Source organism: Micromonospora yangpuensis (assembly GCF_900091615.1).
GTDB classification, from domain to species: Bacteria; Actinomycetota; Actinomycetes; order Mycobacteriales; family Micromonosporaceae; genus Micromonospora; species Micromonospora yangpuensis.
Genome location: NZ_FMIA01000002.1, coordinates 2,857,229 through 3,083,788 on the forward strand (window position 1 = coordinate 2,857,229; position 226,560 = coordinate 3,083,788).

The 226,560-nt window shown below is 72.0% G+C and carries 209 protein-coding genes, 2 tRNA genes, 5 pseudogenes and 1 riboswitch (2 of these 217 only partly in view); of the genes and pseudogenes, 130 read left to right on the forward strand and 86 right to left on the reverse strand.

What is annotated here, in order from left to right; translation table 11 throughout:
- Positions 1–796, forward strand: partial view of an RHS repeat-associated core domain-containing protein gene (locus tag GA0070617_RS13040; RefSeq protein WP_091436952.1) — the end only. 1,415 nt of this gene lie to the left of the window's left edge; only the last 796 of its 2,211 coding nucleotides appear in the window; the start codon falls outside the window, past its left edge; the stop codon is at positions 794–796.
- 493 nt (positions 797–1,289) lie between these two features.
- Here GA0070617_RS13040 and GA0070617_RS13045 read toward each other — a convergent pair whose 3' ends face one another.
- The 3 genes and pseudogenes from GA0070617_RS13045 to GA0070617_RS32390 form a co-directional block, all read right to left on the reverse strand.
- A complete protein-coding gene (locus GA0070617_RS13045) occupies positions 1,290–2,249 on the reverse strand; it encodes a tyrosine-type recombinase/integrase (protein WP_091436954.1) in 960 nt (319 codons plus the stop codon).
- Positions 2,250–2,363: 114 nt separating this feature from the next.
- Positions 2,364–2,437: transfer RNA gene (locus GA0070617_RS13050), tRNA-Pro, on the reverse strand.
- Positions 2,438–2,698: 261 nt separating this feature from the next.
- Positions 2,699–2,881 (reverse strand): annotated as a pseudogene (locus GA0070617_RS32390) (ATP-binding protein); the annotation flags it as partial.
- Positions 2,882–3,134: 253 nt separating this feature from the next.
- Here GA0070617_RS32390 and GA0070617_RS13060 point away from each other — a divergent pair.
- The 15 genes from GA0070617_RS13060 (at position 3,135) to GA0070617_RS13135 (ending at position 20,587) form a co-directional block, all read left to right on the forward strand.
- A complete protein-coding gene (locus GA0070617_RS13060; protein ID WP_139135644.1) occupies positions 3,135–3,557 on the forward strand; it encodes a hypothetical protein in 423 nt (140 codons plus the stop codon).
- A gap of 415 nt (positions 3,558–3,972) precedes the next feature.
- Positions 3,973–5,160, forward strand: a complete 1,188-nt coding sequence (locus GA0070617_RS13065) for an SfnB family sulfur acquisition oxidoreductase (protein WP_091446340.1) — start codon at positions 3,973–3,975, stop codon at positions 5,158–5,160.
- A 4-nt stretch (positions 5,161–5,164) separates the two neighbouring features.
- The gene (locus tag GA0070617_RS13070) at positions 5,165–6,334 is read left to right on the forward strand and encodes an LLM class flavin-dependent oxidoreductase (RefSeq protein ID WP_091436959.1); all 1,170 of its coding nucleotides are present in this window, start codon (positions 5,165–5,167) and stop codon (positions 6,332–6,334) included.
- Positions 6,331–6,843 (forward strand): NADPH-dependent FMN reductase, encoded by a 513-nt coding sequence (locus GA0070617_RS13075; protein WP_091436961.1) that lies wholly within the window; start codon positions 6,331–6,333, stop codon positions 6,841–6,843. Before GA0070617_RS13070 ends, GA0070617_RS13075 begins: the two co-directional genes overlap by 4 nt.
- A 290-nt stretch (positions 6,844–7,133) precedes the next feature.
- A complete protein-coding gene (locus GA0070617_RS13080; protein WP_091436963.1) occupies positions 7,134–8,366 on the forward strand; it encodes a vanadium-dependent haloperoxidase in 1,233 nt (410 codons plus the stop codon).
- Positions 8,367–8,694: 328 nt separating this feature from the next.
- Complete coding sequence (locus tag GA0070617_RS13090) at positions 8,695–9,231, forward strand: flavin reductase family protein (RefSeq protein WP_091436965.1); 537 nt, start codon at positions 8,695–8,697, stop codon at positions 9,229–9,231.
- A gap of 17 nt (positions 9,232–9,248) precedes the next feature.
- Entirely contained in the window at positions 9,249–10,259 is a 1,011-nt protein-coding gene (locus tag GA0070617_RS13095) for a zinc-binding dehydrogenase (protein WP_244891683.1), read from the forward strand.
- 409 nt (positions 10,260–10,668) lie between these two features.
- A complete protein-coding gene (locus GA0070617_RS13100; protein ID WP_091436968.1) occupies positions 10,669–12,312 on the forward strand; it encodes an ABC transporter substrate-binding protein in 1,644 nt (547 codons plus the stop codon).
- Position 12,313: 1 nt separating this feature from the next.
- Positions 12,314–13,249, forward strand: coding sequence for an ABC transporter permease (locus tag GA0070617_RS13105; RefSeq protein ID WP_091436970.1), 936 nt, complete (start codon positions 12,314–12,316; stop codon positions 13,247–13,249).
- Positions 13,250–13,251: 2 nt separating this feature from the next.
- The gene (locus tag GA0070617_RS13110; protein ID WP_091436972.1) at positions 13,252–14,142 is read left to right on the forward strand and encodes an ABC transporter permease; all 891 of its coding nucleotides are present in this window, start codon (positions 13,252–13,254) and stop codon (positions 14,140–14,142) included.
- Positions 14,139–15,788 carry a dipeptide ABC transporter ATP-binding protein gene (locus tag GA0070617_RS13115; protein WP_091436974.1) on the forward strand — a complete coding sequence of 550 codons (1,650 nt, stop codon included), beginning with the start codon at positions 14,139–14,141 and terminating at the stop codon, positions 15,786–15,788. Before GA0070617_RS13110 ends, GA0070617_RS13115 begins: the two co-directional genes overlap by 4 nt.
- A 12-nt stretch (positions 15,789–15,800) precedes the next feature.
- The gene (locus tag GA0070617_RS13120) at positions 15,801–17,009 is read left to right on the forward strand and encodes an LLM class flavin-dependent oxidoreductase (protein WP_091436977.1); all 1,209 of its coding nucleotides are present in this window, start codon (positions 15,801–15,803) and stop codon (positions 17,007–17,009) included.
- A gap of 15 nt (positions 17,010–17,024) precedes the next feature.
- A complete protein-coding gene (locus tag GA0070617_RS13125) occupies positions 17,025–18,380 on the forward strand; it encodes an NtaA/DmoA family FMN-dependent monooxygenase (RefSeq protein ID WP_217628796.1) in 1,356 nt (451 codons plus the stop codon).
- Entirely contained in the window at positions 18,377–19,441 is a 1,065-nt protein-coding gene (locus GA0070617_RS13130) for an LLM class flavin-dependent oxidoreductase (protein WP_091446344.1), read from the forward strand. Before GA0070617_RS13125 ends, GA0070617_RS13130 begins: the two co-directional genes overlap by 4 nt.
- An 18-nt stretch (positions 19,442–19,459) precedes the next feature.
- Positions 19,460–20,587: an MsnO8 family LLM class oxidoreductase gene (locus tag GA0070617_RS13135; protein ID WP_091436983.1), complete on the forward strand. Its 1,128-nt coding sequence runs from the start codon at positions 19,460–19,462 to the stop codon at positions 20,585–20,587.
- A gap of 4 nt (positions 20,588–20,591) precedes the next feature.
- Here GA0070617_RS13135 and GA0070617_RS13140 read toward each other — a convergent pair whose 3' ends face one another.
- From GA0070617_RS13140 to GA0070617_RS13165, 6 genes are all read right to left on the reverse strand, one after another.
- Positions 20,592–21,443: a TauD/TfdA dioxygenase family protein gene (locus tag GA0070617_RS13140; RefSeq protein ID WP_091436987.1), complete on the reverse strand. Its 852-nt coding sequence runs from the start codon at positions 21,441–21,443 to the stop codon at positions 20,592–20,594.
- Positions 21,440–22,210, reverse strand: a complete 771-nt coding sequence (locus GA0070617_RS13145; protein ID WP_091436989.1) for an ABC transporter ATP-binding protein — start codon at positions 22,208–22,210, stop codon at positions 21,440–21,442. The genes GA0070617_RS13140 and GA0070617_RS13145 overlap by 4 nt, the downstream gene beginning before the upstream one ends.
- Positions 22,197–23,219, reverse strand: coding sequence for a taurine ABC transporter substrate-binding protein (locus GA0070617_RS13150; RefSeq protein ID WP_091436992.1), 1,023 nt, complete (start codon positions 23,217–23,219; stop codon positions 22,197–22,199). Before GA0070617_RS13150 ends, GA0070617_RS13145 begins: the two co-directional genes overlap by 14 nt.
- Positions 23,220–23,229: 10 nt before the next feature.
- The gene (locus GA0070617_RS13155; protein ID WP_091436995.1) at positions 23,230–24,096 is read right to left on the reverse strand and encodes an ABC transporter permease; all 867 of its coding nucleotides are present in this window, start codon (positions 24,094–24,096) and stop codon (positions 23,230–23,232) included.
- Between the two features lie 121 nt (positions 24,097–24,217).
- A complete protein-coding gene (locus GA0070617_RS13160; protein WP_229688483.1) occupies positions 24,218–24,481 on the reverse strand; it encodes a hypothetical protein in 264 nt (87 codons plus the stop codon).
- Positions 24,478–25,065, reverse strand: a complete 588-nt coding sequence (locus tag GA0070617_RS13165) for a TetR/AcrR family transcriptional regulator (protein ID WP_091436997.1) — start codon at positions 25,063–25,065, stop codon at positions 24,478–24,480. Before GA0070617_RS13165 ends, GA0070617_RS13160 begins: the two co-directional genes overlap by 4 nt.
- Positions 25,066–25,192: 127 nt before the next feature.
- On the opposite strand from GA0070617_RS13165, the gene GA0070617_RS13170 reads away from it, so the two are divergent.
- Positions 25,193–26,212, forward strand: coding sequence for an aldo/keto reductase (locus tag GA0070617_RS13170; RefSeq protein WP_091436999.1), 1,020 nt, complete (start codon positions 25,193–25,195; stop codon positions 26,210–26,212).
- A 74-nt stretch (positions 26,213–26,286) separates the two neighbouring features.
- Here GA0070617_RS13170 and GA0070617_RS13175 read toward each other — a convergent pair whose 3' ends face one another.
- The 4 genes from GA0070617_RS13175 to GA0070617_RS13190 all read right to left on the reverse strand — a co-directional run bounded on the left by GA0070617_RS13175 (position 26,287) and on the right by GA0070617_RS13190 (position 30,706).
- A complete protein-coding gene (locus GA0070617_RS13175) occupies positions 26,287–27,117 on the reverse strand; it encodes an alpha/beta fold hydrolase (protein ID WP_091437001.1) in 831 nt (276 codons plus the stop codon).
- Positions 27,118–27,131: 14 nt separating this feature from the next.
- Positions 27,132–28,343 (reverse strand): cytochrome P450, encoded by a 1,212-nt coding sequence (locus tag GA0070617_RS13180; RefSeq protein WP_217628797.1) that lies wholly within the window; start codon positions 28,341–28,343, stop codon positions 27,132–27,134.
- A 173-nt stretch (positions 28,344–28,516) separates the two neighbouring features.
- The gene (locus GA0070617_RS13185) at positions 28,517–29,212 is read right to left on the reverse strand and encodes a TetR-like C-terminal domain-containing protein (RefSeq protein WP_091437003.1); all 696 of its coding nucleotides are present in this window, start codon (positions 29,210–29,212) and stop codon (positions 28,517–28,519) included.
- Positions 29,213–29,236: 24 nt separating this feature from the next.
- A complete protein-coding gene (locus GA0070617_RS13190) occupies positions 29,237–30,706 on the reverse strand; it encodes an MFS transporter (RefSeq protein WP_229688484.1) in 1,470 nt (489 codons plus the stop codon).
- An 818-nt stretch (positions 30,707–31,524) separates the two neighbouring features.
- Between GA0070617_RS13190 and GA0070617_RS13195 the strand changes: the two genes are divergently transcribed.
- Entirely contained in the window at positions 31,525–32,322 is a 798-nt protein-coding gene (locus tag GA0070617_RS13195) for an AfsR/SARP family transcriptional regulator (RefSeq protein ID WP_091446349.1), read from the forward strand.
- Positions 32,323–32,472: 150 nt separating this feature from the next.
- On the opposite strand, the gene GA0070617_RS30545 is transcribed toward GA0070617_RS13195, so the two are convergent.
- Both GA0070617_RS30545 and GA0070617_RS13200 read right to left on the reverse strand, forming a co-directional pair.
- The gene (locus GA0070617_RS30545) at positions 32,473–32,622 is read right to left on the reverse strand and encodes a hypothetical protein (RefSeq protein ID WP_175440513.1); all 150 of its coding nucleotides are present in this window, start codon (positions 32,620–32,622) and stop codon (positions 32,473–32,475) included.
- 18 nt (positions 32,623–32,640) lie between these two features.
- A complete protein-coding gene (locus GA0070617_RS13200) occupies positions 32,641–33,639 on the reverse strand; it encodes a bifunctional lysylphosphatidylglycerol flippase/synthetase MprF (protein ID WP_229688485.1) in 999 nt (332 codons plus the stop codon).
- A 197-nt stretch (positions 33,640–33,836) separates the two neighbouring features.
- On the opposite strand from GA0070617_RS13200, the gene GA0070617_RS30550 reads away from it, so the two are divergent.
- From GA0070617_RS30550 to GA0070617_RS13295, 20 genes are all read left to right on the forward strand, one after another.
- Positions 33,837–33,924, forward strand: a tRNA-OTHER gene (locus GA0070617_RS30550).
- A gap of 34 nt (positions 33,925–33,958) precedes the next feature.
- Complete coding sequence (locus GA0070617_RS13205) at positions 33,959–34,930, forward strand: diacylglycerol/lipid kinase family protein (protein ID WP_091437007.1); 972 nt, start codon at positions 33,959–33,961, stop codon at positions 34,928–34,930.
- A 15-nt stretch (positions 34,931–34,945) separates the two neighbouring features.
- Positions 34,946–36,496, forward strand: a complete 1,551-nt coding sequence (locus GA0070617_RS13210; protein WP_091437009.1) for an MmgE/PrpD family protein — start codon at positions 34,946–34,948, stop codon at positions 36,494–36,496.
- Between the two features lie 294 nt (positions 36,497–36,790).
- Positions 36,791–38,374: an aldehyde dehydrogenase family protein gene (locus GA0070617_RS13215; protein ID WP_229688486.1), complete on the forward strand. Its 1,584-nt coding sequence runs from the start codon at positions 36,791–36,793 to the stop codon at positions 38,372–38,374.
- A 66-nt stretch (positions 38,375–38,440) separates the two neighbouring features.
- Positions 38,441–39,583, forward strand: coding sequence for an acyl-CoA dehydrogenase family protein (locus GA0070617_RS13220; protein WP_091437014.1), 1,143 nt, complete (start codon positions 38,441–38,443; stop codon positions 39,581–39,583).
- Positions 39,584–39,613: 30 nt separating this feature from the next.
- On the forward strand, positions 39,614–40,906 hold the full coding sequence (locus tag GA0070617_RS13225) for an aspartate aminotransferase family protein (RefSeq protein WP_091437017.1): 1,293 nt from the start codon (positions 39,614–39,616) through the stop codon (positions 40,904–40,906).
- Between the two features lies 1 nt (position 40,907).
- Positions 40,908–41,399, forward strand: coding sequence for a type II toxin-antitoxin system RatA family toxin (locus GA0070617_RS13230; protein WP_091437019.1), 492 nt, complete (start codon positions 40,908–40,910; stop codon positions 41,397–41,399).
- 17 nt (positions 41,400–41,416) lie between these two features.
- Positions 41,417–41,920 (forward strand): hypothetical protein, encoded by a 504-nt coding sequence (locus tag GA0070617_RS13235; protein ID WP_091437021.1) that lies wholly within the window; start codon positions 41,417–41,419, stop codon positions 41,918–41,920.
- Between the two features lie 62 nt (positions 41,921–41,982).
- A complete protein-coding gene (locus tag GA0070617_RS13240; protein ID WP_175440514.1) occupies positions 41,983–42,564 on the forward strand; it encodes a flavin reductase family protein in 582 nt (193 codons plus the stop codon).
- 61 nt (positions 42,565–42,625) lie between these two features.
- The gene (locus tag GA0070617_RS13245) at positions 42,626–43,606 is read left to right on the forward strand and encodes a ferritin family protein (protein WP_091437026.1); all 981 of its coding nucleotides are present in this window, start codon (positions 42,626–42,628) and stop codon (positions 43,604–43,606) included.
- Positions 43,603–44,622 carry a beta-ketoacyl-ACP synthase III gene (locus GA0070617_RS13250; RefSeq protein WP_091437029.1) on the forward strand — a complete coding sequence of 340 codons (1,020 nt, stop codon included), beginning with the start codon at positions 43,603–43,605 and terminating at the stop codon, positions 44,620–44,622. The genes GA0070617_RS13245 and GA0070617_RS13250 overlap by 4 nt, the downstream gene beginning before the upstream one ends.
- Positions 44,623–44,697: 75 nt before the next feature.
- Positions 44,698–44,928 (forward strand): acyl carrier protein, encoded by a 231-nt coding sequence (locus tag GA0070617_RS13255; RefSeq protein ID WP_091437031.1) that lies wholly within the window; start codon positions 44,698–44,700, stop codon positions 44,926–44,928.
- Positions 44,928–46,148 carry a beta-ketoacyl-[acyl-carrier-protein] synthase family protein gene (locus GA0070617_RS13260; RefSeq protein WP_091437033.1) on the forward strand — a complete coding sequence of 407 codons (1,221 nt, stop codon included), beginning with the start codon at positions 44,928–44,930 and terminating at the stop codon, positions 46,146–46,148. Before GA0070617_RS13255 ends, GA0070617_RS13260 begins: the two co-directional genes overlap by 1 nt.
- Positions 46,149–46,261: 113 nt before the next feature.
- Complete coding sequence (locus GA0070617_RS13265) at positions 46,262–47,374, forward strand: fatty acid desaturase family protein (protein WP_091437036.1); 1,113 nt, start codon at positions 46,262–46,264, stop codon at positions 47,372–47,374.
- Positions 47,375–47,460: 86 nt separating this feature from the next.
- Positions 47,461–47,805 (forward strand): acyl carrier protein, encoded by a 345-nt coding sequence (locus GA0070617_RS13270; protein ID WP_091437039.1) that lies wholly within the window; start codon positions 47,461–47,463, stop codon positions 47,803–47,805.
- Positions 47,802–53,564 carry a type I polyketide synthase gene (locus GA0070617_RS13275; RefSeq protein WP_091437041.1) on the forward strand — a complete coding sequence of 1,921 codons (5,763 nt, stop codon included), beginning with the start codon at positions 47,802–47,804 and terminating at the stop codon, positions 53,562–53,564. The genes GA0070617_RS13270 and GA0070617_RS13275 overlap by 4 nt, the downstream gene beginning before the upstream one ends.
- Before the next feature lie 23 nt (positions 53,565–53,587).
- On the forward strand, positions 53,588–55,288 hold the full coding sequence (locus GA0070617_RS13280; protein WP_091437043.1) for a long-chain-fatty-acid--CoA ligase: 1,701 nt from the start codon (positions 53,588–53,590) through the stop codon (positions 55,286–55,288).
- A gap of 1 nt (position 55,289) precedes the next feature.
- Positions 55,290–56,294 carry an LLM class flavin-dependent oxidoreductase gene (locus GA0070617_RS13285; protein ID WP_217628798.1) on the forward strand — a complete coding sequence of 335 codons (1,005 nt, stop codon included), beginning with the start codon at positions 55,290–55,292 and terminating at the stop codon, positions 56,292–56,294.
- 20 nt (positions 56,295–56,314) lie between these two features.
- A complete protein-coding gene (locus GA0070617_RS13290; protein ID WP_091437045.1) occupies positions 56,315–57,103 on the forward strand; it encodes a thioesterase II family protein in 789 nt (262 codons plus the stop codon).
- Between the two features lie 108 nt (positions 57,104–57,211).
- Complete coding sequence (locus GA0070617_RS13295; protein WP_091437048.1) at positions 57,212–57,640, forward strand: PaaI family thioesterase; 429 nt, start codon at positions 57,212–57,214, stop codon at positions 57,638–57,640.
- A gap of 19 nt (positions 57,641–57,659) precedes the next feature.
- Here the strand turns inward: GA0070617_RS13295 and GA0070617_RS13300 are convergent, their stop codons facing one another.
- Positions 57,660–59,072 carry an MFS transporter gene (locus GA0070617_RS13300; protein ID WP_229688487.1) on the reverse strand — a complete coding sequence of 471 codons (1,413 nt, stop codon included), beginning with the start codon at positions 59,070–59,072 and terminating at the stop codon, positions 57,660–57,662.
- Between the two features lie 289 nt (positions 59,073–59,361).
- Positions 59,362–59,727, reverse strand: a complete 366-nt coding sequence (locus GA0070617_RS13305) for a nuclear transport factor 2 family protein (protein WP_091437053.1) — start codon at positions 59,725–59,727, stop codon at positions 59,362–59,364.
- Positions 59,728–59,939: 212 nt separating this feature from the next.
- Here GA0070617_RS13305 and fabI point away from each other — a divergent pair, with 212 nt between their 5' ends.
- The 10 genes from fabI (at position 59,940) to GA0070617_RS13355 (ending at position 68,971) form a co-directional block, all read left to right on the forward strand.
- Positions 59,940–60,791, forward strand: a complete 852-nt coding sequence (gene fabI, locus GA0070617_RS13310; RefSeq protein WP_091446353.1) for an enoyl-ACP reductase FabI — start codon at positions 59,940–59,942, stop codon at positions 60,789–60,791.
- Positions 60,791–61,285 (forward strand): MaoC family dehydratase, encoded by a 495-nt coding sequence (locus GA0070617_RS13315; protein WP_091437055.1) that lies wholly within the window; start codon positions 60,791–60,793, stop codon positions 61,283–61,285. The genes fabI and GA0070617_RS13315 overlap by 1 nt, the downstream gene beginning before the upstream one ends.
- Positions 61,285–62,136, forward strand: a complete 852-nt coding sequence (locus GA0070617_RS13320; RefSeq protein WP_091437057.1) for a helix-turn-helix transcriptional regulator — start codon at positions 61,285–61,287, stop codon at positions 62,134–62,136. The genes GA0070617_RS13315 and GA0070617_RS13320 overlap by 1 nt, the downstream gene beginning before the upstream one ends.
- A gap of 155 nt (positions 62,137–62,291) precedes the next feature.
- Positions 62,292–62,726, forward strand: a complete 435-nt coding sequence (locus GA0070617_RS13325) for a hypothetical protein (protein WP_091437059.1) — start codon at positions 62,292–62,294, stop codon at positions 62,724–62,726.
- A gap of 298 nt (positions 62,727–63,024) precedes the next feature.
- Entirely contained in the window at positions 63,025–63,765 is a 741-nt protein-coding gene (locus tag GA0070617_RS13330; RefSeq protein ID WP_091437063.1) for a class I SAM-dependent methyltransferase, read from the forward strand.
- A 139-nt stretch (positions 63,766–63,904) separates the two neighbouring features.
- Entirely contained in the window at positions 63,905–64,675 is a 771-nt protein-coding gene (locus tag GA0070617_RS13335; protein ID WP_229688489.1) for a GHMP family kinase ATP-binding protein, read from the forward strand.
- On the forward strand, positions 64,662–65,678 hold the full coding sequence (locus GA0070617_RS13340; protein ID WP_091437068.1) for a pyridoxal-phosphate dependent enzyme: 1,017 nt from the start codon (positions 64,662–64,664) through the stop codon (positions 65,676–65,678). The genes GA0070617_RS13335 and GA0070617_RS13340 overlap by 14 nt, the downstream gene beginning before the upstream one ends.
- 66 nt (positions 65,679–65,744) lie before the next feature.
- Positions 65,745–66,995, forward strand: a complete 1,251-nt coding sequence (locus GA0070617_RS13345; protein WP_091437070.1) for an ATP-grasp domain-containing protein — start codon at positions 65,745–65,747, stop codon at positions 66,993–66,995.
- A 65-nt stretch (positions 66,996–67,060) separates the two neighbouring features.
- A complete protein-coding gene (locus GA0070617_RS13350) occupies positions 67,061–68,095 on the forward strand; it encodes an enolase C-terminal domain-like protein (protein WP_091437073.1) in 1,035 nt (344 codons plus the stop codon).
- Between the two features lie 111 nt (positions 68,096–68,206).
- The gene (locus GA0070617_RS13355; protein WP_091437075.1) at positions 68,207–68,971 is read left to right on the forward strand and encodes a class I SAM-dependent DNA methyltransferase; all 765 of its coding nucleotides are present in this window, start codon (positions 68,207–68,209) and stop codon (positions 68,969–68,971) included.
- On the opposite strand, the gene GA0070617_RS13360 is transcribed toward GA0070617_RS13355, so the two are convergent.
- Positions 68,931–70,181 carry an MFS transporter gene (locus tag GA0070617_RS13360; RefSeq protein ID WP_091437079.1) on the reverse strand — a complete coding sequence of 417 codons (1,251 nt, stop codon included), beginning with the start codon at positions 70,179–70,181 and terminating at the stop codon, positions 68,931–68,933. The genes GA0070617_RS13355 and GA0070617_RS13360 overlap by 41 nt on opposite strands.
- A gap of 279 nt (positions 70,182–70,460) precedes the next feature.
- Between GA0070617_RS13360 and GA0070617_RS13370 the strand changes: the two genes are divergently transcribed.
- Complete coding sequence (locus tag GA0070617_RS13370) at positions 70,461–71,588, forward strand: FecCD family ABC transporter permease (RefSeq protein ID WP_091437083.1); 1,128 nt, start codon at positions 70,461–70,463, stop codon at positions 71,586–71,588.
- Positions 71,589–72,368: an ABC transporter ATP-binding protein gene (locus GA0070617_RS13375; RefSeq protein WP_091437085.1), complete on the forward strand. Its 780-nt coding sequence runs from the start codon at positions 71,589–71,591 to the stop codon at positions 72,366–72,368. It begins immediately after the preceding gene.
- A 54-nt stretch (positions 72,369–72,422) separates the two neighbouring features.
- On the opposite strand, the gene GA0070617_RS13380 is transcribed toward GA0070617_RS13375, so the two are convergent.
- The gene (locus GA0070617_RS13380; RefSeq protein WP_091437087.1) at positions 72,423–73,418 is read right to left on the reverse strand and encodes an ABC transporter substrate-binding protein; all 996 of its coding nucleotides are present in this window, start codon (positions 73,416–73,418) and stop codon (positions 72,423–72,425) included.
- Positions 73,419–73,876: 458 nt separating this feature from the next.
- On the opposite strand from GA0070617_RS13380, the gene GA0070617_RS13390 reads away from it, so the two are divergent.
- The gene (locus GA0070617_RS13390) at positions 73,877–74,131 is read left to right on the forward strand and encodes a DUF418 domain-containing protein (protein ID WP_091437095.1); all 255 of its coding nucleotides are present in this window, start codon (positions 73,877–73,879) and stop codon (positions 74,129–74,131) included.
- Positions 74,132–74,305: 174 nt separating this feature from the next.
- Positions 74,306–75,043, forward strand: coding sequence for an SDR family NAD(P)-dependent oxidoreductase (locus GA0070617_RS13395; RefSeq protein WP_229688490.1), 738 nt, complete (start codon positions 74,306–74,308; stop codon positions 75,041–75,043).
- Here GA0070617_RS13395 and GA0070617_RS13400 read toward each other — a convergent pair.
- Complete coding sequence (locus GA0070617_RS13400) at positions 75,028–75,852, reverse strand: Crp/Fnr family transcriptional regulator (protein WP_139135645.1); 825 nt, start codon at positions 75,850–75,852, stop codon at positions 75,028–75,030. The two genes, GA0070617_RS13395 and GA0070617_RS13400, sit on opposite strands and share 16 nt — an antisense overlap.
- Before the next feature lie 269 nt (positions 75,853–76,121).
- Between GA0070617_RS13400 and GA0070617_RS13405 the strand changes: the two genes are divergently transcribed.
- From GA0070617_RS13405 to GA0070617_RS13430, 6 genes are all read left to right on the forward strand, one after another.
- Entirely contained in the window at positions 76,122–76,514 is a 393-nt protein-coding gene (locus GA0070617_RS13405) for a nuclear transport factor 2 family protein (protein ID WP_175440516.1), read from the forward strand.
- 111 nt (positions 76,515–76,625) lie between these two features.
- Positions 76,626–77,192 carry an RNA polymerase sigma factor gene (locus GA0070617_RS13410; protein ID WP_175440517.1) on the forward strand — a complete coding sequence of 189 codons (567 nt, stop codon included), beginning with the start codon at positions 76,626–76,628 and terminating at the stop codon, positions 77,190–77,192.
- Positions 77,189–77,992, forward strand: coding sequence for a cupin domain-containing protein (locus GA0070617_RS13415; protein WP_091437109.1), 804 nt, complete (start codon positions 77,189–77,191; stop codon positions 77,990–77,992). Before GA0070617_RS13410 ends, GA0070617_RS13415 begins: the two co-directional genes overlap by 4 nt.
- Before the next feature lie 78 nt (positions 77,993–78,070).
- Entirely contained in the window at positions 78,071–78,871 is an 801-nt protein-coding gene (locus GA0070617_RS13420) for an ABC transporter ATP-binding protein (RefSeq protein ID WP_091437111.1), read from the forward strand.
- The gene (locus GA0070617_RS13425; protein WP_091437113.1) at positions 78,868–80,205 is read left to right on the forward strand and encodes a hypothetical protein; all 1,338 of its coding nucleotides are present in this window, start codon (positions 78,868–78,870) and stop codon (positions 80,203–80,205) included. The genes GA0070617_RS13420 and GA0070617_RS13425 overlap by 4 nt, the downstream gene beginning before the upstream one ends.
- Entirely contained in the window at positions 80,202–80,792 is a 591-nt protein-coding gene (locus tag GA0070617_RS13430) for a hypothetical protein (protein WP_091437116.1), read from the forward strand. Before GA0070617_RS13425 ends, GA0070617_RS13430 begins: the two co-directional genes overlap by 4 nt.
- Here GA0070617_RS13430 and GA0070617_RS13435 read toward each other — a convergent pair.
- Together GA0070617_RS13435 and GA0070617_RS31045 are read right to left on the reverse strand one after the other, a co-directional pair.
- Positions 80,789–81,196, reverse strand: coding sequence for a nitroreductase family deazaflavin-dependent oxidoreductase (locus GA0070617_RS13435; protein WP_091437119.1), 408 nt, complete (start codon positions 81,194–81,196; stop codon positions 80,789–80,791). The two genes, GA0070617_RS13430 and GA0070617_RS13435, sit on opposite strands and share 4 nt — an antisense overlap.
- A gap of 116 nt (positions 81,197–81,312) precedes the next feature.
- Positions 81,313–81,549, reverse strand: a complete 237-nt coding sequence (locus tag GA0070617_RS31045) for a histidine phosphatase family protein (RefSeq protein WP_217628799.1) — start codon at positions 81,547–81,549, stop codon at positions 81,313–81,315.
- A 250-nt stretch (positions 81,550–81,799) separates the two neighbouring features.
- Between GA0070617_RS31045 and GA0070617_RS32395 the strand changes: the two are divergent.
- Positions 81,800–81,880, forward strand: a pseudogene (locus GA0070617_RS32395) (RidA family protein); the annotation flags it as partial.
- Positions 81,881–81,952: 72 nt separating this feature from the next.
- Here GA0070617_RS32395 and GA0070617_RS13450 read toward each other — a convergent pair.
- From GA0070617_RS13450 to GA0070617_RS13455, 3 genes are all read right to left on the reverse strand, one after another.
- Positions 81,953–83,167: a serine hydrolase domain-containing protein gene (locus GA0070617_RS13450; RefSeq protein ID WP_229688501.1), complete on the reverse strand. Its 1,215-nt coding sequence runs from the start codon at positions 83,165–83,167 to the stop codon at positions 81,953–81,955.
- Between the two features lie 141 nt (positions 83,168–83,308).
- Positions 83,309–83,494, reverse strand: coding sequence for a hypothetical protein (locus tag GA0070617_RS29895; RefSeq protein WP_139135646.1), 186 nt, complete (start codon positions 83,492–83,494; stop codon positions 83,309–83,311).
- Positions 83,495–84,075: 581 nt separating this feature from the next.
- Positions 84,076–85,020 carry an SDR family oxidoreductase gene (locus GA0070617_RS13455; protein ID WP_091437123.1) on the reverse strand — a complete coding sequence of 315 codons (945 nt, stop codon included), beginning with the start codon at positions 85,018–85,020 and terminating at the stop codon, positions 84,076–84,078.
- Positions 85,021–85,212: 192 nt separating this feature from the next.
- Between GA0070617_RS13455 and GA0070617_RS13460 the strand changes: the two genes are divergently transcribed.
- Entirely contained in the window at positions 85,213–86,052 is an 840-nt protein-coding gene (locus GA0070617_RS13460) for a helix-turn-helix transcriptional regulator (protein WP_091437125.1), read from the forward strand.
- A 13-nt stretch (positions 86,053–86,065) separates the two neighbouring features.
- On the opposite strand, the gene GA0070617_RS13465 is transcribed toward GA0070617_RS13460, so the two are convergent.
- The 3 genes from GA0070617_RS13465 to GA0070617_RS13475 all read right to left on the reverse strand — a co-directional run bounded on the left by GA0070617_RS13465 (position 86,066) and on the right by GA0070617_RS13475 (position 88,217).
- Positions 86,066–86,641 carry an MOSC domain-containing protein gene (locus GA0070617_RS13465; RefSeq protein WP_091437127.1) on the reverse strand — a complete coding sequence of 192 codons (576 nt, stop codon included), beginning with the start codon at positions 86,639–86,641 and terminating at the stop codon, positions 86,066–86,068.
- 98 nt (positions 86,642–86,739) lie between these two features.
- Complete coding sequence (locus GA0070617_RS13470; protein ID WP_091437130.1) at positions 86,740–87,342, reverse strand: hypothetical protein; 603 nt, start codon at positions 87,340–87,342, stop codon at positions 86,740–86,742.
- A complete protein-coding gene (locus GA0070617_RS13475; protein ID WP_175440518.1) occupies positions 87,342–88,217 on the reverse strand; it encodes an ABC transporter ATP-binding protein in 876 nt (291 codons plus the stop codon). Before GA0070617_RS13475 ends, GA0070617_RS13470 begins: the two co-directional genes overlap by 1 nt.
- 310 nt (positions 88,218–88,527) lie before the next feature.
- Here GA0070617_RS13475 and GA0070617_RS13480 point away from each other — a divergent pair, with 310 nt between their 5' ends.
- A complete protein-coding gene (locus tag GA0070617_RS13480) occupies positions 88,528–88,995 on the forward strand; it encodes a MarR family winged helix-turn-helix transcriptional regulator (RefSeq protein WP_091437135.1) in 468 nt (155 codons plus the stop codon).
- A 108-nt stretch (positions 88,996–89,103) separates the two neighbouring features.
- Positions 89,104–89,412 (forward strand): GNAT family N-acetyltransferase, encoded by a 309-nt coding sequence (locus GA0070617_RS13485; RefSeq protein WP_091446356.1) that lies wholly within the window; start codon positions 89,104–89,106, stop codon positions 89,410–89,412.
- Between the two features lie 62 nt (positions 89,413–89,474).
- On the opposite strand, the gene GA0070617_RS13490 is transcribed toward GA0070617_RS13485, so the two are convergent.
- Genes GA0070617_RS13490 through GA0070617_RS13505 form a run of 4 tightly spaced genes read right to left on the reverse strand, consistent with a single transcriptional unit; the run spans position 89,475 to position 92,262 of the window.
- The gene (locus GA0070617_RS13490) at positions 89,475–89,903 is read right to left on the reverse strand and encodes a Rid family hydrolase (protein ID WP_091437137.1); all 429 of its coding nucleotides are present in this window, start codon (positions 89,901–89,903) and stop codon (positions 89,475–89,477) included.
- Between the two features lie 45 nt (positions 89,904–89,948).
- Positions 89,949–90,638, reverse strand: coding sequence for a GOLPH3/VPS74 family protein (locus GA0070617_RS13495; protein ID WP_091437139.1), 690 nt, complete (start codon positions 90,636–90,638; stop codon positions 89,949–89,951).
- Complete coding sequence (locus GA0070617_RS13500; RefSeq protein ID WP_091437141.1) at positions 90,635–91,354, reverse strand: ABC transporter permease; 720 nt, start codon at positions 91,352–91,354, stop codon at positions 90,635–90,637. Before GA0070617_RS13500 ends, GA0070617_RS13495 begins: the two co-directional genes overlap by 4 nt.
- 26 nt (positions 91,355–91,380) lie before the next feature.
- Positions 91,381–92,262, reverse strand: a complete 882-nt coding sequence (locus GA0070617_RS13505) for an ABC transporter ATP-binding protein (protein WP_091437144.1) — start codon at positions 92,260–92,262, stop codon at positions 91,381–91,383.
- Between the two features lie 107 nt (positions 92,263–92,369).
- Between GA0070617_RS13505 and GA0070617_RS13510 the strand changes: the two genes are divergently transcribed.
- On the forward strand, positions 92,370–93,524 hold the full coding sequence (locus GA0070617_RS13510) for a sensor histidine kinase (protein WP_091437146.1): 1,155 nt from the start codon (positions 92,370–92,372) through the stop codon (positions 93,522–93,524).
- Complete coding sequence (locus GA0070617_RS13515; RefSeq protein ID WP_091437148.1) at positions 93,521–94,123, forward strand: response regulator transcription factor; 603 nt, start codon at positions 93,521–93,523, stop codon at positions 94,121–94,123. The genes GA0070617_RS13510 and GA0070617_RS13515 overlap by 4 nt, the downstream gene beginning before the upstream one ends.
- Before the next feature lie 60 nt (positions 94,124–94,183).
- Here the strand turns inward: GA0070617_RS13515 and GA0070617_RS13520 are convergent, their stop codons facing one another.
- Complete coding sequence (locus tag GA0070617_RS13520; protein WP_091437150.1) at positions 94,184–94,720, reverse strand: TetR/AcrR family transcriptional regulator; 537 nt, start codon at positions 94,718–94,720, stop codon at positions 94,184–94,186.
- Between the two features lie 86 nt (positions 94,721–94,806).
- On the opposite strand from GA0070617_RS13520, the gene GA0070617_RS13525 reads away from it, so the two are divergent.
- Together GA0070617_RS13525 and GA0070617_RS13530 are read left to right on the forward strand one after the other, a co-directional pair.
- Positions 94,807–95,697: an NmrA/HSCARG family protein gene (locus tag GA0070617_RS13525; RefSeq protein WP_091437152.1), complete on the forward strand. Its 891-nt coding sequence runs from the start codon at positions 94,807–94,809 to the stop codon at positions 95,695–95,697.
- Positions 95,698–95,915: 218 nt separating this feature from the next.
- Positions 95,916–96,605: a flavodoxin family protein gene (locus tag GA0070617_RS13530; RefSeq protein ID WP_175440519.1), complete on the forward strand. Its 690-nt coding sequence runs from the start codon at positions 95,916–95,918 to the stop codon at positions 96,603–96,605.
- Here GA0070617_RS13530 and GA0070617_RS13535 read toward each other — a convergent pair.
- The 6 genes from GA0070617_RS13535 to GA0070617_RS13560 all read right to left on the reverse strand — a co-directional run bounded on the left by GA0070617_RS13535 (position 96,548) and on the right by GA0070617_RS13560 (position 103,952).
- The gene (locus GA0070617_RS13535; RefSeq protein ID WP_091437157.1) at positions 96,548–97,081 is read right to left on the reverse strand and encodes a hypothetical protein; all 534 of its coding nucleotides are present in this window, start codon (positions 97,079–97,081) and stop codon (positions 96,548–96,550) included. The two genes, GA0070617_RS13530 and GA0070617_RS13535, sit on opposite strands and share 58 nt — an antisense overlap.
- Positions 97,071–97,463 carry a carboxymuconolactone decarboxylase family protein gene (locus GA0070617_RS13540; protein WP_091437159.1) on the reverse strand — a complete coding sequence of 131 codons (393 nt, stop codon included), beginning with the start codon at positions 97,461–97,463 and terminating at the stop codon, positions 97,071–97,073. The genes GA0070617_RS13535 and GA0070617_RS13540 overlap by 11 nt, the downstream gene beginning before the upstream one ends.
- Positions 97,464–97,501: 38 nt before the next feature.
- Positions 97,502–98,014: an aromatic-ring-hydroxylating dioxygenase subunit beta gene (locus GA0070617_RS13545; RefSeq protein ID WP_091437161.1), complete on the reverse strand. Its 513-nt coding sequence runs from the start codon at positions 98,012–98,014 to the stop codon at positions 97,502–97,504.
- Positions 98,011–99,330, reverse strand: coding sequence for an aromatic ring-hydroxylating oxygenase subunit alpha (locus GA0070617_RS13550; RefSeq protein WP_229688491.1), 1,320 nt, complete (start codon positions 99,328–99,330; stop codon positions 98,011–98,013). Before GA0070617_RS13550 ends, GA0070617_RS13545 begins: the two co-directional genes overlap by 4 nt.
- Positions 99,327–100,493 (reverse strand): glycosyltransferase, encoded by a 1,167-nt coding sequence (locus GA0070617_RS13555; RefSeq protein WP_091437168.1) that lies wholly within the window; start codon positions 100,491–100,493, stop codon positions 99,327–99,329. The genes GA0070617_RS13550 and GA0070617_RS13555 overlap by 4 nt, the downstream gene beginning before the upstream one ends.
- A 372-nt stretch (positions 100,494–100,865) precedes the next feature.
- Positions 100,866–103,952: a BTAD domain-containing putative transcriptional regulator gene (locus GA0070617_RS13560; RefSeq protein WP_229688492.1), complete on the reverse strand. Its 3,087-nt coding sequence runs from the start codon at positions 103,950–103,952 to the stop codon at positions 100,866–100,868.
- A 392-nt stretch (positions 103,953–104,344) separates the two neighbouring features.
- Here GA0070617_RS13560 and GA0070617_RS13565 point away from each other — a divergent pair, with 392 nt between their 5' ends.
- The gene (locus GA0070617_RS13565; protein WP_091437170.1) at positions 104,345–104,782 is read left to right on the forward strand and encodes a hypothetical protein; all 438 of its coding nucleotides are present in this window, start codon (positions 104,345–104,347) and stop codon (positions 104,780–104,782) included.
- Between the two features lie 92 nt (positions 104,783–104,874).
- Here GA0070617_RS13565 and GA0070617_RS13570 read toward each other — a convergent pair whose 3' ends face one another.
- Positions 104,875–108,642, reverse strand: coding sequence for an exonuclease/endonuclease/phosphatase family protein (locus tag GA0070617_RS13570; protein ID WP_139135647.1), 3,768 nt, complete (start codon positions 108,640–108,642; stop codon positions 104,875–104,877).
- Between the two features lie 147 nt (positions 108,643–108,789).
- Here GA0070617_RS13570 and coaD point away from each other — a divergent pair, with 147 nt between their 5' ends.
- The 4 genes from coaD (at position 108,790) to GA0070617_RS13590 (ending at position 111,909) form a co-directional block, all read left to right on the forward strand.
- Positions 108,790–109,230 (forward strand): pantetheine-phosphate adenylyltransferase, encoded by a 441-nt coding sequence (gene coaD / locus GA0070617_RS13575; RefSeq protein ID WP_091437174.1) that lies wholly within the window; start codon positions 108,790–108,792, stop codon positions 109,228–109,230.
- 101 nt (positions 109,231–109,331) lie between these two features.
- Complete coding sequence (locus GA0070617_RS13580; RefSeq protein WP_091437176.1) at positions 109,332–110,042, forward strand: ThuA domain-containing protein; 711 nt, start codon at positions 109,332–109,334, stop codon at positions 110,040–110,042.
- Positions 110,012–111,139: a Gfo/Idh/MocA family protein gene (locus GA0070617_RS13585; RefSeq protein WP_091437181.1), complete on the forward strand. Its 1,128-nt coding sequence runs from the start codon at positions 110,012–110,014 to the stop codon at positions 111,137–111,139. The genes GA0070617_RS13580 and GA0070617_RS13585 overlap by 31 nt, the downstream gene beginning before the upstream one ends.
- A gap of 14 nt (positions 111,140–111,153) precedes the next feature.
- Positions 111,154–111,909: a thioesterase II family protein gene (locus GA0070617_RS13590; protein ID WP_091437183.1), complete on the forward strand. Its 756-nt coding sequence runs from the start codon at positions 111,154–111,156 to the stop codon at positions 111,907–111,909.
- On the opposite strand, the gene GA0070617_RS13595 is transcribed toward GA0070617_RS13590, so the two are convergent.
- From GA0070617_RS13595 to GA0070617_RS13615, 5 genes are read right to left on the reverse strand one after another with little or no spacing between them, the layout of a single operon-like run.
- Positions 111,897–113,144 carry a cytochrome P450 gene (locus GA0070617_RS13595; RefSeq protein WP_091437186.1) on the reverse strand — a complete coding sequence of 416 codons (1,248 nt, stop codon included), beginning with the start codon at positions 113,142–113,144 and terminating at the stop codon, positions 111,897–111,899. The two genes, GA0070617_RS13590 and GA0070617_RS13595, sit on opposite strands and share 13 nt — an antisense overlap.
- On the reverse strand, positions 113,141–115,522 hold the full coding sequence (locus tag GA0070617_RS13600; RefSeq protein WP_091437189.1) for an SDR family NAD(P)-dependent oxidoreductase: 2,382 nt from the start codon (positions 115,520–115,522) through the stop codon (positions 113,141–113,143). Before GA0070617_RS13600 ends, GA0070617_RS13595 begins: the two co-directional genes overlap by 4 nt.
- Positions 115,523–115,547: 25 nt before the next feature.
- Entirely contained in the window at positions 115,548–117,818 is a 2,271-nt protein-coding gene (locus GA0070617_RS13605) for a beta-ketoacyl synthase N-terminal-like domain-containing protein (RefSeq protein ID WP_091437191.1), read from the reverse strand.
- Between the two features lie 3 nt (positions 117,819–117,821).
- Entirely contained in the window at positions 117,822–118,082 is a 261-nt protein-coding gene (locus tag GA0070617_RS13610; protein WP_091437193.1) for an acyl carrier protein, read from the reverse strand.
- A gap of 2 nt (positions 118,083–118,084) precedes the next feature.
- Entirely contained in the window at positions 118,085–118,870 is a 786-nt protein-coding gene (locus GA0070617_RS13615) for an ACP S-malonyltransferase (RefSeq protein WP_175440520.1), read from the reverse strand.
- A 627-nt stretch (positions 118,871–119,497) separates the two neighbouring features.
- On the opposite strand from GA0070617_RS13615, the gene GA0070617_RS13620 reads away from it, so the two are divergent.
- The 4 genes from GA0070617_RS13620 to GA0070617_RS13635 all read left to right on the forward strand — a co-directional run bounded on the left by GA0070617_RS13620 (position 119,498) and on the right by GA0070617_RS13635 (position 124,580).
- Positions 119,498–120,046 (forward strand): dihydrofolate reductase family protein, encoded by a 549-nt coding sequence (locus tag GA0070617_RS13620; RefSeq protein ID WP_091437197.1) that lies wholly within the window; start codon positions 119,498–119,500, stop codon positions 120,044–120,046.
- 269 nt (positions 120,047–120,315) lie between these two features.
- Positions 120,316–121,563, forward strand: coding sequence for a cellulose-binding domain-containing protein (locus GA0070617_RS13625; RefSeq protein ID WP_091437199.1), 1,248 nt, complete (start codon positions 120,316–120,318; stop codon positions 121,561–121,563).
- Positions 121,564–121,729: 166 nt separating this feature from the next.
- Positions 121,730–122,785: an SMP-30/gluconolactonase/LRE family protein gene (locus GA0070617_RS13630; protein WP_091437201.1), complete on the forward strand. Its 1,056-nt coding sequence runs from the start codon at positions 121,730–121,732 to the stop codon at positions 122,783–122,785.
- Positions 122,786–122,816: 31 nt separating this feature from the next.
- A complete protein-coding gene (locus GA0070617_RS13635; RefSeq protein ID WP_229688493.1) occupies positions 122,817–124,580 on the forward strand; it encodes a PQQ-dependent sugar dehydrogenase in 1,764 nt (587 codons plus the stop codon).
- 15 nt (positions 124,581–124,595) lie between these two features.
- Here GA0070617_RS13635 and GA0070617_RS13640 read toward each other — a convergent pair whose 3' ends face one another.
- Positions 124,596–125,471: an alpha/beta fold hydrolase gene (locus GA0070617_RS13640; RefSeq protein ID WP_091437204.1), complete on the reverse strand. Its 876-nt coding sequence runs from the start codon at positions 125,469–125,471 to the stop codon at positions 124,596–124,598.
- 124 nt (positions 125,472–125,595) lie between these two features.
- On the opposite strand from GA0070617_RS13640, the gene GA0070617_RS13645 reads away from it, so the two are divergent.
- Positions 125,596–126,615 (forward strand): methyltransferase, encoded by a 1,020-nt coding sequence (locus tag GA0070617_RS13645; protein ID WP_091437206.1) that lies wholly within the window; start codon positions 125,596–125,598, stop codon positions 126,613–126,615.
- A 146-nt stretch (positions 126,616–126,761) separates the two neighbouring features.
- On the opposite strand, the gene GA0070617_RS13650 is transcribed toward GA0070617_RS13645, so the two are convergent.
- From GA0070617_RS13650 to GA0070617_RS13660, 3 genes are all read right to left on the reverse strand, one after another.
- Positions 126,762–127,958, reverse strand: coding sequence for a cellulose binding domain-containing protein (locus GA0070617_RS13650; RefSeq protein ID WP_091437209.1), 1,197 nt, complete (start codon positions 127,956–127,958; stop codon positions 126,762–126,764).
- A gap of 224 nt (positions 127,959–128,182) precedes the next feature.
- The gene (locus GA0070617_RS13655; RefSeq protein WP_091437211.1) at positions 128,183–128,788 is read right to left on the reverse strand and encodes a YdeI/OmpD-associated family protein; all 606 of its coding nucleotides are present in this window, start codon (positions 128,786–128,788) and stop codon (positions 128,183–128,185) included.
- A gap of 34 nt (positions 128,789–128,822) precedes the next feature.
- On the reverse strand, positions 128,823–130,787 hold the full coding sequence (locus GA0070617_RS13660; protein WP_091437213.1) for an ABC transporter ATP-binding protein: 1,965 nt from the start codon (positions 130,785–130,787) through the stop codon (positions 128,823–128,825).
- Positions 130,788–131,094: 307 nt separating this feature from the next.
- Between GA0070617_RS13660 and GA0070617_RS13665 the strand changes: the two genes are divergently transcribed.
- Complete coding sequence (locus GA0070617_RS13665) at positions 131,095–131,973, forward strand: glycosyltransferase family protein (protein ID WP_139135648.1); 879 nt, start codon at positions 131,095–131,097, stop codon at positions 131,971–131,973.
- Here the strand turns inward: GA0070617_RS13665 and GA0070617_RS13670 are convergent.
- Complete coding sequence (locus GA0070617_RS13670; protein WP_091437217.1) at positions 131,966–132,640, reverse strand: response regulator; 675 nt, start codon at positions 132,638–132,640, stop codon at positions 131,966–131,968. The two genes, GA0070617_RS13665 and GA0070617_RS13670, sit on opposite strands and share 8 nt — an antisense overlap.
- 476 nt (positions 132,641–133,116) lie before the next feature.
- Between GA0070617_RS13670 and GA0070617_RS13675 the strand changes: the two genes are divergently transcribed.
- The 13 genes from GA0070617_RS13675 to GA0070617_RS31055 all read left to right on the forward strand — a co-directional run bounded on the left by GA0070617_RS13675 (position 133,117) and on the right by GA0070617_RS31055 (position 149,050).
- On the forward strand, positions 133,117–134,583 hold the full coding sequence (locus tag GA0070617_RS13675) for a glycoside hydrolase family 5 protein (RefSeq protein ID WP_217628803.1): 1,467 nt from the start codon (positions 133,117–133,119) through the stop codon (positions 134,581–134,583).
- Positions 134,584–134,617: 34 nt separating this feature from the next.
- A complete protein-coding gene (locus tag GA0070617_RS13680) occupies positions 134,618–136,912 on the forward strand; it encodes a 3-dehydroquinate synthase family protein (RefSeq protein ID WP_091437220.1) in 2,295 nt (764 codons plus the stop codon).
- Between the two features lie 25 nt (positions 136,913–136,937).
- Positions 136,938–139,118, forward strand: coding sequence for an ROK family protein (locus tag GA0070617_RS13685; RefSeq protein WP_175440521.1), 2,181 nt, complete (start codon positions 136,938–136,940; stop codon positions 139,116–139,118).
- Entirely contained in the window at positions 139,115–140,596 is a 1,482-nt protein-coding gene (locus GA0070617_RS13690) for a hypothetical protein (RefSeq protein WP_091437224.1), read from the forward strand. The genes GA0070617_RS13685 and GA0070617_RS13690 overlap by 4 nt, the downstream gene beginning before the upstream one ends.
- A gap of 1 nt (position 140,597) precedes the next feature.
- Positions 140,598–141,242, forward strand: a complete 645-nt coding sequence (locus tag GA0070617_RS13695; protein ID WP_217628804.1) for an HAD family hydrolase — start codon at positions 140,598–140,600, stop codon at positions 141,240–141,242.
- Positions 141,235–142,002 carry an ABC transporter ATP-binding protein gene (locus tag GA0070617_RS13700; RefSeq protein WP_091437227.1) on the forward strand — a complete coding sequence of 256 codons (768 nt, stop codon included), beginning with the start codon at positions 141,235–141,237 and terminating at the stop codon, positions 142,000–142,002. The genes GA0070617_RS13695 and GA0070617_RS13700 overlap by 8 nt, the downstream gene beginning before the upstream one ends.
- Positions 141,999–142,817, forward strand: coding sequence for an ABC transporter permease (locus GA0070617_RS13705; protein WP_175440522.1), 819 nt, complete (start codon positions 141,999–142,001; stop codon positions 142,815–142,817). Before GA0070617_RS13700 ends, GA0070617_RS13705 begins: the two co-directional genes overlap by 4 nt.
- A gap of 7 nt (positions 142,818–142,824) precedes the next feature.
- Positions 142,825–144,219, forward strand: a complete 1,395-nt coding sequence (locus tag GA0070617_RS13710; RefSeq protein WP_091437232.1) for a glycosyltransferase — start codon at positions 142,825–142,827, stop codon at positions 144,217–144,219.
- Positions 144,220–144,231: 12 nt separating this feature from the next.
- Positions 144,232–145,272, forward strand: a complete 1,041-nt coding sequence (locus tag GA0070617_RS13715; protein WP_139135651.1) for a Gfo/Idh/MocA family protein — start codon at positions 144,232–144,234, stop codon at positions 145,270–145,272.
- Positions 145,269–146,174, forward strand: coding sequence for a sugar phosphate isomerase/epimerase family protein (locus tag GA0070617_RS13720; RefSeq protein ID WP_091437236.1), 906 nt, complete (start codon positions 145,269–145,271; stop codon positions 146,172–146,174). The genes GA0070617_RS13715 and GA0070617_RS13720 overlap by 4 nt, the downstream gene beginning before the upstream one ends.
- Before the next feature lie 8 nt (positions 146,175–146,182).
- Positions 146,183–147,073 carry a hypothetical protein gene (locus GA0070617_RS13725; RefSeq protein ID WP_175440523.1) on the forward strand — a complete coding sequence of 297 codons (891 nt, stop codon included), beginning with the start codon at positions 146,183–146,185 and terminating at the stop codon, positions 147,071–147,073.
- A gap of 64 nt (positions 147,074–147,137) precedes the next feature.
- Positions 147,138–148,727, forward strand: a complete 1,590-nt coding sequence (locus tag GA0070617_RS13730) for a potassium transporter Kup (protein ID WP_217628805.1) — start codon at positions 147,138–147,140, stop codon at positions 148,725–148,727.
- An 8-nt stretch (positions 148,728–148,735) separates the two neighbouring features.
- Complete coding sequence (locus GA0070617_RS31055; protein ID WP_217628806.1) at positions 148,736–149,050, forward strand: KUP/HAK/KT family potassium transporter; 315 nt, start codon at positions 148,736–148,738, stop codon at positions 149,048–149,050.
- Between the two features lie 92 nt (positions 149,051–149,142).
- On the opposite strand, the gene GA0070617_RS13735 is transcribed toward GA0070617_RS31055, so the two are convergent.
- Entirely contained in the window at positions 149,143–149,595 is a 453-nt protein-coding gene (locus tag GA0070617_RS13735; protein ID WP_229688494.1) for a P-loop NTPase family protein, read from the reverse strand.
- Between the two features lie 664 nt (positions 149,596–150,259).
- On the opposite strand from GA0070617_RS13735, the gene GA0070617_RS29905 reads away from it, so the two are divergent.
- From GA0070617_RS29905 to GA0070617_RS13760, 6 genes are all read left to right on the forward strand, one after another.
- Complete coding sequence (locus GA0070617_RS29905) at positions 150,260–152,047, forward strand: hypothetical protein (protein ID WP_139135653.1); 1,788 nt, start codon at positions 150,260–150,262, stop codon at positions 152,045–152,047.
- Positions 152,044–155,526: an AMP-binding protein gene (locus GA0070617_RS13740; protein ID WP_139135654.1), complete on the forward strand. Its 3,483-nt coding sequence runs from the start codon at positions 152,044–152,046 to the stop codon at positions 155,524–155,526. The genes GA0070617_RS29905 and GA0070617_RS13740 overlap by 4 nt, the downstream gene beginning before the upstream one ends.
- 30 nt (positions 155,527–155,556) lie before the next feature.
- Complete coding sequence (locus GA0070617_RS13745) at positions 155,557–156,531, forward strand: hypothetical protein (protein WP_091437242.1); 975 nt, start codon at positions 155,557–155,559, stop codon at positions 156,529–156,531.
- 5 nt (positions 156,532–156,536) lie between these two features.
- Positions 156,537–158,468 (forward strand): ABC transporter ATP-binding protein, encoded by a 1,932-nt coding sequence (locus GA0070617_RS13750; RefSeq protein ID WP_091437245.1) that lies wholly within the window; start codon positions 156,537–156,539, stop codon positions 158,466–158,468.
- A gap of 4 nt (positions 158,469–158,472) precedes the next feature.
- Positions 158,473–160,248, forward strand: a complete 1,776-nt coding sequence (locus GA0070617_RS13755; RefSeq protein WP_091446366.1) for an ABC transporter ATP-binding protein — start codon at positions 158,473–158,475, stop codon at positions 160,246–160,248.
- A 201-nt stretch (positions 160,249–160,449) separates the two neighbouring features.
- Positions 160,450–161,757: a hemolysin family protein gene (locus GA0070617_RS13760; protein WP_091437247.1), complete on the forward strand. Its 1,308-nt coding sequence runs from the start codon at positions 160,450–160,452 to the stop codon at positions 161,755–161,757.
- Positions 161,758–161,797: 40 nt separating this feature from the next.
- Here GA0070617_RS13760 and GA0070617_RS13765 read toward each other — a convergent pair whose 3' ends face one another.
- The 3 genes and pseudogenes from GA0070617_RS13765 to GA0070617_RS13775 form a co-directional block, all read right to left on the reverse strand.
- Entirely contained in the window at positions 161,798–162,574 is a 777-nt protein-coding gene (locus GA0070617_RS13765) for a hypothetical protein (protein ID WP_091437250.1), read from the reverse strand.
- 103 nt (positions 162,575–162,677) lie between these two features.
- Positions 162,678–162,935 (reverse strand): annotated as a pseudogene (locus GA0070617_RS32400) (hypothetical protein); the annotation flags it as partial.
- Positions 162,936–163,086: 151 nt separating this feature from the next.
- Positions 163,087–163,266: a hypothetical protein gene (locus GA0070617_RS13775; RefSeq protein ID WP_091437253.1), complete on the reverse strand. Its 180-nt coding sequence runs from the start codon at positions 163,264–163,266 to the stop codon at positions 163,087–163,089.
- 175 nt (positions 163,267–163,441) lie between these two features.
- Here GA0070617_RS13775 and GA0070617_RS13780 point away from each other — a divergent pair, with 175 nt between their 5' ends.
- From GA0070617_RS13780 to GA0070617_RS13790, 3 genes are all read left to right on the forward strand, one after another.
- Positions 163,442–164,317 carry a helix-turn-helix domain-containing protein gene (locus GA0070617_RS13780; protein WP_229688495.1) on the forward strand — a complete coding sequence of 292 codons (876 nt, stop codon included), beginning with the start codon at positions 163,442–163,444 and terminating at the stop codon, positions 164,315–164,317.
- A gap of 11 nt (positions 164,318–164,328) precedes the next feature.
- Complete coding sequence (locus GA0070617_RS13785) at positions 164,329–164,520, forward strand: DUF397 domain-containing protein (RefSeq protein ID WP_091437257.1); 192 nt, start codon at positions 164,329–164,331, stop codon at positions 164,518–164,520.
- Positions 164,521–164,632: 112 nt separating this feature from the next.
- Positions 164,633–164,821, forward strand: coding sequence for a DUF397 domain-containing protein (locus tag GA0070617_RS13790; RefSeq protein WP_091437259.1), 189 nt, complete (start codon positions 164,633–164,635; stop codon positions 164,819–164,821).
- A gap of 70 nt (positions 164,822–164,891) precedes the next feature.
- On the opposite strand, the gene GA0070617_RS13795 is transcribed toward GA0070617_RS13790, so the two are convergent.
- The 7 genes from GA0070617_RS13795 to GA0070617_RS31065 all read right to left on the reverse strand — a co-directional run bounded on the left by GA0070617_RS13795 (position 164,892) and on the right by GA0070617_RS31065 (position 171,620).
- Positions 164,892–165,659, reverse strand: a complete 768-nt coding sequence (locus GA0070617_RS13795; protein ID WP_373868378.1) for a sulfite exporter TauE/SafE family protein — start codon at positions 165,657–165,659, stop codon at positions 164,892–164,894.
- A 63-nt stretch (positions 165,660–165,722) separates the two neighbouring features.
- On the reverse strand, positions 165,723–167,294 hold the full coding sequence (locus GA0070617_RS13800) for a hypothetical protein (protein WP_091437261.1): 1,572 nt from the start codon (positions 167,292–167,294) through the stop codon (positions 165,723–165,725).
- On the reverse strand, positions 167,294–167,593 hold the full coding sequence (locus tag GA0070617_RS30555; RefSeq protein WP_091437263.1) for a YciI family protein: 300 nt from the start codon (positions 167,591–167,593) through the stop codon (positions 167,294–167,296). The genes GA0070617_RS13800 and GA0070617_RS30555 overlap by 1 nt, the downstream gene beginning before the upstream one ends.
- Positions 167,590–168,909 (reverse strand): helix-turn-helix domain-containing protein, encoded by a 1,320-nt coding sequence (locus tag GA0070617_RS13810; RefSeq protein WP_091437267.1) that lies wholly within the window; start codon positions 168,907–168,909, stop codon positions 167,590–167,592. The genes GA0070617_RS30555 and GA0070617_RS13810 overlap by 4 nt, the downstream gene beginning before the upstream one ends.
- 44 nt (positions 168,910–168,953) lie before the next feature.
- Positions 168,954–169,715 carry an SDR family oxidoreductase gene (locus GA0070617_RS13815; RefSeq protein WP_091437269.1) on the reverse strand — a complete coding sequence of 254 codons (762 nt, stop codon included), beginning with the start codon at positions 169,713–169,715 and terminating at the stop codon, positions 168,954–168,956.
- Entirely contained in the window at positions 169,712–170,692 is a 981-nt protein-coding gene (locus GA0070617_RS31060; protein ID WP_217628807.1) for an alpha-ketoacid dehydrogenase subunit beta, read from the reverse strand. Before GA0070617_RS31060 ends, GA0070617_RS13815 begins: the two co-directional genes overlap by 4 nt.
- On the reverse strand, positions 170,685–171,620 hold the full coding sequence (locus GA0070617_RS31065; RefSeq protein WP_217628930.1) for a thiamine pyrophosphate-dependent dehydrogenase E1 component subunit alpha: 936 nt from the start codon (positions 171,618–171,620) through the stop codon (positions 170,685–170,687). Before GA0070617_RS31065 ends, GA0070617_RS31060 begins: the two co-directional genes overlap by 8 nt.
- A 130-nt stretch (positions 171,621–171,750) precedes the next feature.
- Here GA0070617_RS31065 and GA0070617_RS13825 point away from each other — a divergent pair, with 130 nt between their 5' ends.
- Positions 171,751–172,881: a mandelate racemase/muconate lactonizing enzyme family protein gene (locus GA0070617_RS13825; RefSeq protein ID WP_091437271.1), complete on the forward strand. Its 1,131-nt coding sequence runs from the start codon at positions 171,751–171,753 to the stop codon at positions 172,879–172,881.
- Between the two features lie 107 nt (positions 172,882–172,988).
- Here the strand turns inward: GA0070617_RS13825 and GA0070617_RS13830 are convergent, their stop codons facing one another.
- From GA0070617_RS13830 to GA0070617_RS13855, 6 genes are all read right to left on the reverse strand, one after another.
- Positions 172,989–173,417: an L-rhamnose mutarotase gene (locus GA0070617_RS13830; protein WP_139135655.1), complete on the reverse strand. Its 429-nt coding sequence runs from the start codon at positions 173,415–173,417 to the stop codon at positions 172,989–172,991.
- Positions 173,414–174,247, reverse strand: coding sequence for a carbohydrate ABC transporter permease (locus GA0070617_RS13835; protein ID WP_091437274.1), 834 nt, complete (start codon positions 174,245–174,247; stop codon positions 173,414–173,416). Before GA0070617_RS13835 ends, GA0070617_RS13830 begins: the two co-directional genes overlap by 4 nt.
- Entirely contained in the window at positions 174,244–175,200 is a 957-nt protein-coding gene (locus GA0070617_RS13840; protein ID WP_091437276.1) for a carbohydrate ABC transporter permease, read from the reverse strand. The genes GA0070617_RS13835 and GA0070617_RS13840 overlap by 4 nt, the downstream gene beginning before the upstream one ends.
- Positions 175,201–175,264: 64 nt before the next feature.
- A complete protein-coding gene (locus GA0070617_RS13845) occupies positions 175,265–176,563 on the reverse strand; it encodes an ABC transporter substrate-binding protein (RefSeq protein WP_229688496.1) in 1,299 nt (432 codons plus the stop codon).
- 15 nt (positions 176,564–176,578) lie between these two features.
- Entirely contained in the window at positions 176,579–177,583 is a 1,005-nt protein-coding gene (locus GA0070617_RS13850) for a Gfo/Idh/MocA family protein (RefSeq protein WP_091437278.1), read from the reverse strand.
- The gene (locus tag GA0070617_RS13855; RefSeq protein WP_175440524.1) at positions 177,580–178,956 is read right to left on the reverse strand and encodes a M20 metallopeptidase family protein; all 1,377 of its coding nucleotides are present in this window, start codon (positions 178,954–178,956) and stop codon (positions 177,580–177,582) included. The genes GA0070617_RS13850 and GA0070617_RS13855 overlap by 4 nt, the downstream gene beginning before the upstream one ends.
- Before the next feature lie 113 nt (positions 178,957–179,069).
- Here GA0070617_RS13855 and GA0070617_RS13860 point away from each other — a divergent pair, with 113 nt between their 5' ends.
- Entirely contained in the window at positions 179,070–179,897 is an 828-nt protein-coding gene (locus tag GA0070617_RS13860) for an amidohydrolase family protein (protein WP_139135656.1), read from the forward strand.
- 31 nt (positions 179,898–179,928) lie between these two features.
- Here GA0070617_RS13860 and GA0070617_RS13865 read toward each other — a convergent pair whose 3' ends face one another.
- The 3 genes from GA0070617_RS13865 to GA0070617_RS13875 all read right to left on the reverse strand — a co-directional run bounded on the left by GA0070617_RS13865 (position 179,929) and on the right by GA0070617_RS13875 (position 182,009).
- On the reverse strand, positions 179,929–180,447 hold the full coding sequence (locus GA0070617_RS13865; protein ID WP_091437284.1) for a hypothetical protein: 519 nt from the start codon (positions 180,445–180,447) through the stop codon (positions 179,929–179,931).
- A gap of 69 nt (positions 180,448–180,516) precedes the next feature.
- The gene (locus GA0070617_RS13870; RefSeq protein ID WP_091437286.1) at positions 180,517–181,281 is read right to left on the reverse strand and encodes an ABC transporter permease; all 765 of its coding nucleotides are present in this window, start codon (positions 181,279–181,281) and stop codon (positions 180,517–180,519) included.
- Positions 181,278–182,009, reverse strand: a complete 732-nt coding sequence (locus GA0070617_RS13875; RefSeq protein ID WP_091437288.1) for an ABC transporter ATP-binding protein — start codon at positions 182,007–182,009, stop codon at positions 181,278–181,280. The genes GA0070617_RS13870 and GA0070617_RS13875 overlap by 4 nt, the downstream gene beginning before the upstream one ends.
- A gap of 111 nt (positions 182,010–182,120) precedes the next feature.
- Here GA0070617_RS13875 and GA0070617_RS13880 point away from each other — a divergent pair, with 111 nt between their 5' ends.
- From GA0070617_RS13880 to GA0070617_RS13890, 3 genes are all read left to right on the forward strand, one after another.
- Positions 182,121–183,230, forward strand: a complete 1,110-nt coding sequence (locus GA0070617_RS13880) for a sensor histidine kinase (RefSeq protein WP_217628808.1) — start codon at positions 182,121–182,123, stop codon at positions 183,228–183,230.
- Positions 183,227–183,871 (forward strand): response regulator, encoded by a 645-nt coding sequence (locus tag GA0070617_RS13885; RefSeq protein ID WP_091437290.1) that lies wholly within the window; start codon positions 183,227–183,229, stop codon positions 183,869–183,871. The genes GA0070617_RS13880 and GA0070617_RS13885 overlap by 4 nt, the downstream gene beginning before the upstream one ends.
- A gap of 108 nt (positions 183,872–183,979) precedes the next feature.
- On the forward strand, positions 183,980–184,315 hold the full coding sequence (locus tag GA0070617_RS13890; RefSeq protein WP_139135657.1) for a hypothetical protein: 336 nt from the start codon (positions 183,980–183,982) through the stop codon (positions 184,313–184,315).
- On the opposite strand, the gene GA0070617_RS13895 is transcribed toward GA0070617_RS13890, so the two are convergent.
- From GA0070617_RS13895 to GA0070617_RS13910, 4 genes are all read right to left on the reverse strand, one after another.
- On the reverse strand, positions 184,213–185,277 hold the full coding sequence (locus tag GA0070617_RS13895; protein WP_091437294.1) for a GlxA family transcriptional regulator: 1,065 nt from the start codon (positions 185,275–185,277) through the stop codon (positions 184,213–184,215). The genes GA0070617_RS13890 and GA0070617_RS13895 overlap by 103 nt on opposite strands.
- A gap of 58 nt (positions 185,278–185,335) precedes the next feature.
- Positions 185,336–186,826, reverse strand: a complete 1,491-nt coding sequence (locus GA0070617_RS13900; RefSeq protein WP_091437297.1) for a CoA-acylating methylmalonate-semialdehyde dehydrogenase — start codon at positions 186,824–186,826, stop codon at positions 185,336–185,338.
- A gap of 110 nt (positions 186,827–186,936) precedes the next feature.
- The gene (locus GA0070617_RS13905) at positions 186,937–187,386 is read right to left on the reverse strand and encodes a dimethylsulfonioproprionate lyase family protein (protein WP_091437299.1); all 450 of its coding nucleotides are present in this window, start codon (positions 187,384–187,386) and stop codon (positions 186,937–186,939) included.
- Positions 187,383–188,171: a cupin domain-containing protein gene (locus tag GA0070617_RS13910; RefSeq protein WP_175440525.1), complete on the reverse strand. Its 789-nt coding sequence runs from the start codon at positions 188,169–188,171 to the stop codon at positions 187,383–187,385. The genes GA0070617_RS13905 and GA0070617_RS13910 overlap by 4 nt, the downstream gene beginning before the upstream one ends.
- A gap of 369 nt (positions 188,172–188,540) precedes the next feature.
- Here GA0070617_RS13910 and GA0070617_RS13915 point away from each other — a divergent pair, with 369 nt between their 5' ends.
- From GA0070617_RS13915 to GA0070617_RS14000, 18 genes are all read left to right on the forward strand, one after another.
- A complete protein-coding gene (locus GA0070617_RS13915; RefSeq protein ID WP_139135658.1) occupies positions 188,541–188,807 on the forward strand; it encodes a hypothetical protein in 267 nt (88 codons plus the stop codon).
- A gap of 145 nt (positions 188,808–188,952) precedes the next feature.
- Positions 188,953–190,566, forward strand: coding sequence for an ABC transporter substrate-binding protein (locus GA0070617_RS13920; protein WP_175440526.1), 1,614 nt, complete (start codon positions 188,953–188,955; stop codon positions 190,564–190,566).
- 35 nt (positions 190,567–190,601) lie between these two features.
- A complete protein-coding gene (locus GA0070617_RS13925; RefSeq protein WP_217628809.1) occupies positions 190,602–192,662 on the forward strand; it encodes a hydantoinase/oxoprolinase family protein in 2,061 nt (686 codons plus the stop codon).
- Positions 192,659–194,686: a hydantoinase B/oxoprolinase family protein gene (locus GA0070617_RS13930; protein WP_091437314.1), complete on the forward strand. Its 2,028-nt coding sequence runs from the start codon at positions 192,659–192,661 to the stop codon at positions 194,684–194,686. The genes GA0070617_RS13925 and GA0070617_RS13930 overlap by 4 nt, the downstream gene beginning before the upstream one ends.
- A gap of 90 nt (positions 194,687–194,776) precedes the next feature.
- Complete coding sequence (gene eutM, locus GA0070617_RS13935) at positions 194,777–195,076, forward strand: ethanolamine utilization microcompartment protein EutM (protein ID WP_217628932.1); 300 nt, start codon at positions 194,777–194,779, stop codon at positions 195,074–195,076.
- Between the two features lie 34 nt (positions 195,077–195,110).
- Complete coding sequence (locus GA0070617_RS13940) at positions 195,111–195,929, forward strand: hypothetical protein (protein ID WP_139135659.1); 819 nt, start codon at positions 195,111–195,113, stop codon at positions 195,927–195,929.
- Positions 195,926–197,086, forward strand: a complete 1,161-nt coding sequence (locus GA0070617_RS13945) for a class I SAM-dependent methyltransferase (RefSeq protein WP_091437321.1) — start codon at positions 195,926–195,928, stop codon at positions 197,084–197,086. Before GA0070617_RS13940 ends, GA0070617_RS13945 begins: the two co-directional genes overlap by 4 nt.
- Position 197,087: 1 nt before the next feature.
- Positions 197,088–197,720 carry a hypothetical protein gene (locus GA0070617_RS13950; RefSeq protein WP_091437323.1) on the forward strand — a complete coding sequence of 211 codons (633 nt, stop codon included), beginning with the start codon at positions 197,088–197,090 and terminating at the stop codon, positions 197,718–197,720.
- Positions 197,721–197,739: 19 nt separating this feature from the next.
- The gene (locus GA0070617_RS13955; RefSeq protein ID WP_091437326.1) at positions 197,740–198,027 is read left to right on the forward strand and encodes a EutN/CcmL family microcompartment protein; all 288 of its coding nucleotides are present in this window, start codon (positions 197,740–197,742) and stop codon (positions 198,025–198,027) included.
- A gap of 1 nt (position 198,028) precedes the next feature.
- Entirely contained in the window at positions 198,029–198,349 is a 321-nt protein-coding gene (locus tag GA0070617_RS13960) for a BMC domain-containing protein (protein ID WP_229688497.1), read from the forward strand.
- 1 nt (position 198,350) lies between these two features.
- The gene (locus GA0070617_RS13965) at positions 198,351–199,157 is read left to right on the forward strand and encodes an alpha/beta fold hydrolase (RefSeq protein WP_091437329.1); all 807 of its coding nucleotides are present in this window, start codon (positions 198,351–198,353) and stop codon (positions 199,155–199,157) included.
- On the forward strand, positions 199,154–200,587 hold the full coding sequence (locus GA0070617_RS13970; RefSeq protein ID WP_091437333.1) for an FAD-dependent oxidoreductase: 1,434 nt from the start codon (positions 199,154–199,156) through the stop codon (positions 200,585–200,587). Before GA0070617_RS13965 ends, GA0070617_RS13970 begins: the two co-directional genes overlap by 4 nt.
- Before the next feature lie 123 nt (positions 200,588–200,710).
- A complete protein-coding gene (locus tag GA0070617_RS13975) occupies positions 200,711–201,922 on the forward strand; it encodes a CaiB/BaiF CoA transferase family protein (RefSeq protein ID WP_091446380.1) in 1,212 nt (403 codons plus the stop codon).
- Positions 201,923–201,934: 12 nt separating this feature from the next.
- On the forward strand, positions 201,935–202,570 hold the full coding sequence (locus GA0070617_RS13980) for an isochorismatase family protein (protein WP_091437336.1): 636 nt from the start codon (positions 201,935–201,937) through the stop codon (positions 202,568–202,570).
- Positions 202,570–203,583 carry an ABC transporter permease gene (locus tag GA0070617_RS13985; protein ID WP_091446382.1) on the forward strand — a complete coding sequence of 338 codons (1,014 nt, stop codon included), beginning with the start codon at positions 202,570–202,572 and terminating at the stop codon, positions 203,581–203,583. The genes GA0070617_RS13980 and GA0070617_RS13985 overlap by 1 nt, the downstream gene beginning before the upstream one ends.
- The gene (locus tag GA0070617_RS13990) at positions 203,576–204,442 is read left to right on the forward strand and encodes an ABC transporter permease (RefSeq protein WP_091437340.1); all 867 of its coding nucleotides are present in this window, start codon (positions 203,576–203,578) and stop codon (positions 204,440–204,442) included. The genes GA0070617_RS13985 and GA0070617_RS13990 overlap by 8 nt, the downstream gene beginning before the upstream one ends.
- The gene (locus tag GA0070617_RS13995; RefSeq protein WP_175440527.1) at positions 204,439–205,476 is read left to right on the forward strand and encodes an ABC transporter ATP-binding protein; all 1,038 of its coding nucleotides are present in this window, start codon (positions 204,439–204,441) and stop codon (positions 205,474–205,476) included. The genes GA0070617_RS13990 and GA0070617_RS13995 overlap by 4 nt, the downstream gene beginning before the upstream one ends.
- Entirely contained in the window at positions 205,473–206,432 is a 960-nt protein-coding gene (locus GA0070617_RS14000) for an ABC transporter ATP-binding protein (RefSeq protein ID WP_091437348.1), read from the forward strand. Before GA0070617_RS13995 ends, GA0070617_RS14000 begins: the two co-directional genes overlap by 4 nt.
- A gap of 62 nt (positions 206,433–206,494) precedes the next feature.
- Here GA0070617_RS14000 and GA0070617_RS14005 read toward each other — a convergent pair whose 3' ends face one another.
- Positions 206,495–207,157, reverse strand: coding sequence for a GntR family transcriptional regulator (locus tag GA0070617_RS14005; RefSeq protein ID WP_091437351.1), 663 nt, complete (start codon positions 207,155–207,157; stop codon positions 206,495–206,497).
- A 74-nt stretch (positions 207,158–207,231) separates the two neighbouring features.
- Between GA0070617_RS14005 and GA0070617_RS14010 the strand changes: the two genes are divergently transcribed.
- From GA0070617_RS14010 to metE, 4 genes are all read left to right on the forward strand, one after another.
- Positions 207,232–208,134: a hydroxymethylglutaryl-CoA lyase gene (locus GA0070617_RS14010; RefSeq protein WP_091437354.1), complete on the forward strand. Its 903-nt coding sequence runs from the start codon at positions 207,232–207,234 to the stop codon at positions 208,132–208,134.
- A 225-nt stretch (positions 208,135–208,359) separates the two neighbouring features.
- Positions 208,360–208,755, forward strand: coding sequence for a hypothetical protein (locus tag GA0070617_RS31485; protein ID WP_229688499.1), 396 nt, complete (start codon positions 208,360–208,362; stop codon positions 208,753–208,755).
- The gene (locus GA0070617_RS31490; RefSeq protein ID WP_268239719.1) at positions 208,756–209,271 is read left to right on the forward strand and encodes a CDP-diacylglycerol diphosphatase; all 516 of its coding nucleotides are present in this window, start codon (positions 208,756–208,758) and stop codon (positions 209,269–209,271) included.
- Positions 209,272–209,284: 13 nt separating this feature from the next.
- Positions 209,285–209,496, forward strand: a riboswitch (cobalamin riboswitch).
- Positions 209,497–209,611: 115 nt separating this feature from the next.
- Positions 209,612–211,849: a 5-methyltetrahydropteroyltriglutamate--homocysteine S-methyltransferase gene (gene metE, locus GA0070617_RS14020; RefSeq protein ID WP_091437357.1), complete on the forward strand. Its 2,238-nt coding sequence runs from the start codon at positions 209,612–209,614 to the stop codon at positions 211,847–211,849.
- 122 nt (positions 211,850–211,971) lie between these two features.
- On the opposite strand, the gene GA0070617_RS14025 is transcribed toward metE, so the two are convergent.
- From GA0070617_RS14025 to GA0070617_RS14055, 7 genes are all read right to left on the reverse strand, one after another.
- Positions 211,972–213,141, reverse strand: a complete 1,170-nt coding sequence (locus GA0070617_RS14025) for an AbfB domain-containing protein (RefSeq protein WP_091437360.1) — start codon at positions 213,139–213,141, stop codon at positions 211,972–211,974.
- 168 nt (positions 213,142–213,309) lie between these two features.
- Entirely contained in the window at positions 213,310–213,852 is a 543-nt protein-coding gene (locus GA0070617_RS14030) for a hypothetical protein (RefSeq protein WP_091437363.1), read from the reverse strand.
- 288 nt (positions 213,853–214,140) lie between these two features.
- The gene (locus GA0070617_RS14035) at positions 214,141–214,836 is read right to left on the reverse strand and encodes a class I SAM-dependent methyltransferase (protein WP_091437366.1); all 696 of its coding nucleotides are present in this window, start codon (positions 214,834–214,836) and stop codon (positions 214,141–214,143) included.
- Positions 214,833–215,618 (reverse strand): ABC transporter ATP-binding protein, encoded by a 786-nt coding sequence (locus GA0070617_RS14040; protein WP_091437370.1) that lies wholly within the window; start codon positions 215,616–215,618, stop codon positions 214,833–214,835. Before GA0070617_RS14040 ends, GA0070617_RS14035 begins: the two co-directional genes overlap by 4 nt.
- Positions 215,615–216,607, reverse strand: coding sequence for an ABC transporter substrate-binding protein (locus tag GA0070617_RS14045; protein WP_091437374.1), 993 nt, complete (start codon positions 216,605–216,607; stop codon positions 215,615–215,617). Before GA0070617_RS14045 ends, GA0070617_RS14040 begins: the two co-directional genes overlap by 4 nt.
- Positions 216,608–216,633: 26 nt before the next feature.
- Entirely contained in the window at positions 216,634–217,719 is a 1,086-nt protein-coding gene (locus tag GA0070617_RS14050; RefSeq protein ID WP_244891685.1) for a FecCD family ABC transporter permease, read from the reverse strand.
- A 77-nt stretch (positions 217,720–217,796) separates the two neighbouring features.
- The gene (locus tag GA0070617_RS14055; RefSeq protein WP_091437377.1) at positions 217,797–219,788 is read right to left on the reverse strand and encodes an acyl-CoA dehydrogenase family protein; all 1,992 of its coding nucleotides are present in this window, start codon (positions 219,786–219,788) and stop codon (positions 217,797–217,799) included.
- Positions 219,789–219,919: 131 nt separating this feature from the next.
- Between GA0070617_RS14055 and GA0070617_RS14060 the strand changes: the two are divergent.
- A pseudogene (locus tag GA0070617_RS14060) lies at positions 219,920–220,552 on the forward strand (HEAT repeat domain-containing protein); the annotation flags it as partial.
- Between the two features lie 215 nt (positions 220,553–220,767).
- Positions 220,768–221,769: a MerR family DNA-binding transcriptional regulator gene (locus GA0070617_RS14065; RefSeq protein ID WP_091437381.1), complete on the forward strand. Its 1,002-nt coding sequence runs from the start codon at positions 220,768–220,770 to the stop codon at positions 221,767–221,769.
- A 5-nt stretch (positions 221,770–221,774) separates the two neighbouring features.
- Here GA0070617_RS14065 and GA0070617_RS14070 read toward each other — a convergent pair whose 3' ends face one another.
- From GA0070617_RS14070 to GA0070617_RS14085, 4 genes are read right to left on the reverse strand one after another with little or no spacing between them, the layout of a single operon-like run.
- The gene (locus GA0070617_RS14070) at positions 221,775–223,355 is read right to left on the reverse strand and encodes a DUF4139 domain-containing protein (RefSeq protein ID WP_091437386.1); all 1,581 of its coding nucleotides are present in this window, start codon (positions 223,353–223,355) and stop codon (positions 221,775–221,777) included.
- Positions 223,352–223,903, reverse strand: coding sequence for a flavin reductase family protein (locus GA0070617_RS14075; protein WP_091437389.1), 552 nt, complete (start codon positions 223,901–223,903; stop codon positions 223,352–223,354). Before GA0070617_RS14075 ends, GA0070617_RS14070 begins: the two co-directional genes overlap by 4 nt.
- A gap of 56 nt (positions 223,904–223,959) precedes the next feature.
- A complete protein-coding gene (locus tag GA0070617_RS14080; RefSeq protein WP_091437394.1) occupies positions 223,960–224,394 on the reverse strand; it encodes an OsmC family protein in 435 nt (144 codons plus the stop codon).
- Positions 224,391–225,053, reverse strand: a complete 663-nt coding sequence (locus GA0070617_RS14085) for an LLM class oxidoreductase (protein ID WP_091437398.1) — start codon at positions 225,051–225,053, stop codon at positions 224,391–224,393. Before GA0070617_RS14085 ends, GA0070617_RS14080 begins: the two co-directional genes overlap by 4 nt.
- Before the next feature lie 111 nt (positions 225,054–225,164).
- On the opposite strand from GA0070617_RS14085, the gene GA0070617_RS14090 reads away from it, so the two are divergent.
- Together GA0070617_RS14090 and GA0070617_RS14095 are read left to right on the forward strand one after the other, a co-directional pair.
- Positions 225,165–226,427: an IS256 family transposase gene (locus GA0070617_RS14090; protein ID WP_091435527.1), complete on the forward strand. Its 1,263-nt coding sequence runs from the start codon at positions 225,165–225,167 to the stop codon at positions 226,425–226,427.
- Positions 226,428–226,473: 46 nt separating this feature from the next.
- Positions 226,474–226,560, forward strand: a pseudogene (locus GA0070617_RS14095) (polymorphic toxin-type HINT domain-containing protein); its annotated part runs 1,383 nt beyond the window's last position; the annotation flags it as partial.

Below are 226,560 nucleotides of genomic sequence, written 5' to 3' on the forward strand. Positions count from 1 at the left end.
CGGTGACGACTCCGACGAGGTGGCGTGGGTTGGCGATGGCTCGACCGGCAGCGTCGCTCGTAACGTGTGCGGCCCGGACGGTGACCTCGCAGCAACGACATCCGCGACCGGTGATGTGGTCCTCCAGTTGACAAACCTGCACGGCGATGTCGCGGTAGCCATCGATGTCACCATGACTGAACCGGAGTTGTTCGATTACGACGAGTTCGGCATGCCGATGGCGGCACAATCCAATCAGCGTTACGGATGGCTGGGTGGTAAGCAGCGTTCCAGCGAGGCGCTGGGCGACAGCATTCTCATGGGTGTGCGTCTATACAGCCCGGCGCTGGGGCGATTCCTTCAGATCGACCCGATCTATGGTGGAAGCTGCAACGCATACGAGTACACCTGCGCCGATCCCGTCAACGCGACCGACCTGGACGGCAAGCGGAGATGCTCGAGATGGGCCAGGTGGGCTTGCCGGACCTACAATAAGGCGCAACGCGCGGGACGTGCCACTCGAAATGCCGCACGCTTCTCGAGTCGCAATTACCGAGCGAATCGGTCCTGCTGGTCTGGAACGTCGGGCAGCAACTGCGGACGCAACAGTTACCATGCCAGGGTCGGTCGCTCCATGAACCGTAGCGTCAAACGTGCCTGCCGGGTCTACACCAGTGGCCCGTCTCTGGGTTGGGCAGGTGGCGCCATGGGTTATGGAGCGGCTGCGGCAAAGTGGGGGTGGCGAGGGGCGCGTCTAGCCGGAAGGGCGGGTTGGGCCGGTTGGGCGATCGAGGGCGTATGTTTCCTGCACAGGTAACGAGGGCGTGAAAGTGACGAGAATCGGCTGGATCTTATTGGGTGTAGGATTTTCGCTCTGGGCGCTTTCGCCTTTACTTTGGGTCGGAGGGATATTTGATCGGGATGTCAGTTTCTTCCTCGGTTCTACCGCGTTGCTGCCCTGGGCGACGTATCTAATAATAAAGCGCCCCGGTGAGCGTAAAGGTCAATAACTCGACGGTCTTGACTGGCCGTTTTCAGGGTCGTAGCTTCATCTGACGTGGCAGCCACCCCGCAGTCCCTTCTAGGGCTGCGGGGTGGCTGATCGCGGTCACCCCTTCGCTTGTCGGGTCATCCTGTTCCCGGCCAGGGATTCCCTCTTCCTCACGGTTGGCCTACCAGCTGCTGAGGCTGGACCCGGACGGGGTTTTCACGTTTTGCATGAATGAGAGGTCGAACTCGTCTCGAATCCTTGATCCGCGGCCCGTCAGTCGACCACGCAATCGCCCTGGGTGCCGCGCCAGTCGCCGGGCTTACACCCGCTCGCCGATGCCCAGCCGTGCCTGCGTCTCCTGGGCCCGTTCGGCCGCCGCGCTGGCACCGTAGTGGCGGGGCATGTCCTCGGAGGTCCAGCCCAGCAGGAGCATCAGGTCCCCGGTGTCGCCCCCGGCGCGCTTCCACTCGTGGGCGAAGTTGTGCCGCCACCGGTGGGCGTGTACGTCCGGCACCCCGGCGGCCTTGCCCAACCGCTTGAGCAAGATCTTGATGCCGTTTGGCGTCAACGGTGCCTGTCCCCGTGCGGCGAGCCACAGGTTTGGCAGGTCAGCGCCCTTGTGTTTGTCCCGGGCCCGTAGATACCGCGACAGCGCCCGGGCGGTCTTGGGCCCGAACCTCACCCGCCGGTCCTTGGCGCCCTTGCCGTGGAAGCGTACCGACTCGGTGTTCAGGTCCAGGTCGGCGACCAGGAGGTTGCCAACCTCTGACAGGCGGGCGCCGGTGTTGCAGTACAACCGGATCAGCGCTTCGTCGCGCAGGTTGGTGAAGCCCTTGCCCTTGCAGGCGTTCAGGAGCTTGCTGGTGTCCTCGTCGCCCATGACCGGGATCAGCTTGCGCGGGGTCTTGGGCTGCCGGACCCGGTCCATCGGCGTCCGGTCGATGGCCTGTTCGTCGATGAGCAGCCATTTGAAGAACTGCTGCAGGCCCTTGTGCTTGTTCAACGCGGTCGATGCCGACCGGGTCTGGATCATCCAGGCCTGGAAGGCCTCCACGTGTCCCCGAGTCACCGCGCACGGGTCTTCGGCGGCCTCCTCGGCGTCCGGGTCCGGCGAGTGTTCCGCGAGGTACCGGCCGAGCTGCGCGGCGGCCAGGAGGTAGTTGTAGCGGGTGGTCTGGGGGTAGTTCCCGGCCCGTAGCGACCGGTCCCAGTCCCGCAGGTACCCGGACCAGGTCCGGGACAGCCCGACGGAGAGCTTGGAAAGATCGAGAAGCGGCATTCGGCACCTGCCCGAGTCAAGGGGTCCAACAGCGGCGTGCTAGACCAGGCATCCATGCCGAGCAATGAAAAGAGGGTCTCCGCAAGTCTGTGACCTGCGGAAACCCTCTCGCCGTCGGGACGGCCGGATTCGAACCGACGACCCCTTGACCCCCAGTCAAGTGCGCTACCAAGCTGCGCCACGTCCCGATGCGCCGCGTGGGCTTCCCCCTGCGACAGCCGGTACAGCTTAGCGCAGGATCCTCTCGGGGGTGCCGCAGCCCCCCGGCAGCCGCTGGGGTTAGAGCTGAGTAGCCCGGTCGCACTCCGGGAACCTACGTACCGGCTTTGACTTGCCGTGTCCAGAGGTCCCTGATCCGCGAAGAGCCACCCGTGGTGATCGGCGAGCCGCGTCGCAGGTAGGCGCACCGTGAAGCGGGGGCCCTGGGCCGGATGGCCCTCGGCCTCGATCGTGCTGTGGTGGCTCGTGACGACCTCCTGGAGCAGGGCCAGTCCCAGGCCGAACCGGCGGTCTCCGGAGGCTGCGCCGCGGTGGAACCGGTCGAAGATCCGTCGGGCATCCGTCTGGTCGAAACCCTCGCCGGTGTCGGCGATCACGAGTTCGGCGCAGGTGTCGACGGCCCGGGGGGTCACGGTGATGCGGCCTCCTGCGGGGGTGTGGGCCAGTGCAACGCCGGACGGCTGCGTGTGCTGGTGGCGCAGGCGCTGGGGGAGTCGTCGGCCCCGCAGGCGATCCAGTCGATCGACCGGGTTCTGGTGGGGCCGAGCGGAAAGCCGGACAAACGCGCCCTGCCTGCAGTGGATCGAAGCTAATAGATTGGCAACAGTGGCCGATTACCGTCTGGGCAGGGTGTGACGGCCGATCGCGGTGTGGTGTGGAGGATGCGTGAAGACTCTGGTGTCCCGCTCGGCGTGGGATGTGCGCAAGGAGCAGTACCGCCGGTATGCCGGTCTCCTCGCCAGTCTCGTGCTTGCGATCTCCGCGTTGGTGATCATCCCCGCATCTCCGGCAATGGCAGGCTGCGCCCGCACGTTCCTGTTCGGCGGTGCGCAGGTGCAGATCGACAACTGCCCCGGTAACGGCGCGGCGAGTTGGGGCTGGGTGTACGGCAGTCCGGACTACAGCTGGACCGATGTCTACGTCAGGTTTCCGAGTGGCACCGAGCTGACGCTGACTGCCGGCTCCGGCACCGCCAACACTGCCAACTGGTACGAGGACGTCAGTACGGTGGCGATCTGCAACACCAAGTTCTTCTCCTGGCTCCCGCCCGCCCCGATCATCCACTGCTCGGAGCGCGTGCCGGTCTGACCTCCTCGACCGCGCTGACTGGTCCTCGCGAGATCGGCGCTGGGGTCGCCGGCGGCACGACCAGAGCCGACGCCCACCTTGCTTCACCCTCCGGCCACTGCTGGTGCACCGGCGATCCGCCGCCTGCGTACGGGGCGCAGAACAGCTGCACGGCGGCCATCAGGTGGACGCTTCCTCGGAGCTCACCGTCGCGCTGGTCGACCGGTCGGCGCTGAGCTGCCCCGACGCCATCCCGCACCTCCCATTTCTCCTATAGGTTCAGTAGACTTCGCCTCATGTGTGGGTCTGGATGGCGCAGCAACTGCTCAAGGAACCGTTCGGCGCGCTGGACGCGCTCAAGGAACGACCGGATCGTCGTCCGGGAGGACAGCCGGTGCCCCCGGCGGGTTCGCACCGTCGTCCGGTGGGGGCGGGTATGACGAACGTTGCCGTCCTTTCCTCGGCCGAGGCGGTCGCCCTCGCCGCCGAGTTCGCCGCCGGGTTCGCCCGGGACGCGGCCGACCGCGACGCGCGGCGCGTCCTGCCGCTGACCGAGGTCGACCAGATCAGCGCGGCCGGGCTGCTGGCGATCACCGTCCCGGCCCGGCACGGCGGGGCCGACCTGCCGACGGAGACGGTCGCGGAGGTGTTCCGGCTGCTGTCCGCCGGTGACCCCAACATCGGCCAGATTCCGCACAGCCACTTCGTCTACGTCAACCAGCTGCGTCTGCGGGGCACCGACGGCCAACAGAAGCTTCTCTTCGGTGAGGTGCTGGCCGGCCGCCGCTTCGGCAACGCGCAGTCCGAGGCCGGCACCCGACACGTACGCGAGATCAAGACCACGCTGACCGCCGACGGCCCGGGGTGGTGGCGACTCAACGGCCGCAAGTTCTACGCCACCGGCGCCCTGCTGGCACACCGGATCCCCGTGCTCGCCCACCTCGGGCCGGACGGGCCGCTGCACGTCGCCTGGGTCGACCGGCACGCCGGGGGCGTCGACGTCGTCGACGACTGGAACGGGCTGGGCCAGCGCACCACCGCCAGCGGGTCGGTCGTCCTGCAGGACGTGCCGGTGCCCGACGAGCTCATCACCCCGTACGCGGTGACCTTCGATCAGCCGCAGACCTACGGCGCGTTCGCGCAGGTGCTGCATGCCGCGATCGACGCCGGCATCGCACGGGCGGCCCTGACCGACGCGGCGTGGTTCGTCCGCCACCGGAGCCGACCCTACCCGGACGCGAACGTCGATCGGGCGGCCGACGATCCCCTCGTGGTGCACGCCTTCGGGGAGATGGAACTGGCCGTACGCGCAAGCGAGGCGCTGCTGGCCGAGGCTGCCCGGGCCATCGACCGGGCCAACGCCGACCTGACCGCCCGGTCCGCGACGGACGCGTCGCTGGCTGTCGCCGCGGCGCGGGCCGCCACCACCCACGCGGCCCTGCAGGCGAGCAGCCGGCTCTTCGAGGTGGCCGGCACCCGGTCCGCCAGCGCCACGCACCACCTCGACCGGCACTGGCGTAACGCGCGCACCCACACGTTGCACGATCCGGCGGCGTGGAAGCTCCAGCACCTCGGCCGCTGGGTCGTCGACGGCACCCCGCCCCCCAGCCACGGACAGGTGTGAGCCGATGACCGCTCTGCAGTTCCACTGGTTCCTGCCGACCAACGGCGGCGACGGCCGGCAGATCGTCGGCGGCGGCCACGGCACCCCGGCCGACGTGGGCGCCCGGGCTGCCTCCGTGGCCTACCTCGGGCAGATCGCCCGTTCGGCCGAGCAACTGGGCTTCGAGGCCGCCCTGACCCCCACCGGTGCGTGGTGCGAGGACGCCTGGATCACCACCGCGATGCTGAGCAGCCTGTCGGCACGGCTGAAGTTCCTCGTCGCGTTCCGCCCCGGTCTCACCTCGCCGTTCCTCGCCGCCCAGATGGCCGCCACCTTCCAGAACCTCTCCGGCGGCCGGTTGCTGCTCAACGTGGTCACCGGCGGCGAGAGCCACGAACAACGGATGTACGGCGACTTCCTCGACAAGGACGCCCGTTACCAGCGGACCGGGGAGTTCCTGGAGATCGTCCGCGCGCTCTGGACGGGTCAGCCCGTCGACGTGCGCGGACGGTACTTCCAGCTCGCCGAGGCGGTCCTGACCCAGCTTCCCGACCCCGTGCCGCGGATCTACTTCGGTGGATCGTCGCCGGCGGCCCTGGAGGTGGCCGCCCGACACGTCGACGTCTACCTGACCTGGGGTGAACCGCCGGCCGCGGTCGCCGAGAAGGTACGCCGGGTGCGTGAACTCGCCGATCGGCAGGGCCGGGCCCTCTCCTTCGGCCTGCGGGTGCACACCATCGCCCGGGACACCGCGCAGGAGGCCTGGGCGGAGGCCGACCGTCTGCTGGCCGGCATCTCCGCGGAGCAGATCCGCCAGGTCCAGGCGGGCCTGCGGCGTAGTGAGTCCGAGGGGCAGCGCCGGATGCTCGCCCTCAACGGCGGCACCAAGGACGGGCTGGAGATCCATCCCCACCTGTGGGCCGGTGTGGGGCTGGTGCGTGGCGGCGCCGGCACCGCGCTCGTCGGCGACCACCGGCAGGTCGCCGACCTCATCGAACAGTACGTCGAGGTGGGTGTCACCGAGTTCGTGCTCTCCGGTTACCCGCACCTGGAGGAGGCGTACCGCTTCGGTGAGGGTGTGCTGCCCGAGCTGTCCCGTCGCGGTCTCTGGCAGCACCCGGCGCCCGTGCGACACGCGGCGCCGGTCGTACCCTTCGCTGCGGCACCGGTGGCCGAGAGGTCGGTGGCGGGGTGAGCGCCCGGGTCGCCGTCGTGGTCGGCAACCCCCGGCCGGCCAGCCGCACCCTCGCCGCGGCGCAGTACGTCGCCCAGCAGCTCACCGGCCGCGAGCCGGAGCTGACCGTCGATCTCGCGACCCTGGGCCCGGCGTTGCTGGACTGGGACGACCCCGGCGTGGCCGCCCTGGTGGCCGAGATCGGTGCGGCTGACCTCGTGGTGGTGGCGAGCCCCACCTACAAGGGCACCTACACGGGGCTGCTCAAGCTCTTCCTCGATCGGTTCGCCACCGGGACGGGGCTGCGCGGGATCGCTGTTCCGCTGCTGGTCGGGGCCGCGCCGCAGCATCACCTGGCCGCGGAACTCACCCTGCGCCCGGTGCTCACCGAGATCGGTGCGACGGTGGCCGGACGCGGCCTGTTCGTGATCGACCGTCGGTACGACGATCCTGCGGCCTACGCGGAGTGGCTCGCCGCGACGACCCCGGTCGTGGCGGCTCTTCTGCGGAGCCGGCCGGCGTCCCATTGACTGAAATCCCTATTTAGTCTGTAGGTTTTGCCGGTTAGGCTACCGATATGGCCAGCCAGGCAACCCCGCTCGACGCCACCGCGGTCGCGGTGTCGCGGGGTTGCTGTCGTGGCTGGACCAGTGCGCGCGGCTGCTGCCGCTGAGCGCCCACCTCTGATCCGCTCCCGCCCCGCGCCGCCGACTCGACGACGACCGGCGGCGTCCCGGTACCGGCGTCACCTTCCATGTCGTGCCCCGCCCACACCTGCCCGGCGCGTGCTCGCCCCCTCTCCGAAAGGTGCAACCACGTCATGACCCTGCTGACCGTAGGATCCCGGCACCGTGGCCTGGCCGGGATCGTCGCCGCCGCGCTGCTCGCCGGCGTATCCGCCACCGCACCGGCTGCCGCCGCCGCGAAGGTCGACACCGCCCTGCAGTGGTACGACGTCACCGCGGCCGCCATCGCCACCAGTACCCGCCCCCAGGTCACCAACAGCCGGGCCTGGGCGATCAGCTGGCTCGCCGCCACCCGCGCCGTGCGTACCGCGCCGGTCGGCACCGCGCGCCACTACCAGGACGCCGCGCTCGCGTCCGCGGTCCACACCGCGCTGAGCAACCTGACACCCGAGGCTGCCCCGACGCTCGACGCCGCACTCCAGGCCACGTTGCGCCGGATCCCCGACGGACGGGCCGAGGAGCGGGGCATCGCCGCCGGCCAGGCGCAGGCGCGATCGTTGCTGGCCCAGCGCACCGGTGACGGTCTCGATCCCGCCTCGGTCAACCCCGCCTATCCCACGCCCGAACCACGGCCCGGGATCTGGCAACCCACCCCGCCGAGCTTCGGCACCGCCCAGCAGGCCGGCAACCGCCTCGCCACGCCGTTCCTGCTCGACCGGGTGGACCGCTACCGGCCCGGTCCACCGCCGGCCCTGACCTCGAAGCGATACCGGACGGACCTGGCCGAGGTCCGCGCGTACGGCGCCGCCGACAGCGTGGTACGGACACCGCAACAGACCGACACGGCCACCTTCTGGCTCGGTTCCTCGCTGACGCTCTACACCGGGATCCTGCGCGCCGCGCTCGCGCAGTCCACCCATCCGGTCGCCCGGCGGGCAGGCCTCGTGGCCATCTTCCACGTCGCCCTCGTCGACACCCAGATCGCGACCTCCGACGCCAAGTACGCCTACCTGCGCTGGCGACCGGTCACCGCCCTGCGGGCCGACACCGATCCCGACTGGACGCCACTGCACACCACGCCCGCCCACCCGGACTACCCGAGCGGACACAACACCTACTCCGGCGCCGCGGAGCAGGTGCTCACCGCACTGGTGGGGCCACGGGCCCGACAGCCGTACACGATCGACAGCCCCAGCCAGCCAGGTGCCACCCGGACCTACCACGACTGGCGGGGTCCGACCCTGGACAACGTCGACGCCCGCGTCTGGTCGGGGATCCACACCCGTACCGCCGACGAGGTCGGGGTCGAACTCGGCCGTGACGTCGCCGAGCACGCCGTCCGCCACGCACCACGGCTGCTCCGCTGATGAGCGCCGAATTCCTCTGGTACATCCCGAACCAGGTAGAGCCCGGGCACCGTGGCGACGACATCGTCGACGACCACAACAGCCTCGACACCCTCACCAGGCAGGCGCAGGCGGTGGAGGAACACGGGTGGGGCGGCGCGCTCATCGGCACCGGCTGGGGCCGGCCCGACACCTTCACGGGCGGCGGCACTGCGCGGGTACCAGTCGCTCGGCGTCACCCACTTCGTGCTCTCCGACACGCCCTACCTACGGGAGGTCACGCGCCAGGGCGACCAACTGCTGCCCCTGCTGCGCGCTGACGGCCCGGTTGCCCTCGGAAAGGAAGACCATGCCCCAGTCCGCTGACAGCCCCACGTTGGTCGACGCCGACGCGCAGGCCCTGCGCGGGTTGCTGCGCCATCAGGCCAGCACCGTCACCGTGGTCACCGCATCCGGCGATCCGGCCGTCGGCTTCACCGCCACGTCGTTCACCTCGGTGTCCCTGGAGCCACCGGTCGTCTCGTTCTGCCTCGACCTTCGGTCGTCGAGCTGGCCGACCGTGTCCCGCAGCCGGCACGTGGGGGTTCACCTGCTCGGCCACCACCAACAGGATCTGGCGCGGACGTTCGCGACCAGCGGGGTCGACCGGTTCGCCGCGCCGACCCGCTGGCGGGTCGGTCCCGAGGGGGTACCGCTGATCGAGGACACGCTGGCCTGGCTGTTGTGCCGGGTGGTGGAACGGGTGACCGTCGGCGACCACGCCATCGTCCTCGCCGAGCCGGAACTGCTGCAGCAGGCCGTCGTCGGCTCGCCGTTGCTCTACCACCGCGGCCGGTACGCGGGCCTGGCCGAGTACCTCGAACCGCCTGCTCGCCGCGCGGCCTGACCAGTCGCGGCGGGCCGGTGTCGCCGCCGGTGGCCGGTTTCGCTGTGCGGGTCGGCGGCGCAGGCCCCGCTCGCGGCGGCGATCAGCGACCGCCGTTCCGGATCGTCTGGAGGAGTTTCATGCGTGCGATCATCGCCACCCCTGACGCAGGCCCCGGCTATCGGCCGGACGAGGTTCCCGATCCGGTCGCGGGCCCCAGCCAGGTCCTGATCGCCGTTGAACACGTGTCGGTCAACCACGGCGAGGTCCGCTATGCCCGCGCGTTTCCGGCCGGGACCATGCTCGGGCATGACGCTGTCGGGCGCGTGCTACGAGCCGCCACCACGGGTACCGGCCCGCGCGTCGGTGCGTGGGTGATCGCCCTCGGTGCCGGTGCCTGGGCACACCGGATGGCCGTCGATGTCGGCGCCGTCGCCGAGATCCCCGGCGGGATGGACGTCGCCGAGTTGGCTGTCCTGCCGACCGTCGGGGTGACCGCCCTCCGTGCGCTGCGCTCCACCGGGCCACTTCGCGGGCGGCGCGTGCTGGTGACCGGCGCGTCCGGGGGAGTGGGCCGCATCGCCGTGCAACTGGCAAGCAGCCAGGGTGCCGAGGTGATCGCGGTGGTCGGATCCGCCAGTCGGGCGGATGGTCTGGCGTCGCTCGGCGCGAAGGAGGTCGTGGTCGGCATCGATGCCATCGCGGGCGAGGTTGACGTGGTCGTCGAGACGGTGGGTGGGGTCGTACTGCCGGCCGCCTGGCGGCTGTTGTCTCCGGGCGGCGTGCTGCACAGCATCGGGTGGGCCTCCGGGGAGCCCGCGACCTTCCCGGTGAACTCCACCTTCGCTCCCGGGGCGGCGCGGTCCCTGCGGTCCTTCGGTGATGTCGCCTCGCCCGGTGCGGACCTGGCGTGCCTGCTGGGCCTCGTGCGTGACGGTGCGCTCCGGGTGCCGGTGGGCTGGCGCGGCTCCTGGCGGCACCTCGACGAGGCCGCGGCGGCGTTGCTCGGGCGCCGGGTGGCCGGCAAGGTGCTGCTCGACGTGGACTGACCGTGGCTCGCGAAGGGGAGCGGCGGGTGGCTTGTACCCGGGGTCCACGAGCCGCGCTTAAACCCATAAACCCTATAGGAAAAGTAGTTTATTGGTCAACGGATCGGTGGCCACGCGTGCGAAAGACGACATCCGTGGATGCTTTCGTTGACATCTCCACCGCTGCGCAGTGAACTCATCTCATGTCCAGTGAGCTGCGGTTGACCACCCGCGGTCACATCGACTTCGGTCGAGTGTGGTCCAGCTCCTGTCTGCGCTGACCGGCACCCACTCCCACGGGTCCGCCCCGGCCCACCGAGGTGGGGCTCACCGTCGAGCCGACCGCCCCTTTCCTGCACCCTGACCCGCGCCACCGGCGCGAGGGGCCTCGCCGTACCCGCTTCCGCCTGCCTGGACAGGAGACTCCCGCATGCTCGCGCCCCGCCTGCGTACCCTGACCGCCGTCGCCCTCGCCACCCTGCTCGCCGGCGCCGCCGGTTGCTCCACAGGCCCCGCGCCCGCCTCCGAACCGGCCGGCCTACCACGCTCCGGCGGCACCCTCACCTGGGCCGTGGAAACCGAACCGATCACCCTCAACCCGCACCTGTACGCCCAGGCGAAAGCCCGCCTGCTGGTCTGGAACACCTTCGAGTCCCTGCTCGGCTACGACCAACAGGGCAAACTGGCGCCCTGGCTGGCCACCGGCTGGCAGACCACACCGGACGGTCGCTCCTACACCTTCACCCTGCGCGACGGGGTCACGTTCTCCGACGGCACCCCGTTCGACGCCACCGCCGTCAAGGCCAACATCGACAAGCTCCGGGAACCCGGGTACACCCCGGCCGTCGCCGCCGTGCAGCTACGCCATCTCGACACCGTCGAGGTGGTGGACCCGCGCACGGTGCGCTTTACCCTCACCGAACCGGACGTGCTCATCCTCGACTTCCTCGCGTCTCCGCAGGGCGCGCAGGTTTCCCCGAGATCACTGCGGGAGGCGAAGAACCTCAAGGCCGGCGGTGTGGACCTCGCCGGCACCGGCCCGTTCGTGCTGGACCGGTACGTGCCCGGTCAGGAACTGCACTACACCCGCAACCCCGACTACGACCGGGCGCCGCCCGGCGCCACCCACACCGGCCCCGCGCACCTGGACGGCATCACCTACCGGTTCCTCAAGGAGTCCGCCGTCCGGATCGGCGCCCTCACCTCCGGTCAGGTCCAGCTCGTCGAAGGTGTGCCCGCCACCGACCAGCCGTTGATCACCGCCAACCCGAGGCTGCGCCTGATCCGGCAGCTCAACTCCGGATCGGCCTACTCCTACTACTTCAACACCTCCCGGGCACCCTTCGACGACCTGCGGGTACGTCAGGCCTTCCAGGAAGCCGTCGAGGTCGACACCGTGCTCAGGTCCGTATACCGCGACACCGCCGTCCGGGCGTGGAGCGTCGTCAGCCCGTCCGGTCCGCTGTACGACAAGCGACTCGAAGGCGGCTACGGCGGCGACGCGGCCACCGCCAACGCCCTACTGGACCAGGCCGGCTGGACCCGGCGCGACGCCGACGGCTACCGGGTCAAGGACGGCAGGCGGCTCACCGTCCGGCTGGTGCAGGCCGCCCCGTACGTCCGGGACCGCCGCGACGTCCTGGCCCAGGCCATCCAGGCCGCCGTCAAGGCCAGCGCCGGCATCGACCTCAAGGTCTCCATGGTCGACCAGGGCACCGCCCAGGAGGCCTTCGACAGCAACCAGTACGAGGTCTTCGACAACTCCCGCGCCGACACCGACGCGGGCGTCGCACTGAACCTCCTGCTGCACAGCCAGGGCGGCGTCAACCGGACCAGGGTCGACGATCGGCGCATAGACCAGCTGCTGGAAGCCGGTCAGGCCACCGCCGACCCCGCCGGACGCGCCTCGATCTACGCCGACCTGCAGCAACGCGTCGTCACCGAGCAGGCGCTGCTGCTGCCCCTCTACGCACCGGCCGACCAGATCGCCGCCAGCACCACCGTCGGCGGGGTCCGGTTCGAACCCACCGCGGGCGTTCCGGCCAGCGCCTACGACCTGTGGATCGGCAACTGACATGCGCCAGCCACACCTGCGTGCCGTGACCCGCCGGCTCGGTACCGGCCTCGTCGTCCTCTGGGCCGCCAGCAGCGCCGCCTACCTCGCGCTGCTGGCCGCGCCCGGGGACACCGTCGACGCCATCGTCGGCGACGGCGCCGACACTCCACAGATCCGCGCCGAGATCATCAGCGAATGGGCCCTGGACCGGCCGGCGGCCGTCCAGTACCTCGACTACCTGCACCGTCTCGCCGGCGGTGACCTGGGCCGGTCCTACCTCCTGCAACGTCCCGTCGCGGAGGTGATCGGCGAGCAGCTCGCCGCCACCGTCACCCTCGCGGGGACCGCTGCCGGCCTCGGCGTGCTGCTGGCCCTCGTCCTCGCCACCACCACCGCCGGCAGTCGTCGGCCCTGGTTGCGGCGCGCCAGCTCCGGGCTGGAACTGGTGCTGGTCTCCACCCCGACGTTCCTCATCGGCATCGTGCTGCTGACCGTCTTCTCGTTCCGGCTGGGTCTCTTCCCGGTGGCTGGCGACCAGGGTTTCGCCGCCCTGGTGCTCCCCGCCGTCACCCTCGCCCTGCCCATCGCGGGCCTGCTCGCCCAGATCCTGCGGGACGCGCTCGACCGCGCACTGGACGAACCGTTCGTCCTGACCGCCCGCGCCAGGGGAACGCGGGAGAGCGCGGTGCTGCTGCGGCACGCCCTGCGGCACGCGCTGCTGCCCACGATCACGCTGGCCGGCTGGCTGTTCGGGATCCTGCTCGGCGGGGCCGTCATCGTCGAACAGGTCTTCGGCCGTCCCGGACTCGGCCAGGTCACCCTCGCCGCGGTCCTCGGCAAGGACATGCCGGTCGTGCTCGCTGTGGTGACCCTCTCCGCCGCCGTCTACGTGGTGCTCAACACCGCCGCCGACCTCGCGTACCTGCTCGTCGACCCGCGCCTGCGGAGGAGCTGACGATGACCGCGACCCTGACCGGCGTGCCCGCCGGCCCCACCACCGCCCGCGACGGCGATTCCGGCCATCCGGCCGGGCGCCGGTGGCGGCTCCGACCGGGCCCGCTGGCCGCCGGCGGGTTTCTGCTCCTGCTGCTGGTAGCCGCGGTCCGGCCGAGTCTACTCGCCCCCGGCGACCCCCTCGCCGCCGACCCGCTCACGGTGCTCGCCCCACCCGGCGCGGCACACTGGCTCGGCACCGACCACCTCGGCCGCGACGTGTGGACCCGGGTGGTGCACGGCGCCGGGCACTCACTGACCATCGGCGTCGCCGCCACCGCCACCGCGGTCACCGCCGGAGTGCTGCTCGGCCTGCTCGCCGGCCTCGCACCACGGATCGCCGACGAGGGACTCAGCCGCTCCTTCGACGCGCTCTCCGCGTTCCCGATGCTGCTGCTGGCGTTGCTGCTCATCGCCATCGTCGGTCCCGGCACCACCAGCCTCGTCGTCGCCATCGGCATCGCCACCCTGCCCCACCACGCTCGGGTGGTCCGCGCGCAGACGCTGCTCGTACGCCGCGCCGGCTACGTCGAGCAGGCCGTGACCTTCGGCCTGTCCCGGACCCGGCTGGTGGCACGCCATGTCCTGCCCAACGTCCTCGGCCCCGTCCCGGTGCTGGCCGTGATCGGACTCGGCGAGGCGGTCCTCGCCGCCGCCGGCCTGAGCTTCCTCGGCATGGGACCGCAACCACCCGCACCGGAATGGGGCGCGATGCTCTCCGAGGGCCGCAACTACCTGCAGGTGGGCTGGTGGATCAGCATTCCGCCGGGTGTCGCGGTCACCCTGACCGTGCTGGCGTCGACCGTCCTCGGTCGGCAGTGGCAGTCCCGCTTCGACGGGCGGCAGAGCCGATGAGTCCGCTGGTCGCTGTCGAGGACCTGCACGTCGCCTTCCCCACCTCCGGCGGCGAGGTGCGGGCCGTACGGGGGGTCGACCTCACCGTCGAACGCGGCGAGTGCGTCGCGATCGTCGGTGAGTCCGGCTCGGGCAAGAGCGTCACCGTCCGTACCCTCGTGGGGCTGCCCGGTCCCGGCGCCCGCGTCACGGCCGCCCGCCTCGAACTGGCCGGCCAGGACGTACGCGGCCACCGCCCCCGCGACTGGCGGCGCATCCGTGGCCGGCTCGCCGGCCTCGTACTCCAGGACGCGCTGGTCTCCCTGGACCCGCTGCGCACGGTGGGCGCGGAGATCGCCGAGGTCCTCGCCACCCATCACGTCGTCCACCGTCGGCAACGCGCCGGCCGCACCATCGACCTGCTCGACCAGGTCCACGTGCCGGAACCGCGACGCCGGTCCCACCAGTACCCCCACCAACTCTCCGGCGGACTACGCCAACGCGCCCTGATCGCCTCGGCGATAGCCGGGGAACCGGCCCTGCTGATCGCCGACGAGCCCACCACCGCCCTCGACGTCACCGTGCAGGCACAGATCCTGGGTCTGCTCGCCGAACGCCGGGCCGCCGGCCTGAGCCTCCTGCTGGTCAGCCACGACCTGGCCGTCGTCGGCCAGATCGCCGACCGGATCCTGGTCATGCGCGACGGTCAGGTCGTCGAAGAGGGACCGGCCGGCCGGGTACTGCACACCCCGACCCACCCGTACACCCGGCAGCTACTCGACGCGGTGCCATCGGCCTCCTCACGTGGCCGTCGGCTGAGCACGCCCGCCCACGGCGCTCCGTCCCGCACCGTCCCGGTGCGTGCCCAGGCCCCTCTGCCGGCCCGCGAACCGGTCCGCGCCGACGACACCGTGCTCACCGCGGCCGGCCTGACCAAGCGGTACGGCGGACACACCGTCGTCCGGAACGTCTCGTTCACCATCTCCCGCGGCGAGACCCTCGGTCTGGTGGGGGAGTCCGGCTCCGGCAAGAGCACCCTCGCCCGGATCGTCGCCGGTCTGCTGCCCCCCGACACCGGCGAGGTCACCTTCGAACGAACCCCGTGGTCCGCTGCGGTGGAACGGCACCGGCGTCCGCTCCGACGCCGGCTCCAGGTGATCTCGCAGGACCCGACGAGCTCCTTCGACCCCCGCTACGACATCGGGCAGGTGATCGCCGAGAACCTGGATCCCGGACTGACCCGCGCCGCGCGCGCCGACCACGTCGTGGACCTGCTGCGCCGCGTCGGCCTCGGACCGCAGCTACGCGACCGGCACCCCCGGTCACTCTCCGGCGGCCAGCGCCAACGCGTCGCCATCGCCCGCGCTGTCGCCCCCCGACCCAGCCTGATCGTCTGCGACGAACCGGTCTCCGCCCTCGACGTCTCCGTCCAGGCACAGGTTCTCGACCTGCTGGCCGAGCTGCGTGCCGCCGACGGCACCGCGCTGCTGTTCATCTCCCACGACCTGGGCGTCGTGCATCACCTCGCCGACCGGGTGCTGGTCATGAACGACGGCGACATCGTCGAAGCCGGCCCGGTCGGTGACGTCTTCACCTACCCGCGCCACGACTACACCCGGTCGTTGCTCGACGCGCTGCCCGACCTCGTCACCGCCGGCCGACCGTAGGAGGAACAACCGATGCCCGACCCCACTGTCCAGCTGGCCGTGGCCCTCGACGGACTGGGCTGGCACCCGGCCGCCTGGCGGCTCTCACCCGCCGACCCCACCGCGGCGCTGTCGCCCCAGTGGTGGGCGGCGCTGGCCGCAGAGGCCGAACGCGCCGCGCTCGACCTGCTCACCCTGGAGGACGGCAGCCCCCTGCCACCAGGTGCGGCCGACGGACCGGACGGCCGCACCGACCAGCTGCGCGGGCGGCTGGATCCGCTGCTCGTCGCCGCGCGGATCGCCCCGCTGACCCAGCACATCGGACTGATCCCGACCATCGGTGTCACGCACACCGAACCGTTCCACGTCTCCACCTCGGTGGCCACCCTCGACCACGTCAGTGGTGGCAGGGCCGGCTGGCGGCCCCGGGTCTCCGTACGCCGGTCGGAGACTCGCCACGTCGGCCGCCGTGACCTGCCCGACCTGGATCCGGCCCAGCTCGACGATCCGGCGACGGTACGGATCCTCGGCGACCTGTTCGCCGAGGCGGGCGACGCGGTGGAGGTCGTCCGGCGACTCTGGGACAGCTGGCAGGACGACGCCGAGATCCGGGACGTCGCCAGCGGCCGGTTCGTCGACCGGGACCGACTGCACTACATCGACTTCACCGGCCGGTGGTTCTCCGTGAAGGGACCGTCCATCGTTCCCCGCCCACCACAGGGCCAGCCGGTGGTGGCCGTCCTCGCCCACTCCTCGCTGCCGTACGCCTTCGCCGCCCGGCACGCCGACGTCGTCTTCGTCACCCCCGCCGACGCCGCCCACGCCGCGGCCATCGTCGCCGAGATCCGGGCCGCCGAGGAGATCGTCGGCCGCGTCGGGCCACCGCTGCGCATCCTCGCCGACCTGCTCGTCCTACTCGACCAGACACCGGCCCTGGCCCGTCAGCGCCGGGCGCGCCTGGACAGCCTGGCCACCACTGACGGGCGCTCCGACGCGACCGCGTTCACCGGCACCCCCGGGCAGCTCGCCGACCTGATCGAGCAGTGGCACCGGACCGGTCTGGCCGGATTCCGGCTACGCCCCGCCGTGCTTCCCGACGACCTCACCGCGATCACCCGGGCGCTGGTCCCCGCCCTACGCGAGCGGAACCTGTTCCGCGCCGGCTACCCCGGCGGGACGCTGCGCGACCTGCTGGGCCTGCCCCGCCCGGCCAACCGGTACGCCGCCGAGACGCCCGCCTGACCACTGGAGGTCTCCGTGCCCAAGCAGATCATCCTCGCCGCGCACTTTCCCGGCGTGAACAACACGACGGTGTGGAGCGACCCCGACTCCGGCAGTCAGATCGACTTCGCCTCCTTCGTCCACCTGGCCCGTACCGCCGAGCGGGGGCTGTTCGACTTCTTCTTCCTCGCCGAAGGGCTGAGGCTGCGCGAGCAGCGTGGCCGCATCCACGAGCTGGACGTGGTGGGTCGCCCCGACACGTTGACCGTGCTGGCTGCCCTGGCCGCCGTCACCACCCATCTCGGGCTCGCCGGCACCCTCAACACGACCTTCCGGGAGCCGTACGAGTTGGCCCGGCAACTCGCCACCCTGGACCATCTCTCCGCGGGCCGGGCCGCCTGGAACGTGGTCACCACCTCCGACGCCTTCACCGGGGAGAACTTCCGCCGCGACGGCTACCTGGACAGATCCCTGCGGTACGTGCGGGCCGCGGAGTTCGTCCGCACCGCCCGCCTGCTCTGGGAGTCCTGGCCGGCCGATGCCGTGGCCGGTGACCGTGCCGGTGGGCGGTACCTGAACACGGCAGATCCGGGGGCCTTCCGCCACCGCGGTGACCAGTTCGACATCGCGGGCCACTTCACCGTGCCGCGCAGCCCGCAGCTGCATCCGGTGATCCTGCAGGCCGGGGACTCTCCCGACGGGCGGGAGTTCGCCGCCTCCAGCGCCGACGCGATCTTCACCCGGCACGGCACGCTGGACGCCGGGCAGGAGTTCTACCGCGACGTCAAGGCCCGGCTGGCCCGCCACGGTCGCGAGCCGGACGATCTGAAGATCATTCCCGGGGTGTCGGTCGTCCTCGGCGACACCGACGCCGAAGCCCAGGAGAAGGCCCACCACATCCGCCGTCAGCAGTTCAGCCCCCAGACGGCCCTGTTGCTGCTGGAGCAGGTGTGGAACCGCGACCTGTCCGGATACGACCCCGACGGGCCGTTGCCCACCACCGATCCGGACGTCTCCGCCGCGGCGATCAGCCGGGGACGGACCAGCGGGTACGGCGACCCGGTCGCCACCGCGCGCCAGTGGCGGACCCTCGCCACGGAGAAGCACCTGGGCATCCGCGATCTGATCATCGAGGTCGCCGGCCGGCAGTCCTTCGTCGGCACCCCGCAGCGGGTCGCCGAGCGGATGAACCACTTCGTGCAGGCCGACGCCGCCGACGGTTTCATCCTGGTGCCGCACCTGACCCCGGGTGGCCTCGACGAGTTCGTCGACCGGGTCGTGCCACTGCTGCAGGAGAAGGGGGTCTTCCGCACCCGCTACACCGGCACCACCCTGCGCGAGCACCTCGGTCTGGGCGCCGCACGTCGCCACCTGTGGAGGGCGGCGGTGTGAAGTTCCTCCTCATCACCCTCATCACCCACCTGCCCGACCCGGTCACCGGGCGGTCCAGGAGCACCACCGAACGGTTCCGTCAGGTGGTCGATCACGCGGTACTCGCCGAGGAGCTGGGGTTCGACGGGTACGGCGTCGGGGAACGCCACGAACGGCCCTTCATCTCCTCGTCACCGCCGGTGGTGCTCAGCCACATCGCCGCCCGCACGTCCACCATCCGCCTGTTCACCGCGGTCACCACGCTCAGCCTGCTGGACCCGGTACGGGCCTACGAGGACTACGCCACCCTGGACCACCTGTCCGGAGGCCGGCTGGACCTGATCATCGGCAAGGGCAACGGTGCCGCCCAGGCCCAGTTGTTCCACGTCACGGCGGAAGACCAGTGGGAGCGCAACCGGGAAGGCTACGAGCTGTTCCGACGGCTGTGGCGGGAGGAAAGGGTCACCTGGTCCGGCCGGTTCCGGCCGCCGCTGGTCGACGCCGAGACCTGGCCCCGGCCTCTGCAACAACCCATCCGGATCTGGCACGGTAGTGCCACCAGCCGGGAGTCCGTGGACCTGGCGGCACGCCACGGCGACCCGCTCTTCTCCGCCAACGTCACCAACCCGATCGAGCCGTACGCGCAACTGATCCGGCACTACCGCGAGCGCTGGGCGTACTACGGTCACGACCCGGCCGACGCCCTGGTGGGTGCCGGCAGCGCCGGCTACTACGCGGCGCGCACCTCGCAGGAGGCGATCGAGACCTACCGGCCGATCTTCGACGCCCGGAACGCGGCGTGGCGCAGGACCGGCCTGCGACCGGTCTTCGAGACCCTCGAGGACGCCGTCGAACGCAGTTCGATCCTGGTCGGCAGCCCCGCACAGATCATCGACAAGGTGCTGCGCTACCACGAGCGGTTCGGCCACGAGGTGATCCATCTGCCGGCCGACTCCGACGGGCTCACCGACAGGCAGCACCGGCAGACCCTCGAACTGTTCCAGACCGAGATCGCTCCGGCGCTGCGTCGGGCGATCCCCAGCCGTCCCCTGCACCGACCGTCGTCCGTCGCCACCGCCTGAGCCGAATCGGGGAACACCATGTCATCGACCCCACTGTCCGTGCTCGACCTGTCCCCGGTGCCCGCCGGCGGCACCGTCGGCGAGGCCCTGCGCAACACCATCGACCTCGCCCGCCGCGCCGAGCAGTTCGGATACCGACGGTACTGGTTCGCCGAACACCATTTCGCCCCCGGAGTGGCCAGCGCCGCCCCGACGGTGCTGATCGGGCAGGTCGCCGCCGCCACCCGCCACATCCGGGTCGGCTCGGGAGCGGTCCAACTCGGCCACCAGACCGCGCTGACGGTGGTGGAGCAGTTCGGCACGCTCGACGCCCTGTACCCGGGCCGGATCGACCTCGGCCTCGGCCGTTCCGGTCAGCGCCGTTCCGAGGCCGCCCGGGAACTCGCCGCCGACGCCCCGCCCACCGCCGTCGAGGCACGGGTGGTCGACGGACTACTCATCCCGCCGCCGTTCTCGTTCGCGAAGATCCTGGCCACACCCCGGGCCGCGCTGCAGGCGGCGCTGCTGCAACAACCGGGTGCCCAGCCACCGGCCTTCGCCGAGCAGGTCGGGGACCTGCTCGCCCTGTTGCGTGGCGACTACCGCGACGCCGACGGACTCGACGCGCACGCGACACCCGGCGAGGGCGCCGACGTGCAGGTGTGGTTGCTGGGCAGCAGCGGGGGAGAGAGCGCCCGCCTCGCCGGTGGACTCGGCCTGCCGTTCGCCGCCAACTACCACGTCAGCCCGGCCACCGTGCTCGACGCGGTGCGGGCGTACCGGACGGCGTTCCGGCCTTCGGCGACGCTGGCCGAGCCGTACGTCGTCGTCTCCGCCGACGTGGTCGTCGCATCCGACGACGCCACCGCACGCCACCTCGCCACGCCCTACGGCCTCTGGGTGCACAGCATCCGCAGCGGACGTGGCGCGATCCCGTTCCCCAGCCCCGAGCAGGCCGCCGCGCACACCTGGACGCAGGAGGACGCCGACCTGGTGGCCGACCGGGTCGACACCCAGTTCACCGGCTCGCCCCGCACCGTGACGCGTCAGCTGCGGACGCTGCGCGACGTCACCGGCGCGGACGAGCTGCTCATCACCACCATCACCCACGCACACGCCGACCGGGTCGACTCCTACGAGCTGTTGGCCAAGGAGTGGCACGGGTGACCGGTTACCGCTGTGGCCCGCGGGGAATGTCGCCGCGCAGGGTGATGCGGTGCATGACCCGCCGAGCGGATCCGTAGTCGCGGTTGGCGTAGTGGGCGGTGCTGCGGTTGTCCCACAGTGCCACATCTCCCAGACGCCAGCGGTGTCGCACGATGTGCTCCGGCTTGGTGAGGTGGGCGTAGAGCAGGTCCAGGAGGGCCCGGCTCTCGGCGTCGGACACGCCGACGATGTGCGAGGTGAACCCCGGGTTCACGAAGATCCCTCGACGGCCGGTCTCGGGATGGACCCGGACGACCGGGTGCTCGACCGGGTCCAGCCGTGACACCCGCTGGCCCTCCCACACGTTGCCGCCGCGTTGGGCCAGGTAGTAACCGAACTCGCGGGTGCCGTCGTGTACGGCGGTGAGCTGGTCGACAAGCCGCCGTACCGGTTCGCTGAGCGACTCGTACGCCAGTTGCGCGTCGGCCCAGTTGGTGTCGCCGCCGGTCGGCGGAAGGATGACGGGGCGCAGGATCGACCCGAGCGGCGGTCGCCTCATGAAGGTGACGTCGGTGTGCCACACGTCGGCGAAACCGTTGTCGGTGCTGTCCAGGGCGTAGATCTCGGGGTGCGCGTCGTCGACACCACCGACGACCGGGTGCGACGCGGTCAGTTCCCCGATCCGGCGACCCAGGCGCACCTGACCGTCGTCGTCGAGGCGCTGACCGCGCAGGAAGAGCACCTTGCGGTCGACCAGGGCGGCGCGCAACGCGACGATCTCCTCGTCGCTGGCGCCGGCCAGGTCCAGGCCGAGGACCAGGGCGCCGAAGTGCGGTCCGAGTGGTTCGAGGTCGAGGTGGGTGTCTACCGTGGTCATGCGGATGCTCCCTCACTTCGGACAGCGTGTCCGATCTCGGCTCGCAGGGCGGCGTACTCGGGCAGTCCCCGTAGGTCGTCCGGGGTGATGCCGGTGCGGGGCAGCGGGATGGGCAGGTCCAGGACGATCCGGCCGGGGCGGGGGCTGAGCACCACCACCCGGCTGCCGAGAAAGACCGCCTCGTCCACGCTGTGCGTGACGAAGATCGAGGTACGACCGGTCGCGGTGCTGACCGAGCGCAGGTCCTCCTGGAGGCGCTCGCGGGTGAGCGCGTCGAGCGCGGCGAACGGCTCGTCGAGCAGCAGCAGTGGACGGTCGGCGGCGAGGGCCCGGGCGATGGCGACGCGCTGCTGCTGGCCGCCGGAGATCTGCCAGGTGCGGCGCTTGGCCACGTCCTGCAGCCCGACCCGGTGCAGCAACGCGTCGGCACCGTCGGTGGGCCGCCCGGCGTAGCGTAGGGCCAGCTCGATGTTGCCGCCGACGGTCTTCCACGGAAAGAGCCGGGGTTGCTGGAAGACCAGGCCGGCGCCGCGTCCTGGGATCGGTGGCACGCCGCCGGTCAGGACCGTACCGGTGGTGGGTCGTTCGAAGCCGGCGATCAGCCGCAGCAACGTGCTCTTGCCGCACCCGGACGCGCCGACCAGGACGAGGAACTCGCCAGGCGGCACCGTCAGGTCGAGGGGGCCGAGGGCGACGACGTCGCCGTACCGGTGCGCGACGTCGGCGACGGCGACCGCCGGGGTGCCGGCGGACTCAGCCGAGGGCATCGGGTAGCCCGTCGGTGTAGATCGCGGCCTGCACGGCCGCCAGGTCCGGCACGGCGTCGATCTTCTGCTGGTCCTTGAGGAACTGCGCCGCGCTGACCAGGTTGTCGGCGAGCTTGCCCTTGGCCGCTGAGGTGCCCAGCCACGCGGGGCCGGCCAGCTCCGCGGGCCTGAGGAAGACCCCCTGCGAGAGCTGCCGCTGCGCCTCCTCCGGACTCAGGTTGAGCTCGGCGCCCACCGACTTCGCCGCCGCGGCGGGGTCGTCGTGGATCAGGTCCAGCGCCTGGGACTGGGCCTTGCGCCAGGCGTCCACCGCCGCCGGGTGGGCCCGGACGAACTCCGTGGCGACGACGCCGAGGTCCAGCGTGGGCTTGCCGGCGGTGGCCAGCTCACGACTGGTGACCAGCACGGTACCGGTCTTGCGGAGTTCGTCCAGCGACGGCAGCCAGGAGTAGGCCGCGTCCAGGTCGCCCCGGGTCCAGGCCGCCAGGATGTCCTGGGGTTCCAGGTCGACGAGGGTGACCTCCGATTCCTTGACGCCGGCCCGGTCCAGCGCGGCCAGCAGGCTGTAGTGGGCGGTGGAGGCGAAGGGCGTCGCGACCTTCTTGCCGCGCAGGCCGGCCACGTCGGTGACGCCCGAGCCGGTGCGGGCCACCAGTGCCTCGTTGTCGCCGGCGACGTCGAGAACGAAGGCGACCTGGTACGGAATGTTCAGTGGCGCGGATAGACCGCGCGCGACCGGACTCGACCCGATCGCCGCGATGTCGACGCTGCCGGCGACGAAGGCGGTGTTGATGCTCGCGCCGGAGTCGAACCTGGTCCAGGTGATCCGGTAGTCGGGAAGAGCGTCCTCCAGCAGTGCCCGGTTCTTCACGATGAGGTCACCGCTCGGGAATGCCTGGTAGGCGATCCTGATGGTCTTGCGGGCCGGGTCGCCGCCGCTGGCGGCGCCGTCTCCGCAGGCGGTCAGTAGCAGGGACACGGCCGCCAGCAGGCCGACCAGCTTGCGCATCTGTCGTCTCCTAGATCTGGCCCCGCCACGGGATGAGCCGCTTCTCGGCGCTCCGCAGCAGGGCATCGATGATGAGGCCGGACAGGCCGATGGCGAAGAGACCGAGGATGACGACGTCGGTCTGGGAGTACCGCTGGGCGTCGCGGACCATGCCCCCGATGCCGGGCACACCGTTGATCGTCTCCGCGGCGACCACCGAGGAGTACGCCACCCCGACGGCGATCCGGACGCCGGTGAAGATCTCCGGTAGCGCGTGGGGTAGCACCACGTCGCGGATCACCCGAGCACGGCCTGCGCCGAGCGCCCGCGCGGCCTCCACCAGGCCGGTCGGTGCGGAGTGGACGGCGGCCGCCGTCGCGACCGCCACCGGCGGCAACGCCGCGATGGAGAGCAGCCAGAGCTTCGGTGTCTCGTCGATGCCGAACCAGATGATGAAGAGGCTGAAGTAGGCAAGTGGCGGTAGGGCCCGGACGAAGGTGACGACCGGTTCGACCACCACCCGGATCCCACTGACGGTTCCCATCACGACACCGAGGAGCACCCCGCCGGCGACGCCGATCACCGATCCGATCAGGATGCGCCGCAGGCTGACACCGAGGTGCTCGATGAGCAGGTGGCCGCTGTAGCCGCGGATTCCGTCGTGGGTGGTCGACGTCTGGACCAGCTGGTGCCACACCGCTCCGGGCGGCGGAATGAAGGTCGGATTGCCGGCGACCCGGGCGGCGACCTCCCAGAGCCCGTAGAGCACGACGAGGGCGAGTAGTCGGAGCAGGAGTCGGCGACGGCGTCCGCCCCGGGGTGCCGGAGTCCGCCGGGCAGCGGTCGGCACCCCGATCGAGTTCGCCGCGGCGGGCGGTGCGGGGACTGTCGATGTCACCCACTTTTCCTATAGTGCAAGTAGGTATTATGGCAAGGGGAGATCGAAGTACGGGACAACGGCTCGCGCATCGACCTGGATCAGAGCCGTCCTCGGTGGACGGTGTGCGGTTCGGCCTGGCCTACTGACTGGCGGCCACGATGCGTGGCGCGACCACCGCGAGTCGGATGCCGACGGAGATCACTCCCCCCGAGTATCCGACCGGGCCGCCGATCTCGGGCAGCGCCAAGAGAGCGTCCAGGGCGGCCCGCCACTCCGGGACCGTCCTGTCGACCAGCGGGAGGACGAGGGCGTCGATGATGTCGTCGCTGACCTTCTCGCCGGCCGCCATGGCCCGGCGCTGGTCGGCGCATCGGTCTGCCCGGCCGGCGGTCTCGGTCTTCACCGAAGTCGTAGTCCGGCGATGAGGAGGCCGACCATGCGGCGGGCGTCGTAGTGGGGCATGCGGCCCGCGCCGGCGCAGAGGTTGCCGACGGCGAAGAGCAGCTCCTGGGCGTCCGGGTCGGGGTGGATCTCGCCCGCCGCGGCGGCGGCGTCGAGCAGGTGGGCGCAGGCGGGGACGAGGCGGTCGAGGAAGTACCCGTGCAGGGTCTCGAAGGCGGCCGCATCGGATTGCAGTGCCTCGGCCAGGCCGTGCTTGGTGACCAGGAAGTCGACGAACAGGTTGATCCAGGTGGCCAGGGCGGCGTAGGGCGTACCGCTGGTGGCGAGCAGGGTCGGCGCGGCCTCGGCGCACGCCTCGACCTGGTGTCGGTAGACGGCGACGATGAGGTCGGCCCGGGTCGGGAAGTGGCGGTAGATCGTGCCGACGCCGACGCCGGCCCGCGCGGCGATGTCGCGGACGGGCGCGTCGACTCCGACGGTACGGAAGGCCGCAGCGGCGGCCTCCAGCAGCGTCGCCTCGTTGCGGCGGGCGTCGGCCCGCTTGCGTGGGGTCGGCGACGCCGAATCACCGTCACGGTCGATCATCGCGCCGTCATCTCCGATCACCCTTGGCAAACGGAACCGAGTTCCGTATAGTTCTTAGCGGAACCGAGTTCCGTTTGGTTCATGATGCCAGACCCCGGCCGCCGCCGTCACCCTGTGGAGGAACACCATGCAGTACCGCACCCTCGGCCGCACCGGCGTGCAGGTCAGCACCCTCGTGCTCGGCGCGATGAACTTCGGCGCCCTCGGCCGGACCAGCCAGGACGAGGCCACCGCGATCGTCGACGCCGCCCTCGACGCCGGAGTCAACCTGATCGACACCGCCGACCGGTACAGCCAGGGCGAGTCGGAGGAGCTGGTCGGCCGGGCCATCGCCGGTCGCCGCGACGACATCGTGCTGGCCACCAAGGCGACCCTGCCGATGGACGACACGCGCAACCACCGGGGCAGCTCACGCCGCTGGCTGTACACCGCGCTGGACAACAGCCTGCGCCGCCTCGGCGTCGACCACGTCGACCTCTACCAGATCCACCGGTGGGACCCGACGACCAGCGACGAGGAGACGCTGTCCGCGCTGACCGACCTCCAGCGGGCCGGCAAGATCCGCTACTTCGGCTGCTCGACCTTTCCCGCGTACCGGATCGTGCAGGCCGAATGGGCCGCCCGGGAACACCGGCTGAGCCGGTACGTCACCGAACAGCCCAGCTACTCCATCCTGCAACGCGGCATCGAGACCCACGTCCTGCCCGTAACCGAGCAGTACGGGCTCGGCGTGCTCGCCTGGAGCCCGCTCGCCTCGGGCTGGCTGTCGGGCGCGGTCCGCGCCGGCCGGGAGATCACCACCCACCGCGCCGACGTCCTGCCGCAGCGCTTCGACCTCACCGTCGAGGCCAACCGGGCCCGACTCGACGCCGTCGAGCAGTTGGCCAAGGTCGCCGACGAGGCCGGACTGACGCTGATCCAACTCGCGCTCGGGTTCGTCACCGCGCATCCCGCCGTGACCAGCGCGATCATCGGTCCCCGGACGACGGACCACCTGCGTAGCCAGCTCGCGGCCGCCGACACCGTGCTTCCCGCCGACGTCCTCGACGCCATCGACGCCATCGTCAGCCCCGGCGTCGACCTCGCCCCGGAGGAGAAGAACGACACGCCGCCGGCCCTGCTCGACCCGGCACTGCGCCGACGCTGAACACCGCCCCCGCAGCTGCCGGTCGCCCCGCCCCCGGGACCGGGGGGCGGGACGACCGGCAGCTGCGGGGGCGGTCAGTCGGTGGTGAAGGCGAGCAGGTCGGCGGTGAGCCGGGCGGAGTGGGTGACGGCCAGGCCGTGCGCGGCCCCCGGGTACACCAGGAGCTTGCTGTCCGGGATGTCCCGGGCGGTCCGCTCGCCGCAGAGTGCCAACGGCGCGGCCAGGTCACGGTCGCCGTGGACGACCAGGGTCGGTACCGTCACCGCCCGCACGTCCTCGCTCAGATCGGTGGTGTACAGGGTGCGGTACACCTCGACGTTGGCGTGCAGGGAACACTCCAGGGAGAGCTGACAGATCCACTGGACCATCTCGGGGGAGAGGGGAAGATCCGTCGCCGTCCCCGGCGCGCCGACGAGGAAGGGCGCGGCCGTCTCGGCCAGCAGGCGCGGCCGGTCCGCCTGCAACGCGGCCAGCAGGCCCTCGACCACTTCCGGGGGCACGCCGTCCGGGTTGCCGGGCGACTGCAGCAGTACCGGTGTCGTCGAGGCGACCAGCATCAGTCGGCGTACCCGCTGGGCACCGTGCCGGGTCAGGTAGCGGACCGCCTCACCGCCACCCATCGCGTACCCCACGAGGGTGACGTCGCGCAGGTCGAGATGCTCGATGAGCTGGTGCAGGTCGTCGGCGAGGGTGTCGTAGTCGTAACCCCGCCACGGCCAGTCCGAGCGGCCGTGGCCGCGCCGGTCGTAGCGCACGCAGCGCCGGCCCCGGGCCACGAGCCCCGGTACGTGGGCGTCCCACCACCGGATTCCCATGCTGGCGCTGGAGAGGAAGACGACAGGGTGTTCCCCGTCGGTGTCGGCGTAGAAAAGGGCGGTGCCGTCGCTGGCGGACACGTAGGGCATCTCGGCTCCTCCCGTCACCACGTCACGGGTAGGGACACGACGCCGTGGAAGACGGTGCCCCGGCGGAACAGGTCTCCCGGGTCGTCGGTGGCCAGCCGGAGCGTGGGGAACTGCCGGAAGAGGAACGTCAACGCGGTGGTCATCTCCTGGCGGGCCAGGGGAGCCCCCAGACAGTAGTGCGGACCCTTGCCCCACTGGAGGTGCTCGCCGGTGTCGCGGTGCACGTCGATCCGGTCGGGGGCGGGGAAGACCGCCGGGTCGTGGTTGCCCGCCGGGATGGAGATCACCACGGCGTCCCCGGCGTGCATCTGCCGCCCGCCCAACTCCAGATCCTCCAGCACCAGCCGGACGATCGCGTCCTGGGAGATCGACCAGAACCGCATCGACTCCTCGAGGAACTGCGGGATCAGTCGGCCGTCGTCGGCGAGCACGGTGTCCCGGAGCCGGTCGTCACAGAGCAGGCTGAGGATGTTGAGTGCGATCTGGTTGGTGGTGGTCTCGTGCCCGGCCACCAGGACCAGTCGGGCGATCCCGACCAGCTCGTCCCGGGTGATCTCGCCGGTGGCCAGGTTCTCCACCGCGAGTTGACTGATCAGGTCGTCCTGCGGCTCCCGCAGTCGGCGGTCGGCGAGTTCGCCGAGGTAGGCGGTCATCTCCTGGTAGGCGGCGAACGCCGCGGCGAGGTCGTCCTGGGAGATGGTCACCCGGGTCTTCTCCACGAAGAAGGCCGAGTCGGCGTCCGGTACCCCGAGCAGCCGGGCGATGACCAGCGTGGGCAGCTTCCGGGAGAAGGCGTCGTGCAGGTCGGCGGGGCGGTCGCGGGTGGCCAGGTCGGCCAGGAGCGTGGTGGTGAGTTCCTCGATCGCCGGGCGGAGCGCGCGCGCCCGCCGCGCGGTGAACTGGGAGGTGATGAGGCCACGGAGCTTGGCGTGCTCCGCCCCGTCCATGCGCAGGAAGGACGAGGGACGCTCGCCCGGCGGGATCTGGATGCGGACCGGGGCACCCGGCAGGAGTTCGTCGGCGCTCAGCCGGGGGTCCATCAGGGCCTGCTGGACGTCGGGGTGCCGGGTGACGAGCCAGCCACGTCGTCCCTCGGCGGCACCCGCCGGCAGCATCACCGCGCACGGCGGTGCTTCGCGGAGCTTCGCGAGGATCGGCGGTACGGTGCCGTCCTGCGGTCGCGGGAACGGCCAGTCCAGTACGTCTGGTTCGGATGCCAGAGTCACGGGCTCTCCTCTGCGTCTCAATCTGACGACGGTGGCAGAGCCAAATCTCGCATATCGTACTGACGCATCCCTGACAGTTGCACAACGCAATTATCGCCCGGTTGGGCGAAAATGCGAGCAGGCGGCATCGCCCGGGGTCGGATGCTATTCCGACCCCGGGCCCGGATATCATCTCAATCGGCCGGTAAACCGACGAATCTTCCCATTGAAGTAGCCGCGTAGTCGAAGAACTCGTCCGGTTCCTCCGCGAATCCCTGGACGTGGCCGTACACGGCGAAACTCACCATCCCGAGGAACTGGGTCCACGCCACCAGCATTCGAGCGATGACCGGTTGTGGCAACCCGGCAAGCAGGCCGTTGCCCAGGTTCTCCACGTTGCGCAGCATGCCTACCGAGAGTTGCGGGTCGTCGTCCCGCCGCTCGGTGAGCCGGCCGGCCTCCTGGGCCCGGCGGAGCAGGTTGATCAGGATCACCGCGGTGCGGGCCCCGACCAGCATGGTCTCCGGCGGTGCGCTGTAGCCGGGCCGGGGCGGACCCCAGATGAGCGCGTACTTCTCGGGGTTGGCCTGGGCCCAGATCCGGACCTGCCGGCAGGTGGACACCCACTGTTCCAGCAGCCCACGCTGCTCGGCCCGGGCCTGCTCCGCACCGCCCTCGGCGTGCGCGCCCATCTCCTGGTACGCCTCGATCACCAGGGCGGTGAAGAGCGTGGACTCGTCCGGGTGCAGGCTGGTGACCTCTTCGGCCGGTACCCCCGCCGCCGCGGCGAGGTCCTGCGGTCGCAGCACTTCGGGGCCGACCAGGGCGAGCCTGGCGTACGCCTGCTGTCTGATCAGGTCCGGTACCGACTGGGATTGGATGCCGTTCATGCGGTTGGTTTCGCCTTTCTCGGGTCAGACGTGCACAGGACGACGTCGGGGCAGCAACTGGATCAGGAGACCGATCGCCACCGTGAACGCGACCAGCCAGACCAGGCCCTCCAGGAACGCCGGCGGGTACGCGCCCGGGTCGGTCCGCGAACCGAGGGCGTTGTAGAAGACGACACCCACGATCGCCACCCCCACCGCGCCGCCCACCTGCTGCGACGTTGCCAGGACACCGGCCGCCGCACCGGCGTACTCGGGGTTGATGTTGGTCAGCACCGTGTTGGTGAGCGGTGCCAGCACCAGCCCCATACCGGCGCCGGCCAGGGCGAAAGCCGGGATGAGCACGCCCGCGCCGTCGACGACGCCGATCCGGTCCACCATGAGGTAGGTCAGGCCCAGCCCGACCAGCATCACCACCGCGCCGATGGTGAGCACGTGGCGACCGATCCGGGCGGCGATCGGCTCGGCCAGCAGCGAGGCGACGAAGTACCCCACGCCGATCGGGGTGAAGATCAGGCCGGACTCCAGCGCGCTCATGCCCCGCCCGGCCTGCAGGTAGATGGCCAGGAAGAGGAAGAACGACCCCATCAGCATGTTGAACAGCACCGTGACGACCAGCCCGACACTGAAGGCGCGCTCCCGGAACAGCCGCATGTCGATCAGCGGCCCTCCGTCGCGTGCGCCGAGCCGGCTCTGGTGTCGGGCGAAGGTGATCAACAGGGGTACCGCCGCCGCCAGCGTGATCCAGGTCCACAGCGGCCAACCCCGCTCACGTCCCTCGACCAGCGGCAGCACCAGCGCGACGAGCCCGGCGGCGATCAGCACCGTGCCGACGAAGTCCAGCCGGGTACGGGTCGTGGCCCGGGACTCCGGCACGTAGCGCAGTGCGAGCGCGATGGTCAGCAACCCGATCGGGACGTTCACCAGGTAGCAGTTCCGCCAGCTCAGACCCAGGATGTCGGCCTCGATCAGCAGACCGCCGACGAGCTGGCCGCTGACCGAGGCGAGCCCCAACGTCACCGCGTAGGCGGTGAACGCGCGGGCCCGGGCGGCCCCGGTGTACACCACACCGAGGATGGCCAGCCCCTGCGGCATCATCAGCGAGGCCGACAGGCCCTGGACGATCCGGGCGCCGACCAGGAACTCGGCCGAGGGGGCGAGGCCGCAGGCCGCCGACGCGGCGGTGAAGCAGGCCAGACCCACCAGGAAGATCCGCTTGCGGCCGTACAGGTCCCCGAGTCTGCCGCAGATGATCAGGCCGGTGGCCAGGGACAGCCAGTATCCGGCGATGATGAACTGAATCGCCGCCGGACTCGCCCCCAGTTCCCGTTGGGTCGAGGGAATGGCGACGTTCACGATGAAGAAGTCGAGCGCCACCATGAAGGTGGCCGCGAGAATCACCGGCATGACGATCCACCGGGGTTTACCACCCGGTTGGGCGGAGGGCGCGGAGACGTCCCGCTCGACCGCTGTCGGCGGCGTGATGGTCTCGGACAACGAGTCCCTCCCGGTCGGCTCAGGGCGGTCTCGACCGCCCTCGATGATGGCGTCCGGCGACGCACGTCGGGTTGGTCGCCCGAGCCCGTCGGCGGGCCGTTGGCGGAACTGCCGAGGTCGGCAGCCCGTGCCGAGCCCGTTCCGTGGCACGGACGGCTGGCTCCTCACCATGGTCAAGTGCCACCCGGGGTCCTGTCGATTACGTCGCAGGTAAGACGGTGCGTCCGGCGCGCGGCTCGGGGTCGGGTCGGTGGGTGGACGGAGTCGCCGGCGGGCCCCGGCGCGAACGGAGGGCTCCCCTTCTGCTACTGAGGGTGGCGGAAGGTCGGTCGCGGGCCGGCTCGTCCGGGGGTGTCGTCGCCCCCCGGGGGCCGTCGCCACTGACCCGTCAAAACGGCATGGACCGTCGGCTATGCCGTGCCCAAGCCGGACTACGTGACCTTTTTCGATCACCCGAGATGTTGTCGCCGGATCGTCGTGGCAGTTATTGCTAAGCGTAGTTAAAACGCGATCCGGGCCTGCTCGTTCTGGTAGTGATTGGGTGAACTAGCGTCCAAGGCAAGGCGGCTGGCATTGACGCTTGGAACTTCCACTTGTTACTGTCCCCATCGTCCTCAGTTGCGCATCGTGGCGATTTCGCCTGCTAAAGCCTGCGCCTACCTGCGTGGTGAGGCAACGAGTCGCATACCTGCGTGGCACCGGTGTCGGGTGCGTTCCGGCATCGGTCCCACGCCCACGTAAATACTTCGCACCTCCTCGATGCGTGTCCCGATCCGAACCGTTGAGCTGGCACGATGTCTGAGCTGTCGGGAGTGGTCATGAATTTCTGGATCTTGGGGAGAGTCGCCGCAGGCTCGGGCGACCGCTTGGTGCACTTCCGCGGCGGGATGCAGGGCGCGTTGCTGATGGCCCTCCTCGCCGCGGAGGGGCAGATCCTGTCGACCGGCACCCTCATCACCGAACTCTGGGGGGACAACCCGCCGGACTCGGTGGAGAACGCCCTGCAGGCGCACGTGAGTCGGCTCCGTCGAAAGCTGCAGTCGATCGAGCCGGATCGTCCCACGTCGCGCCTCGTGGCGCAGGCCAGTGGTTACCGGCTGCTGCTCGACGGAGCGGGTGTCGACGCGAAGGTCTTCACCGACGCGCTCGCCGCCGCCCGCGCCGCCGTGGGCGTCCGCCCCACCGAGGTGGCGTACCGGCTCCGGGAGGCGTTGGCCCTCTGGCAGGGGCCGGCCTTCGGTGGTACCGCCGCCGGTATGACCGCCGAGGCAGCCGCGGTACGCCTGGAGGAGTCCCGCATCGCCGCGCTCGAACTCCTCTTCGACGTCGAGCTGAAGCTGGGCTGCCACACCGACATCGTGCCCGAGCTGACCGCCCTGGTCCGGGTCGAGGCACCGAACGAGCGGCTCTGTGAGCAGCTGATGGTGGCCCTCTACCGGTGTGGCCGGCAGAGTGAGGCGCTCAACGTCTACCAGTGGATGCGCAACCGGATGGCCGAGGAACTCGGTATCGACCCGTCACCGATGTTGCGCAACCACGAACGCGCCATCCTCGCCCATGATCGGGAGCTGCGGATCCGGGAGGACCACCTACTGCTCCGGCAGCCCGTCGGCTGACCGTGCCGGCACCGGTCCCACCCGCGCGCCGGGGTGGGACGGCGTACGTCGCTCCGTGCTCCCCGGCCGGTGCCGACCGCGTTGGCCGGTCATCCGCACGGCCCTGCCTCCCCGACCGGCTCCGGCCGGCGGGGAGGCAGGGCCGTGCGGTCAGGCGGTGAGCAGCCGGTTGAGTTCGGCCAGGGCGCTGTCCGCCTCCCTGGCCAGGTCGAGGTCGTCCGGCGCGGCGCAGATCGCACCGAAGAGTTCGACGATCCGGTGCAGGGCCACCCCGACCTGTGCTTCCCGGTCCTCCGACATGACAGACCCTCCTTCTGGTCAGAACGCGTTCGAGGCGCGGAAGATGTGGGCGAAACCGGCGATGCTCGCGCCACCCCGGAAGGCCACGTACTCGGGCAGCACCAGGTCCGGCGCCCACTTCTGCTTGTAGGCGAGCTGCGTCTGTGCCGGGTACACGGCCTCGCCGTGCAGCCACAACAGCTCCATGAACTGACGGAACCCCGGATCGAAGCCGGGCAACTCGTACTCGGGGCGCAGGCCGGTGAACGGGGTGAAACCGAAGTGCAGCCACGGCACGCCCTCGGACCGGAAGGTCTCGATGGCGTGCACGTTGATCGCCTCCATGATGCCCGGGATGCGGCTGGGCTGTCGCCGGCTCAGGTCGTGCATCCAGCCCGGCCGCCCGCCGTAGACGGGGGAGTAGGAGATGTAGCCCACCGGCTGCCCGTCGATGAGCCCGACGAACATGCGCCGGTGCGGCTGCATCGCGTCACCGTACTGACCGACCAGGAACTCCAACTGCCGGGCGTGCTCGCCCTTGCTGCGCAGCCACACCTGGTCGATCTCACGCAACGCCGGGAAGAGCGAGTCGTCGGTCGCCTCGACCACCGTCAACCCGGCCCGCAACGACCGGGACACCTTGTTGCGCAACTGCATGAACCGGGTGCCGCGCAGGGAGAACGCGGCCAGGTCGCAGGCGTACGAGGCGCCGATCTGGTTGACGGTGAAGCCGGACTCGGCGTACACCTCGGCGTCGGCCCGCTGGAGCTGGACGGCGACCAGCTCCAGTTCCTGCTCGTCGGCCATCCGGACCAGACCCGCCAGCAGGTCCCGGTACGAACCGGCCGGCGCGAACGGGCCGCCGAACTGCACCAGGAACCGTCCGGTCCGCCGGTAGACCACGAGACCGGGCCGGTCGGGTAGTTGGAGATAGGAGTTGCCCTCGCTGACGGCGAGGAACGAACTCGGATTGTCGGCGCTGGTGAACGCGCGTACGGCGGCGAGCGCCGGATGTGTCGCGGTTAGTGTCGCAGTCACCTGAAAATCCCCTTTCCGCTTTGCCTTGTGTCGATGTGGCAGCTCTCCCTTGAGAGCCATTCTAGGGGAGTTTGACGAGGTGAAACACGAACCTTTCGGCCTGTCAGTTGCCTGTCAGCGGCCTGTCAGCGCGGGTGTGCAGAATCATGTTTGTCGAAAGCGGAAGGAACCAACCGGAACCCGAAGCGATCGGCACGGGAGAGGTACCCGAAGTGGCCTATTGGGGGCCGAGGTCAGCCTCGGTCGGGCTCACGCCCACGCAGCGTTCGAATCCTGCCCTCTCCGCTGGTCGCCGTGTCACCTGACGAAAGAGTCGCCGATGTCACTGGAGACCATTCGTGGACTACCGGGACTGGTCATCGCCAATCCCACCGCCGGCACGATGCGCGCCGATCTGGTCACGGAGTTGACCGCGCTGGCCACACGCTTCCTGCCCGACGTCCAGGTGCACTGGACCACCGGCCGGGGCGACGCCGAGACCGTTGCCCGTACCGCCGCCACCCGCACCACCGGTCGTCCCGGCCTGATCATGGCCGTCGGCGGTGACGGCACCGTACGCGAGGTCGTCGCGGGCCTGGCCGCGGCCGCCGGCGAGGCCGACCGCGCCGCCGAGGGCGGCCCCGCGCTGCTGGTCGTCCCGGCCGGCACCGGAAACTCCAACCACCTGGCCCAGTGGGGCGACCTGCCCTGGACCGAGGCGGTACCGGCAGCCCTGACCCCCGGCGGCGACGTCGCGCTGCGCATGTTCGACCTGGCCAGACTGGTCGAGACCGACGAGCTCGTCCTGCTGGGGGCATGTTCCGGACTGATCGCCGAGGCGTTGACCTACGCCCGCGACGTGCCGACGACGGGGCGGGCGCGGTATCAGGTCGCCCTTGCCCGGGCCGCCCGCGACCACCACCCCTACCCGGGCCGGGTCGAGGTCGACGGCGTACGCGTGCACGAGGGACCGACCGTGCTGGCCAACGTGGGCGGGGGCCGCCACCGGGGCGGGCAGTACCAGGTGCTGCCGCACTCCGTCCTCGACGACGGGCTGCTCGACGTCTGCGTCATCGGAGCCGAGACCGCCCCGCCGGACGTCCCGGAACTGACCCGCCGGGCGGCCCACCTGGACCAGCCCGGGGTCGTCTACGCCCGCGGCCGGCGCATCACCGTCAGCCGGCTGGACGGCGAACCGCTGTGGTTCGAACACGACGGTGAACTCCTGCCCCGCAGCCGCTCCACCGTCACCCTCCAGGTGCTGCCCCGGGTGCTGCCGGTGCTGTGCCGGGCCAGCCGGCGCGCCGGCTGACGGCCGGGTCACCCGATGGCCGTGTCGCGGGAACCCGCCGCCGACCCGCCCCACGGCGAGCCGCCGGACCCACCGCTGATCACCACGCTGGCCCGCTGGGCCGCCGGGCTGCGCTTCGAGCAGATCCCACCCCGGATCGTCGAACTGGCCACCAGCCAGGTGCTCGCCCAACTCGCGGCGATCCGCGCCGGGCTGCGCCACTCGGCCGGTTCGGCGCTGGTGGCGGCCTTCGGGCCACCTCGCCAGCCGGACCCGCGCCGCGCCGCGGCGGTCCTCGGTGTGCTCGGCTCCTGGCTGAACCTCGACGACACCGCCTACGCCGGGCATCTCGCCCCCTCCACGGTCGCGGTGCCGCTGGCGTACGCCCGGTCGGGCGGGCTGGACGGGCGGGCGCTGCTGACCGCGGTGGTCGCCGCGAACGAGTGCGCGGCCCGGATCACCGCGGCCGCCACCCTCGGGCCGCTACGCGGGCAGAGTGCCCTGCACACGCACCTGGCCGGTGCGGTGGCCGGGCGGCTGAGCAGCGAAGGCGCCCCCGGCGACCGGTGGGTGGCCGCGCTCAGCCTCGCCTTCGCCGCCCCACCGTGGCCGATGATGCACGCCTTCCTCGGTGGCGACGCCAAACTGCTGCACGTGCTGCCGTCGATCCGGACGGCGATGGACGCCTGCGACGCGGCCGCCGCGGGGCTGACCGGCGTCCCGGACATCCTGGAACATCCCCGGGGCTTCCTGGGCCGGTTCGCGACCGTGCCCCTGCCCGAGGTGGTCACCGACGAACTGGGCAGGCGTTGGCACACCGACACCCTCTCGTTCAAGCTGCGGCCCGGGGGACCCGGGGTGGACGCGGCGGTGGACTGCGCCATCGAACTGCACCGACGCATCGGTGGCACACCCATCGACTCGGTCGAGGTGGCGGCGTCGGCATACACGCTCTACGCCGGTCAGCAGGCCGCACCGTACCTGGCCGGCCCGGACACCCCGCTCAGCGCGTTGCTGCTCGACACCACGTACCCGGTGGCCACCGCCCTGCTCACCGGTGACCTCACCGTCGCCGACTTCGACACACCGGCGGTGCGGGACCCGGCCCGGTGGGCGCTGGCCGCCCGGATCCGTCAGCTGCACGACCCGGCGATGAGCCGGGAGCTGTTCTGCTCCGTGGCGCCCTTCGGCGGTGCGGTGCGCCGGGCGGGGGAGCGGGGGGTGGCCTGGCTGCGCGAGTTCGTCGGCCCGGAACTGGCCGCCCTCGCCGAACCGGACCGCCCCGCCGGTGGCGGTCGCTCGACCGCGCACGACGGGGTGCCGCCGGAGGGGCAACGGTTCGAGGAATCCGGCAAGGCGACCCCGGCCCGGGTCACCGTCGGGCTGGCCGACGGTAGGTCGTTGAGCGAGACCCGCAGCGTGCCCCTCGGCGCGGCCGGCCCGCAGACCCGCCGGCAGCACCGGGAGCTGGTCCGGGGAAAGTTCCTCGCCCAGGGCGGCAGTGGCCCGGTCGCCGATGCCCTCGGCGGGTTGGCCGGCGTCGCGGCGGACCGACTGCCGCACCTGATCGACGCGGCGCTGCGCTGATTACGCGGCGACCACGTTGATTCCCGCGACCAGTTCCGGACCGTTTACGGACCGCCGGTGGTGACCATCCTCGGCCCGGGTGCCGTCACATTCTCTTCCGGTCGGGTCAGAACTTGGTCAGTCGGCTGTCAGGCGACACTGACACGCTGGGCGCGTCACATTGGCGTGGGGTGCGGTGAATGACCCCGACACATGGCGCGAGGAGCTTGTCGCGTGGCTATTGCCAGTGAAGTGAACGTCTCGCGTGCAGCGACGGAAACTGCACACGCGGCCGAGGTTTCCATTGCGGGTCCGGTGCGCAGCTACGACTCGTACATCGCCGACCGTGATGTCGGCGGCGTCGGTTGGGTGTACACGGTCAGCGCCCGGTCACTGCTGGAGGACGTGTTCACGAGTGTCAGTGTCAAACGGACCCTCGAACAGAATCCCGATTCCACGGCCGCGCTGCATCCGTACGTGGTGGGCCGGTGCGCGGTCGCTTCCGGCGCCGACATCGACGCGGCGGTGGACGCGGCGGCCGCCGCGGGACCGCTCTGGGCGGCGGTGCCGTTGACCGACCGGATGCGCCTCGGCGAGATGTTCCGGGCCCGGCTCCGGGAACACCGGCAGACCTTCCTCGACCTGCTGATGGCCGAGGCGCACCCGCGCATGTTGGCCGAGTGGGAGCTCTCCTGCCTGGAGCAGGTCTACAGCGAGGAGAGCTGCAGCTGGTACCAGCAGCAGATGCACGCGGAGTTCCAGCACGGTCCACGCCGGCTCGTCGTACGGCGCAGCCCCGACGGGGTGGTCTGCATCAACCCGCCGCAGAACGCCCCGGCCCCCAGCGCCGCCCTCGCCGTGCTGGTGCTGATGGCCGGCAACGCGGTGGTCGTCCGCGCCCCGCGCAGCATCGCGCTGAGCACGATGTACGTCGTACGGGAACTGATCGCCCCGCTGCTGCGGGAACTCGGCGCGCCCCCCGGCACGCTCAACGTGGTCTGCGGCAAACCACAGCAGACCATCGACAGGTGGCTGGCCCACCCGGACGTCGACGACATCCTCTACTTCGGCGGCAGCGACGAGGGGCTGCGGTTCGAGCAGGAGTGCGTGGCCCGGGGCAAGAAGCCGATCCTGGAACTGGCCGGCAACGACGGCCTGGTGGTCTGGCGCGACGCCGACCTGGACATGGCCGCCGAGGCGATCACCGAGTGCTTCTACGGCTCCGGGCAGATCTGCATGGTCCCGAACTACGTCCTGGCCCACCCCGACATCGCCGAGGACCTGCTGGCCCGGGTCCGGCAGCAGGTGACCCGGGTGCGGCCCGGCTACCCCGAGGACGAGGACGTACTGCTCTCCCCGGTACGGCGCAGCGAGAAGTTCTTCCGGCTGCTGCACCAGGCACTCGACGCCGGCGCGGAGCTGGTCTGCGGCGGCGGACGGATGGAACTGGACGGCACCCGCTCGGACACCGGCGTCTTCCTCGAACCCACCGTGGTGCGGGTCGAGGGCCTGGCCGGGGCCCGCCGACTGGACATCGTCAAGCACGAGACGTTCTTCCCGCTGATCCCGTTCGTGGTGCCCGAGAACGGCCCGGACGAGCTGCTGCTGGACCAGTTCGTCGACTTCCTCAACACCAACATCTACGGCCTGCGCAACTCCCTGTGGACCACCTCGACGTCGGTCATCGACCGTTTCGTCGACCGGGTGCACAACGGGGGGCTGTTCAAGGTCAACGACTCCCACATCGGATTCCTGCCGTACCTGCCCAGCCACGGCGGGACCGGGTTGACCGGGGGCACCTTCGGCGAGGCGAACTACCCGATCCTCAAGACCTCGCACCTGCAGGGCATCAGCGTCTGTTCCGGCATCCGCCCGCGTACCGCGGTCTTCGGCGAGTAACGGCACCGCGTCCCACCCGGTCCACCCCCTCCGCCGCGGACGGCGACACTCGAAAGGTAGCTTCCCATGCGGTCACTCGACGTCGCGCGCACCACCTGCGAGCGGTACCACCCGGGCCTGTGCGCGGCCCTGGCCACGACCCCGCTGGCCGTCCACGAATCGACCAAGAGCAACTCCATCCGGACCTACCGGGAGCACGACGGGGCCGGGCTGCTCGTACCCACCGCACACGGCGGGGCCGGGGCCGGGCCGCTCGACGCGGTCCGGGTCATCCGGGCCGTCTCCTCGTACGCCCCGTCGCTCGGGGCGGCGGTCACCATGCACCACTTCACCGCGGCGATGCTGTTCACCCTCGCCGAGTCGACCGGTCGCCTGACCCCGCAGCAGGTGGCGCTGCTGGGCCGGGTCGCCCCCGAGGGGCTGCTGATGGCCTCCGGCTGGGCGGAGGGCCGGCCCAACGCCAACATCCTCACCCCCGCCGTCACGGCCCGTCCGGCGCCGGACGGCGGCTACCTGGTCAGCGGCACCAAGAAGCCGTGCAGCCTCTCCGGCTCGATGGACCTGCTGACCGCGAGCATCGCCGTGCCGGACGCCGACGGCGGGTCCAACCTCGCGGTGCTGCTCATCCCGGCCGACTCACCCGGCATCGAGGTGACCCCGTTCTGGTCCACCTTCGTGCTGCCGGCAGCCGAGAGCGACGAGATCCGGCTGACCGACGTGCACGTCCCGGAGGAACTGGTCATCCGGACCGTGCCGGAGGATCCACAGCGCCTGGACGACCTGCAGACCGCGGGGTTCGTCTGGTTCGAGATGATGATCACCTCGGTGTACCTGGGAGCGGCGAGTGCCCTGGTCGCCCGGGTCGTGGACGGCCGGCGCGGCAGCGTGACCGACCGGGCCGCGGCCGCCATCGACCTGGAGTCGGCGATCGCCGGGGTCGAGGGGGTCGCCCGGGCGGTGGCCGACGGCGTCGACGGCGACGAGGCCGTGGCGATGGTTCTCAACGCCCGCTACGCCGCGCAGCAGGCCATCGGCCGGGCGGTCGACCTGGCGGTCGAACTCCTCGGCGGACTGGCCTTCATCACCTCCCACGACGTGGCCTACCTGGCCGCCGCGTCCCGGCCGTTGGCCTTCCACCCGCCGTCGCGCACCAGCGCGGCGCAACCGCTGCTCGACTACTACACCGGCCAGCCGCTGGTGCTGGCCTGACATCACCCGACGACGAGGAGGTGAGCAGAGATGACCATGATTGACATGGCGCCCACCGGGTTCGGCCACGACGAAGCCGAGACGCTGGCGCTCTACCGCAAGCACCTGAGCAAGGGCCGCGCCACCCTGGCCGAACTGTTCGGCAGCCACATGGAGGTGGAGTCCAGCGGGGCCTGGCTGCACACCAGCGACGGGGAACGGTTCCTCAACTGCGGCGGGTACGGGGTGTTCATCATGGGCGCCCGGCATCCGACGGTGCTGGCAGCCGTCGCCGAACAGTTGCACCGGCATCCCATCGCCACCCGCATCCTGTTGGAACCGACGGTGGCCCGGGCGGCCGAGGCGATCACGTCGGTGGCACCGGCCGGGTTGGACCGGGTGCACTTCGCGCTCTCCGGGGCCGAGGCGGTGGAGACCGGCCTGAAGTTGGCCCGCGCCCACGGCAAACGCCGGATCGTCTCCACCCACCAGGGTTACCACGGCAAGACCTTCGGGGCGCTCTCCGCCAGCGGCAAGGAGGTCTACCGGAGTCCGTTCGAGCCGCTGCTGCCCGACGTGACCCGGATCCCGTACGGCGACGCCGACGCCCTGGAGCAGGTCCTCGCGGCCCACCCCGGACAGTGCTGCTTCATCGTCGAGCCGGTGCAGGGCGAGGGTGGCGTGATCATTCCGCCGCCGGACTACCTGCGCCAGGTCGCCGTGTTGTGCCAGCGCTACGACGCCTTCTTCGTCCTCGACGAGGTGCAGACCGGGATGGGGCGGCTCGGTCACTGGTGGGGTGCGGACCTGGCCGGAGTGGTGCCGGACGTGCTGTTGATCGGCAAGGCGCTCGGCGGCGGGGTGCTCCCGGTCTCCGCGGCGCTGGCCGGCCGCCGCGTCTTCGCGCCCTTCGACAAGGATCCCTACCTGCACACCGGCACCTTCTCCGGCGCGCCGGTGCTGATGGCCGCGGTGCAGGGAGCGGTGCAGGCCATCACGGAGGAGCGGCTGGTCACCCGGGCGATGGACCTCGGGACCCGACTGCTGCCCGAGATCGAGCGCATCGTGCTGAGGAACATCCCGGACCTGGTGGTGGAGGTACGCGGCGAGGGGCTGCTGATCGGCGTCGAACTGATCGAGGGTGGCCTCGCCGGTGAGCTGCTGATCGAACTCTTCAACCACGGGGTGGTCGGCAACCACTCGATGAACGGCAGCTCGGTCGTCCGGTTCACGCCCCCGGCGATCCTGACCGACTCCGACGTCAACTTCCTGCTCGAATCGATCGACGCCGCCACCCGTGACCTGGTGGACAAACGCGCCCGGATGCCGGAAGGCAGGTACTGACATGCGCCGTGTGGAACTGCGGGCCACCATCGGAGCCAGCACCCCCGAGGTGGTCTTCGACAACATCATCCGGTTCGACCGGTACGCCGACCTCGCACCCCACGTGCAGTCGGCCACCGTGCACCGCACCCTGCCCGAGCCGACCGGCCTGTCGAGCTGGGAGCTGCACTTCCGCAGTGGTCTGCTGCGCTGGCAGGAGCAGGAGCGTTTCCTGCGCGACGACCTTCGGATCGAGTTCGAACAGACCGACGGCGACTTCGACAGCTTCACCGGGCGCTGGCAGTTGAGCGCCGAAGCCGACGGGTGCCACCTGCATTTCGTCGCCGACTTCGACTTCGGCATCCCCAGCCTGGAGGGGATTCTCGACCCGATCGCCGAGCGGGTGATCAGGGAGACGGTGGCCTGGGTGGTGGTCGGCCTCTTCACGGACGTCACGCTCGCCGACGGCGTCACCCTGAACAGCCCCACACCCGTGTCCGCCCCGTCCGCCTGAGCCTGCGAGGACCTGCCATGGACCAGAAGAACCCCTTCGAGACACCGACGACCTTCCGTCTGCACCGGGCCGAGTACCTCGTCGGATTCGCGGTCAGCACCGTCCTGATCGTCATGCACTGGAGCGACATCCGGTGGTGGCCGGCGGTGGCACTCTTCCTCTACATCGACCTGATCGGCTACATCCCCGGGGCGATCGCCTTCCACCGCAGCAAGACGAAACAGATCTCCAAGGTCTACTACGTCCTCTACAACATCATGCACAGCCTGGTGACCCAGGCGGTCGTGGTCGGCCTCTGGATGTGGCTGATCGGCCCGGAGTGGGCACTGCTGATGATCCCCTTCCACCTCTTCGGTGACCGCGCCCTGTTCGGCAACTTCCTCAAGCCCTTCGCGCTGCCGTTCGAACCGGTCGCCCACCCGATGTACCAGCAGCTGCTCAGCGCGATCGGCTGGACGGGCCGGACTCGGCAGTCGACCCCGCCGGAGGTGGTCGCGGTCCCGTCCGGAGCCGCCCGATGAGCATCCCCCAGGCCATCACGGGCGCCCCGGCCAGATCCGGGGAACCGCGTCCGGACGGACCGGTGGCGGTCCCCCCGGCCGACCTGCGGGTCGTCGATCCCGCCACCGACCCCGCCGCCGCCCACCGGGCGGCGGTCCGGCTGATCGCCTCGGGGGTCGCGGTGCTCACCCTGACCGTCGGCGGCGAGATGCACGGCGTCACGGTCAGCTCGTTGACCGCGGTCAGCCGGGACCCGCTGCTGGTGGGTATCTGTCTCAACCACCGCTCGGCCTTCCTCGGGCTGGTCAAGTCCCGCCGCCTCTTCGCGGTGAGCGTGTTGGACGCGACCCAGGCCGACGCCGCCCGGTGGTTCGCCGACCCCCGCCGGCCCCGGGGCCGTGCCCAGTTCGACCAGATCGACTGGGAGGGTGACCGGACCAGCGGTGCCCCGCTGATCGGCGGGGCGATGGCCTGGATGAGCTGCCGGCTGGTCACCGGCGTCGACGCCGGTGACCACGAACTCCTCCTCGCCGAGGTGCTCCAGGGCAGCGCCCGGGAGGGCCGTCCGCTGCTCAGCTTCCAGGGCGGACTGCACCGGGTGTTGACCACCAGCCCCACCCCACGGGGACCCGCACCGGCGGGCCGCTCCGCCCCGCCCGACTGATCGACCGCCAGTACCCCCCCCCGACAGGTCGCGCAACCCGACAGCCAGAAGGAGAACGTCGATGACCGGCACCGTTCCGCGCGAGGCGGACTGGGACCAGGCGCCTACCCTGCTCGACGGCGCGATGAACCTCAACCTGACCGCGCAGCAGTGCCACCTCGGTTACTGGTTCGCCGCGGTGGCGCAGGGCACCCTGCGTGGCCGGGCCGAGACCGGCCACGCGCCGCAGGCCGTCACGCCGGAGCACATGCGCCGACCCGGGCCGCTGCGCGACGCCCTGATGATGGAGCTGGGTTACCGCTCCGTCGCCGAGGAGAAGGCGACCCGCATCCTGGCGCACTACGTCGCCCAGGCCCCCGACATCCCCGAGCTGGAGTTCTACACCACCCAACTCGTCGACGAGGCCCGGCACTCGATGGTCTTCCGCAACCACCTGGTGGAGCTGGGGGTGCCGCAGGACGAACTGACCAAGACCATCGCCGAGATGTCGCACGACTACACCCGGGAGATCCTCGAACCGGTGGAGGAGTTCGCCGTCCGGACCGTCCGGGACGAGGGCGACTTCATCGGCGGGGTCGCCATCTTCACCATCGTCATCGAGGGCGTCCTGGCTCCCGCCGCCGAGCTCAGCGAACGCAAGTGGCAGGTCCTCGACCCGGCGGCGAGCGAGATCGCCCGGGGAGCGTCGATCGACGAGATCCGTCACCTCAGCGTGGGCAGCTCGATCCTCAAGGACCACCTGGCCCGGCACCCGGAGTACCGGCCCCGGCTGCTGGAGATCCTGCGTCTCGGCCGACAGTTGTGGGAGCAGCTTCCCGAGGAGGCGTACATCATGCGGCGGGAGGAGCTGTTCCAGGAGGGCCTGGCCCAGCACGCGGACCTGGTCGGCGACTACGAGGTCTGGCCGGGACGCCGGCTGCTGGACACCACCGGAGCCGAGCGGTACGCCACCGCCGAGAAGTGGACCGACGAGATGGCGGTGGTCCGCCTGCGCTACATGGGGGTGCCCGAGGCGCTCCCCGTCCTGGGGCTGGCCGGATGACCGGCCGGCCGCGAACCGACCGGGCCGCGGTGATCACCGGGCTGGGCGGTTGGTTGCCGCCCCGGGTGGTCACCAACGACGACCTGGCCGCCCACCTGGACACCTCCGACGAGTGGATCCGCAGCCGGACCGGGATCGCCCGCCGGCACGTGGTCGACCCGGGCACCGGCACCGCGACGCTTGCCGTCGAGGCGGGCGCGGCGGCGCTGAAGTCCGCCGGGGGTGGCGACGTCGACTCGGTCATCGTGGCGACCACCACCCCGGACCGGCCGTGCCCGGCCACGGCACCGCAGGTCGCGGCGCGACTGGGCCTGGGTGCGGTGGCGGCGCACGACGTGTCGGCGGTCTGCACCGGTTTCGTCTACGGGCTGGCCACGGCGGTCGGTCAGATCGCCGCCGGGATCGCCGACCGGGTACTGGTCATCGGGGCGGAGGCGTTCTCCACGATCGTCAACCCGCGGGACCGGCACACCGCAGTGATCTTCGCCGACGGGGCGGGCGCCGTGGTGGTCCGCGCCGGCGCGCCGGACGAGCCCGGTGCCGTCGGTCCGTGTGTGCTCGGCAGCGACGGCGACCTCGCCGACCTGATCACCGTCCCGGCCGGTGGGTCGGCGCAGCGCTCCACCGGGCGACCGGCACCGCCGGAGGACCACTACTTCCAGATGCGCGGCCGGGACGTCTACCGGCACGCGGTGGAACGGACCACGGCCGCGGCCCAGACCGCCCTGGATCGGGCCGGCTGGCGGGCGGCCGACGTCGACCGGCTCATGCCGCACCAGGCCAACGCCCGGATCTGCGCCGCGGTGGCCGAGCGGCTGGGGATCGGCCCGGACCGGCAGGCGTCCAACATCGAGCGGGTCGGCAACACGGCGGCGGCGTCCATCCCGCTGCTGATGGTCGATGCCGCCGCGGAGGGCTCCCTCGCCCCCGGCGACCGGGTCCTGCTCGCGGCCTTCGGCGGCGGAGCGACCTGGGGCGCCACCACCCTCACCTGGCCCGTGCTGCCCGCCGTCTGAGGCGACGGCCGGGTCCGCGCACACCAGTCAGCATCCCTCGCCGGGTGACCGGCGCGGCAACCGGAGGTGTCAACCATGTACGAGCAGCTGAAGGCGATCATGGTCAGCAAGTTCCAGCTCGATCCGGCCGAGGTCGTCCCGGGGGTGACCCTCAAGGATCTCGAACTGGACTCCCTGGACATGGTGGAACTCAGCCTCGTGGTGGAGAAGGAGCTGGGCGTCTCCGTCTCCGACGACGAGCTGATCGAGGCGGCCGACGTCGCCGCCGTCGTCGCACTCATCGAGGCGCGACGGGTGCGGGTCTGATGCGGTCGGCGGAGATCGTGGTCACCGGCCTCGGTCTGGTGACCCCGGCCGGGATCGGGGTCGACGCCACCTGGGACCGGGTCTGCGCCGGGACGCCGACCGCCGCCCCCGACGCGGCACTGGCCGGGGGCCCGGTGGACTTCTCCTGCCGGGTGCCGGACTCGCCCGCCGCGCCCCTGCTGCCGCCGCGCCGGGCCCGGCGGATGGACCGCTTCGTGCAGTTCGCGGTCGTGGCCGCGCACGAGGCGGTCGCCGACGCCGGGCTCGACCCGAGCCGGTGGGACGGCGCCCGGGTGGGGATCGTGCTGGGCTGCGCCGACGGCGGGCCGGCCACGGTGGAACAGCAGCACCGGGTGCTGCTGGCCGAGGGCCCCGGTCAGGTGTCGTCGCTGCTGCTGCCGATGCAACTGCCGAACATGGTCGCCGGCCAGCTTGCCATCGAGCTGGGCGCGACCGGGCCGAACCTCGTCGTGGCGACCGCCTGTGCCTCCGGTGCCACCGCGATCGGTCTGGCCCGGGACCTGCTCCTGCTGGACCGGTGCGACATCGTCCTCACCGGTGGCACCGAAGCCATGATCACTCCGCTGGTGATGGCCGGATTCGCGCAGATGGGGGCGTTGTCGCGGCGGCGCGAGGACCCGGCGGCCGCGGCCCGCCCGTTCGACGTGGCCCGGGACGGCTTCGTGGCCGGTGAGGGAGCCGGCGTGCTGGTCCTGGAGCGCCGGCCCGACGCCGTGGCGCGCCGGGTGCGGGTCCGGGCCCGGATCGCCGGGGCCGGCAGCAGCGCGGACGCCCACCACGTCACCGCCCCCGACCCGCAGGGCCGGGGCGCGGAGGCGGCCATCCGGGCGGCGCTCGTGCAGGCCGGCGTGACCGGGGCCGAGGTGGACCACGTCAACGCACACGGCACCGGAACCCCGCTCAACGACCTCGTCGAGTCCCAGGTGGTGCACCGGGTGATCGGCCGGCACACCCTGGTCACCTCGACCAAGGCCGTCACCGGTCACCTCTTCGGCGCGGCCGGTGCGGTCGAGACCGCCCTGGCGGTGCTCACCGTCGAGCAGGGCATGGTTCCCCCGACCGCCAACCTGGACGACCCCGACCCCCGGATCGAGGTGGAGGTGGCGCAGAAGCCCACCCCCCGGCGGGTCGACCTGGCCGTGAGTACCTCGCTGGGCTTCGGTGGGCAGAACGCCGCGGTGCTGGTGGGCCGGGCGTGACGTCGTCGGCACCCACCGGCGCGGCCCGACCCGTCAGCGGGTGGTCAGGGAGGGATCAGCACCAGGGCGCAGTCTTTTCCGTGCAGACACGTTTCCGCGAAGGAGGCCGATCAATGCAGGCCAAAGAGGCGTCGACCGGGACCGCCACGACGGCGCCACGCAGCGGACTGGTCGGCGTGGACCCGGCCAGGGCTTCCGCCAAGGAGGTGGGCAACCACTTCGCCGCCCTCGCCCGGCAGGTGCGTGCGGCCGGGCTGCTGGAGCTCTCCCCGGCGCGTTACTACGGCCGGCTGGCCTTCAACGCCGCGCTCTTCCTCGCCGGGCTGGTCGCGTTCTTCCTGATCGGCGACTCGTGGTGGCAGTTGGCCGTCGCCGCCTGGATGGGGATCAGCTCGGCGCAGAGCGCCTTCATGTGGCACGACGCCGGGCACAAGGCCATGTTCCGTGGGCGGTGGGCCACGGTCATGGGCATGGTGCATGCCAACCTGCTCAACGGCGTCAGCTTCGGCTGGTGGGTCAACCACCACAACCGGCACCACAGCTTCCCGAACAACCTCGACCTCGACCCCGACATCGGTCGCCGGACGGCGATCTTCGACATGGGCCAGTACCCGAGTCGCAACCGATGGGGCCGGTTCGTGGTCCGCCACCAACGGACGCTCTTCTTCGTGCTGCTGGTGCTGGAGGGCTACAAGATGCGGCGGACCTCCCTGGTCGCGCTCTTCCGTAGCAACCTGCGCCAGCCGGTCCTGGAGGGGTTGATCATCGTGGCCAACATGGCGATCTACCTGACCGCCGTCTTCCTGGTGCTCTCGCCGCTCAAGGCGATCGCGTTCCTCGCGGTGCAGCACGCCGTGCTCGGTGTCTACTTCGGACTCATCTTCGCCCCCAACCACAAGGGCATGGAGGTCCGCTCCGGTGAGGAGTCGCTGGACTGGCTGGAGCGTCAGGTGCTGACCTCGCGCAACATCCGACCCTCCGGCCTCGTCGACTGGCTCTACGGAGGGCTGAACTACCAGGTGGAACACCATCTCTTCCCCACCATGCCCCGGATGAACCTGGGCCGGTGCCGCCCGCTGGTCCAGGAGTACTGCGCCCGCCAGGGCATCCCGTACCGGGAGGTCGGACTGGTCGAGTCGTACCGGGAGGTCGCGACCTTCCTGCACGAGGTGAGCGAGCCCGCCCGGCGCGGCGTGCCGGTGACCACCGGACCCACCGCCTCCTGACCGTGACCGCGACGCGGCCGGGGCCTCCCGGCCGCGGCCGCGCCGGTGACCGCGCCCCCGGCACGAACGAACGACGAGGTGTCCCCATGACCGAAGCCCTGCCCGATGTCGCGCACCTGCACGACCTGCCGGCCTCCGAGCGCCGGGAGGCGCTGGAGAACCTGGTCCTCGCGCAGTTCAAGACCGCCCTGCTGATGGACGACGACGAGGACCTGCCGCTGGAGAGCGGCTTCTTCGACCTCGGCCTGACCTCCCTGCGCCTGATCGAGCTGCGGCAGCGACTCGAACGGCAGCTCGGCCTCGGCATCGACGCGACGGTGCTGTTCAACCGGCCGACCATCGACCAGCTGGTCGACCACCTGGTACGGGAGTTCGACCCGACCCGGCCCGCCGAGCCCGTCGTCGCGGCCCCGGTGGAGGCCGTGTCATGACCGACGCGGCACCGCGGTCGGTCCCGACGGTGGAGGAACTGCTGGCCGAGCGGTACGAGCCGATCGCGATCGTCGGCGTCGGACTGCGCTTCCCCGGTGGCTGCAACTCGGTGGAGGACTTCGACGTCTTCCTGCGCGAGGGCCGCTCGGGCATCGTCGACCTGCCCGGGGACCGCTGGGACGTGGCCGCCTTCACCCCGCGTGAGCCGGGCGAACGCGGCAAGATCCAGACCACCGGCGGGGGGTTCCTGGACCGGATCGACCAGTTCGACGCCGGCTTCTTCAACATCTCCCCGAAGGAGGCGCAGTACATCGACCCGCAGCAGCGGATGCTGCTGGAGACCGCGTGGCAGGCGTTGGAACACGCCAACATCGACCCGGCTCCGCTGCGCCGGGGCAACGGCGGCGTGTACGTCGGCGCCAGCTCCATCGACTACGCCCTGGAGATCAGCGAACTGCCCTACGCCGATCTCGACGGACACCTCGCCTCCGGCATCACCATGTTCCCGCTCTCCGGCCGGCTGTCGTACTTCCTGGGCTGGCGGGGGCCGAGCGTGAGCGTCGACACCGCCTGCTCCTCCTCGCTGACCGCGCTGCACCTGGCGGTGCAGGCACTGCGCGCGGGGGAGTGCGACCTCGCGCTCTGCGGTGGCGTGAACGCGCTGCACCACCCGAGGATCCCGGTGATCTTCTCGCACGGGCAGATGCTCGCCCCCGACGGGCTGTGCAAGACCTTCGACGAGTCCGCCGACGGCTACGTCCGGGCCGAGGGCTGCGGCGTGGTGGTACTCAAGCGCCTCTCCCGCGCCCACGCCGACGGTGACCGGGTGCTGGCGGTGATCCGTGGCACGGCGGTCGGCCAGGACGGCGACAGCGCCGGACTCACCGTGCCCAACGGCGCCGCCCAGGAGGTGGTCATCCGCAACGCGCTGGCCGCCGCCCGGCTCACCCCGGCCGACATCCAGTACGTCGAGGCGCACGGCACCGGCACCCCGCTGGGCGACCCGATCGAGCTGGGCGCGATCAACGACGTCTTCGCCGAGTCGCACCGCGACGGCAACCCCCTGCTGGTCGGCTCGGTCAAGACCAACCTCGGGCACATGGAACCCGCCTCCGGCATCGTCGGACTGATCAAGACGATGCTCCAACTCCGCTCGGCGACCATCTACCCGCACCTGAACCTGCGCACCCCGTCCCGGCGCATCCCCTGGGCCAGCTACCCCGTCGAGGTGCCCACCGAGTGTCGCCCGTGGCCGGCGTCGACCCGCCGGGCCGTGGTGAACAGCTTCGGTTTCGCCGGCACCATCGCCGCCGTGGTGCTGGAGCAGGCCCCGCCGGAGCCGGCGCCCGCGTCGACCGGCCCGGACCTCCGGCCGGCCGGGCACGTCTTCACCCTCTCCGCCAAGGGCGCGGTCGCGCTGCGGGCGCAGGCCGAGGCGTACCGGCAGCACCTGGCCGAACGGGCCGACGTCGACCTGGACCGGCTCTGCTACACCGGCAACGTCGGCCGGACCCACCACAGCCACCGCCGCGCCGGGATCGTCGCCGACCCCGGGCAGCTCGACGCGCTGCTGGCGGCGATCGCCGCCGACGAGGACCCGCCCGCGCCCGCCGGCATCCGCAAGGTCGCGTTCATGTTCAGCGGCCAGGGCTCCCAGTACGCGGGCATGGGCGCCGACCTCTACCACCGTTTCCCGGTCTTCCGGCGGTGTGTCGACGAGTGCGACGACCTCTTCGCCGCCCCCCTGGGCCGCTCGGTGCGGGCCCTGCTCCTCGGCGACCTCACCGACCCCACCGAGATCGACCAGACCTGGCTCACCCAGCCGGCCCTGTTCACCCTCGAACTGGCCCTGGCGCGGCTCTGGACCTCGTGGGGGATCCGCCCCAACGTGCTGCTCGGGCACAGCATCGGCGAGGTGGTCGCCGCCACCGTGGCGGGCCTGTTCACCGTCGAGGACGCGGTGACCCTGGTCAGCGCGCGCGGACGACTCATGCAGTCGGTCACCGCCCCGGGCGGCATGGCCGCGGTGCACGCCGACGTCGAACAGGTGGAGCCGATGCTGGCCAGCCGGGTGCAGCTGGCCGTGGCGGCGGTCAACAGCCCGGGGCAGTGCGTGGTCTCCGGGGCGTCGGCGGAGCTGGACAGCTTCCTGGCCGACCTGCGCGGGCAGGGGATCCGGGTCGACCGGCTCACCGTCTCGCACGCCTTCCACTCCCCGTTGATGGCCGAGGTCTTCGACGAGTTCCGGGCCGCGTTGGCCGGGATCACCTTCCACGAGCCGACCGTCACGCTGGTCTCCAACCTCACCGGCGCGGTCGCCCGGTACGCCGAGGTCGCCGACCCGGAGTACTGGGTACGGCACATCGGCGAGCCGGTGCGTTTCCTGGCCGGGGTGCGGGCGATCGCCAGGCGTGGCCGGCACGCGATCATCGAGCTCGGGCCGTCCGGCACGTTGACCGCGCAGGCCCGCCAGTGTGTGCCGGCCGACTCGCAGCGGTGGTTCGTCAGCCTCAGCCGGCGTGAGCGTACCGCCGAGGTGACCCTGCGCTCGCTCGCCGACCTCTACACCGCCGGGCTGCCGGTCTCCTGGACCGGCGTGCACCAGGACCGGCCGAAGCACACAGTGGACCTGCCCACCTACCGCTTCCAGCGTCGGCGGTACTGGCTACCGGCGGCCAGCGGGCAGGCCGAGGCGGCCACCGCGACCGCTCCCGGCGAGCACCCGCTGCTCGGCCGGGAGGTCCCCGGCGCGCAGCCCCGCGAGTTCACCGCCCGGTACCGGGCCACCGGCCCCGCCCCCCTCGGCGACCACGTCGTCGACGGCACGGTCGTGGTGCCGCTGTCGGCGGTGGTCGAACTGCTCCTCGCCGTCCAGGACGAGGTCTTCGGCCAGCACGGTGGCGCCCTGCGTGAGGTGACGCTGCACGCGCCGCTGACGCTCACCGACGAGCCCACCGTGGTCCGTACCCGGTTGACCCCCCGGGGCGACGACGCGGTGGAGGTGCGGGTGTCCAGTGGCGGCGGCGCCGACGAGACCCTGCACGCCAGCGCGGTCGTGACCGAGTCGGCGGAACCGGCCGGCCCCGCCGGCGACCCGGGTACCCCCGACGGGGTGGTCGACGACGAGCGCGACGGTGACACCGGCTACCTCGACCTGGCCTCGGTCGGCCGGACACCGGGGCCCCGACTGCGGCTGCTGACCCGGGCGGTACGGCACGGCGAGGTGATCACCGGTGCGCTTACCAACCGGCAGGCGCTGCCCGGCGAGCACCTACCGGTCGACGTGCTGGAGTGCGCGTTGCAGGCGATCTCCGTACTGCACCCGGCCGGCCCCGGACAGCTGCCGACGGCGGCCGGATCGGTCCGGCTCTTCCGGCGGCCCCGGGGCGAGCGGGTGCTGGTCAGGGCCCGGCTGCGGCCCCCGACCGACACGGATCCGACGGGGCAGGCCGACGTGCTGCTCCTGGACGGGGACCGACCGGTCGCCGAGTTGCTCGGGGTGCGGTTGGCCGCCACCGACCCGGCCCGGCCGCGCAGCTTCACCCATCGGGTCGACTGGCTGCGGGAGAGCCGTATCGCCGTCGCGGGTCCGGCCCGCCACGTCGTGCTGGCCCACGCCGATCCGGACACCCGGGCCGCGTTGACCGGCCTCGACCCCGCCGCCGGGATCACCGTGACGCCGGTGCCGGGACCGGACGAGCTGGCCGCCGCGCTTGGCGATCCGACCGTCACCGACGTGGCCTGGTTCTGGCGGGGCGGGGCAGGCCCGATGTCGGCCGGGCGGCTCACCGCCGAGTCCGAGGAGAACTACCGGGACCTGCTGCGCACGGTGGCCGCCGTCGACCGTGCCGGCGCCGAACGGCCGCCGCGGATCTGGCTGGTCACTCAGGGGGCGCAGACCCTGCCCGGCGATGCGTCCGGGACCGGCGGGACCCTCTGCGCCGCGTCCGTCTGGGGCTTCGGCCCGGTGCTGCTCACCGAGTACCCGCAGTACCGGGCGACCATGGTGGACCTGGGCGGGCCGGCGGATCTCGCCGCGCTCGTCGACGAGTGGCGGGCCAGCCGTCCGGACGAGGTGCAGCTCGCCTTCCGCGCCGGCCGGAGGTACGCGCGACGGCTGCTGCCCGGTGAGCACACCCCGCCGTGGCCGGGCGGGTTCACCGTAGGGACCCGTGACGACGGTCAGGTGGAGTTGGCGCCCGCCCCGGTGACCCCGCCCGCAGCCGGTGAGCTGCGGGTCCGGCTGGACCGGGTCGCACCGCTGCCCGACGGGCGGGTGGTCGGCGTGGGCACCGTGCGGCAGGTCGGTGCCGAGGGCGGGTTCACCCCCGGCGGCACGGTCGTGGTCGCGTACCGGGGTGCGGTGGCCCGGTCGGTGACCCTGCCGGTGGCCGGCGCGCTGGCGCTGCCCGACCCGGCCCGGTCGACCGCCGCGGTGGCGGTGGCCGCCGCGGCACTGGCCGACGGCACCGACCTGGCAGCCCTGCCGGACGCGGCCCGGATGGCCATCGCGCTGGCCGACTGCACCGGCCTGCCGGAGATCACCCAGTACCCGCTCGACGAGGCCGCCGAGGCGTTGCGGGTGGCCGGGCGGGAACCGCAGCCGGGCCGGGTGCTGCTGCGCCTGGAACCCGGACCGACCGACGCGGCTCCGTCGACCGACGGCGGGGCGGGCGCGCGGATCCGGCCGGACCGGACGTACGTGGTCACCGGTGGTCTCGGTGGGCTCGGCCTGGTCACCGCTCGGAAGCTGGTCGACCTCGGTGCGCGGCATCTGACCCTGGTCAGCCGCTCCGGCCGGGCCACGCCGGAGGCCGCCGCGGTCCTCACCGAGCTGCGCAAGCGGGCCGAGGTGCTGTTGGTCGCGGCCGATGTCGGTCGCCCCGGCGACGTGGACCGGCTGACCGACCAGCTGCGGGCGCTCGACCGGCCGGTCGGCGGGTTCGTGCACGCGGCCGGCGCGATCGGCAAGGAGTTGATCGCCAAGCTCGACTGGCCGGCGGTCGACGAGCAGTTCGGACCCAAGGTGTACGGCGGCTGGCTGCTGCACGAGGCGAGCCGTCGGTTCCCGGAGCACGAGTTCTTCGTGGTCTACTCCTCGGTCGCGGCGATCGTCGGTGGTGCGACCCAGGCCCACTACGCGGCGGCCAGCGCGTTCCTCGACGCCCTGGCCGTCTGGCGGGCGGCACAGGGGCTGCCCGCGTTGAGCATCAACTGGGGTGCCTGGGCGCAGGTGGGCATGTCGGCCCGCCTGGACGAGCAGTTCGTCCGGGAGATCGACCGCAGCGGCATCCGCTTCTTCTCTCCGGCACGGGCGCTGGCCACCCTGACCGAGCTGTGGCAGCGACCGGTGGCGCACCGGGTGGTCGGTGAGTACGACTGGGCGCGGATCGCCGGCGCCAACCCGTCCGGCAACGCCCTCTACTCGCGGGTGGTCGACCCGGACGCCGGTGCGGGTGAGGGCTCGGACCTGCACGGGCGGCTGCTGCGCCCGGAGGCAGACCGGGCCGCCCTGATCGGCGCGCTGGTCCGGGAGCAGGTCGCCCGGGCGTTGCACCTGGACAGCGCCGCGGACCTCGACCAGAGCGTGGAGTTCGTCGCGCTCGGGCTGGACTCGCTGATGGCGGTCGAGCTCAAGACCGGACTGGAGCGGGAACTGCGGCTGGCGTTGCCCGCCTCGCTCACCTTCGACCACCCCTCGCCGCGGCAGCTCGTGGAGTTCCTCGACCGCCGCTTCGCCGCGGAGCACGTCCGCTGACCACACACATCCGTGGAGGAGCTGTGGATCTCCCCGACGACTGGACCCTGGCCGCGACGTCGGCGGCGCACGCGCACCACCGTGGCGCACACGTGGCCATCTGGTGCCAGGACCGCGCCACCACCTACGCCGAGCTGCACCGGTGCAGCAACCGCACCGCGCACGCCCTGCGGGCGGCCGGGATCGGCCCCGGAGCCCGGGTGGCCTTCCTGGGCCGGGAATCGGAGTACTACTACTCGACCGTGCTGGCCTGCGCCAAGATCGGCGCGGTGCTGGTCCCGGTGAACTGGCGGCTGACCGCCGGCGAGGTGGACCACATCGTCCGGGACTCCACCGCGGAGCTGATCCTCGTCGAGCGGGAGTTCCGGACGGTCGTGGAACAGGTCCGCGCCGGACTGCCGGCGCTGCGCCGGGTCGTCGAGCTCGACGGCGACGACCCGGGGGACCCGGGGGCGGGGCTACGCGCCTGGCGGGCCGACGCCCCGGACACCGTCCCGGAGCACCGTTGCGGGCCGCACGACCCGGTGGTGCAGATCTACACGAGCGGGACCACCGGCCGCCCGAAGGGGGTGGTCCTCGCCCACCGCAGCTTCTTCACCCTGCCCGCCGCGTCCCGCGAAGCCGGCGTCGACTGGATCGACTGGCGGGCCGACGACGTGGCCCTGATCTCGCTGCCCGGGCTCGGCATCGCCGGCATCGGTTGGTTCATGCACACCTTCAACGCCGGCGGCACCAACGTGGTGCTGCGGATGTACCTGCCCTCCGAGGCGGTCCGGCTGATCCCGAAGCACCGGGTCACCACGACCTTCGTCGCCCCGGCGATGCTGGCGATGATGCTCCAGGAGCGCGGTGTCGGCCCGGACACCTTCGCCTCGCTGCGCAAGGTCGCCTACGGCGCGGCCCCGATCTCCACCGGGCTGCTGCAACGCTGCCTGGAGGTCTTCGGCTGTGAGTTCGCCCAGATCTACGCCAGTACCGAGACCGGCACGGTGGCGGTCTGCCTGCCGCCGACCGACCACGTGCCGGGCAGCGGGCTGCTGCGGGCGGCGGGACGGGCCTGTCCGGGCACCGAGATCAAGATCGTCGACCGGGAGGGCCGGCCGGTGCCGCCCGGCGTGATGGGGCAGGTGTGCGTCCGTACCCCGGCGCGGATGCTCGGCTACTGGAACCTGCCCGAGGCGACGGCGGCCACCCTGGTCGGCGAATGGCTGCACATGGGCGACGCCGGCCGGCTCGACGCCGACGGCTATCTCTTCCTCGGCGACCGGATCAACGACACCATCATCGTGGCCGGGCAGAACATCTACCCGGCCGAGGTGGAGAAGGAGCTGGCCGAGCATCCGGCCGTCGCCGACGTGGCCGTGGTGGGCGTGGCCCACCCGAGCTGGGGCGACGCGGTACACGCGGTCGTCGTGCCGCGCCCCGGCCGGCGGGCCACCGGCCGGGAACTGTCGGCCTTCCTGCGGGGCCGGATCGCCGACTACAAGATCCCGGTCGGGTACCACGTCGCGGACGCGCTGCCGCGCAACCCGTCCGGAAAGGTGCTGCGCCGCATCGTCCGGGAACGACTCCAACAGGAGGCCGGGGCGGCGGAACCGACCGCGGTGCCGACGCCCACACCGACCGCCGTGCCCACGCCCACCCCGACCGCCGTGCCGACGCCCACACCGGTCGCCGTATCGACGCCCACATCGGTCGCCGCGTCGGCGACGAAGGGAGACTGACGTGCCCACCGACGACCGTCCACGGATCGGAGTGCTGCTGCCCACCCGGGAGCAGGCCATCACCGGCGACACCGGCATGCCCGCGTTGCTGGACTTCGCCCGCGAGGTCGAACTGCTCGGGTTCGACTCCGTCTGGACGGGCGACTCGCTCGTCGCCCGACCACGACTGGACCCGCTGGTCGTGCTCGCCGCCGTCGGTACGGCCACCACCCGGGTCACGGTCGGCACGGCCGCGATGACCCCGGCGCTGCGCCACCCGGTGCTCGGTGCGAGCATGCTCGCCAGCCTGGACCACGCCTGCGGCGGCCGGTTGACGCTGGGGCTCGGCTCGGGCTTCCCCATTCCGGAGACGGAGGAGGAGTTCGACCTGGTCGGGGCCTCCTTCGCCGGGCGGGCCGGCCGCCTCGACGAGATCGTCGACCTGTGGCGGACCGCGTGGCACAGCCGGGATCCGCAGGCCCCGGCCGACTTCACCGGGCGGCACTGGTCGGCCGCCGGGCTGGACCGGCTGTCGCCGCCGTACCGGCCCGGCGGGCCGCCGCTCTGGCTGGCCAGCAGCGACACCCCCCGGGTCCTGCGCCGGGTCGCCCGCCGTTACGACGGTTGGCTGCCGTTCCTGCCCTCCGCGCAGAGCTACGCCGCCGCCCGGGAGACCATCGTGCGGCTCTGCGTCGAGGCGGGACGCCCCGCCGACGCGGTCACCCCGGGTCTGTACGCCACGCTCACCGTCGACGACGACCGGGACCGGGCCTACGCCGAGCTGGAGCGGTACGTCCAGCGCTACTACGGCCGGTCACTGGAGACGATGAGCCAGATCCAGGCGTACGGCTGGGGCAGCGCCCGGGAGTGCGCCGACTGGCTGGTCGGCTACCTGCGGGCCGGTGCCCGGCACATCGTCATCCGGATCGGGTCGTTGGACCCGCGGCCGCAGCTCGAGCAGATCGGGGAGGTGCTGCTGCCCGCCGTCCGGGCCGCGGCCCTCACCACCACCACCACCACCGCCTGACAGTTGAGGGGAGTACGTCCATGAGCGACCAGTTCGCCGCGACCTCCGGGGCCGGACAGTGGCTCCACCCGGTGGAGCCGTCCCCGGACGCCGCGATCCGGCTGTTCCTGTTCCCGCACGCCGGCAGCGGCGCGATCATCTACCGGGAGTGGGCTGACCTGCTGCCCCGGGACGTCGGGGCGCAGGCGGTCACCCTGCCCGGACGGCACAACCGGCGGGAGGAGGCGTCCCACGAGGACTGGGAACCCCTGATGGACGCCCTGCACGAGGCGATCACCGCCGAGCTGGACGACCGGCCGTACGCGTTCTTCGGGCACTGCATGGGTGCGCAGTTGGCGTACCAGCTCACCGAGCGGATCGAGGCCGGCGGCGAGCGGGGCCCGGTCCTGCTCGGCATGTCCGGCTGGGCGCCGCAGGGGTTCTTCATCCCCACCGAGGAGCAGAGCCGGATGCCCGAGTCCGAGATGGTGGAGTGGATCAAGAAGCTGGGATCGTTCCCCGCCGAGATCTACGACAACCCGCAGATGCTCGCCCTGGTGGTGCCCGCGCTCCGGGCCGACCTGGCGGTCTGCGCCCAGTACGTCGACGACGGCGCCCGGGTGAACTGCCCGATCGCCTCCTACGGTGGGCGGTCCGATCCGCTGATGGAACGGCCTGACGCGATGGACTCGTGGCGGGACCGGAGCCCGCAGTACCTGGGTAACAGCGAGTTCCCGGGTGGACACTTCTACATCGACACGCACGCCCTGGCCGTGACCACCGACTTCGTCCGGCACCTGTACCGGTTCGCGGCGCTGGTCGGCAGCTGACCGGGCACCACGTCTTGGGAGTTCCGGTCGTCGTCCCCGCGGGGTCCACCGTCGTCCGACGGTGGACCCCGCGGTGCGTCACGGCCGGTCGGCAGAGCGGAGAACGAGATGTCCGAGGCCCTGACCGCCGAGCGCCTGCGGGAGCTGATGCCTTTCGCCGCCACGCTCGGGGTGCGCTTCGACCGGCTCGACGCCACCGAGGTCAGCGCCGAGCTGGACTGGTCGCCGGCGCTGTGCACCGTCGGCCAGGTGATGCACGGCGGCGCGCTGGTGTCGCTGGCCGACTCCGTCGGGGGCGTGTGCGCGTTCCTGAACCTCCCGGCCGGGGCGGTCACCACGACCATCGAGGTGAAGTGCAACTTCTTCCTGGCGGTGCGGCGCGGTGTGGTCCGGGCGGTGGCCCGGCCGATGCACGTGGGTCGCAGTGTGATCGTGGTGGCGACCGATCTGCACCAGCTGTCCGGCGGTGACGCGCCGGCCGGCAGCGGGGCCACCCGGGTCGCGCACGCCGTCCAGTCCCAGCTGGTGCTGCGCTGAGCGGCGTGCGCGGTCCCGATCAGTGGCGTCCGGCCGGAGTGGGTTGTTGCGCAGGGGGTGCGGGCAGGTCGACCGAGGTCCCGGTCGTCCGGCCGCCGAGCGCCAGCACGGTGGCGATCATGACGGCCACGCAGCCGGCGATCACGGTGAAGAGCCAGCCCGCGCCGGCCCCGGTCAGCACCGGCAGCAGGACGAAGGGGAGCAGGGCGGCACTGAGCCGGGAGAGCGAGTACGCCGCGCCGGCGGCCGTGGTGCGGAAGCCGGTGGGGTACTGCTCGGCCAGATAGACGTGTGAGGCGGTGGAGAAGACGTTGCTCAGCAACGTGTAACCGAAACCGAAGACCACGACCATGGTCACGTTCGTGGCCAGTCCGAAACCGATACCGCTGGCGGCCATCAGCGCCGCCGACACGCAGATCACCGTCCGCCGCTCGAAGCGGTCCAGCACGGGCACGGCCAGCAGCGAGCCGACCGGGTAGCCGAGGAAGGACAGCGCGGTGTAGCCCAGGCCCTGCACCACGTCGAACCCCTTGACCGCGAGCACCTGCGGGGCGAGGGTGCCGAAACCGTAGTACGCCGTGACCGACAGCAGGCAGAACGTCCAGAGCATGATGGTCCGCCGCCGGTACGGTGCGCTGAACAGCACCCGGTAGCCCGGGGTGGGCGACCGGCGGACCGGCACGTCGGACACCGGTGCCGTCGTGGTCGGCAGCCCGGCCTCGGCCTCCATCCGGCGGACGATGGCGTCGGCCTCGGCGACGCGCCCCTGTTCGGCCAGCCAGCGGGGGGACTCGACCAGTCGGCGGCGCAACACCCAGATCAGTGCCGTGCCGAGCGCGCCGAGGATGAACACCCAGCGCCAGCCGGCGAGCCCGAGGATCGTGCGGGGTGCGAGCCAGAGCGCGGCGAAGCCCACCGCGGGCACCCCGCAGAAGGCGAGACTGTACGCCCAGGCGATGAAGCGTCCCCGGCGTTTGGCCGGCAGCATCTCGGCGAGGTAGCAGTCGGCGAGGGTCTGCTCCGCGCCGATGCCGACACCGGCGAGGAACCGGGTGACGATCAGCCAGGTGGCGTTGGGGGAGAAGGCACCCAGCAGGGTGAAGCTGGAGTAGAGCAGGAGATTGATCATGAAAGCCCGGCGGCGGCCGACCAGATCGGAGAGTCGACCGAGCAGGATCGACCCGAAGAACTGGCCGATGAAACCGGAGGCGAGAAAGAGCTTCAGCGATGTGCCGCCGACGCCGAACTCCAGTTGCAGAACCTTCGAGACGGTGCCGGAGAGATTGCTGTCGAAGTAGTCGAAGAAAAGCCCGACCCCGATGAGCATCGTCATCGTACGGTGCGAGCTGACGATCGGCATCCGGTCGAGCCGGGTGCCGATGGAGCCGGTGTCGGCGGCCGGTCGGTGCACGGGTGTGCTGTTCTTGGGCACGGCTTTCTCCATCGTCGGAAGTGCCCGCCGTACGGAGGCGACCGACCTCGGCGCACCATCCGGTGCCGGACGGTTCCGACGACCGTGGGGAGCTCGGCCCGGGGCGGCGCACGACAGCGGGGTGACAGCAGCACGAAGCTCGCTTTCAACTGCGGGAGGAACCGGTCGGGAACCGTACGGCCAGATCTGGCCAAAGTCCACGCAAGGAGGACCTTGGCCAGATCTGTCGGTGGCCGCCGCGGCGTGGCGGCGGCCGGGGGATGGACGGGGACGCGCCCCGTCGGGTGGGTCAGCCGGGCAGCTTGTCCAGGAACCCGTAGACCGCCTCGAGGCGCCCGTCGGGACCGGCCTTCGCCACGTCGAAGCCGATCGCCAGCGGCTCGCTCGCCCCCTCGGGCGCCAGGCCCCAGCGGAAACGCGCCACGTCGTGGTGGGCGTCCACCGTGTCCAGGAGGCTGAACACCATCCCGGGGAACTGGTCACGGGCGGCACCGATCAGTGCGTTGATGCCGTCGTGCCCACTCACGCTCGCCATCGGGTCGATGTAGGTGGCGTTCTCCGTCCACACCTCCCGGATCTTCTCCAGACGCACCTGCGGGTCCGCCTCGTTCCAGATCTCCAGGTACCGCTCGGCGGTCTTGGCCAGGTCAGACATGATTCACCAACTCCGTTTCCCAGCATGGTCATGACCGTCGGAAGTGACCGGCCGGGTCGAAACATGTCACGCGGCGGTGGGTGGCGTCGATTACGTACCAGGTAATACCGGCTCGGCCGATTGATCAGTGCGGTGTCACCGGATTGTCAGCGGCGCGGCGAAGAATCGTCGCCACGGCGTGGCTCGCCGACGTCAGCGACGAGGAGGTCGTCATGCTGCTGGCCGGAAAGCGGATTCTGGTCACCGGGGTACTGAACGAACGGTCGATCGCGTTCGCCGCCGCCCGGCTCGCGCAGGAACAGGGCGCGGAGGTCGTGTTGACCGGCTTCGGCCGGGCCCTGCGGATCACCCGACGCGTCGCGGAGCGGCTGCCACAGCCCTGCGACGTCCTCGAACTGGACGTCACGGTGCCGGAGCACATCAGCGCGGTCGCCGTCGAGCTGGAGCGACGCTGGGGGCGACTGGACGGTCTGCTGCACGCGGTGGCCTTCGCCCCGGCCTCGGCGCTCGACGGCGGTTTCCTCGACACCCCCTGGCCGGACGTGGCCCGGGCGGTGGAGGTCTCCACGTACTCGTTCGCGGCGTTGACCCGGGCCTGTGCCCCGTTGCTGGCCGCCGCCGGCGGCGGATCGGTGGTGGGCCTGGACTTCGACGCCCGGCAGGTCTGGCCCGGTTACGACTGGATGGGCGTGGCGAAGGCCGGTCTGGAGAGCTGCTGCCGCTACCTGGCGCACACCCTGGGACCGCAGGGGACCCGGGTCAACCTGGTCGCCGCCGGCCCGCTGCGGACCATCGCGGCGACCGCCATCGAGTCGTTCGAGGTGCTCCAGCAGACCTGGCGGGACAGGTCCCCGCTGGAGTGGGACACCACCGACGCCACCCCGGTCGGGCGGGCGGTCTGTGTCCTGTGGTCGGACTGGCTGCCGGCGGTCACCGGCGAGGTGCTCCACGTCGACGGTGGGGTGCACGCGATGGGTGCCGGCGGGGTCCGCGTGGCCCGGGCGTCGGTCCCGGTCGTCCCGACCCCGGTGGCATCGGGGGCGGCGGCGGGGGCGGTCGGCTGATGCGCCGGCTCGGTCACCCGGCGGACCTGACCGCCCTGGTCGGCACCGAACTCGGCGTCAGCCGTTGGCGCACCGTCGACCAGGACGCGGTGGACCGCTTCGCCGCCCTCACCGGCGACCGGCAGTGGCTCCACGTCGACCCGGAGCGAGCCGCCACCGGGCCCTTCGGGCGGCCGGTGGCGCACGGGTTCCTGGTGATCTCGCTGGTGCCGGCGATGCTCGACGAGGTCATCGAGGTGGCCGGGGTCGACCACACGCTGAACAAGGGCGTCGACCGTATCCGGATCGTCGCGCCGGTGCCGGTGGGGTCCCGGGTGCGCGCCCGGTTCGACCTGCCCTCCGCGCGGGTCCGGCCGCTCGGCTACGTGGAGGCGGTCTTCGAGGCGTCCGTGCAGGTGGAGGGAGTCGCTGATCCTGTGCTGCGGGTGGCGGTGACCTACCTGTACCGGGTGGTGGAGGCGGCGGGTCCCGCGAAACCTCTACCTCTGAGGTAATGGACAGCGCACAGAGGGTGTCGCATCATCGGAGGATGACCATCACCGTGAGCAAGCCCGGCGTAGGTGAGCTGCTACGGGACTGGCGTCGGCGGCGCCGCCTCAGTCAGCTGGAGCTGTCCATCCGTGCCGACATCTCCACCCGGCACCTGAGTTTCCTCGAAACGGGCCGTTCTGTCCCCAGTCGGGAAATGGTCCTCCAACTCGCGGATCATCTCGATCTGATGCTGCGTGACCGGAATCGACTCCTGCTCGCGGCGGGATACGCCCCCGTCTATCCGGAGAGCACCCTGGAGGCACCGGAGTTGGCCGCCGTACGCTCGGCGGTGCGTCAGGTGCTGCGCGGGCACGAACCGTATCCGGCGGTGGTCATCGACCGGTCGTGGAATCTGGTGGACGCCAACCAGAGCCTCGCGGTCCTGACCGACCTGGTCGACCCGTCCCTGCTCGCGCCGCCGGCCAACGTCCTGCGCGCGAGTCTGCATCCGGACGGGCTCGCCCCGCACATCGTCAACCTCGGCGAGTGGCGCGCGCACCTGCTGCACCGGCTGCGCCGGCAGGCGGAGTTCAGCGGCGACCCGGCCCTGGCCGAGTTGGAGGACGAGCTGCGCGGCTACCCCTGCCGGGACCCTCGGCCGGAGCACGAGCTGCCGCCGGCCAGTGACATCGTGGTCGCCCTGCGGGTCCGTCGACCGGAGGGGGTGCTGAATCTCTTCACCACCGTCGCCACCTTCGGCACGCCCCTCGACGTGACCGTGTCGGAACTGTCCATCGAGTCGTTCTATCCGGCCGACGAGGAGACCGCGCGGATGTTGCGGGGTAGCCGGGAGTTGGTGGGCATCGGCCGCTGAGATCGGCGGTCGTGGGGCAATACCATGTCGTGTCGGCCGACGTTCGGAGTTTTCCGGAATGTCGTTCTCGAAGGTGATTTTCAATCGCGGGATTCCGCCGGAATCTTATCTCCGAGGTAATCGACAGTCGGCCGGGCGGGAGGCATTCTCGAGGTATGACGAATTCAGCTACCGCGGCGAACCGCGGCACTCGCACCGGGGCCAATGCCGGAAAATTCCTGCGGCTCGCGCTCAAGCTCGACGCCGTCGTCACCGCCGTCAACGGCCTGGCCTATCTGGTCGCCGCTCCGGTGCTGAGCGACCTGTTCGACATCTCCGCCACCAGACTGCGCGGTGTGGGAGTCTTCCTCCTGATCTTCGGTGTCCTGGTGTGGCTGGTCGGCACCCGGCCGGCCGTCTCCCGGGGTGCCGTCGGTCTCGTCGTCGCGGTGAACGTCATCTGGGTGGTGGAGAGCCTGGTGGCGGCGGCGACCGGCCTGGGGCTGGGTGACCCCTCGGTCATCGCCCGGGTCTGGATCGTCCTCCAGGCCCTGGTCGTCGGTCTCTTCGCCGTTCTCCAGCTGATGGGGCTGCGGCGGCAACAGTCCTGAGTGCGCCTGGCGCGCCACCCGGGTCGGACGGGATCCTCCGTCCGACCCGGGTCGGCCCTCGTCGCGGGTCGGGGGTCCCCTGCCGGGTAGACCCACCACGGCACGGACCGACAATTCGTGTAAAACAATCAGATGCATTGACCGGTATGCGCGATGTTCGTCGTGAAGTTGCGCGTATCCGGGAACCGTAGAACTCTCCGGCACGACTATGGACAGTGTCACCGCTACCGACGTCGCACCCGTCAAGGGAGCGCCCGCCGGTCCGCTCGCTGTCACTGTTGCCGGAGGGGAACTGGGCATGAACTGGTACGAGGACGACGAGCTGTGGAGCGGCTTCGCCGAAGTGCTGTTCACCCCGGAACGAGCAGCCCGTGCGGCGGAAGCCGTCGCCACCTCACCGTTACTGCGGTTCGCGCCGGGCACCCACGTCCTGGACCAGTGCTGCGGTACCGGTACCTTCACCGTGCCCATCGCCCGACAGGGCCACCACGTCACCGGGGTGGACCTGAGTCCGGCCATGCTGGCCCGTGCCAGGCGGGCCTGCGACGACGCCGGAGTCGAGGCCGAACTGGTGCGGGCCGACATGCGTGACTACGTGCGGCCGGCACGGTTCGACGTGGTGCTCAACCTGTACACGTCCTTCGGCTACTTCGACACCGACGAGCAGAACCTGCGGGTGCTGCGCAACGCGCACGACTCACTGCGCCCCGGCGGCGTGCTGGTGGTGGACCTGCTGGGCAAGGAATGCTACGCGAGGTGGGCCGGTCAGCCGAAGGTCGTCGATGTCGAAGACGGTCGGGTCTTCATGCACGACACGGTTCTCGACGGCTGGACCCGGTACCGGACCGAGTGGACGCTGGTGCGCGCCGGCGTCGTGCGTCAGGTGAGCCTGACGCAGTGCCTCTACAGTGGCGCCGAGCTGCGTCGGCTCGTCGAGGCGGCCGGCTTCGTCGACGTGCGGTGTTTCGGCGGCTTCGCCGGCCAGCCGTACGACTGCCACGCCACCCGACTCGTCGTTCGCGGCACCCGGGCGGGCTGACATGCTCGTCACCCACCAGGACAGACCAGAGTATCCGCTCGTGCCGGCCCCCACCTGCGTGTCCGGAGTGTGCCACGGCACGCTGGGAGAACTCTTCCAGGGGCCCGTCTCGTACCGTGGGGTGGAGAGCATCGGCATCGTGTCCTTTCCGGTCGACCGCTACACCTGGGCACACTTCGAGCCCGGGAGTGCCGTCGACGCGCTGCCGGCCCTGTCCAAGGCGGCCCGGGCGGTTCGCCTCTTCGTGGACCGCTACGGTCTCGAGCTGCCGGCCGGGCGCTGGAGCAGCCACACGGAGCTGGACGTCGGGGTCGGCATGGCCAGCTCGACCGCCGACATCGTCGCCACGTTGCGGTGCCTGTTCCAGATCTTCAAACTGCCGTACGACGTGCTCGCGGTGACCGAGATCCTCGCCCGGATCGAGCGGGCGGACAGCGTCTTCCTCGACGAGTTCGCCCTCTATCTCAGCGACCGGCACACCGTGGTGCGCGGCTTCGGCACCGCGGTCGGGTTCCACACCTGTTACGTGGTCGAGCCGGCAACGGTCGACACCGCCGCCGTGACGCCCCTGCTGTTGCGGCACTACCGGGCCAACGGCGCCTCCTACCGGGACTGCCTGAACGAGTTGCTGGAGGGGTTTCGCGCCGGCGACAGCGCCGGTGTGGCCCACGCGGCCACCGCCAGCGCCGCCCTGTCGCAGCAGGTGCTGCCCAAGGCGACGTACGACGTGGTGCTGGCCAACCGGGAGCGACTGGGCGCCGACGGGATCTTCGTCGCCCACACCGGCGCGGTGATCGGTTACCTGTTCGCTCGTCGGCTCGCCCGGCAGCGGATGGACGAGGTGTCCGCCTTCTTCCGCGGGCTCGGCCACCAGTGTTCGTTCGCCTGGGGTGGTTATGGCTATCAGTGAGCACATCGCGGAGGCGGTCAAGACCCCGCACCTGGTACGCCTCGGCGAGAACATCGTCCTCGCCCGGTTCGAGACGCTGAAGATCTACTCGGCGCTGGTCGCGGTCCGTACGCTGATCGACCGTGGCGTGGTACGCCGGGGCCAGACCCTGGTGGACAGCTCCAGCGGCATCTACGCCACCTCGCTGGCGATGGCCTGCCACCGGTACGGGATGCGCTGCCACATCATCGCCTCCACGACGGTGGACGTCGCGGTACGCGCCCAGTTGGAGATTCTCGGCGCGACCGTGGAGCAGATGCCCCCGTCGTCCTCGCTGCGACTGGACCAGGAGGCCCGGGTACGCCGGGTTCGCCGGTTGCTGGCCAGGCGTCCCGACGTGTACTGGATGCGGCAGTACCATGACGACATCCACTACCTGGGATACGAGGAGTTCGCCGACCTGGTCGCCGCCGAACTGGGGGTGGGGTCGCTGACGCTCGTCGGTGGGGTCGGCTCGGGGGCCTCCACCGGAGGACTCGTGCGTTACCTGCGTCGTCGGGACGACCGGGTCGAACTGGTCGGACTGCAGCCGTTCGGCAGCGTCACCTTCGGCAGCGAGGAGTTCGACGACCCGGATGCCATCATCGCGGGTATCGGTAGCTCGATACCCTTCGACAACGTGCGCCACGAACTCTACGACGAGGTGCACTGGCTCGATTTCCGGCACGCCATGGCGGGTGCCGTCGCCCTGATGCGCGATCATGCCGTCTTCGCCGGTCTCTCCACCGGGGCCGCCTATTTGGCCGCCCGGTGGCGGGCTGCCCGGCACCCCACCCGGACCCACCTGGTGATCGGTGCCGACACCGGACACCGCTACGTCGACCGGGTCTTCGCCCGGCACCGGGAGGCGTTGGACCCGGCCGGGCTGGCACCACGGGAGATCGGATCCCTCGGCGACCTGACCATGCCATGGTCCACGATGCGGTGGCGGCGACAACCGTATCCACCGTGGTCGCGGGGATGACCGGACAACCGGAGATTCGTCGTTCACGACGGGAACCAGCATGGTTCGACGCTCGACAATGTAAGTGTGACCCTCGCCTGCGTCGAGATGCTCTCGTTCGGTCTCGCCCACCTCGCCCGCGCCGCCGACGAGGCGGGTGAACGGCTGGTGTTGCTGACCGGTGTCGAGCAGCTGTACCTGCACGAGCTCGCCGCGCTGCCACCCGGGGCGATCGACGTCGTGCCGGTCGACACCCACGACCGGGGCGCGGTGGTCGAGCAACTCCGTGCCATCGGCGATCTTCGGGGTGTCATCAGTTCGACCGACACCTGGGGGGTGACCGGAGCCGAGCTCGCCGTCGAGTTCGGACTGCCCGGCATCGATCCCACCGTCATCCGGCGGGTACGCGACAAGGCCCACGTCCGCGACGTGCTGTACCGCGCCGGGTTGAGTCGGTTCGCGTCGTACGCGGTGGACGACGTCGACAACCTGAGCCTGTCCCGGCTGGCTGCGGCCGTCGGGCTGCCCGCCGTGGTGAAGGACACCTCGGGCACCGGCAGCCAGAACGTGTGGCTGGTGCGTGACGCCGAGGATCTCCACCGGCTGCGTCACGGTGCCGGTCGGGCACCCCTGTTCGGGCGGTTGTTCGCCGAGCCCTTCCTGCCCGGTCCGGTCTACAGCGCCGAGACCCTGACCTGGCAGGGGCACACCCACCTGCTGGGGCTGTCGAGCCGGCTCATGTCGCCGCGGCCCTGGTTCCGGGAGGACGTGACGGCCTTCCCCGTGGCGCTGCCCGACGACGACTTCCGAAAGATCGGACAGTGGCTCGGCACGGTGCTGGCCGCCCTCGGGTACACCGACCGGTTCGCGCACATCGAGCTGGCCATGACCGTCGACGGACCGCAGGTGATCGAGGTGAACCCCCGCATCGGCGGGGCGCTTGTCGGTGAGTCGATGTGTCGCGCGCTGGGGTTCAACGTCTACTCCGGACTCGTCGACCTCGCGCTCGGCCGCCGGCCCCGGCTGCTCGACCATCCGCTTCCGGCGCGTGGACCGGCCGTGGCGTTCGTCCTGGCCTATCCGGACCGGGCCGGGGTGTTGGCCGCCGTGCAGGGTCTCGACGAACTCTCCCGCTACCCGGGCAACCCCACCTGGTATCCGACCAAGGCGATCGGCGCGCACATCGCGCACCTCACCGACGCCCGCGGACACGCCGGCATCCTGCTCGCCGAGGGGCCCACCGCGGAGATCGCCACCCACCGGGCGGTGGCCGCGGCCGGTGCCCTGCACGTCGACACGCGTGCCGCAGACGGTACCCACCGCCGCAGCGACCCGTGAACCAGTGGCCCGAACCGACCCACTCGGGCCCTGACGGAGCCGACCCGAACCAGAGAGGCCTGCCGATGCGCCCGCCGTCCGGTGACGTCCAGCTGTCCGTACGCCGGGAACCCTTGCGGTTCGTCGAACCGGTGCGAAGCGCCCGCGGCGTGCTCGCCGCCGTCGACACCTGCATCGTCACCATCGCCCACGGCGGCATCGTCGCCCACGGCGAAGGGCAACCGACGGCGTACGGCGGAGTGTCCCTGGACGAGGTCATCGAGACGCTCGGCGCGCAGGGCGCGCAGGTCCTGGGTCGCGACCTCGGCGATCCGGAGGCCGTCCTCGACCGGATCGAGGCCTGGGACGCGCCGGCCGCGGCCCGGATGGCGCTCGACGGCGCGGTGCACGACTGGATCGGTAAGGCCGCCGGCCAACCCACCTGGAAGTTGCTCGGGATGCCTCGGGGGTTCGGGCCGACGGTGTACACCATCAGCATCGCCAGTCCCGAGGAGGCGGTACACGCCGTGCGCAACGCGCCCCCGGTGGGTGCCTTCAAGGTGAAGGTCGGCAGCGCCGAGGATCTCGCGGTCCTGGTGGCCATCCGGAAGGTCACCGACCTGCCGGTACGTGTCGACGCCAACGAGTCCTGGGACCTCGCGACCGCCCGTGATCTCACGCCCCACCTGCGCCGGCTCGACATCCACCTGATCGAGCAGCCATTTCCCACCACCGCGATCGACGACTTCCACCGCTACCGGGAGGTGCCGGGCCGGCTGCCGGTCTACCTCGACGAGGGCTGCACCGACGCGGCCAGCGTCGTCGCGGCGGCGTCGTACGCCGATGGCATGGTCGTCAAACTGAGCAAGGCCGGTGGAATCCGGGGCAGCCGGCGGGCGATGGAGGCCGCCCGGCGCGCCGGCCTCGGGGTCATGGTCAGCTGTCTGTGCGAGTCGGAACTCGGCATCAGCCAGGCCGCCCAGCTCGCGCCGCTGGCGGACCACGTCGACCTCGACGGTCATCTCTACCTCCTGGATCCCCCGTTCCGGGGGCTCGGCCTCGCCGACGGCCGGATCGTGCTGGGGGAGGGCCCCGGCCTGGGAGTGGTCCCCACGGGCTGAAAGCGAGTCGTGCCAACCGGTCCCCGTCCTGACCCGAGCGCCGGCCCCGTTGACCACCGGTGCCGGACTCCGTCCGCAGACCCATCGTCGAGCACTCGGAGGAACCGACCCATGGAGAAGTACGGTCCGGAAACCTACGGCGACCTCAACGCCGACGTCTACGACCAGTGGCGCACCGACCTCGATCCGACCGATGCCGTCGCCTGCCTGGCCGCGTTGGCGCGGCAGGAGCCCGCCGGACCGGTCCTCGAACTGGCCGTGGGCACCGGTCGGGTGACCATTCCGCTGGCCGCCCGGGGCATCGACCTGCACGGCATCGAGATCTCCGAGGCGATGGTGGCACGGATGCGGACCAAACCCGGCGGGGAGGACATCCCGGTGACCATCGGCGACATGGCCGACGTCGACCCGGGCACCGACGAGCGGTACGCCATGGTCTTCGTCGTCTACACCACGTTCTTCTTCCTGCTGACCCAGGAGGAGCAGGTGCGCTGCTTCGCCAACGTCGCGCAACGGTTGCTGCCCGGCGGCCGGTTCGTGCTGGAGTGCTTCGTGCCGGACATGGGCCGTTACCAACCCACCAACCAGAGCGTGCACACCCACCGGGTGGACCGGGACTCCGTGCGGCTCGTCGCGGTCCGGCACGACCCGGTCGACCAGCGCTTCGACGGGCAGCACGTGCTGCTGACCAATGAGGGGATCCGGCTCGCGCCGGTCGCCATGCGCTACGCCTGGCCCACCGAACTCGATCTCATGGCCCGGATGGCCGGACTGGTCCGCCGGGACCGCTGGGGTGGCTGGCGCGGTGAGCCGTACACCGGCGCCGGCAACCACGTCACGGTCTACCAGAAGCCGGCGACGGACCGGTCGCGGTAGCCCGTCGGCGCCACCGGGCGGCTCCGAGCAGCAACAGCGGCAACAACACACACTGGACGGCGACGACCAACCAGAAACCGGACGGTCTGTTCGCCTCCTCGAACCTGCCGTAGACGGCGCCGCCGACGAGCCCGCTGAGCGACGCACCCACCCCGATGGCGAGCCGCTGCTGTCCGAACGTCACCGTGGCGGACCGTTTCGACTCCGCCAGTGCCGCCAGGTCGTTCCTGAGGAACAACAGGGCGCTGCTGAGGCTGATCACGGCAACCCCGGCGGCGATGGTGACGGGATGGCCGTCGGCGAGTGCGACCATGCCGACGGTGTAACCGGCGAAGCCGACCGCCAGGACGACGGGGTAGCGGGCCCGGCCGACCCGGTTGGCGAGCAGCGGCTGCACGGCGACCTGGATGAGGGCGTAACCCATCATCACCGCGCCGTAGAACGCCGCCGCCATCCGGCCCTCCGCGTACACGGCCAGGTACTGGTAGAAGTGCATGTTGAGATAGAACGTCAGCGCGGTGAGGGCGAAGGGCAGCACGGCCATGCCGTGCAGCATCCGCCGGAACGGCTCGACGGCGGGCGTCTGTTCGCCCACGGGCTCCCGGCGGAGGAAGAGGTGGCTGACCGCCACGACCAGGTAGAGCGCGGTGACCACGGCGAAGGTGCCGCCCGAGTTGTGCACGAACAGGGCACCCACCACCGGGCCGACCGCGATACCGAGGCTGCCGGCCGCGTTGCCCGCCGAGACCAGGCGCGGACGCTGCCCGGCGTCGGCGCCGCAGAGCAGGTAGCTGCGGTACGCCGGTGAGTAGAGCGATCCCGCCGCGGAGATCAGCAGGATGCCCGCGACGGTGAACCCGACCCGGTGGCCGCCGGCGAGGAAGGCCGTCCCGCCGAGGCTGTACAGCAGTAGGGCCCCGATCAGGGAACGCCGCAGGCCGAGCCGTTCGGCCAGGGCGGCGGTGACCGTGGCGCTGCCGTACTGGACCATCGTCCCCAGGCCCAGGATGAGGCCTACCTGTTCCATCCCGACGCCCATCCGGTCCCGCAGCAGGACGGCCAGGTACGGGTAGAGCGCGAAGCTTCCGACGTTGACCAGGAAGCCGCCCACCAGCACGGTGAGTTGCGCCCCGGTGAAGCGGTGACCGGGTCTGCCGTGCGGCCGGCGGCGGTTGCGGGTACCGGCCCGCGGCGATGTGGGCGCGACCATCAGACCAGCTCGCGTCGGGCCACGCAGGCGGCGGGGTCGGTGCCGGGCATCCTCCTGGTGGGACGGTCGGTGCTGTCGATGGACCGAGCCCGCATACGGGGCAGCGTCTCACAGATCTCACGGTCGTCGTCGTGCCGTCCGGTCGGAACCTGTCGATAGTTGCGCCGGTCTGCGATTTCGGTCCCGGTGGGAACCAGTCGTGCCGAGGGCGCGACCAATCCCGCAGCACCGGTCTCCGATCGGGGTCAACTTCCGGTCCGTTGAGCGAGAGGTCCGTCGATGACAGCCGAGCAGAGGGCCGGCCCCGGTCGCACCACCGGCACTGACGGCGTCGGGCCGGTGCGGACGGCCAGGGGGTCCGCGTCGACCCCGGCGGGCCGGGCCCTCACCCCGGTGCTCGTGGCGCTGGCCCTGCTCCTGGTCGCCTCGGTCGTGGTCGGGATCGCGCTGGGGCCGACGACGGTGCCGCTGGACGACACGGTCCGCTACCTGCACGCCGCCGTCACCGGTGCCTCGATCGGCAGCGACGAGGTGACGGCGTACTCGATCGTGTGGCAGGTCCGCACCCCCCGGGTCCTGCTGGCGGTGGTGGTCGGCGCCGGTCTGAGCGTGGTCGGGACCGCCTCGCAGGCGATGGTCCGCAACCCGTTGGCCGACCCGTACGTCCTGGGCATCTCCTCCGGAGCCTCGGTGGGTGCCTGTCTGGTGGCCGTCTTCGGGTTGTTCGCCGCTCTGGGGATCTACGCCCTGTCGGTGGCCGCGTTCGCCGGTGCCCTCGTCGCCTCGACCCTGGTCTTCCTGGCCGCCCGCAGCTCCGCCGGCCTCACGCCGCTGCGGCTGGTGCTGACCGGCGTCGCCATGGCCTACGCCTTCCAGGCCGTCACGAGCCTGCTGGTGTTCCTCTCCCCGCGCGGGGACGCCGCCCGGACGATCCTGTTCTGGACCCTGGGCGGCCTGGGTACCGCCAACTGGACGACGCTGCCGGTGGCCACGGCGGTGGTCACCGCCGGTCTGGTGCTGCTCTGGCGTGGCAGCCGGTCCCTGGACGTGCTGTCGATGGGCGACGAGACCTCGGCGAGTCTCGGCGTCGACGCCACCCGGTTCCGCCGGAGGCTGTTCCTGCTCACCGCCGGGATCACCGGCGTCCTGGTGGCGGCCAGCGGGGCGATCGGCTTCGTCGGCCTGATCATGCCGCACATCGTGCGGATGCTCGTCGGCTCCAGCCACCGCCGGGTGCTGGCCGTCGCCCCGCTCGTCGGCGGCTGCTTCCTCGTCTGGGTGGACCTGCTCTGCCGGGTGGTCGTCGCACCGCTGGAACTGCCGATCGGGGTGGTCACCTCACTGATCGGCGTACCGGTGTTCATCGCGCTGATGCGCCGCCGTGGCTACCTGTTCGGAGGACGGTAGATGGACCTGCTGCTGGACAGCCTCACGGTGGCCGTCGACGGCCAGCGGCTCGTCGACGCCCTGGAACTGAAGGTCGGCCACGAGGAGGTCGTGGGTCTGCTCGGCCCGAACGGCAGCGGCAAGTCGACCACCCTGCGGTGTGTGTACCGCGCGCTCGCGCCCACCGCCGGGCGGATCCTGCTCGACGGCGAGGACATCACCATAATGGACCGACGTGCCTGCGCCCGGCGGTTGGCCGCCATGACGCAGGAGCAGCAGGTGGCGCTCGACTTCAGTGTCGCCGAGGTGGTGGCGATGGGGCGGGCACCGCACCGCCGCGACCACGAACGCCTGACCGGCGCCGACCAGGAGTTGTGCCATCAGGCGCTGGCCATGCTCGACGTCGCGCACCTGGCGCACCGCAGTGTGCTGACGCTCTCCGGCGGTGAGCGTCAGCGGGTGCTCATCGCCCGCGCCCTGGTCCAGCAACCACAGGTCCTGGTGCTGGATGAGCCGACCAACCACCTCGACATCCATCACCAGCTGGCCCTGCTCGGCCTGCTGCGCCGGGCCGGGCTCACCACGTTGGTGGCGCTGCACGACCTGAACCTGGCCGCCGCCGCCTGCGACCGGATCGCGCTGCTGCGCGAGGGACGCCTGGTCACCGTCGGTCCGCCCGCGGAGGTGCTGACCCCCGAACTGGTACGGGCGGTGTTCGACGTGGACGCCGTGGTGGTCACCCACCCCAGGACGGGCACGCCGCAGCTGCTCTTCGACGCACCCGCTGGGCCCCTCGGGTAGGGCGGTGCCCCGGTCCCGGGCCCGTCGGGCGGATCCGGGACCGGCCTGGCGGGGCTACCTGCCGATCGAGCGCAGGTACGTGGCCAGCTCCTCGGCCGCTGTCCCGACCCGGGGGCCGGCCATCGCCGCGGCGAAGTCGATCGGGTAGATCTGTCCCTTCCGTACGGCCGTCACGTTCTTCATCTGGGGCGCGTTCATCAGCAGGGCCTTCTTCTGCGCGAAGGGGATCTCGTAGTCGGTGACCACGATGACCTCGGGGTCGGCGGCGACCACGGTCTCCCAGCCGACGCTTGCCCAGGTGTTCTGCACGTCGCTGGTGACGCTGCGACCGCCGGCCTTCTCCACGATCGTCGTCGAGATGCTCGCCCGGCCCGCCACGTACGGCTTGTCCTCGTAGACGTCGGTCACCAGCACGCGCGCCGGGGTGGCCGGCTTTCCCGCCCCCGCGGCGTCGAACCGCCGTTGCGTGTCGGCGACGATCTCCTCCGCCCGGTCGGAGACCCGGAAGATCCGGCCGAGGTTGCGCAGGTCGGTGTAGAGGGCCTCGACCGGTGGGACGACGGCGGTGGGGTTCTCGTCCGCCTTGGCACACGTCTCGGTGAGGAGGTAACTGGCGATGCCGTTCTTGGCCAGGATGGCCGGGGTGATCCCCCGGGACTCCACGAAACCGTGGTTGTGCCCCGCGAACACCCAGTCGGCCTTGGCGTTGAGCACGATCTCCAGGTTGATCCGGCTGTCGCCGAGCCGTTCGACCTTGGCGAAGTCGGCCCGGTACGGCGAGTCGTCGATGCCGCCGTAGATCTTGTTGATGACCCAGCCGCGCATGTGTGGCGCGAGGCCGAGCGAGAACATCATCTCGGTCATCCCGATGTCGTAGACCACCGCCCGCTCGGGCACCCTGTCGTAGGTGACCTGCTTGCCGCAGTTGGTCACGGTGACCGGTTCGGCGGTCGAGGCCTCCGGTTCGACGGTGGCACCACAGCCCGTGCCCGCCAACAGTGCCACGGTGCCGAGCGCCACGAGCCGGTACACCGGTGATCTGCGGATCATGAGTTTCCTTCCAGAGCTACCATTGATCCTCCTGATTGCTGCCGAGGGTGCCCGGCGCGGTTCGGAACCCGCGGGTGAGCACTGTGGTACTGGTCGGTTGGTCGCCGGCGCTGGTTCCCATGGGCACCCGCCGTGCGGTGCCGGGGTCGTGCTGCTCGCCGCGGTGGCGGTCTGGATCACCACCGCGCCGCAGCCGCCGGCGGCGTCCGGTTTCGTCCCGGACCCGGCGACCATGGACACCGCGCTGCGGGGATCGTTCGCCGAGGGTGCCGCCGCCCGCCTGGCGGCCCTGCCGGACGTCCTGATCACGCTCGGCGTTCTCCAGTGGGCGCTGGCGCTGTCGATGTTCCTGCTCGGTCTGGTCGCTGGCCGTCGCCGCGTCCTGACCCGGCCGCAGGAGCACGCCCGGTTGTGGCGTCGGCTCCTGGTCCTCGGCGTGGTCGTCGGGCTCCCCGGCGATCTTCTGCGGCTGGGGCCTCGGGCTCTTCGGTCAGCTGTCGACCTTCTCCGCCGCCCTGGTCTCGGTCGGTGCCTGGCTGGCCCTCACCGTGTTCGCCACGTTCTGGCTGTCCCGGTACCGCTGCGGGCCGTTCGAGTGGCTGCTGCGGGCCTGGTCGTACCGCAGCTGGCCGGCGCTGCGCCTCCCACCGGCCGCGGCCGGGGAGCAGGCCGACGCGCCGCGGCCCGACGCGCCGGCCCGTGTCGGTTCGTGAGGTGACGGGACCGCCCGTCCGGTCGTCGGCCGCGGGCCCGGGGACGCCCCACCGCGGGCGACCGGGCCCGCGCTGTTCATCGACGTCGATCGGGACGGACCGAAGTCACTGTCGCCGGCAGGTGTGGGCGCTAGCGTCCGAGCGATGACGGGAAGACTTGCAGGCAAGGTAGCGATGATCACGGGGACCGGTGGCGGTCAGGGCCGGGCGGCGGCTCTGCTGTTCGCCCGGGAGGGCGCCACAGTCGCCGGCTGTGACCTCAAGACCGAGGGAGCGCAGGAGACCGTCGAGATGGTGCGGGCCGCCGGTGGCGTCATGACGTCGACGCATCCACTCGACCTCGCCGACCGGGACGCGGTCGGCGACTGGGTGTCGGCGGTGGTGGCCGAGCACGGCGGTGTCGACATCCTCTACAACAACGCCTCCGCGCCGCGGTTCGCGGCTGTCGCGCAGATGTCGGTCGACGACTGGCGGTTCACCCTCCGCAACGAGCTGGACGTCGTCTTCCACGTGACCTCGCTGGCCTGGCCCCACCTCGTCGCCCGGGGTGGCGGTGCCGTCGTGAACGTCGCGTCGATGCAGGGCATCAGTGCGATCCGCTCCGCCCCCGGCGGTTTCGCCCACGCGGCGACCAAGCACGGGGTCATCGGCATGACCCGGGAGTTGGCCAACGAGGGTGGGCCGCACGGCATCCGGGTCAACGCCGTCAGCCCTGGCCTGATCATGTCGCCGGCCACCAGCGCCATGGCCGATGTGCCGGGGGTGCTGGACTCCTTCATCGAGCGCCAGGTCATCAAGCGTCTCGGTGAGCCGGAGGACGTCGCCCAAGCGGCCCTCTTCCTGGCCTCCGACGAGGCCGGCTTCATCACCGGGGCGAACCTGGTGGTCGACGGTGGTTACACGGTCGTCTGACCGTCGCTCCCGTCGATCGCGGCGGCGTGCAGCCGGGCCGGGTCGGTCAGGACCAGGCGACGCCGGCGACGTTCGACGAGGCCCTCGGCGCGGAACCGAACCATCGTGCGGGACACCACCTCCCGTACGGACCCGATCGCGTCCGCGATCTCCTGGTGACTCGCGTGGACGATCAGGTCCGGGCCCTCCCGGATCGCCAGGCTGATCAAATGGCGGGCCACCCGCTCCCGGATCGGGCGGAACACGTTCGCCGCGATCAGCTCCCGGTCACGCATGGACTGGACGGCGACCTCCCGGGCCAGCGCCCCGGACAGGGCCGCGTCCTGCCGGGCGGCCGCGGCCACCACGGCCGCCGGGAGGGTCAGGATCCGGCTGGCCTGCACCGCCTCGCCGTTGACCGCCGCGTCCCACAGTGGCGAACGCGCGGTGGGGACCAGACCCATGGCCAACCGCCGTACGCCGATGAGCTGGCCGTGGCCGGCGTAGCGCAGCGTCATGGCTCGTCCGTCCCGGGAGGTGAGGTAGAAGCGGAGCAGGCCGTCGACGACGACGGCGCACAGTGGCGTCTCGGCGTGCAGCGCTCCGGGGTGGAACATCTCACGGGGCGTGAGTGAGACCTCCACGGCCCGTTCCAGCAGGCTTGCCGTCACCTGTGGGGACAGGGCGGCGAACAGCGTGGATTCCCAGGCCCTCCGGGCGGCGGGGGAGAGGCGGTCAACCGGGTGGGTCGCCCCAGGAGACGGGGAGGGCCGGCGGCCCGGCGCGGTGGATACCGTCGTCGGTGGGGCGGCGGCGATGTCCTGGGACAAGAGTCCTCCTCCGTCGGGGTGGAGCCGGGCGGCCCCGCTTGGGCGAAGCAGGACCGGTGGCGCAGCGCGGAACCCGCACCAGACCTGGCGCGGACCATGATCGACGATACGGACGTTTCTGCTGCTTGTCGCCGGTCCACCGACCCGCGACAGCGTCGCCGGAGCGTCTGCGTGGCACCGCTTCGTGACCATGGTCACTGTTCATCGTGGCGCCGTCGGCGAGGCTCGGTCCGTCCCTGATGAGCCGTTCCCTTCGAAGGAGATGCCGGATGACCGTAACGACGCCTGCCCGCCGACTGGTCGAGGAGTACTACGCGCTGATCGACGGCGGTAACCTGCCCGCTGCCTGCGAACTCATGACCGAGGACGTCAAGCTCACCTTCGCCAACGCCGAACCCGTCCACGGCAGGGCGGCCGCCGAAGCGTCCATCAAGTACGTCCTGGACCACTGCGACAGGATCACGCACCGGGTGGTGACCTTCTTCGAGACGGGTGACGCCGACGGCGCCCGCACCGCGTTCTACGAGATCCGGATCACGTACGTCCTGAAGAACGGCAAGGTGCTGGACAATCCCGGTGCGGTCGTGGCGACCGTCGACGCGCAGGGCAGGTTCACCGAGCAGCGCCTGTACGGCGACCTCAACGAGGTCTTCGTACCGTGACGTGACGTGACGCGGGCCGGGTCGTCCCGGTCCCGCTCCACCCGAGGAAAGTGTGATGGCGGTCACGCGAAAGCCGCACCCGATCCGGTCCCGCCCATCGTCTTACCGGGTGTGAGAACAGGCAGGGACCAGGCGGACGAGGGTGAACTCGTGCGCCGGATCGCCCGGGGTGACCGGCGGGCGTTCGACGAGTTCTACCGGCGTACCGCGCCGTGGTTGCAGGTGCGCCTGCGGCGCCGCTGCGCCGACCCCGACCTGGTCGCCGAGGTGCTGCAGGAGACCTACCTCGCGGTGTGGCGGGCGGCCGGCGGCTTCGCCGGTGCCCGGCCCGGCGGCGGGGCGGCGCAGGGCAGTGCCGTGGGCTGGCTGTGGACCATCGCCGCCCACCGCCTGGTCGACGCCTTCCGTCGTCGGGCGCGCACCGACCAGGTAACCCGGGTGCAGCTGACCCCCGGCACGGCCCCCGCCGCCGAGGACGAGGTGATGGCCGCCCGGATCGGCCAGGACCTGGAGCGGGCCCTGCTCGTCCTGCCACCCGAGGTCCGGGCCGCCCTACGGGCGACGGTCCTCGACGGGCTCTCGACCCGCGAGGCCTCGGTGCTGCTCGGCGTACCGGAGAACACCGTGAAGTCCCGCGTCCGCCGGGCCCGGGTCGCCCTGCGGGAGGCCCTGTCGTGACCGACCACCCCAGCCTGACCCAGCTCGACAGGTACGCCGCCGGGGCCCCCGATCTCGACGAGCCCGCCGTCTGGGCCATCGAGGTGCACCTGGAGGACTGCGCCGACTGTCGGGCCCGCCTGGCCGGCAGCACCACCGTGGACAGCCGGGCCGTGCTCGACCGGGTCGCCCTGGCCCTGGAGCGCGAGATCGCGGCGGCACCGCCGCCCGCCCGCCGTAGCCGGTCCTGGTCGGTGCTGCGCCACCGCTGGTTCGTCGGCACCCTCCTGCCGTGGCTGGCGATGACCGGCACCGTGCTCGCCTGCGCTGCCCTGCTCGGCGCGCTGCGGGTCGGGCTGCCCGCCCTGGTGCTGCTGGTCGCACCGCTGGCCCCGCTTCCCGGCGTGGCGGTCGCCTGGCACCGGCGGGCCGACCCGGCCTGGGAGCTGATCGCCACCACCCCCGCCGCCGGCCTGACCACGCTGCTGCGGCGTACGGCCGCGGTGTTGGCGTGTGTCGTTCCCCCGCTCGCCCTGGTCGGTGCCGGCACCGGGATGTCACTGGCCCTGATGCTGCTGCCCTGCCTGGCGTTCACCGCCGCCACGCTGCTGCTGGGAAGCCTCGTCGGGGTACACCGCGCCGCGATCGGCCTGATCACGGCCTGGACGCTGGTGGTGGTCACCCCCAGCGTCGCCGCCGCCCGGCTGCCGGTGCTGCTGTCGGCGGAGAGCACCCGCAGCTGGCTGCTGGCCACGACCGTCCTGACCGTCGTGGCCCTGCTCCGGCTCGACTCGACCCGGCGCCTCTCCCACCACGACTAGACCCCGCCTGCCAGGTACGGCCATCTGCGGCCGTGCCGCCACCGTGCCCTGCGACCACCACTGAAGGAGCTGACCACGATGCGTGCCGTGCGCGCGGTCGAGACGACCGCCACCGTCCATCCCTGGGCGATCCACGCCGAGGGCCTGCAGGTCCGGGCCGGACGCCACCTGGCCGTCGACGGCCTCGACCTGGCCCTGACCACCGGCGTGCACGGGCTGCTCGGCCCGAACGGCGCGGGGAAGACCACGCTGATGCGCGCCCTGGCGACCGTCCTGGCCCCGGCCGGCGGACGGTTGACGCTGCTCGGGCAGCCGGTCGACGGTCGCGTCGACCTGCGGCCGGTGCGCCGCGCCCTGGGCTACCTGCCGCAGCACTTCGGCTACTACCCGCGGTTCACAGTCCGCGAGTTCGTCGGATACCTGGCCTGGCTCAAGGAGATGCCGAAGGCGGACATCCCGGACGCGGTGCAGCGGGCCATCGACCGGGTCGGACTCACCATCAAGGCCGACGCCCGACTGAAGACGCTCTCCGGTGGCATGCTGCGCCGGGCCGGCATCGCGCAGGCCATCGTCAACGACCCGCGGCTGCTGCTGCTCGACGAACCGACCGTCGGCCTCGACCCGGAACAGCGACTCGACTTCCGGGAGCTGATCCGTGACCTCGGCACCGACAGCTGCGTACTGGTCTCCACCCACCTGGTCGAGGACGTGGCGGTGGCCTGCACCGACGTCGTACTGGTCAACGAGGGCCGCCTGGTGTGGCAGGGCACGCCCGACGCGCTGGCCGCCCAGGGCGACCGGGGCCACGCCGGGGACAGCCCGGCCGAGCGGGGCTACTCCGCGCTGCTGCGCCGCCACCGCGCGGAGGTCGCCCGATGAGCGTGCTCGGCATCGAACTGCGCCGCTCCGCCGCGCCCGGCGCCGCACTGGTCACCGTGGTGGTCGGGGTCGGCGCGCTCTACCTGGCGACCGGCCGGTGGTCCGTTGGCTGGATGGCGCTGGCCATGGTCACCCGGGAGTACCTGCTCCTGATGTGGCCCCTGGCCCTGGCCGCCGGAGCCTGGCAGGGCCGCCGGGAGCACCGCAGCGGGGTGGGGGAGCTGTTCGCCAGCACCGCCCGGCCGCCCGCCCGGCGGATGCTGCCGGTCCTCGCCGCGATGGCCCTCACCCTCACGGTCGCCTACCTGCTGGTGACGGCGGCGGGCGTCGCCTGGATCAGCGACACCGCCCGGTACCGTCCCGTACTGCCGTTCGCCGTCGTCACCGGCGTCGGTGTGCTGGCGCTGATCGGCGCGGCCTGGCTCGGCCTGGGCATCGGGCGGATGCTTCCCGCCCTGGTGACCGCACCGGCCCTGGGCGTGTCCGGGGTGCTGCTGGCCTTCGTCAGCGCCGTCGTGCCCCCCGACTGGCTGGCCGCGGCGATCTCCCCGATCCACGGCACCGGCCGGTTCCACGACTACCAGACGATCGACAACCGGGTGAGCGGTGCGCTGGCCATCTGGCTGGCCGCGCTCGCCGTCGCCGGGCTGCTGTTGTTCGTCGGCGGCGGCTGGCGGACCCGGACCGCGGCGGTGGTGCCGGTGGTGCTCGGGCTGGTGGCGGCCACCGCGGTCGTGCCCCGGGATCCCGACGTGCTCACCTGGCCGGTCGACCCGGTCGCGCGGGAACTGGTGTGCACCGACGACACCCCGACGGTCTGCGTCAGCCGGGTGCACGCCACCGTGCTCGACCCGGTGACCCCGTTGGCCCGGGAAGGCCTGGCGGCGCTGGCGAAACTGCCGGCCGCGCCGACCGCCGTGCACGAGGACACCCGGACGATCGGGGACGAGGAGTCCTGGCCGGCCCCCCGCGAGGGCGTCGTCACGATCGAGATCCGGATCGACCGCAGTGGCCGGCTCGCCCACCCGGTCTCCGTCGTCCCCGGGGTCGTCAGAGGGCTGGGCGTGCCGTACGACGGGCAGTGCCGCAACCGCAACGTGGTGGTGGAACGGGCGGCGGCCTACTGGCTGCTGGGCCGTGCGCCGCAGTCCGACGTCGACGTGGTGCCCGGAACGATCTCCGAGGATCCCGAGGCCAACGCCGCGGCGGTCACCCTCTGGCAGGAACTGCGTGAGCTGCCCGAGGAGGAGGCCCTGGCCCGGGTCACCGCGGTCCGCGACGCCCTGACGGCCTGCCTGGATCCCGCCGGCCTGCTCTCCAGGAGCACCAGGTGACCTGGACGTTGCTCTACCTGCGGTCGCGACGCGTGCCCCTGGCCCTGGCCGTCGCCCTCGGCGGCGCGGCGGTGGTCTGGGCGGTGTCCCTGGCCTTCGCCGAGGACCGGGACGTCACCCCGATGGTGGTCGTGCTGACCGTCCTGTTGATGGTCGCGGCCCTCGCGCCCACCCTCGCCGGCCCGGACGAGAACCTCGACCGGACCGCGTCGATGCGCTGGCCCTGGCGACGCGCGGGGCATCTGCTCGCCGGCCTGGTGGTCGTCCTGGCGGTCCTGCTCGCCACCCGGCACACCGGAGCCCGGTTCGGGCCGGCCGCCCTGGTGGTCCGCGATGCCGCCGGTCTGCTCGGCCTGACGGCGGCGTGCGCGACGGTCCTCGGTGCCGGCCGGTCGTGGTTCCTGCCGTTGGCCTGGACCATCATCGCGGCCCTGTACCCGCAGGACGGCACCTGGGCGGCGATGGCGACGTGGCAGGGCCAACCGCCCGACAGTCGGGCCGCCACGGTGACCGCGGCGGTGCTGGCCGTCGGTGGGCTGATCGGCTACTCGGTCGCCGGCCCGGCCCGCACCGATCCGGCGGACTAGGACGCCGGCTCCAGGACGACGACCGGGATCTGGCGGTCGGTCTTGCGCTCGTAGTCGGCGAAGCCGGGATACGCGGCCTTCTGCGCGCTCCAGATGCGTTCCCGCTCGTCCCCGGCGGCGACCCGGGCGACCAGGTCGACGGTCTCCGTGCCGACCTCGGCCCGGACCTGCGGGTGGGCGAGCAGGTTGTGGTACCAGTCGGGATTGGTGGGTGCGCCGGCCTTGGAGGCGAACACGGCGTACCCACCCTCCAGCTGCTGGTACATCATCGGGTTCACCCGGAGCTGACCACTGCGGGCGCCGACGGTGTGCAACAGCAGCAGCGGGGCGCCGGCGAACTGGCCGCCCACCTTGCCACCGTTGGCACGGAACTCAGCGATGATCTTCTCGTTCCAGTCGCTCACGACTCTGCTCCTCGCCCCGCGTCCTCGGCTTCGTGACCCAATCCTGACAGCTCGCGGCCGGGCCGCAACACCGCGACACGACCCGGCCCCGCCGGCCCGGTCCCTACTGGATCGGGTCACGCCAGGTGGTCGGTGTCGTTGAGGTGGACGATCCAGCGGTTGTGGAAGCGGTCGTCCTCGCGCAGGTGGGTGATGCTGCCGGGGGAGAAGCGGACGCCGACCAGGCCCGCCGCGTCGAGGGGCATGCCGATCCAGGCCGCGAGCAGGAACGTGGCCGTCCCGCCGTGGGTCACCACGACCTGCTGCTCCACCGTCGACCGCAGGATCCGCTCCAGCGCCGCGTAGGCCCGCACCGCCTGCTCCCACTTCGTCTCCGCCCCGGGTACGCCTCGTCGTGGCGCATCCGCTCACCGGTGGCCGGCGGTGGCACGAACCGTTCGTCCAGCCACGCCTGCGGACGCCCGCCCGCCTCGCCGTACGACTTCTCCCGCAGGTCGGCGTCGCACACCACGTCCACCCCGAGCCGCTCGCCGAGGATCTCCGCCGTCCGCCGATCTCCTTCGGTCGCAACGCCGGAGCGGTGAGCTCGCGCAGCGCGGACACCGGACCACCGTGGCCGTGCACCAGCTGCCGCACCCGCACCTGCTCGTGGAGATCCAGGCGGTGGGCCGACGCCGGTCCTGACCGGCCGGCCGGCGCCGTGGTCCCCGCCGGCTACAGGGGACCACGGCGGATCACTGCCGGGGTGCGGGAACCTCAGGGCATCGCGATCTCGCCCGGCAGCCGGGTGAGGCCGGGCAGCGGCGGCGCTGCCTCCGCCGAGCGGCTCTCCGCCGCACCGGCCGGGCACATCGCGGTGAGCAGGAAGGTGTTCCAGGCGACGTCGACCGGGTGCGCGTCGGGCAGGCCGGCCTGGTAATGGCTGAAGTTGATCCCGGTGGAGACCTGGCGGGCACCGTCGCGGCTGTGCATCGAGGCCGTCAGGTGACCGAGGACCACACCGTCGTGGCCCCAGAACTCGCCGCACGGGGTGGACACGGCGCGGACGCCGAGACCGTAGCGGCCGGCCGCCGGCTGCCCCGGCTGCATCGGCACGCCGTCGAGCATCTCGTCGAGGGTGGCGGGGCTGAGCAGGCCACCGCCGAGCAGCGCCCGGAAGAAGGTGTTCAGGTCCGCCGCGGTGGAGATCATCTCGCCGGCCGTCCACGCCCAGCTCATGTTGAACTCGCTGAGGTCACGGGCGCCGAACGGGGCGAAGTAGGCGCCGCTGTGCGGGCCCCGGATCGTCGGGTCGGCGCCGGGCAGGGACGTGCCGGTGAGCCGCAGGGGCCGCAGGATGCGCCGCTGGATCTCGGCCGCCGCGTCGTTGCCGGTGACCGCCTCGATCACCAGTCCGGCCAGGACGTAGTTGGTGTTGGAGTAGTTGAACGCGGCGCCGGGGGCGTTGGTCGGCGGCATGGCCAGTCCCGTGGCGGCCAGCTCCGTCGGGGCGTACGTGGTGACCTGCATCGTGTTGATCGCCGCGTACGAGTCGATCATTTCGTTGGTGTAGTTGCCGATGCCGCTGGTGTGGTTCAGCAGCATCCGGACGGTGACCTGGCGGCCGAGTTCGGCGGGCACGACGTCGGGCAGCCACCGCCCGATCGGATCGTCGAGACCCACCCGGTCCTCGTCGACGAGCTGCAGCACGGTGGTGGCGACGAACGTCTTGGTGACGCTGCCGATGCGGTGCCGCAGTTCGGGCCGCATCGGTCGAGGACTGGTCAGGTACGCCTGACCGGCGGCGTCGCGCCAGTCCTGCCGGCCGTCGCGCACGGCGGCCAGCGCGCCCGGGACGCCGGCCTCGGGCACTGCGGCGAGCGCGGCGCGCAACCCGGCACGGTCCAGCCCGTCGGCGCCCGGTCCGGCCCGCTCGGCGGCGGAGGCGGGTACGACAGCGATGGTGGCCACCAGCGTCACGCCGGCGGCCACCGCCTTCAGTGTCCGAACAGTACGAAACATATCGAATATTCTCGTTGGCTTTCGAGAGGTCGCATCCTGCGCAGGTGCGAGATTCGACTCCCACCACGGGCTGAGTCGGGATCGGCCTTCGGGGCGGGGTGGCGGGTGCCCTCACTTGCGCCAGGCGGGGGCCATCCGTTCCGACATCTCCCGCCAGAAGGTCCGCAGGTCGTCCCGGTTGACCGCCTGCCACGTCGCCGGGGCGGGGGAGCGGAACCAGGACCCGACGAGATCGACCTGGTGGGCGCAGAACACCTCGTCCATCTGGTAGGGCAGTTCGTCTCCCTTCGGCGGCAACGGACACAACCGGAAGGGGCAGTCGTCGATGCAGGTGGGTTCCGCAGCACGTTGCGGCGGTACCAGCGGCGGACCGGGGCGTAGCGCCAGAAGAAGAAGACGGCCAGGCCGAGGGCCACCAACAGGGGGCCCTTGACGAAGCCCTCCACCTCCCCGCAGTAGTACGCCCGTGGTTGGCTCCCGGCGCACCACCGGGAGATCGGGAGAAAACCCGGCTCGTTGTCGGCGATCGTCACCACCAGCGAGAACAGCGTCCACGCGACCAGCAGGCCGGCAGCGGTCAGGATTGCCCACTGCACCCCGCGGTGGTACCGCCACCCCGGTCGGCGGTCGGCCCGCTCGTCCGTGCGCCGGCGCAGGCTCCGCTCGGTGTGCCGCTCCCGTCGGGTACGCCAGCGGCGCCGGCGCTGCTGGAGCCACAACTGCGCCGCCCAGACGGGACCACGTCTCGGCCCGCGCATGGACACCCCCACGATCGGTTCGGTCGGCCACCCGGGCGCCGCCTGTCCTTAACTGACCACGCTATTGCCTGTTTCCGCAGGCAGCGCCGATTCGGCGAATCCGGCGGCACCGGGTCGTGATCAGACCGGGGCGAACGTGGTCCCGGTGAGCTGCTCCGAGACCGCCCAGACGCGTTCGGCCTCCTCGACGCTGCGCAGCGGCGGGTACATCCGCTGCTCGGCGGGCGGGCCACCGAGGTTGCCGGGCCCACGCGGCCCGTAGAGGGCACCCGGCCGGGCGGTGGGGTCGGTGGCCGCCATCAGCGCGGGCAGCTTCGCGGTCTCGACGGTGCCCAGCAGGACGCCGCGGGCCGACAGCGCCCGGATCACGCGGACCTGAGGAGTGTCCCGGCTGCGGCCGAGCTCGGGACGGGCCGCCAGGAGGCTGGTGGGGGCCACCCCGGGGTGGGAGAGGTTGCTGGTGATACCCCAGCCGTGCGTCCTGCTGCGCCGGTCCAGCTCCAGTCCGAACAGGCCGAACGCGATCTTCGACTGGCGGTAGGCCCGCATCGCGTCGTACGACCGCTCGCTGTTCAGGTCGTCCCAGTCGATGCGGCCCCGCCGTGCGGCGATGCTGACCTGCGAGGTCACCCGGGCCCGGCCGGCGATCAGCAGCGGAAGCAGCCGGCCGACCAGCGCGGCGTGGCCGAGGTGGTTGGTGCCGAACTGCAGCTCGAACCCGTCGGCCGTGGTCTGCCGGTTCGGCGGCGTCATCACGCCCGCGTTGTTGATCAGGAGGTGGATCGGCCGGTCCTCGGAGCGCAGGGTGTCGCCCAGGGCGGCGACCGACTCCAGCGACGACAGGTCGAGGCTGCGCAGCGAGACGTCGGCACCGGGCGCGGCCTGCCGGATCGTGGCGATCGCGGCCTCGCCCTTGCGCGGGTTGCGCACCGGCAGGACCACCTCGGCACCGGCCGAGGCGAGCCGGGTGGCGATGCCCAGACCCATCCCGTCGCTGGCGCCGGTGACGACGGCACGCTTGCCGGACAGGTCGGGGACGGTGATGTCGATAGGTGTGCGTGGCATGGTTTCTGCTCCCTGGTCGATGCGTTCCTCGGGTACGCCATCGATCCTGGGCCGGGTTCCCGGAAGTAACCACGGCCTTCCGATCCCAGGCTCGCGGGTCCCCCGGGGCGGCGGATGGGGGGATCGACGGGCCGTGGCTACCCGTTCCGGCAGGCGGTAGAAACGGGGCCAGCACTCGAAGGGGGAAGCGTCGTGATCGATCGCACCGGGCTGGCGGAGTTCCTGCGGAACCGCCGGCAGGCACTGCAACCGGAGGACGTCGGCCTGCCGCGCGGGCAGCGGCGCCGGACCAACGGCCTGCGCCGCGAGGAGGTCGCGTCGTTGTGCCACATGTCGGTCGACTACTACTCCCGGCTGGAGCGGGAACGGGGACCGCAGCCGTCGCAGTCGATGATCGCCTCGATCGCGCAGGGCCTGCACCTGTCGGTCGACGAGCGCGACCACCTGTTCCGCCTCGCCGGTCACACCCCACCACCGCGCGGTACGCCCACCGACCACATCAGCCCCGGCCTGCTGCGGGTGCTCGACCGGCTGGCCGACACCCCCGCCGAGATCGTCACCGAACTCGGCGAGACCCTGCGGCAGTCCCCGCTGGGCGTCGCGCTCACCGGGGACACCACCCGCTACGTCGGGCCGGCCCGCAGCGCGGGGTACCGCTGGTTCACCGACCCCGCCGCCCGGCGGCTCTACGCACCCGAGCAGCACCCGTTCCTGACCCGGATGTGGGCCTCGGGCCTGCGTGAGCTGGTCACCCTCCGGGGGCCCGGTTCCCGGGCCGCCCGCCTGGCCGAGTTGCTGCTGGCCGGCAGCGAGGAGTTCCGGCGGGTGTGGGACGACCACGAGATCGGGGTACGCCCCCACCAGGTCAAGCACTTCGTCCACCCCGAGGTCGGCGCGCTGGAGCTGAACTGCCAGCAGCTCGTCGACCCGGGACAGGCGCACGCGCTGCTGGTCTACACCGCCGTGCCGGGCACCGAGAGCCACGAGAAGCTGCGGATGCTCTCCGTCATCGGCGCGCAGTCGCTGAGCTGAGCCCCGATGCCGCTCAGGCGAGTTGCCGGACGGGGTCGCCCGGGGAGATGGTGGCGCCGACCACCACGCGGGCGTTCAGGCCGCGCAACCGCAGGCGCTTGCCCTCCTCGGTCCAGACGATCTTGTGGGCGTCACGTCCGAACCGGGCGGCGAACTTGGCACAGCCGGTGTGCGGCTGGTCGGTCACCTCGATGACGGCCCGGTCACCGATGGCCAGCCGGGTGCCGGCCGGCAGGGCGTCGACGCTCAGGTCGAGATCGAGGTAGAGCTGGTCACCGGCGAGCGCCCAGGCGTCCCGGTCGGGGCCGGCGATCAACTCGACGAAGCGGGCGTTGATCACGTTCAGCTGCATGTCGGGGTGCGGTGACCGGTCGGTGGTCCGGGAGCTCGGTCGTTGCCCCCAGCTGTCGCCGATCAGCCCGGCATCCGGGTCCAGCTCGGCCAGCTCCAGCACCTCCCGGGCGCCGACGGCCGGCCGGCGTACGGCCAGCGCCAGGGTGCCCACACCCCGCGGGGACTGCCGCACGACGTGCAGGCCGGCGGTGATCTCGTCCATGGAGCGATGGCGTACCGTAACGGGCTTCTCCATGGGATTGACTGTGCTCGGCCCGCACCCGCGTGTCCACGCGATTCTCGCCACCCGAGACCGGCACGAGCACCGCTGTACCGCCCACTGCTGGTCCTAACTCAGTCACTCGTCAGGTCGCGGCCCACAGCGACTCCGGCGGCGACGGATGCCACGGCGGCCCAACCCGAGGCGAGTAGGAGTCCACCGACGTCACCCGAGCCGGCACTGATGAACGCGGTGAACGGTAGCGGCGCCTGTAGCCTGCCGACCAGGCCCTCAACAAAGACGAACCAGCCCGCGCATCCGAGGAAGAACCAGGTAGGCCGGCGTGCCACTGCCGCACCGGCCGCCCCGAACACCGCCATCAACGGCACGACGGTAAGCAGGTTCAGGTACCTGTCAGCGGCACCTTTGACGAGGAGCGTCAAGCCGCTGACCGCCACGAAACCGCTGGCGACAATCATCGCCGCGATCAGTTGGCCGACGAGTACCGCGATCCGTCTCGGCACGGTGAGATAGAGCAGAACAGCCGTCCGGTGCTGGTAGTGCTGGGCCACCATTGTCGCGGCGAGTCCGAAGGCGACCATACCCGCCAACAGCCCCCAGGCGTCGATGTTCACCGAACCAATGAGGGTGCCCAGTGCGACAGAGACGATCAGCGAGATGCGGCTGGAACGGATAGTGGCCGTCCGGTGCAGATCGCTGCGTACGATCTTGAGCATCAGGCAGCCGTCAGGTCGAGGAAGATCTGTTCGAGGTCCGGAGTCTCGACGGTCAGCTCGTACAACGGCACGCGAGCCTGGAAGGCGATCTCACCCGCGCTCTCGGGCGTAAGTCCCGTCACCTGCAGAGCGTCGCCGCTTCTCGTGACCCGTCCGCCGGCTCCCTGTAGAGCCTGCCACAGTCGACGCTGGTCACGACTGCGGATCCGCAGCCGTCCCGCCGAGGCGCCGTACAGACTGGCGAGCGGTGCCTCACAGGTCACCCGCCCCTTCACGATGATCACCACATCATCGATGAACTGCGCCAACTCGGCCAGCAGGTGACTCGAGACGAGGACGGTCCCGCCCCGGCCGCAGTGGTCGCGCAGCAGCCGGCGAAGCCAGGCGACCCCCTCGGGGTCGAGGCCGTTCGCCGGCTCGTCGAGGACCAACGTCGGTGGGTCACCGAGAAGGGCGGTGGCCACCGCCAGACGCTGCCGCATGCCCAGCGAGTAGGCACCACTTCGCTGACCCGCCGCATGGGCCAGCCCGACGTCGTCGAGCAGCTCCTCGACTCGCGACCGCCTGACGCCGGCCAGGATCGCCTGGGACGTCAGGTGGGCCCGGCCGGACTGGCCGGGATGGCTGATCCCCTGCTCGAGAACGGCACCGACCTCTCTCGCCGGATGTGGCAGGTCACGGAACCGGCGACCGTTGATCCGGGCCTCTCCGGCCGTCGCGCGACTCAGTCCGAGCAGCATCCGCAGAGTGGTCGTCTTTCCCGAGCCGTTGAGCCCGAGAAAGCCGGTCACCCTCCCGGGGTAGGCGGTAAAGCTGGCATCCTGCACCGCTTGCACCCGTCCGTAGTGCTTTGTCAGTCCGAGCGCCTCAATCACCGTGGGTCGACACTTCCACGAACGTGCGACGGGTCTATCGGCTCGGCTTCCACACCATGTGCTCCCATGCTTGGCGGCGTCGGCGGCACAGGATGCCCTCCCGTTCACTGCGGCGCGGCGTTGCGGTGGTCGATGACCCGTTCTACACGACGTGGCGGAGTGCGATGGCGAGAGGGTGGTCTCGCGAGTTGCCCGACCGCTGACACCCCACCGGCAGGGAAGCGGCTCACCGGCGCCGGCGGCCGAACATCGACAGTAAGCCATGTCAGCGGAGCAGGTGAGCTGTCCACGGCCTCGTTACACTCCCGGCATGACGGCAACGCCGCGCTGGCTGAACTCCGAGCAGAAGGCCGCCTGGGACAGTTTCATCCGGATGCAGGAGACGCTGCTCGGGCGACTGTCCCGCCGGGTCCGTACCGACTCCGGCATGTCCGCCTCCGACTACATCGTGCTGGCCAATCTCACCGAGACCGGCGGCGGGCGGATGCGGTTCCTGGACCTGGCCAAGCTGGTGGAGTGGGAGAAGAGCCGGATGTCCCACCAGGTCGGGCGGATGGCGAAGCGGGGTCTGGTGACCCGGGAGGAGTGTCCCGAGGACGGCCGCGGCGCGTTCATCGTCGTCACCCCGGCGGGTTACCGGGCGATCGAGGAGGCCGCGCCGATGCACGTCGAGCAGGTCCGCCGGCTGTTCGTCGACGCCCTCGACCAGGAGGATCTCGACACGCTCGCCCGGATCTGCGACCGCGTCCTGGCGCACATGGCGAAGCAGCCCGACTGAGGTCGGCCACGTGCCGGTCCGGTGGACACGTGATCAAAAGGTTGATGTATCAACCGTCTCGTGGTTAGGGTGGACGCGGACCCACCCCGATGATCTATGGAGGACCCCATGGCGGTTGACGTGATCGACGTGCCCGAGGCGAAGCGGTACGAGGCCCGGGTCGACGGGAAGGACGAGATCGCGGGCGTCGCCGAGTACATCCGTACCGCGGAGCTCGTCGCGTTCGTGCACACCGAGGTCGGGCCGGCGTACGAGGGCAGGGGCGTCGGGTCCGCGCTGGCCCGCACCGCCCTGGACGAGGCGCGGGCCGCGAAGCTGCGGGTGCTGGCGACCTGCCCCTTCTTCGCGATGTGGATCGCCCGGCACCCCGAGTACGAGGACCTGCTGTACCAGTCCCGCAGCCGGGTCAGCGACTGAGACAGCCGGATTCCGACGGCTGCCGGGCCGGAGGGAGACCGGCCCGGCACCCGCATCCCGCGTCAGCTCGGTCCGGCCTGACCGACGACGGCGGTCACCCGGATCTCGACGCGCATCCCCGGCGCGGCCAGAGCCGCGACGCCGATCATCGTCCACACCGGCGAACGGTCACCCATCCGCTTACGGAACTGCTCGACCATGAACCGGCCGTGCGCCTCGTCGATGACGCCGGGGGCGTCGGCGACGTGGAAGGAGTCCACGGACACGACGTCCCGCAGGGTGGCGCCGGCCGTGGCCAGGGCGCGCTCGACATTGTCGAAGGTGCGGGCGATCTCGTCCTCGAGCGCCTCGGGGAAGGTGATCTCGTCGTCCCAGCCGCCCTGACCCGAGATGTCGACCCGGTCACCGATCCGCACCGCCTGGTGGTAGTGCCGGTTCTCCAGCATCCATTCACCGATGCCGGCAGTGGTGAAGAACTGTGGCTCGGTCATGTTGATCTCCTTGTCGTGGTGGTGTCCGGCCCGTGCCGGGCCGGGTTACTGGTTCCGCGGCAGCACGGTGATGGCCACGATGGCGCTGTTGACGACGGTGGCCGTCACGGTGCGGGTCACGGCCTGCGCCGCGGCGTCGGCGCCCCAGTCGCCGCGTTCGAGTTCCTTGGCCCGGGTGATCACCGGTGACGTCCAGGGGATCTCGGGGTCGAACTGCGGGAGCGTCCCGCTGGCCGAGAGCAGCGCGCCGAGCGCCGCGGCGCGGGTGGACGGTTCGGCGCCGTCCACGAGGACCTGCCGGACCTCGGCGAGCAGCCGCGCCCGGCGTCCGGTCCGGCCGTCCGACAGCGCCGTGGTGCGGAACAGGCCGAGCACCTTGCGGGGTTCCTGGTCGATGTCGCCGCGTGCGGTGAGCCGGTCCAGCACCGGTGCGCGCAGGGCGGGGCCGATCGCCGCGAGCACCGTCTGCACCCCGCGCGGCTTCTCGGCGAGGTAGTCCCAGGCCGGGCGGAGCAGGTCGGCGGCGGGCGGGCGGTCCCCGGTGCTGCTGATCCGGCCCCGCTTCTCCGTGGTCAGCCGATCAGCGAGGGCCAAATCGGCGAGGACGGCCCCGGCGAGGACGTAGAAGAGCGTGTTCTCGCCGGCGATGGTCCCGGAGGCGGGTTGGAAGAGCAGCAGCAGGAGATCCTCGGCCAGCGTCGGGGTGTCGGGGCGGTCGAGGTCGTCGGTGGTCATCGGCGGGGCTCCCAGCGGAAGAGTCGGTTGGCCAGGGCGACGGCGACGACGACCCAGCCCAGGGTGGGTCCGAGCAGCAGCAGGGAGTCGGTCACGGCGACACCGCCGTTCCAGGCGTTCATGGTCAGTTCGGTGGCCGCGCCGCCGGGCAGCAGCCGCTTGAGCCAGGCGAGGTCCGCGATGCCGCTGATGCCCACCCAGCTGGCCACGGCGATCACCCCGAGGGTGACCGGCAGGATGGTGACCTGGGCGTGCTCGGGGGAGTTCGTCAGTCCCGCGGTGGCCAACGCCAGACCGACCATCATGGCCAGGGTGGCGATGGTCGCCACCACGAGCAGAACGACGTCGGAGGGTTCGCCGGCGACGACGGCCAGCGCGATCAGGATCGCGGTCACCTGCACCACGGCGAGGACGACGACGGGCAGCAGCAGGCCGGTGAGGATGCTCACGTCGCTGGCGGCGGTGGACCGCAGCCGCTTGAGGAAGAGGTTCTGCCGTCGGGAGGCCAGGGTGGTGACCGCGGTGGCGTAGAGGCCGAACGCGGTCACGGTGAACAGCACGATCGCCGCGATGTAGCCGAGGCTGCCGATGGCGGCGAAGGTCTCGTGCTGGCGGACGAACAACACGCAGACCGCGACCGGGACGATGAGGCTGGTGATCAGCACCAGCCGGTTGCGGAAGATCTGGATCAGCTCGCTGGACGCGATGGACAACATGGTGGCACTTCTTTCCAGGAGATGGGTCAACTGCCGATGGCGCGGAACACGTCGTCGAGCCGGGTCGGTCCGGCCTGCAGGTCCCGCAGCTCCACAGCGTTCTCCTGAGCCCACCGCAGCAGCAGGTGCAGGTCCTGTTGCAGGGTGAAGGTCTCGACCACGACCCTGCCGTCGGCGTCGACGTCGCCCGACAGCGGCAGCGTCGGCGCCGCCGTGGGCAGGGAGAAACGGATGACCGCGGGCAGGGTACGGGTCAGCTCGGCCACGGTGCCCTCCCGGTGGAGGGTGCCCTGGTGCATCAGCCCGATGCGGTCGGCGCGCTGCTGCGCCTCCTCCAGGTAGTGCGTGGTGAGCACGATGGTCGCGCCGTTCTCCCGCATCCGGTCCACCGTCGCCCAGACCGCGTCGCGGGAGGAGATGTCCAGGCCGGTGGTCGGCTCGTCCAGGAAGATCAGCTCCGGGGTGCCGTAGATGGCGGTGGCGAAGTCCAGCCGGCGCTTCTCCCCGCCGGAGAGCTGCGACACCTGCCGGCCGGCCCGGTCGGTGAGGTCGACGAGGTCGAGCACCCGGTCGACGTCGTCGGTGCGTCGGGTGAGCCGGCCGATCAGACCCACGGACTCGCGGACGGTCAGATCGGGGGAGAAGCCGCTCTCCTGGAGCATGACGCCCACCCGCGGACGTACTACGCGCCGGTTGCGGGGGTCGTTCCCGAAGACGCGTACGGTGCCGGAGGTCGGGTTCCGATGCCCCTCGACCACCTCCAGGGTCGAGGTCTTGCCGGCCCCGTTGGTGCCCAGCAACGCGTAGAGCTCCCCGGGCCGGACCTCGAAGGTGAGGTCTCTGACGGCGTGGAAGTCGCCGTAGGTGAGGTTCAGCCGGTCGACGGCGATGACGGGTGTGGTGGACATGTGTCCATGACAGCGCCGGCAGGGCCGCAACGTCAGTGGCGTGGTGTCACGATCACGTGTGACGTGGCGTCACTGTTCGCGGCCGGTGGCCGCCGGATACTGGGGGGATGACCGGAGGATCGCGGCGCTTCACCGAGTCGACGCAGGGCAGACTGCGCCGGCTCAACCTGGTGACGTCACTGCCGCCGGTGGTGTTCGCCGCCGTTGCCCTGGTCTATCTCGACGCGCGGGTCTGGTGGCACGTGGTCGTGTTGGTGCCGGGTGCCGTGGCGGCGGTGGTGGCCTTCGAGCGGTGGACCGCCAACGACCTGGCCCGGTTCGCCCTGCCCTGCGTGGTCGTCGCGGCGGCGGTGTGGCCGTTGGGGGCCCTGGTGACCGGCAGCCCCAACGCGTACTGGGGGATCTGCGCGGTGGGTTCCCTGGTCCTGCGTGAGGTGCCGCGGTGGTGGCGGCAGGCGGCGGCCGGGTTGTTCGCCTATGTCGCCCTCGTCGGCGCGGCGCGACTGCTGGTGCCGCACGACGGCGTACGTCAGACTCTGGTGAACTACGTTCTCATTCCGACCCTGCTCACGGTCCTGGTGACGGTGGCGACCGTGCTCGGCGAACGGTTCTTCGACCTCATCCGGGAGCTCGAACAGACCCGGGAGAGCGAGGCGGAGCTGGCAGTGGTCCGGGAACGCGTCCGGTTCGCCAGCGACCTGCACGACATCCAGGGCCACACCCTGCACGTGGTGAAGTTGAAGATCGCGCTGGCCCGGAAGCTGCTGGACAGCGACACCGCGCGCGCGGACAAGGAGCTGCGGGAGACGTACGCCCTGGTCAGCGGCACCATCGCGGAGACCAAGGAACTCGCCCACGCGCAACGACGGTTGAACCTGACCGCGGAGATCGAGAACGCGAAGAACCTGTTCGAGGCCGCCGGCATCCGGGTCCGGGTGAGCCGGGAGGCCGAGGTCGACGCCCGCGCCGGCGAACTGCTCGGACAGGTGCTGCGGGAGACGACCACCAACATCCTGCGGCACGCGCAGGCCACCCAGGTGCGGATCACGCTCGGCGAGTCGGGTATCACCATCGTCAACGACGGCGTGACCACCGCCGTGCTGCCCGAGCTTCGCGGGCTGGCGGCGCTGCGGCAACGGGTGGCGGACGACGGAGGTGAGCTGACCGTGGAACAGCGCGACGGGCGGTTCTGGACGGCTGCGGTGTTGCCGCCGTCGCGCGACGGCGGGGTCGGGTCGACGTCGGGGGAGGGTGTCCGGTGACGACCATCGTGCTCGCCGACGACGAGGCGTTGCTGCGCACCGCCCTGGCGGCGCTGTTGCCGATGGAGGGTGACATCACCGTGCTCGCCGAGGCGGGCGACGGCCGGGCGGCCGTCGAGGCCACCCTGCGGCACCGGCCCGACGTGCTGGTCGTCGACCTGGAGATGCCCGGCCTGGACGGCCTCGACGCGGTCACGGAGATCCGTCGGGTGCGGCCGGAGCAGGTGATCCTCATGCTGACCCGGCACGCCCGTCCGGGTGTGCTGCGCAAGGCGTTGAAGCTCGGCGTCCAGGGTTTCGTCAGCAAGTCCGCCGAGCCGGCCCACATCACCTCGGTCATCGCCACCCTGCACGCCGGCAAACGCTGGATCGACCCGGACGTCTCCGCACTCGCGGTCACCGAGGACTGCCCCCTGACCGACCGGGAGGTCGACGTGCTGCGGGTCACCGGCGAGGGCTACTCGGTCGCCGACATCGCCGCGCGCCTGCACCTCGCCCCGGGCACCGTGCGCAACTACCTGTCCAACGCCATGCGCAAGACCCAGACCAGGACCCGCCACGAGGCGGCCCGCTACGCCCGCGAACACGACTGGCTGTGACCGTCGCCTCGTCCGGTGCCAGCCGGCGACTCCCGCCCGGTGCCCGCGTGTCTCGACGGGTCACCGCCGGGGCGGGCTGATTCCCCGCAGGGCGAGGCGGACCAGCCGTTCGGCCTCGGTCGCGCTGGCCGACTCCACGGCCAGCGCGACCGCGTTGACCAGCGTCACCAGATCGGCCATCGCGACGTCCGGGCTTACGGACCCCTCGTCGGCGGCCCGTCGGCGAAGCGGTTCGCCCGCTGCCACGAGCATCGCCGAGCAGGAGTTGCTGTGCTGCGGTGCCTTGAGCAGCGAGGTGACCAGGCCGCGGGTCGTGGCGCTGTACACGGCCAGCTCGCACAACCACGTCGTCAGCGCCTCGCGGGCGTCCGGTTCGGCCGCCAACTCCCCGGCCCGGGCACACAGCGCTTCGATCCGGTCGTGGAAGACCGCCTCCAACAGTGCCCATCGGGACGGGAAGTGCCGGTGCAGGGTCGCCGAGCCCACGCCGGCGGCGCGGGCGATCTCCTCCAGGGAGGCGTACGCGCCATCCCGGGCGATCGCCGCGCTGGCTGCCTTGACTAGCAGCGCGCGGTTGCGTTGTGCGTCAGCTCTCATCGTCTGCCGGTTGGATAAACGGGGTGGTCCCCCATATCGTAACCGGGGAGAAGTGGGGTGCCACCCCACTTATTCGAGGAGGAAACATGGTCGTCCTTGTCATCGGTGCCACCGGCAAGCAGGGCGGGGCCACCGCCCGAGCCCTGCTCGACCGGGGCGTCGCGGTCCGCGCCCTGGTCCGCGACCCCGGCGCCGACGCCGCGCTGGCCCTGGGGGAACGGGGAGCCGAACTGGTCCGAGGCGACCTGGACGACCCGGCCACCCTGCTTGCCGCCGCCGAGGGAGCCGACGGCGTCTTCTCCATCCCGTGGCCCGACCTCACCGACCTGCAGGGGGACGCCGAGCTGCGCCGGGGCCGCAACGTCGTCGAGGCCGCCCGCGCGGCCGGGGTGTCGCACCTGGTGCACAGCAGCGTCTCCGGCGCCGGTGACTTCCACCGCAACCAGCCCGGCTGGGCCGAGGGGCGCTGGGACCGGCACTACTGGGAGAGCAAGGCGGGCGTCGACGAGTTGGTCCGTTCCGGTGGTTTCGCCCACTGGACCATCCTGCTGCCCGGCACCTTCATGGAGAACCTGCTCGAAAGGTCCTACCTGTTCGGCGACTGGTCCAGCGGCACCATCGTCACCGGCTTCGCCGAGGACACCCGAATTCCCTGGATCGCCGTCGACGACATCGGCCAGGCCGCAGCGACCGCCTTCACCGACCCGGGCCGACTCGACGGCATGGACGTGGAGCTCGCCGGTGACCTGCGCACGATGACCGAGGTCGCCGTGATCCTCAGTGAGGTCACCGGTCGGACCATCACCGCTCCGGTCCGGACCCCGCAGGAAGCCATCGAGCACGGTCTGCTGCCATTCATGGTCAACGTGGTCGAGCGGATCAACGAGAACGGCTCGCCGGCCCGCCCGGAGATTCCCCAGGCCCTCGGCCTGCCCACCACGGACTTCCGCACCTGGGCCCGACGAACCTTCTCCTGACCCGTCCGGCTGCCGGGCCGGCCGGACCCCGCGTCGGCCCGGCGACACCGGGTGTCGGAGCCGGTTCGCGTCACCGTGCGGCTGACCGGCTCGGATCCGTCCAATGTTGACAGACTCGACCCCATTGAGGATCGTAAGTGGGCCCCGCTGCTCGGCCCCGGGGCTTCGTCGGGCGGCCGGATCCGGGGGCCGGCGAGCGGGCAGGGGAGGCTCACCGGGTGAAGATCGTCGCGTTGTCCTGCACCCAGCGGCGTCTGCCGTCGCTCACCGACGCGCTGCTCGACGCGGCGGTCAGCGGCCTCGTCCGTGAGCTCGGTGACGCGCGGGTCCAGCGGATCCGGTTGATCGACCACCGCATCGCGATGTGCGAGGGCGAGGACACCTGCCTCGATCCCGCGGTGGGCCGCTGCACGCTCGACGACGACTTCGAACACGTCGTCGGGCTCGCCGAGGGCGCGCAGGCGATGCTGCTCGCCATGCCGGTGTACGCGGGCAACGTACCCGCGGTGTTGAAGATCTTCCAGGAGCGCCTGAAGAGCTTCATGAACGCCGACCGGCGACCCTTCGGCAACCTGCTGGTCGGCACCATCGTGCACTCGCGCACGATGCTGACCGAACCCGCCCTGGCCGCGCTCTTCCCGTGGTACCTGCGGCTGAAGAACCGGAACGTGGCGTCGGCGTGCTTCACCCAGCACGGCCACCAGGACCTGACCCGCACCGCGGCGACGGACCTGTGCGTGGCCGTGGGTCGGCAGCTCGGCATGACGCTCGACGCCGTCCGATCGCCGACCGAGGACCGCTCGGCACCGCCGGTGGTCCAGTCGCCGGGCCGCACCGCACTGCCGGTGGTTCAGTCGGCGGCCCGGCCGCGCTGTGGCGATGCGGCCGGAGCGTCTGCCGAGGCCTGAGCAGACACCCGCCAGGTGCAGCCGTCGCCCGCCTGCTCGCACGAGACCGTGACCTCCGGTTCGAGGTAGCGGGCGGCGATGGCGGTGTTGAGCTGCTGGCAGTACCCACACGGTGAGGAGAACGTCAGGACGACACCGGCGCGGGCGGCCCGTCTGCGGTACCGCAGGATCCCGCAGTCGGCGTTGCGCAGCACGGTGCCCGAGGGCTGGGGCTCGCTGGTCACCGCCGAGTCGTACAGCATCAGTTGCCGCTGCAGCCGGGTCACGTAGTGGTCGGTGGTGGACATCCCGGCGGGTCGTTGCGCCCGTAACAGGTCGGCGGTGATGCGGGAGTTCGCGCGGATCCAGGCGGCCAGGCCCTCGTCGCCGTGCTCGCCCAGGACGAACTCCTCGGCGGCGGCCTGGGCCTCGAAGAACCGCTGCCGCCACAGGTCGACCTTCTCGTCCGGGTCGAGGGACGACGGTTCACCGGTCATGGCCGGCGTTCCCTCCGGTGGCGCCGTCCAGCTCGGCGAAGACCTCCTGGGCGACCCGCAGCCCGTTGTTGGCCACCGGCCAGCCACCGTAGTAGGCGAGTTGGATGATGATCTCGACGATCTTCTCCCGCGACATCCCGAGGTGCAGGGCGGCACCGATGTGGCCCCGCAACTCCCAGTCGGTACGGGCCAGCGTGACCGCGGTCAGGGCCACCAGTTCCCGTTCCTCGACGCTCAGATGCGGACGGGTCCAGATCTCACCGAACAGGTGGTCGACGGTGATCCGCAGGAACTCCGGGTACGAGCCCGGACGCGGTTCACGGCCGAAGACCTGCTGGAACACGGCCTCGCCCCGTTGCTGGCGGGCAGTCGGCTGATCCATCGATCGACTCCTTCGGGTCGAGGGCCGGCACCGTACGGTCAGAGGATGATGCTGAGCTTGGCGTGCTCGTACAACGTCTCGTGGTCGAGCACCACGACCCGCCGGCGGATCCGGAACGCCCCGCCCTCGACGGCGAGCTGGAACCGGTACTTCCCGACGTAGGTGTCGGAGCGCCCGTGCCCGAACCGGTACACCACGACGTTCGCCGCCACGTCGAGGTGGCTGCCCCGGTCGGTCAGGATCTCCACGTTGCTGATCATCCGGTTCGTCCGGGACCGGGGGTTCTCACACCACACCTCGCCGTTGAGCAGTTGGACGATCCGCTGGCGTAACCGCGCGGCGTCGTCGTCGATCAGTCCGAGCGCGTCGGGTGACTCGCCGCGCACGTCGGTGGCGGGCACGGTGTAGCGGACGTCGGCGGTCAACATCTCGTCGTACCACTCGTGCAGGCGCCACTCGTCGAGCAGCCGCGCCTCCCGGAACAGGAACTGGCTCACCCGGTGCCACAACCGCACCCGGGCCGCCTCGTCGACAGTCAGCTCGATGGTCACCGCGGATCCGCCCCCTGCAGCTCGGCCCGGTGCGCGAGGTCGAGGTGACCGTCGTCGCCGTGCATCAGTCGGTCCCACTGCCGCCAGAACTCGCGGGCCGGCAGCTCGTCGGTCGTCTCCGGGACCTCCTTGTCCATGCCCCGGGACAGGTCCGAGTAGCGGACCGCGCGGTTGAGGTAGCCCCGTTGGCACGACTCCACGATCTCGATGTCGTCGGGAGTGGCGAAGCCGGCGGGACCGAGGAAGGTCAGGTAGTGGCTCTTGCGGAGTTCCCGGATCTCCGGATCCTCGTCCCGGGGGGCCAGGGCGACCGAGGTGATGGCCATCTGCCCGGCGCCCACCGGGTCGATCTTGCGGATGGTGATGGCGATCGCGTCGATGATCATCAGGTTGGGGAAGATCAGCAACGCCCGGTTGGTGTGCGTGATCCGTTCGGCGCGTGCGGCGCCGAACCGGTCGACGAACCGGGCGGCCGTCGCCTCGATCCGGGGCCGGACCGACTCGCCGAACATCGGCGTCCAGTACGCCAGCGGGCGGGCCGCCGCCGGTGGCAGCTCGTTGGCGCCGTGCCCCAGCCCGAGGGCCCGGCCGAAGCCACCCCGGCGCCGTGGTGGCACCGATCCCAGCGACTCCATGTAGCCGACGTACCGCTTGTGCAGCGCCCGGAAGTGGTAGATGTCGACGCTGTTCTCCATCATGAGCTTCCAGTTCGCCCGGGCCCCGTGCAGTTGCGCGCCCTGGATCACCTCCATCCCGACCTCGGACTGGTCGTCGATCAGGTCGAGGTACTCCGTGGCGCCCGCCAGGTACCCGGTCAGGCTGCGCGGCTGCCGCGGATCGAAGGTGACGAACACGAAACCCCGGTAGCTGTCGCTGCGGTGCTGCGCCAGGCCGAAGTCGGCCTTGCGGAAGCCCGGCCCGTAACCGTCGGGAATCGGGACCCCGACCAGGTCACCCCGGTTGGAGAAGGTCCAGTCGTGGTACGGGCACCGGAACGACCGGGCCTGCCCGGCCGGCTGGGTGCAGATCAGCGCCCCGCGGTGCGGACAGCTGTTGGCGAAGACCCGGATCACCCCGTCGGACCCCCGCGCCATGACCACCGGCCGCCCGCCGACGTCGCGGGCCACGTAGGAGCCCGCGACCGGCACCTCCGACTCGTGTCCGACGTACAACCAGCAGCGGTCGAAGATCCTGGCCATCTCCGCTGCGGCCAGGTCGTCGTCGGTGTAGGCGCGGCGATCCACCCGGAACGACAGGCGTTCCCGATCGTCGAGCACGACCGGGTCGCCCACCGGCCGTCGCGGTTGGATCGTCACTGCTGCCCCTTCCGCGGTAGCGTCCCGACGGTGCCGACGACCAGCTCGGCGGTGCGCGCGGCGGAGTCGCCGCACTCCGGCCGCGCGGCGCGCAGCCGGGCGAGGTGGTCGCCAGCGGGATCGAGCAGATCGGTGAGCGCGTCGGCGACCGTCTGCTCGGTGACCCCGGTCGGCTCCAGGGCCGTCCCGAAACCCGCCCGCTCCACGAAGTACGCCTGGACGGGCTGGTCCACCGCCAGCGGGAGCACCAGCATCGGGGTGGCCGCCCGGATGGACTCCGCCACGGAGTTGTACCCGCCGTGGGTGACGAAGACGTCGGCGCGTTCGAGCACCGCACGCTGTGGCAGGTACGGCGCGGTGAGCACCTCGTCGGGCAGGGCCAGCTCCTCGGCCAGGTCCCCCACCGCGGCGATCACCTGCGCCCCGGTCTTCACCGCCCCGGCGATCACGGTGCGCAGCAGGTCCGGTCGCCGGTAGAAGATCGTGCCGAAGGAGACGTACACCACCGGCCGGTCCGGGTCGAGCCGCGCCAGGTCCCCGAAGGCGACCTCGTCGCCGCGTTCCCCGGCCGCACCCGGCAGCCCGACCAGCTGCACACCGTCGTCGGTGACCGCGTCGTGGCCGACGAGAGCCGGAATCGTGGGCATCAGATTGAGAATCGACGAACGCGCCGAATGGGTCCGGGTCGACCACGCCACTCCGTGCCCGGTCAGGTAGTCGCCTACCTGCTCGTCGTACGCCCAGCGGCCCCGGCGGTGCTCCCTCGGGCACACCCCGCCGAGGTTGGCCCAGATCATCCCGTACGGCACGCCGGAGGCGTGTGTGCCGACCATCGCCGAGGCCGTGACCGGCAACGAGTCGACGAGCACGAAGTCCGGCGCGATCGCCCGGAGTGTGTCGGTGGTCTGGTCCGCCACCGGTGACGACCGGAGCATCGGGCCGATCCTCGCCGGGTCACCGCTCCACGGTGCCATCTCGACCTGGCCGACCAGGTGGACCGGTGCCCCGCCCAGGGCGCGGCGTCGCTGCTCGTCGAGCGCGCCGCCGTCGGCGGACAACAGCAGCAGCGTGACCTCGCCACCGGCCCGCCGGAGCGCGTTGACCACCGGGACGTACGGGTTCAGGTGACCGTGTTGGGTCGTGGTGAGCAGCGCGACGCGCATCAACTCTCCGATCCATCGAAAGAGGACGACCGGGCGATCGAGGAGCTGCTCCGGTCGCACTACCGCGGCATGCCCGAACATGACCTGCCGCTTTCGAAACAGCGCAGGTGAAAAGGGCAGTCGAAATTCAGCTAAAGCTACGAGGTCTACGCATTCCCCCACCAGGGGTGGCGGAAAGCCGGATCGACGCTGATCGGAACAACCCCGAAACAATCGGGTTCACCGGCTGTCTCAGGAGTTTCACTAAGCCTGCCGGCAGGTGCAATCAATGTCAATGCCTGGTGTTGTCGAATGCCACTTCTCGATGGACGCAAACGTCTGCGAAACAGCTGTCATTCGACCGTTTCAGGCGAGGCTGAGTCAAATCGGAAATCACGTTTGTCGACGAGTGATGAGCACAAGCTCGTCGAGGAGCCGTTCGGCCCGGCGGGCGTGCAGGAACGCCTCCCGCTCGGCGGACACCGCCCGCGCGTGCTCGGCGGCAGCGGCCACCACCTCGACCGGTTCGCCACGGGCCTGCAGGAGCCGGGCCCGCAGCAGGAGCAGCAACCCCTCCGGGTGGCGCTGCCCGCACGAGTCCAGATAGAAGTCGGCCTCATCGAGGGCGGTCGCGGCCGCATCCAGGGCCCCACCGGCGATCAGCATCTCACCGAGGAGACCGTGCCAGGCGGCGACGTCCGAACGCGGAGGGTCGAGCAGGTGCATGGCGATGATCTGCCGGGCCCGCTCCGCGTTGCCGATCGGGTCCTGGCCGGTCACCGCCAGCGCCCAGCAGCGGGCCAGCCGTTGGTAGGTGCCGAGGAAGACGAAGGAGAAACCGGGATCGACCGCGATGCCCCGCCCGGACGCGCGCAGTGCCAGCACCGGATCGCCGGCGATCACCGAGATGCGGGTGGCGGCGCACGCCCACACCGTGACCATGTACGGGTCCTCGCCGGCCAGGTCCTCGATCTCGTCGAGCAGGGCCCGCCCGTCCGCCACGTCACCGTGCAACGTGGCGACCTCGGCCAGCATCGCGGCCATCAACAACTGGAGGTCGTGCCGGACGGGGTCCTCCTCCCGTCGCGGGATGTCGAAGATCATCGGCCGGGAACGGTCGAGGTAGCGGATGGCCTCGCCGATCTGGCCGTAGTCCCACTGTTGCAGGCCCCAGGCGTGCAGGCCGCACGCGAGCACCCACGGGTCGCCGGAGGCCTCCCCCCGTTTGAGCAGCCGGCGGGCCAGCGGGGCACTGCGATCGAGCTCGATGGCCTGGACCAGGGCGACCCACCGGGAGTACAGGAAGCTGGCCGCCTCCCGCTGCAGGCCCAGGCCGCGAGCCAGGTGCTCGGCCCGTTCCAGCAGGTCGGTGACCGAGAAGCCGTACATCGATCGCATGCCGAGCACCGCGGTGAGCTGGGCCAGGGCGGACAGCTCCAGCTCCGCGAGACCGGCGCCGCGCGCCACCTGCACCGCCGACCGTAGGCTCCGCTCGGCGACGTCGAGCGCCGACTTGCCGGCCGCGTGCCGGCCCGCCTGGATCAGCGCCCGGGCCGTCGGGGCCGGCGCGGCGAGCGGGCCGGCGGACCACAGGTGGTGGGCGAGGCGTTCGGCCACCGTCTCGGCATCCGACCCGACCTGCCGCAACGCGTCCGCGATCCGCAGATGCAGCTGGCCGACATGTGCCGGTCGCGTCGTCGCGGCCACCGCCTCGCGTACCAGATCGTGCGTGAACCGCAGCGCGATCGGGTCGTGCGGCCTGGTCTCCAGCATGCCGAGTGCCTCCACCGGTTCCAGCCGTTCCAGGCAGCTGTCGAGGTCGAGACCGGCCGCGCGGGCGAGCAGTCCCAGGTCGACGTCCCGGCCGATCAACGCGGCGATCCGGAGCAGGTCCCGGGCGTCGTCGTCCAGCCCGGCCATCCGGTCGATGACCACGTCCCGCACGGTGGCCGGCACCCCGTCCCGCCCCCGCGGCCGATCGGTGAGCAGCCGGGACAGTTCACGGACGAAGAACGGGTTCCCGGCGGTACGGGTGAGGATGCCGCGGGTCGCGTCGGGGGTGGGAGCCGTACCGGTCTCGCGGCGGATGAGCTCGGCCACCTCGGCTTCGTCCAGGTTGCCCAGGCGGATCCGCTGGTGGCCGGGCACCCGACTGACCGCGGCGAGCATCCGGGACAGCTCGGAGCCGGGCGCCGGGGCCCGGTCGCGCAGTGCCCCGATCACCGTGGTGCGCTGCGGCAGCCGGGCCGTCAGATGGCTGATCAGCCGCAGTGACGCGCTGTCGCCCCACTGCAGGTCGTCGAGCGCGAGCACCACCGGCCGACCCGCCGAGGCCGCTGCGACGATCGCGACGACCTGTTCGAAGAGCCGGAACTGGAAGCCGTTGTCGGGCAGCACCGGCGCCGCGAGGACGTCCCGGCGCGGCTCCAGGAGGCTGCCCAGCTCCCGGCCGACCGGCTTCTCCCGAACCTCGGCGGGCAGCCCGTCGAGGACGGCGCGGATGGCCTGCACCCACAGCCACATCGAGGGGCTGCCGCCGTCGTCGAGGCAGTGCCCCCAGACGACGAGGGCACCACGTTGCTCCGCCTCGACGGTGGCCTCGCGGAGCAACCGGGTCTTGCCGATGCCGGGCTCGCCCTGGACGAGCACGAGGGCGGTGCCGCCGGCGAAGGCAACCGCGGTCGCCTGACGGAGGGTCGCGAGTTCGCCGGTCCGGCCGACCAGGCCGCCGCCGGCGAGGGGTTGCGGTACCGGCGGCACGGGCGGTGCCGGCGGTGTCCCGGCCCGCTCGAGCGCGCGACGGTGCGCGGTCCGCAGGGCCGGCCCGGGGTCGACCCCCAGGTGCTCGGCGAGGTCGGCGCGGACGGCCCGGAACACCGTCAGCGCCTGGGCCTGCTGGCCGGCGGCGGAGAGCGCGGTGACCAACTGCGCCTGCACCGGTTCGTGCAGGGGTGCCATCGTGGCCGCCAGGCGCAGGGCCGGCAGGACACGTTGCGGCTGGCCCAACGGGACGGCCAGCTCGGCCGCGGCGACCCCGGCATCGAGGAACTCCCCGTCCAGGGCGGCGAAGAGCGCGACGGCAGCCGGAGCGGGCGCGTACCCGTCCCCGGCCGGACCGCGCCAGAGCGCCAGCGCCCGGACGTACGCGTCGAGGGCGGCCTGGTGCCGACCCTTGGTGAGGTGGGTCCTGGCCGCCGCGACCTGCTCCCGGAAGGTCGACAGATCGAGCATCCCCGCCGAGGTGGTCATCCGATAACCGGTGCCGTGCCGATGCAGGTAGGAGCCCTCCGCGCGGGGCGCCAGCGTGGGTTCCAGGACCCGGCGCAGCGCACCGACGTACTTGTGGATGACGTTGACCGCGGTGGTCGGGGCGTCGTCGCCCCAGACCAGGTCGATCAACTCGGTGGTGCTGACCGGCTGACCCGCGCGGGCCAGCAGCAGGCCGAGCAGGTACGCCTGCTGGCGGGGGCCGGGGGACACCTCGACGCCGTTCCGCCAGGCCCGCAGCGGACCGAGAATCTGTAGGCGAAGCGCGCCTGTCGAACGCGTACGGTGCGCACATCCGACGTCCGAGCCAGAGATCAACTCAGCCACACCACGGTACCCCCGGCCGTTCGTGACATCTACGTCCTTCAGCCTACGCCGGAGGCCGGGAACCGGCCGCAGCGTTCGGCCCGGGTCGTGCCGGCCGAGGTGCGGCCCGCGTTCACTGGCTGTCAACTTCGCGGGTGGGCCGACGGTCCCGGGCTCCCGGCATCCGGGCCGGACGGGCCGCCGGGCGCTGTTCAGTGGTAGTCAACTGACCGGTGCCACCATGACCGAGCCCACGGGAAGAGGTCCCGTGCGGGTGGGGACGAAGGGGTGGCCGCCACATGAGAAACGCCAGGAAGCTGTTGAGGAAGATCGCCGCGCCGTTGCTGGCACTGGCGGTGGGCGCGGGGCTCTCCGTCGTCGCGGCGACGCCCGCCTCGGCCTCCACCATCAAGGACGGCTGGATCCAGATCTGCCCCTGGGGCAACTACCGCGTCCACCTCGAGTACACCCTCGGCGGGCCCAACGACCCGTGGCAGGTGCTCAGCCCGACCCTCAACCCCGGGGCCGACTGTTGGTGGGGCCCGATGCCGGCCGGCAACCAGTACGCGTGGATCCACGTCGTCGGCCACTTCAACACCAGCAGCAACACGTTCCTGGTGGGCCGTCGGAACAGCTACGACTACGAGACCATGTACAACGGCAGGACCGGGATCGGATTCGCCGCCCAGGGCACGACCGAGGACGGCGGCCGGAAGTCCTGGTACACCCTGCACTGACATCCTGGCGACGACTGGTGCCGAGGCCGCTCGATCGGCCTCGGCACCAGTCGTCGTTGCGGGGTCCGGTCACCCGCCGGACGCGCCGCCCCTCACCAGCGCCAACCGTCGCGGCCGGTGTCCGGCACGGACTCCACACTCAGGTGCGCCTGCAGCCCGTGCCCGGTCAGGTAGGTCTGCACGACCTGCCCCTGCAGCACCGTGTTGTTGTAGATGTTCATCGAACCGGTGCCCTGGTGGACACACCAGATCTGGCCCTGGCTGTGCGGGTCGTAGGCGTCCAACACCACGTGGGCGCCGGGCTCGGGCAGCCCACCGTCCGGTGTGGACGTCAGGTACTCGTCGCCGTAGAGCAGGTAGAAGCACCGGTCGGAGCCGCGCTGCCCGGCCAACACCGGCTGCCACTCCTTGCTGGTGGCGGTGGCGGGCAGCAGCTGCACCGGTCGGCCCTCCACACCGTCCGGGCCGGCGACCCCCAGCTCGGCCTCCGAGCCGGCGGGCGCCGGGACGGGCAGGATGTCCCGCCGTAGTTCGAGGTCGGTCGAGGAGGAGAGGAACCACCGCTGGTACGGCGAGTCGGTCGCGTCCCGGGCCGCCAGCAGGAAGTCGCCGGGCAAGGCCGTGAGCGCCTGGCCGGTCACATAGTTGAGCAGGGTGTACGTGCCGTCACCGTGGTTCACCGGCCGCCACAGCTGGGTCAGCGACGGTGACCAGCCCAGCGCCGCGCGGGCGTCCGGGGCGGCGTCGGCCAGGCCCAGGTAACGGTCGTCGGCCGAGTTGCCCTCCCGCACCCGTTGCAGGCGCAGGTGACCGGGGACCTCGTTGTCCCAGTCCAGCCGCCACTGCTGGGCCCGCGACGGGTCGTACGGGGTGTCCACGACCAGCGGCCCGCCGCCCGGCTCGGCGTCGGCCACGGAGGTGGTGGCGGCGTTGCGCAGCAACGCCTGGCCGGGCCTGGTGGGCGTGGCCAGCGGCGGCACCTGCGCGGCGGCACGCAACTCGAAGCCGTAGGTCACCGGATAGTGGTCGGAGTTGGTGATCGTGATCTCCGTGTGGGCCCGGAAGAGCGTCGGCGCGCCGTTGCCGAAGTCGGTGACCGCGTAGTCCAGCGTGCGTACCGGGCCCAGAGTCGGGTGGGTGTTGCCGTCCGGGGCCATCACGGCGAACTGTTGGGCCGGCAGCGCGGCACGCAGGTTTGCCGGCTCGCGGTTGAAGTCGCCGAGCACGACCCACTCGTACGGGCCGTTCGGACCGGGATTGTTCAGGATCCACGTGCGGATTCTCGCCAACGTGGTCGGCGCGTCGCTGCCGGGGGCGTTGCCGGACCGGGCGTGCACGGTGAAGAAGAACGTCTCGCCGATGCGTACGCCGAGCGCCGGCCGGGCGTTGGCGCCACCGTCCACCACGACCCACTGGTCGGCCCGCTGCTGGGTTGCGATCGCCAGGTTGACGCGGTTCGGGCCATTGGTCGAGGTGTCCGTGTTCAACCAGTACAGGTGATGGGTGGGTTCATCGAGCAGGGCTCCCAGGTAGTACTCGTAGACCGGCGGGAAGACGCCGTTGTTCAGGTACACCTGCTGGCTGTAATGCCCGCGCTCGTGCGCGCTGCCGGCCGGCGGCGACCCGGCCTCCTGGAGCGCCACCGCCAGCGTCCCCTGGGCCAGCATCCCCATCACGGTCGGGTATTTGTTCTCGTAGATCCCCTCCGCGCCGGAACCCGCGCCCTGCATGTTCCAGGTGGCGACGTTCTGCCGGTTGCCGTCGCGCGGTTCGAGCTGGCCGACGTCGCGCAGGAACAGCGACGGCCACCGCTGGCCGGTCCGCACCGCCACACCCTGGCCGGCGTAGTCCGCGGTCTCCCGGCCGGACCAGTCCTTGATCGGCGCACCGCCCTGACCCAGCGGCGCGAACGCGCGCGGATCGGCCTGGTCGGAGCCGAACTGGTAGATCGCCTCCGCGTCGCCGCCCTCGCCCGAATACGGCTCGTAGGGCAGGTAGGGCCCGCCGGCGACGGACTGTTTGATCATCGTGTTGCGGTGGAAGACGTTCTGCGGGCCGGACGCGCCGGACCACTTGATGGCCTTGGCCGCCGCCGCCCACCAGATCGGGAACCAGGTGCCGTCCTCCAACTCGCCGCCCTCACCGCCGCAGTTGGCGGTGCAACTGCCGGAGCGGTGCTCGTACGGGATTCGGACCGTGTTGCCCTCGAACAGGTTGTACCGCTCCCAACCGCCGTGCAGGTTGAGGTCGGAGTCGAGGTCGTTGCCGAACGCCACGTTGCCGCTGGCCGACCACTGGAAGGTGAAGTGCCGCAGGTTCCGGCTGGTGTTGTACGCCCACAGCGAGTCCCAGACCCGGCTGCCGCGCAGGTACCCGTTGCCGCCCTTGCCCTTGTTCCACGCCCCGTCGAACGTGTTGTGTTCGATCTGCAGGTTACGGGCCACCTCGGTGACGATCGGATGCGAACCGGTCATCGAGCCGGCCAGCCCCCGAGCCCAGCTGTTCGCCGCCCACTTGAAGGCGATGCCGTGCATGGCGTACTCGGGGGCCAGGTTGCCGTAGTTGTGCACCGCGTCGACCGGGCTCGGCTGGTAGACCCCGCCGAGCAGCTTCGGCAGGCCGGACATCTCCTGGGAGAAGGCGAAGTTCTCGAAGCCGACCCCCTCCACCGCCCGCAGCGGCGTTATCTTGCTGACGTAGACGTTGCCGGCGATCGGCGCGGACCCGTCCGAGGTGGAGTCGACCGGCACGTCGTACTCCAGCGGGCGGTCCAGGGTGACCGTCTTCGCGGTCTTGTTCACCGCGGTCGCCCGGAACATCTGCTGGCGCATGTGCAGGTTCTCGCGGGTGCCCGGATCGTCCGGGGAGAGCCCCTGCTGCTCGTAGAAGCGCAGGCTGTTGGCGACGCCGACCCAGACGTAACCGCCGGCACGGAAGCCGTCCATCTTGGCCTTGGCGTCCAGCCGGATCACGTGCTGCCCGGCGCGGGCCGAGAATCCCGGATCGGTGCCGGCCGCGGCCAGCTTCTGGCCGGAGGCCCAGTGCTGGTTGACGGAGCCCTCGAACAGGTCCTTGCGGTTGGCGGGGGCCGCGGACCACTCGTCGAGGTACCGCTCGGCGACCTCCCGGGTCTGCACCTTGAACAGCGCCCGACCGGGCCAGATCCAACCACCGGTGCCGGTGTCCGGCGCCGCACCGAAGGTCATGGTGTCCTGGTTCCACCGGCTGCCGTCGGCGGTCAGCGTGTCGTACCGGGTGTTGACGTCCGGCCGGAAGACGACCCGGGTGCCGCCGCTGCCGGCGCCCTGGCCCCGCAGCACCAGGAAGTTCGCGTCGACGTAGATCTGCCGGGAGATGTCGATCCGCCCGGCCGGCAACGCGATCAGCGACAGCCGGCGGGCGTTGCCCGACGGCGAACAGTCGGCCTTGATCCGGTCGATGGCCGACTGCAGGCCCACGCTGTCGTCCACCGCGTCGTCGGCGCGGACCCCGAACTCGCTGGCCAACCGGGCCGGGGTGACGGTGCAGGCGCCACCGGCCAGGTCGCCGTCGGAGGGCAGCTCCTGGCCGCCGAGGTAGCCGACCCGGGACCAGTCGGGCATCCCGGCGACGGGGCCGACCCGGTTGCCGGCGGTCAGGTCGGCGTCGCCGGCGACGCCCGCCGGCAGCGACGCCGTCTCGGCCGACGCGGAAGGCGCCGCCCCGGCCGGTGCCGGCGGAGGAACTGCGACGGCCGGTACGAGTAGTAGTAATCCCAGCGCTGCGCGGATGGCGCGGACCATGGAACCTCTCTCCGCTTCGGTGTGTAGGTGCCGGCTGCCGGCGGTCCCGTCGATCCGGTACGACCTCGCCGAGGGCACGCCTGGGAGGCTAGGTCGACCCAGTTGACAACCACTGACTTCCGGCCTCCCGACCCACGCCACCGGTTCACTCGTGCCGTCCGGTTCGGCGGGGCAACTGGATGTCCGGGGGCGGCGGAGCCGGCGGCCGACACCTACAGTCGGGCCATGCCCGAACCAGCGACGGGGCCGGCGCGCACTCCCGTGCGCGCGGTCTACCCCGGCAGCTTCGATCCGTTCACCCCCGGGCACCTGCACGTGGTGGACCGGGCTCGCGAACTCTTCGACGAGGTGGTCGTGCTGGTCGCGGTCAACGGCGGCAAGCAACCCGGCACCGACGCGCAGCAGCGGGCCGCCGCCGTCCGGGCCGTGCTGCCGGCCGGGTGGACCTCGGTCACCGTGGCGGCCTGGCACGGGTTGACCGCCGACTACTGCCGTGCGCACGAGGTGGCGGTGATCGTCCGCGGCGTCCGTAACCCCACCGACCTGGAGGCCGAGTACCGGCTGGCCGCGATGAACCAGTCGCTGGGGGTCCGCACGGTGCTGCTGCCCGCCCGGCCCGAACTGGTCGCGGTCTCCTCGACCGCGGTACGCCTGCGGGACACCTGAGGACGTACCCCTGGCCGTCCCGGGTGGACAACTTTGGATGGATGGGGTCAGATGGCGGGAACGAAGAGCCCGGTGACGACGTACCGGGGAAGGGGGCGACGGTGGCGCGACGCAGGGCGTTGGTGGTCCGCGGCGGGTGGGCGGGGCACCAGCCGGTCAAGGCGACGGAGCTGTTCATCCCGTTCCTCGAAGCCCACGACTACGCGGTACGCGTCGAGGAGTCCACGGAGGTCTACGCCGACGCCGCCGCGATGGCCGACACCGATCTCGTCGTGCAGTGCGTGACGATGTCGCAGATCACCGCCGAACAGGTGGCGGGGCTGAGCGCCGCGGTCGTCGCCGGGACGGGTCTCACCGGCTGGCACGGCGGCATCGTGGACTCGTTCCGCGCCTCGGCGGAGTACCTGCACCTGGTGGGCGGCCAGTTCGCGACCCACCCGGGCAAGGAGCCGTGCGAGCGTCGCGGTGGGGAGGAGGACAACTTCCTGCCGCACCGGGTGCACGTCACCGACCTGGGACGCGACCATCCGATCACGGCGGGGATCGGGGACCTGGACCTGGTCACCGAGCAGTACTGGGTGCTGCACGACGACCTGATCGACGTGCTGGCCACCACCAGCCACCCCACCGCGTCCTGGCAGCCGTGGCACCGGCCGGTCACCTCGCCGGCGATCTGGACCCGCCGGTGGGGTGCCGGGCGGGTAGTGGTGACCACCCCCGGCCACAGCCTCGACGTGCTGGAGCACCCGGGTGTGCGTACCGTCATCGAGAGGGGGATGGTGTGGGCGACCCGCACCTCGTCGGCGTCGTAGGCCTCGGGGTCATCTCCCGGGCGTACCTGGACACGCTCGTCGGTCACCCCGCGGTGCGCGTCGTGGCGGTGGCCGACCTGGACGCCACCCGGTCGGCGGCGACCGCCGCCGCCGTTCCCGGCGCCGAGGCGTCGACCGTCGAGGAGCTGCTCGACCGCCCCGACGTGGAGACCGTGCTCAACCTCACCACGCCCGCCGCACACGCCGGGATCTCCCTCGCCGCGATCGACGCGGGCAAGAACGTGTACGTCGAGAAGCCGCTCGCCGCCGCGTTCCCGGACGGCCGTGCGGTGATCGAGCGGGCCGCGTCGGCCGGCGTCCGGGTCGGGTGCGCGCCGGACACCGTGCTGGGCACCGGTACGCAGACGGCCCGCGCGGCGATCGACGACGGGCTCATCGGGCGTCCGCTCTCCGCCTCGGCGGTCATGGTCACCGCCGGGCACGAGCGGTGGCATCCCGACCCCGACTTCTACTACGCCCCGGGCGGCGGCCCGCTGCTGGACATGGGGCCGTACTACATCTCCGCACTCGTCCACCTGCTCGGGCCGGTCCGGGCGGTCAACGGAGCCGCCAGCCGGCTGCGCGGCGAGCGCGTGATCGGCTCGGGCCCGCGCCTCGGTCACCGGATCCCGGTGCAGGTGGACACCCACGTGACCGGGGTGCTGGAACACGTCGACGGTGCCCTCTCCACCCTCACGACCAGCTTCGACGGCGTCGCGACCACGGCCGCGCCGATCGAGGTGCACGGGGTGGACGGGTCGCTGGCCGTACCCGACCCGAACCACTTCGACGGCGCGGTCCGGCTGTTCACCCTCGGCGGCACCGGCTGGCACGTTCTCGAACCCCGGGCCGGCTACGTCGAGGCGTCAAGGGGCATCGGCCTGCTCGACGCCGTCACCGCCGACGGTCGGCGTCCGCCCCGGGCCGGCGGCGACGTCGGTCTGCACGTGCTCGACACGATGACCACGCTGCTGCGGGCGGCGGCCGAAGGACGACGGATCGAGCTGACCACGACGGCGGACCGGCCCCCGCCGGTCCCGCTCACCCCGGCCGAGCAGTGGCGGGCGTCGCGCGCCCATCGCACCCGGGCACGCTGACCACGGAGAATGTGATGAACAGGGACGACAGTCGGTGGCTGCGCAACTACCGCCCCGGTCCGCCCCGGACGGCTCAGCTGGTCTGCTTCCCACACGCGAGCGGATCGGCCAGTTTCTTCCTGCCGATGTCCCGTGCCCTCAGCGACGACCTCCAAGTGCTCGCGGTCCAGTACCCCGGTCGGGCGGACCGCCGTGGCGAACCGACGGTACCCACCATCGGGGCGCTCGCCGACGCGGTGGCCGAGGAACTGGCCGGGCGGCTGGCACGGCCCACCGCGCTCTTCGGCCACAGCATGGGAGGACTTGTCGCCTTCGAGGTTGCCCGACGGCTGGAGGCACAGGGCCACCGCCTGCTTCGGCTGTTCGTCTCGGGGTGTCGCGCGCCGTCGCGTCGTCGCCCACGTGCCGTCGAGCTGCGTGACGAGGCAGACGTGCTCGCCGAGCTGGAACGGCTGGGCGGCACGGATCCGCGACTGCTGGACGACCGCCAGGCGCTGCGCGCCGTTCTGCCCACCATGCGCAACGACTACCGGGCCATCGACGCCTACCGTCTCGCGCCCGACGCCGTGCCGTTGCGCACCCCGATCCACGCCCACGTCGGAGACAGCGACCCGGAGGTCCTGCCGGAGGAGGCCGAGGCGTGGCGGGGGCACACCACCGGCCCCTTCGACCTGCGCACGTACCCGGGCGGCCACTTCTACCTCAGCTCACCCGGCTGTGACCTGGCGTCGGTGCTGCGCGCGGAGCTGTCCACCGGTCAGCGTGCGTGACCCGCCCCGGGCGCCGGGGTCACCTGGACCTCAAGCCTGCGGAACCGGCGCACCACCGTGCGGTTCTGCCGCTGCGGCGGGCTGACCGAGGCCAACGCGTCGACCCTGCGGGCGAGGTGAGCGAAGGCGGTCTCGGCGGTGACCAGGGCCAGTTCGGCTCCGGCGCAGCGGTGTGTCCCCAGGCCGAACGACAGGACGTCCCGGGGATCCGCGCCGGGCCCGACGAACCTGTCGGCGAGGAAGTCGTCCGGATTCGCGAATCGCCGGGCGTCCCGGCCGATCGCGCCCAGACACACGAGGATCAGGCTGCCCCGGGCGATGGGTAGTCCACCCAGTTCGGTGTCGGTGGCCGCGACCCTGGCGCCGTACTGGATCGGCGGATCGTGGCGAAGGGTCTCCAGCACGAACGACCTCAACAGGACGTCGTCGGCACGCAACCGGCCGAGCAGGTCATTGTCCCGGGCGAGCTGGAACAGCCCGCTGCCGAGCAGCGAACCCGTGGTCACGGTTCCCGCGCTGAGCACGAAGATCAGGTTGCTGACGACGTCCTGCTCGTCCAGGGAGTCCTCCGCGGCCAGCAGTCCGGCCAGGCTGGCGTCGTCGGCCGAGCGGCCCGAGCAGGTCTTCCGGACGTAGGAGACCAGCTGGACGGCCGCGTCGTCGGCGGACGCAAGCCGCCGGTCCGGCGGATGCATCTCGTTGCGCTCCAGGAACATGTCGAGCCACGCCATCACCTGGTCGACGTCGTCCTGCGGGAGGCCGAGCAGCTCGACCATCACGGAGTTCGGGACGGTGGTGAACGACCGGGTCGCGTCGACGGGGCCGTCCCCGGCGACCAGCGCGGCGACCTGCGCGGCGACGTGCCGTTCGATCATCGGACGCAGCAGCCGCACCCGTCTGGGATTGACGAACCGGGACACCAGGCGACGTGCCGGTTGGTTGTCCGGCGGGTTGCGGAACAGCAGGCTGTGGTACAGCAGGGTGGTCGACGGATGGTTCCGCCAGCCCGGCCAGGAGCGGTCGGCGTAGCCAGGATCGGGCACCGGGAACAGCTGGGTGTCCAGCAGAACGTCGGAACCCTCCTGGAACCCCAGGACTATCACGCGGTCGCCGCCGACGGGCAGGACGGGCGTCTGCTCCACCAGGTCGCGGTAGAGCGGATAGGGGTTCGCCCGTCCCTCCGGGCTGAACAGTCGCAGCAGCGCGTCCCGGGGGCCGCTCGCGGACGGGGTCACCGCACCGGCTCCCGTCCGCTGACCACGCCGCCCTCCATCGTGAGGAGCGCCTCACCACTTCCCGACCTGAGGGCGACACCGTCCGCGGTGCCGTCGCGGTGGTCGACGCGCAGCTGGACATCGTGCCCGGTCTGAGCCAACGCGAGGTCGTTTTCCGTGGTGTGCAGCGTCAGTTCCCGGATCACGTGCGGTGTCGCGTACCGGCCGGGGGTGCCGGTCAGACAGGCCGTCTGCAACAGGGCGTCGACAAGCAGCCACGGGATCCGGTGCCGGGCGAAGAACTCGTCGTCGCCGGTGGCGAGGGGGGGCTCCCACCTCGCCGAGGTGAGCCGTGGCTCGAGGCGTACGTCCCGGAGCTGGTCGAAGATCCCGGACATCGCCATCGTGGCAGCGGCCCGTCTTGTGCTCACCGGCCGTAGGCGGGAGAGCTGATCGGAGGGGTCGGCGGCACCGATCGGGACCACGACCTCGAAGTGCGGGACCCGCCGGTCGTGGCCAGCGCCGGGAACCCGCGAGTGGATACCGGCCCGCAGCACGCCGCGGTCGACTCCCCCCGGGTGGTACGAGGCGGTGAACACGTACCTGACCACCTGCGGGTCCACCGCGATGGGTGCCTGGAAGCGGATGTCGCGGAAGGTGCGCACCGCCGCCGACCCGGTCAGGTGGGTGGCGGCCTCCGCCGCGAGTTCCAGGGCCAGGGCTCCGGGAACGAGTGCCCGTGCCTGGCGGACGTGCCCGTACAGGTGTGGGTACCGGTCCAGGTCGAGTTCCCAGACGAGGTCCTGGCCGTCCATCGACGACGGTTCACCGAGGTAGGGGCTGCGGGGCACGGCGTCCACCAGCGCGGGGAACCGGGTACGCAGCATCGCCAGTTCCGCCTCGCCCAACGGTGTGGAAACGGGTGGCCGGTGCGGTCGGTGGGCCTCCACTTCGGCGTTGAAGAGGCGTTGGCCCTCGGCGTCGCCGATCAGGCCGAGTTGTCCCGCCGTGGCGGTGTACTCGGTGAAGCCGGTCCGGGGCCCGAGCCCCGACTCGCCCCACAGGCTCCAGCAGATGGCGAACTCGGCGGTTCCGGAGTATGCGCTCTGGTAGCGCGCCGCGGAGTTCAGGAAGTCGTTCGCCGGGCCGTAGTCACTCTCCCCGGCCAGGCCGAAGGCTCCGGCGACGGAGCTGAAGTTGCACCACAGACTGGGTTCGAGGGCGCCGAACGCTGCCTGGAGATGGTGGTAACCGGCCACTTTCGTGTCCCGTACCCGTCGGAAGGTGGCCAGGTCCTTGGCCGCCAACCGGCGTGCGCCGCTGATGCCCGCGCCGTTGATGACCAGGTCGAGGCGGGGGGTCGTGTGGCGGATCGTCTCCGCCGCGCGACGGACGGCGGTCGCGTCGGTGACGTCACAACCCAGATAGCGGACCCGGGCGGCGCCGAAGCGCTGCCGCAGGACGGCGAGCTGCGACAGGGACTCCCGGGACCTGCGACACCGGTCGTAGTAGGCGCGCACCTGGGCCAGGTGGACCTCGGGATCGGCCGCCCGGCGTCGGCGCACGTACTCGGCGCTGCTGCTGTCACCGATCTCGCGTGCCTGCGCCACCATCGTCTCCGGATCGGTGCTGCCGAGCAGCCACAGCGCCGATGGTGCGGTGCGCAGGCCTTCGAGACATCGGGCGGTGATGCCGCGGGACCCGCCCACCGCGAGCACGACCGGTCCCTCGCCCGTCGACCCGGGAGCAACGTCCGCGTCGACGCTGATGGTGCGGACGGGCAACAGCCGCTCCTCCAGGCGCGTGCCGGACGTCGATCGCCCTCGGTAGTAGGCCACGGGTAGGCCACGCACGCAGCCGGACTCACGACGCAGCTGCCGCAGTGCCGTCGACAGGGTGGCCGCGTCCGTCACCACGGCGTACGCCCGAGTGTGCGGTAGCTCCCAGGCGATGGCCTTCACCAGGCCGGTGATCAGCGCCGCGTGTGGGTGCGGGATACCGCCCCGCAGGGGATCCAGGACGACAGCGGCCACCGAGGAGTCCGGCAGGTCGGCGTGGGCCATCCGTCTGGCGGCCAGGAAGGCCGCTTCCTGCAGGGCGAGCAACCGTGGCTCGGGTGCCGCCGGCCAGCCGGCCGCGTGCAGCGAGGTGATGACGCGCAGGTGACCGGGGACGCCGTCGGAGACGGTGACGAGCCGGACGAGCGCCTGCTCGTTCCAGCCGGCCGCCTCGGGTGGTACGACCACGGTGGTGACAACCGGTTCTGCCTGCTGGGACAGCTGCCGGGCGACAGCCGCGTCATCGGTGAGTACCAGCGAGTCCGCGGGCAGCGGGTCGCACTCCGCCGACCCCGGCACCGCCGGACGGGCAACGATCTGGAGCGAGTACGACCGGTTCATCGCGGGCCTCCCGGGACAGGTCGCCTCATGACGGGGGGAGCACGGTGACGGTCGGACCGGCCGGGCCGGAGAAACGTCGGGGCAGAGTGCCGTCGGAGACGGACCGCAGCACACCGACGAACGCGTCGGCGGCGAGATAACTCGGCTGCTCCCTCGCGTCGGCCGCCTGGGGATCCGCGCGCAGGTCGGTCCGCACCCGGGCGAGCACCTGCCAGCCCCGCGCCCGGGCCGTCTCGGGACGCGCGAGCGCGACCGCGTACGCGCCCTCGGCGACCTCCTGCGGGCCGAGCCCGAGCGACTGCGCGTTCAGCTCCACCGGGCCGGCGTTCCACGCCAGCACCAGGGCGAGGTCGATGTCGCCCCGGCGCAGGTAGCAGCCCGCCGCGTGCAGGGCCGCCAACCCGGAGGACGGACCAGAATCCATCATCATGGTGGGCCCGTGCAGGTCCCGACGGTTCGCCACCCAGCCGAGCGCCGTGGACGACATCCGCCCGACCAGGCTGTAGGGACCGATCGCCGCGGTACCGGATCGATGTTTCCGCAGGTAGTCGGCTGCGGCGCGGGCCTGCGCGCCGTCCAGCGACCGGGCCAGCCCGCCGCCCAGGCACCGGAGCGTGGAGTCGACTGCGGACTGGGTGAGACCGTAGTGCGCGCCGAAGACGCCGGTGCGTTCGCCCAGGCCGTCCCAGAGCAGGCCCCGGTCGGTGTCGGCGGCCCCGAGCCGGTCGACCAGCTCCACCACCAGCAGTTGGCTCGGGTCCAGCTGGGCGGCCACCTTCGGCGGGATCATCGTCGTGGCGAACGGCGGGATCGGGTAGGGACGCTCCAGGCGCAGCGCCTCGGCGGGTGCCTCTCCCGTGGACAGCCGCGTGGCGATCGCCTCGTCGTCCGGCCGTCCCGGCAGCAGGGCGCTCCAGCGGACGAGCACCAGCTCGTCACCGAGCGACGGTGCCGACGACCGTACCGGGTGCTCCCGTGCGTCGGGGGCGGTCAACAGCTGGTATCCGTTGATGCCCCCCAGTCCGCAGGCGAAGACCCCCACGTACGGCGGCTGCCCGTCCGTCGCCGAGCTGTCCAGCTCCACCGGCGTCGAGGGGACCCGCACCGGCAGCGAGCGGGCGTAGTCGGGCAGCGCCGTGTGGTGGGGCTGACGAGGGATCGTCGACCGGTGCAGGCCAAGTGCCGCCTGGACGAGGGAGACCGCTCCGCACGCCATTCCGGTGTGGCCGAGCGTGGGCTTGTTGCCGGTCACCCACGGCGTGCCACCGGCGTGCGCCGTGGCGATGGAGCGCAGCTCGGTGGCGTCACCGGCGAGGGTGGCAGTGCCGTGTCCCACCACCCACGCCACCTGACCGCCGGGCACGTCGTTGACCTCCCGCGCCCGGCTCATCGCCCGAACCTGGCCCTCCTGGCTGGGCGCGAAGATCGCCTTACTCTTGCCGTCGGAGGCGGCACCGAAGCCGGCGAGCACCGCCAGGATCGTGTCCTGGTCGCGGCGGGCGTCGCTCAGGCGTTTGAGGGTGACGAGTGCGGCGCCCTCCGAGAAGAGGGTGCCGTCGGCCGCCGAGTCGAAGGCGCGTACCTCGTCGGACGGCGAGAGCGTGCCCATCTCCGAGAAGTAGACCTGCCGGAGCGGTCCGTGTGAGCTCACCCCGCCGCAGAAGGCGACGTCCACCGCGCCGTCGAGCAGGTGTCTGACCCCGAGGTCCACCGCGTACAGCGAGGATGGACAGATGTTGTCGACGACCAGTATGGGGGTGTCCGGCGGCAGGAGGCCGTCGATCGCCCGCCGGGCCTGGGCGTACGGGAGCAGCTCACCATGGGCCACGCCGGCACAGGGGTCGGCCCGCGCCAGTCGGCGTCTGATCCGTTCGCTGACCCGGGCGTCGTCCGGATCCACCGACAGGTGTCTCGCCGTGCCGGCGGCGAGCAGGTCCGCGGTGAGCGCCAAATCGATCTCGTAGCTGGTGTCCGTGGACGCGGCTACGAAGAGTCCGGGTCGTGTCGGCTGCCTGGACGTGCCGGCCAGGCACTGCCGTAGGGCGTGCCGCAGCCAACCAGCCTGCAGGTCTCCGGCCGTCTCCCCGGAGTCCGCACCCACCGCACCGAAGCGGAGGTCGTACGCCTGACCGGTCTCGGCCTCGGCCTCGGCGGTCAACGCCTCGTGCCCCCGGAACCGGTCCGGTGTCGCCAGCCGGAAGGGGCCGTCCTGGGCTCGTTGCCAGAGCTCCTCGACCGTATCGCAACCGGGGACCACCACGCCTGCCCCCACCAGGCAGACCTGCTCGGCGGGCACCGCTCAGCCCTTTGTTGTGGAGCCGAGGTGCTGCAGCAGGTCGGCCACCGAACGGACGGTGAGCGTCGCCGGCGACTCGGCCCCTGCGGTGTCCACCGCCCACATCTCACCGGCGCGTGCGAGCACGATCCGGTGCTGGAGGGAGTCCAGACCCAGCTCCGCTTCCAGGTCCACGTCTGGCGTGACCACGTCTTCGGGAAGTTCCAGCACAGTGGCGTACATCTTCTGGAGGTTCTGCAGGACGGCGTCGTTCTCGGGCAGCATGGCTACTCCTCACGGTACTGCTGGATGGTGGCTTCGGTCGGACGTGTCCGGAACGGCGTGACGACGCGGGCGTCGTTGCCCACGATTTCGGCGACGAACCGGGACAGGCCGTCCCGGAGGCCGCATTCCACGAACCGGTCCACCCCGGCCTCCCGCAGGTCACGCACGGCCTGTGGGAAGTTCAGCGGACGGACCAACTGCGCCCCGACCACCGTGAGCAGATCGTCGTCCGGGGTGATCCGTCGCCCCAGGATCGTCGAGTGCACGGGTGTGCGTGGCACCCCCGGCTGGATGCCGTGTATCGCTTCCCGGTAGTGCCGCAGGGCGGCAGCGAGCAGGGGATGATGCTGCGGGTACGGGCCGGTGCGCAGCCTCGTCGCCACGATGCCTCGCAAGTCGGCGGTCCGCAGCAGTCGCTGCACCTGCGCGGCGGGCCCGGAGAGAATCACCTGGGTCGGGCTGTTCGCCGCGGCGACGACGACATCGGCTTCCTGCTGGGCAAGCTCCTCCGCCGCGTCGGGGGAGAGCATGAACGCCGCGGTCGCCGCGGTCGGTTCCGCGTGGGCCTGGAGAGCGCGAGCCCGCTCACCCAGCAGGCGTGCCCCGTCCTCGACAGTGAATCCCCCCGCCGCGACCAGGGAGGTGATCTCCCCAAGGCTGTGCCCGACCAGGACGTCGGCCCGGAGTCCGAGTTCGTCCTGGATGATTCGCCAGCAACAGAGCTGGAGGTGGTAGGTGCGCAGCTCCGTCGACGGGTCCCAGGTGTCCGGAGCCGGATCGGAGAGCACGGACGGCCAGCCCTGCGCGACACTGACGGCATCGATTCGTTCGGCGAAGTCCGCCGCTATGCGTCGGCCCGGTGAATAGTGCGCGAAGGGAGTCGAGAAATAGGATCCGGCACCGGGAAACATAAAGGCGGTAACCATGGATCTGCGGCTCCAATCCGACCGGAGTCGCGGCTGCCTGTCTGCCGCACAGGAAATCGGCTGCGGAGGGTGACAAAAGTGGACTACGGCTTGGCTGTGTCAGGGGCGCGACGTTTGCCCAAGGTATCCCAAGGTTACAGCCTCGGCAAGGTGCTATTTCCACAGTTCTGTTAGGAACCTAATCAGTCATCGACTCATTGGGCACGGTTCGACACCCGGCGCTTACTGTCAGTCGCCATGGTCGATAGTGGCCGCTTGGGGTGAGGAGCCGCAATTACTCCCTTGTGGTCGGTCGGTGGCGTCGGGCAGATGTTCTGCTTCGCCGGAATGCTGATCGGCCACGCCGGCGGCCAACCGTGGTCGATCCCGCCCGGCACCCCTTGCGGAGCACCCGCCCGCCGGGGCCGGGACGGTTCTGCGGCCCATCAGGGGTCAGCTGCTGGTATGTCGGTGGCCGGGCTCGGCACCCGGCGCGGTTATCCTGACGGAATGCGACCGCTCAGGTACTCCATAAACGTCACGCTGGACGGGTGCTGCGACCACCGCGGGCCAGTGCCGGACGAGGAGCTGCACCGGCACCATGCCGAGAACCTCAGTCGGGCCGACGCGCTGCTGCTGGGTCGGGTGACCTACCAGATGATGGAGTCGGCGTGGCGGCTGCCGATGGCCCCGGGGGTGATGCCCGACTGGACCGAACCCTTTGCCCGGACGATCGACGCGGCCAAGAAGTACGTCGTGTCGAGCACCCTGGACCGGGTCGACTGGAACGCCGAACTCGTGCGCGGGGATCTGGAAACGGCCGTGCGGCGGCTCAAGGAGGAGCCGGGTGACGGGCTGTTCGTGGGCGGTGTGCAGCTCCCGCAGGCGCTGGCGGAGCTGGGCCTGATCGACGAGTACGAGTTCGTGGTGCACCCGCGGCTGGCCGGCCACGGGCCGACGCTGTTCGCGGGGCTGTCGACGCCCGTCGACCTGAAGCTCGTGGGTCGCAAGGAGTTCGACTCGGGTGCGGTGGCGATGCGGTACCAGTCGAAGGGCTGACCGTCGGGTCCGGGCGGTCGGTCGGGTGGTGGGCCGAGGCTTGCATCGATAGTTGTCGGTCAATAGATTGATGGTGGGCGCCGCCGGGGTCCGGGTGACCGGGCCGTCGGCGGCTGGCAGGTCACCCCGGGCCGGGGCACGTCGGTGACACGTACCGACCAGTCGTTGTGGCGCACCGCCGCGCCGCACCCCGGGCGGGTCGTCGCGCCGCTTCGGCCAGGACGCGCGCCGCCGCAGCCCCACCCGACCGATCGCAGAAGGACCCTCCCATGACGATGCTTCGTGCTCGCCCCACCCCGCTGCTGGCGGTGGTTGTCGCCCTGACCGCCACCGTGTCCGCCACCGGCGCGGCCCTGCTCACCAGTCCCGCCGCGGCCGCGGCGGGCTGCCGGGTCGACTACACGCCCAACCAGTGGCCCGGCGGGTTCACCGCCGCCGTCCGGGTGTCTCCCGGCACCACCGCCGTGTCCAGTTGGACCGTCACCTGGACCTACGCCGGGGACGAGCGCGTCACGAACGGCTGGAACGCCACCGTCAGCCAGACCGGTGCCACGGTGACCGCCCGCAGCCTGTCCTACAACGGCAGCATTCCGGCTGGCGGCTCCACCGAGTTCGGCGTGCAGGGCACCTTCGGTGCCAGCGGCGGCGCGCCGACCGGGTTCAGCGTGAACGGCGTGGCGTGCGACGGCACCGGCCCCACCCCGACCACCCCACCACCGGTCACGACCCCGCCGACCACGCCACCCCCGTCGACTACCGCCCCGCCCACCACGCCGCCGCCGACGACCCCGCCACCCACCACGCCTCCACCCACGACGCCTCCGCCGGCCGGGTGTGCCGGTGCGGTGCTCTGTGACGGCTTCGAGAACCAGGCCGGTGCGACGCCGTCGGGCGACTGGGCCGTGGTGAGCCCGGACTGCTCCGGCACCGGCACGGCCACCATCGACCCGACCACCGCGCACAGCGGCAGCCGGTCGGTGCGGATCAACGGCACGGCCGGGTACTGCAACCACGTGTTCGTCAGGTCCACCAGGAACCTCAGCGGCCTGGGTAGTGTCCGGTACGGCCGGATCTGGGTACGCCACACCACCGCCCAGCCCACCGAGCACACCACGATGGTGGCGATGGCCGACGCCGCCGACGGCAACCGGGACCTGCGGCTGGGTGGCCAGAACGGTGCCCTGCAGTGGAACCGTGCCTCCGACGACGCGACCCTGCCCGAGCAGAGTCCGGCCGGGGTGGCGCAGAGCCTGCCGCTGCCCACCAACCGGTGGGTCTGTGTGGAGTTCATGGTCGACGGCTCGGCCGGTCAGCTGCGTACCTGGGTGGACGGCACCGCCGTCGCCGGGCTGGCCGCGGACGGCACGCCGACGCACGACATCGACGGTCAGTGGTACAACCGGACCTGGCGACCGCAGCTCACCGACCTGAAGCTGGGCTGGGAGAGCTACGGCGGCGGGGCCGACACCCTCTGGTACGACGACGTGGCGCTCGGCTCCACCCGGATCGGCTGCTGAGCCGTCCCGCCCCCGGGCCGCCCTGGGCGTGAGCCGCGCCCGACACCCGTGCGGTTCGGCGGCTCCTCGCATATGCTGCCCGTGTCTAATCGATGCAAGTGAATGTGTGGTCGGGTGGTGCCGGTGCTCGTCGCCGGCGCGGCCCCACCGCCGATCGGAGCCCGCGATGGTCCTGCGCCCCGCTGCCGCCGCGCTGGCCAGCCTCTGCCTGGCCCTACCCGCCGCCGTCCCGGCCGATGCCGCCGTCGCAGCACCCCGAGCGGTCGGTGCCGACGCGTACGTCCCGGCCGCCGACCTCCCACCCGGTGCCCCGCCCGGGGTCTGTGAGCCCGGCACCGGGTACGGGCCGCCGTTGCCGACGTCGGCGATGTCGGCCACCCGGATCCGCGGCGGGTTCTCCTTCCTCGAAGGGCCGGTCTGGCTGGCCGACCGGGGTCAGCTGCTCTTCTCCGACATGGGCGCGGCCACCGGGCCGGAGAACGTCCAGCCCTCGACGATCCGCCGGTTCACCCCGCCGTCGACCTTCGACACGTTCCTCGCCGGTGCGGGCAGCAACGGGCTCGCGCTCAGCCCCGACGCGCAGAGCCTGGTCGCCGCCACGCACGACCGGCGCAGCGTCTCGTCGTACCGGATCGCCGACCTGACCCGCGGCGTGGTCGCCGCCACCTACCAGGGCCGGGCGTTCAACTCGCCGAACGACGTGGCGGTGCGCGCCGACGGCGTCGTCTACTTCACCGACCCCACCTTCCAGCGTGGCGCGCGCGGCGACCAGATGAACGGGCGGACCGGGGTCTTCCGCGTCTCCGGCGGCCAGGTGGCGCTGGTCGACGACACCCTGCGCCAGCCCAACGGCATTGCGCTCTCCCCGGACGGCAGCACGCTCTACGTGGGCGCCTACGGCGAGAACCGGATCTACCGGTACGCCGTGCGACCCGACGGCAGCACCGGTGACCGCAGCGTGTTCGTCACCTACGTCGGCGGCCCGGACGGCGCCACCGTCGACTGCGCCGGGAACGTGTACTGGGCCTCGGGCACCGACGGACTGGTCCACGTCTACGCGCCGACGGGCAACCAGCTCGGCACGGTCCGCTCCGGCTCGACGGGCACCACCAACGTGGCGTTCGGCGGGGCCGACCGGCGGACCCTCTACGTCACCTCGGGGCCGCGCAACGACTCCGGGCTGTACCAGGTACGCCTCGACGTGCCCGGCTACCCGTACTGACCAGCAGGCCCGACCCGAAGGGACGTCCCGCGTGCCCACCAACCCCCGTCACCGTGGTTCCCTGGCCACCCTCGCCCTGTTGACCGGTGTCTGCACCGTGCTGGCCAGCGCGCCCACCGCAGCGGCCGGCCCCGCGGCCACCGCCGGCGTCCCCGGCGCCTCGGTCACCGGCGGCGTCCCCGGCGCCTCGGTCACCGGCGGCGTCCCCGGCGCCTCGGCCGCCGACACGCGGCCGCCCACCCCACCGACCAACCTGCGCAGCACCCGGCTCACCTGCCAGTCCGTCACGCTTGCCTGGTCGGCGTCCCGGGACGACGTCGGCGTCACGGCCTACGACATCTACCACGACGGTCAGCTGGTCACCTCGGTCGCCGGCGGCACGCTGACCGCCACCCTCACCGTCGCGCAGGGCGTCACCTGGGGCTGGTACGTCAACGCCCGGGACGCCGCCGGCAACGTGTCGCAGGCCAGCGCCACGCTCACCGTGACGCCGCCGTTCTGCCAGTCCGACACCCAGCGGCCCAGCACGCCCACCAACCTCGCCGCCACCGCCAACGGCACCGACGTCCGGCTGACCTGGTCGGCGTCCACCGACAACGTGGCGGTCACCCGGTACGACATCCTGCGCGACGGCCGTACGGTCGGCTCGGTCACCGGCACCGCCGGCAGCCCGCCGGTGACCTCGTTCACCGACACCGGGCTGACCGTCGACACCACCTTCCGCTACACCGTCACCGCCCGCGACGCGCAGGGCAACGCCTCGCCGGCCAGCGCCGCGGTCAGCGTACGCACCGGGTCGGCCTGCACCAGCGCGGTCTGCGTCACGACGGTGGTCACCACCGAGCGGGACCTGCCGTGGGGTCTGGTGCAACTGCCCGACGGCACCGTCCTGTACGGGCGACGCGACCTGTTCGACATCGTGGCCATGCGGCCCGACGGCACCGGCAAGACCAGCGTCGGCACGGTGCCCGGCGTCGCCGGCACCAACGGCGAGGGCGGCGTCCTCGGGCTGGCCGTGGCACCGACCTTCAACACCGACCGGTGGCTGTACGTCTACCACACCACCAGCACCGACAACCGGATCGTGCGGATGAGGTACACCGACACCCTGCAGACCTCCAGCGCGCAGGTGCTGGTCAGCGGCATCCCGCGCAACAAGTACCACAACGGTGGGCGGCTGCGCTTCGGCCCGGACGGGATGCTCTACGCCGCCACCGGTGACGGGCAGACCCCGGACCGCGCCCAGGACGTCACCGACCTCGCCGGCAAGGTGTTGCGGATCCGCCCCGACGGCGGCGTACCGGCCGACAACCCGTTCGGCAACCCGGTGTGGAGCTACGGCCACCGCAACCCGCAGGGGCTGGCCTTCGACTCCCGGGGCCGGCTCTTCGCCCAGGAGTTCGGCAACAACGCCATGGACGAGACCAACATCATCGTCCGGGGCGGCAACTACGGGTGGCCGGCCTGCGAGGGCACGGTGGGCGACTGCGCCAACCCGAACTTCACCGCCCCGGTACGCACGTACCCGGTCGCCGACGCCTCGTGCAGCGGCATCGCCATCGTCCGTGACGCGCTCTACCTCGCCTGCCTGCGGGGCAACCGGATGTACCGGTTCCAGATCAGCGGCGACATGCTCACCGGTGGGCAGCAGTTTTTCGTCGGCACGTACAGCCGGCTGCGTACCGTCGAGCCGACCCTCGACGGGAACCTGTGGTTGACCACCAGCACCGGCGGCGACAAGGACAGCGTGCCGAACAACAGCAACGAGCGCATCCTCAAGGTGACCCTCGGCTGAGCCTGCGGCACCGGCTCAGGTGTTGTCGAGCACGAAGGCCCGGATGAGTTCGGCGCACTCGGTCGGGTGGGTCTCCAGCAGCAGGTGTCCGCCGTCGTAGAGGTGGGCGTCCAGGCGTTCGAGGGCGCGGTGGTAGGCGAGGACCTCGGCGATGTCGAAGTAGGCGTCGTGCCGTCCCCACAGCAGGAGTGCCGGTGGTTGGTGGCGCCGGTGGTAGGCGGCGATCTCGTCGAACCGGGCGACGTGGCTGGCGTAGTCGGTGAAGAGCGCGAACTGCGCCTCGACGTTGCCGGGGCGGCTCATCCGCGCCCAGTCGAGGTGCCACGACTCGGGCGCCTGCAGCGCGCGCAGGCGTGCCGGCAGCCCGGCGAGGTACTGGTCCCGGGTGCCGGCGAAGGTCAACCAGTCAGGCAGTCTGGCGCGGGTGGCGTCGGTCGGGTCGGCCCAGTACGCGCGGGCGCTGTCCCACTGCGGGCCGAGACCCGCCGGGTGCGCGTTGCCGTTCTGGACGACCAGGCCCCGCACCCGGGCCGGGGCGCGGGTGGCCAGGTGGTACCCCACCGGTGCGCCGAAGTCGTGCAGGTAGACGAAGAAGCGTTCGACCCCGAGCTGGCCGAGCACACTCTCGATCGTCCGGGCGAGGTTGGCGAAGGTGTAGTCGTAGTCCTCGACGGTGGGCGATGACGACATCCCGAAACCGGGCAGGTCGGGTGCGACCACGTGGGCGACCTCGGCGAGCGCCGGCATGATCTGGCGGAAGGTGTGCGAGGAACTCGGGAAGCCGTGCAGCAGCAGCACCGTCGGCTGGTCGGGGTGCCCGGCCTCCCGGACGAACACCGCCAGGCCGTCGACGGTCACCTGTCGGTGGCGGACCTTCTGGACGGTCTGCATCGTCTCCTCCCTCCCGGGCCCGGCGGCCCGCTCATCGCACCTGTCAACCCATCCTCCTAGGACGGCGTACGGGAGGTGGCAGGATCGACCCGTGTCTGTATCCAACGACGAAGGAGCCGCCGCGGTGACCGTCACCCTCTCGCCCCGGGCGCTGATGAGCCTGCTCGTCAACGGGCCCAAGGCCATGGACGTGTTGCGCACGGCGCTCGACCTGGGCCTGCTCGACGCGCTGGAGCCGGGGCCGGTACGCCTCGACGCGCTCGCCGCCCGGTTCGGGCTGCTGCCGCTGCGGTTGTACAAGTTCCTCGACTGCCTGGAGAGCCTCGGCTTCCTGGTCCGCGACGAGCCCGGCGACGACATCGGCACGACCAGCTACCGCGCCGTGCCGGGACTACGCGACGCGGTCCACGCGGTGGTCGGTCCGGGCGCCACCGAGCGGGACCGGGACGGCTATCCGTGGCGGCGGTTGCACGGCCGGCTGGCCGAGAGCCTGCGCGGGGAGGTCAGCATCGACGACGGGTTCGCCTGGCCGCCGAAGACGGCCGCGCAGACCGCGGAGTTCGAGAGCAGCATGGCCCTTGGCCTGGGCCCGGCCATCGAGACGGTACGCCGACACACCGACCGGCTCTGGTCGGGCCGGCGTCGGCTGCTGGACGTCGGTGGCGGTGACGGGACGCTCGCCGCCGACATCCTCGACTGCGCCCCGGCGCTGCGGGCCGACGTGTACAACCTGCCGGCGGTGGCCCCGCTGGTGGAGGCCACCCGGGTCGGTCGGGGCCATCGGGACCGGATGGGTTTCGTCGGCGGCGACTTCTTCGCCGAGCCGCTGCCGCGCGGGTACGACGCGATGTCGTTCGTCCGGGTGCTGCACGACTGGCCCAACCCGGTGGCCCGGCAACTGGTGGAGCAGGCGTACGCGGCGCTGGAGCCGGGTGGGCTGCTGCTGGTCTGTGAGGAGTTCCGCACGCCGGACCGGCTGGCCATGCAGTTCTTCTGGAGCTACTTCCTGATCGGGGTGGACAGCGCCGTCAGCCGGCTCCGCGAGGTGGACTTCTACACCTCCCTGCTCGCGGAGGTAGGCTTCGAGCGGGTGGCGGTGCTTCCCGGCACCTGGGAGCTGGTCACCGCGTACAAGCCGGGCTAGCGGGAGCGCGAAGGTCCGGAAACCCGATTCGGTCGAGGTCGGTAGACGGGGCGGGATGTCGGAGTGATCGGGGGTAGACGCGACGGCGTGGGGCTGCGACCGACCGTCTCCGGCCGGCCGCTGCCCCACGCCGTCGCTGCCAGGCCTCAGCCTCCCGCGCAGGTGGTGGTGGTTCCGCTGCCACTTCCGGTGCCCTGGAATCCGAAACTGGTCGTCTGGCCTGCGGCCAGTCGCCCGTTGTAGCTCTGGTTTGCGACGGTGACGGTGCCACTGGTGCCGGTGGCGACGCCGTTCCAGAGTGAGCTGACCGAGGTCCCGCCCGGCAGGTTCAGGGTCACCCGCCAACCGGTGAGGGCGGCGGTTCCCGCGGTGACGGTGACGGTGGCGACGAACCCGCCGTTCCACTGGTCCTGCACGGAGTAGACCGCCGTGCAGGCGGGGGTTCCGCCCGGTGGCGTGGTCGGGGCGGTGGTGGGCGGCGTGGTGGGCGGCGGATCGCCGTCGAGCGTCAGGTTCTTCTGCTGGACATTCCACTGGCTGCGGCACAGTCCACAGTTGGCACCGACAAAGTTGGTGCCGGCGCTGGTGTCACCCTTCAGTCGCCACTTGAGGTAGAGCACCGCCACTCGGCCGAACTCGCCGCCGTTGGGTTGGTCGTAGGTGCCGCCGTGCCCGACGTTCAGGTTGCCCATGAAGGCGGGCAGCCCGGCCGGCAGCTTGCCCCAGTCGTCGATGGCGTTGGGGTAGGCGATGTCGCTGGGCCCACCGACGAAGTAGGCGATCGGCTTGGTCAGTCTCCTGAGCTGGTAGTCGTCGGCGTCGTTGAGTAGTCCGCTGCTGAAGATGCCGGTCGTGGTGACGCGCGGATCGTGGGAGACGGCGTAGGCCTCCAGACCTCCGCAGGAGAAGCCCGCGACGGCGATCTTGGTGGTGTCGATTCTGTTGTGGTACTTGCTGCCCTGCCGGGAGTTCTCCGCGACGGCCCAGTCGATGGACTGGGTGAGCATCTGGGCGGTGGTGGAGCCGGAACCGTTCGGTGCGCCGTTGGCGATGGCGAGGAAACCGTGGGAGGCGATCTCGCGGAGGAAGTTGCCCTGGGAGAGGCCGTTGGCCGAGCAGCCGCCGTTGCCCCAGACGACGATGGGGAGGCGCTCGGTGGGCAGCGTCTGCGGCCGGAAGATGGTGTGGTTCGCCAGACTCGCCGAGGTCTCGTAGTCGGCGGGGTAGGGGCCGGAACCACCGACGGCGGCACTGGCCGGTGCCGCGCCGATCGCCATGATCACGGCTGCGGCCGGGACGATGACGGCGGCCAGTCCGGCGTAGACCCTCGATCTCCTTCGCACTGATCCTCCAACGGATGTCGCGGCGGCACTCGTGGTCGGTCGTCCGCCACCCGCCCGTGGTGGTCGGTGCCGGCCACGGGGCGGCTCGACGGGCGGGTTGGACCGGACGGGAGCGCGGTGCCCACAGGCGGTCCGGTGGGAGCGGTGTGCAGCCACTATCACCATTGCAGTGAAGTATGTCAATGTCAGGCCCGGCTCGGGCCGGGGCCGTCCGGCCGGTGCGATCAGGCGGATGTTGGTGGCCGGGCCTTCTGCGGATGGGGCGTCTCGTGGCGGGCCAGCATCGCGACGAACCCGTCGATCCGGCGTCTGCGGGTCTCGGCCCGCTTGGCGTCGTTCACGCGGTGGATGAGGGCGAACCGGTTGGTCCTGGTGAGAACGTCGAACATGGCCTGGGCGTCGGGGTCGGCAGCGATGGCGGCGAGCAGGTCGGCGGGCACCTCGGCCTCCGACGGAGGGGCGTACGCGGCTGCCCACCGCCCGTCGGCCTGCGCGGCCTCCACCGCGGCCCGGCCGGCGGGCTGCATCCGCCCCTGCGCCTCCAGCCGGGCCACGTGCGCGACGTTGCGTTGGGACCAGGAGCTGCGGGGCCGGCGCGGGGTGAAGCGGATCCAGGAGGACTCCTGGTCCCGCTTGCGGGCCTGCCCGTCGATCCAGCCGAAACACAGGCCCTCGTCGACCGCCTGTTGCCAGGTCAACGTGGTGACGGTGCCGCCCTTCCTGGTCAGGGCGAGCCAGACGCCGGGTGACGAGTCGTGGTGGGCGGCCAGCCAGCTGCGCAGCGCGTCGGCGTCGGAGACGATCAACTCGGCCAACTCCGCGCCCCCCATGACGGCAGGTTAGCCGCTGTCGACCCGCCGGTCCTCAGGCGGTGGTGGGTTGGCGGGGTTGGGGGGTGGTGGGCGTGGGGTCGTAGCCGGCCGCCTGGAGGGTGAACAGCTCGGCGTACCGGCCGCCGGTGCTCATCAGGTGGTCGTGGGTGCCGGCCTCGACGAGGCGGCCGTGGTGTAGGACGTAGATCCGGTCGGCGTGGCGGACGTTGGCCAGCCGATGGGTGATCAGGATGGTGATCCGCTCACCCTGCCGGTCGCGGATGGCCTGGAAGAGGGCGTCCTCGGCACGTGGGTCGAGGGCGGAGGAGGGCTCGTCCATGATGAGCAGGTCGGCGTCGCGCAGGAAGCCCCGGGCGGCGGTGATGCGTTGCCACTGGCCCCCGGAGAGGTCCTGTCCGCCGGCGAAGGTGCGGTCGAGCAGGGTGTCGTACCCGTGCGGCAGGTCTTTGATCATGTCGTGGGCGACGGCGCGGGCGGCGGCGGTCTCGATGAGCTGGGAACTCGGTGCGGTGGTGATGTCGCCGATGGCGATGTTCGTGGCGGCGGTGAAGGGCCACTTGTGGTACTCCTGCGTGACCACGCCGATGCGGGCCCGCAGCGCGTCGGGGTCCCAGCCGGCGGCAGGGCGACCGTCGTAGCCGACGGTGCCGGACGTGGGGGTGCGCAGGGTGGCGATCAGGGTGGCGAGGGTGGACTTGCCGGAGCCGTTCTCGCCGACGAACGCCACCGTCTGCCCGGCGGTGATGGTCAGGCTGACCTGGTCGACGGCGGGGGTGTCCCGGTCGGGGTAGTGCAGGCTGACGTTGTCGACGTGGATGGTGTGCAGCGGCTGCGTGGTGCTCGTCGTGGTGGCGGCCGGGGGTGTGGGCAGGTACTCGGCGGCCCGGGTCATGAAGCCGGTGTAGTCGCGGAAGTGCTGGCCCTCGGTGTAGACGCGGTCGATCTGGAAGGTGACCACCGCGAGGGAGCGTTGCGCGGACTGGACGGCGATGACGCAGGTCGCGGCGGCGGCGAGGGGGATCTGTCCGTCGACGAGCAGCAGACCGAGCAGGACGTAGACGACGGCGGTGGCGATTCCGCCGACCGCCGCGCCGACCGTGGTGGTCGTGGTGACCCGGCGGGCCAGGGCGAGTTGGATGCCGGTCTCCACGCCCATCACCCGGTCGTACTGGTCGAGCAGGAACCCGCGCAGGCCGTAGGAGCGCAGCTCGGGAGCGGAGTCCCGCTCGGCCATCAGCCGGTGCAGCAGCCACAGCCGGCGACGGCGTACCGATCCGGCGGCGTAGGTCTGGTAGCGCAGGTGTCCGGCGCGCAGCGACGCCCACCCGTTGGGCACGGTCGCCACCAGCAGGGCGAGCAGCAGCAGCGGGTGGACCACCACGACGGCGACCGCGACGGCGAGCACCCCGGCCAGGCCGGCGAGCAGGTTCATCGACGCCTGCACCAGGTCGGTGGTGGAGTCGGCGCCCCGGGAGGCGCGTTCCATGTCGTCGGCGAACGCGTCGGCGTCGAACGCCTCCAGCCGTACCGCCGTGGTCACCTCGAACAGGCCGCGTTCGACCTCCCGGTCAACCTTCGGGCTCAGGCCGTTCTGGGCGTACCCCATCGCGGTGGCCATCCCGGCGCGCAGCGCGGTCACCGCCGCCAGCGCGGCCAGGGCGGGCAGGGCGGCGATCACCTTGTCGGCGGTCGGTCCGCCGGCGAACAGCTCCACCAGCACCCGCTGGGTGGCCAGCAGCCCGAAGGCCGACATCACCCCCGCGCCGACGGTGGTGGCCGCCACGACCGAGGTGCGGATCCGGTCGGCCCGCCAGCTGACCACGAGCGCCGACCAGACCAGGCGGGGCAGCTCGGAGAAGACGGCGAAGAGCCCGGCCTGCGCCCGGGCCCGCACGCCGGTCTCCCACCACATCTCCCGCAACTCCGGCAGCACCGGGTCCCGCTGCGCCGGATCGGTGGGGCCGGGCGTGGGGTCGGGGGGACCGGTTCTGGGCATGGGGTTACCTCCCGAGGACGAGAAGGAGCCGGCGCGACTCACGGCACCGCATGCAGAGACGGTAGGACGCCGACGGGCCGACACGCCCGTAACGCCGCGCGCCGCCGGCCGGGTGGCGCTGGCCGTGTCGCCCGGCGCCGACGGTGGTGTCCGCGCCGACGGGCGGACAGCGTCCCTGGTCCTGCCCGGGTGGCAGGTCGCCGTACGACCTAGTACGTATTACCGGCTGCGCCGATCCGCTACCTGAGATGTGCCTCTTCGCTCTGGTATTTTGATGCCGGCGGTCAAGAGATGAGGTGTTCCGAAAATGGCTCCTCGGCGCGGGGTTTACTTCCTGGCGAACGATTACGTGCTGGACCGGGCCATCGCCTTCCTGAACAGCTTCCGGGCCCACCACGAGGCGCTGCCGATCTGTCTGATCCCGTTCGGTGACGACATCGACGGTCTGCGGCGGCTCCAGTCGTACTTCGACTTCACGATCTGGTCCGGTGACCCTGCCCTCCTGGCGGCTTGCGACGACCTCAGCCGGGGATTTCACGGCGAGGTCAAGGGGCACTACCGCAAACTGGTCGCCTGGGAGGGGGAGTTCGACGAGTTCGTCTACGTGGACACCGATACGATCGTGTTACGCGATCTGAGCTTTGTCTACGATTTTCTCGACACGTACGATTTCGTCACCACGGTCTCGGACGTCCCCGACCACTTCAAGTGGGTGTGGCGCGAGTCCGTGCACGGTGCCGGCGTGCTGACGCCCGACCAGATCGCCTTCGCCGCCGGCACACAGTTCATCGCGTCGCGCCGAGAGTGTCTGCGGTTCGCCGAGGTGCGGCCCCGCCTCGACGCCGCGCTGGCGCTCGCCGGGCACATGGCGTTGGTGACCCTGGAGATGCCGCTGCTGAACTACCTGATGGTGACCTCGGGCCGGCCGTACACCAGCCTGCGGAGGCTGGCCGGCGCGGTGGGCGCGGGCGGGCCGCCGCCGGGCGACATCCCACAGGAGCGGTGGGCCGGCGATCCGATCGGGGCCGTACGCGACGGTCACCTGCTGACCCCCTGGTCACCGCCGATCTTCCTGGTGCACTGGGCGGGTATGTGGTGGGAGCTGGAGCGCGGTGACCGGGCCGAGTTGCCGCACGGTGACCTGTGGAGCCACTACCGTCGCCTGGGCGGTCTCGACGTCACTTGATGGGCTTGCCCTGATCACCCTCGATGAGGTGGGCGGCTGTCGCCTTGCGCACCGCGTCGACCCGGGAGACGGCGTCGAGCTTGCCGTAGATGTTCGTCAGGTGGCGCTTGACGGTCGCTTCGGTGATGCGTAGGCGGGTGGCGATCTGCGCGTTGCTGAGCGCCTGTGCGGTCAGGCGCAGCACCTCCAGCTCCCGTTCGGTCAGGGTGCCCTCGCACGTCGGACGCCGCTGTTTGACCAGGCGCTCGACCGTGCGTCGGGACACCGACAGCCGGACGGTCGCCGACTCGCCGGCAGCGGCGATCACCGCCGCGATCAGCTCGGCCCGATGGATGGTCTTGATCAGGTAGGCGACGGCTCCGCACTCGATCGCCTCGTGCACGATGTCGGCGTCGTCATGCATGGTCAGCACGACCGTGCGGGTGTGCGGGCACAGCCGGCGAAGTTGCAACAGCACCGCGGCGGTCCCCGGACCGGGCATCTCCACGTCGAGCAGGAGCACGTCGGGCTGCCGTTCGACGCAGAGCGCGATGGCGGCCTCGCCGTGCGCCGCCTCTCCGACGACCCGCAGCCCCGGGTTGGTGGCGAGGATCTCGCGGACCCCGTCGCGAAAGAGGGTCTGGTCGTCGGCGAGCGCCACGGTGACCGCGGCGTCACCGCGGTTCATGGCCGTTGCCCGAGGGCCGGCGGGTGGACATTGTGTCCCCCGACCGGCTGGCGCCGGCATTCTGCCCGAACTCGCAGGTCCGACAATGGCGGGCCGCCATCACGCATGGCGGCCCCGCGGGGCATCCAGCACCTTTCGGGCATTTCCCGGCATCCATGGCCTCCTGGCGGAAAGCTGTGCGACTTGGTGGAAGTGCTGGAAGCGCTTCCAGAGAACATACCCAACAAGTGCCCGGAGGTGAACGCCCAAATCGCCCATTGGGTGGACGGGCATTACGGTGGCCCGGCTGGCCTGGTCGCCGCCCGGTGTCGCCGAGGTGCGATCCGTGCGCCGGGTACGCAGGGTGACGGGCTGCCCGGGTACCCCTTTGGTCGTAGCGGCGACTACGACTTTGGTTTCATTGGCGGCCGCATCCGCTGATCGCTATTGTTCTGGCCAGTCCCGCAGCGAGGGGCATAAATGGCGGAGGTGTTCGGGTGTCCACCAACAATGCGTCGTTTCTTCGGGTAAGTGGCTCGGATCTGGTCGACTCCAATGGCACTCCGGTGACGTTGTTCGGCATCGGCGTTGCTGGCTGGCTCAACATGGAGAACTGGATTACCGGATTTCCGGGATACGAGGAGGGGCAGCGGGCGGCGGTCGGGCGGGTGCTCGGGCCGGGATTGCGGGACTTCTTCTTCGACCGTTTTCTCGAACATTTCTTCACCGCCGACGACGCGGCGTACCTCGCCTCTCTCGGTATCAACATGATCCGCCTGCCGTTCAGCTACAAGTACCTGGAGAGCGACGACGCGCCCTTCGAGATCAACGAGAGCGGCTTCCGTTACCTCGACCGGGTGATCGACCTGTGCGGCGCGCAGGGCATCCGTACGGTGCTCGACCTGCACTCCGTGCCCGGTTGGCAGCACCAGGACTGGCACTGCGACAACCCCACGCACACCTCGCAGTTCTGGGTGCACCGGACGTTCCAGGACCGGGTGGTGCACCTGTGGCGGGCGATCGCCGACCGGTACAAGGACAACCCGTGGGTCGCCGGTTACAACCCGATCAACGAGCCGGCGGACCCCAGCGCCGAGAAGGTGGGCCCCTTCTACGAGCGCCTGGTGGAGGCGATCCGGGAGGTCGACCAGAACCACGTCCTGTTCCTCGACGGCAACCGGTACGCGCTCGACTTCGAGTTCTTCGGCGAGCCGTGGCCGAACACCGTCTACTGCCCGCACGACTACCCCGCGCCGGGGTACACCCCGGGCAGCCGCTACCCCGGCCGCCACCGGCCGATCCACGTGCTCAACGCCGGGGGCGGCCAGGCGGCCGAGCCGGAGGGCGAGGCGTACTGGGATAAGGCCGAGGTGGAGCGGAGCTTCCTGTACCGCACCAGCTACATGCGGGAGACGAACACCCCCATCGTGGTGGGCGAGTTCAACGCGGTGTGGCCGGAGTCGGAGCAGGAGCGGTTGCGGCTGCTCGGCGACCAGCTCGACGTGTTCCGCAAGTACAACGCGAGCTGGACCTACTGGTCGTACAAGGACGTCGGCTTCGCGGCACCGCTGCGGCTGGCCCCCAACGGTGCGTACCTGGAGCGCATCCGGCCGATCCTGGACAAGAAGGCCCGCCTGGCGGTCGACCTCTGGGGCGGTGACCGCCGCAAGATGGCCCACGTGCTCGGCCCGATCCACCAGGCCCTCGCCGAGGAGTGCCCGGACTGGAACCCCTACCCGTGGGGCAGCGAGTTCATGGTCTGCCGGGTGATCCTGCAGATCCTCTTCTCCGAGGCGCTGCTGCCGCAGTTCGGCGAGCTGTTCCGTGGCATGGGCGAGGACGACATCGACCAGATGATGCAGTCGTTCCGGTTGGAGAACTGCCAGCCCTGGCAGCCCCTGGTCGACCTGCTGCGAAACGACATCACGGCACGTCGTCGGCACGCCACCGTCGCCGCCGTCTGAGCGGCACCACGGACGCGAGGAAGCGGGCCGTGCGATGCCTGAGGTGGTGACGACCCCGCCCGCGCCGGCGCCGGCGGCACTGCGGGCCACGATGACCGCCGGTTTCCGGTTGGACCTGGTCCGGGACCTCTTCGCGCCGGACAATCCGGTGCTGGCCGATGCCTGGGGACCGGCTCGGCGGTTGCTCGTGGTGCACGACGAGGTCGCCGCGCCCGGCGGCGACCCGCTGATCGGATATCTGCGCGTGGCGCAGGACCGCGGTGAGTTGGACGACTTCCACGTCGTGGACGCGCAGGCCGGCGCGGCGGACGTCGGGCACCGGCGGGCCGGGGTGGACGCCTGCGGCTACGTCGTCGAGGCAGCCGTCAAGGCCCAGCTCGGGCGGCGCGACGCGGTGGTCGCGTTCGGTGGTGAGCGGACCGGGCGGCTCGTCGCGGTGGCGGCGGCGTCGTTCCGGCGGCACACCGCGGCGGTCCGCGTCCATCGCGACCTGGCCGCCGTGGTGGGTTGCCTGCGCGACGGCCTGCGCGCAACCCTGCCCGAGGAGGGAATCACCGCCCTGGCCCGCCGCACCCACGTCATCGTCGACGAGGATGGCGTGCTGACCCACCCGGTGGAGCCGGCCGCGTTGCTGGCGTTGGCCGCGCTCGACCGGCGGTTGCTCGACCGGTTGGGCCGGGCCGATCCGGACACCTGCCAGCGCGACGCGCTCACCGCGGTGCTGCGGCTGTGCCGCCGGTTCCGCCCCGGCCACCCGGCGTGGCGGATCGGCGAGGCGTTGCTGCCACTGGCCCCTGCCGCGTTGACCGGACCACAGCGGCGGGCCTGGTCGGTGCTGACCGCCGCCCGGGTCGCCCACCGGCTCGGCCGGCTGCCGGCAGCGGCGGTCCACGCGCTCGACGGGGTGGCCGAGAAGCTGGCGGTGCAGCGGGCCGAAGCGGTGGTGGACGCCTCGACCGCCCGTCGCTGGGTCGCCAACGCGCCGTCGGGTGACGGGCCGGTCACGCTGATGTTGCCCACCCCGGACGGTGGCGGCGAGCCGGTGACGGTGGACCGGGCCGTGCTGGCCCGGGTGCTCAGCGCCGGGCCGGACCGGCCCGGCCCGCCGGGTCCGCCGACCGGCCCGGCCCGCCGACGGGTGGCCCGGGCCGACGGGCCGACGACACCGACGCCCCGCCGGGGTGCCGGGACGGTGCGGGGTACCCAGCTCCGGGTCGACGTGCCGGCCACGTTCCCGGTGCGTCTGGTCGACGACGTGCTCGCTCCGGCCACCGCCGCCCTCACCGACCTGCTGCCCGAACGCTGCCAGGTGTTGGCGGTCGTCGACCCGTACGCGCCGGACCAGGTGGACCGGGTGCAGCGGCTGCTGGCCGGTTACCGGGACCGGGGCTACCTGGCCCGGTTCACCGTCCTGCCGGTGGTCGCCACCGAGCACACCAAGAACCTCACCCAGGTGACCACCGTGCTACGGGTGGCCGAAGGGCTCGGGCTGGGCGCGGACGACCGGGTGCTCGTGGTCGGTGGCGGCACCCTGATGGACGTCGTCGGGTACGCCGCCTACCTCTACCGCGGCCAGACCCCGTACATCCGGATACCCACCACCCTGGTCGGCATGGTCGACGCCGGTGTCGGCCTCAAGGTGGGCGTCAACCTCAACGGCCACAAGAACCTGCTCGGGGCGTACCATCCGCCGCTGGCCTGCCTGTGCGACCCGGCCTTCCTGCGCACCCTGGCCCCGGCGGAGCTGCGCTGTGGCCTGGCCGAGGTGATCAAGATGGCGGTGGTCTGTGACGCCGAGCTGTTCGATCTGGTGGAGCGGCACCACGGCGACGTGCTGGCGGCTCACGACACTCCGCAGGTACGCGAGATCATCGACCGCGCCACCCGGGCGATGCTGCGCGAACTCTCCGCCAACCCGGTCGAGGAGGACCTACGGCGGTTGCCCGACTTCGGCCACGAGTTCGGGCACGCCCTGGAGTCCATGTCCGGCTACCGGCTCCGCCACGGCGAGGCGGTCGCGATCGGCATGGCTCTCTCGTCCCACCTGGCCCTGCGGACCGGACACCTGGGCCGCGTCGACCTCGACCGGCTGCTGACGCTGCTGCGCCGGACCGGCCTGGCGTTGTGGAACCCGGTGTGCGACCCGGCCGTGCTCTGGGACCGGCTGCACGGCGAGGTGATGCCGCACAAGGCCGGTCGGCTGCACCTGGTGGTGCCGCGCCGCATCGGCGTCGGCGACTTCATCGACTCGATCGACGAGATCAGCGCCCACCTGGTCGCCGAGGCCTGCGCGGAACTCGCGGCCCTGGCGAGACCGCCGGTGCGGTGACGGGACCTGGATGAAGGAGGCAGACGTGACGGCGCTTACCGACACCACGTCGATCTGTGTGGACATGGGCGGCACCACCACCCGGATCGGCGTCTGCGCCGAGGGACGACTGCTGCCCGGCACGGTGCGGTTCGCCACGCCGAAGCCGGTCGCGGGCAGCTCGATCCGCGACGCGCACCTGGACCGGATAGCCGAGGCCGTGTCGCGGGTGCGCTCCGCGACGCCGGTGCCCACCCGGGCGGTGGGGCTCGCGGTGGGTGCCACCGTCGCCGCCACCGGCCGGATCCGCAACGCCGCCATGCTGTGGCACGAGCCGAGCGAGGGCTTCGACCTCGCCGCGGCGGTGGCGGCGCGGCTGCCGTGGGCCGACATCACCGTGGCCAACGACATCGCCGCCGCTACCTGGCGCTACCGTGCGCTGGGCCGGTTCGGTCTGGTCACGGTCAGCACCGGGGTCGCGGTCAAGGTCTTCGACGACGCGCTGCCCTTCGACCGCAAACTGCTCGTCGACGACCAGGGGCTGGGTGGCGAGGTCGGCCACGTCCGGGTCGACCCACCGGCCGAGCTGGCCGGCGTCGGCACCCCGTGGTGCGAGTGCGGCAACACCGGTGACCTCTGCTCGTACGCCTCGGGTCCGGCCACCATGCGGCTCGTGGCGCTGCTCGCCACGGCGTGGCCCCGACGCTGGCGCGACTCGAAACTCGCGGTGCTCGCCGAGGGCGTACCGGAGCGCCTGACCAGCCGCGACCTCGCCCAGGTCGCCGGTGCCGGCGACGAGTTCGCCGCCGCGGTCCTGCGGGTCTCCACCCGTCCGTTGGCCACCCAACTGCTGCACACCTCGGCCCTGCTGGGGTTGCGGCGTTTCGTGGTGATGGGCGGGTTCGCCAACGGCGTCGGCGTGCCGTGGTACACCGCGTTGCGCGCCAACCTGGGCGAACTGCTGCCACAGGGTGGTTGGTTCACCGGCTGGACCGCCGAGGACCTGGACGCGCTGGTGCGCCCGTCGGTCGACGGCGACGACAGCCTGCTGGGTATGGCGGCGTTTCAGGCCGCCCGCCGCGACCAGTACCGCGAGCTGCACAAGCCGGTGGGCGAGGGGCGGACCGTGGTGCGCTTGCGGGACCGGCCGCGCTGCGGCCGGGAGCAGTTCGTGGCCCGCGTCGCCTTCGCCGGCATCTGCGGCACCGACCTGCAGATGGTACGCGGCGAACGCGGGTGTGAGCCCGGCGTGCTCGGCCACGAGTGCGTCGCCCAGGTCGTCGAGGTGGGCGACGGCGTGTCCGCCGTCGCCCCCGGTGAGGTGATCGGGGTCAATCCGAACCACCCGCACGACGACCACGACAAGATCGGCCACAACCAGCCCGGGGTCCTGCGCGAGGTCGCGGTCTGGGACGGGGCCCTCGCCGATCGGGGCCAGGCGGTGCGGCTGCCCGCCGAGGGCCGGGCCGAGTGGGTCCTGCTGGAGCCGCTCGCGTGCGCGGTGCGCTCCCTGCGGATGGCCCGGGACGCCGGCCGTGGTGGGCGGATCCTGGTGCTCGGCGGCGGCATCTCCGGCCTGCTGCACGTGCTGCTGGCCCGCCGGTGGGGAGCCCGGCAGGTGCTGCTGGCCAACCGGGGCGGCGACCGGCTGCGGCTGGCGGTGGAACGCGGTGTGGTGGCCGCCGAGGACACTCTGCCCGTCGACGCCGGCCTGGCCTCGGCCGTGCGGGACGCCACCGGTGGTGCCGGCGTCGACGCGGTCGTGGTCTGCGTCTCCGGCGCCGGGCCGGACCTCCTGACGGGCCTGTGGCCGGCGTTGGCCGACGGTGCCACGGTCCACCTGTTCGGTGGCTTCCTGGCCGGTGACACCATCCGAGTACCCGGCGGGGACGTGGTGGCGGCCCACCCGATCCGGTGCGGCCAGCGGCGTACGGTACGGCTGCCGGACGGCGGCAGTGGCGTGCTGCTCGGTTCGCGGGGAGCCTCGGCCGAGGAGTACCGGGAGGCGCTGGAGCTCTGCGCCGGCCCCGACGGGCTGCGGCTGGGCCCACTGATCAGCCACGTGGTGTCGCTGGACGCCGTACCGGCCGTCCTCGACGACCTGGCCGCCACCGGTCGGGTCGGCGGCGAACCCACGCTGCGCGTGGTGGTCGACCTGAGGTTGCCGGGCCACGCGGTGCACGCCGTCGACGGCACCATGCTTCCCCAGCTGGCGTCGCCGCGATGACCGGGTGTCCGGAAACGGTCGGGCCGGCCCGCGGCGACCTCGCCGGGCTCGACGCCGACGCCCTGTGGTCCGCGGTGCTCGCCGCGGCGGCGGGCTCCCGCACGGGCGTGCCGGGCGTGGTGGCCGAGCGCTGCACGGCGGCGGGTGCGGTGCGGCTGGGCTGGGTCTCGCCTCCGGCGTGGCACGTGGTACGCGAGGGGGTCGCCGCCGTCCGCACCGCCCTCGTACCGCCGACGCGGGCGCGGGTGGTGGTGCTGGGCACCGGCGGCTGGTGTTTCGCCGCCCAGGCGCTTACCGAGACCACCGGCGGGCGGGCCGCGCTGACCGTCCTGGACAGCCTCGACCCCACCGCGATCGCCCAGGCGCTGGCCGACGAACCCGGCACCCCACGAGGAGTTCTGGCGGTCTCCGCCTCCGGTGCCACCCGGGAGACCCGGCTGCTGGTGGCGGCGGTGCCGCCACGCGACGGCGGCCGGCTGGTGTGGCTGCGCGACGAGGCGGATCCGCCGGAGGCCTTCGCGCTGTCGCCCGGCGGTGGAGCCGACCAGGTGGCGATGCTCGGCGCCCCGCTGTCCACCGCGTTCCTGGCGGTGGCCGGCATCGCCGACGGGGCGGCGCTGGCCGCCGCCTACCCACGGTTCGTCTCCCGGAGCCACCGGATCGGCGTCGCCGCGGCCCGACGCGCCGGTACGGTGCCGGTGGCGGGTGCCGTGCGCATCCGGTTCGTGCCGCCGCGGTGGGCGGGACCGGGACTGCGGCGCTGGCTGCTGCAGCTCGGCCGGCAGGTGCTCGGTGGCAAACCCGGCCGGTGGCGACCCACGGTGGAGCTGGCCTGCGGGGCCGAGGGCACGCCCGCCGTCGGCGGGACCGGTCGACCCGAGGTCGTGTTCGATCTCGGCGGCCTACGGCGTGACCTGCCGGCGCTGCTCGACGGGCTGTACGCCGCCGGGGTGTTCGTGGCCTGCGTCGGGCTGCGGGCGGGCCTCGACGTCGCCGAGCACCCGAACGTGCGCGTGTACAAGGAGCACCTGGCCCACGCCGACCCCGACGAGGCGGGTCACCGGTCGGTCGCCGTCGCCGACCTGCCCGACACCGCCGCGAGGTGGCTCACCCACCGCCCGGAAGTGACGCGACTGCACGTCGTCGGGTACTGGTCGGCGGCCGAGCGGGACCTGCCGTCCGCCGCCCGGTTCACCGGGGCCACCGGACGTCCGTGCGAGGTGCACGAGGGCAGCGCCTGGAACCACCACTCCTTCCAGGCCGGCTACCCCGATCCGACAGTCGCGGTGCTGATCGTCACGCGCGGCGTCGAGGCCGGCACCGACCCCACCGCCGCCCCGCCGGTGCGCGCCGCCGCCCGGGCCCTGCGTCGGATCGCCGTGGCCACCCACCGGTCGCTGCCGGAGCGCAGTCTGCTGGTGTCGTCGCCGGCGGTCGACCGGGCCGAGGTCTCCGGGCGGGCCAGGGGAGGTGGCTGAGGTGCGCGCTCCGGCAGCCGTGCTGTTCGACGTCGACGGCGTACTGCTCGACACCGGTGACCTGTTCCGGCAGGTGTGGCGCGGTTGGGCGCTCGGCCACGGGCTGGACCCGGACCTCGTGCTGGCCCGCACAGCCGGTCGGCGCACCGCCGACGTGCTGGGCGAGGTCGCCCCGCACCTCGATCCGGCGGTGGAACGGCGGGCCCTGGACGCGCTGACCCGGCAACGGATGGCCGGGGTGCGCCCGGTCGCCGGTGCCGGCGCGCTGGTGCGGGCCTGCCAGCGTGTCCCCTGGGCCATCGTCACCTCGGGCAGCCGGTGGTTCGTGGGCGAGTGCTTCCGGTCGACCGGGCTGCCGCTGCCCACGGTGGCGGTGTACGACGAGGACGTCCGGCACGGCAAACCCGCCCCGGAGGGCTACCTCGCCGCGACCCGCCGGCTGGGTACACCCCCGGACCGCTGTGTCGTGGTGGAGGACGCACCCGACGGCGTACGGGCGGCCAAGGCCGCCGGATGCGTGGTGCTCGCGGTCACCACGACGCACCCGCCGGCGCGGCTTGCCCAGGCCGACGCGTGTCTTCCGAACCTCGCGGCGGTACGCGACCTGTTGTGGACGGCATGGGAGGGGAAGCCGACGGATGACTGACGACACGGTGTTGCGGGTGCGTGGCCTGCGCAAACGGTACCGACAGGTGACCGCGGTCGACGGGGTGGACCTGACCGTCGCCGCCGGCGAGCGGGTCGCCCTGGTCGGTCCCAACGGGGCGGGCAAGACCACCACCCTGATGAGCTGCCTCGGCGCGGTCCAGCCCGAGGAGGGCACGGTCGAACTGCTGGGGCAACGCGGGCGCCGGGCCCGCCGCGCGGTGCTGGCCCGGGTCGGGTTCGCCTCCGGCTACCTGCCGCTGCCGCCGCACCTGCGGGTCAGGGAGTTCCTGACGCTGTACGCCCGCCTGTACGGTGCCCCGAACCCGCAGGAGCAGGCTCGGGCGGGTCTGCGGCAGTTCGACGTGGAGGGTCTCGCCGACCGTTGGGGAAGCGACCTGTCCAGCGGGCAGCGCACGGTGGTCGGTGTGGTCAAGGCGACCATGCACGCGCCGGCGTTGCTGGTGCTCGACGAGCCGACCGCCTCGCTCGACCCGGATGTGGCCCTGCGGGTCCGCGGCGGCCTGCTCGACCTGTGTCGACGGCGGGGGACCGCGCTGCTGGTCACCAGCCACAACATGGTCGAGGTGGAGCGGCTCGCGCAGCGGGTGATCTTCCTGGCCGGCGGTCGGGTCCTGGTCGACGGGCCGGTCGAGACGATCACCGCGCAACTGGGTCAGACCAGCCTGGAGGACGTCTACCTGCGGCTGCGCGAGAGCACCGCCGACGGTCGGCAGGCCAGTACGGGGGCGTCGTCGTGAGCACCGACGCGGTGGCCGGCGACGGCGCGCTGCGGCGGATCGCCGCCGTGGCGGTACGGCACTGGTTCGTGACCCGCCGCAGTCCGCACCGGTTCCTCGACATCGCGGTCTGGCCGGTCTTCGACATGCTCCTGTACGGCTCGATCGCGATGTACGTCCGGCAGGCCGGCGGCGACGCCGCGACCCGTACCGCACTCTCCGTGGTGGCCGGCATCGTGATGTGGCACGTCGTCTACCAGTCCCAGATCGCCGTGTCGTCCAGCTTCTTCGAGGAGATCTACGCGCGCCAGTTGCCGAGCCTGCTCACCACGCCGTTGCGTCCGGTCGAGTGGGTGGCCGGCGCGGCCGTGCAGGGGCTGGTCCGGGTGGGCGTGGGCATCGCCGCGGTGACGGCCGCGGCGGCTGTCCTGTTCGGCTTCGACCTGACCGGCACGGGCGGTGCCATCGTGCCGGTGATGGCGTTGCTGCTGCTGACCGGCTGGGCGATCGCGCTGATCGTGATGGGTGTGGTGATGTTCCTCGGCACCGGCACCGAGACGCTCGCCTTCACGTTGCTGTTCATCATGCTGCCGCTGTCCGGCGCGTTCTACCCGGTCTCGGTGCTGCCGGCGTGGATCCAACCGGTCTCGGCGGTACTGCCGACGACGTACACCTTCAGCGCGGCCCGGGCGGTGGCCACCGGTGACCCGGCGCCCTGGGGTGAGATCGGCGTGGCCGCGCTGGCCACGGCGGCGTTGATGGCCGCGGCGTTCGGGTTCGCCGCGTTCGCGTTGCGGGTGTTCCAGCGGCGCGGCTTCGTCAGCCGCTACCAGTGAGGACGGGATGACGACGATGCCGGTGACCACCGCGACACCGATCGCCATCCCGGTGCGGCCGACCGCGTCGGGATACCTGGCCCGCTTCGCGCCGGGTGGCACGGTCCCGCCGGCACCGTCGGGCGGCGGGGACGCCCTGCCGTCCGGCGTGACCGTGCTCGTCCCCACCTACAGCCCGCCCGAGGGCGGACGCACCGACAGCCTGTGGCTGGGTCTGTCCACCGTGGCCGCCGCCGCGCCGACGGCCACCCTGCTGGTGGTGGACAACGGGTTGTCGGCCTCGGACGCCCGGGTGGTCGGGGAGTTGCTGCGCCGCACCGGCCGGGAACACCACGTCGTCGTCGCGCCCCGGGCACCCGGCCGGCGGTACACCGCCGCGCAGGCCCGCAACGCCGGACTGGCGTTCCTGGCCCGGCCGGAGGGGGCGGCCCTGCGCCGACGCTCGCTGCTCCTGCTCGACGACGACACCGCGCTGGCCCCCGGTGCGCTGGCCCGGCTCCAGGCCACCCTGGACACCCATCCGCGCGCCGTCGCGGCGTGCCCCCGGGTGGTCGCCGTGCCGGACCTCGCCGGCTGGTACGACCGGCTGGCGGCCACGACGGAGGCCGGTCCGGCCGGCGCGGCGACCCGGCGGCTGCCCGGCGCGCTCCACGGCGACGGGTACGACCTGCTGTCGGTCACCTCGCACGGCAGCCTGGTCACCGGCCGCACCGTGGGCCTGCTGGTCCGGCAGGACCCGGTGCTGTGGTGGACGCGCCACCACGGGCCGTTGTTCTACGAGGGCACCCCCTACGGCAGCACCGAGGACATGCTCGCGATGGCTCTGCTGTCCCGCCTCGGCGAACTGTGGTCGGTACCGGCAGCCGAGGCCGTCGACGAGGCCCGCAAGACCCCCGGCACGACCCGGGCCCAGCAGTTCGCCTGGGGATACGACCACGCCTGGCTGGCTCGTGCCCTGGCCGAGGCCGGCGCGATCCGTCCCGGGGTCACGGCGCTGACCTGGCGGCGTTCCGGTTGGCAGGAGCAGCGCGTCGGCGACTGGGGGCCCTACGCCGGCTTCCTGATCAACCCGACCGAGCTGCGTCTGGGGTACCGGATGCTGCGCGCGATCACGGCGGACCAGGCGGCGGTCGAGGCGATGTTCGGCGCGGACGCCGCCCGCGTCCGTGCCGGCACGCACGCGTTCGGCCGGGTGCTGCGGCGCTGGCGGGCCGGCACCGCGACGGTGCCGGCCCGGCCACGCCCGGACCTGCCGCCGCTGGGCGGCCGGGGCTGGGCCGGGCTGCGCGACGGTCTCGACGCGTTGATCGGCCACCTGGCCGGCAACGTGGTGGGCAGCCTCGACCACGGGCCGTTCTTCCTCTACGGCGCCCGGCAGCCGGCGGTCGCCCCACCCTCCTGATTGGAGTACGCCATGACCTACCGTGTCGGCATCGTCGGAGCCGGGTTCCTCACCCGGCACTCCCTGATCCCGGCCCTGCGCGGGATGCCCGACGGCCGTCTCGCCGCGGTGCTCGACCCGGACCCGCAGGCCCTCGCCCTGACCAGCCCGGCCTGGCCGGAGGCCCGGTACACCAGCGACGAGGACGCCTTCTTCGCCACCGAGATGGACGCCGTGCACGTGGCCACCCCCAACCACCTGCACGAGCACTTCACCCTCCGGGCCCTGGAACGCGGCCTCGCCGTGGTGGTGGACAAGCCACTGGCCCACACCGTCGCGTCCGGACGGGCCATCGTGGCCGCCGGTGCCGCCGCCGGGGTGCCGGCCATCGTCGGGTACATGTCGAAGCACAACGTCTACAACCGGGAGGCCCGCCGGCTGGTCGCCGAGGGTGCCATCGGGACGCCCCAGGCGATGGTCGCGGCCCGGCTGGGCTGGCGCAAGGACGACTGGCGCAGCAGGCCGGCCGAGAGTGGCCTGGGCTGCCTCGCCGACCTCGGCATCTACCCGGTGCTCACCGCGATCGACATCTTCGGTGCCGATCCGGTGCGCTGCGAGGCCACCGCCTGGCCGGTGCACGACCCGACCCGCACGGACCTCTATGCCCAGGCCACCCTCTGGTTCGACGACCGTCGGTACCTGCATTTCGAGACCGCGGCCACCTTCCACGAGCAACCCGCCTCGGCCGAGGTGGCCAGCTACACCGTGATCGGTGACGCCGGCATCATCCAGGTAAGCGGGGCGTGGCAGATGGACGGCACCGGCGCGTTGGAGCTCTGCGACGCCTCGGGGTGGCGTCCCGCCGCCCGGTTGACGCCGGTCGACCCGTACCGCAGCCAGTACGAGCTGCTCGCCCGCGCCGCGGCCGGCGAGCCGGTACCCGACGAGGTGAGCCTGGCCCGAGGGCTGCGCGACCTGGAGATCCTGTACGCGGTGGCGGACACCGCCGCCGCCCGGGCCGGTGCCGCCGCCGTCCGGCTGTCCGGTGGCGCGTCACTGGCCGAGGCCCGGTGAGCGGGGTGCGTCCGGTCCTGCACAGCTACGCGTTGCGTGACTACCCGGTGGGGCACGTGCTGCGGGTCGCCGCCGCCGACGCCTGGCCGGCGATCGAGCTGTCCTCCTGGCACTTCGACACGGAGTTCGACGCCGAGAACGTGCACGGCGGCATCACCGACGCCGTGCGGACCGCCGGGCGGTACGGCGTCGAGGTGTTCTGCGCCGACTACTGGGCGGTCTTCACCGCCGCCGACGAGGCCGAGCGGGCGATGTGGGTGGAGAAGGCCCGTACCGTCGTCGACGCCTGCGCGGCCAACGGCATCACGCTGGTCAACGGTGCCGGCGGGTGGCTGGTGCGCGAGGGGCGGGACTGGGACCTGGACTGGACGGCCAACGGCAGCGCCCTGGCCTCCGAGGCCCACCTGAGCCGGGCCGCCGACTGCTACCGCCAGTTGGCCGGGTACGCCGCGTCGCGCGGGGTCCGGGTGGCGGTGGAGGTGCACCCCAACACGGTCCACGACACGGTGGCGGCCACCGCCCGCCTGCTCGACCTCGCCGACCATGACAACCTGTTCGTCACCCTCGACCCGGCCAACGCCGCCCCGCTGGGCCTTGCTGACCGCGACCCGGCGGTGATCGACCCGGTGGCTGACCGGGTGGTGTACTTCCACCTGAAGAACTGCCTGGTCCGGGGTGGTGCCGGCGACTTCACCGTAGACGCCGCGGCCGGGGTGGTGGACAACTACCGGTGGCTGGAACGGCTGACCCGGATGCCGGCGGTCACCGAGGTCGCGGTGGAGTACTGCGGCGACGGCGACCCACACCCCCGGCTGGCCGCCGGCCGCCGGTACCTGGCGGACACCCTGCGGTTGGTGACCGTCGGTCCGGGCCGAGGCCGACCCCAGGGACCCGTGACATGATGGCGGCCATGGCACAGCAGCAGGACGTCGGCGGGCCCGACCGTCACCGAGGGTCAGCCGACACCGCGCAGCAGGGGAGCAGCCCCGAAGCCCGGCTCGCCCTCGCCCTCGATCCCGCCACACCCCACCTGACGCTCATCGAACTGGCCGCCGACGGCTCGCCCGAGGTCCGCAAGGCGGTCGCCGGCCGGGTCGACGCACCCGCGCAGGCCCTGCGACCGCTGGCCCGCGACCACGACCGGCACGTCCGGGAGGCGGTGGCGAGGAACCCCTCCACCTCGGCCGGCAACCTGCTCCGGCTGCTCAAGGACGCCGACCGGTGGGTCCGCTGGGCGGTCGGCGGCAACCCGGCGGGTGACGAGTCGGTGCGCCGGGCGATGGCCCAGGCCCCGGACAAGGAGCTTCGTGGCCTGCTGGCGGAGCGCCGGGACACCGAGCCCGAACTGGCCGCCCAACTGGTCGACGACGTCTCACCCGAGGTGCGCGAACGCCTCGCCACCCACACCCACCACCCGGACGTGATCGCCGCACTGATGGCCGATCGCACCGCCCGGGTCCGCAAGGGGCTCGCCCGCAACCCCCGGACCACGGCCGAGCAGCGCCGCGTCCTGGCCCGGGACCCGGTGGTCGACGTCCGGGTCGCGCTGGTGCGCGTGGCCGAGTTGGACGAGACGGTGTGGGCGGGGCTCGTCGACGACCGTTCGGCCCAGGTCCGACTCGCGATGGCGACCTCCGAGGTCGTACCGCCGCACATCCGGCAGGCCCTGCGCGACGATCCCGACGAGCTGGTCGCCGCGGCCGCGCGTGACGTCCGCCCGGCGTCCGGTGGCTCCCCGGTCGTCCGGCCCCCGCGGGTGGGTCACCGGCGGGCCGACACCGGCCCGGCGGACCGGGGCTGACCAGGATCGACCCAGTTCCCGGGTCCGGGGTGGGCTGCGGTGGTCGGGTTGGTATGCCTGTGGGGTGGCAGAGCAGGCGCACCACGAGCGGCCCGCACCGGGTGGGCGTCCCGGGCTGGGCCTGCTGCTCGTGCTGGGGGTGGTCTACGGCGACATCGGCACCAGCCCGCTGTACGCGCTGAGGACGGTCTTCACCCTGGACCGTCACCTCGTACCGGACACTCCCGACGTGTTCGGCGTGGTCTCGCTGGTCTTCTGGTCGATCACCCTGATCCTGTCGATCAAGTACGTGCTGTTCATCCTGCGCGCCGACAACGACGGCGAGGGCGGGGTGATGGCCCTGGCCGCGCTGGCCCGCAAGGCGCTGCCCCCGCAGCACCCACGGCGTACCGGTGCGGTGCTGGCGCTCGGGGCGCTCGGCACCGCCCTGTTCTACGGCGACAGCGTGATCACCCCGGCGATCTCGGTGCTGTCGGCCGTGGAGGGGCTGGAGGTCGTCTCCGCGCGCTGGGCGGCGCTGGTACTGCCGGTGTCGGCGGTGATCCTCACCCTGCTCTTCGCCGTCCAGCGCTGGGGGACCGGGCGGGTGGGGGCGGTGTTCGGGCCGGTCATGGTGCTCTGGTTCGCCTGCCTGGGCGTGGCCGGTGCGGCCGAGGTGATCCGTCAGCCGGGCGTGCTGGCCGGGTTGTCGCCGACGTACGCGGTCCGGTTCGTGACGGCCCATCCGGTCGTCGCGTTCGTCGCGATGGGTGCGGTGGTGCTGGCGATCACCGGTGCCGAGGCGCTCTACGCCGACGTCGGGCACTTCGGCCGGGCCCCGATCCGCCGGGCCTGGTTCGCGTTGGTGTTTCCCGCGTTGACGCTCAACTACCTCGGCCAGGCGGCGTTGATCCTGCGGTCGCCGCAGAGCCGGCAGAACCCGTTCTTCCTGCTGCTGCCGGGCTGGGCGCAGCTGCCCATGGTCGTGCTGGCCACCGTGGCGACCGTGATCGCCTCCCAGGCGGTGATCTCCGGGGCCTTCTCGGTGTCGCGGCAGGCGATGCGGTTGGGTTTCCTGCCGCGCCTGCGGATCCGGCAGACCTCCCGTCGGGAGTACGGGCAGATCTACGCGCCCGGGGTCAACTGGACCCTCTTCGTGGCGGTCCTGCTGGTGACCTTCGCGTTCGGCTCGGCCACCAGACTCGGCGCCGCCTACGGGGTCGCGGTCACCGGCACGTTCCTGATCACCACGATTCTCTTCCTGGTCGTGGCCCGGACCTCGTGGCGCTGGTCCCGGTGGCGGGTGACGGTGTTCGCGGTGGTCTTCGGTGGCCTCGAGCTGGTCTTCTTCGCCGCGAACCTGGCGAAGGTCAGCCACGGTGGCTGGCTGACGCTGCTCGTCGCGGGCGCGGTCTTCACGGTCCTGTCGACCTGGCGGCGCGGCGGGGAACTGGTCGCCGCCCGGCGTACCGAGCGGGAGGGTCCGCTGCGGGACGTGGTCGTGGCCCTGCGCGACCCGACCCTCCGGCGGATGCCGGGGACCGCGGTGTACCCCCACCCCAACTGCGAGACGGCGCCGCTGGCGCTGCGCGACGAGGTGGTAGGCCGCCACGCCCGGTACGAGCGGGTCGTGATCGTCACCGGGCACACCGCGAACGTGCCGCACATCCCCTGAAACGGCGGTTGACCATCGACGATCTCGGCGACCCGCACGACGGGGTCCTGCACATCTCGGTCGTCTTCGGCTTCCAGGACCTCACCGACATTCCGGCGGTCCTGCGCCGGGCCACCACCGACCCGAGGGCCGCCGGCATCGATTCCGACCAGGTCCGCTACTTCGTCTCGCGGATCACCCTGCGCCGCACCGACGCCCCGGGCCTGGCCGGTTGGCGCAAACGGCTGTTCGTGCTGCTCGCCCACCGGGCCGCCGGCCACGTCGAGTTTCTGCGCCTGCCGGCGGAACGCACCACCGTCCGCAGTGCCGAGGTGCCACTCTGAGTCCGGGCCACCGAACCGTTGCGGGCACCTGTCACAACCGGGGTGGCTGTCCGGTCCTAGCGCCGACCGCCCCCGCATCGACTGCGACCACTTCAACACGTGGCGGCGGCCCCGAGGTTGCGGTGGACCCAGCGGGTGACCTGGCGGCGGCCGCGTAGCCGGACCACCACGATCTCTGCGCCTCGTTCCGCCAGCAGCGCGGTCACCCGTCGGGTCGGGCCACCCTGGGTGCGCCATGCCCAGCGGACGACGTGCTCCGGGTCGGTGAAGACCGTCCAGAGCGGTGGTTCGATGTTGCCGTTCCACAGTCGTTCGCGCCGGACGCGCCGGGTGAGCGTGCGCCCGACGACCTGCCGCATCACGAGGTGACGCGGATGGTCCAGCCACAGCACGCAGTCCGCCCGGCGGTGCAGGATGTCACCGAGTTTGGCGGTGTACTGCCACTCGGTGACCCAGCGTGGTCGTGCGGCGAAGGCCTCGACGTCGGCGACGAACGTTGGACGCGGCTGCCAGTCCGGACCGTGGTGCAGGGCGTCGAGCTCCACCCGGGGCAGCGCCCGCGCCGCTGCTGCTCGGGTGTCCGGGACAGGTACGGGCCGAAGGTGCGCACCAGGTCGAGATGGCGCTCCTTGTCCAGGGGCAGGTTGCGGCGGAACACCTCCTTGCGTACGTCGGTCCACCGCCCGTGGTCCACGACGTCCTGGTGGAACCAGTCCACGGGCCGCTCCCGTACCGTCGGGTCGACGGCGTGCAGCGCCGCCGCCACCGCCGTCCGTTGCTCCGCGACTGCATGGTCGTAGCGGTGCCCGAAGACGGCGAGGGTGCCGCCGGGCGCGAGTGCCCGCCGGGCGTGCCGGTGGCGGGTGGCCGGGTCCAGCCAGTGCCAGGCCATGGCGCAGGCCAGCAGGTCGAACCCACCGGCCGGTGGGGTCCACCGTTCGAAGGGGTTTTGGATGCCTGCCGGGCCACCGACCGCCCATCGTGGATGATCATAGTTAACGATATTGACGCATCCTCCGAAGATCCGTAATACTTCGCTGGCGGGAGCGCTCCCACATTGCGGTGGACGGTGACTCCTCGGCCACTCCACCCACCAGGTCGGCTACCGGTCGCTGCGCGCACCCGCACGACCACCGCGCAGCGGTGGACGTGGTCGGGCGAGCCGCCTGCCGGGCACGCCGTGGCCTGCCGGTCGCGAAAGGCGGGAACGTGCGACGTACGAAGTCCGACCAGTGGAGCCAGGAACTGCGCGAGGTACGTGACCCCGCCGCACTGTTCGGCGGCAGCGCCCAGACGGCGGTGCTGCGGCTGCTCACCATGGCGGGCAAGGTGCCCTTCCGGTCCGCCTTCGACAGCCTGACCCTGCGCGAGAGGGCGATCGTCGGGCACCTGCTCGGTCGGCAGGAGCTGCGGCTGACCGCACCCGGTGCCGACCCGTCACCGGCGGGGTTCGTGCTCGCCCACTCTTCACTGGGCAAGCTGACCGTCCACGAGCCGGCGCGGGGCGACCTGCCCACCGGTGAGGTCGTGGCCGAGCTCGCGTTGCCCGGGTGGCTGGTCGAGATGATCGACGAGGAGTGCCTGCCGGCCCAGGCCGAGGAGGAGCATCAGCGTCACGAGCTCGACCAGATGCTGCACACCTGGCACGCCGACGGCAGCCTGCCCGCGCGGCTGGAGGAGGTGGTCGACTGGGTCGAGCGGGTCGAGACCGTCTTGATCTACGTGGAGCGGCGGGTGTTCTCCCGTTCCGACTCCGGCTCCAGCACCCTCATCCGCGACGGTGTGCTGCCGGCGTTGCGCGGTCGCGCCCCGGCGGACTGGAGCCCGCAGGAGCGGCTCTTCGTGGCCGCCGTCCAGTTGTTGTTCCGCACCGGTCGGGCGGTGCGGTTCGAGGAGTTCAACGGTCGTCAGCTCAGCGCCGTCAGCCTGCGCAGGACGCTGACCACCCGTTGCGCGACGTACCTGCGGGCGCTCGACGAGCCGGTCACCGGGCAACTGGGCACGGCGACCCTGGCCGAGTTGGCCGCGCTCGCCGGTGACCTGGTCGAGCGCGTCGACGGCGGCGGCGACCTGCGCTACCGGCGGGTCAACGGACTGACGTACGCCAAGGACGAGTACCTGCTGCCGTGGGAGCCGGACCGGCGCAGCCAGGCCGTGCTGCCCCGTACCCTGCACGCGCTCACCGACGCCTGCCCCGAACCGGCCGACGGCGAGGACGCCGCCGCCTGGGTACGCCGGGCCACCGCCGCCGCCCTGCGCACCGCGCACGACAGCGGTGACGAGGGCGACCTGAACCGGATCCTGGAGGGCATCGTGCTCGGCGCCGTCGTCGACGGCCGCGCCGACTACGGCATGTCCAGCGGCGTGCGGGACCTGTCCCGGCTGAACGGTCTGGCCGGCGAGTACGGCGAGGAGGTGGCCGGGCTGAAGAAGCCGGACTTCTTCTGCTGCGTGCTGCCCAGCCCCGAGATGGCCGCCGACCTGCCCGCCGCCGCCGTCACCGACATCCTGTGGCAGGTCGCCCAGCGGATGATGTACAACCGCTGGCACTTCGTGCCCGGCAACTTCGACCGGGTGGCGGTGCCCCGCCAGCGGCACTACTTCTTCCCGCCGCTGGTGCCCGACATCGGCGAGTGGGGCGACCTGCGCCACGGCGGTCACAGCACCGCCCGGGTCCGCTACACCCTGCGCGCGCCCGGCGCGGCGATGTGGAAGCAGCCGTTCACCGTCGGCGGCCGGCAGTACCGGGGCGCGTACGACATCCGGCTGGTCCGGATGGACGGCCCGCCGTTCACCCTGGACGACCTGCGGGTGGCCTGTCGGTACTCGGCGTTGGTGGACGTGTTCTGGCGGGAGATCGCCAGCTACGCCGACGCACACGGCGGCTGGAGCCCGACCATCGGCTCGTTCGGTGGCGACTGGTACGCCTCGCAGGCTTGGCGCGCCCCGGTCGACCGGCTGGCCGTGGTCGGGGAACCGGTCGGGGGACTGGTGTGAGCGTGCACCACGTCGTGGTCAACGGCGAGGAGCAGTACTCGCTGTGGCCGGCGGACCGGGAGCTGCCCGGTGGTTGGACGACGGTCTTCACCGGCCCGGTCGAGGCCTGCCTGGAGCAGGTCGCCGCCCGCTGGACCGACCTGCGGCCCGCCTCGCTGCGCCACGCCGGCCCTGCCGGGCCTGCGCCGGCCACGGCGGATGCCGCACCGGCCAGGGCGGATGCCGCACCGGCCACGGCGGATGCCGCACCGGTCGCCGTCGGTGCCGCACCGGCCACCGTGGACCGCGCCCGGTCGGTCGCCGTCGGGCCGCGTCGGGAGGTCGAGCAGACGCCGCTGCACGTCCTGGTCGACCGGGCGTTGGCGGCCGACCCCGGACGCGTCGCGCTGCGCTGCGCCGGCGTCGAGGTCACCGCGGGACAACTGCGGGCCCGGGTCCGGCACACCGCGCGGGTGCTGCGCGCGTACGGTGCGGGGCCGGAGACACCGGTCGCGGTGCTGCTGCCCCGTTCGGTGGACGCGGTGGTGGCGATCCTCGCGGTGCTGGCGGCCGGCTCGGCGTACCTGCCGCTGGCGGTGCAGGACCCGGCGCACCGGCGGGAGCGGATCCTGGCCGACGCGGGTGACCCGGTGCTGCTGACCGGGCCGGGGCAGCGGGGGCTCGTCCCCGAGGGCTACCCGGCGGCGGTGCTCGACGTGACCGACCTGCCTGACACCCTCGGCGACGACGGTGACGGCGGCTGCCGGGTGGAGAACCTGGCGTTCGTGATGTACACCTCCGGCACCAGCGGTGCGCCCAAGGGTGTGCTCGGCACCCACCGGCAGTTGGTCAACTACGTGCGTTGGTGTGCCGGTGAGTTCGCCTTCCAGCCGGGGGAACGGGCGGTGCTGCACGCCCCGCTGTACTTCGTCGGCTCGGTGATGACGCTGTTCACCGCGCTGGTCGCGGACTGGGAGCTGGAGGTCGCGCCGGAGCCGGTCGCCTTCGACGACCTGATCGCGCTGACCGCCGCCGCGCCGTGCGGCTTCCTGAAGCTCACCCCGTCGCACGTACGGGCGATGACCGCCCTCGGTGGCGTCGACGACGTCGCCCGCCAGGTCATGATCGGCAGTGAGCCGCTGTACCTGACCCCCGAGTTCGACTCGTGGATCACCGGCAGCCCGAAGTCCGGCTTCGGCAACCACTACGGCATGAGCGAGACCGTCGGCGCGACCTGGTACTGGATCGGCACCGACCGTTGCGTCGGGCGACGGCTGCCGGTCGGCGCGCCCATCCACCACGCCGAGGTGCACATCCTCGACGAGCGGGGCCGGCCGGTGCCGGTGGGCCGGACCGGCGAGATCTGCCTCGGCGGGGCGGTGATCGGTCGGGGCTACCACGGCCAGCCGGTGCTGACCGCCCAGCGGTGGATCCCGCATCCGGCGGGTGGGGGAGCACGGCTGCTGCGTACCGGGGACCTGGGCCGGCTGGACGCCGACGGGGTGCTGGACGTGCTCGGCCGGGCCGACCGGCAGGTGAAGATCCGGGGCCAGCGGGTCGAGCCACCGGCGGTCGAGGACGCGTTGCGCCGCTGCCCGGGGATCGCCGAGGCGGTGGTGATCGCCGAACCCGACGGCCACGACCTGCACCTGGTCGCCTACCTGCGCGGCGAGCAGGAGCCGCGCCCCACCGAGGCCCAGTTGCGCGCCCACGCCGCCGGGCTGTTGCCGGAGGCCTCCGTGCCGAGCCGGTTCCGGTACGTGGCGCAGTATCCGCTCACCCCGAACGGCAAGGTCGACACCCGCCGGCTGCCCGCCACCCCGACGGTGCGGCCCGCGCTGAGCACCGCGTACGCCGCACCCGACGGTGACCTGGAGACCGCGGTGGCGGCTGTGGTCGCCGAGGTGCTGCGGGTGGACCGGCTCGGCGTCGACGACGACTTCTTCGAACTCGGCGGCGACTCCCTGCAGGTCGTCGAGGTGGTCACCCGGCTGGACGAGGAGCTGGGCCTGCCGGTGGGCATCACCGACGTGTTCGACCACCGCACGGTCCGGGCCCTGACCGCCGCCACGCGCGGCACCGGGTCGCCGACCGCCGCCACGAGCGGCCCGGGGACACCGACCGCCGTCACGAGTGGCTCCGGAACACCGACCGCCGGCCCGGACGACTCCGGGACGTCCGTCGGCTCCGCGCCGCTGACCTGGGGCCAGGCGGCCATGTACCGGCCGATGCGGTGGTTCGGCGAGGCCAGCCGGGACTTCAACATCACCCGGGTGCTGCGGTTGACCGGCCCGGTGCCCGTCGAGCGGGTCACCACGGCCTGGTCGGCGTTGGTGCTGCGGCACCAGGTGCTGCGGACCCTGCTGACCGACGGCCCGGACGGCCCCCACCAGCGGGTGTTCGCCGACGGGGCGTACCCGCCGGTGGTGCGCGACACCACCGCCGCGGCGCTGCCGCAGGAGGCGGAGGCGGTCGCCGCCGAGTTGGCCGCCAGCGCGTTCCAGCTGGACCGGGAGTGGCCGCTGCGGTGGGCGCTGCTGCGCGTCGACGGCCGGGTCGAGGCGGTCGCCGTGGCCGCCTCGCACGTGTCGTTGGACGGTTGGTCGCTGGAGCTGCTCCTGGCGGAGCTGCGGACCCTCGTCGACGGCGAGCGGACCCTGCCCGCGCCGGGCTGGCAGCCGTTGGACCAGGCCGGCTACGAGGCCTCGCCCGCCGGGCAGCGCCGGGCCCGGCAGTCCCTGACGTACTGGCGGGAACGGCTGCCCGTGGTGCCGCACCGGATCTTCGACGGCCCGGACCACGACGGCGGCCCGCTGCCGGTGGTGACCTGGCGGATGGAGTCCACCGCCGTGGCCGCTGCCGCCGCCGTGCTGGCCGAGCGCACCGAGACCTCGTCGTCCACTGTGGTGCTGACCGCCGCGCTGCTGGTGCAGGCGGCGCTGACCGGCCGGGACCGGGCGGTAGTGAAGCTCATCGCGGGCAACCGGAACACGCCCCGCCAACGGCAGTTGGTCACCGGCATCGCCCAGAACGCGTTGCTGGTCTTCGACGTCGGCGCCGGTGACGTCGACGACGCGGTCCGCCGCTGCTACCGCGACTCCACCGAGTCCTACTTCCACGCCACCTACCCGCCGGAGGCGCTGGACGAGCTGATCGCGGCCGAGGGCGCCCACGCCGACCTGTCGGTGTACTTCAACGACTCCCGGATGGGCCGCGACTTCGACCCCCCGACGGTCATCCCCGACCGGGCCGCGCTCACCGAGTTGGCCGCGCGCACGACGGTACGGCAGATCGCCGCCGTGGCCCGCCACGACATGACCTTCTTCCTGGCCATGCCGCACCTGGCCGGCGGCTGCGCGCTGCACCTGTTGGCCGACACCCGGCGGGTCCCCGCCACCGTCTGCGGGCGGGCGCTGCGCGGCATCGAGACCCTACTGTGCGAGGCGGCGCTGCGTCCGGTGCCCGTCGCGGACGTCGCCGCCCTGCTCGACCTGGGCTGACCCTCCCACCCCGACCGCCAGGAGCACCCGATGACCGACCCGTACCCGCTGCTGCACCGGCTGGCCGCCGCCGACGACGCCGCGCTCACCGGCGTGGCGCTGCCACCCGACGGCCGCTACCAGACCGTCACCACCACCGTCGACGACGTCACCGCCCAGATCGTGGATACCCTGCGGGACGGCTTCGCCGGGCGCGGGCCGGCCGACTACCCGCTGCTGGTGCTCGGCTGGGGTCGCTGCCGGGTCGGTTCGACGGCCGTGACCAACCTGTTCGGCATGGCCGGTGCCGCCGCCTACTACCAGCCGGTCAAGACCATCGGCCGGTTCGCGTTGACCGGTGGCGGGGGCGCGCCGTGGAAGCTGCCCGACGGCGAGCCGGTGCTGTTCGCCAAGGAGATGGCCGGGCCGTACGTGCCGTTCGAGGCGCTGTTCAACCCGGCCCGTTGTCTCGTCGAGGCCGGTTGGCCGGTCGACCGGCTGCGCCTGCTGGTGCTGGACCGCCAGCCCCGGGCCTGTCTCGACTCGTGGATGGCGAAGTGGGCGGGCAAGATCGGCCGGGACCGGGTGGTGCAGAACTTCCTGCTCAGTACGCTCAGCTACGCGCGGATGCGCGGCTGGGCCGCCGCCGAGGGCCTGGCGGTGACGCACTTCCCGTACGAGTGCAGCCGGGCGCCACAGGAGACGGTGTCGCGGCTGTTCGACCGCCTCGGCATCGGCGAGCTGTACCGACCGGGGATGCTCACCGGCTGGGGTTCGGCCGGTGACCTCAACTCCGACGAGTCGAAGATCCACCACCCGGTCGAGCCGGAGCCCTACGTCGTGCCCGGCCTGCACGGCAACGCCGACGAGTACCGCTTCCGCGACCGGCCGGTGACGGTCCTGACCGCCGACGAACTGGCGGTGGCCGACAGCGCCGAGGTGGTCGACTCCTACCGGGTCTCGGTGCGCTCCTGCGGCCAGGAGCTGGACCTGCCCGAGCCCCTGCGGGACGAGATCTTCGGCTGACCCCGATGACCGCGTCCACCACCCGGGTCGGGCAGCTGCGTGCGGCCGCCGCCGCCCGGCTGCGTATCGCCCGGCTGTGGCCGGCGGCCGGTGCCGGTTGGAGCGCCGTCGCGCTGCTGCTCGGCGTGGGCCGGGGCGTGCTGCCGGTCGGCTTCGCGATCGCCGTCAGCGTCACCGTCGGCCGGATCGCCCCGGTGTTGCGGGGCACCGCCGACCAGTCGCGGGTGTGGTGGCCGCTGGCCGCCGCCGGCGCGGCCCTGATCGGGCTGCAACTGGCCGAGGCGGCGCAGAAGGCCGTCGGCGAGCAGCTCAGTCGACGCGTGGACGGGCACATGTACCGGCGGCTGATCGCCGCGTCGTTGTCCACCCGGGAGATCACCCCGTTGGAGGACCCGGCGGTCCTGGACGAGCTGGGCGAGGCCGGGCACGAGCTGCGCTTCGCCTTCCGTACCCCCGGCGCGGCCTACGCCGGGCTGATCGCGCTGGTCGGGCCGTACACGCAGGTCGTCGGTTTCACGGTGGTGGTCGCGGTGGTGCTCGGGCCGGCGGCGGCGGTGGCGATGCTGGCGGTCGTGCTGCTGTTCCGGCACGGCCAGCGCGGTGGGCTGCGCCGCTACGCCCGGGTCATCCGGGACGTCGCGGCCCTGCGCCGGGAGAGCCGCTACCTGCGCGGGCTGGCCATGGGGCCCGCGGCGGCCAAGGAGCTGCGCGTCTTCGGCCTGACCGGCTGGCTGACCGACCGCTACCGGCAGGTCTACCTGCGGACCCTGGCCCCGGTCTGGGCCGAGCGCCGCCGCATCTACCTCCGGCCCTACCTGGCGTACACGGTCGTCGGACTGGTCGGGGTCGGTGCGGTGCTGGCGCTGACCGGGCGGCGCGCCGCCGACGCGGCGATCGACCTGGCCGCGCTGGCGCTGGTGCTGCAGGCGGTCATGGCGCTGATCCGGCTGGGGGAGTTCTATCCGGACTCCGACACCCAGACCCAGTACGGCATGAACGCCGAGACCGCGGTCACCGCCTTCGAACAGGCCATGAGCAGGTACGCCGAGCCCGCCGACACCGGCAGCACCGCCCCACCGGGCAGCACCGCCCCGGCGATCGACTTCACCGGGGTACGGTTCGGCTACCCCGGCGCGACCCGGCCGGTCCTCGACGGCCTGGACCTGCACATCGCCGCCGGCCGCTGCACCGCCCTGGTCGGGGTGAACGGTGCCGGCAAGACCACCCTGGTGAAGCTGCTGGCCCGGCTCTACTCGCCGGACGCCGGTGCGGTCCGCGTCGACGGCGTCGACGTGGCCGACCTGTCCGCGCGGGACTGGCAGCGCCGCATCGCCGTGGTCTTCCAGGACTTCGTCCGCTACGAGCTGTCGGTGGCGGCCAACATCGGCTTCGGCGCGGTCGAGCACCTCGACGACCGGGCCGGGATCCGGCGCGCCGCGCAGGCGGCGGGACTGCTCGACACCCTGGAGGCGTTGCCCGACGGGCTGGACACGGTCCTGTCGCGGGCCTACGCCGGTGGCGTGGACCTCTCCGGCGGGCAGTGGCAGCGCATCGCCATCGCCCGCGCCCTGTTCGCGCTCTACCACGGCAGCACCGTGCTGGTGCTTGACGAGCCGACCGCGGCGCTTGACGTACGGGCCGAGGCGGAGTTCTTCGCCCGGTTCGCCGAGCTGACCCGGGGCCGTACCACCATCCTCATCTCGCACCGGCTCTCCAGCGTCCGGCTGGCCGACCGGATCGTCCTGCTCGACCGGGGCCGGGTCGTCGAGCAGGGCAGCCACGACGAGCTGATGGCCACCGGTGGCCGGTACGCGACGATGTTCACCCTGCAGGCGCAGCGGTTCACCGACGACGAGGCCGACGCCGACGCCGGTGCCGACCCGGATTCCGGTACCGGCGGTGCCGCCGCCGACGCGCGGACGCAGGGGACGGGGTGAGGCGATGCTGAGGGCGATCACCGGGTTGCTGCGGCTGTCCTGGCGGCAGGACCGGCGCAAGATGGCCGTGGCGTTGGCGTTGATGGCCGGTAACGCCCTGGCGGTGCCGGCGGGCGCGGTCGCGATCCGGCAGCTGACCAACGCGGCGGTGGCCGGTGACGCCGGCCCGGCGGCCTGGTCCGGCCTGGCCGTCGCGGTGGCCGCAATCGCGGCGCTTACCTGCGCGCACTTCGCGCACATCGGCTACTTCGAGGTGTCCGAACTGAACGTGCTCAGCACCGACGAGCAGCTCATCGGGATCAGCAACGGCACCCCGTACCTCGACCACCACGAGCGGCCCGAGCACGCCGACCGGATGGCCCTGGCCCAGGACGAGCTGCAACGCATCGGCGAGGGCCTGCAGGCGCTGCTGACCGGCGGTGCGCTGGCAGTCAGTCTGCTGCTGACCACCGTGCTGCTCACCTGGGCCCACCCGGCGCTGCTGGCGCTGCCCCTGCTGGCGGCGCTGCCGCTGCTGGCCGGCCGCCGGGCCCAGGCCGCCGCCGACGCCGCCCGTGAGGAGAGCAGCGTCGACACCCGGCAGGCCCGGCACCTGTTCGAGCTGACCACCGACGCGGCCTCGGCCAAGGAACTGCGCCTGCTGGGCCTGGTCGACCATCTGCAGCAGCGCTACGCCGGCCACTGGCGGCGCGCCTCCGGCCGGATCTGGCGCGGCGAGCTGACCGCCGGCCTGTGGCGGGCCGCCGGGCAGAGCGTGTTCGCCCTCGGGTACGTCGCCGCGCTGGTCCTGGTCGTCGGCGACGCGGTACGCGGCCGGGCCGACGTCGGCGACGTGGTGCTGGTGATCATGGTCGCCTCGCAGCTCAACCAGCAGGTGGCCGCCGCGGTGACGATCACCCAACAGCTCCTGCGCAGCGGCCGGTCGCTGCGCCGGCTGGAGGAGGTACGCGCCCTGGTCGCCCGCCCGCCCGACGGGGCCGGGGTGAGTCCGCCCCAGCGGCTGCTGGAGGGCATCCGCCTGCGGCAGGTCACCTTCACCTACCCCGGTGCGGCCGGGCCGGCGCTGCGCGACGTCGACCTGCTGCTGCCCGCCGGCCGCACGGTGGCGATCGTGGGCGAGAACGGCGCGGGCAAGACCACCCTGGTCAAGCTGCTCAACCGGTTCTACGAGCCGGACCACGGCACGATCCTCGTCGACGGGGTCGACCTGCGGGACCTCGACCTGACCGCCTGGCGGGCCCGCACCACCGCCGCGTTCCAGGACTACGCCCGCCCGGAGTTGACCGCCCGACTGGCCGTCGGCATCGGTGACCTGCCCCGGGCCACCGACGACGACGCGGTACGCGCCGGCCTGGCCCGCGCGCACAGCGGCGTCGCCGAGCAGCTGCCGTACGGCCTGGACACCCGGCTGGGCCGCAGCCACGCCGACGGTGGGGTGGAGGCCTCCGGTGGGCAGTGGCAACAGCTCGCGCTCGGCCGGGCGATGATGCGCGACGCCCCGCTGCTGATGGTGCTGGACGAGCCGGCGTCGGCCCTGGACGCCGAGGCCGAGCACCGGCTCTTCGAGCGGTACGCCGACGGCGCGGCTCGGGTCGCCGCGGACAGCGGCGGGGTGACCGTCTTCGTGTCGCACCGGTTCTCGACCGTCCGCACCGCCGACCTGATCATCGTGGTCGGCGACGGGGGAGTCCGCGAGGTGGGCACCCACGACGAGTTGATCCGCCTCGACGGCAGCTACGCCAGCCTCTACGGCACCCAGGCGGCGGCGTACCGGAGCTAGTCAGGCACTCGCTGCTGTCATTGACAACGTTCGTCTCCGCCCGTGGTCAAGAGATGTAGATCGATGAAGCTGTCGCCGGGGTGCCCGTGGTCGTCCTGACCGCCGACCCGGGCGTGCCCGGGTCGGCGGATGCCGGCGGGTGCGGGGCGACTACGGTTGGTGTCCCCGGAGGTGCCGGGTCGAGGAGGCGTCGAACAGCCCGTGGGTGGCTATGGCGTGCAGGTCACGTTGGTGTTGGTCCTGGTGTTGGTGAACGCGGTCTTCGCGGGCAGCGAGATGGCCCTGGTGTCGCTGCGGGAGAGCCAGTTGCAGCGGCTGGAGCGGACGTCGCGGGCCGGAGGGGTGCTGGCGAAGCTGGCCCGGGATCCGAACCGGTTCCTGGCCACGATCCAGATCGGCATCACGCTCGCCGGGTTCCTCGCCTCGGCGGCCGCGGCGGTGTCGCTGGCCGCGCCGCTGGTGCGGCCCCTGGGATTCCTCGGTACGGCGGCGGAGCCCGTGTCGATCGTGCTGGTCACCGTCGTGCTGACCTTCGTCACCCTGGTCTTCGGCGAGCTGGCACCGAAGCGGATCGCGATGCAGCGGGCGGAGGGCTGGGCGCTGCTGGTCGCCCGTCCCCTGGACGCGTTGTCGGCGTTCACCCGGCCGGTGGTGTGGCTGCTGGGCAAGGCCAGTGACGCCGTGGTGCGGTTGACCGGCGGTGACCCGCGGGCCCGCCGGGAGGAGGTCACCACCGAGGAGCTGCGGGACATGGTCGCCGGGCAGCGCAGCCTCACCCCCGAGCACCGGATGATCATCTCGGGGGCGTTCGAGGTGGCCGAGCGGATCCTGCGGGAGATCCTCGTCCCGCGCCGGGAGGTGGTCACCCTCTCCGCGTCGCTGTCGGCGCCACAGGCGCTGCGGGAACTCGGCGCGTCGGGGCAGACCCGCGCGCCGGTGGTGGGCCGCGGCGGCCTGGACGACACGGTCGGCGTGGTGCACATGCGGGACCTGCTCGACCGGGAGGGCCCGGTCACCGACCAGGTGAGCCCGGCGATGTACCTGCCGGAGACGCTGAAGGTGACCGACGCGATCCGGGAGATGCGGTCACAGCGTCAACAGTTCGCCCTCGTGGTCGACGAACGGGGCGCGATCGACGGCATCGTGACGATGGAGGACCTGGTCGAGGAGATCGTCGGGGAGATCTACGACGAGACCGACCGGGACGTGCAGGCGGTCGTCCGGGCACCGGACGGCTCTCTGCTGATGCCGGGTGGTTTCCCCCTGCACGACCTGCCGGACGTGGGCGTGGACCTCAGCGAGGACGACCTGGAGGCCGGTGACTACACGACGGTGGCCGGCCTGGTGCTGGCCCGTCTCGGTCACATCCCCAAGGCGGCCGGCGAGGTCGTCGAGCTGCCGGGGCTGACCGCCGAGGTGGCGGAGGTGACCGGGCGGGCGATCACCCGGGTACGCCTGCGCGTCACCTCGCCCGGCGGTGTCGGGCCGGGGGACGACCCGGGTCGCTGACCCGCGCCGCCCCTGACCCGCGCCGCCCGCCCGGCGTCGGTCAGCAGCCGAGGCGCGTGCTGGACAGGGCGATGTCGTCGATCCACAGGTCGAACTCCGCCGGGGTGGTGCCGCCCTGGTAGAGCTGCCAGCCGATCTTCACCGTGTCGACAGTGGGCAGGACGAAGGGTACGTCGTTGCCGCCGTGGTCGTGGGTGGAGGCGGTCAGCTCCGGGTTGGCCACCCCGTCGATCCACACCGCCACCCGGTTGTCCGCCCGGTCGAGTTTCCACTCCACGCACTGCCAGGTGTCCTCGACCACCGGGGCGGACTCCCGCCAGTTGGTCCAGTCGCCGGTCGGCCCACCGTCGGCGCCCACTCCCCAGAAGACGCCGGGGACGGTGGGGGCGTACTGACCGCCGATCGGCCGGACCACCTCCGCGCTGCCGGTGCCGGTCGCCTCCACCAGGGTGAAGTGCGCCCAGTCGGGGGCGGTCGGGAAGGCGTCCACGCGCAGCCGCATACGCCCGTAGAAGCGGTTGCCCGGCGCGGCGAAGTCGTCGACCCGCAGGAACGCCCGTCCGTTGTCGACGGTGCGTACGTGCAGCACCTGGTTGCCGCGCTTGGCGCGTTCGACGGTGAGCGTGCCGTTGCGGGTGTCGATGCCCCAGTTCAGGCTGCTGGCACCGCCGGTTGGCAACCGCTCGAAGTCCTCGCAGAACAGCAGACGGTCGGTGCAGGAACCGCGGTGGGCGGCGTTGGCGGCGTCGGACGGGACGCTGCCGGCGGTGGCACCGAGCAACAGGGTGGCGGCCACCGCGGCGATCAGGTTACGCATGTTCTCCTCCAGGGGTCGGTGCCGTCCGACGCGGGGCCGGCCGGATGGGGTTGGGAGCGTTCCCATGTATAGCAGAACGTGAATTTCTGCGTGGGGGAGTCGGTGCGGCTCGCCGACCGGCGGGCCGAGGCGGGCTGTGGACGGTCATGGGCCGGAGGCCGTCCCGTCGGACGAAGATCTCCCGCCGCCTCGTGGCGTCGCCGGTCGCGTCCAGCTCGTAACCGTCGAGCCAGACCCAGCCGTGGTAGGTGATCAGGTCTTCGCGGACCCGGATCACCCGGAACATGATCGGCTTGAGGAACTGCACGCTGGCGGCTCGGGTGACGTGCAGGAGGTCGCCGGCCTTGAGGTCGGGCGTCACCGGCTGAACCGTCGCCAGGCCGCTATCCGGGTCCGGGCCGTCGCCACCCTCGGGCACCAGCCGCCGAGGTGGCAGGCAGGGCACCGGTGGTGTCGGTGCTGGTCGAGTACCCGCCAGGCCGCCCGGATCAACACCGGCAACCGACGGCCGGTCACGGTTGCGGCCAGTTCTCGCGGCGGATCGGGATCGGGCGACGCCCGCCGCAGGGGAGGTCCCGCCCGCATCGGCAGGTGGTCCGCTTCAGGATGTGGTTCCACGCCGGGGCGTGTGTCCGGGCCAGGCTCAGGGCGACGGCCGCCAGGTATTCGTCGTAGGTGATCCGTTCACCCATCGCGCCCTCCCTCCACTGAGGGGGCGTGGCGGCCGGGCCACGCACGGTCATCCGACCACCACACCCTGCAACACCGTCTCACGCAAGCAGGTAATCCGCAATATGCGAACCGCTGCTTTGCGTAAGGCCCTTATGTGAAACGAAGTTAGGTTTTCCGCATGGCAAGATGACGGCTATGCCTCCCCGTCAGAGCCCTACGGTCAGACGCCGACGCCTGGCGCTTACCCTGCGACAGCTCCGCGACAGAGCAGGGATTACGTCAGCGGAAGCGGCGAGGCGTGTCGACCACGACGCGAGCTGGCTCAGCCGAATCGAGACGGCCGAGGTTCGGCCACACCCAAACGACGTGCGAGCCCTGCTGTCGCTGTACGGCGTGGAGGGTGCCCAGGCCGAAGCGGTAATCGCGGTAGCCCGTCAGGCGAAACAGCGTGGTTGGTGGCAGCGGTACACCGACGTCCTGCCGGACTGGTTCGCCGAGTACGTCGGGATGGAGTCCGAGGCCTCCGTCATTCGCACCTACGAGTGTCAGATGGTCCCCGGCCTGTTGCAGACCGAGCAGTACGCGCGGGCAGCCTTCGAGGGTGCGCCGGTTCCGATGCGAGGCGACGAGGTCGAGCGCCAGGTCGCATTGCGGTTGGAGCGGCAAGCCATCTTGACGGGGGAGGACCCGCCGATGCTGCGGGTGGTCATCGATGAGGGCGCGGCCCGTCGGGTGGTGGGCGGTCCGGAGGTACTGCAACAGCAGCTCGAACGACTGGTGGAGGAGTCGACGCGGAGCAACGTCCACGTTCAGTTGCTGCCCTACTCGGCCGGCGTTGGGTTCGATGGAAGCTTCGTGATTCTCGATTTTCCGCCGATGCCCGAGCCCTACCCGGACGCCGCCGAGGAACGCATGGTCTACGTGGACACTTTGACCGGGGCGCTGTACCTGGAGCGGCCAGGGGAGATCACCGCCTACGCTGCGGCGCACGAACAACTACAAGCCCTTGCGCTGGCACCCAAACCCACGCGAGATACGCTGCGTTCGATCGCGGCAGACCTGACGGGCTAGGAGGACACAGCATGGACCTGTCTCGCGTCACCTGGCGTAAGAGCACCAGGTCCGGCTCCAGCGGAAACTGCGTCGAGGTCGCCACGCTGTCCCCGACCGTTCTGGTCCGGGACAGCAAGGACCAGCATGGGCCGGTTCTATTGGTTGCCTCAGGACAGTGGACCGGCTTCGTCAAGGGGATCAAGGCCGGCACCTTCGGGTAGCAGGATCAGCGCAGGTCGCCGCCTATGGCGAGGCGTGGGCCATCATGGAGCGGTCTGCGCTTACCGAAGCGCAGTCCCGGAAGCTCATGGCGTCGATCGCAGAGGAACAGTCATGACCACGCTCACCTGGAAGAAGAGCACGCGTAGTAACGCCGGTGGGGACTGCGTCGAGGTTGCCACACCACCCCAGCTCGTCCTGGTCCGGGACAGCAAGGACCAGCAGGGGCCGGTGCTGTCGTTCACCTCCGGACAGTGGACCGGCTTCGTCCGAGGGATCAAGGTCGGCACCTTCGACGCGTGAACAACGGCCCCGGGTGTGGGCGGAAGTCCACACCCGGGCCAGCCGTCGCCCACGACGCCACGTACCCCGCTCAGCCCTGATAGTGGTGGTCGACCAGCAGGTAGAGGCCGACGGCCGTGCCGACGACGACGATCACGGCCCGCAGCAGGGTCGCCGGTAGGCGGCGCGCCCACCGGGCACCGACGTACCCGCCGGCGATGGCGGCCGGGGCGAGCAGCGCGGCGGCGGCCCAGTTCACCGGCCCGAACAGCCCGAAGACGCCGATGGTGGTCACCCCCATCATCCCGGACAGGAGGTTCTTCAGCGCGTTGATCCGGGCCAGCGTGGTGTCCAGGGCCAGGGTCAGCCCGGAGATCAGCATCAGCCCGAGCGCCTGGGCGAAGTAGCCGCAGTAGACCGAGGTGACTCCGACCACGGCGTGCAGGGTCCAGGCCCGACGGCGCGGCCCGAGGTCGCGGGGATGACCGACCAGCCGCCACAGTGGACCCTGCAGGGCCAGCATCGCGGTCGCCCCCAGCACCAGGAACGGTACGACCGTCTCGAAGACCCGGGCCGGCGTGCCCAGCAGGATCAGACAGCCGGCCAGGGTGCCGACGACGGTGGTGGGCAGCAGGAGCGCCCACTGGCGTACCTGAGGCAGGTCGCTGCGGGTGGCCACGGCGGCGGTCAGGTTGCCGGTGCAGAGGGCGACCGTGTTGGTGACGGTCGCCGCCACCGGCGGGATTCCGACCGCGATCAACGCCGGGAAGCTGAGCAGTCCGCCGCCTCCGGCCATCGCCCCGATGGCCCCGGCGGCGAAACCGGCGGCCAGCATCAGCACCACCTCGACCGGATCCACGCCTGGGACCCTAGGCGTCCGCGCTGGCGGACGTTGTCCCGCCCACCGGCGCGTGAGCCTCGGTCAGTCGGCGCTGTGGGCGTGCCGGGCGGCCCGTTCGGCCAGCCACAGCCAGCGGCGCTGCACCTCGCCACCGGTGGCGGCGACCATCGCCAGGGCGTCACCGCGTACGGCGGTCAGCGCCTTGGCGTCGGCGGCCGGGTCCTCCACCAGGGCCGCGCCGTCGCGGAACGCCTCGGCCTCGGCCGACCCGCCGAACCGGGGGGCCACCTCGTCGCGCCAGAAGTCGGCCCAGGTCAGCTCGGGATTCCAGGAGAACCGGGCGTACGCCAGGTAGCTGACCTCGTTGGTCGGGTGGTACGCGGAGGCCTCGGCGAAGATGGTCAGCCCGCGCATGCCGGCGGCGGCGGTCCGGGTGGCCATGTCGGTGTACATCTCCGGCACCCAGGAGTGCCGCTGCCGGTTCCACTGTGATCCGGCGTGGGTGCGCAGCACGTTGGTGGTGTGCGGCAACGCCGAGACGTGTTCGGCAGTGAGCCGGTCACGGTTGTCGTACCAGAAGCCCCGGTTGACGCAGTACTGGTAGGCCACGTCGTCGGGTAGGTCGGCCAGCGGGCGTTGGGCGTCGAGGTCGAAGATGTTGTCCCAGTAGACCTCGACCAGGTGGCGCAGGGGCACCCCGGCCGGTCCGGGCCGTCGGGCGGTGTCCAGCAGCGTCGGATACACCGACCGCATCGCCTCGTACGACCAGGAGGTCCGTTCCCCGCCGGTGCGCTCGACGCACCGCGCGCAGGCGCAGCTGCCGTAGTCGCCGGTCTCGAAGTTGATCCCACCCACCGGCAGGGTGTCCAGCAGCCAGTCGATGGCGTCGCGGTGCCAGGCCAGGTTGTCCGGCTGGGACGGGCAGGCGGCCATCATGTACTCGCTGGCCGGGAAGTGCAGGTCACCGAACTCGTCGATGTCGAAGCCGACCTTCTTCGGCAGTTCGGCGGCCAGGTCGGGGCGCTGCCGCAGCCAGGTGGCGAGGTTGTAGCGGTGCCGGCCGTCGAAGTAGATGCCGCCGTAGGCGTTGATCCCCACCCCGGCGATGATCCGCACCCCCCGGGCGTTGGCGTACTCGCACAGCTCGCGGGCCGCCTCGACGCCGCCGTGGGCGTCGCGCAGCAGCCCGTAGACCACGATGCCGCCGATCCGCTCCCGGCTGCAGAAGTCGACAAGCCGCCGGTAGTCGGCCCCGAAGGCGTCGACCCCCTTGGCGTACGGGTTCAGGGCGCCGATCTCCTGCTGGCCGAGCTGCCGCAGGTCCCAGTTGGTGGAGTGGTCCCAGGTCCACAGGGTCCGCAGGGCCAACCCCGGCGCGCTCTCGACGGTGCCGACGGGCAGGCCGGCCGGGGTGGTCCGGGCCAGCAGGTCGCGTACGGCGTGGACCAGGCCGGCGAACGGGTCACCGACGATGCGGATCTCCCCGGTCTCGCCGACCTCGACCCGGAACGCGCCCTCGGCAAGGGTCGGGTCGGCGGTGAACGAGACCGGTGTGTCGCCGGTGCCGAGGGCGTCGGTCAGCAGCCCGGCGGCGTACGGCGCGTGGTCGGCGCCGGTGACCCGGACTCCGGTGACCTGGCGGTGTGTCGACATCAAGACCTCCCGAGGGACGGCGGGGTGGCGGCGAGGAATTCGACCACCTCGATGGCCGTCCACACCCGGTGTTGCCAGTACGGATCGTGTTCGAGCAGGGTGCGGGCCGCCGTCGCGTCGGCCGCCCGCAGCACCAGCACCGAGGCGCGCAGGTCGGCCCGGGCCCCGGCGACCAGCGCGGTGCCGCTGGCCAGCAGCGCGCCGACGTGGTCCAGGTGGGCGGCCCGGTACGGCTCGCGGCGGCGGGCCGCGTCGGCGGCGAAGGTGGCGGTGACCAGCCAGGTGGTTTCGAACCTCACGAGTCGGCCCCGATCGCGCCCACCAGTCGTTGCAGGGCCACCCGGTAGACCGTCTGTGGGCGGCCCGCCCCGGTGCTGACGTGCACCCCGACCTCCTCGGCGAAGCCGGCCGCCCGCAGCGACTTGAGCAGCCGGCGGGCCGAGCGGGTCTCCACCCCGTACGCGTCGGCCAGCCCGCGCGCGGTGACCTGGTGCGGGTCCATCTGGTGCAGCGCCTCCAGCAGCCGTCGGGTGGACAGCGGGCCGAGTCGCAGCTGTTCGGAGACCCGCAGCACCCCGGGGGTGGTCTCGCGCAGCCGCTGCTTGACCGCGCTGGAGCGGGTGGAGTAGATGTCGCCGTCGGGGAAGACCACGTGGGTGTCGCCGGCCCGGCCCAGCGCCAGGGCCTGGCGGGCGTTGGCCTCGGCGGCGGCGATGGTGGTGCCCGCGCCGAAGCCGACGGTGTGTTCGCCGTCGACGCCGCGCAGGGTGAGCAGCGAGGCGTGTCCGGCCCGGTGCCGGGCGATGGCGCTCTCCACGGTGCCCCGGGTGGTGGTGATCAGCAGGGTCCGGTCGTCGATGGCCGCCAGCCGGCCGCGCATCCGCTCGGCGTGCTCCAGCAGCGCCTCGCGCAGCCGGAGCCGCTGCCGTTCGACCTGGTACGGGTCGAGCTGCCGGTGGGTCGGGTCGCTCACCTCGACCAGCATCACCGCGATCTGGGTGGCGCGGGACTGGCGTACCTCGGCGGCCTGCCAGGCCCGGCGCAGCGCGTCGCGCACCGAGGCCCGGGTGTGCTCGACCCGCCACACCGGCACCCCGTGCTCGCGCAGCTCCTGGTGTACCGCGCCGAGGCAGGTCAGGCAGGCCTCGACCGCCCCGGCGGCGTAGCGTTCCCGGTGGTACGCGGCGATGTCGGCCAGCCCGGAGAAGAGCAGCCCGGAGGAGTCGGCGATGGGCAGGATCTCGGTGGGCGGGGTCAGCTCGATGTCGTGGTACGTCTCCCGGACGGTGTCGGCCTCGATGGTGTCCACACTGACCGTGGGCAGCCGCCCGCCGCCGGCCAGCAGCATCCGCGACAGGGTCCGGTACAGGTCGATGCCGGCGTGCCGGATGTAGTCGATCTCGGCGCGCAGCCCACCGGTGGCGGCGGCGAAGGCGTACGGAATGCGGCCGGTGAAGAGCAGCACCTGGCACAGGTCGTCCAGCTCCCGGGCCAGCTCGGCGGCCTGCTCGGGGTTGGTGTAGACGCGGACGGTCACCTCGTCGGCACGTCCCTCGCCGGCGGCCACCTCCTGCACGAGCCGGATCGAGTCCTCCGGGCCGATGATCCCGATCACGATGCTGCCTCCACGTCGTCGCCCTGGCCGTACGGTCGGGCTGCTCAGCCGGTGTAGACGGTGCCGGCGATGCCGGCGGCGACCGGCGCGGCCAGCAGCGTCAGCACCGACGCCACGTCCTCGGGGCGACCCAGGGCCGCCTCGATCCGGGTGACCTGACCGCTGTCGGTGCCGTTGGCCCGCGCCTCGTCCAGCGACCGTCGCATCAGCGGCGTGTCGATGTCGCCCGGACAGAGCGTGTGCACCCGGATCCCGCGTGGACCGAGCTGGCGGGCCAGCGTCAGCGCCAGGCCGTGCAGTCCTCCCTTGCTCGCGCCGTAGGGTACCGACCCGCTGCCGGCGAGCACGCCCGCCTTGGAGCCGACCAGCACGAGCACCCCGTCGCCGCCGCCCAGGTGCCGTACGGCGTGCTTGGCGACCAGGAACGGCCCGGTGAGGTTGACCGCGACGACCCGTTGCCACAGCTCCAGCGGCAGGTCGGCGACGTCGGTGCCCTGCCCGCGCATCACGCCCGCGACGTGCAGCACCGCGTCGAGGCCGCCGAGGTCGGCGGCGGCGGCGTCCAGCGCGGCGGCTACCTGCGGCTCGGCGGTGACGTCGACGGTGTGCGCGTAGGCGTCCGCCCCGGCCGCCCGGGCCTGCGCGGCGGCCTCGGCGGCACCGTCGGCGTCGGCGTCGAGCACCGCCACGGCCGCGCCAGCCGCGGCGGCGGCCCGGACGGTGGCCAGGCCGATGCCGGATGCGCCTCCGACGACGACCACCCGGCGGCCGACCAGCAGGCCGGCCGCCGGGTTGTCGCCGGTCACCGCTGGACCGTCCGGCGGACCGCCGCCACGATGTGCTCGGCCTCGGGGACCACGGCCTTCTGCAGGGCCGGCGCGGCCGGCATCGGCACGTCCGGTGCGGCCACCCGGGCCACCGGGGCGCGCAGGTCGGCGAAGCACTCCGACGCCGCGCGGGCGGCGATCTCCGCGCCGAAGCCACCGGTCAGGTTCGCCTCGTGGGCGACGACCAACCGGCCGGTGCGCGACACCGACGCCCCCACCGTGTCGAAGTCCAGCGGGTTCAGCCAGCGCAGGTCGACCACCTCGGTCTCGATGCCCTCGGCGGCGAGGGTGCCGGCGGCGGCCAGCGCCGCCGGGACCATCCGGGACCAGGCCACCACGGTCGCGTCGGCGCCCTCGCGGACCACCCGGGCCCCGCCGACCGGCTCCACCGGCGCGTCGGTGCGGACCGGCCCCTTGCTCGGGTAGAGCATCCGGGCCTCCGCGACCACCACCGGGTCGTCGCTGGTCACCGCGGTGCGCAACATCTGGTACGCGTCGTCCGGGGTGGCCGGCAACGCCACCCGCAGCCCCGGGGTGTGCGCCAGGTACGCCTCGATCGAGTGGGAGTGCTGGGCGCACGCCCCCGGCGAGTAGCCCTGCTGCATCCGGATCACCAGCGGGGCCCGCCACCGGCCGGCGCTTGCGTAGTGGATGTTGGCGATCTGGTTGACCAGCTGGTCCATCGCCACGAACGTGAAGTCGGCGTACATGATCTCGGCGATCGGCCGCAGGCCGGTCATCGCCGCGCCGAGGGCCATGCCCAGGAACCCGGTCTCGGAGATCGGGGTGTCGAAGATCCGCTCCGAGCCGAACCGCTTGTGCAGACCCTTGGTCGCCCCGAACGGCCCGCCGGGCAGGGCGACGTCCTCACCGAAGTAGACGGTGTCGGTCCGGCTGTCCAACGCCCAGGTCAGGGCGGCGTTGACGGCCTGGATGTAGCGCAGCGACTCAGACATAGACGTGCTCCTTGGCGGTCGCCGGGTCCGGGTACGGCACCTCGCGGGCGGCGGTCACGGCGGCCTCCACCTCGGCGGCCACCTCGGCGTCGACGGCGTCGAGCCGGGCGGTCAGCTCGGCGTCGGCGGCGGCCCGGATCCGGGCCAGCGGCTCCCGCTCGCGGGCGGCGGCGATCTCGCCGGCCGGCCGGTAGTGCTGCACGTCCCCGCTGTAGTGGCCGACCAGCCGTTCGGTCATCGCCTCCACGATCGACGGTCCGGCGCCCTCCCGGGCCCGGGTGACCGCCTCGGCGACGGCCTCGGCGACCGTGTCGGGGTCGTTGCCGTCCACGACCCGGCCGGGGATGCCGTATCCGGCGGCCCGTTCGGCGAGCTGCCGGACCCGGACCATGTCGGAGATCCGGGACATCTCCGAGTAGACGTTGTTCTCCACCACCAGCACCAGCGGCAGGTCCAGCACGGCGGCCAGGTTGATCGCCTCGTGCACGTTGCCCTGGTTCATCGCGCCGTCACCGATGCTGACCACGCTCACCGCGCCGCTGCCCGTGCGCTGGGCGGTCAGCGCCGCCCCGGTGGCGATCGGCACGCCGGCGCCGACGATGGAGTTCTCCCCGACGAACCAGCGGCCCGGGTCGGAGAGGTACGGCGAGGCCGACCGGCCGCCGTTGACGCTGGAGTCGCGCCCCATCATCTCGGCGAACAGTCCGGTCATGTCCACGCCCCGGGCCAGCGCCCAACCGTGGCCCCGGTAGGTCGCGGTGACGTGGTCGCCGTCGCGCAGCGCGCGGGCCGCGCCGACCGGGATCGCCTCCTGACCGTTGCACAGGTGGATCGAACCCGGGATCTCGCCGTCGTCCTTGAGGGCGGCCAGCCGCTCCTCGAACCGGCGGATCCGGGCCATCGCCCGGTAGTCGTCCGGCAGACCCATCACACCCCCAGTGAAGAATTAGAGCCCTATTCTGGCTCGTTCGGATTGGAGCCTAGACCAGGCACGTCATGCTATGGAAGAGTGCGGGAGCAAGTTTGTGGCCGTTATAGGGCTCTAATTTGGGGGCAGCATGGAGATCACCGCCGTCGAGTCGGTGGTGCGGGGCGACGCGCACTTCGTCGCGGTGCACACCTCGGCCGGACTGGTCGGCGTCGGCCAGTCCGCCTGCTGGGGCTATCCCGACGCGGTGCACGCCGTCGTGCGGACCTTCCGGCCGCACCTGCTCGGCGCGGACCCGGACCGCATCGAGCACCACTGGCACCACCTCTACCGGATGGGACCGTTCCGCGGCTCGGTGCTCACCGCCGCGGTCTCCGCGATCGACCTCGCCCTGTGGGACCTGCTCGGCAAGCGCCTGCAGGTGCCGGTCTGGCAACTGCTCGGCGGGCGGGTCCGCGACCGGATCCGGCTGCACCTGCTGCTGCCCGGCACCGGCGCCGACGCCCTCGCCGCTCAGGCCGCCGCCGCGGTCGCCGACGGCTTCACCGCGGTCAAGTTCGACCCGCTGCCGGCGAACTACGGCGACCTGTCGCTGGCCCGGCTGGTCACCGAGACCGCGGCGACCACCGCCGCCGTGCGCGACACCGTCGGACCCGACGTCGACCTGCTCATCGAGCTGCACCGCAAACTCACCCCGTTGCAGGCCGAGGTGGTCGTGCCGGCGGTGGGCCGGCTGCTGCCCCTGATGGTCGAGGACCCCGTGCAGATCGACAGCGTCAGCAGTCAGGCCGAGGTCGCCCGGCGGGCCCTCGGGGTGCCGATGGCCAACGGGGAACGGCTGCACACCATCTGGGAGTTCAAGGAGCTGCTCGCCCAGGGTGGCGCCCAGTACGTGCGCCCCGACCTCGGCCTGGCCGGCGGGATCAGCCACGCCCGTAAGATCGCCGCGCTGGCCGAGTCGTACCACGCCGCCGTGGTCAGCCACAACTGCCTCGGCCCCCTGCTCACCATGGCCTCGGTGCAGCTGGACACCGCCATCTCCAACTTCGTCACCCAGGAGTACTCACCCCTGGACGACACCCTCGCCGACGGCCCGGCCCGGCCCTGCGTGCGCCGCGAGGGCGGCTACCTGCCGGTGCCCACCGAACCCGGTCTCGGCGTCACCCTCGACCTCACCGACGAGACCCCCCTCGACCTCACCGGCCGCCCCCTCACCCGCATCCCGCTGCGCGCCGACGGCTCCGTCGCCTACGCCGTCTAGCGTGCAAGGAAGGGCCCCCTGTTAACGCTTTCTGATGTACAGGGGGCCCCTGCAAACACCTGGCGGCGCGCACCCACGTCGCGTGCCGGGAACAGCCGGGCCGGCAGTCAGGACGGGCGGCCGGCGTGGTGGAAGACCGGGTACGCCCACAGTGGCGCACCGTCGGCGTCGGCGATCTCGGCGAAGAGGTGCGCCAGCGACGCCGTCCACCGGGCCTGTACCTCGGCGTCGCCGGTGACCCGGCTGGCGTGGTCGAAGCCCCACCGGGTCCGCAGCACGCAGATCAGCAGCAGGCCGTGCCGGTAGATGGTGTAGTCGTACAGGCCGGCGTCGTCCAGCAGGGCGAGCAGCTCCGGCCAGACCTCGGCGTGCCGGCGCTCGTACTCGGCCTCGGCCCCGGGGCGCAGCCGGTACAGGTAGCACAGCTGCCGTCCCGGCCCCCGGGCCGGTGCCGCCCACGACCCGGTGCCGGGATCGTCGACGGCACCGGGGTCCACGCCCCGTGCGGTGCCGGGCCGGTCGGCCGGTGTGCTCACTTGCCGGAACCGGCCAGCGCGCCGGAGACCAGTTGCCGCTGGAACACCAGGTAGATGATGAGCACCGGGAGCAGGGCCACGATCAGGCCGGCGCTGACCAGCGGCACCGAGACGTCGTACTGGCCGCTGAGCATGGAGACCCCGACCATCAGCGTCTTGGAGTCCGAGCCGCCCATGATGACCAGCGGCAGCAGCAGGTCGTTCCACATCCAGACGAAGTTGAAGATGGCCAGCGCGGCCAGCGCCGGGGTGGCGATCGGGGCGAGCAGCCGGAACAGGATGGTGAAGTGTCCCGCCCCGTCGACCCGGGCCGCCTCGATCAGCTCGTCGGGCACCTGCTGGAAGTAGCCGGCCAGCTGGTAGGTCCCCAGCGGCAGGCCGAACGCCGCGTACGCCAGGATCAGCCCCTGGTACTGCCCGGACATGCCGAGGTCCAGTACCGTCTGGTACAGCGGGTAGATGATCGCCTGGCTGGGGATGGTCAGGGTGATGATGATCAGCAGGAAGACCACCTTGCCGCCGCGGAACCGCAACTTCGTCACCGTGTACGCGACGAGCATCGCGGCCAGCACCGACAGCACCAGACCGCCGACCGTGGTGACGATGGAGTTGAGCAGCAGCCGGGGCATGTCCATCCGGCGGAACGCCTCGACGTAGTTGTCGAAGGTGATCCCGGCCGGCAGCCCGAGCGGGTCCTGGGCGAAGCCGGTCTGCGTCTTCAGCGAGCTGACCACGGTGAACAGCAGCGGGTAGACCGCGGCCACCGCGACCACCACCAGCGCGAAGGTCAACAGGTAGCGCCCGATCTGGGCGGAGTGTCGCCGGTTCATGTCGGCTTCCTGGTCCCCTCTTTGAACATGTGCCGGACGCTGAAGATCGACAGCAGGGCGACGAAGACGAACAGGGCGATACCGATGGCCGAGCCGTATCCGCGGTCCAGGAACTGGAAGGTGGTCAGGAAGACCAGGTACTCCGGCAGCATGGTGGCGTTGCCGGGACCGCCCTGGGTCAGCGCGTAGATCAGTGGGAAGAGCCAGATCAACACCCCGGAGGCGCAGAGCACACTCCAGTACGCCACGGTCGGGCGCAGCATCGGCACCACCACCGAGACCAGCCGCCGCCAGAATCCGGCTCCGTCGAGGTACGCGGCCTCCAGCACCTCGTCGGGAATGGTGGCCAGCCCGGCCAGGTAGGTCATCACGCCCAGCCCGAAGAAGCTCCACAGGGCGACCGCGACCAGGCTGAACAGGGCGCTGTTCTGCCCGTTGAGCCACTCGATGGCCAGCGGCGCCAACCCGACCGCGCGCAGCAGGGCGTTGATCGGGCCGTCCGGGGAGAGGATCTGGCGGAACATGATGCCGACCACGATCGGCGCGATGGTGTACGGGATGAAGTAGACCGCCCGGAAGAACTGCCAACCGGGTGCCCGCTGGTGGATCAGCACCGCCAGCACCAGCGGGAAGACCACCCAGACCGGCAGGGTGGCCACCACCAGCAGCGCGTTGCGGAAGCTGGCCAGCACCACCGGGTCGTCGAACATCCGGGTGTAGTTGTCCGCACCGGCGAACGTGCTGTCGCCGAACCCGCCGGAGGACTCGAAACTGGTGATCACGCCCCGGGCCAGCGGCACCAGCTTGAAGGTGACCGCCAGCACCACCGCCGGCAGCACCATCAGGGCCCCGAGCCACCACTCCCGGGCGTGGGCGGTCCGCCGGGTACGGCGTACCGGCGGTGGGGTTGTCGCGACGGCCGGCTCAGCGGCGGGCGCGGTGGAGATGCTCATCGGTTGTTGTCCTCCCCAGGGCGCACCGGGTGGGACGGCGCCGGCCGTCCCACCCGGGTTGCGGCTAGTTGCCCTGCTTCTTGGTGGGGCTGCGCTCCAGCGCCTGCTGCATCTGCTCGGCCCACTTGTCCACGGTGAGCTGGCCGAGGGTGACCTGCTGCCAGCCGCGGGCCAGCGCGTCGGCCTCCGGGCCGGAGAGCATCACACCGGCGTGCAGGGTCGGGTCGGCGACCAGCTCCTGGATCTTCTTGAAGGCCGGCGACGACGGCAGCAGCGCCGGGTCGACGTTCCGGTTCAGCGGCTGCCCCTTGGCGTGCTTGACCCACAGCTCGCCGTTCTCCTTGCCGGCCAGCCAGGTGATGAACTCCAGGCCGGCGTCCTTCTTCTCGCTCCACTTGGTCACGCCGTAGACGGCGCCCTCGATGCCGGAGAACTTCTGCGCCAACGGCGCGGACTGGTTGATCACCGGCCACCGGCTGACGCCGAGCTTGTCGTCACCGAGGGCCTTGCCGAAGGCCTCCCAGTTCACCGCGTCGGAGATGATGGTGCCGGCGAAGGCGGCGTCGCCGCGCTGGAAGATGTCCGCGCCGTCGGGCAGCATGGTGATCGACGGGGCGTTGCGGTTCGTCCAGCCCTTGGTGGTGATCTCGGCCAGCTTCTCCAGGGTCTGGACCAGTTTCGGGTCCTTCCAGGACAGGGTGCCGGCGAGCAGGCCCCGGATGTCGTCCTCGCTCAGGAAGTTGCGGGCGATCTCCGGGAAGTCCCAGTACGCCGGGAAGGTGCCGGACAGCCCCAGCGCCAGGCAGGTCTTACCGGCCTTCTTCACCGCCTCACAGGCGGCCCCGAACTCGTCCCAGGTGGCCGGCGGCTTTTCCGGGTCCAGCCCGGCGGCGGCCAGCACGTCCTTGTTGTAGTAGAGGACGTTGCCCTGGTACGAGAAGGGGACGCCGAAGCACTCCTTGCTGGTGTCGAAGCCCTCGCAGGCTCCGCTGTAGGTGACCAGGTCCTTGTTGATCTCGGCGGCCCGCTCGCCCAGCGGCACGTACGCGCCCCGCCTGTCGAACAGCTCCAGTCCGGCGTTGTTGGCCATCACGTCCGGCCCGGACTGCGAGGTGATGTAGGGCCCCTGCACCTCGGGGTACTTGTCGAAGGGGACGGCCTGCATCTCCAGCTTGATGTCCGGGTGGCTGGCCTCGAAGGTCGACTTGACCTGCTGCCAGTACTCGGTGCCACCCGGCTCCCAGGTGAGCACCTTCAGGGTGACCGGGCCGTCGGCGGCGCTGTCGCCACCGCCGCACCCGGCCAGCGCCACGGCGGCGGCCACACCGGCGGCGAGGACGCCGGCCAATCTACGTCGAAACATCGGCGGAAGCTCCTGTCAGGAGAGGGGATCGGGGGATATCCGGCGGGTAGCGCCACCGGCGGCGGCGCTGTCGGTGACGGCGGCGGCGACCTGCACCACGTGCAGTCCGTCGGCGAGCGGGACGACCGCCGTGGACTCGGTGCCGGTCACCTGGGCGACGAAGTGGCGCAGCTGTGCGGCGAGCGCGCCGCCACCGTCGGGCGGCGACAGCAACCAGTCCGGTGCCTCGGTCGTCTCGCCCTGCACCAGCAGGGTGGGGTGGCCGAGGTCGACGTGCGCGACACCGTCGGTGCCGTACACCTCGACCAGGTCGCTCGTGTGGTTGGCGGTGTGTTCGGGCAGCAGGTAGCTGTTGCGGATCGACGACACGACGTCGTTGGCGTGCCGAAGCTCCGCCCAGACCAGGACCGGCGCGGCCGGTCCGGGTCGGGTCCGGGTCGCCGCGCGCACCTCGACCACCGGGGACTGGGCGTACCAGATCGCCAGGTCGATGTCGTGCACGGCGGTGAGCAGGGCGGGGTGCTCGTCGGGGAAGAGCCGGCTGAGGGTGCGGGGCCGGTCCCGGCGGGAGGAGACCGCCAGCACCTGCCCGAGCCGACCGGCGCGTACCGCCTCGTACAGTGCCCGGTGCGGGGCGCTGTGCCGCAGGATGTGCCCCGGCTGGCAGAGCACCCCGTGGGTGTGCGCGGCGCGCACGATCGCGGCGGCGTCGGCCACCGTCGCGGCGAGCGGCTTCTCCACCAGCACCGGTACGCCGGCGGCGAGCAACGCCACCGCGACCGCCCGGTGCGCCGGACCGGGTACGCAGACCGAGGCCGCCTGCGGCGCCGCGTCGGCGAGCAACTCCTCGACGGTGGCGAAGGTCCGGGACACCCCGTGTGCGGCGGCCACCCGGGCCCGGGTGACCGGGTCGGGGTCGACCAGCGCGGTCACCGGCACCCCCAGCGACCGGTACGCGGCCACGTGCCGCTGCCCGAACGCGCCGGCCCCGATCACCGCGACCTCGGGCGGGGTGATCATGACGGCACCGCCGCGACGGTCGGGTCCGTACCCGGGGCAGCCGAGCCGTTCGCGTCGGCCGACCCCGTTCGCTGCGCCGCCGGTGTGTCGGCCGAGCCTGTGCGCTGCGCCGCCGGTGCGTCGGCCGAGCCTGTTCGCTGCGCCGCCGGTGCGCCGGCCGTCGACGGCCCTCCCGTCGGGGCGTCGGTCGACCGGGGCGCTGCGGACGGGGTGAGCCGGCCGTCGAGCACGGCGCGGGTGAGCCGGTCGAGGGCGGTCACCCCGACGGCCAGGCAGCGTTCGTCGACGTCGAAGGTGCCGGAGTGCAGGGGGGCGCCGCCGCGTTCGCCGGTCACCCCGAGCTTGACGTACAGGCTGGGGCCGAGCGCGCCGAGCAGGGCGAAGTCGTCGGTGGTCAGCGGCGGCACGGCCAGGTCGACCACCTCGACCAGGTCGGACAGCTCGGTGTGGGCCAACGCGACCAGTTCGGCGGCGTTGCGTACCGGGGGCATCTCGTTGGCCCAGGTGAACCGCACCCCGAGGTCGAGGGCGGCGGCCTGTTGCCGGGCGAGGCGCTCGATGACGGTCTTGAGCCGCTCGCGGACCGCCTCGTCGTGGGTGCGCAGGGTGCCGGTCGCCTCGGCGTACCCGGCGACCTGGCTCTGGCTGGCGCCTCCGGCGATGGTGCCGATGTTGAACGCGACCAGCTCGTCGGCGTTGCGGGAGCGGGCCACCGCCGCGTGCAGCAGGTTGACCATGCCGCTGAGGCCGAGGATGGCGTCGCGGCCCAGTGCCGGGGTGGCGGCGTGGGCGGTCCGGCCGAGCACCTCGACCCGGAAGGCGTCCTTGGCCGCCATCGCGGTGGCCCGGTCCACGCCGAGCGTGCCGACCGGCAGGTCCGGCCAGCAGTGCAGGCCGAGGACGGCGTCGAAGCGCCGCCCGCGCAGGGCGTCGTCGCGCAGTACGGCCGCGGCGCCGGAGGCCTCGCCGAAGGGGATCTCCTCGGCGGGCTGGAAGAGCACGGCCACCGACCCCCGCGCCGGTGGGTCGGCGGCGAGCCGGGCGGCCACCCCGTACGCGACGGTCATGTGCACGTCGTGTCCGCAGGCGTGGCAGATCCCGGCGTTCGTCGAGGCGTACGGCTCGGTCTTGACGTCCTGGACCGGATAGGCATCCATATCGGCCCGAAGGAGCACGGCGGGTCCGGGGAGGGGGCCGTCAACCTCCAGGAGGAGGCCGGTGCCGGCAAGTCCGGTACGGACCCGGCCGAACGGCTGAAGCATCCCGGCCAGCAACCCGGCTGTCGCGTGCTCGGTAAACCGCAGCTCGGGATGGTGATGGAGCTGACGACGCAGCCGTACCAGCTCGTCAACCTCGTCGCTTGCCAGCGTCACCCGCTTCACCCCTCGCTCGCGGCCTGCAATCCGGACCTAATTGAGACAAGAACCTAAGTCAGGGGGGTGGCCACGTCAATAACCAGGAGAAAACTGGGTTATGGTCCGTGACCATGGACCGCGCTGACGCCCACCTGCACCTCTTCGCCGACGGGTACCCGGGCCGCTACGGCCGCTCGCCCGCCGGGGGACCGGAGGTCGCGCTGTACGAGGACCTCCGCCGCGAACACCGCATCGGCCGGGCGCTGGTCGTCGGGTACGAGGGCGAGCCGCGCTTCGCCGGGAACAACGACTACCTGGCCGGACTGGCCCGCACCCACGACTGGATCGCCCCGGTCGGCTACGTCCCCGCCGACGCGCCGCCCACCGACGACACGCTGCGCCGGTGGTGGTCGGCGGGCTTCGTCGGAGTGGCCGGCTACCTGGCCGACGCCGCACGGGCCGAGCGGTTCGCCGACTGGCTGACCGCCGCCGCCCCGGCGCTGACCCGGGCCGGCGCGGTGGTCAGCCTCAACGCCACGCCCGCCGCGACCGCCCGGATGGGCCCTGCGCTGGCCGCGCTGGACGGCTGCCCGGTGCTCTTCAGCCACCTCGGGCTGCCCGGCAGCCGACCCACCCCGCCGGCCGCGCGGGACGCCGCCGAGGCCCTCGCCCCGCTGCGCGCCCTGGCCCGGCTACCGCACGTCGGGGTCAAGATCTCCGGCCTGTACGCGGTAAGCGAGCCCAGCCACGCCTGGCCGCACCCGGCCGCCCGCCCCTTCGTCGACGTGCTGCTGGACAGCTTCGGCACCCGACGGCTCTACTGGGGCTCGGACTTCCCGCCCAGCCTGGACCACGTCTCGTTCGCGCAGACCCTCGACCCGGTCGGGCTGGACGACCTCAGCCCGACCGAACGCGCCGACATCCTCGGCGCCAACCTGCACCGCGCCCTGCAGACCTGAGGCCGGCGCGGGTACCGCTGCTCCGGCGTCGTCACCGACGGCGTCGCGCCGCCCGGCCAGCAACCCGGGCCACCACCACCGGCAGCACATGCACCACGGTGACGATCACGGCCACCAGGACCAGGACCTGACCGACGCCGAGCCCGTGCCAGGCCAGCACCAGCGCCGCGCACCCGCCGGTGACCACGGAGTGCAACGCCACCCGCAACGCGGTCGTGCGCAGCGACGTGTCCCCGTCGGGGCCCTCGGAAACCCTGCCGCGCCGCACCACCGCGGTGATCATCGTGCCCACCGCGACCAGCACGGCGATCTGCGCCGCCCACCCGGCGGTCGCCCCGATGCCGGCCCGGTCGGTCACCGCCGGCGCGACCAGGGTGGCACCGGCGAGGACCAGGAAGATCGGCGGCCAGCTGAGCACCATCGCGGTGGTCACGGCCATGGTCATCAACCGGGCCACCCCGACCGGGGGTTCCTCGACCTGGACGCGTACGGCCTCGGGAGCCCAGACGAGCTTGCGGGGCGACGGGCTGTCCGGTGCGGGCTGCGACATGCCGAACAACCTATCGGTCGGCCACCACCCGCCGATGCGGGTGGCCGCCGACCGGGGCACCGGACCGGGTCACTGCCAGCGGAACAGCGCGGCGGCCACGACCGGGCCCAGCACCGCCGTGACCACCAGGGCGGCCAGGTTCGTGGCGTCGACCGGCAGCCCCGCCCAGGCGGCGGAGAGCGCCTCGACCGTGGCGCCGAAGGGCAGCAACCCGCCGACCTGCCGGACCGGCTCCGGCAGGGCGTCCGCGCCGCCGAACAGCCCGCCGACCGCGCCGAGGGCGAAGAAGCCGACCAGCCCGATCGCCACGGCGGAGTTCGGGGTGGGTGCCACGGCGGCGACCAGCAGACCCAGGCCGTACATCGCGGCGACGCCGAGCCCGACGACACCGAGGGCGACCCCGAGGTGCGCGGGCGGACGGGCACCGAGGGCGCTCACCGCAACCGTGTACGCCACGGCGATGCCGACCACGGCCTGCCCCAGGCTCACCACCACCTGTGCGCCGAGCACCATCGCCGGTGAGGCGGGGGTGACCGCGAACCGGCGGAGGATCCCGCTGCGGCGGTAGTAGGCCAGGAAGCTCGGCATGTTGATGATGCCGATCGAGGCGATGACGATGGTGAAGACCAGCGGCAGGACGTGGACGTCCAGGGCCGAGCGGCCGTTGCCGACCTCCTGCCGCCCGGCCGACGACGCGTTCATCACCATGATCAGCAGAGGCAGGCCGATCGGCACCACCAGCCCGGCGGTGTCCCGGGCCACCATCTTCGCCTCGCACCGGATCAGCGTCAGCCAGGCCCGTGGCCCCGGTCGCCGGGCCGTCGTGGCGGTCATGCCGCAGCCTCCCGCCCGAGGTCGCGACCGGTGAGGGCGACGAACGCCTCCTCCAGGTCGGCCGTGCCGGTCCGGGCCACCAACTCGGCCGGGGTGCCCAGGGCGACGATCCGGCCGCCGTCGAGCAACGCGACCCGGTCGCAGAGCCGCTCGACCTCGTCCATCGCGTGGCTGACCAGCACCACCGTCTCGTCGCGCAGCGCCTCCACGCCGGCCCACACCCGGCGCCGGGCGTGCGGATCCAGGCCGGTGGTGAGTTCGTCGAGGATCACCACACGCGGCCGGCCGACCAGCGCGAGGGCGATGGAGAGCCGCTGCTGCTGGCCGCCGGAGAGCTTCTCGAACCGGGTACGCCGCCGGTCGACCAGCCCGACCAGGTCGAGCAGCTCGGCGGCCGGGCGTGGATCGGGATAGAAACTGCGGTAGAGCCCGACCAGTTCGGCGACGGTCAACGCGTGGTGCAGCTGGGCCTGTTGCAGCTGCACACCGAGCACCTGCCGCAGCGCCGCCCGGTCCCGGCGCGGATCCAGACCGGCGACGGTGACCCGGCCCCGGTCCGGGGTGCGCAGACCGGCGATCAGCTCGACAGTGGTGGTCTTGCCGGCGCCGTTGGCCCCGAGCAGGCCCAGCACCTCGCCGGCGGCGACCCGCAGACTCACGTCGTCGACCGCCACGACGTCGCCGTACCGCTTCGACAGGTGTTCGGCACAGATGACTGGTTCGTTCATACCGCCATGGTGGGTGCGCCACCCGGGCCCGCGCCTGTGCCGTCGGTCAGGCGTACCGACCATGACTTTCGGCACCGTCGGCGGGCCGTACCCGGTGGGTAGGTTGGACCGATGCGGCGGATGGGGCTGGACGAGTGGTCGGGCCTGGCCATGCTCCTGGTCTGCGTGGGCGCGGCGTCCCCGGTCGTGGTCGGCGTCGTCGACCCGGACGTGCCGGTGCCGGTCTGGGTCGGGTTGTTCCTGACGACGATGATGGCGGCGCTGACCGCCGTGGCGGGCACGACGGTCCGGCCGGTCCGGCGCCGGGTGGCCTACGGCACGGCGGTGCTGGCCGGCTGGGCCGTGGTGGTGACCGCACCGCAGGCCGGCCTGCTGCCGATCCTGCTGGTCGTGCTCGCCGCGTTCGGCCCGGAGGTCGTCCGCCTCCCGGCCAACCTGGTGGTGGTCGCGCTGAACACCGTCGTCATCGGCGTGGCCATGGGCCGGATCAACGACGTGGGTCTCCAACTCGGCATGGCCGCGGCGTTCTACGGGCTGATCCAACTCGCCACGGTGTTCAGCGTGACCGCGGTCCGTCGGGAGAAGCAGCTGCGCCGCGAGCTGGCGAGGGCCCACGTCGACCTGCAGGCCGCGAGCGTGCTGCTGGCCGGGTCCGCACGCACGGCGGAGCGGCTACGGATCTCCCGGGAACTGCACGACCTGATCGGTCACCAGCTCACCGTCCTCACCCTGGAGCTGGAGGCCGCCCGGCACCGCCCGGCCGACGCCGCCGGCGCCCACGTCGAGCGGGCCAACCGGGTGGCCCGCGACGTCCTCGCCGACGTCCGCAGCACCGTCGGTACGCTGCGCGCCGGCCCCGCCACCGACCTGGCCGAGGCGCTGCGCGCGGTCGGCCGGGACGTGCCGGGGCTGGCCGTCACGGTCGAGGTGGGCGACGACGTACTGGCCGACGAGGAACAGACCGCCGCCCTGGTGCGTACCGTGCAGGAGATCGTGACGAACACCCTGCGGCACGCCGGGGCCCGCCGGTTGCGGGTGGAGGTCGCGGTCGACGGTGACACGATCAGGTTGACCGCGACCGACGACGGGCAGGGCGCGACCGAGGTGGTCGAGGGCAACGGGCTGCGCGGCATCGCCGAACGGTTCGCCGCCCTCGGCGGTGCCGTCGAGTACGACGGCGGTGCGGGGTTCCGGGTCGTCGGTCGGGTGCCGCGGCGATGACCCGGGTGGTGGTGGTCGACGACCAGACCCTGGTCCGGCAGGGCATCCGGACCCTGCTCGAACTGGCCGGCTGCACGGTGGTGGGTGAGGCCGGTGACGGTGCGGCGGCGCTGGAGGTGATCGCCGCCAGCACGCCCGACGTGGTCCTGCTCGACCTGCGGATGCCGCACCGCGACGGCCTCTGGACCCTACGGCAGCTGCGGGAGCGGGCCGTGGACGTGCCGGTGCTGGTGCTCACCACCTTCGACGACGACACCCTCGTGCTCGACGCGTTGCGCGCCGGGGCGCGCGGCTACCTGCTCAAGGACGTCACGCTGGCCCAGCTGACCCGGGCCGTGGAGACCCTCGCGGCCGGCGGGACCCTGATCGCGGTGTCGATCACCGACCGGTTGCTGCGGGCCATCCGGGACACCCCGGGGCCGGTCGGGGTGGAGACACCACCGCCGCAGGAGCTGACCGAACGGGAGGTGGAGGTGCTGCGGCTGGTGGCCGGCGGGTACACCAACCGGGAGATCGCCGGGATCCTGTTCCTGGCCGAGGGCACGGTGAAGAACCACGTGTCGACGATTCTGCTCAAACTGGGCGCCCGGGACCGCACCAACGCGGTCCTGCGGGCCCTGCACGAGGGCATCCTGGGCTGAGCCGCCGTCCGGGTCGGCCCGGTGCGCACCGGACCGGCACCCCAGGATTCCGGACCGGGCACCCGGTCCCGCTCGATGGGGTCGACCGGGGGGCGGCATCGTCGGGGCATGACAACCTCCACAGTGCCATCCCGGTCGGGCGGCGTACCCCGGTGGTCGACGCCTACCCACCGCTGGCCGAGCCTGCTCGGCCGGGCGTCCCGACCGGCGCTCATCGCCCAGACCGGCGCGCTGGTCGGGTTCGGCACCCTTGCGGTCGGTTCGCTGTACCTCGCGCCGACCGTCGGGCTCGTGCTCAGCGGCCTGGTGCTGGCCGGGCACGGCGTCTGGGACCTGTGGCACTACCGGCGCGACCGGGTGGTGCCCCGGTCGTTGGCCGAGTTCTGCATGCTGCTGGACGTGCCGCTGGGGGTCGGGTTTCTCGTGCTCGCGGCGCTCGGCTGAACCGTGACCCGGTAGCTGGCCCGGTAACCCGAGGGCGTGACGCCGTACCGGTCGACGAACGCCTGCCGCAGCGCCTCCGCCGAGGCGAAACCGCAGCGGTCGGCGATCCGGGCCAGCGGCAACCGGCTCGACGCGAGCAGGTGGGCCGCCGCCTCCAACCGGACCGTACGGACGTAGCGGGCCGGGGTCTGACCGAGCTGGGCGACGAAGAGCCGGGTCAGGTGCCGTTCGCTGACCGCCGCCCGGGCGGCCAACGCGGTGAGGCTGAGGTCGGCGGCCGGCGCATCGTTGATCATCGCGACCAGCCGCCGGACCAGGGCGTCACTCGGTGCCGGTGCGGTCAGGAACATGCTCATCTGTGCCTGGTTGCCCGGCCGGTGCAGGTAGGTCACCAGCCCCTGGGCCACCCGCCGGGCCACCTCCCCGCCGTGGTCCTCGGCCACGAACGCCAGGGCGAGGTCGAGGGCGCTGGTGACCCCGGCGGCGGTGCTCACCTGACCGTCGCGGACGTAGAGCGGCGTCGGATCGACCCGTACCGCGGGATAGGTGGCCGCGAGCTGGTCGGCGAACATCCAGTGGGTGGTGGCCCGGCGGCCGTCGAGCAGCCCGGCGGCGGCCAGCACGGAGGCGCCGGTGCAGACCGACGCCACCCGGCGGGTCTCCCGCGCCAGCCGACGTACGTGCCCGACCAGACGGGCGTCGCCGGCGGCGGCCAGGTGGCCCTCGCCGCCGGCGACGATCAGCGTGTCGATCGGCCCGCGCAGCCGTTCGAGGCTCGTCTGCGCCGCCAGCGTCAACCCGGCCTGGCAGCTGATCGGCCGGCCACCGGGGGAGGCCACCCCGACCGTGTAGCGCGGGTCCCGCCCGGCCCGGTTGGCGTAGTCGAAGGTCGTGGTCAGGCAGGCGATGTCCAGCAGCTCGGCCGCCGGGTAGCCGACGACGACCACGCGTACCCCGCCCATCGTCCGACCCTACCGCCGGGCCGGGCCGCCGACGCCCCCGTGGGCCGGGCGGGGCCGGTCAGGAGGCGGTGGGGAAGTGGAAGTCGGAGCGGGACGCCTCGGCGCGCCCCGGCCACCGGCTGGTGACCACCTTGCCCCGGGTGTAGAACGCCACCCCCTCCGGGCCGTGCACGTGGGTGTCGCCGAAGAGGGAGGCCTTCCAACCACCGAAGGAGTGGTAGGCCATCGGCACCGGCAGGGGGACGTTGACGCCGATCATGCCGACCGTGACGCCGCGCACGAAACGGCGGGCCGCCGCCCCGCCCGAGGTGAACAGCGCGGTCCCGTTGCCGTACGGGTTGGCGTTGATGATCCCGATGGCCTCGTCGAGGGTCTGCGCCCGCAGCACGACCAGCACCGGACCGAAGATCTCCTCCTGGTAGGCCGACATCTGCGGGGTCACCTGGTCCAGCAGACACGGGCCGACGAAGTACCCACCGTCGTGGCCCGCCACCCTCAACTCCCGACCGTCGACGACCACGGTGGCCCCGGCCTGCTGCGCCGCGCCGACGGCGGCGATCACCCGGTCCCGTGCCTCGCTGGTCACCAACGGCCCCATCTGGGCGTGCTCCTGGTCGCCGGGGCCCACCACGACCGTCGCGGCCTCCCGGCCCAGCAGCTGGACCAACTCGTCACCGGTCGACCCGACGGCCACCACGGCGGAGATCGCCATGCAGCGCTGCCCGGCGGAGCCGTACGCCGCGGCGGTGATCTGCCGGGCCGCGTCGGCCAGGTCGGCGTCGGGCAGCACCACGGCGTGGTTCTTCGCCCCGCCGAGGGCCTGGACCCGTTTGCCGTTCGCCGAGGCGCGTCCGTGCACGTACCGGGCGACCGGCGTGGAACCGACGAACGACACCGCCTGTACGTCCCGGTGGTCGAGCAACGCGTCGACCGCCGCCCGGCCGCCGTGCACCACGTTGAACACGCCGTCGGGCAGTCCCGCGTCGGCGTAGAGCTGCGCGACGAGGTTCGACGCGGACGGGTCGCGTTCGCTGGGCTTGAGCACGAAGGTGTTGCCGCAGGCGATGGCGACCGGGTGCATCCACATCGGCACCATGACCGGGAAGTTGAACGGGGTGACACCGGCGCAGACCCCCAGCGGGGCGCGCAGCGAGTACGAGTCCACGCCGGTGGACACCTGGTCGGAGTAGGCCCCCTTGAGCAGCTGCGGGATCCCGCAGGCGAACTCGATGACCTCCCGGCCACGGATCACCTCGCCGCGGGCGTCCTCGACGGTCTTGCCGTGTTCGGCGGTGACGAGTCGGGCCAGGTCGTCCTCGTGCCGCTCCACCAGGTCCCGCATCCGGAACAGGACCTTCGTCCGGCGGGACAGCGACATCTCGCCCCACGACTCCTGCGCCCGGACCGCCGCCGCGACGGCCAGGTCGACCTCCGCCGGCCCGCCGACCGCGACCCGGGCCTGGGGCTGACCGGTGGCGGGCTGGTGCACCGTGGCGTACTCGGTGCCGGTGACGGACGCGCCGCCGATCCAGTGCTCGATGCTGCGCACCGTATTCTCCTTCGTCGACCGACGCGAGGTGCGCCGGATGTTGCTACGGGGGTGTGCCGATCCGCCGGCCCAGGAGCACCGGGGGTGCGCCGGGCCGGCTCAGCCGGCGGTCACAGCCAGCGGGTGCCGATGCCCTGGAGGTCCGGGGTGCTGAAGGCGTACAGCAGCTCCATGCCGTCCGCGTCGCCGGTCTCGATCGCGTGCGCGACACCGGCGGGGATGTACATCGCCGTCCCCGGGCCCGCCTCGAACTGCTCGTCGGCCAGCCGGAACAGCGCCGTTCCGGACAGCACGTAGTAGAACTCGGCGGACGCGGCGTGCAGGTGCGGCGGGTGCCTCATCCCGGGCTCCATCCGGTAGACCCCGGTGAGGAACTCGCAGTCCGGATCCCCGGTCACCTGCCGGTCGACCAGGCGGTGCACCAGTCCCTCGTCGTCCGGGTTGTGGTTGAGCGCGGAGATCAGCTCGTACGCCAGGTCGGCGCGGTGCAGGACGAAGCCCGCGCGCGTACCCCCGCCGGAGGCGATCCGCCGACCGCCGGTGGGCGGCAGCGCCGTCACCGCTCGGCGTCCACGCTGGTCGCCCCGAGCGGAATCTGCGGGCTGGTGAGTGGGCCGTGGTGTTTGGACAGGCAGATGGCCTCCCAGCCGGTGACCACGCCGTGGATGACGCCGGGCTCCCAGCACAGGTACTCGCCGGCGCGGTAGACGTGCTCGGGGTCGGTGGCGCACCAGCCGTCGAGGAAGAAGATCTCCTCCGTGCTGTGGTGGAACTCCAGCGCCGTCTTGGCGAAGCGGCGCGGCAGGACGAACAGAATGGTGTCCTTGCCGGTCTCCTCGACCCGGCGCAGCCGGATGCACTGGGTGGGCACCTCGATGTCGCCGTGACTGCTCGTGTCGGTGACGCCCGCGAACGCCTCCTGGACGGGCAGCCAGTTCGTCTGGTCGAAGATGTCGACGGTCTCGCCGAGCGGCTTCGACGGCGTGGGCCGCTCGTCCGTGCGGACCTCGAACGGCGCGTCCGTCCAGAAGATCAGGGTGGCGCCCTCGGTCGAGGAGATCGGGCCGAGTTCGGTGCCGGCGGGCAGAAAGAGGTAGTGCCCGCGCCGGCACCGACGTCCGGCGATCGTCAGGTCACCGTCGCGGACCAGTAGTTCCAGGTCGGCGCTGTTCCAGTGGGCGGGCATCTGCCAACCGGGCGGGACGTCGACGACGAGCGTCTGCGCGCCGGTCTCCGGGTCGTCGTTGATGTGCCGGGTGCGTAGTCCGAAGGGCAGGTGCGGTGCCCGCCAGACCCGCTGGGGCACCTGGTCGAGGACGACCCGTCGCTTGCCGGAGTGGGCCACGTTGCCTCCTTCAGTCGGAGGCCAGATTGTATGTAATCTGCTTGGCATCGTCTAGGGCTCCGCTCCTCCTGTGCTGCTGCGAGCAGGTAGGAGCGGCTTGTCTCCTCGCTCCACCGGAGGTCTTAGTGATGGTTGTATGCAATAAGCGGCAATGGGGTGTTCCGACGGGGGTGTGCGGGCCGTCACCGGGCCGGGCCGGGGGAGTCCGGTCGGGGCGGCGTCTGGTTCTTGTGCCTCAGCCGCAGGGTTGTATACGATCTGGCGCTTAGCCTGTTCTGTCGGTCGCGTTTCCTCACCTGTTCTGATCGGGGAGAAATGCCGCGAAGATGTGGTCTGGTCGGCGGAGCGGTGGTCGCCGAGGACTGCATCATGGTGTCTGACGTGCTGACCTATTCGAGGCGCATCGAGTGCGTGGGTCCGGTCCGGCAGTCGGCCGACATCGAGAAGATCGACCTCCGGGGCAAGGTCTTCCGTGCTGAAGGTGTCGATGTGCATACACATATAGATGCCCCGTCCGGGCGGTGGTACGTGCCCGGCCAGGTCGACGCGTTTTGCCTCGGCGGCGCGCTGCCCCGTGGCGGGTGGTCCGTCGTGCGCCGGGGCGCCGGTCGGTTCGTGGCCCGTCGCGCGGAGTGAGTACCCGCCGGGTCGGCCGCCGGGATTCGGCTGGTCAGAGCCTTGACAGGCCGGTATTTGTATACAAGCATCGCTCGTGTTATCCGCTTTACCGGGTTCGCAGCACTAGATGGAACAAGCTTGCACACAATGTGGAGGTGTCGGCATGGGAAGACGTTCCGTTCGGGTGCGGGCCGTGGCAGTGCTCGCCGTGGCGGGCCTGGCTCTCGCGGCCTGCGGTGGCGGCGGCGAGCGGGAAGAGTCGGACGCCTCCGGGCGGACGCTGACCATCGCCGCCCCGGGAGTCCTGTCGAGTCTCGACTCCGAGCGCTACCAGGGTTACATCTCGATCGATCTGCTACCGAACACCGCCGGCACCCTGGTGCGCTTCGTGAAGCCCGAGGCCGGCGCGACGAAACTACAGACACCGGACCAGCTCGAAGCCGAACTCGCCGAGTCCTGGACGTTGACCGACGGCGGCAAGAAGATGTCCTTTACGCTCCGCGACGCCAAGAGTCAGTTCGGCAACCCGATCACCGCCGAGGACGTCAAGTGGTCGGTCGACCGGATGGTCAACAGCACAGGCGTGCCTATCGCCAAGATCCTGATGGGGATCGGCGGCTGGGACGTCACCAACCCGATCACCGTCGTCGACGACAAGACCTTCACGATCAACGTCGCCCAGCCCAACGCGGTGAGTCTCTCCATCCTGACCACGTTCTTCATGACGATCTACGACTCGGTGGAGGCCAAGAAGCACGCCACCGCGGACGACCCGTACGCCTACAAGTGGCTGGGGGAGAACACGGCGACCTTCGGGCCGTACCAGGTGCGGTCGTTCGACCCGGGCAAGGAGGTCCGGCTCACCGCCAACGAGAACTACTTCCGAGGTACGCCCAAGGTCAGGGACGTGGTGGTGCGGGCGGTCGCCGACACCTCCAACCGGCTGCAACTGGCCCAGAGCGGGCAGGTCGACGTCGCCACCGCGATGACCTTCGACCAGCTCTCCTCGCTGCAGAACAGCGGTGACGCCCGGCTGGAACGGGTGCTCTACCCGAACATCGACGTGCTGGTGCCCAACCTCAAGGCGGAGCCCTTCGACGACAAGCGGGTCCGCGAGGCCATCTCGTACGCGGTCGACCGGCAGGCCATCGTCGACTCGGCGTACCAGGGCTTCTCGGCACCCTCGACCGACTTCATGCACGACGACTTCGGCGCCCCCGCGGCGAGCCGGCCGCTGGCCCACGACCTGGACCGGGCCAAGCAGTTGCTGGCCGAGGCAGGACTGCCGAACGGCTTCCCGATGGAGCTGGCCTACAACGCGGCGAACGTGGGTGCGCACAGTGAGCAGGTGGCCGTGCTGCTGCGGTCGCAGCTGGCCAAGGTCGGTATCGAGGTGAAACTGAACAACGTCGCCTCCGGCGCCGACTTCGACACCGCCAAGCGCGAGGGCAAGCTGCAGACCTGGCTGGCCACCAGCACACCGTTGGTCCCCGACCCCGCCTACTACCTGCAGGTCTTCTACTCCACCGGTGGCCTGACCAACCTGCAGAACTACAGCTCGCCCACCCTCGACGGGCTGTCCCGCCAGATCCTGGAGACCCAGCCGGGACCCGAGCGCGACGCGCTGGTCAAGCAGGTCAACGACTTCCTGGTCGGTGACATGCCGGCGATCCCGCTTGTCGACTCCCAGAAGTACTACGTCTTCAAGAAGGGCGTCGACGGCTTCGTCAGCTACTCGCAGGGCCACGTCAACTACTACGACATCAGCGTCTCCTAGGCGAGTCGGAACTCGAGAAAGCGGGATGTGCACTGATGTACCGACTAGGGGTTGATGTCGGTGGCACCTTCACGGACGTGCTGCTGATCGAGGAGGCGACCGGGCGGACCCGCCGGACCAAGGTGCCCTCGACACCCCAGGACCAGTCCGTGGGAGTCGTCGAGGGGGTCACCCGGGTCCTCGCCGACGCCCGGGCCAGCGCGGCGGACATCCGCCAGTTCCTGCACGGCACGACGGTGGCCACCAACGCCGTCCTGGAGCGCCGTGGCGCCCGGGTCGGCCTGGTGGTGACCGTCGGCTACCGGCAGGTCCTGCACATCGCCAGGTCGTTCGTGCCCGGCGGACTCGGCGGCTGGATCGTCTGGGACCGACCGGCCGAGCTTGTCGCGCTGGCCGACGTCCGCGAGGTCGGCGGCCGGCTCGACGCCCGGGGCGAGGAGGTCGAGCCGTTGGACGAGGCGGCGGTCCGGGCCGCCGTGCGGCACCTGGTCGACCGGGGCGTCGACGCCCTGGCCATCGGCTTCGTCAACTCCTACGCCAACCCCGCGCACGAACAGCGGGCCGCCGAGATCGCCGCCGCCGAGGCGCCCGGCGTGCCGGTCTCCACCTCCGCCGGGGTGCTGCCGGAACTCGGCGAGTACGAGCGGACGTTGACCACCGTGGCCAACGCCTACGTACGCCCCGGAGTCGGCTCCTACCTGCGTAACCTCAGCGCGAAACTGGTCGACCAGGGGCTGGTGGGCGAGCGCCGGGTGCTCCGCTCCGACGGTGGTCTGATGACCTTCGAACGGGCCGAGGACATCCCGGTCAGCCTGCTGATGAGCGGCCCCGCCGGTGGGGTCGCCGCGGCGGTCGCCCTGGGACCGGCCGCCGGTCACCCGGACCTGCTCACCCTGGACATGGGCGGCACATCCACCGACGTCGCGCTGATCGAGAACGGCAGCCCGGTCATCCGCCGCGAGACGACCGTGGCCGACCTGGCCGTCCGGGCCCCGTCGATCGACGTGCAGACGGTGGGCGCCGGTGGCGGCTCCATCGCGCACGTACCCGAGCTGACCGGTGCGTTGCGGGTCGGACCGGCCAGCGCGGGAGCCCTGCCCGGACCGGCGACGTACGGCCGGGGCGGGGAACTGCCGACCGTCACCGACGCCAACGTGGTCCTGGGCTACCTGCCGCACGCCCTGTTGGGCGGCGCGATGCCGCTGGACGTGGAGAAGGCCCGGACCGCGGTTGGGACCGTCGCGACCCGGCTCGGGGTGTCGGTGGAGGCGGCCGCCGCCGCGATCATCGACATCGTCAACGAGAACATGCTCGGTGCGTTGCGGCTGGTCTCGGTGCAGCGCGGCTACGACCCGAGGCGCTTCGCGCTGTTCGGGTTCGGCGGGGCCGGGCCGCTGCACGTCAACGCCCTGGCCAGGCTCCTGGGCTCCTGGCCGGTGGTGATCCCCCAGTCGCCGGGGGTGTTGTGCGCCTACGGCGACGCCTCGACCGGAGTCCGGGCGGAGGCGAACAGGTCGCTGGTCCGTCCGCTCGACGAGGTCGGCGAGGAGCTGCTGCGCCGGGAGTTCACCGAGCTGGCCGGGCAGATCGACACGGAGTTCGACCGGGCCCGGGTGCCCGCCGAGGCACGGTCGGTGCGGTACGAGGCGGACGTGCGCTACCACGGCCAGGGCTTCGAGGTCTCGGTCGAGGTCGACGCGGCCCGGCGCACGGACCTGCTCGGCGCACTGCGGGGCGGTTTCGACGAGGCGCACCGACGCCTGTTCGGGTTCTCCCTCGACGAGCGGCACGAGGTGGTCAACATCCGGGCGGTGGGGCTCTCCGACGCCGAGCGGATCGTTCCCGTCGAGATCGAGTCCGGTGACCGGGATGCCGCGCAGGCGGTCATCGGCCGGCAGCAGGTCTACGTCGACGGCGGCTGGCAGGAGGCGGCGCTTTACGACCGCACCGCCCTGCGGGCCGGCAACGAGCTGGCCGGGCCGGCGATCGTGGTCGAGATGGACTCCACCAGCCTGGTCCTGCCGGGCTGCGTCGCGCGCGTCGACAGGCTGGGCAACCTGCTCATCCTGCCCGCTGACCAGGGAGGGACCCGATGAGTGCGGTCATCGTCGAGACAGCCCGGCAGGCCCGCCCGGTCGAGGTCGAGACCGCGGTGCTCGACATCGTCGAGAACGCCCTGCGCAACGCCCGCTTCGAGATGGACGCCGTGGTGCTGCGTACCGCGATGTCACCGGGCATCCGCGAGCAGCACGACGCGTTCCCGCTGATCGCCGACCGGCGGGGCCGGATGGTCGCCGGGCAGTTCGGCTCCTTCATCGACGGCTTCCTCTCCGGCTACGACGGTACGGTCGAGGAGGGGGACGTCTTCTTCACCTCCGACCCCTACGCCTGCGACGGCGCCATCAGCCACGCCAACGACTGGCTGGTGCTGTTGCCGATCTACTTCGAGCGGGCCCTGGTCGGCTGGGCGGCGATGTTCGGTCACATGAGCGACGTCGGCGGGAAGGTCCCGGGAAGCCTGCCCACCGATGCGGTGTCGATCCACGAGGAGGGTGTGATCGTCCCGCCGGTGAAGCTGTTCCGGGCCGGGACCCTCGACCAGCAACTCCTGGACACCGTGCTCAACCAGGTACGCCTGCCCAGCTGGAACCGGGCCGACCTGAACGCGGTGCTGGCCTCCTGCCGGACCGCCGAGGTGCGGGTACGTGAACTCTGCGAACGGTTCGGCGTCGACGCCTACCTGTCCACCCTGGAGCTGCTGCTGGAGCGCAACCGGCAGGCGATGGCGAAGCTGTTCCGCCAGGTCGTGCCCGAGCAGCCGGTCACCTTCGAGGACTTCGTCGACGACGACGGGCGCGGCGAGGGACCGTTCCGCATCCGCTGCTCGCTGTGGCGCGACGGCGACCAGGTGGTGCTGGACTTCACCGGGACCAGCGACCAGGCCGAGGGATCGATCAACTTCCTGTTGAACGAGAACATCCTGCGGATGTTCTTCGGGGTCTACACCATCATGGCGGTCGACCCGATGATCCTGTTCAACGACGGGTTCTATCCGCTGGTCGACGTCCGGATCCCCGAGGGCAGCCTGCTCAAGCCCCGGCGGCCGGCGGCCGTCTCGTGCCGTACCCACGCCCTGGGGCGGCTGTTCGACGTGCTCGCCGGGTTGCTCGGGCAGTGCCAGCCGGACTTCCTGGCCGCCGCCGGGTTCTCCTCCAGCCCGCACCTGATGTTCTCCGGCCTGGACCGGCAGGGTAAGTGGTTCCAGCTGTACCAGATCGGCTTCGGCGGCGTCCCGGCCCGCCCGGTCGGCGACGGCTTCGACGGCCACTCGATGTGGCCCTCGTTCACCAACGTGCCGAACGAGTACCTGGAGGCCTACTACCCGCTGCGGATCGAGTCCTACGAGTCGGTCCCGGACTCCGGGGGCGCGGGCCGGCACCGGGGCGGCAACGGCATCCGGGTCGGTTACCGCTTCCTCGAACCGGGCGAGGTGTCGATCCACGACGACCGGTGGTTCACCAAGCCCTGGGGGGTGCTCGGCGGCGAGCCGGGTGAGCGCGGCACGAAGATCCTGGCCCGGGCCGACGGGTCACGGCAGGTGGTGCCGGCCAAGTGTGACCACGTCGCGGTCCGACCCGGTGACCTCCTGCACTTCGTCACCTGGGGCGGTGGCGGCTGGGGCGACCCGCTGGAGCGCGACCCGGAGCAGGTACGCCACGACGTCGAGCGGGGGCTGGTCACCGTCGAGGGCGCCCGCCGGTACGGGGTGGTCCTGACCGGCGGCCGGATCGACGCCGAAGGGACCCGGGCGTTGCGGGCGAAGCTGGCCGTCGAACGGCCGGCGGAACCGTTGCGGTTCAACCGGGGCGGCACCCTCGACGAACTGCGGGCGCGCTGCCGCGCCGAGACCGGCCTGGAACCGCCGCGTGCACCGGCGGGCGCCCGAGATGCACCGGAGCCGGCAACCCCCGCGCCGGGCTCCTCCGGTGCGCCCCGGGCCCGCCCGCGCGGCACCGTGGCCGCAGCGGGCGGCGAACGGCCGACCCGGACACCGCGACCCGCGCGGGCGCCGTTGGAGGCGCTCGTGCACCACATCGCCCGTCAGGTGACCGGGCGATGAGTCCACCCCACTTCCAGACCACCACGGTTCTGGGCGACGACGGGCATCCGCCCGCCGACACACTGGTAGAGGAGAACTGTCATGGCTGACCTGCAGATGTCCGCGCTCGGCATGATCGAGACCCGGGGCCTGGTCGCGGCGGTCGAGGCCGCCGACGCGATGGTCAAGGCCGCCACCGTCGTCCTGGTGGGCACCGAGTACATCGGCGGCGGCCTGGTCACCGTCGTGGTCCGGGGCGACGTCGGCGCGGTCAAGGCGGCCACCGACGCCGGCGCGGCCAGCGCCTCCCGGCTCGGTGAGGTCGTCTCCGTGCACGTCATCCCCCGCCCGCACACCGAGGTCGAGGCGATCCTGCCGACCGGGTCGACCCGGGGCGGAACGAAGTCCTGAGCCGGCCCCCATGTTCATCGAAGGAGCTTGACACATGAGTCGGGTGTGGACTGCTGTCGACATCGAGGACGTCGCCCGGTCGGACGGTCCGCGCGAGGTCCTGCTGGGCCCGGGTGACCTGATCTCCCCGCACGCGGAGGACATCGCCCGGGGGCTCGGCATCACCGTTCGCCGGGGCGCGGCGGACGGTCGGGCGGCGTCCGCCCCCGTCCAGGCGACGGCCGGCCCTGCCGGGGCCTCCGCTACCACCGGCACCCCTGCCGGGGCCTCCGCTACCACCGGCACCCCGGGCGGCTGCGACGACACCGACGGCTGCTCGTGTGGCTGCGAGGGCGCCGAGGAGGCGGAACGGACCATCCGTACCATCGCCGCCGCGGTGGTGTCCGCCAACCCCGACGCCGACGCCTCGACGGTGGCGACCGAGACGCTGCGGGCGCTCGGCGCCTACGGCGGGCCGGGCGTGGGCAGCCCCGAGCAGGCCCAACCGCTGCCCGGACAGACGCTGCCCCGCAAGGCCAAGGGCGCCCGCCCGCAGTTCTTCGCCGAGCCGGGCATGGAGGCCCTGGTCTCGACGATGGTGACCCTCACCTCGGAGGTGTGGGTGCTGCGGGAGCGGGTGATGACCCTGGAACAGCTGCTCGCCGACCGGCGGGTGGTGGAGCGGGGTGCGGTGGACGACTTCACCGTCGCCGCCTCCGACGCCGAGACCAGGGACGCCGAGGCGGCGGCGTTCGTCGCCCGGGTACTGCGGGTCTTCTACGAGTGGCGCGAGGAGATCGTGCGGGAGGAGACCCCGGAGTCCTACCGGGAGGTCATCCGGCAGGCCTTCGCGCAGGTGGGGGAGGGCAAGTGAAACAGCAGCACCGGCACGGCCTGTTGCCGACGGAGAACCACGACGAACTCGCCCGGGAAACCTTCGTGCGGGCCCTGAAGGCGCACATCTCCACCGAGGTGACCCCCGGGGTCCGGGAGCTGTACGCGCACCGCGTCGCACCCCGCTACCAGCGGGAGATGGGTGTCCCGCCGCGGGACCGTGAGACGGTCCGCCGGGCGATGGAACCCGAGCCGTACTACCAGCTCTGGAGTTCGGTCCGGCGGGCGAGCCAGGACCTGCTCTGGAACGTGGTGGCCGACAGCATCGTCCGCCAGCTGGACGACCTGCGGGCGAAGGCGGAGCCGTCCGGGCGGGTGCGGGGCTCGCTCGAACTGGATCACGACTTCGAACTGCCCTGGTACTTCTGGGGCATCGACATCCACGCCATGCCCGGCGGCTACCGGGGCGAGTACGCCCCGGGCGACGTCACCGCCGGTGCGCTCTACGACCGGGGCGTCTACGTCTACGCCACCGGGCAGATGGGCGAGCTGAACGACGACTACGGCCAGTCGGTGGTGAACAACTACCTCAAGCCGGAGCACCGGGATTTCCGGCCCCGGCGCATCCTGGAGATCGGCTGCGGGGTGGGCAACTCGACCCTGCCGTACGTGGACGCCTATCCCGACGCCGAGGTGCACGGCATCGACGTCGGCGCGGCCCTGCTGCGATACGGCCACGGCCGTGCCGAGTCTCTGGGCCGCAAGGTGCACTTCTCCCAGCAGAACGCGGAGGCCACCGCGTTTCCCACCGGGCACTTCGACCTGGTCGTCTCGCACATCCTGTTGCACGAGATGCCACCGGAGGCGGTCCGCGCGGTCCTGCGGGAGTGCCACCGGCTGCTCGCCCCCGGCGGGATGATGATCCACGCGGACTTCCCGGGCTACGCCGGCCTGGACCCGCTGGCGCAGTTCCTCATCGACTGGGACACCTGGAACAACAACGAACCGTTCTGGGGGCCGATGCGGGACATGGACCTGGTCCAGGCCGCCCGGGACGCCGGGTTCACCGGCGACTGCACCGAGCTGTCCTGCAAGCGGGACTGCGTCGAGGAGGTCTCCACCCCCACCGGCCGGGTGCTGCAGAGCGGTGAACGCCGCAGCAGCGGCACCCTGGCCTTGCTCGTGGGTCGGCGCTGACATGGCCCACAGCGCCGTCGAGCTGCGCACCTTCGCGTTCGTGGACCGGCTCCAACCGCAGATGGCCGCCCTGCTCGGCAGCGTGATGTCGGGCGATCCGGTGGTCGAGGGGATGTCCGAGCTCTACCTGGAGATCTCCCCGGGCAGCGACGTCTACGCCCTGGTCGACGCCGCGGTCAAGGCTGCCGGGGTCCGCCCCGGTTCCCAGGTCGTCGAGCGGCAGTACGGCATGACGGAACTGCACTCGATGTCGCAGGACGCGGTCCGTCAGGCCGGTCAGACCATCCTCGACCTGCTCGGGTTCACCGAGGCCGACGCGCAACCGGCGGAACTGGTCTCGGCGAAGATCGTCTCCAACATCGACGCCTATCAGGCGCAACTGGTGAACCGTTCCCGCAAGGGCTCACTGCTGGTGGCCGGCGAGTCGATGCTGGTGGTCGAGTGCCAACCCGCGGCGTACATCTCCGCCGTGGGCAACGAGGTGGAGAAGTCCGCCGGGGTCAAGATCGTGGACGTCCGGGGGGTCGGCCAGTTCGGTCGGCTGTGGGTCTCCGGGCTGCACTCGGAGGTGGAGTCGGCCCGGGACGCGGTCCGCCGCGCCTTCGACACCAGACCCTGGTCGCACCGACGCTAGAGGAACGAGGTGGTTCGGCATGCGTATCGCCCGGGTGATCGGCTCGGTGGTCAGCACCGTCAAGTCCGAGGAGCTGACCGGCGCCAAGCTGCTCGTCGTCGCGCCCCTGGGTGAGACGCACGCCGTGGAGCCGTACGTCGCCGTCGACACCGTCGGGGCCGGCCGGGGAGAGGTCGTCCTGGTCGCCATGGGTGGTGCGGCACGGCTGGTGCAACGGCAATCCAGTCAGGCGCCCGTGGACTCCACAATCGTCGCGATCGTCGACCGGCTGGAGACCGAGGCGTGGGTCAACTACGTAAAGGACTGACGTGGACCTGTGGGATACCGGTGCCCTCGGCGTGGTCGAGACGCACGGACTGACCGCCTCGATCGTCGCCGTCGACGTGATGGCCAAGGCGGCCCAGGTGCGGCTGATCGGCGTCCGCCGGATCGGCGACGGGATCGTGACGGTCTCCGTCGTCGGCGACATGGCGTCGGTGACGGCGGCGGTGGAGAGTGCCCGGCTGGCGGTCACCGCGATCGGCGGCACGGTCGCGTCGACGGTCATCGGTCGACCCGCCGTACCGACGGCGGTCCTGCGTGACGCCGGACCGGTCGAACCCCCCACCACCCGACCTGGGGAGCAGTGACATGCGTGGCTACGTCGGCCCGGCCGGGGCGCAGATCCACTACCGTGCCAGCGGTACCGGTGGCCCCGCGCTGGTGCTCTTCCACGAGTCGCCGCAGGCGTCCAACGTGTTCGAGCCGGCCCTGCCCGCCCTCGGCCGGTCGCTGCGCGCCTACGCCCTGGACACGCCCGGGTACGGGCTCTCCGACCCGCCCGCCGGCACCCCGGAGATCCCCGACTACGCCCGCCTGCTGCTCGACGCCGTCGACGCGCTGGGCATCGGCCGGTTCGCCGTCGCGGGGCAGCACACCGGTGCCTCGCTGGCGCTTGCGGTGGCCCACCTCGCCGAGCCCGGCCGGGTCACCCACGCGATCCTGTCGGGCCTGGTGCTGGACCGGGCCGAACGGGAACGACTGGGCGCGTCCTGGGCGCCGGACAAGCCGATCGACCCGGCCGGTGGGCACCTGCGCGAACTCTGGGCCCGCTACCTCGACATCTGGGAGGGGCCCCCGGCACTCGTCAACCTCGCCGTGGCGAACATTGCCGCGGTCTTCGAGCGTTACAACTGGGCCTACCGGGCCGCCTTCCGGTACGACCCGACCGAGCCGCTGCGCACGGTGCCCTGCCCGGTGCTGCTGCTGACCGCGGAGCGGGACATGCTGGCCGGCGGCGACGCACTGGCCCGGGAGATCCGTCCCGACGCCACGGCGGTCCGGTTGACCGACACCACCGGTCAGCTGCCGTGGCGGGTGCCGGAGGAGTTCGCCGCGGTGGTGTCGTCCTTTGTCACCGGGCGTGAGCCGGGGGCCGACCGGGTCGGTGCCCGGTGAGCGAGCAGGCGGACCTGCTGGTGATCGGGGCCGGCACCGCCGGTCTGCCGTGTGCGATCGAGGCGGCGCGGGCGGGGCTGCGGGTCGAGCTGGTCGACGTGGGTGCCGACATCGGCGGGACGCTGGGTGTCTCGGCCGGGCACCTGAGCGCCGCGGGCACCCGTCGGCAACGTCGGGCGGGCATCGACGACGACCCGGACCGGCACTTCGCCGACGTGCTGCGGATCGGGCACCACCGGGGGGACCCGGCGCTCATCCGGCTCGCCGTCGACGAGGCCGCGGGGCTCGTCGACTGGTTGGACGACAACGGTTTCCCCTTCGCTCCGGGCACGCCAGTGGTCTACCACGGGCACTCCCCGTACTCCCGGCCCCGGACCTACTGGGGTACCGGGCACGGCCGGTCGATCCTGGAGACCCTGCGACCGCTGCTTGCCGAGCAGGTCAGCGCGGGCCGGGTCAGCCTGCGGCTGGGCACGCGTGCCGCGGAGTTGACCACGACCGCGGGCGTGGTCACCGGCGCCGTGGTGCATACCGCCGAGGGCCCCCGCGAGCTCCGCGCCGGGGTCACCGTCCTGGCCTCGGGCGGGTACGGCGCCAACCCCGACCTGTTCCGTGCGCTGACGCCGAACCGGCCACGCCTGGTGACCAACGCGGCACCCACCTCGACCGGTACCGCGATCGAGTTGGCGGTGCCACTGGGCGGCAGCGTCCGCTTCGCCGACCTGCACACGCCCCGACTGGGCCTGTTGGAGCGCCGCTCCGACCCCGGCCGGGTGGACTTCTGGACCGAGCTGGCCCACCTCGCCCCGGCCGAGCGCCCGCCTCGGGAGATCTGGGTGAACTCGGCGGGGCAACGGTTCGTCGCCGAGGACCTCGACGACGTCACGCGCCACGAACGGGCCGTGCAGGAGCAACCGGGGGCAGAGTTCTGGATCGTCTGTGACGAGCCGGCCGTGGCGGCGGGCGCGCCACTGGTACCCGCCTGGGGTGCCGACCGGTTCCGGACGGAGGCGCGCCGGGGGGACGTGGCGTGGGTCGCCGACGACCTCGCCGACCTCGCCCGCCGGGCGGGCATCGACGCGCCGGGGCTGGAGCGCACCGTGCGGGCGTTCAACCTGGCGGTCGAGCAGGGGGTGGACCCGCTCGGTCGCCGGGTGTTGGGACATCCGGTCAGCCGACCGCCGTACTACGCGGTGCGGTCGGTGGCCGCGCTGCTGTGCAGTTTCGGCGGACTGGACGTCGACACCGACTTCCGGGTCCGGCGGGCCGACGGCACGGCCGTGGCCGGGCTGCACGCGATCGGGGAGGCCATCGGGATGGGCGCCACCAGCGGGGCGGCGTTCTGCGGCGGGATGGCGGTGACCCCGGCGCTGGCCTTCGGACGGCGGTTGGGCCGACGGCTGGGCGAGCGGACGAGTGTGGACCCCTGACCGGCATATGTATGCATAAAGGCGCGGACGCCGAGTCCGTGCCGGCAAAAACAAGTGTTGACAGCGAGTGGTGCATCACTGTTGTATACAACGACCACTCGGTGGCTGCTATGAGAGGTGTTCATGACTAGCGATCTGCACCACGAAGGACCGCTGCACGGCGTGCGCGTGGTCGAGTTCGGCTCCCTGCTCGCGGGGCCCTTCTGCAGCCAGCTGCTGGCCGACTTCGGCGCCGAGGTCATCAAGTGCGAGCCACCGCGTCAGGGCGACCCGATGCGCGAGTGGGGCCAGGAGAAGCCGCACGGCAAGTCGCTGTGGTGGCCGATCGTGGCCCGCAACAAGAAGTCGGTCACCGTGGACCTGCGCACCCCCGAGGGGCAGGACGTCGCCCGGCGGCTGATCGCCCAGTGCGACGTGGTGGTGGAGAACTTCCGCCCCGGGACGATGAAGCGCTGGGGGCTCGGCTACGAGCAGCTGTCGGTGGCCAACCCCGGCCTGGTCATGGTCCAGGTCTCCGGCTTCGGCCAGAACGGCCCCTACTCGGCACGCCCCGGTTACGGTTCCGTCGGGGAGGCCATGGGCGGCCTGCGGTACGTCGTCGGCGACCCGCAGACCCCGCCGAGCCGGGTCGGCATCAGCCTCGGCGACTCCCTGGCGGGCACCTTCGCCGCCCTGGGCGCGCTGCTGGCGTTGCGGGTGCGCGACCGGACCGGCCGCGGCCAGATCGTCGACTCGGCGATCTACGAGGCGGTCCTGGCGATGATGGAGTCGCTGCTTCCCGAGTACGCCCTGGGTGGCCACGTGCGCGAGCGCACCGGCGCCATCCTGCCCAACATCGCCCCGTCCAACGTGTACCCGACCCGAGACGAGGGGCTGGTGCTCATCGCGGCCAACCAGGACACCGTCTTCCGCCGGTTGGCCGTGGCCATGGGCATGGCGGAGCTGGGCACCGACCCACGTTTCGCCAGCCACGCCGCACGGGGCCGCAACCAGGTCGAGCTGGACGAGATCATCGCGAAGTGGTCGGGGCAGCACGACACCGAGGAACTGATGGCGGTGATGATCGAGAACGACGTACCGACCGGGCGGGTCTACCGGGCCCCGGAGATGCTGCGCGACGAGCACTTCGCCGCCCGCGAGGCGATCGTCCGGATCGCCCACCCCGAGTTCGGCGAGTTCCCGATGCAGAACGTGGTGCCCAGGCTGTCGATGACCCCGGGACGGGTGAAGTGGACCGGACCGCGGCTGGGTGAACACACCGACGAGGTCCTGACCGACATCGTGGGCATGGAGACGGCCGAGATCGACGCGCTGCGCACCAGCGGCGTCATCTAGCGGCGGCGCACGGTGAACGATCTCCAGGGGGACTACCGCAGGGCGGGCTTCGGCGGCGGCCTGGGGCACGGATCGAGCCGCGCGCTGCTCGTGGTCGACCTCGTCCGGGCCTACCTCGATCCGGCGTCACCGCTCTACGCCGGCCAGCCGGAACCGCCGGCCCTGCGGGCCTGCGCCACACTGCTCGACGCCGCGCGGCGCCAGCACGTGCCGGTGATCCACACCCGGGTCGAGCTCGCCCCCGGTGGACTCGACGGCGGCCTGTTCACCCGCAAGGTGCCGGCCCTGCGGGTCTTCGAACGCGGCGGTGAGTTCGCCGCCGCACCACCGGAGCTGGCTCCCGTCGCCGGTGAACCGGTGGTGACCAAGCAGTACGCCAGCGCCTTCTTCGGCACCAGCCTGGCCAGCACCCTGCGGGTGCTCGGGGTGGACGCGTTGCTGATCGTCGGCGCCTCGACGAGCGGGTGCGTCCGGGCAACCGCGGTGGACGCGTTGCAGCACGGGTTCGTCCCGCTCGTCGTGGCCGACGCCTGTCTGGACCGGGACCCACGCCCGCACCAGGCCACGTTGTTCGACCTGGCCGCGAAGTACGCCGAGGTCCTGACCCTCGACGAGGCGATGGCGCTGCTCGGACCGGGAGGTGCGTGATGCGGGTCCTCGGGTACGCACGACGGCGGTTGCTCTTTCTGCCGGTGGGCCTGCTGTCCGTTATCGTGCTGGCGTTCCTTTTGGTCAACGCGTTGCCGGGCAACCCGGTGGGGGTCATCGCCGGCCCCGCGGCCGGCCCGGAGGAGTTGGCCGAGATCGAGCGCCGGCTCGGCCTGGACCGGCCCCTGTGGGAACGGTTCGTCGACTACGTGGGCGGCCTGGTCCGCGGTGACCTGGGATCGTCGTACTACACCGACCGGCCGATCCTGTCCGAGATCGCGCGGTTCGCCCCGGCCACCCTCGAACTGGTCTTCCTCTCGCTCACCCTCGCCGCCGTGCTCGGCGTGGCTCTGGGCACCGTGGGCGCGTACTTCAAGGGCACGCTTACCGACCGGGCCTCCCGGTTCGTCGTCACCACGTTCCAGTCGATCCCGGACTTCTTCCTGGCCCTGCTGCTGATCTACCTCTGCTTCTACCTCGCCGGCTGGGCACCGGCCCCGGTCGGTCGGCTCGGCCTGATGGACGAGCCACCGCCGACGGTCACCGGCGCGCTGCTGGTCGACGCACTGATCGCCGGTGACCTGGCCACCTTCCGCTCGGCGGTGGCGCACTCGATGCTGCCGGTGCTGACCCTGGGCATCTACTACTCGGCGTACTTCGCCCGCAGCACCTACGCCTCGCTGGTGCCCGCCCTGGAGTCCAAGCAGGTCGAGTTCGCCCGGGCCTGCGGCCTGCCCGAGCGGACCGTGCTCGGCTACGCCTTCCGGCAGGCCCGGACCCCGATCCTGACCTACGGCGGCATCCTGCTCGCCGCGCTGCTCGGCGGCGCGGCGATCATCGAGACCATCTTCTCCTGGGGCGGCTTCGGAGAGTGGGCCATCGACTCCATCCTCCAACTGGACATGCCGGCCGTCCAGGGCTTCATCCTGGTCGCCGGACTCGGAACCCTGTTGGCCTTCACCGCACTGGACATCCTGGTCGCGGTGCTCGATCCGAGGGTGCGTTATGACTGAGAGCCTGGCCGCCGATGCCACCACGGCCACCGCCCCGAAGACACCGAAGCGCCGCCGGAGCGGCCGACGACTGCGGCTCTGGGTGCCCACCGGCATCCTGACGGCCATGCTGGCCGCGGCCTACCTCGCGCCCCTGCCGCACGACCCGGCGGAGCCGCTGGCCAACCCGCTCGCGGCCCCCGACGGCGTGCACTGGATGGGCACCGACAAGTTCGGCATCGACGTCTTCAGCCGGCTGGTCGCCTCGGCCGGTGTGGACATCCCGCTGGCGCTGGCCGGCATGCTGATCTCGCTCGTGATCGGCGTGCTGCTCGGACTGGCCGCCCTGCACCGGGGGCCCTGGGGTGAGCGCGTCGTCCGCGCGCTCGACGTGTTCCAGGCGTTTCCGTTGCTGATCCTGGCCATCGCGCTGGTCGCCCTGATGGGCAACAACATCGAGAACGTCGTGGTGGCCATCGCCGTCATCAACGTTCCCCGGTTCGTCCGGCTGGTCCGCAGCGAGGGCCTGACCATCCGGGAGAGCCGGTACGTCGAGGCGGCACACGCCATCGGCGCGACCGGCCCCCGGGTCATGTTCCGGCACGTCCTGCCGAACATGACGGGCATCATCCTGGCCCAGGCGTCGCTGGCGGTGGCGCACTCGATCGTCGTGATCGCCTCGCTCTCCTTCCTGGGCATCGGCATCAACGCCGCCGACGCCAGCTGGGGAGCAATGATCCAGACAGGAGCACAGAACATGACGACCGGCCAGTGGTGGGTCTCGGTCTTTCCCGGCCTCGCCATCTTCCTGACCGTGCTGTGTTTCAACGCCATCAGCGACGAGTTGCAGGACACCTTCGGCCGGGCGAGGCAGCGGTGACCGCCCGCGACGTCCTACCCGGCACCGGTGCCCTCCCCGGGGCACCGGCCACCACCCAGCCGGCGGGCCGTCTGCTGGAGGTGAGCGGCCTGACCACCCGGTTCGACACCCCGGACGGCCTGGTGCACGCGGTCAACGGCGTCGACTTCCACGTAGACCGGGCGGAGATCGTCGGCGTGGTCGGGGAGAGCGGCTGCGGCAAGTCGGTGACCATCCGGTCGATTCTCGGGCTGGTCCGTCCGCCGGGGCGGGTGGTGGACGGCACCGCCATGTTCGACGGCGTCGACCTGCTTGGCCTGCGCGGCGCGCAGCTGCGCCGGCTGCGCGGACGGCAGATCGGGTTCATCGCGCAGAACCCGTTCAGCGCGCTGAACCCGGTGCTGCGCATCCACCGCCAGTTCGCCAACATCATGGCCGCGCACGGTGTCCGCTCGGGCGGCACGGCCCGGGACCGGGCCCGGACCGCACTGGCCGACGTCGGCATCGCCGGACCGGACCGGGTGCTCGACGGTTACCCGCACCAGTTGAGCGGCGGCATGGCCCAGCGGGTCGTCATCGCCATGGCCATGCTGCTCGACCCGGCCCTCGTCGTCGCCGACGAACCGACCACCGGCCTCGACCTGACCGTGCAGCGTCAGATCCTGGACCTGATCCGTGGCCTGGTCCAGCAGCACGGCCGGTCGATGCTGCTGGTCACCCACGACCTCGGGGTGGTGGCCCAGTACTGCGACCGGGTGGTGGTGATGTACGCCGGCAAGGTCATCGAACACGGTGCGGTGCGCGACGTGCTCAACACGCCGCGCCACCCGTACACGCAGGCGCTGATCCGGGCCGTGCCCCGACCCGGGCAGCCGTTGGTGCACCTCACCGGGCGACTTCCGGACCTGGTGGACTACCCGCGGGGGTGCCCCTTCCAGGCGCGCTGCCCGGATGCCTTCGCGCCCTGCGACCACGTGATCCCCGAAGCGGCGACCGTCGGAGGCGGCCAGACGTACTGGTGTCACCTGTCGAAGGAGCCGGAGGTCGTCAGGTGAGTCTGCTGAAGTTGGCGAACGTCAGCAAGGAGTTCCCGGTCGGTGGTGCCACCCGCGTCTACGCCCTCGACGACGTGTCGCTGTCGGTGGACGCCGGTGAGACGCTGGCGATCATCGGGGAGAGCGGGTCGGGCAAGTCGACGTTGGGCCGGCTGGCGCTGCGACTGATCGAGCCGACCCACGGGTCGGTCCACTTCCAGGGTACGGACGTGCTCGCGCTGCCCCCCGCCGAGCTGCGGCGACTACGGGCGAAGCTGCAGATCATCTTTCAGGAGCCGTTCGAGTCGTTGAACCCGCGGATGCGGGTGGCCGACATCGTCGGCGAGCCGCTGGCCATCCACCAGCCGAACATCTCGGCGGCCGACCGTCGCGCCCGGGTCAGCGCGGTGATCGAACAGGTGGGGCTCGCCCCCGACATGGCGCGGCGGTATCCCGGGGAACTCAGTGGCGGCCAGCAGCAACGCGTGGGCATCGCACGCGCGATCGTGACCAGGCCGGCCCTGATCGTCCTCGACGAGCCGACCTCGTCACTCGACCTGTCGGTGCGTGCCCAGATCCTGCAACTGCTGGCCGACCTGCAGACCGAACTCGGCATGGGGTACCTGTTCATCTCGCACGACATCCACACGGTCCGCTACGTCAGCGACCGGATCGCGGTCATGTACCGGGGCCGGGTGGTCGAGACCGGTCCCTCCGAGCGGGTGTTCGCCGACCCGCAGCACCCGTACACCCGGGCCCTGCTGGCCGCGGCGCTTCCGGTCGATCCCGACCAGGAGCTGCCGCCGGCCCGGCTGGTGGGCGAGCCGCTGAGCCCGACCCAGCGGGTGACCGGCTGTGTGCTGTACGGGCGCTGTCCGGTCAGCGAGGAGAAGTGTGTACAAATTGACGTCCGACTGGCTCCGATCGACGCGGACCGGCAGGTGGCCTGCGTGAAACCGGGCGCACCCGGTAGCTGACCGGGTGCGTGCCGGCCGGGCGGTGCCCCCGGTCGATGGTCGCCGCCGCCGACCGGGGGTGCTCAGGGTCGGGGCTCGGCGCGGTCCGTCATGGCGTCCAGCAGCACCCGGCGCGCGGCCAGCACGTGGGCCCGCATGGTGCTCGACGCCCACTCGGCGTCCCGGGTCCGCAGCGCCGCCACCAGATCACGGTGGTGCGCCATGCTGCGGGCCAGCGCGTCCGGTGTGTAGAGCCGGAACGCCCGGATGATCAGTGGCACCTCCACCACGGCCGACAACAGCGAGGTCAGCCGCGGACTCGCGGCGGCGCTGATGACCAGCCCGTGCAGCTCGGCGTTGAGGCTGGCGATCTCGTCCAGGTCCGGCGGGGTCATCCGCTCCGCCCGCTGTTCCATCTGGTCGCAGAGCAGGCTGAGCTTCGGTAGCCAGTCGGCGTCGATGCGGTGGGCGGCCAACGCCGCGCCGTAGCTCTCCAGCCGGGCCCGGATCTCGTAGGTGTCCTGCAGGTCACTGAGTGACCACTCCGCGACCCGGGCGCCGCGGTTGGGCTGGAAGACGACGAGCCCCTCCGCCGTGAGCCGGCGCAGAGCCTCCCGGATCGGCGTCCTGCTCACCCCGAACTGCCGGGACAGTTCGACCTCACCCAACCGTTCCCGTGGGCCGATGGAGCCGCTCAGAATCGCAGCCCGTAACGCCTCGTAGGCGTCCTGGCCGGCATTCGTCACCGTGCCTCCGTGGTGTCGAGTGATGGCGGGCTGGCATCCTTGCCGCCCGTCCGACGGTCTGAGATTGTATACACATGACGGTTGGTGTGGTGGAAGTGTCCCCCCGGGACGGGTTGCAGAACGAGGCCGAGATCCTGCCGACAGCGCGCAAGATCGAGCTCATCCGACGGTGCGTCGACGCCGGAGCCCGCCGGGTCGAGGCGGTCTCGTTCGTCCGCGCCGACCGGGTGCCCCAGATGGCCGATGCGGAGGCCGTCATGGCCGAGGTGCCCCGACACAGCGACGTATCGTACATCGGTCTGGTGCTCAACCGGCGCGGGCTCGACCGGGCGCTCGCCGCCGGGGTGGACGAGGTCAACTGTGTCGTGGTCGCCACCGAGACGTTCAGTCGACGCAACCAGGGCGCCTCGGTCGACGCCATGGTCCAGCAGTGGGCCGCGATAGCCGGAGCCGCCCACGCCGCCGGCCGGAAGGCCAGCGTCACCGTGGCCGCCGCCTTCGGCTGCCCCTTCGAGGGCGAGGTCGCCCCGACGGTCGTCGCCGACCTGGTGCGACGGTTGGCCGCCGCCGAGCCGGACGAGATCGCCCTGGCCGACACCATCGGTGTGGGAGTTCCCGCCCAGGTCCGGCAGCTGGTGCGGGCCGCCGCGGCGGCGGCCCCGGGGGTGCCGCTGCGCGCGCACTTCCACGACACCCGCAACACCGGCATCGCCAACGCGCTGGCGGCGGTCGAGGCCGGCGTGCGGGTTCTCGACGCCAGTGTCGGCGGGATCGGTGGCTGCCCCTTCGCCCCGGCGGCCACCGGCAACGTCGCGACCGAGGACCTGGTCTACGCGCTGCACCGCTCCGGTCATCCGACCGGCCTGGACCCCCGGCTGGTGATCGGGACGGCCGCCTGGATCGGCGACCAACTCGGCAAGGCCACTGTGCCGGGTGCGCTCGGTCGGGCCGGCTGGTTCCCGGCCGAGCCGCAGTGACCGCTCCGACCCCGGTGGTTCGGACGGGCGGTCGCGGGACCGCCGTCGTCGCCACGGCCGGGTTGCTCCGCGACACGATCAGGCGACCCCGTCAGGCGTTGTGTCCTCTGTTGGGTTGTTCGTCCTAATCTAGCGACGTTCACGTTTCTTTCGGTCGTCACCGCGCCGAGTCGCACGGTGACCCGTCCCGACGCGTCCGGCTCGGGCTCCCCACGGAGGTTGCAGATGGGCGATCGTGTGCGCAGACGTCAGTTGGTGGCTCTCTCGGGCACCGCCGGCGCCGTCGGCCTGCTCGGTCTGGTGGGCGCGGGCGGTGCCCTGGCCGACGGCGGGTCGGCGGGGCCGGCGGCCACCCCCGGATCGCCACCGGCGCTCGGCGGCCCCGGCGGCCCGGCCCCCTGTCCCACGCCCTCCGCGGCGTGTGGCTTCCCGGCAGACACCGGTGGCCGGTTCGACCTGTGGGACCGGGTGCAGGTCTGCGAGGGCACCAAGGTCGGCCCGCCCTTTTCGCAGTGCCTGCGGACGACACCCACCTACGTGATCCTCAACGGCGGGTCCGGGTCCAACCACGACTACCTGCTCGTCCCGAGCTGCCGCGTCCGGGGCATCGAGTGCCCGTGAATCACCACCGCCGCCGCCCCGAACTACTGGCTGGAGGCGTGGAACAACGCACAACCCGGGCAGCCGGGACAGGTCGTGTACCCCAACATCGGGCTGGGGATCAACTCGGCCGACCCGACGATCCGTACCCAGGACCAGCTGCACATCCACCTGGCCGGCATCCACTCCGGCATCCAGACCCAGCTGAACAGCCACGACAGCGCGATCAGCAACGACCCGGCGCGGTGGCGCAACCAGATCGTGCCGATCTGGGGGCTGACGAGCACCGGTACCCCGGCTCCCCGGTCCTACCGGGTGCTGCACGTGGCGAACCTCAACGACAACCTCTTCCGGCTGCTGCTGGACAGCGTGGTACGACCGACCGGCTCGACGATGGCCGCGCAGATGATGGCGGTGACGCCCCGCCTGATCGGCAACGGCGGGTTCTACGTGCTCAACAGCGAACCCGGACTGCCCGTCGCGATGGGGCAACCCGGCGGCACGGGCACCACCGACTTCCTGCTGGCGTACAACTGACCGGACAGCGCGTACGATGTCCCGTGGTGCTGGTTCGTCCCGCCCGTGAGGGTGGGACGTCGTAAGAGGGAACCCGGTGCGAGACCGGGACTGCCCCGCAGCGGTGAGTGGGAACGACCGCCGTCAACGAAGCACTGGACCGTGAGGTCTGGGAAGCGACGGCCAGTAGGCGACCTGTGTGTCACGCCCACGAGTCCGAAGACCTGCCAGCGCCGCGCACACCGCCGGTGTGCGCCGCCGGCGGCCCCTCGGGAGGGTCAGGGCGGAAGCCGGTGCCTCCAGGGCGCCTACCTTCCCCTCCCGTGCCCGCCGGGCGCTTCGAGGGAAGGACCCCCTGTCGATGAACACCGCATTCGGTCAGAGCACCGTGCTCGGGTATCCGCGCATCGGCGCCGACCGTGAACTGAAGAAGGCCGTCGAGGCGTACTGGGCCGGCGCCCTCGACGCCGACGGCCTGGCGCGTACCGCCGCCGGCCTGCGGGCCGAGGTGTGGCGGACGCTGCGCGACGCCCGCCTCGACGCGATCCCGTCGAACACCTTCTCCTACTACGACCACGTGCTGGACACCGCCGTCGCGGTCGGCGCCGTCCCGGCCCGGTTCGCCCGGTTGGGCCTGTCCGAGATGGACACCTACTTCGCCATGGCCCGGGGCGTCGAGACCGAGCCGGCGTTGGAGCTGACCAAGTGGTTCGCCACCAACTACCACTACCTGGTGCCGGAGATCGCCGCCGACACCGTCTTCACGGCGAACCCGGCCAAGGCGCTCACCGAGTACGCCGAGGCCCGCGCGCTGGGGCTGACCACCCGGCCGGTCCTGGTCGGACCGGCCACGTTCCTGCTGCTGGCCAAGGGCGACGACCCGTTCGCCCGCCTCGACGAGCTGGTCGGGACCTACGCGGAGATCCTCACCGCGTTGGCCGACGCGGGGGTGCCCTGGGTGCAGCTGGACGAGCCCGGCTACGTCACGGACCGCACCCCCGCCGAGATCGACGCGTTGCGCCGGGCCTACACCCGGCTCGGTACCCTCACCCACCGGCCCCGGATCTTCGTCGCCAGCTACTTCGGCGAACTCGGTGACGCGCTACCGGCGCTGCTGGACACCCCGGTCGAGGCGATCGGCCTGGACCTGGTCGCCGGCGCGGGAAACCTCCAGCGGCTGGCCGCCGCCGGCCCGCTGGGCGGCCGGACCATCGTCGCCGGCCTGGTCGACGGCCACAACATCTGGCGTACCGACCTGCGGGCCGCCGTCTCGATCGGGGCGACGATCGCCGGCCTGGCCGACCACGTCGCCGTCTCCACCTCCTGTTCCCTGCTGCACGTGCCGGTCGACCTGACCGCCGAGTCGCGTCTGGACCCCCGGCTGGCCGAACGGCTCGCGTTCGCCCGGCAGAAGGTCGACGAGGTCGTGCTGCTCGGCCGGGCGCTGCGCGACGGCACCACCGTGCTGCCCGCGCCGCTGCCGGCCGCCCCCGCCGCCTGGCGGCACGACGAGGTACGCGGCCGCCTCGCCGCGCTGCGCCCCACCGACCGGCGACGTGGCGACTACGAGACCCGGGCCGCCCGGCAGCAGGACCGGCTCGGCCTGCCGGAGCTGCCCACCACCACCATCGGGTCGTTCCCGCAGACCGACGAGCTGCGTCGGGCCCGCGCCGCGTACCGGGCGGGTGGCCTGGACGACGCCGGCTACACCGCGCGGATGCGCGCCGAGGTGGAACGGGTGATCCGGCTGCAGGAACGGCTGGGCCTGGACGTGCTGGTGCACGGCGAACCGGAACGCAACGACATGGTGCAGTACTTCGGCGAGCAGCTCGACGGGTTCGCCGCCACCGAACACGGTTGGGTGCAGTCCTACGGCTCCCGCTGCGTACGACCGCCGGTCATCTTCGGTGACGTGGCGCGTCGCGGGCCGATGACCCTCGACTGGTCCACCTACGCGCAGTCGCTTACCAGCAGACCGGTCAAGGGCATGCTCACCGGCCCGGTCACCATCCTGGCCTGGTCCTTCGTCCGCGCCGACCAGCCGCTGGCGGACACCGCCGACCAGGTGGCGCTGGCCCTGCGCGACGAGTGCCACGACCTGGAGGCCGCCGGGATCCGGGTGATCCAGGTCGACGAGCCGGCCCTGCGTGAGACGCTGCCGCTGCGCCGGGCCGACCAGCGGGCGTACCTGGACTGGGCGGTGGCCGCGTTCCGGCTGGCCACCAGCGGCGTCGCCGACGACACCCAGATCCACACCCACCTGTGCTATTCGGAGTTCGGTGAGGTGATCGACGCGATCGACGCCCTCGACGCCGACGTGACCAGCATCGAGGCGTCCCGGTCGAAGATGGAGGTCCTCGACGACCTGGCCGCCGTCGGCTACGGCCGGGGCGTCGGCCCCGGGGTGTGGGACATCCACTCGCCCCGGGTGCCCCCGGCCGACGAGGTGGTCGAGGCGCTGCGCCGGGCCGTGGCCGCGGTGCCGGCGTCCCGGCTGTGGGTCAACCCGGACTGCGGCCTGAAGACCCGCGGCTACCGCGAGGTCGAGGCGTCCCTGCGGCAGCTGGTCGCGGCCGCCGCCGAGGTACGCCGGGACTGACCGCGGCGGCACCGGACGGTCCCCACTGTCGGGGACTGTCCGGTGGCCCGGGGCCCCGCCGGCCGGGCGCCGCCGTGGCGGAGCCGACCGGTTCAGCCGGTCGGCGGGCGCCTGCCGATCGGTCACAGGGCGGGACGGACCCGGAAAGTGGCGGTGGCTGCCGAGGCGCCGTCGCCCACCCGGGAGATCCGCATCTGTCCCCGGGCGTCGTGCCGCAGGTAGTGCTCCGGATGGTTGGTCGTCCGCAGGGACGTGTGCGCGCCGCCGAGGCCGGGGACCGGGCAGAAGGTGGCGTCGGCGGCGAAGTCGGCACTGCCGTCGGCGCGGTGCAGGAACACCCGGAACTCGTGGTGGCGCAGGTAGTGGCCGGGGAAGTTCACCGACTCGAAGGAGACGCAGCTGCGGGTACCGAGACCGGCGCGCACGACGAACGCGGCGTCGGCCTTCGTACCGGTGTCGCTGCCCGCGTCGACCCGGTCGACGCGGGCCTCGAAGAAGGCGTGCCGGACCCGGTGGCCGGGCCGGCCGGCCAGTTCCAGGCCGATCCGGGCACCCGGGGTCAACGCGGGTCCGGCCGGGGAGGTCGGCGCGGCCGGAGCCGGCGCGGTGGAGCTGGTGGCGGGCTTCGCCGGGGTGCTGCCGGCGGTGGCCGGGGTGCTACCGGCGGTAGCCGGGGTGGACGCGTCGTGGTCGGTGCCGGCGGCACGCGGGTTGAGCCCCGGCTGCACGGTGGGGCCGTCGGCCGGGCCGGACGGCGTGGCGCTGCGTTCGGGGGTGCCCGAGCCGAGACCCTCCACTGTGTACGGCGCGCCGCCGTTGGCGGGAAAGTCCGCACCGCTCGGCACCCCGGCGACGAACTCACCGCGGACCGGTTCCTGGCTGGTGCCGGCGTACAGCGCCGTCACCGCCACGACACCGGTGAGGGCGACCAGGGCGACGCCGCCCATCAGCAGGGCGCGGCGCGGGCGGGCCCGATCGGTCAGGCCGCTGCGCGACGGGACGCCTGCCGGCGTGTCGGGTCCGGTCCGTCGGACGACGACGGCGCTCTGCCTGCCGGCGAGGTCGGCACCGGCCGGAGACACCCCGCTCGGCCAGGCGGTCGGGGGCAGGGTGACCGGAGGCGGCGGCGGTGCCGCGGCGCGGTGCCGGAGTAGACCGGCGGGCTCGTACCACTGCGGTCCGGTGTCCGGCCGGTCGGACCACCGGTCGGTGATGCCCCGGCCGGGCGGACCTGACCGGCGAATCCAGCCGCCGATCCGCAGGCGTGACTGGTCGTTGCCGGTTTCGGGCATAGTGGTCTCCTGCTACTTCCGGCGCACGCGCTCACCCGGACATGTCAGATTGTTGCCGGCATACGTTCTCATTTCCCACCCGACCAACGCCAGTACGCATGCCGATCCGTGATCAAGTTTATCCGGCGCCGGTCGAGGTCCACCGTGGACCTACCCGGGGCGCGCCGGTCAGCTCATGTCGATGCCGAACGCCTGTTCACGCACGTCGAGGTCCGGATGCCGACGCAGGTCGAGCAGCAGGTCCCGCCACGGGCCGGGCCACCCGAATCCGGCCCCGTGCCGGACCAACGCCACCGCCAGCAGTCCACCGGCCAGGTCACCACGTCCGGCCGACCGCCCGACCGTCGCGATGAGCACCGTCGGATCGAGCCGGTCGCGCAGGGCCTGCCGGCGGGCGTCGACCAGGTCGGCGACACCGACGGCGAGGCCGGGTCGACAGGTGACCGTGTCGGCGATCTCGTCCAGATTGTCCAGCCGGCCGAGGGCGACCAGTAGTTCGGTGGCCGTACCGGTGAAGGTGGGTCGGTCGGCCAGCCACCGCGCCGCCTCGACCAGGGCGTTCCGGTCGGCACCGGCCGGCCGGCCACCGGAGCGGACGGCCGCACCCCGGGCCAGGAGGTCGATACGGCGCCGGGCCGGGCGGTCCGCAGCGGGTCCACCGGGCCTGTCGTCGTACGCGTCCTCGTCGACCAGGCGGGTCCCGGGTCGCACCGCAGCACCGCCCCGGCGGTCTCGGTCCAGATCCGGGCCCGCCGCTCCGGCGGGGCCGCGGCCAGCCGCTCGCCGACCCGCTCCAGCAACGGCCCGGCGTGCCACCGGACCAGCCGTTCCGGGTGCAGCGCGTGTTCCAGGTCCGGCAGCAGCGCCCGTACCGTGTCGGTGCCGCAGGCGGGCAGTAGCGCGGCCGCCTCCTCGTCGCTGCAGCGCAGCGCCGCGTGTCCGCTGCCGCGCCGGAACGAGAGCGGGTTTCACCCCGGTCGGGCTGGACCGGGCGGCGGCTCAGGCCCGGCCGGTGACCAGGAACTGGAGCTGGTGTTCGTGGTCGGGGGCCACCCCGAACCGGCGGTCCAGCTCGTACACCGAGGTCAGCGGGGTGACCGTGACGTCGTCGAGTCCCGCCTTCTCCAGTACGGCGACAGTCTGGTCGATGGACTGTGCGGCGGCCAGCGGCAGCATCGCCCGGACCTGGTCGTCGTAGTGGTCGGCGAGGCCGCCCGGGGTCTCGGGCAGTCCGTCGGGGAACCAGGTGCTGTCGACGACCGCGACGGTGCCGCCCGGCCGCAGCAACCGGATCCAGTTCGCCACGGCGACCTCCGGCTCGCGCAGCGTCCACATCAGGTACCGACTGGTCACCGCGTCGAAGCTGGCGGCGGGAAAGTCGGGGTGGACGGCGTCACCGTGCCTGATCACCGGGCCGTCGGCCATCGCCGCGGCGTGCCGGCGGGCCCGCTCCAGCATGCCCTCGGCGAGGTCGATGCCGGTGACCCGGTGCCCGAGTCCGGCCAGCACCATCGCGGCCTGTCCGGTGCCGGTGCCGACGTCGAGGACGTCCAGCGGCGGGTCGGGCAGGGCCCGGGACCAGATCTCCGACCAGGCCCGCTGGTCGTCGGCGAAGCGGTCGGGGCGTTGCACGTACTCGTCGTAGCTGGGCGCGCGGCCGTTCCAGTAGGCGTCGATGCGGTGCTGGGCCGTCATGCGGCGATCCTCTCCTCGGTGGTCTGGTCGACCGGTTGGAACAACAGGTGGATGGCGCCGTCGAGGTCCAGCCGGCGGATGCCGATGCCGTAGACGGGTTCGAGGAGCACCGGGTCGAGCACCTCGTCGGTGGTGCCGGCGGCGACCACCCCGCCGGAGCCGAGCAGCACCAGGTCGTCGCAGTACCGGGCGGCGAGGTTGAGGTCGTGCAGCACGACCACCGAGCAGGTGCCCAGGTGGCGTACCAGGTGCAGGATCTCGTGCTGGTAGCGGATGTCCAGATGGTTGGTGGGCTCGTCGAGCAGCAGGTGGGTCGCCTGCTGGGCGAGCGCCCGGGCGATCAGCACCCGCTGGCGCTCACCGCCGGAGAGCTGGGTGAAGGCCCGGGCGGCCAGGTGTGAGCCGCCGACCCGGGCCAGAGCGCGGGCGGCGATCTCGTGGTCGACCCGGCCGGTGCGCTGGAACGTCGACAGGTGCGGACCCCGGCCCAGCAGCACCAGCTCCGCCACGGTCAACGCCGTCTCGCCGCCGGTCTCCTGCACCACCACGGCCAGCCGGCGCGCGGCCTCCCGTGGTGTCAGGGTGGACAACTCGTCGTCGTCCACCCGGACCTGGCCGGTACGGCTGTGCAGCGCCCCGTAGAGCAACCGCAGCAGGGTGGTCTTGCCGCTGCCGTTCGGGCCGATCAGGCCGAGGACCCGACCCGGCCGGGCGGTCACGGTCACCGCGTCGATCACCGGGTTGGTGCCGTAGTGCCAGGAGACGCCGGTCGCGGAGATCACGGGGCCGCCGGGAAGCGCCGCACGATGCGTTCGAGGCCGTCGATCGACAGCGGGGTGGGTGGCTCGGTGAAGTTGAACAGCTGGGTCATCACGTTGCCCGCCCGGACGGCCTTGAGCTTCTCGGCGCCGGGCAGTCCGGTGAGTCCCTGCTCGACCGCCCGGGGATCACCGTCGCCGTGGAGCAGGATCAGCACGTCGGGGTCGCGGCCGAGCAGTTCCTCCACGGTGACCTCGAAGACCCGTTCCCGGACGTCGGCGAAGACGTTGCGGAACCCGGCGGCCTCCAACTGGGGGTGGGCCATGCTGGCGGTGCCGTAGGCGTAGGTGGTGCCACCACCGACGGTCGGATACAGCACCGCCGCCGTACGCCCGTCAGCCGGCGCCGAAGCCTGGGTCTGGATCCTGGTCATCCGCTCGCGCAGCGCGGTGACCGCCGTGGCGGCCTCGGTGTCCCGGTCGAACACCCGGCCGTAGGCCCGCATCTGCTCGTAGATGTCGTCGAAGGTCGGCGCACCGGTGCTGTCGGGGCACATGGCCGGCTCCTCCAACAGCGGGATGTCCACCGCGGAGAGGGTGTCGCGGGACAGGTTGTCGACCTCACCGAGCACCAGGTCCGGCTGTTGACTGATCACCACCTCCTTGGAGATCTGCAGGTGGCCGCTGGTGTCGGTCTTGTCGGTCAGCAGCGGGATCCGGTCCAGCTCGGCCTGGGTGGCCGCGTCGTAGTACTCCTTCGGGTACTGCCCGGCGCGGGCGGTGACCCGGTCCATCACCCCGAGCGCGTGCAGGTACGGCACGGCGGAACTCTTGAGCAGCACGACACGTTGCGGCGCGTCGTCGAAGGTCACCTGCGCGCCGCAGTTGGTCACGGTGAGCGGGTAGCCGGGCCCGGCGGCCGTGGTCGCTCCGCCACCGTCGGACCCGCACGCGGCGAGCAGCAGCACGCAGACGGACGCGGCAGCGGTGCCGGCGAGGCGGTACGTCGTCAAGTCTTCTCCTGGACTCGTCGGGGCGCTCAGGCGCCGGTGGCGTGTAGTCGACGGATCAGGACCACCAGGAAGGGGGCCCCGAGCAGGCTGGTGATGATGCCGATCGGGATCTCCTGCGGGGCCAGCAGGACCCGGGCCAGGACGTCGGCCCAGACCAGCAGGATGGCCCCGAGCAGGGCGGCCACCGGCACCACCCGGACGTGCGGTGCCCCGACGATGCGGCGGGCCAGGTGGGGCACGACGAGTCCGACGAAGCCGATGCTGCCGGCGGCGGAGACCAGCACCCCGACGCTGAGTGAGACCAGCACCAGCAGCCGCATCCGGAACCGGTCCGGTGACACGCCCAGGGTCTGGGCGGTCTCGTCGCCGATGGCCAGGACGTCGAGTCGGCGGCCCAGCACGGTGAGGTAGGCCATGGTGACGCCCACCACGATCGCGGCCACCAGCAGCAGCGCGTTCCACCGGGCCAGTCCGAGGGAGCCGAGCAGCCAGAACATCACCGACCGGGAGCCCTCGGCCGAGCCGGAGGCGAAGATCAGGAAGCTGGTGGTGGCGTACAGCGCGTAGCCGACGGCGACCCCGGCGAGCAGCAACCGGATCGAGGTCACCCGGCCGCCGCTGCGGGCGATCACAAAGACCAGCAGCGACGCGGCGAGCGCGCCGAGGAAGGCGCTGGTGGAGAGGGCGTACTGGCCGAAACCGGCGCCGGCGCCGAACAGGATCGCCGCCGCGGCACCGCTGGAGGCCCCGGAGTTGATGCCCAGCAGATAGGGGTCGGCCAGCACGTTGCGCACCATCGCCTGCAGGGCCACCCCGCACACCGCAAGCCCCGCGCCGACCAGCATCCCGAGCAGCACCCGGGGCAGCCGGACCTGCCAGACGATGGCCTGCTCCGGCAGGGTCCAGGTCACCTCGCCGGGCCAGCCGACGAGCTGGTGCCCGATGATGCGCGCCACGGTCAGCGGCGCGATCCCGATCGCCCCGGTGCCGACCGCGACCACCCCGGTCACGGTCAGGGCGGCGGTCAGCGCGAGCAGCCAGAGCGCGGTCCGGCGACGCTGCGCCGCGACGCCGAGCAGTTCCGTCCGGCCGCTCATCAGGGCGGTACCCACCACCGTTCCCCTTCTGCAGCGCCGATGCTTCTGCAAAAGTATGGCAACAAGCCGGTGGTGTGATCCGGCCGGGGTGGCTAGGCCGGGACCACCTGCGGATCGCCGGCGGCGTCGTGGGCCGCCATGGTCTCCTGCCGGTTGGCCTCCTCGCGCAGGATGGCGCTGTGCAGCCACGCCGGCGGGATGCCGAAGGCGTCCACCAGCGTGCCCATCTGCGGGCGCAGCTCCTTGAGCAGACCGTTGACCACCGCCGTGACGGCCTTGGACCGGGCCGGGGTGAGCCGCCCGTGCTCCAGGAACCACCCCTTGTGGGTCTCGATGACGCTGAGCGCGTAGAGGTCGCAGACCCGGGAGAGCAGGGCCCGCGCCGCCGGGTCCGTGGTGGCCTCGACGCCGGCGACGAACGCCTCCAGGGTGATCCGGTCGACGTGCGCGGCGGCCAGGGTCAGGACGTGGTCCTGGACGTCGTTGAAGATGTCGAAGGGGCGGTCCTTCTTTGTCGCCGCGCCGTTGCGCAGCCGCCGGATCGCGCCGTCGAGCAGGTGCTTCTCGCGGTCCTCGAAGACCTTGAGCTGCCAGCCCCGGTCGGTGACGGCGACCTCGTCGTCCTGGCCGGGCACGGCGCTGATCAGCCGCTGGATGAGTGACCGCGCGGCGGTCCGCTCGATCATCATCTCCCGGACCTGCTCGGCGACGAAGGAGGCCCTGCCCCAGCCGTCCAGCGAGCCGAAGGCGTCCCGGTAGCCGGTCAGCAGTCCCTTGGCCACCATCTGCAGCAGCACCGTGTTGTCGCCCTCGAACGTGGTGAAGACGTCGATGTCGGCCTTGAGCCCGGGTAGCCGGTTCTCGGCCAGGTAGCCCGCGCCGCCGCAGGCCTCCCGGCAGGTCTGGATGGTGCGGGTGGCGTGCCAGGTCTGGGCGGCCTTCAGCCCGGCGGCCCGGGACTCCAGCTCCCGCTGCCGGTGCTCGTCGAGCGGGCTGTCGTCGCGGTGCGCCTGGTCGAGGGCGGTGACCAGCTCGGTGTGCGCGAAGTGCAACGCGTACGTGGTGGCCAGCGCGGGCAGCAGCTTGCGCTGGTGGGCGAGGTAGTCGTTGAGCAGCACCTCCCGCTCGGCCCCGGGGGTACCGAACTGGCGGCGCAGGTCGCCGTAGCGCACCGCGATGGTCAGCGCCGACCTGGTGGCCGCCGACGCCGCACCGCCCACGCTGACCCGGCCCCGGACCAGGGTGCCGAGCATGGTGAAGAAGCGCCGGGAGTCGTTGTCGATCGGGCTGGTGTACGTGCCGTCCGCCGCGACCTGGCCGTAGCGGTCCAGCAGCATGTCCCGCGGCACGCTGACGTGGTCGAAGGAGATCCGGCCGTTGTCCACCCCGGCCAGGCCGGCCTTGGGCCCGGCGTCGCCGATGGTCACCCCGGGCATCGGGTTGCCCCGCTCGTCGCGGATCGGCACCAACCACGCGTGTACGCCGTGCCGCTGCCCGCCCGTGATCAACTGGGCGAAGACCACCGCCATCCGGCCGTCCCGGGCGGCGTTGCCGATGTAGTCCTTGCGGGCCGCCTCGTGCGGGGTGTGCAGGTCGAAGGTCTGCGTCTGCGGATCGTAGGTGCAGGTGGTGCGCAGTTGCTGGACGTCGGAGCCGTGGCCGGTCTCGGTCATCGCGAAGCAGCCGAGGAGCTTCGCCGAGGCGATGTCACGCAGGTACGCCTCGTGGTGCCGCCGGGTGCCCAGGGCCACGACCGCCCCGCCGAACAGGCCCCACTGCACGCCCGCCTTGACCATCAGCGACAGGTCCACCTGGGCCAGCATCTCGCTGGCCACGATCGAGGCGCCGACGTCGGACCGGCCGCCGTGACCGGTGGGGAAGGCCGAGGCGATGCCCACCTCGGTGGGCAGTTCGGTGAGCAGCCGGGTGATCCGCTCCCGCGCCTGGTCGCCGCTCTCGCCGTACACCGGTAGGAAGCGTTCGTCGAGGTGTGCCCGGTGCGCGTCGCGGACCTCGGCCCACGGGCCGTCGAGCACCTGGCGCAGGACGGTGGGGTCGACGGGGCCGGGCGCGTGATCGGTCATGGCTACCTCGCGGGACGCTGGTGTGCGGCACTGAACCTACCCAAGGGTAACAAGTGGTTGATCCCGACAGCCGGCTTCGCTTGACCCTGACACTGTGACAGGGTTTCCACTGGTGCCTGGAGGTGGTCACCATCAACCCGACCCGTTCGAACCCGCCGGAGAGCCGACTGGTCGCAGCCCTGGCCGCCGGGCAGTCCTCGATCCGGCTCAGGGCCGCCCTGGCCGCCGGCACGCAGCCCGACCCCGCGATGCTGGAGGCACTCGTGCGACGGTGCGCGGTCGAGCCGGAGCTGTTCGTCCGCGAGATGCTCACCTGGGCGCTGACCCGGCTGCCGCCGGAGACGACGGTGCCCAGGCTCGTCGCCGAACTCGCCGCCGAGGCGGCCCAGGCCCGCAGTCAGGCGCTGCACACCCTGTCCAAGATCGGCGACCGCGGGGCGTACCCGGCGGTCGTCCGGTCGCTGCACGACGCGGACGACGAGGTGGCCCGCACCGCCTGGCGGGCCGCCGCCGTTTTGGTGCCCGACGACCAGCGGGAGCCGCTGGCCGCGGCACTGGCCGCCCAGCTCGGTCGCGGCGACCGGGAGATACGACGCAGCCTCAGCCGGGCCCTGGCCGCCCTCGACGACGTGGCCGAACCGGCCCTGCGGACCGCGGCGGCCAGCACCGACCCGGCGGTACGCGCGCACGCCCGCGCCACCGAGCTGCTGCTACGCGACCCGGAGGCCGACTTCGACGCCGCGGTCCAGGAGGCGAAGCGGATCGTCGCGCTCGGCCCCGACGGCGTCGGGGAACCGTTGCTCGGCCCCGACGGCGTCGGGGAACCGTTGCTCGGCCCCGACGGCGTCGGGGAACCGTTGCTCGGCCCCGACGGCGTCGGGGAACCGTTGCTCGGCCCCGACGGCGTCGGGGAACCGTTGCTCGGCCCCGACGGCGTCGGGGAACCGTTACTCGGCCCCGACGGCGTCGGGGAACCGGTGTGCTGATCGGTGAGGTGGCCCGCCGGTCGGGGGTGAGCATCCGGATGCTGCGGCACTACGACTCGCTCGGGCTGGTCCGCCCGACCGGCCGCACCACCGGCGGCTACCGGGAGTACTCGGCGCTCGACATCCGCCGGATCTTCCACGTGGAGAGCCTGCGGTCGCTGGGGCTGTCGCTGCGCCAGATCGGCCGGGCGCTGGAGGACCCCGCCCACACCCCGGCCGCCGTGGTCGGTGACCTGATCCGCTGGACCGAACAACGGCTGGCGCGGGACCGGGAACTGCTCGACCGGCTGCGGACCATCGACGCCTCGACCCCGTCGGACTGGTCGGACGTGCTGCGTGTCGTCGAGCTGATGCGGGGTCTCGACTCGCCCAGCGCCGCGCGCCGGCAGCAGAGCGTGCTGGTCCCGGCCGATGAGGTGCCGGTCCCCGCCGAACTGCTGGCCGCAGCCGTCCTGGCCGAGGCCGACCCGCACGTCGCCGGGGCGCTGCGGTGGGCGCTGGCCCGGGCGGGTGACGCCGGGGTGGCCCCGCTCGCCGCCGGGATCCGCTCCAGGCACGTCGAGGTCCGGCGGCGGGCGGTACGGGCGGTCGCCGAGCTACCCGGCGACGCGTCGACCGCCCTGCTCACCGAGGCCCTCGACGACCCGGACCCGACGGTCCGTCGGCCCGCCGCCCTGACCGTGGGCACCCGGGGCGGGGCCGGGGCCGTGCCCACCCTCGTCGCCATGGTGGTCGAGGGCGCCAACGACGTCGAGGCGGCCGAGGTGCTCGGGTCGCTGGCCGCCGCACCCGGCAACGCGGAGCGGATCGTCGGTGCCCTGGCCGACGAGTTCGCCGCCCACCCGGGGCAGCCGGCGGTGCGGATCCGGTTGACCCAGGCCCTCGTGGAGCTGCCCCCCGGGGTTGCCGACGGCCTCCTGCGGGAGTTGGCCCACGACGACGACCGGGTGGTCGCCGCCATCGCCTCGGCCCAGCTGGCAGCTGCCGGGGGATAGCCGGCCTATTCCCGCCAGCCGGTCAGCTCGACCCCCTTGGGGATCTCCACCCGGAACCCCAGGCCGATCTCGCCGCTCTCGCCCGGGCCCAACCGTAGCCGCCAGACCACCTCACCCAGTTCGCTGCGCTCGGCCGGCGGCGGCACCAGCGTGGTGTCCCGGACGACGACCGCCTCGTCGCGGGAGACCGGCAGCTGGTCGCGTACCTCGACGGTGGCCGGCCGGGGCGTGTGGTTGGCCACGGTGATCTGGTACTCGACGTCCCGCCGGCGGGTCGAGCCGAGGGTGGCCCGGGTCTCGGTCCGCCGGTGCAGCTTCCGCTCCACCCGCACCCGGTCGTCCACCCCCAGCGCCAACTCGGTCTCCTCGCCGGGGGCCCAGACGGGCAGCCGGGTGGTCGCGACGAAGTCGGCGCCGTGGAACACCGCCGCCGGGCCGGGCGGGAACGTGTGCGCGGAGGTGTTGCCGACGGTGGCCCGCAGGTGCGCCTCGGTGGCGCGAAGTGGCACGGTCACGTAGTCGGTGCGCGTCGGCAGCTCCAGGACGGCGATGGTGGCCCGGTGCGCGCTGCCGTCGGCCGGCACCGCCACCGGACGGGCCGGCCGGTAGGTGGCGGCGCTGATGCCCTGCTCCACCTCGGCGACCTGCTCCCGCACCTTCGGCCGGGGCCGACCGGCCCGCGCCGCGACCCCGGTGAGCGCCGGGCCCCCGCCCGGCGGTGGCGGCGAGCCGAACGAGGCCGTCGGCGCGGGCGGCGGCGGGGCGGGCCGGAACCGGTCCAGATACCAGGGCGACAACTCGGGTACGGCGGTCGCCGCCGCCGGCCGGGCGGTCGACAGCGCCAGCTCGCACTCCGGCCAGTCCTCCCCGGTGTCCTGGCTGACCAGCCCGAACCAGGTAACGGTCATGGTCTCCTCGACCAGCCGCAGGTCGTAGGAGGGCTGCCAACGGGCCCCGTCCACCAGGTAGCTGACCTCCAGGTCCAGCTCGGTGTCGTCGGCTGAGGCCGAGACGGTCACCTCGGCGGCCAGCCGGTCGGGCTCCCGCTTGCCGTGCGCCGCGTCCAGGTGCCGCTGGAGCACTGCCTGTTCCTCGGTCAGCTCGGTGCGCCGCCGGGCCAGCGCGCGTAGCCGGGCACGGGACTCGGCGAGCTGACCGGCCACCGAGTCGGTGAAGGCGGCCACGTCGGCCGGGCTCGCGTCGCCGCCGGCCAACGCCCGGGCGTACGTGCCACCGGCCCGCTCGGCCAGCCGGCCGAGGAACTCGCCGCGCTGCTGCTCGATCTCGTCGGCGTCGTCGATCTCGGCCAACTCCTCGGCCAGCTCCCGGTGCCGTTGCTCCCACCCACTCACCTGGTCGTCGGCGCTGCGGGCCTGCCGCCAGGTGGTCACGTCCACGCCCAGCACCGTGGCCGCGCCCCGGCCGCCGACCCGGATCGAGTCGCGGTGCAGCCCCAGCGGCAGTGGTGCCAGGCGTAACCGGTGTTCGCCGGCGGCCAGCCGGGCGCTGCCCCGGCGGGTGATCCGGGCCCGGTCCGGATAGACGGTGACGGCGACGATGGGTGCGTGCAACTCCGCTGTGGTCACGGCGGCGAGGGTAGTCCAACCGCGCCCGTACCGCCCTCCGTCGGCTGCGTAGGCGGCCGTAGTCCGGTGTAGCGCCCACGGTGGTAGAGCAACGGCGCGCCCCCGGTCTGCTGACCGGTCAGGGGTTCGGCCAGCACGATCACGTGGTCCCCGGCGGGCACCCGCTGCGTCACCCGGCAGAGCAGCCAGGCGATCGGACCGGGTAGCAATGGCACTCCGTACGGGCCGTTCCGCCAACCGGGGGATGCGGTGAACCGGTCGATCCCACTGGTGGCGAAGGTTCGGGCGATGTCCCGCTGATCCTCACCGAGCAGGTGCACCGCCACGTGCGCCGCGCCGGCCACGGCCGGCCAGCTCGAGGATGAGCGGGCCAGACAGAACGACACCAGCGGCGGTTGGAGCGACACCGAGGTGAACGAGGTGGCGGTGAATCCCACCGGCGGGGCACCTGCGGCGGTGACCACCGCGACGGATGCGGCCTGCTGGCGAAGAAGCGAGCGGAACGTCTCCGGACCTACCGGCTCGATCGGCTCGGCGGGGGCAGTCAAGACAATCCTCCTGATGGATGGGGCGGCTACCGTCGCGTCGACCGGTCCTGCCGGAATCAGCCGACCGCGTCGAGGCGGACGGCGATGGGTGCGCCACCCCGGACGAGCGTGTTGTAGATGGGGCACCGTGCGGTGAAGTCGTCGACGTAGCGTCGGCTCAGTTCCTCGGCGGTGCCGGAGAACCTGAAGCTCAGGTCGATCCACTCGAACCGGGTGCTGTCGTCCGCGTCGACCAGGTACGACGCGGACAGCTCCAGGTGCGGGTACGGCAACTCCCACTCCACCGAGCGAGCCGCGATCAGGTTCAGCGCACACCCCGCCAGGCCAGCCAGGAAGTAGTGCGCCGTGCCCGCGTGTTCGACGACGTCCAACAGCTTGCCGTTGTCGATGGTGAAGGTCACCTCCCCGCCGTCGGCCACGAACCGTCCCACCACCGGGGTCGTCCGCAGCGTCAACACGGCCGGCTGGCGCTCGGTGGCAGTGGTGCTCATGCCGCACCGCCGGTCTCGGTGGCCGCCGTACGCTCGGCCAACCGGTTCGGCGCGCTCGGGAGCCCGAGGTGCTCGCGCAGCGTCGAGGTCGTGTACTCGCTGCGGAAGACGCCTCGTCGCTGCAGCTCCGGCACCACCAGGTCGACGAAGGACGCCGCCGGTCCGGGCCAGTAGGGCTGGCAGATCGCCAGGCCGTCGAACGCCTGCTCCCGGAAGTTGGACTCGATGAAGTCGGCGAGGTCCGCGGCGTCACCCACGATCGCGGGCTGCGACATCGGGTTGTTGCCGAGGTAGTGGGTCAGGTCCTCCAGGGTGATGTCCTCGTCGTCGAAGCTCGCGATCGCGTTGTCGATGATCCAGGCCTTCTCCGGGGTGAGCGAGCGGTCGATCGCCGCCAGGACCCGGTCGGTGCCGGTGTGGCCGGACAGGTCGATGCCGAACTGGTCGGAGAGCACCTGCGGGATGAAGACGTTCGTGTTCAGATCCTGTACCTCACGGAACTTGGCGTGCGCGGCACGCGCGTTCTCCGCGACGTACGGGGTGATCCCCGCGATGAGCAGATGGTCCTCGGCCGGGCGGCCGTGCCGGACCACCCGGGACTTGACGTCGGCGTAGTACGCCCTGTTCCAGTCGGCGTGCCGCCACTGGATGAACCGCATCTCGGCGTACTTGGCGGCGTACTCCAGCGAGGGGACTGCGTAGATTTCCGTGTTTGACCTGGGTGTGGTCCGTTGGACAGGACGTCGATCCTGTCCAGGAAGGACCACGTCATGGCAGACAAGAAGAATCCGGTTCAGCTTCCGGGGCCGTCGGTGGCGGAGCGGGAGTTCGCCCAGCAGTTGGTCGAGCGGGCCAAGGCCGACGGAGTCTCGTTGGTCGGATCGGGTGGGCTCCTCGCCGGGATTACCCGCACCGTCCTGGAATCAGCGCTCGACGCCGAGTTGGACGCCCACCTCGACGACGCCGGTGTTGACGAGGAGACCGGTCGGCGGGTCAACATCCGTAACGGTCACGGGGTGAAGACGGTGCAGACCGAGGTCGGGCCGGTGCGGATCCAGGTCCCTCGGGACCGGGCCGGGTCGTTCACCCCGCGGATCGTGCCGAAACACGCCCGCCGCCTTGACGGCTTCAACGAGGCGATCCTGTCGTTGTACGCGAAAGGGTTGACGACCGGGGAGATCTCCGCGCATCTCGCCGATGTGTATGACGCCGAGGTGTCCCGGGAGTTGATCAGCCGGGTCACCGACAGTGTCCTGGCCGACATGGAAGCGTGGCGGCAACGCCCCCTGGACCGGATCTATCCGGTGGTGTTCATCGACGCCCTGGTGATGAAGATCCGCCAGGGGCAGGTCGCGAACCGACCCGTCTACGTCGTCGTGGGGATCAGCCTCGACGGGGAACGCGACGTGCTCGGCATGTGGGCCGGCACCGGCGGTGAGGGCGCCAAGCAGTGGGCCGCCTACCTCACCGAACTGCGTAACCGGGGCGTCGAGGACGTGTTCATGGTCTGCTCCGACGGACTCAAGGGCATGACCGACGCGATCGAACAGGTGTGGCCGCTCGCGGTGCATCAGCAGTGCGTCGTCCACCTCGTCAGAGCCAGCCTGCGCTACACCAACCGCAAGGACTGGCAGAAGATCACCCCCGCGTTGCGGGAGATCTACACCGCGCCCACGGTGGCCGCCGCCGAGACCCGGTTCGAGGCGTTCGCCGCCGAGTTCGGCGACCGCTACCCGGCCGTCATCAAGCTGTGGCGCCAGTCCTGGCCCCAGTTCGTGCCGTTCCTGGACTACAACCACGAGGTCCGCAAAGTCCTCTACACCACCAACATCATCGAGTCCCTGAACGCCCGGTTCCGGCAGGCCGCCCGCCGCCGCGGGCATTTCCCGACCGAGCAGGCCGCGATGAAGGTCCTCTACCTCGTCGTCCAGCAGAAACGCCGGGGCGGCGGGAGTATCACCGGCCGGGTCTACGGTTGGGCCAAGGCCCTCAACGCCCTGATCCTGGCCTACAGCGACCGGATCACCATCTAACAACCTCGATCACACCACAGGCCCAAACACGGAAATCGCCACACTCCCCGGCAACATCGATGCGACGACCGGTCTGGTGAACATCGGGGCGCGGGAGTACGACACGGTCGCGGGTCGTTTCGTGTCGGTGGAT

What these genes read in the sequence shown, in the direction of transcription:
- GA0070617_RS13045 (WP_091436954.1), bottom strand. Translation starts at nt 2,249, where the DNA reads ATGCCGCTTCTCGATCTTTCCAAGCTCTCCGTCGGGCTGTCCCGGACC.
- GA0070617_RS13065 (WP_091446340.1), top strand. Translation starts at nt 3,973, where the DNA reads ATGACGAACGTTGCCGTCCTTTCCTCGGCCGAGGCGGTCGCCCTCGCC.
- GA0070617_RS13070 (WP_091436959.1), top strand. Translation starts at nt 5,165, where the DNA reads ATGACCGCTCTGCAGTTCCACTGGTTCCTGCCGACCAACGGCGGCGAC.
- GA0070617_RS13080 (WP_091436963.1), top strand. Translation starts at nt 7,134, where the DNA reads ATGACCCTGCTGACCGTAGGATCCCGGCACCGTGGCCTGGCCGGGATC.
- GA0070617_RS13090 (WP_091436965.1), top strand. Translation starts at nt 8,695, where the DNA reads ATGCCCCAGTCCGCTGACAGCCCCACGTTGGTCGACGCCGACGCGCAG.
- GA0070617_RS13100 (WP_091436968.1), top strand. Translation starts at nt 10,669, where the DNA reads ATGCTCGCGCCCCGCCTGCGTACCCTGACCGCCGTCGCCCTCGCCACC.
- GA0070617_RS13105 (WP_091436970.1), top strand. Translation starts at nt 12,314, where the DNA reads ATGCGCCAGCCACACCTGCGTGCCGTGACCCGCCGGCTCGGTACCGGC.
- GA0070617_RS13110 (WP_091436972.1), top strand. Translation starts at nt 13,252, where the DNA reads ATGACCGCGACCCTGACCGGCGTGCCCGCCGGCCCCACCACCGCCCGC.
- GA0070617_RS13115 (WP_091436974.1), top strand. Translation starts at nt 14,139, where the DNA reads ATGAGTCCGCTGGTCGCTGTCGAGGACCTGCACGTCGCCTTCCCCACC.
- GA0070617_RS13120 (WP_091436977.1), top strand. Translation starts at nt 15,801, where the DNA reads ATGCCCGACCCCACTGTCCAGCTGGCCGTGGCCCTCGACGGACTGGGC.
- GA0070617_RS13135 (WP_091436983.1), top strand. Translation starts at nt 19,460, where the DNA reads ATGTCATCGACCCCACTGTCCGTGCTCGACCTGTCCCCGGTGCCCGCC.
- GA0070617_RS13140 (WP_091436987.1), bottom strand. Translation starts at nt 21,443, where the DNA reads ATGACCACGGTAGACACCCACCTCGACCTCGAACCACTCGGACCGCAC.
- GA0070617_RS13145 (WP_091436989.1), bottom strand. Translation starts at nt 22,210, where the DNA reads ATGCCCTCGGCTGAGTCCGCCGGCACCCCGGCGGTCGCCGTCGCCGAC.
- GA0070617_RS13150 (WP_091436992.1), bottom strand. Translation starts at nt 23,219, where the DNA reads ATGCGCAAGCTGGTCGGCCTGCTGGCGGCCGTGTCCCTGCTACTGACC.
- GA0070617_RS13165 (WP_091436997.1), bottom strand. Translation starts at nt 25,065, where the DNA reads ATGATCGACCGTGACGGTGATTCGGCGTCGCCGACCCCACGCAAGCGG.
- GA0070617_RS13170 (WP_091436999.1), top strand. Translation starts at nt 25,193, where the DNA reads ATGCAGTACCGCACCCTCGGCCGCACCGGCGTGCAGGTCAGCACCCTC.
- GA0070617_RS13175 (WP_091437001.1), bottom strand. Translation starts at nt 27,117, where the DNA reads ATGCCCTACGTGTCCGCCAGCGACGGCACCGCCCTTTTCTACGCCGAC.
- GA0070617_RS13185 (WP_091437003.1), bottom strand. Translation starts at nt 29,212, where the DNA reads ATGAACGGCATCCAATCCCAGTCGGTACCGGACCTGATCAGACAGCAG.
- GA0070617_RS13195 (WP_091446349.1), top strand. Translation starts at nt 31,525, where the DNA reads ATGAATTTCTGGATCTTGGGGAGAGTCGCCGCAGGCTCGGGCGACCGC.
- GA0070617_RS30545 (WP_175440513.1), bottom strand. Translation starts at nt 32,622, where the DNA reads ATGTCGGAGGACCGGGAAGCACAGGTCGGGGTGGCCCTGCACCGGATC.
- GA0070617_RS13205 (WP_091437007.1), top strand. Translation starts at nt 33,959, where the DNA reads ATGTCACTGGAGACCATTCGTGGACTACCGGGACTGGTCATCGCCAAT.
- GA0070617_RS13210 (WP_091437009.1), top strand. Translation starts at nt 34,946, where the DNA reads ATGGCCGTGTCGCGGGAACCCGCCGCCGACCCGCCCCACGGCGAGCCG.
- GA0070617_RS13220 (WP_091437014.1), top strand. Translation starts at nt 38,441, where the DNA reads ATGCGGTCACTCGACGTCGCGCGCACCACCTGCGAGCGGTACCACCCG.
- GA0070617_RS13225 (WP_091437017.1), top strand. Translation starts at nt 39,614, where the DNA reads ATGACCATGATTGACATGGCGCCCACCGGGTTCGGCCACGACGAAGCC.
- GA0070617_RS13230 (WP_091437019.1), top strand. Translation starts at nt 40,908, where the DNA reads ATGCGCCGTGTGGAACTGCGGGCCACCATCGGAGCCAGCACCCCCGAG.
- GA0070617_RS13235 (WP_091437021.1), top strand. Translation starts at nt 41,417, where the DNA reads ATGGACCAGAAGAACCCCTTCGAGACACCGACGACCTTCCGTCTGCAC.
- GA0070617_RS13245 (WP_091437026.1), top strand. Translation starts at nt 42,626, where the DNA reads ATGACCGGCACCGTTCCGCGCGAGGCGGACTGGGACCAGGCGCCTACC.
- GA0070617_RS13250 (WP_091437029.1), top strand. Translation starts at nt 43,603, where the DNA reads ATGACCGGCCGGCCGCGAACCGACCGGGCCGCGGTGATCACCGGGCTG.
- GA0070617_RS13255 (WP_091437031.1), top strand. Translation starts at nt 44,698, where the DNA reads ATGTACGAGCAGCTGAAGGCGATCATGGTCAGCAAGTTCCAGCTCGAT.
- GA0070617_RS13260 (WP_091437033.1), top strand. Translation starts at nt 44,928, where the DNA reads ATGCGGTCGGCGGAGATCGTGGTCACCGGCCTCGGTCTGGTGACCCCG.
- GA0070617_RS13265 (WP_091437036.1), top strand. Translation starts at nt 46,262, where the DNA reads ATGCAGGCCAAAGAGGCGTCGACCGGGACCGCCACGACGGCGCCACGC.
- GA0070617_RS13270 (WP_091437039.1), top strand. Translation starts at nt 47,461, where the DNA reads ATGACCGAAGCCCTGCCCGATGTCGCGCACCTGCACGACCTGCCGGCC.
- GA0070617_RS13275 (WP_091437041.1), top strand. Translation starts at nt 47,802, where the DNA reads ATGACCGACGCGGCACCGCGGTCGGTCCCGACGGTGGAGGAACTGCTG.
- GA0070617_RS13290 (WP_091437045.1), top strand. Translation starts at nt 56,315, where the DNA reads ATGAGCGACCAGTTCGCCGCGACCTCCGGGGCCGGACAGTGGCTCCAC.
- GA0070617_RS13295 (WP_091437048.1), top strand. Translation starts at nt 57,212, where the DNA reads ATGTCCGAGGCCCTGACCGCCGAGCGCCTGCGGGAGCTGATGCCTTTC.
- GA0070617_RS13305 (WP_091437053.1), bottom strand. Translation starts at nt 59,727, where the DNA reads ATGTCTGACCTGGCCAAGACCGCCGAGCGGTACCTGGAGATCTGGAAC.
- fabI (WP_091446353.1), top strand. Translation starts at nt 59,940, where the DNA reads ATGCTGCTGGCCGGAAAGCGGATTCTGGTCACCGGGGTACTGAACGAA.
- GA0070617_RS13315 (WP_091437055.1), top strand. Translation starts at nt 60,791, where the DNA reads ATGCGCCGGCTCGGTCACCCGGCGGACCTGACCGCCCTGGTCGGCACC.
- GA0070617_RS13320 (WP_091437057.1), top strand. Translation starts at nt 61,285, where the DNA reads ATGGACAGCGCACAGAGGGTGTCGCATCATCGGAGGATGACCATCACC.
- GA0070617_RS13325 (WP_091437059.1), top strand. Translation starts at nt 62,292, where the DNA reads ATGACGAATTCAGCTACCGCGGCGAACCGCGGCACTCGCACCGGGGCC.
- GA0070617_RS13330 (WP_091437063.1), top strand. Translation starts at nt 63,025, where the DNA reads ATGAACTGGTACGAGGACGACGAGCTGTGGAGCGGCTTCGCCGAAGTG.
- GA0070617_RS13340 (WP_091437068.1), top strand. Translation starts at nt 64,662, where the DNA reads ATGGCTATCAGTGAGCACATCGCGGAGGCGGTCAAGACCCCGCACCTG.
- GA0070617_RS13350 (WP_091437073.1), top strand. Translation starts at nt 67,061, where the DNA reads ATGCGCCCGCCGTCCGGTGACGTCCAGCTGTCCGTACGCCGGGAACCC.
- GA0070617_RS13355 (WP_091437075.1), top strand. Translation starts at nt 68,207, where the DNA reads ATGGAGAAGTACGGTCCGGAAACCTACGGCGACCTCAACGCCGACGTC.
- GA0070617_RS13360 (WP_091437079.1), bottom strand. Translation starts at nt 70,181, where the DNA reads ATGGTCGCGCCCACATCGCCGCGGGCCGGTACCCGCAACCGCCGCCGG.
- GA0070617_RS13370 (WP_091437083.1), top strand. Translation starts at nt 70,461, where the DNA reads ATGACAGCCGAGCAGAGGGCCGGCCCCGGTCGCACCACCGGCACTGAC.
- GA0070617_RS13375 (WP_091437085.1), top strand. Translation starts at nt 71,589, where the DNA reads ATGGACCTGCTGCTGGACAGCCTCACGGTGGCCGTCGACGGCCAGCGG.
- GA0070617_RS13380 (WP_091437087.1), bottom strand. Translation starts at nt 73,418, where the DNA reads ATGATCCGCAGATCACCGGTGTACCGGCTCGTGGCGCTCGGCACCGTG.
- GA0070617_RS13395 (WP_229688490.1), top strand. Translation starts at nt 74,306, where the DNA reads ATGATCACGGGGACCGGTGGCGGTCAGGGCCGGGCGGCGGCTCTGCTG.
- GA0070617_RS13405 (WP_175440516.1), top strand. Translation starts at nt 76,122, where the DNA reads ATGACCGTAACGACGCCTGCCCGCCGACTGGTCGAGGAGTACTACGCG.
- GA0070617_RS13420 (WP_091437111.1), top strand. Translation starts at nt 78,071, where the DNA reads ATGCGTGCCGTGCGCGCGGTCGAGACGACCGCCACCGTCCATCCCTGG.
- GA0070617_RS13425 (WP_091437113.1), top strand. Translation starts at nt 78,868, where the DNA reads ATGAGCGTGCTCGGCATCGAACTGCGCCGCTCCGCCGCGCCCGGCGCC.
- GA0070617_RS13455 (WP_091437123.1), bottom strand. Translation starts at nt 85,020, where the DNA reads ATGCCACGCACACCTATCGACATCACCGTCCCCGACCTGTCCGGCAAG.
- GA0070617_RS13465 (WP_091437127.1), bottom strand. Translation starts at nt 86,641, where the DNA reads ATGGAGAAGCCCGTTACGGTACGCCATCGCTCCATGGACGAGATCACC.
- GA0070617_RS13470 (WP_091437130.1), bottom strand. Translation starts at nt 87,342, where the DNA reads ATGCTCAAGATCGTACGCAGCGATCTGCACCGGACGGCCACTATCCGT.
- GA0070617_RS13480 (WP_091437135.1), top strand. Translation starts at nt 88,528, where the DNA reads ATGACGGCAACGCCGCGCTGGCTGAACTCCGAGCAGAAGGCCGCCTGG.
- GA0070617_RS13485 (WP_091446356.1), top strand. Translation starts at nt 89,104, where the DNA reads ATGGCGGTTGACGTGATCGACGTGCCCGAGGCGAAGCGGTACGAGGCC.
- GA0070617_RS13490 (WP_091437137.1), bottom strand. Translation starts at nt 89,903, where the DNA reads ATGACCGAGCCACAGTTCTTCACCACTGCCGGCATCGGTGAATGGATG.
- GA0070617_RS13495 (WP_091437139.1), bottom strand. Translation starts at nt 90,638, where the DNA reads ATGACCACCGACGACCTCGACCGCCCCGACACCCCGACGCTGGCCGAG.
- GA0070617_RS13500 (WP_091437141.1), bottom strand. Translation starts at nt 91,354, where the DNA reads ATGTTGTCCATCGCGTCCAGCGAGCTGATCCAGATCTTCCGCAACCGG.
- GA0070617_RS13505 (WP_091437144.1), bottom strand. Translation starts at nt 92,262, where the DNA reads ATGTCCACCACACCCGTCATCGCCGTCGACCGGCTGAACCTCACCTAC.
- GA0070617_RS13510 (WP_091437146.1), top strand. Translation starts at nt 92,370, where the DNA reads ATGACCGGAGGATCGCGGCGCTTCACCGAGTCGACGCAGGGCAGACTG.
- GA0070617_RS13520 (WP_091437150.1), bottom strand. Translation starts at nt 94,720, where the DNA reads ATGAGAGCTGACGCACAACGCAACCGCGCGCTGCTAGTCAAGGCAGCC.
- GA0070617_RS13525 (WP_091437152.1), top strand. Translation starts at nt 94,807, where the DNA reads ATGGTCGTCCTTGTCATCGGTGCCACCGGCAAGCAGGGCGGGGCCACC.
- GA0070617_RS13535 (WP_091437157.1), bottom strand. Translation starts at nt 97,081, where the DNA reads ATGACCGGTGAACCGTCGTCCCTCGACCCGGACGAGAAGGTCGACCTG.
- GA0070617_RS13540 (WP_091437159.1), bottom strand. Translation starts at nt 97,463, where the DNA reads ATGGATCAGCCGACTGCCCGCCAGCAACGGGGCGAGGCCGTGTTCCAG.
- GA0070617_RS13555 (WP_091437168.1), bottom strand. Translation starts at nt 100,493, where the DNA reads ATGCGCGTCGCGCTGCTCACCACGACCCAACACGGTCACCTGAACCCG.
- GA0070617_RS13565 (WP_091437170.1), top strand. Translation starts at nt 104,345, where the DNA reads ATGAGAAACGCCAGGAAGCTGTTGAGGAAGATCGCCGCGCCGTTGCTG.
- coaD (WP_091437174.1), top strand. Translation starts at nt 108,790, where the DNA reads ATGCCCGAACCAGCGACGGGGCCGGCGCGCACTCCCGTGCGCGCGGTC.
- GA0070617_RS13590 (WP_091437183.1), top strand. Translation starts at nt 111,154, where the DNA reads ATGAACAGGGACGACAGTCGGTGGCTGCGCAACTACCGCCCCGGTCCG.
- GA0070617_RS13600 (WP_091437189.1), bottom strand. Translation starts at nt 115,522, where the DNA reads ATGAACCGGTCGTACTCGCTCCAGATCGTTGCCCGTCCGGCGGTGCCG.
- GA0070617_RS13610 (WP_091437193.1), bottom strand. Translation starts at nt 118,082, where the DNA reads ATGCTGCCCGAGAACGACGCCGTCCTGCAGAACCTCCAGAAGATGTAC.
- GA0070617_RS13620 (WP_091437197.1), top strand. Translation starts at nt 119,498, where the DNA reads ATGCGACCGCTCAGGTACTCCATAAACGTCACGCTGGACGGGTGCTGC.
- GA0070617_RS13625 (WP_091437199.1), top strand. Translation starts at nt 120,316, where the DNA reads ATGACGATGCTTCGTGCTCGCCCCACCCCGCTGCTGGCGGTGGTTGTC.
- GA0070617_RS13630 (WP_091437201.1), top strand. Translation starts at nt 121,730, where the DNA reads ATGGTCCTGCGCCCCGCTGCCGCCGCGCTGGCCAGCCTCTGCCTGGCC.
- GA0070617_RS13640 (WP_091437204.1), bottom strand. Translation starts at nt 125,471, where the DNA reads ATGCAGACCGTCCAGAAGGTCCGCCACCGACAGGTGACCGTCGACGGC.
- GA0070617_RS13655 (WP_091437211.1), bottom strand. Translation starts at nt 128,788, where the DNA reads ATGGGGGGCGCGGAGTTGGCCGAGTTGATCGTCTCCGACGCCGACGCG.
- GA0070617_RS13660 (WP_091437213.1), bottom strand. Translation starts at nt 130,787, where the DNA reads ATGCCCAGAACCGGTCCCCCCGACCCCACGCCCGGCCCCACCGATCCG.
- GA0070617_RS13665 (WP_139135648.1), top strand. Translation starts at nt 131,095, where the DNA reads ATGGCTCCTCGGCGCGGGGTTTACTTCCTGGCGAACGATTACGTGCTG.
- GA0070617_RS13670 (WP_091437217.1), bottom strand. Translation starts at nt 132,640, where the DNA reads ATGAACCGCGGTGACGCCGCGGTCACCGTGGCGCTCGCCGACGACCAG.
- GA0070617_RS13680 (WP_091437220.1), top strand. Translation starts at nt 134,618, where the DNA reads ATGCCTGAGGTGGTGACGACCCCGCCCGCGCCGGCGCCGGCGGCACTG.
- GA0070617_RS13690 (WP_091437224.1), top strand. Translation starts at nt 139,115, where the DNA reads ATGACCGGGTGTCCGGAAACGGTCGGGCCGGCCCGCGGCGACCTCGCC.
- GA0070617_RS13700 (WP_091437227.1), top strand. Translation starts at nt 141,235, where the DNA reads ATGACTGACGACACGGTGTTGCGGGTGCGTGGCCTGCGCAAACGGTAC.
- GA0070617_RS13710 (WP_091437232.1), top strand. Translation starts at nt 142,825, where the DNA reads ATGACGACGATGCCGGTGACCACCGCGACACCGATCGCCATCCCGGTG.
- GA0070617_RS13715 (WP_139135651.1), top strand. Translation starts at nt 144,232, where the DNA reads ATGACCTACCGTGTCGGCATCGTCGGAGCCGGGTTCCTCACCCGGCAC.
- GA0070617_RS13725 (WP_175440523.1), top strand. Translation starts at nt 146,183, where the DNA reads ATGGCACAGCAGCAGGACGTCGGCGGGCCCGACCGTCACCGAGGGTCA.
- GA0070617_RS13745 (WP_091437242.1), top strand. Translation starts at nt 155,557, where the DNA reads ATGACCGACCCGTACCCGCTGCTGCACCGGCTGGCCGCCGCCGACGAC.
- GA0070617_RS13750 (WP_091437245.1), top strand. Translation starts at nt 156,537, where the DNA reads ATGACCGCGTCCACCACCCGGGTCGGGCAGCTGCGTGCGGCCGCCGCC.
- GA0070617_RS13755 (WP_091446366.1), top strand. Translation starts at nt 158,473, where the DNA reads ATGCTGAGGGCGATCACCGGGTTGCTGCGGCTGTCCTGGCGGCAGGAC.
- GA0070617_RS13765 (WP_091437250.1), bottom strand. Translation starts at nt 162,574, where the DNA reads ATGCGTAACCTGATCGCCGCGGTGGCCGCCACCCTGTTGCTCGGTGCC.
- GA0070617_RS13775 (WP_091437253.1), bottom strand. Translation starts at nt 163,266, where the DNA reads ATGGGTGAACGGATCACCTACGACGAATACCTGGCGGCCGTCGCCCTG.
- GA0070617_RS13780 (WP_229688495.1), top strand. Translation starts at nt 163,442, where the DNA reads ATGCCTCCCCGTCAGAGCCCTACGGTCAGACGCCGACGCCTGGCGCTT.
- GA0070617_RS13785 (WP_091437257.1), top strand. Translation starts at nt 164,329, where the DNA reads ATGGACCTGTCTCGCGTCACCTGGCGTAAGAGCACCAGGTCCGGCTCC.
- GA0070617_RS13790 (WP_091437259.1), top strand. Translation starts at nt 164,633, where the DNA reads ATGACCACGCTCACCTGGAAGAAGAGCACGCGTAGTAACGCCGGTGGG.
- GA0070617_RS13800 (WP_091437261.1), bottom strand. Translation starts at nt 167,294, where the DNA reads ATGTCGACACACCGCCAGGTCACCGGAGTCCGGGTCACCGGCGCCGAC.
- GA0070617_RS31060 (WP_217628807.1), bottom strand. Translation starts at nt 170,692, where the DNA reads ATGTCTGAGTCGCTGCGCTACATCCAGGCCGTCAACGCCGCCCTGACC.
- GA0070617_RS31065 (WP_217628930.1), bottom strand. Translation starts at nt 171,620, where the DNA reads ATGGGTCTGCCGGACGACTACCGGGCGATGGCCCGGATCCGCCGGTTC.
- GA0070617_RS13825 (WP_091437271.1), top strand. Translation starts at nt 171,751, where the DNA reads ATGGAGATCACCGCCGTCGAGTCGGTGGTGCGGGGCGACGCGCACTTC.
- GA0070617_RS13835 (WP_091437274.1), bottom strand. Translation starts at nt 174,247, where the DNA reads ATGAACCGGCGACACTCCGCCCAGATCGGGCGCTACCTGTTGACCTTC.
- GA0070617_RS13840 (WP_091437276.1), bottom strand. Translation starts at nt 175,200, where the DNA reads ATGAGCATCTCCACCGCGCCCGCCGCTGAGCCGGCCGTCGCGACAACC.
- GA0070617_RS13845 (WP_229688496.1), bottom strand. Translation starts at nt 176,563, where the DNA reads ATGTTTCGACGTAGATTGGCCGGCGTCCTCGCCGCCGGTGTGGCCGCC.
- GA0070617_RS13850 (WP_091437278.1), bottom strand. Translation starts at nt 177,583, where the DNA reads ATGATCACCCCGCCCGAGGTCGCGGTGATCGGGGCCGGCGCGTTCGGG.
- GA0070617_RS13860 (WP_139135656.1), top strand. Translation starts at nt 179,070, where the DNA reads ATGGACCGCGCTGACGCCCACCTGCACCTCTTCGCCGACGGGTACCCG.
- GA0070617_RS13865 (WP_091437284.1), bottom strand. Translation starts at nt 180,447, where the DNA reads ATGTCGCAGCCCGCACCGGACAGCCCGTCGCCCCGCAAGCTCGTCTGG.
- GA0070617_RS13870 (WP_091437286.1), bottom strand. Translation starts at nt 181,281, where the DNA reads ATGACCGCCACGACGGCCCGGCGACCGGGGCCACGGGCCTGGCTGACG.
- GA0070617_RS13875 (WP_091437288.1), bottom strand. Translation starts at nt 182,009, where the DNA reads ATGAACGAACCAGTCATCTGTGCCGAACACCTGTCGAAGCGGTACGGC.
- GA0070617_RS13880 (WP_217628808.1), top strand. Translation starts at nt 182,121, where the DNA reads ATGCGGCGGATGGGGCTGGACGAGTGGTCGGGCCTGGCCATGCTCCTG.
- GA0070617_RS13885 (WP_091437290.1), top strand. Translation starts at nt 183,227, where the DNA reads ATGACCCGGGTGGTGGTGGTCGACGACCAGACCCTGGTCCGGCAGGGC.
- GA0070617_RS13890 (WP_139135657.1), top strand. Translation starts at nt 183,980, where the DNA reads ATGACAACCTCCACAGTGCCATCCCGGTCGGGCGGCGTACCCCGGTGG.
- GA0070617_RS13895 (WP_091437294.1), bottom strand. Translation starts at nt 185,277, where the DNA reads ATGGGCGGGGTACGCGTGGTCGTCGTCGGCTACCCGGCGGCCGAGCTG.
- GA0070617_RS13915 (WP_139135658.1), top strand. Translation starts at nt 188,541, where the DNA reads ATGGTGTCTGACGTGCTGACCTATTCGAGGCGCATCGAGTGCGTGGGT.
- GA0070617_RS13920 (WP_175440526.1), top strand. Translation starts at nt 188,953, where the DNA reads ATGGGAAGACGTTCCGTTCGGGTGCGGGCCGTGGCAGTGCTCGCCGTG.
- GA0070617_RS13925 (WP_217628809.1), top strand. Translation starts at nt 190,602, where the DNA reads ATGTACCGACTAGGGGTTGATGTCGGTGGCACCTTCACGGACGTGCTG.
- GA0070617_RS13930 (WP_091437314.1), top strand. Translation starts at nt 192,659, where the DNA reads ATGAGTGCGGTCATCGTCGAGACAGCCCGGCAGGCCCGCCCGGTCGAG.
- GA0070617_RS13940 (WP_139135659.1), top strand. Translation starts at nt 195,111, where the DNA reads ATGAGTCGGGTGTGGACTGCTGTCGACATCGAGGACGTCGCCCGGTCG.
- GA0070617_RS13950 (WP_091437323.1), top strand. Translation starts at nt 197,088, where the DNA reads ATGGCCCACAGCGCCGTCGAGCTGCGCACCTTCGCGTTCGTGGACCGG.
- GA0070617_RS13955 (WP_091437326.1), top strand. Translation starts at nt 197,740, where the DNA reads ATGCGTATCGCCCGGGTGATCGGCTCGGTGGTCAGCACCGTCAAGTCC.
- GA0070617_RS13965 (WP_091437329.1), top strand. Translation starts at nt 198,351, where the DNA reads ATGCGTGGCTACGTCGGCCCGGCCGGGGCGCAGATCCACTACCGTGCC.
- GA0070617_RS13975 (WP_091446380.1), top strand. Translation starts at nt 200,711, where the DNA reads ATGACTAGCGATCTGCACCACGAAGGACCGCTGCACGGCGTGCGCGTG.
- GA0070617_RS13985 (WP_091446382.1), top strand. Translation starts at nt 202,570, where the DNA reads ATGCGGGTCCTCGGGTACGCACGACGGCGGTTGCTCTTTCTGCCGGTG.
- GA0070617_RS13990 (WP_091437340.1), top strand. Translation starts at nt 203,576, where the DNA reads ATGACTGAGAGCCTGGCCGCCGATGCCACCACGGCCACCGCCCCGAAG.
- GA0070617_RS14010 (WP_091437354.1), top strand. Translation starts at nt 207,232, where the DNA reads ATGACGGTTGGTGTGGTGGAAGTGTCCCCCCGGGACGGGTTGCAGAAC.
- GA0070617_RS31485 (WP_229688499.1), top strand. Translation starts at nt 208,360, where the DNA reads ATGGGCGATCGTGTGCGCAGACGTCAGTTGGTGGCTCTCTCGGGCACC.
- metE (WP_091437357.1), top strand. Translation starts at nt 209,612, where the DNA reads ATGAACACCGCATTCGGTCAGAGCACCGTGCTCGGGTATCCGCGCATC.
- GA0070617_RS14025 (WP_091437360.1), bottom strand. Translation starts at nt 213,141, where the DNA reads ATGCCCGAAACCGGCAACGACCAGTCACGCCTGCGGATCGGCGGCTGG.
- GA0070617_RS14035 (WP_091437366.1), bottom strand. Translation starts at nt 214,836, where the DNA reads ATGACGGCCCAGCACCGCATCGACGCCTACTGGAACGGCCGCGCGCCC.
- GA0070617_RS14055 (WP_091437377.1), bottom strand. Translation starts at nt 219,788, where the DNA reads ATGACCGATCACGCGCCCGGCCCCGTCGACCCCACCGTCCTGCGCCAG.
- GA0070617_RS14080 (WP_091437394.1), bottom strand. Translation starts at nt 224,394, where the DNA reads ATGAGCACCACTGCCACCGAGCGCCAGCCGGCCGTGTTGACGCTGCGG.
- GA0070617_RS14085 (WP_091437398.1), bottom strand. Translation starts at nt 225,053, where the DNA reads ATGCGGTTCATCCAGTGGCGGCACGCCGACTGGAACAGGGCGTACTAC.
- GA0070617_RS14090 (WP_091435527.1), top strand. Translation starts at nt 225,165, where the DNA reads ATGGCAGACAAGAAGAATCCGGTTCAGCTTCCGGGGCCGTCGGTGGCG.